Source organism: Streptomyces sp. NBC_00887 (assembly GCF_045207585.1).
On record NZ_CP108788.1, the window covers coordinates 6,228,177 to 6,458,862 of the forward strand.

General features: G+C 70.1%; 199 protein-coding genes, 3 rRNA genes and 2 pseudogenes (2 of these 204 only partly in view). 129 read left to right on the top strand and 75 right to left on the bottom strand.

Features of this window, described 5'->3' with window-relative positions:
* Positions 1-150, top strand: partial view of a hypothetical protein gene (locus OG844_RS28530; RefSeq protein WP_406394121.1) — the 3' end only. Its footprint begins 204 nt before the window's first position; only the last 150 of its 354 coding nucleotides appear in the window; its start codon lies off the left edge, out of view; it ends in the stop codon at positions 148-150.
* A 12-nt stretch (positions 151-162) separates the two neighbouring features.
* Here OG844_RS28530 and OG844_RS28535 read toward each other — a convergent pair whose 3' ends face one another.
* A complete protein-coding gene (locus OG844_RS28535) occupies positions 163-2,628 on the bottom strand; it encodes an FtsX-like permease family protein (RefSeq protein WP_406394123.1) in 2,466 nt (821 codons plus the stop codon).
* Positions 2,622-3,362 (bottom strand): ABC transporter ATP-binding protein, encoded by a 741-nt coding sequence (locus OG844_RS28540; RefSeq protein ID WP_406394124.1) that lies wholly within the window; start codon positions 3,360-3,362, stop codon positions 2,622-2,624. The genes OG844_RS28535 and OG844_RS28540 overlap by 7 nt, the downstream gene beginning before the upstream one ends.
* A gap of 132 nt (positions 3,363-3,494) precedes the next feature.
* Between OG844_RS28540 and OG844_RS28545 the strand changes: the two genes are divergently transcribed.
* Entirely contained in the window at positions 3,495-4,784 is a 1,290-nt protein-coding gene (locus tag OG844_RS28545; RefSeq protein WP_406394126.1) for a sensor histidine kinase, read from the top strand.
* 7 nt (positions 4,785-4,791) lie between these two features.
* Positions 4,792-5,442 carry a response regulator gene (locus OG844_RS28550; protein WP_406394127.1) on the top strand — a complete coding sequence of 217 codons (651 nt, stop codon included), beginning with the start codon at positions 4,792-4,794 and terminating at the stop codon, positions 5,440-5,442.
* A gap of 46 nt (positions 5,443-5,488) precedes the next feature.
* Here OG844_RS28550 and OG844_RS28555 read toward each other — a convergent pair whose 3' ends face one another.
* Both OG844_RS28555 and OG844_RS28560 read right to left on the bottom strand, forming a co-directional pair.
* Positions 5,489-6,169, bottom strand: coding sequence for a phosphotransferase (locus OG844_RS28555; protein WP_406394129.1), 681 nt, complete (start codon positions 6,167-6,169; stop codon positions 5,489-5,491).
* 30 nt (positions 6,170-6,199) lie between these two features.
* On the bottom strand, positions 6,200-7,273 hold the full coding sequence (locus OG844_RS28560; RefSeq protein WP_406394131.1) for a DUF2804 domain-containing protein: 1,074 nt from the start codon (positions 7,271-7,273) through the stop codon (positions 6,200-6,202).
* Between the two features lie 264 nt (positions 7,274-7,537).
* Between OG844_RS28560 and OG844_RS28565 the strand changes: the two genes are divergently transcribed.
* The gene (locus OG844_RS28565) at positions 7,538-8,911 is read left to right on the top strand and encodes an alpha-lytic protease prodomain-containing protein (RefSeq protein WP_406394132.1); all 1,374 of its coding nucleotides are present in this window, start codon (positions 7,538-7,540) and stop codon (positions 8,909-8,911) included.
* A gap of 76 nt (positions 8,912-8,987) precedes the next feature.
* A complete protein-coding gene (locus OG844_RS28570) occupies positions 8,988-9,827 on the top strand; it encodes a carbohydrate-binding protein (protein WP_406394133.1) in 840 nt (279 codons plus the stop codon).
* Positions 9,828-9,918: 91 nt separating this feature from the next.
* Here OG844_RS28570 and OG844_RS28575 read toward each other — a convergent pair whose 3' ends face one another.
* Positions 9,919-11,625 (bottom strand): bifunctional 3'-5' exonuclease/DNA polymerase, encoded by a 1,707-nt coding sequence (locus OG844_RS28575; RefSeq protein WP_406394134.1) that lies wholly within the window; start codon positions 11,623-11,625, stop codon positions 9,919-9,921.
* Between the two features lie 143 nt (positions 11,626-11,768).
* Here OG844_RS28575 and OG844_RS28580 point away from each other — a divergent pair, with 143 nt between their 5' ends.
* From OG844_RS28580 to OG844_RS28590, 3 genes are read left to right on the top strand one after another with little or no spacing between them, the layout of a single operon-like run.
* Positions 11,769-12,701 (top strand): NADP-dependent oxidoreductase, encoded by a 933-nt coding sequence (locus OG844_RS28580; protein ID WP_406394136.1) that lies wholly within the window; start codon positions 11,769-11,771, stop codon positions 12,699-12,701.
* 55 nt (positions 12,702-12,756) lie between these two features.
* Positions 12,757-13,938 (top strand): DUF2786 domain-containing protein, encoded by a 1,182-nt coding sequence (locus OG844_RS28585; protein WP_406394137.1) that lies wholly within the window; start codon positions 12,757-12,759, stop codon positions 13,936-13,938.
* A 56-nt stretch (positions 13,939-13,994) separates the two neighbouring features.
* On the top strand, positions 13,995-16,091 hold the full coding sequence (locus OG844_RS28590) for an FUSC family protein (protein ID WP_406394138.1): 2,097 nt from the start codon (positions 13,995-13,997) through the stop codon (positions 16,089-16,091).
* A 68-nt stretch (positions 16,092-16,159) separates the two neighbouring features.
* Here the strand turns inward: OG844_RS28590 and OG844_RS28595 are convergent, their stop codons facing one another.
* On the bottom strand, positions 16,160-16,648 hold the full coding sequence (locus OG844_RS28595; RefSeq protein ID WP_406394139.1) for a hypothetical protein: 489 nt from the start codon (positions 16,646-16,648) through the stop codon (positions 16,160-16,162).
* 256 nt (positions 16,649-16,904) lie between these two features.
* Here OG844_RS28595 and OG844_RS28600 point away from each other — a divergent pair, with 256 nt between their 5' ends.
* Positions 16,905-17,147 (top strand): DUF397 domain-containing protein, encoded by a 243-nt coding sequence (locus OG844_RS28600; RefSeq protein ID WP_056793446.1) that lies wholly within the window; start codon positions 16,905-16,907, stop codon positions 17,145-17,147.
* A gap of 23 nt (positions 17,148-17,170) precedes the next feature.
* Here OG844_RS28600 and OG844_RS28605 read toward each other — a convergent pair whose 3' ends face one another.
* The gene (locus OG844_RS28605) at positions 17,171-17,764 is read right to left on the bottom strand and encodes an ATP-binding protein (RefSeq protein ID WP_406394141.1); all 594 of its coding nucleotides are present in this window, start codon (positions 17,762-17,764) and stop codon (positions 17,171-17,173) included.
* 321 nt (positions 17,765-18,085) lie between these two features.
* On the opposite strand from OG844_RS28605, the gene OG844_RS28610 reads away from it, so the two are divergent.
* The 6 genes from OG844_RS28610 to OG844_RS28635 all read left to right on the top strand — a co-directional run bounded on the left by OG844_RS28610 (position 18,086) and on the right by OG844_RS28635 (position 23,631).
* Positions 18,086-18,967, top strand: coding sequence for a helix-turn-helix domain-containing protein (locus OG844_RS28610; RefSeq protein ID WP_406394143.1), 882 nt, complete (start codon positions 18,086-18,088; stop codon positions 18,965-18,967).
* Between the two features lie 54 nt (positions 18,968-19,021).
* The gene (locus OG844_RS28615; RefSeq protein ID WP_406394145.1) at positions 19,022-20,479 is read left to right on the top strand and encodes an aldehyde dehydrogenase family protein; all 1,458 of its coding nucleotides are present in this window, start codon (positions 19,022-19,024) and stop codon (positions 20,477-20,479) included.
* Between the two features lie 90 nt (positions 20,480-20,569).
* Positions 20,570-21,121 (top strand): DinB family protein, encoded by a 552-nt coding sequence (locus OG844_RS28620; protein WP_406394147.1) that lies wholly within the window; start codon positions 20,570-20,572, stop codon positions 21,119-21,121.
* 18 nt (positions 21,122-21,139) lie between these two features.
* Positions 21,140-21,781, top strand: coding sequence for a PadR family transcriptional regulator (locus tag OG844_RS28625; protein ID WP_406394149.1), 642 nt, complete (start codon positions 21,140-21,142; stop codon positions 21,779-21,781).
* Between the two features lie 84 nt (positions 21,782-21,865).
* A complete protein-coding gene (locus OG844_RS28630) occupies positions 21,866-22,828 on the top strand; it encodes an ATP-binding cassette domain-containing protein (RefSeq protein WP_406394151.1) in 963 nt (320 codons plus the stop codon).
* A complete protein-coding gene (locus OG844_RS28635; RefSeq protein WP_406394153.1) occupies positions 22,825-23,631 on the top strand; it encodes an ABC transporter permease in 807 nt (268 codons plus the stop codon). Before OG844_RS28630 ends, OG844_RS28635 begins: the two co-directional genes overlap by 4 nt.
* Positions 23,632-23,643: 12 nt before the next feature.
* On the opposite strand, the gene OG844_RS28640 is transcribed toward OG844_RS28635, so the two are convergent.
* The 3 genes from OG844_RS28640 to OG844_RS28650 are packed head-to-tail and all read right to left on the bottom strand — an operon-like array spanning position 23,644 to position 26,115.
* Positions 23,644-25,065 carry a glutamate decarboxylase gene (locus tag OG844_RS28640; RefSeq protein WP_406394155.1) on the bottom strand — a complete coding sequence of 474 codons (1,422 nt, stop codon included), beginning with the start codon at positions 25,063-25,065 and terminating at the stop codon, positions 23,644-23,646.
* A gap of 15 nt (positions 25,066-25,080) precedes the next feature.
* Positions 25,081-25,704: an NAD(P)H:quinone oxidoreductase gene (wrbA, locus tag OG844_RS28645; protein WP_406394157.1), complete on the bottom strand. Its 624-nt coding sequence runs from the start codon at positions 25,702-25,704 to the stop codon at positions 25,081-25,083.
* Positions 25,705-25,749: 45 nt separating this feature from the next.
* The gene (locus OG844_RS28650) at positions 25,750-26,115 is read right to left on the bottom strand and encodes a YbjQ family protein (RefSeq protein WP_406394159.1); all 366 of its coding nucleotides are present in this window, start codon (positions 26,113-26,115) and stop codon (positions 25,750-25,752) included.
* 147 nt (positions 26,116-26,262) lie between these two features.
* Here OG844_RS28650 and OG844_RS28655 point away from each other — a divergent pair.
* A pseudogene (locus OG844_RS28655) lies at positions 26,263-26,961 on the top strand (DedA family protein); the annotation flags it as partial.
* A 264-nt stretch (positions 26,962-27,225) separates the two neighbouring features.
* Here the strand turns inward: OG844_RS28655 and OG844_RS28660 are convergent.
* On the bottom strand, positions 27,226-28,941 hold the full coding sequence (locus OG844_RS28660; RefSeq protein WP_406394161.1) for a threonine/serine exporter ThrE family protein: 1,716 nt from the start codon (positions 28,939-28,941) through the stop codon (positions 27,226-27,228).
* A 200-nt stretch (positions 28,942-29,141) separates the two neighbouring features.
* A complete protein-coding gene (locus tag OG844_RS28665; protein ID WP_014155500.1) occupies positions 29,142-29,636 on the bottom strand; it encodes an inorganic diphosphatase in 495 nt (164 codons plus the stop codon).
* 86 nt (positions 29,637-29,722) lie between these two features.
* Between OG844_RS28665 and dacB the strand changes: the two genes are divergently transcribed.
* The 7 genes from dacB (at position 29,723) to OG844_RS28700 (ending at position 37,887) form a co-directional block, all read left to right on the top strand.
* Positions 29,723-31,207, top strand: coding sequence for a D-alanyl-D-alanine carboxypeptidase/D-alanyl-D-alanine-endopeptidase (gene dacB, locus OG844_RS28670; protein WP_406394162.1), 1,485 nt, complete (start codon positions 29,723-29,725; stop codon positions 31,205-31,207).
* A gap of 48 nt (positions 31,208-31,255) precedes the next feature.
* Complete coding sequence (locus OG844_RS28675; protein ID WP_406394163.1) at positions 31,256-32,395, top strand: zinc-dependent metalloprotease; 1,140 nt, start codon at positions 31,256-31,258, stop codon at positions 32,393-32,395.
* Between the two features lie 189 nt (positions 32,396-32,584).
* Positions 32,585-33,658 (top strand): tRNA lysidine(34) synthetase TilS, encoded by a 1,074-nt coding sequence (gene tilS / locus OG844_RS28680; RefSeq protein ID WP_406394165.1) that lies wholly within the window; start codon positions 32,585-32,587, stop codon positions 33,656-33,658.
* A 99-nt stretch (positions 33,659-33,757) separates the two neighbouring features.
* Positions 33,758-34,297, top strand: coding sequence for a hypoxanthine phosphoribosyltransferase (gene hpt / locus OG844_RS28685; RefSeq protein WP_329215242.1), 540 nt, complete (start codon positions 33,758-33,760; stop codon positions 34,295-34,297).
* A gap of 281 nt (positions 34,298-34,578) precedes the next feature.
* Entirely contained in the window at positions 34,579-36,639 is a 2,061-nt protein-coding gene (ftsH, locus tag OG844_RS28690) for an ATP-dependent zinc metalloprotease FtsH (RefSeq protein WP_406394167.1), read from the top strand.
* Positions 36,640-36,823: 184 nt separating this feature from the next.
* Entirely contained in the window at positions 36,824-37,429 is a 606-nt protein-coding gene (folE, locus tag OG844_RS28695) for a GTP cyclohydrolase I FolE (protein WP_406394169.1), read from the top strand.
* A 101-nt stretch (positions 37,430-37,530) separates the two neighbouring features.
* Positions 37,531-37,887: a VOC family protein gene (locus tag OG844_RS28700; RefSeq protein WP_406394170.1), complete on the top strand. Its 357-nt coding sequence runs from the start codon at positions 37,531-37,533 to the stop codon at positions 37,885-37,887.
* A 99-nt stretch (positions 37,888-37,986) separates the two neighbouring features.
* Here OG844_RS28700 and OG844_RS28705 read toward each other — a convergent pair whose 3' ends face one another.
* The 6 genes from OG844_RS28705 to OG844_RS28730 all read right to left on the bottom strand — a co-directional run bounded on the left by OG844_RS28705 (position 37,987) and on the right by OG844_RS28730 (position 42,913).
* A complete protein-coding gene (locus OG844_RS28705; RefSeq protein WP_383182874.1) occupies positions 37,987-38,469 on the bottom strand; it encodes a DUF3180 domain-containing protein in 483 nt (160 codons plus the stop codon).
* A gap of 76 nt (positions 38,470-38,545) precedes the next feature.
* Complete coding sequence (gene folK, locus OG844_RS28710) at positions 38,546-39,157, bottom strand: 2-amino-4-hydroxy-6-hydroxymethyldihydropteridine diphosphokinase (protein WP_406394171.1); 612 nt, start codon at positions 39,155-39,157, stop codon at positions 38,546-38,548.
* Positions 39,154-39,513: a dihydroneopterin aldolase gene (folB, locus tag OG844_RS28715; RefSeq protein ID WP_329209760.1), complete on the bottom strand. Its 360-nt coding sequence runs from the start codon at positions 39,511-39,513 to the stop codon at positions 39,154-39,156. The genes folK and folB overlap by 4 nt, the downstream gene beginning before the upstream one ends.
* 194 nt (positions 39,514-39,707) lie before the next feature.
* Positions 39,708-40,190, bottom strand: coding sequence for a nuclear transport factor 2 family protein (locus OG844_RS28720; RefSeq protein WP_406394172.1), 483 nt, complete (start codon positions 40,188-40,190; stop codon positions 39,708-39,710).
* Positions 40,187-40,984, bottom strand: coding sequence for a dihydropteroate synthase (gene folP / locus OG844_RS28725; RefSeq protein ID WP_406396288.1), 798 nt, complete (start codon positions 40,982-40,984; stop codon positions 40,187-40,189). Before folP ends, OG844_RS28720 begins: the two co-directional genes overlap by 4 nt.
* Positions 40,985-41,077: 93 nt before the next feature.
* Positions 41,078-42,913: a phosphatidylglycerol lysyltransferase domain-containing protein gene (locus OG844_RS28730; protein WP_406394173.1), complete on the bottom strand. Its 1,836-nt coding sequence runs from the start codon at positions 42,911-42,913 to the stop codon at positions 41,078-41,080.
* A 143-nt stretch (positions 42,914-43,056) separates the two neighbouring features.
* On the opposite strand from OG844_RS28730, the gene OG844_RS28735 reads away from it, so the two are divergent.
* Positions 43,057-44,178, top strand: coding sequence for an alpha/beta hydrolase (locus OG844_RS28735; RefSeq protein ID WP_406394175.1), 1,122 nt, complete (start codon positions 43,057-43,059; stop codon positions 44,176-44,178).
* A gap of 42 nt (positions 44,179-44,220) precedes the next feature.
* Here OG844_RS28735 and OG844_RS28740 read toward each other — a convergent pair whose 3' ends face one another.
* On the bottom strand, positions 44,221-45,402 hold the full coding sequence (locus OG844_RS28740) for an ABC transporter ATP-binding protein (RefSeq protein WP_406394177.1): 1,182 nt from the start codon (positions 45,400-45,402) through the stop codon (positions 44,221-44,223).
* A gap of 131 nt (positions 45,403-45,533) precedes the next feature.
* Between OG844_RS28740 and OG844_RS28745 the strand changes: the two genes are divergently transcribed.
* The 4 genes from OG844_RS28745 (at position 45,534) to OG844_RS28760 (ending at position 49,095) form a co-directional block, all read left to right on the top strand.
* Positions 45,534-46,256 carry an ABC transporter permease gene (locus OG844_RS28745; protein ID WP_406394178.1) on the top strand — a complete coding sequence of 241 codons (723 nt, stop codon included), beginning with the start codon at positions 45,534-45,536 and terminating at the stop codon, positions 46,254-46,256.
* 3 nt (positions 46,257-46,259) lie between these two features.
* Entirely contained in the window at positions 46,260-46,934 is a 675-nt protein-coding gene (locus tag OG844_RS28750) for an ABC transporter permease (RefSeq protein ID WP_406394179.1), read from the top strand.
* Between the two features lie 49 nt (positions 46,935-46,983).
* The gene (locus OG844_RS28755; protein WP_406394180.1) at positions 46,984-47,964 is read left to right on the top strand and encodes an ABC transporter substrate-binding protein; all 981 of its coding nucleotides are present in this window, start codon (positions 46,984-46,986) and stop codon (positions 47,962-47,964) included.
* 102 nt (positions 47,965-48,066) lie between these two features.
* On the top strand, positions 48,067-49,095 hold the full coding sequence (locus tag OG844_RS28760) for a hypothetical protein (RefSeq protein ID WP_406394182.1): 1,029 nt from the start codon (positions 48,067-48,069) through the stop codon (positions 49,093-49,095).
* Positions 49,096-49,137: 42 nt separating this feature from the next.
* Here the strand turns inward: OG844_RS28760 and OG844_RS28765 are convergent, their stop codons facing one another.
* Positions 49,138-50,280 carry an NADH-quinone oxidoreductase subunit D gene (locus tag OG844_RS28765; protein WP_406394183.1) on the bottom strand — a complete coding sequence of 381 codons (1,143 nt, stop codon included), beginning with the start codon at positions 50,278-50,280 and terminating at the stop codon, positions 49,138-49,140.
* Positions 50,281-50,328: 48 nt separating this feature from the next.
* Positions 50,329-51,342, bottom strand: coding sequence for an SAM-dependent methyltransferase (locus tag OG844_RS28770; protein WP_406394185.1), 1,014 nt, complete (start codon positions 51,340-51,342; stop codon positions 50,329-50,331).
* A gap of 96 nt (positions 51,343-51,438) precedes the next feature.
* Here OG844_RS28770 and OG844_RS28775 point away from each other — a divergent pair, with 96 nt between their 5' ends.
* Entirely contained in the window at positions 51,439-52,647 is a 1,209-nt protein-coding gene (locus tag OG844_RS28775; RefSeq protein ID WP_406394187.1) for a sensor histidine kinase, read from the top strand.
* 18 nt (positions 52,648-52,665) lie between these two features.
* Positions 52,666-53,343 carry a response regulator transcription factor gene (locus OG844_RS28780; RefSeq protein WP_329209783.1) on the top strand — a complete coding sequence of 226 codons (678 nt, stop codon included), beginning with the start codon at positions 52,666-52,668 and terminating at the stop codon, positions 53,341-53,343.
* Positions 53,344-53,351: 8 nt separating this feature from the next.
* Here OG844_RS28780 and OG844_RS28785 read toward each other — a convergent pair whose 3' ends face one another.
* Positions 53,352-54,464 (bottom strand): DUF5937 family protein, encoded by a 1,113-nt coding sequence (locus OG844_RS28785; protein WP_406396289.1) that lies wholly within the window; start codon positions 54,462-54,464, stop codon positions 53,352-53,354.
* A 104-nt stretch (positions 54,465-54,568) separates the two neighbouring features.
* On the opposite strand from OG844_RS28785, the gene OG844_RS28790 reads away from it, so the two are divergent.
* Positions 54,569-54,727, top strand: coding sequence for a hypothetical protein (locus OG844_RS28790; RefSeq protein ID WP_406394189.1), 159 nt, complete (start codon positions 54,569-54,571; stop codon positions 54,725-54,727).
* A gap of 59 nt (positions 54,728-54,786) precedes the next feature.
* Here the strand turns inward: OG844_RS28790 and OG844_RS28795 are convergent, their stop codons facing one another.
* Positions 54,787-55,932 carry a threonine aldolase family protein gene (locus OG844_RS28795; protein WP_406394191.1) on the bottom strand — a complete coding sequence of 382 codons (1,146 nt, stop codon included), beginning with the start codon at positions 55,930-55,932 and terminating at the stop codon, positions 54,787-54,789.
* A 166-nt stretch (positions 55,933-56,098) separates the two neighbouring features.
* Between OG844_RS28795 and OG844_RS28800 the strand changes: the two genes are divergently transcribed.
* From OG844_RS28800 to OG844_RS28845, 10 genes are all read left to right on the top strand, one after another.
* Positions 56,099-57,085: a Rossmann-like and DUF2520 domain-containing protein gene (locus tag OG844_RS28800; RefSeq protein WP_406394192.1), complete on the top strand. Its 987-nt coding sequence runs from the start codon at positions 56,099-56,101 to the stop codon at positions 57,083-57,085.
* Positions 57,082-58,095 carry a pantoate--beta-alanine ligase gene (panC, locus tag OG844_RS28805; RefSeq protein ID WP_406394194.1) on the top strand — a complete coding sequence of 338 codons (1,014 nt, stop codon included), beginning with the start codon at positions 57,082-57,084 and terminating at the stop codon, positions 58,093-58,095. The genes OG844_RS28800 and panC overlap by 4 nt, the downstream gene beginning before the upstream one ends.
* Positions 58,092-59,888, top strand: coding sequence for an L-aspartate oxidase (locus OG844_RS28810; protein ID WP_406394196.1), 1,797 nt, complete (start codon positions 58,092-58,094; stop codon positions 59,886-59,888). The genes panC and OG844_RS28810 overlap by 4 nt, the downstream gene beginning before the upstream one ends.
* An 88-nt stretch (positions 59,889-59,976) precedes the next feature.
* On the top strand, positions 59,977-61,026 hold the full coding sequence (gene nadC, locus OG844_RS28815) for a carboxylating nicotinate-nucleotide diphosphorylase (protein ID WP_406394197.1): 1,050 nt from the start codon (positions 59,977-59,979) through the stop codon (positions 61,024-61,026).
* A complete protein-coding gene (locus tag OG844_RS28820) occupies positions 61,026-61,823 on the top strand; it encodes a type III pantothenate kinase (RefSeq protein WP_351165821.1) in 798 nt (265 codons plus the stop codon). The genes nadC and OG844_RS28820 overlap by 1 nt, the downstream gene beginning before the upstream one ends.
* A 140-nt stretch (positions 61,824-61,963) precedes the next feature.
* Complete coding sequence (locus tag OG844_RS28825; RefSeq protein ID WP_406396290.1) at positions 61,964-62,560, top strand: hypothetical protein; 597 nt, start codon at positions 61,964-61,966, stop codon at positions 62,558-62,560.
* A 108-nt stretch (positions 62,561-62,668) separates the two neighbouring features.
* Positions 62,669-62,848, top strand: a complete 180-nt coding sequence (locus OG844_RS28830; RefSeq protein WP_351178236.1) for a hypothetical protein — start codon at positions 62,669-62,671, stop codon at positions 62,846-62,848.
* Positions 62,849-62,952: 104 nt separating this feature from the next.
* Positions 62,953-63,387 (top strand): BlaI/MecI/CopY family transcriptional regulator, encoded by a 435-nt coding sequence (locus OG844_RS28835; protein ID WP_406394198.1) that lies wholly within the window; start codon positions 62,953-62,955, stop codon positions 63,385-63,387.
* A gap of 9 nt (positions 63,388-63,396) precedes the next feature.
* Positions 63,397-63,978, top strand: a complete 582-nt coding sequence (locus OG844_RS28840; RefSeq protein ID WP_406394199.1) for an amino-acid N-acetyltransferase — start codon at positions 63,397-63,399, stop codon at positions 63,976-63,978.
* A gap of 144 nt (positions 63,979-64,122) precedes the next feature.
* Positions 64,123-64,458 (top strand): Lsr2 family protein, encoded by a 336-nt coding sequence (locus OG844_RS28845; protein WP_351178245.1) that lies wholly within the window; start codon positions 64,123-64,125, stop codon positions 64,456-64,458.
* Here the strand turns inward: OG844_RS28845 and OG844_RS28850 are convergent.
* A complete protein-coding gene (locus OG844_RS28850; protein ID WP_406394200.1) occupies positions 64,437-65,021 on the bottom strand; it encodes an SCO3374 family protein in 585 nt (194 codons plus the stop codon). The two genes, OG844_RS28845 and OG844_RS28850, sit on opposite strands and share 22 nt — an antisense overlap.
* A 429-nt stretch (positions 65,022-65,450) precedes the next feature.
* On the opposite strand from OG844_RS28850, the gene OG844_RS28855 reads away from it, so the two are divergent.
* Positions 65,451-67,979 (top strand): ATP-dependent Clp protease ATP-binding subunit, encoded by a 2,529-nt coding sequence (locus OG844_RS28855; protein ID WP_351178251.1) that lies wholly within the window; start codon positions 65,451-65,453, stop codon positions 67,977-67,979.
* A gap of 1,123 nt (positions 67,980-69,102) precedes the next feature.
* Positions 69,103-69,825, top strand: coding sequence for a M23 family metallopeptidase (locus OG844_RS28860; protein ID WP_406394201.1), 723 nt, complete (start codon positions 69,103-69,105; stop codon positions 69,823-69,825).
* Positions 69,826-69,851: 26 nt separating this feature from the next.
* Here OG844_RS28860 and OG844_RS28865 read toward each other — a convergent pair whose 3' ends face one another.
* Positions 69,852-70,436: a TetR/AcrR family transcriptional regulator gene (locus OG844_RS28865; RefSeq protein WP_329209808.1), complete on the bottom strand. Its 585-nt coding sequence runs from the start codon at positions 70,434-70,436 to the stop codon at positions 69,852-69,854.
* A gap of 138 nt (positions 70,437-70,574) precedes the next feature.
* Between OG844_RS28865 and OG844_RS28870 the strand changes: the two genes are divergently transcribed.
* The gene (locus tag OG844_RS28870) at positions 70,575-72,164 is read left to right on the top strand and encodes an MDR family MFS transporter (RefSeq protein ID WP_406394202.1); all 1,590 of its coding nucleotides are present in this window, start codon (positions 70,575-70,577) and stop codon (positions 72,162-72,164) included.
* 75 nt (positions 72,165-72,239) lie between these two features.
* Here OG844_RS28870 and cseC read toward each other — a convergent pair whose 3' ends face one another.
* From cseC to OG844_RS28895, 5 genes are all read right to left on the bottom strand, one after another.
* The gene (gene cseC, locus OG844_RS28875; protein WP_406394203.1) at positions 72,240-73,574 is read right to left on the bottom strand and encodes a two-component system sensor histidine kinase CseC; all 1,335 of its coding nucleotides are present in this window, start codon (positions 73,572-73,574) and stop codon (positions 72,240-72,242) included.
* Complete coding sequence (cseB, locus tag OG844_RS28880) at positions 73,571-74,278, bottom strand: two-component system response regulator CseB (RefSeq protein ID WP_406394204.1); 708 nt, start codon at positions 74,276-74,278, stop codon at positions 73,571-73,573. The genes cseC and cseB overlap by 4 nt, the downstream gene beginning before the upstream one ends.
* An 8-nt stretch (positions 74,279-74,286) precedes the next feature.
* Positions 74,287-74,979: a hypothetical protein gene (locus OG844_RS28885; RefSeq protein WP_406394205.1), complete on the bottom strand. Its 693-nt coding sequence runs from the start codon at positions 74,977-74,979 to the stop codon at positions 74,287-74,289.
* Positions 74,967-75,551 (bottom strand): SigE family RNA polymerase sigma factor, encoded by a 585-nt coding sequence (locus tag OG844_RS28890; protein ID WP_406394207.1) that lies wholly within the window; start codon positions 75,549-75,551, stop codon positions 74,967-74,969. Before OG844_RS28890 ends, OG844_RS28885 begins: the two co-directional genes overlap by 13 nt.
* A gap of 182 nt (positions 75,552-75,733) precedes the next feature.
* Positions 75,734-76,636 carry an A/G-specific adenine glycosylase gene (locus OG844_RS28895; RefSeq protein WP_406394208.1) on the bottom strand — a complete coding sequence of 301 codons (903 nt, stop codon included), beginning with the start codon at positions 76,634-76,636 and terminating at the stop codon, positions 75,734-75,736.
* Positions 76,637-76,917: 281 nt separating this feature from the next.
* On the opposite strand from OG844_RS28895, the gene OG844_RS28900 reads away from it, so the two are divergent.
* Positions 76,918-77,733, top strand: coding sequence for a hypothetical protein (locus OG844_RS28900; protein ID WP_406396292.1), 816 nt, complete (start codon positions 76,918-76,920; stop codon positions 77,731-77,733).
* Between the two features lie 121 nt (positions 77,734-77,854).
* Here the strand turns inward: OG844_RS28900 and disA are convergent, their stop codons facing one another.
* Together disA and radA are read right to left on the bottom strand one after the other, a co-directional pair.
* The gene (gene disA, locus OG844_RS28905; RefSeq protein ID WP_406394209.1) at positions 77,855-78,979 is read right to left on the bottom strand and encodes a DNA integrity scanning diadenylate cyclase DisA; all 1,125 of its coding nucleotides are present in this window, start codon (positions 78,977-78,979) and stop codon (positions 77,855-77,857) included.
* Between the two features lie 80 nt (positions 78,980-79,059).
* Positions 79,060-80,472 (bottom strand): DNA repair protein RadA, encoded by a 1,413-nt coding sequence (gene radA, locus OG844_RS28910; protein WP_329209821.1) that lies wholly within the window; start codon positions 80,470-80,472, stop codon positions 79,060-79,062.
* Positions 80,473-80,666: 194 nt separating this feature from the next.
* Here radA and OG844_RS28915 point away from each other — a divergent pair, with 194 nt between their 5' ends.
* Positions 80,667-82,409, top strand: a complete 1,743-nt coding sequence (locus OG844_RS28915) for a BACON domain-containing protein (RefSeq protein ID WP_406394211.1) — start codon at positions 80,667-80,669, stop codon at positions 82,407-82,409.
* Between the two features lie 128 nt (positions 82,410-82,537).
* Here OG844_RS28915 and OG844_RS28920 read toward each other — a convergent pair whose 3' ends face one another.
* Positions 82,538-83,377, bottom strand: coding sequence for a hypothetical protein (locus OG844_RS28920; RefSeq protein WP_406394212.1), 840 nt, complete (start codon positions 83,375-83,377; stop codon positions 82,538-82,540).
* A 41-nt stretch (positions 83,378-83,418) separates the two neighbouring features.
* Between OG844_RS28920 and OG844_RS28925 the strand changes: the two genes are divergently transcribed.
* The 4 genes from OG844_RS28925 (at position 83,419) to ilvD (ending at position 87,880) form a co-directional block, all read left to right on the top strand.
* Positions 83,419-84,366, top strand: coding sequence for a Ppx/GppA phosphatase family protein (locus tag OG844_RS28925; RefSeq protein ID WP_329209827.1), 948 nt, complete (start codon positions 83,419-83,421; stop codon positions 84,364-84,366).
* 82 nt (positions 84,367-84,448) lie between these two features.
* Positions 84,449-85,273, top strand: a complete 825-nt coding sequence (locus tag OG844_RS28930) for a sugar phosphate isomerase/epimerase family protein (protein ID WP_406394214.1) — start codon at positions 84,449-84,451, stop codon at positions 85,271-85,273.
* Positions 85,270-85,902 carry a TetR family transcriptional regulator gene (locus OG844_RS28935; protein WP_406394216.1) on the top strand — a complete coding sequence of 211 codons (633 nt, stop codon included), beginning with the start codon at positions 85,270-85,272 and terminating at the stop codon, positions 85,900-85,902. Before OG844_RS28930 ends, OG844_RS28935 begins: the two co-directional genes overlap by 4 nt.
* Before the next feature lie 127 nt (positions 85,903-86,029).
* Complete coding sequence (ilvD, locus tag OG844_RS28940; RefSeq protein WP_406394218.1) at positions 86,030-87,880, top strand: dihydroxy-acid dehydratase; 1,851 nt, start codon at positions 86,030-86,032, stop codon at positions 87,878-87,880.
* Positions 87,881-87,911: 31 nt separating this feature from the next.
* On the opposite strand, the gene OG844_RS28945 is transcribed toward ilvD, so the two are convergent.
* Positions 87,912-90,080, bottom strand: coding sequence for a protein kinase domain-containing protein (locus OG844_RS28945; protein WP_406394219.1), 2,169 nt, complete (start codon positions 90,078-90,080; stop codon positions 87,912-87,914).
* A 123-nt stretch (positions 90,081-90,203) separates the two neighbouring features.
* Between OG844_RS28945 and OG844_RS28950 the strand changes: the two genes are divergently transcribed.
* Genes OG844_RS28950 through OG844_RS28960 form a run of 3 tightly spaced genes read left to right on the top strand, consistent with a single transcriptional unit; the run spans position 90,204 to position 91,944 of the window.
* Positions 90,204-90,530, top strand: coding sequence for an SH3 domain-containing protein (locus OG844_RS28950; RefSeq protein ID WP_329209836.1), 327 nt, complete (start codon positions 90,204-90,206; stop codon positions 90,528-90,530).
* Positions 90,531-90,564: 34 nt separating this feature from the next.
* Positions 90,565-91,113 carry a hypothetical protein gene (locus tag OG844_RS28955; protein ID WP_406394220.1) on the top strand — a complete coding sequence of 183 codons (549 nt, stop codon included), beginning with the start codon at positions 90,565-90,567 and terminating at the stop codon, positions 91,111-91,113.
* A 51-nt stretch (positions 91,114-91,164) separates the two neighbouring features.
* Positions 91,165-91,944 (top strand): class I SAM-dependent methyltransferase, encoded by a 780-nt coding sequence (locus OG844_RS28960; protein ID WP_406394221.1) that lies wholly within the window; start codon positions 91,165-91,167, stop codon positions 91,942-91,944.
* Here the strand turns inward: OG844_RS28960 and OG844_RS28965 are convergent.
* A complete protein-coding gene (locus OG844_RS28965) occupies positions 91,937-93,418 on the bottom strand; it encodes a SulP family inorganic anion transporter (RefSeq protein WP_406394222.1) in 1,482 nt (493 codons plus the stop codon). The genes OG844_RS28960 and OG844_RS28965 overlap by 8 nt on opposite strands.
* A gap of 141 nt (positions 93,419-93,559) precedes the next feature.
* On the opposite strand from OG844_RS28965, the gene OG844_RS28970 reads away from it, so the two are divergent.
* From OG844_RS28970 to proC, 3 genes are all read left to right on the top strand, one after another.
* Positions 93,560-94,378: an ABC transporter ATP-binding protein gene (locus OG844_RS28970; RefSeq protein ID WP_406394223.1), complete on the top strand. Its 819-nt coding sequence runs from the start codon at positions 93,560-93,562 to the stop codon at positions 94,376-94,378.
* Positions 94,375-95,148, top strand: a complete 774-nt coding sequence (locus OG844_RS28975; protein ID WP_406394224.1) for an ABC transporter permease — start codon at positions 94,375-94,377, stop codon at positions 95,146-95,148. The genes OG844_RS28970 and OG844_RS28975 overlap by 4 nt, the downstream gene beginning before the upstream one ends.
* A 180-nt stretch (positions 95,149-95,328) precedes the next feature.
* The gene (proC, locus tag OG844_RS28980) at positions 95,329-96,138 is read left to right on the top strand and encodes a pyrroline-5-carboxylate reductase (protein ID WP_385612145.1); all 810 of its coding nucleotides are present in this window, start codon (positions 95,329-95,331) and stop codon (positions 96,136-96,138) included.
* Between the two features lie 11 nt (positions 96,139-96,149).
* Here proC and OG844_RS28985 read toward each other — a convergent pair whose 3' ends face one another.
* Positions 96,150-96,734 carry a cysteine hydrolase family protein gene (locus OG844_RS28985; protein WP_406394227.1) on the bottom strand — a complete coding sequence of 195 codons (585 nt, stop codon included), beginning with the start codon at positions 96,732-96,734 and terminating at the stop codon, positions 96,150-96,152.
* 103 nt (positions 96,735-96,837) lie between these two features.
* Between OG844_RS28985 and OG844_RS28990 the strand changes: the two genes are divergently transcribed.
* The 12 genes from OG844_RS28990 to OG844_RS29045 all read left to right on the top strand — a co-directional run bounded on the left by OG844_RS28990 (position 96,838) and on the right by OG844_RS29045 (position 110,490).
* A complete protein-coding gene (locus OG844_RS28990; RefSeq protein ID WP_406396294.1) occupies positions 96,838-97,821 on the top strand; it encodes a GlxA family transcriptional regulator in 984 nt (327 codons plus the stop codon).
* Between the two features lie 652 nt (positions 97,822-98,473).
* Positions 98,474-99,999 (top strand): 16S ribosomal RNA (locus tag OG844_RS28995).
* 296 nt (positions 100,000-100,295) lie between these two features.
* Positions 100,296-103,420: ribosomal RNA gene (locus tag OG844_RS29000) — 23S ribosomal RNA — on the top strand.
* A 79-nt stretch (positions 103,421-103,499) separates the two neighbouring features.
* Positions 103,500-103,616 (top strand): 5S ribosomal RNA (gene rrf / locus OG844_RS29005).
* The 16S, 23S and 5S rRNA genes sit together here, the layout of an rRNA operon.
* Positions 103,617-103,688: 72 nt before the next feature.
* Positions 103,689-104,336, top strand: coding sequence for an HAD family hydrolase (locus OG844_RS29010; protein ID WP_406394228.1), 648 nt, complete (start codon positions 103,689-103,691; stop codon positions 104,334-104,336).
* A gap of 43 nt (positions 104,337-104,379) precedes the next feature.
* A complete protein-coding gene (locus tag OG844_RS29015) occupies positions 104,380-105,579 on the top strand; it encodes an MFS transporter (protein WP_406394230.1) in 1,200 nt (399 codons plus the stop codon).
* Complete coding sequence (locus OG844_RS29020) at positions 105,548-106,720, top strand: acetoin utilization protein AcuC (protein ID WP_351181506.1); 1,173 nt, start codon at positions 105,548-105,550, stop codon at positions 106,718-106,720. The genes OG844_RS29015 and OG844_RS29020 overlap by 32 nt, the downstream gene beginning before the upstream one ends.
* A gap of 76 nt (positions 106,721-106,796) precedes the next feature.
* Complete coding sequence (locus tag OG844_RS29025) at positions 106,797-107,612, top strand: phosphatase (protein ID WP_406394231.1); 816 nt, start codon at positions 106,797-106,799, stop codon at positions 107,610-107,612.
* Positions 107,613-107,740: 128 nt separating this feature from the next.
* Positions 107,741-107,953: a helix-turn-helix domain-containing protein gene (locus tag OG844_RS29030; RefSeq protein WP_014046653.1), complete on the top strand. Its 213-nt coding sequence runs from the start codon at positions 107,741-107,743 to the stop codon at positions 107,951-107,953.
* A gap of 110 nt (positions 107,954-108,063) precedes the next feature.
* The gene (locus OG844_RS29035) at positions 108,064-108,162 is read left to right on the top strand and encodes a 30S ribosomal protein bS22 (protein WP_003948845.1); all 99 of its coding nucleotides are present in this window, start codon (positions 108,064-108,066) and stop codon (positions 108,160-108,162) included.
* A gap of 179 nt (positions 108,163-108,341) precedes the next feature.
* Positions 108,342-109,424: an NAD-dependent epimerase/dehydratase family protein gene (locus OG844_RS29040; protein WP_406394233.1), complete on the top strand. Its 1,083-nt coding sequence runs from the start codon at positions 108,342-108,344 to the stop codon at positions 109,422-109,424.
* A gap of 16 nt (positions 109,425-109,440) precedes the next feature.
* Positions 109,441-110,490, top strand: coding sequence for a lysophospholipid acyltransferase family protein (locus OG844_RS29045; protein WP_406394234.1), 1,050 nt, complete (start codon positions 109,441-109,443; stop codon positions 110,488-110,490).
* Positions 110,491-110,563: 73 nt separating this feature from the next.
* Here OG844_RS29045 and OG844_RS29050 read toward each other — a convergent pair whose 3' ends face one another.
* From OG844_RS29050 to OG844_RS29060, 3 genes are all read right to left on the bottom strand, one after another.
* Positions 110,564-111,742 (bottom strand): DUF5667 domain-containing protein, encoded by a 1,179-nt coding sequence (locus OG844_RS29050; protein ID WP_406394236.1) that lies wholly within the window; start codon positions 111,740-111,742, stop codon positions 110,564-110,566.
* A 234-nt stretch (positions 111,743-111,976) separates the two neighbouring features.
* Positions 111,977-112,753 (bottom strand): ECF subfamily RNA polymerase sigma factor, BldN family, encoded by a 777-nt coding sequence (locus OG844_RS29055; protein ID WP_329209862.1) that lies wholly within the window; start codon positions 112,751-112,753, stop codon positions 111,977-111,979.
* Between the two features lie 441 nt (positions 112,754-113,194).
* Positions 113,195-114,157: an HAD family hydrolase gene (locus OG844_RS29060; RefSeq protein ID WP_406394237.1), complete on the bottom strand. Its 963-nt coding sequence runs from the start codon at positions 114,155-114,157 to the stop codon at positions 113,195-113,197.
* A gap of 126 nt (positions 114,158-114,283) precedes the next feature.
* Here OG844_RS29060 and OG844_RS29065 point away from each other — a divergent pair, with 126 nt between their 5' ends.
* From OG844_RS29065 to OG844_RS29120, 12 genes are all read left to right on the top strand, one after another.
* A complete protein-coding gene (locus tag OG844_RS29065; protein WP_406394238.1) occupies positions 114,284-114,574 on the top strand; it encodes a glutaredoxin family protein in 291 nt (96 codons plus the stop codon).
* A gap of 257 nt (positions 114,575-114,831) precedes the next feature.
* Positions 114,832-115,605, top strand: a complete 774-nt coding sequence (locus OG844_RS29070) for a redox-sensing transcriptional repressor Rex (protein ID WP_406394239.1) — start codon at positions 114,832-114,834, stop codon at positions 115,603-115,605.
* On the top strand, positions 115,602-117,095 hold the full coding sequence (locus tag OG844_RS29075) for a glutamyl-tRNA reductase (RefSeq protein ID WP_406394240.1): 1,494 nt from the start codon (positions 115,602-115,604) through the stop codon (positions 117,093-117,095). The genes OG844_RS29070 and OG844_RS29075 overlap by 4 nt, the downstream gene beginning before the upstream one ends.
* The gene (gene hemC, locus OG844_RS29080; protein WP_406394242.1) at positions 117,092-118,078 is read left to right on the top strand and encodes a hydroxymethylbilane synthase; all 987 of its coding nucleotides are present in this window, start codon (positions 117,092-117,094) and stop codon (positions 118,076-118,078) included. Before OG844_RS29075 ends, hemC begins: the two co-directional genes overlap by 4 nt.
* On the top strand, positions 118,075-119,742 hold the full coding sequence (locus tag OG844_RS29085; protein ID WP_406394244.1) for a uroporphyrinogen-III synthase: 1,668 nt from the start codon (positions 118,075-118,077) through the stop codon (positions 119,740-119,742). Before hemC ends, OG844_RS29085 begins: the two co-directional genes overlap by 4 nt.
* A 158-nt stretch (positions 119,743-119,900) precedes the next feature.
* On the top strand, positions 119,901-120,896 hold the full coding sequence (hemB, locus tag OG844_RS29090) for a porphobilinogen synthase (RefSeq protein WP_406394245.1): 996 nt from the start codon (positions 119,901-119,903) through the stop codon (positions 120,894-120,896).
* A 347-nt stretch (positions 120,897-121,243) separates the two neighbouring features.
* Positions 121,244-121,915 (top strand): hypothetical protein, encoded by a 672-nt coding sequence (locus OG844_RS29095; protein ID WP_406394247.1) that lies wholly within the window; start codon positions 121,244-121,246, stop codon positions 121,913-121,915.
* Entirely contained in the window at positions 121,912-124,053 is a 2,142-nt protein-coding gene (locus OG844_RS29100) for an N-6 DNA methylase (protein WP_406394249.1), read from the top strand. Before OG844_RS29095 ends, OG844_RS29100 begins: the two co-directional genes overlap by 4 nt.
* 37 nt (positions 124,054-124,090) lie before the next feature.
* The gene (locus OG844_RS29105) at positions 124,091-125,698 is read left to right on the top strand and encodes a type I restriction-modification system subunit M (RefSeq protein WP_406394251.1); all 1,608 of its coding nucleotides are present in this window, start codon (positions 124,091-124,093) and stop codon (positions 125,696-125,698) included.
* On the top strand, positions 125,698-126,927 hold the full coding sequence (locus OG844_RS29110; RefSeq protein ID WP_406394253.1) for a restriction endonuclease subunit S: 1,230 nt from the start codon (positions 125,698-125,700) through the stop codon (positions 126,925-126,927). Before OG844_RS29105 ends, OG844_RS29110 begins: the two co-directional genes overlap by 1 nt.
* The gene (locus OG844_RS29115) at positions 126,924-130,169 is read left to right on the top strand and encodes a type I restriction endonuclease subunit R (protein WP_406394255.1); all 3,246 of its coding nucleotides are present in this window, start codon (positions 126,924-126,926) and stop codon (positions 130,167-130,169) included. The genes OG844_RS29110 and OG844_RS29115 overlap by 4 nt, the downstream gene beginning before the upstream one ends.
* A gap of 372 nt (positions 130,170-130,541) precedes the next feature.
* A complete protein-coding gene (locus OG844_RS29120) occupies positions 130,542-131,498 on the top strand; it encodes a MarR family transcriptional regulator (protein ID WP_406394257.1) in 957 nt (318 codons plus the stop codon).
* Positions 131,499-131,506: 8 nt separating this feature from the next.
* Here OG844_RS29120 and OG844_RS29125 read toward each other — a convergent pair whose 3' ends face one another.
* The 4 genes from OG844_RS29125 to OG844_RS29140 form a co-directional block, all read right to left on the bottom strand.
* The gene (locus tag OG844_RS29125) at positions 131,507-131,689 is read right to left on the bottom strand and encodes a DUF397 domain-containing protein (RefSeq protein ID WP_406394258.1); all 183 of its coding nucleotides are present in this window, start codon (positions 131,687-131,689) and stop codon (positions 131,507-131,509) included.
* A gap of 266 nt (positions 131,690-131,955) precedes the next feature.
* Complete coding sequence (locus tag OG844_RS29130) at positions 131,956-132,615, bottom strand: response regulator (protein WP_406394259.1); 660 nt, start codon at positions 132,613-132,615, stop codon at positions 131,956-131,958.
* On the bottom strand, positions 132,612-133,772 hold the full coding sequence (locus OG844_RS29135) for a sensor histidine kinase (RefSeq protein ID WP_406394260.1): 1,161 nt from the start codon (positions 133,770-133,772) through the stop codon (positions 132,612-132,614). The genes OG844_RS29130 and OG844_RS29135 overlap by 4 nt, the downstream gene beginning before the upstream one ends.
* A complete protein-coding gene (locus tag OG844_RS29140) occupies positions 133,769-134,605 on the bottom strand; it encodes a CPBP family intramembrane glutamic endopeptidase (protein ID WP_406394262.1) in 837 nt (278 codons plus the stop codon). Before OG844_RS29140 ends, OG844_RS29135 begins: the two co-directional genes overlap by 4 nt.
* 189 nt (positions 134,606-134,794) lie before the next feature.
* Between OG844_RS29140 and OG844_RS29145 the strand changes: the two genes are divergently transcribed.
* Positions 134,795-134,935: a hypothetical protein gene (locus tag OG844_RS29145; protein WP_406394264.1), complete on the top strand. Its 141-nt coding sequence runs from the start codon at positions 134,795-134,797 to the stop codon at positions 134,933-134,935.
* 10 nt (positions 134,936-134,945) lie between these two features.
* On the opposite strand, the gene OG844_RS29150 is transcribed toward OG844_RS29145, so the two are convergent.
* Positions 134,946-135,305 (bottom strand): hypothetical protein, encoded by a 360-nt coding sequence (locus tag OG844_RS29150; protein ID WP_406394266.1) that lies wholly within the window; start codon positions 135,303-135,305, stop codon positions 134,946-134,948.
* 123 nt (positions 135,306-135,428) lie between these two features.
* Between OG844_RS29150 and OG844_RS29155 the strand changes: the two genes are divergently transcribed.
* Positions 135,429-135,749, top strand: a complete 321-nt coding sequence (locus OG844_RS29155) for a hypothetical protein (protein ID WP_406394268.1) — start codon at positions 135,429-135,431, stop codon at positions 135,747-135,749.
* 32 nt (positions 135,750-135,781) lie between these two features.
* Positions 135,782-136,069: a hypothetical protein gene (locus tag OG844_RS29160; RefSeq protein ID WP_351171602.1), complete on the top strand. Its 288-nt coding sequence runs from the start codon at positions 135,782-135,784 to the stop codon at positions 136,067-136,069.
* Between the two features lie 36 nt (positions 136,070-136,105).
* On the opposite strand, the gene OG844_RS29165 is transcribed toward OG844_RS29160, so the two are convergent.
* Positions 136,106-136,861, bottom strand: a complete 756-nt coding sequence (locus OG844_RS29165; protein ID WP_406394270.1) for a DUF4253 domain-containing protein — start codon at positions 136,859-136,861, stop codon at positions 136,106-136,108.
* 91 nt (positions 136,862-136,952) lie between these two features.
* The gene (locus OG844_RS29170; RefSeq protein WP_406394271.1) at positions 136,953-137,687 is read right to left on the bottom strand and encodes a DUF4232 domain-containing protein; all 735 of its coding nucleotides are present in this window, start codon (positions 137,685-137,687) and stop codon (positions 136,953-136,955) included.
* A 378-nt stretch (positions 137,688-138,065) separates the two neighbouring features.
* Here OG844_RS29170 and OG844_RS29175 point away from each other — a divergent pair, with 378 nt between their 5' ends.
* Together OG844_RS29175 and OG844_RS29180 are read left to right on the top strand one after the other, a co-directional pair.
* Positions 138,066-139,370, top strand: coding sequence for a helix-turn-helix domain-containing protein (locus OG844_RS29175; RefSeq protein ID WP_406394273.1), 1,305 nt, complete (start codon positions 138,066-138,068; stop codon positions 139,368-139,370).
* A gap of 56 nt (positions 139,371-139,426) precedes the next feature.
* Entirely contained in the window at positions 139,427-140,620 is a 1,194-nt protein-coding gene (locus OG844_RS29180) for a phospholipase D-like domain-containing protein (protein ID WP_406394274.1), read from the top strand.
* A gap of 51 nt (positions 140,621-140,671) precedes the next feature.
* Here the strand turns inward: OG844_RS29180 and OG844_RS29185 are convergent, their stop codons facing one another.
* Complete coding sequence (locus tag OG844_RS29185) at positions 140,672-141,388, bottom strand: 4'-phosphopantetheinyl transferase (RefSeq protein ID WP_406394276.1); 717 nt, start codon at positions 141,386-141,388, stop codon at positions 140,672-140,674.
* Between the two features lie 113 nt (positions 141,389-141,501).
* Between OG844_RS29185 and fabG the strand changes: the two genes are divergently transcribed.
* The 18 genes from fabG (at position 141,502) to OG844_RS29275 (ending at position 176,590) form a co-directional block, all read left to right on the top strand.
* The gene (gene fabG, locus OG844_RS29190; RefSeq protein WP_329209894.1) at positions 141,502-142,248 is read left to right on the top strand and encodes a 3-oxoacyl-[acyl-carrier-protein] reductase; all 747 of its coding nucleotides are present in this window, start codon (positions 141,502-141,504) and stop codon (positions 142,246-142,248) included.
* A complete protein-coding gene (locus OG844_RS29195; protein WP_406394278.1) occupies positions 142,245-143,012 on the top strand; it encodes a thioesterase II family protein in 768 nt (255 codons plus the stop codon). The genes fabG and OG844_RS29195 overlap by 4 nt, the downstream gene beginning before the upstream one ends.
* Positions 143,013-143,049: 37 nt before the next feature.
* A complete protein-coding gene (locus tag OG844_RS29200) occupies positions 143,050-143,985 on the top strand; it encodes a TauD/TfdA family dioxygenase (RefSeq protein ID WP_406394280.1) in 936 nt (311 codons plus the stop codon).
* Between the two features lie 113 nt (positions 143,986-144,098).
* Positions 144,099-145,013, top strand: a complete 915-nt coding sequence (locus OG844_RS29205) for a TauD/TfdA family dioxygenase (RefSeq protein WP_406396295.1) — start codon at positions 144,099-144,101, stop codon at positions 145,011-145,013.
* A gap of 40 nt (positions 145,014-145,053) precedes the next feature.
* Entirely contained in the window at positions 145,054-146,016 is a 963-nt protein-coding gene (locus tag OG844_RS29210; protein ID WP_406394281.1) for a beta-ketoacyl-ACP synthase III, read from the top strand.
* A gap of 71 nt (positions 146,017-146,087) precedes the next feature.
* A complete protein-coding gene (locus OG844_RS29215) occupies positions 146,088-146,333 on the top strand; it encodes a phosphopantetheine-binding protein (RefSeq protein WP_329209902.1) in 246 nt (81 codons plus the stop codon).
* Positions 146,334-146,336: 3 nt separating this feature from the next.
* Positions 146,337-147,734, top strand: a complete 1,398-nt coding sequence (locus tag OG844_RS29220; RefSeq protein ID WP_406394283.1) for a condensation domain-containing protein — start codon at positions 146,337-146,339, stop codon at positions 147,732-147,734.
* Positions 147,731-148,744 carry a 2,3-diaminopropionate biosynthesis protein SbnA gene (gene sbnA, locus OG844_RS29225; RefSeq protein WP_406394285.1) on the top strand — a complete coding sequence of 338 codons (1,014 nt, stop codon included), beginning with the start codon at positions 147,731-147,733 and terminating at the stop codon, positions 148,742-148,744. The genes OG844_RS29220 and sbnA overlap by 4 nt, the downstream gene beginning before the upstream one ends.
* Complete coding sequence (gene sbnB / locus OG844_RS29230; RefSeq protein ID WP_406394287.1) at positions 148,738-149,739, top strand: 2,3-diaminopropionate biosynthesis protein SbnB; 1,002 nt, start codon at positions 148,738-148,740, stop codon at positions 149,737-149,739. Before sbnA ends, sbnB begins: the two co-directional genes overlap by 7 nt.
* A 65-nt stretch (positions 149,740-149,804) precedes the next feature.
* The gene (locus OG844_RS29235; RefSeq protein ID WP_406394289.1) at positions 149,805-154,673 is read left to right on the top strand and encodes an amino acid adenylation domain-containing protein; all 4,869 of its coding nucleotides are present in this window, start codon (positions 149,805-149,807) and stop codon (positions 154,671-154,673) included.
* A gap of 25 nt (positions 154,674-154,698) precedes the next feature.
* On the top strand, positions 154,699-155,616 hold the full coding sequence (locus tag OG844_RS29240) for an ornithine carbamoyltransferase (RefSeq protein WP_406394291.1): 918 nt from the start codon (positions 154,699-154,701) through the stop codon (positions 155,614-155,616).
* On the top strand, positions 155,613-156,971 hold the full coding sequence (locus tag OG844_RS29245) for an MFS transporter (RefSeq protein ID WP_406394293.1): 1,359 nt from the start codon (positions 155,613-155,615) through the stop codon (positions 156,969-156,971). Before OG844_RS29240 ends, OG844_RS29245 begins: the two co-directional genes overlap by 4 nt.
* Entirely contained in the window at positions 156,964-157,743 is a 780-nt protein-coding gene (locus OG844_RS29250) for an ABC transporter ATP-binding protein (protein ID WP_406394295.1), read from the top strand. Before OG844_RS29245 ends, OG844_RS29250 begins: the two co-directional genes overlap by 8 nt.
* Positions 157,740-160,229 (top strand): ABC transporter permease, encoded by a 2,490-nt coding sequence (locus OG844_RS29255; RefSeq protein WP_406394296.1) that lies wholly within the window; start codon positions 157,740-157,742, stop codon positions 160,227-160,229. Before OG844_RS29250 ends, OG844_RS29255 begins: the two co-directional genes overlap by 4 nt.
* Positions 160,230-160,448: 219 nt before the next feature.
* Positions 160,449-160,664, top strand: coding sequence for an MbtH family NRPS accessory protein (locus tag OG844_RS29260; protein WP_329209918.1), 216 nt, complete (start codon positions 160,449-160,451; stop codon positions 160,662-160,664).
* A gap of 86 nt (positions 160,665-160,750) precedes the next feature.
* Positions 160,751-171,682 (top strand): amino acid adenylation domain-containing protein, encoded by a 10,932-nt coding sequence (locus OG844_RS29265; protein WP_406394297.1) that lies wholly within the window; start codon positions 160,751-160,753, stop codon positions 171,680-171,682.
* Positions 171,679-174,525, top strand: a complete 2,847-nt coding sequence (locus tag OG844_RS29270) for a non-ribosomal peptide synthetase (RefSeq protein WP_406394298.1) — start codon at positions 171,679-171,681, stop codon at positions 174,523-174,525. Before OG844_RS29265 ends, OG844_RS29270 begins: the two co-directional genes overlap by 4 nt.
* A 208-nt stretch (positions 174,526-174,733) precedes the next feature.
* The gene (locus OG844_RS29275; RefSeq protein ID WP_406394299.1) at positions 174,734-176,590 is read left to right on the top strand and encodes a BTAD domain-containing putative transcriptional regulator; all 1,857 of its coding nucleotides are present in this window, start codon (positions 174,734-174,736) and stop codon (positions 176,588-176,590) included.
* Between the two features lie 48 nt (positions 176,591-176,638).
* Here the strand turns inward: OG844_RS29275 and OG844_RS29280 are convergent, their stop codons facing one another.
* The 4 genes from OG844_RS29280 to argS all read right to left on the bottom strand — a co-directional run bounded on the left by OG844_RS29280 (position 176,639) and on the right by argS (position 183,597).
* Positions 176,639-177,487: a 4'-phosphopantetheinyl transferase family protein gene (locus OG844_RS29280; RefSeq protein WP_406394301.1), complete on the bottom strand. Its 849-nt coding sequence runs from the start codon at positions 177,485-177,487 to the stop codon at positions 176,639-176,641.
* A gap of 227 nt (positions 177,488-177,714) precedes the next feature.
* Positions 177,715-177,909, bottom strand: a complete 195-nt coding sequence (locus OG844_RS29285; RefSeq protein WP_406394302.1) for a hypothetical protein — start codon at positions 177,907-177,909, stop codon at positions 177,715-177,717.
* A 168-nt stretch (positions 177,910-178,077) separates the two neighbouring features.
* Positions 178,078-181,074, bottom strand: coding sequence for a BTAD domain-containing putative transcriptional regulator (locus OG844_RS29290; RefSeq protein WP_406394304.1), 2,997 nt, complete (start codon positions 181,072-181,074; stop codon positions 178,078-178,080).
* 753 nt (positions 181,075-181,827) lie between these two features.
* On the bottom strand, positions 181,828-183,597 hold the full coding sequence (argS, locus tag OG844_RS29295; RefSeq protein ID WP_406396296.1) for an arginine--tRNA ligase: 1,770 nt from the start codon (positions 183,595-183,597) through the stop codon (positions 181,828-181,830).
* 149 nt (positions 183,598-183,746) lie between these two features.
* Here argS and lysS point away from each other — a divergent pair, with 149 nt between their 5' ends.
* Positions 183,747-185,498: a lysine--tRNA ligase gene (gene lysS, locus OG844_RS29300; protein WP_406394305.1), complete on the top strand. Its 1,752-nt coding sequence runs from the start codon at positions 183,747-183,749 to the stop codon at positions 185,496-185,498.
* Between the two features lie 66 nt (positions 185,499-185,564).
* Here lysS and OG844_RS29305 read toward each other — a convergent pair whose 3' ends face one another.
* The 3 genes from OG844_RS29305 to OG844_RS29315 all read right to left on the bottom strand — a co-directional run bounded on the left by OG844_RS29305 (position 185,565) and on the right by OG844_RS29315 (position 188,992).
* Positions 185,565-186,968, bottom strand: a complete 1,404-nt coding sequence (locus OG844_RS29305; protein WP_406394307.1) for a DUF2637 domain-containing protein — start codon at positions 186,966-186,968, stop codon at positions 185,565-185,567.
* A 211-nt stretch (positions 186,969-187,179) separates the two neighbouring features.
* On the bottom strand, positions 187,180-188,001 hold the full coding sequence (locus OG844_RS29310) for a DUF3558 domain-containing protein (protein WP_406394309.1): 822 nt from the start codon (positions 187,999-188,001) through the stop codon (positions 187,180-187,182).
* A 181-nt stretch (positions 188,002-188,182) separates the two neighbouring features.
* On the bottom strand, positions 188,183-188,992 hold the full coding sequence (locus OG844_RS29315; RefSeq protein WP_406394311.1) for a DUF3558 domain-containing protein: 810 nt from the start codon (positions 188,990-188,992) through the stop codon (positions 188,183-188,185).
* Between the two features lie 173 nt (positions 188,993-189,165).
* Between OG844_RS29315 and OG844_RS29320 the strand changes: the two genes are divergently transcribed.
* Entirely contained in the window at positions 189,166-190,359 is a 1,194-nt protein-coding gene (locus OG844_RS29320) for an RtcB family protein (protein WP_406394313.1), read from the top strand.
* A 152-nt stretch (positions 190,360-190,511) separates the two neighbouring features.
* On the opposite strand, the gene OG844_RS29325 is transcribed toward OG844_RS29320, so the two are convergent.
* The 3 genes from OG844_RS29325 to OG844_RS29335 all read right to left on the bottom strand — a co-directional run bounded on the left by OG844_RS29325 (position 190,512) and on the right by OG844_RS29335 (position 193,232).
* A complete protein-coding gene (locus OG844_RS29325) occupies positions 190,512-191,270 on the bottom strand; it encodes an SDR family NAD(P)-dependent oxidoreductase (protein ID WP_406394315.1) in 759 nt (252 codons plus the stop codon).
* Between the two features lie 62 nt (positions 191,271-191,332).
* Positions 191,333-191,668, bottom strand: coding sequence for a YnfA family protein (locus tag OG844_RS29330; protein ID WP_351168574.1), 336 nt, complete (start codon positions 191,666-191,668; stop codon positions 191,333-191,335).
* 97 nt (positions 191,669-191,765) lie between these two features.
* Positions 191,766-193,232 (bottom strand): FAD-dependent oxidoreductase, encoded by a 1,467-nt coding sequence (locus OG844_RS29335; protein ID WP_406394317.1) that lies wholly within the window; start codon positions 193,230-193,232, stop codon positions 191,766-191,768.
* 106 nt (positions 193,233-193,338) lie between these two features.
* Here OG844_RS29335 and OG844_RS29340 point away from each other — a divergent pair, with 106 nt between their 5' ends.
* Entirely contained in the window at positions 193,339-193,914 is a 576-nt protein-coding gene (locus OG844_RS29340) for a TetR family transcriptional regulator (protein ID WP_406394319.1), read from the top strand.
* A gap of 83 nt (positions 193,915-193,997) precedes the next feature.
* On the opposite strand, the gene OG844_RS29345 is transcribed toward OG844_RS29340, so the two are convergent.
* From OG844_RS29345 to OG844_RS29355, 3 genes are all read right to left on the bottom strand, one after another.
* Positions 193,998-194,747: a Mut7-C RNAse domain-containing protein gene (locus OG844_RS29345; protein ID WP_406394320.1), complete on the bottom strand. Its 750-nt coding sequence runs from the start codon at positions 194,745-194,747 to the stop codon at positions 193,998-194,000.
* Between the two features lie 249 nt (positions 194,748-194,996).
* On the bottom strand, positions 194,997-195,533 hold the full coding sequence (locus OG844_RS29350) for a GNAT family N-acetyltransferase (protein ID WP_406394321.1): 537 nt from the start codon (positions 195,531-195,533) through the stop codon (positions 194,997-194,999).
* Between the two features lie 41 nt (positions 195,534-195,574).
* Positions 195,575-196,387: a DUF6597 domain-containing transcriptional factor gene (locus tag OG844_RS29355; protein ID WP_406394322.1), complete on the bottom strand. Its 813-nt coding sequence runs from the start codon at positions 196,385-196,387 to the stop codon at positions 195,575-195,577.
* Positions 196,388-196,470: 83 nt separating this feature from the next.
* Between OG844_RS29355 and OG844_RS29360 the strand changes: the two genes are divergently transcribed.
* Positions 196,471-197,043: a TIGR03086 family metal-binding protein gene (locus OG844_RS29360; RefSeq protein ID WP_406394324.1), complete on the top strand. Its 573-nt coding sequence runs from the start codon at positions 196,471-196,473 to the stop codon at positions 197,041-197,043.
* A 28-nt stretch (positions 197,044-197,071) separates the two neighbouring features.
* Here the strand turns inward: OG844_RS29360 and OG844_RS29365 are convergent, their stop codons facing one another.
* Positions 197,072-197,335 carry a hypothetical protein gene (locus tag OG844_RS29365; protein ID WP_406394325.1) on the bottom strand — a complete coding sequence of 88 codons (264 nt, stop codon included), beginning with the start codon at positions 197,333-197,335 and terminating at the stop codon, positions 197,072-197,074.
* 95 nt (positions 197,336-197,430) lie between these two features.
* Here OG844_RS29365 and OG844_RS29370 point away from each other — a divergent pair, with 95 nt between their 5' ends.
* Both OG844_RS29370 and OG844_RS29375 read left to right on the top strand, forming a co-directional pair.
* The gene (locus OG844_RS29370) at positions 197,431-197,748 is read left to right on the top strand and encodes a hypothetical protein (protein ID WP_406394327.1); all 318 of its coding nucleotides are present in this window, start codon (positions 197,431-197,433) and stop codon (positions 197,746-197,748) included.
* Positions 197,749-198,155: 407 nt separating this feature from the next.
* Positions 198,156-199,658, top strand: a complete 1,503-nt coding sequence (locus OG844_RS29375; protein WP_406394329.1) for a SulP family inorganic anion transporter — start codon at positions 198,156-198,158, stop codon at positions 199,656-199,658.
* Positions 199,659-199,662: 4 nt separating this feature from the next.
* Here OG844_RS29375 and OG844_RS29380 read toward each other — a convergent pair whose 3' ends face one another.
* Positions 199,663-200,022, bottom strand: a complete 360-nt coding sequence (locus OG844_RS29380) for an ArsR/SmtB family transcription factor (protein ID WP_406394331.1) — start codon at positions 200,020-200,022, stop codon at positions 199,663-199,665.
* Positions 200,023-200,110: 88 nt separating this feature from the next.
* Between OG844_RS29380 and OG844_RS29385 the strand changes: the two are divergent.
* Positions 200,111-200,376: pseudogene (locus tag OG844_RS29385) on the top strand (flavoprotein); the annotation flags it as partial.
* Here OG844_RS29385 and OG844_RS29390 read toward each other — a convergent pair.
* From OG844_RS29390 to OG844_RS29405, 4 genes are all read right to left on the bottom strand, one after another.
* Positions 200,360-202,480 carry an MMPL family transporter gene (locus OG844_RS29390; RefSeq protein ID WP_406394332.1) on the bottom strand — a complete coding sequence of 707 codons (2,121 nt, stop codon included), beginning with the start codon at positions 202,478-202,480 and terminating at the stop codon, positions 200,360-200,362. The pseudogene OG844_RS29385 and the gene OG844_RS29390 overlap by 17 nt on opposite strands.
* Before the next feature lie 223 nt (positions 202,481-202,703).
* Entirely contained in the window at positions 202,704-202,961 is a 258-nt protein-coding gene (locus OG844_RS29395; RefSeq protein WP_383184824.1) for a hypothetical protein, read from the bottom strand.
* Positions 202,958-203,314 carry an ArsR/SmtB family transcription factor gene (locus OG844_RS29400; RefSeq protein WP_406394333.1) on the bottom strand — a complete coding sequence of 119 codons (357 nt, stop codon included), beginning with the start codon at positions 203,312-203,314 and terminating at the stop codon, positions 202,958-202,960. Before OG844_RS29400 ends, OG844_RS29395 begins: the two co-directional genes overlap by 4 nt.
* Positions 203,315-203,866: 552 nt before the next feature.
* Positions 203,867-204,325, bottom strand: a complete 459-nt coding sequence (locus OG844_RS29405; protein ID WP_406396297.1) for a hypothetical protein — start codon at positions 204,323-204,325, stop codon at positions 203,867-203,869.
* Between the two features lie 421 nt (positions 204,326-204,746).
* Here OG844_RS29405 and hemL point away from each other — a divergent pair, with 421 nt between their 5' ends.
* The 7 genes from hemL (at position 204,747) to ccsB (ending at position 212,404) form a co-directional block, all read left to right on the top strand.
* Positions 204,747-206,054: a glutamate-1-semialdehyde 2,1-aminomutase gene (gene hemL / locus OG844_RS29410; RefSeq protein WP_406394335.1), complete on the top strand. Its 1,308-nt coding sequence runs from the start codon at positions 204,747-204,749 to the stop codon at positions 206,052-206,054.
* On the top strand, positions 206,051-206,746 hold the full coding sequence (locus OG844_RS29415; RefSeq protein WP_406394337.1) for a histidine phosphatase family protein: 696 nt from the start codon (positions 206,051-206,053) through the stop codon (positions 206,744-206,746). Before hemL ends, OG844_RS29415 begins: the two co-directional genes overlap by 4 nt.
* Positions 206,747-206,921: 175 nt before the next feature.
* On the top strand, positions 206,922-208,178 hold the full coding sequence (locus OG844_RS29420; protein ID WP_406394339.1) for a hypothetical protein: 1,257 nt from the start codon (positions 206,922-206,924) through the stop codon (positions 208,176-208,178).
* 67 nt (positions 208,179-208,245) lie between these two features.
* A complete protein-coding gene (locus tag OG844_RS29425) occupies positions 208,246-208,851 on the top strand; it encodes a TlpA family protein disulfide reductase (RefSeq protein WP_406394340.1) in 606 nt (201 codons plus the stop codon).
* Positions 208,852-208,882: 31 nt separating this feature from the next.
* On the top strand, positions 208,883-209,620 hold the full coding sequence (locus OG844_RS29430; protein WP_406396298.1) for a cytochrome c biogenesis CcdA family protein: 738 nt from the start codon (positions 208,883-208,885) through the stop codon (positions 209,618-209,620).
* Between the two features lie 4 nt (positions 209,621-209,624).
* Positions 209,625-211,325 (top strand): cytochrome c biogenesis protein ResB, encoded by a 1,701-nt coding sequence (locus tag OG844_RS29435; protein ID WP_406394341.1) that lies wholly within the window; start codon positions 209,625-209,627, stop codon positions 211,323-211,325.
* Positions 211,322-212,404, top strand: a complete 1,083-nt coding sequence (ccsB, locus tag OG844_RS29440; protein ID WP_406394343.1) for a c-type cytochrome biogenesis protein CcsB — start codon at positions 211,322-211,324, stop codon at positions 212,402-212,404. Before OG844_RS29435 ends, ccsB begins: the two co-directional genes overlap by 4 nt.
* 53 nt (positions 212,405-212,457) lie before the next feature.
* On the opposite strand, the gene OG844_RS29445 is transcribed toward ccsB, so the two are convergent.
* From OG844_RS29445 to OG844_RS29455, 3 genes are read right to left on the bottom strand one after another with little or no spacing between them, the layout of a single operon-like run.
* Positions 212,458-212,907, bottom strand: a complete 450-nt coding sequence (locus OG844_RS29445; protein ID WP_406394345.1) for a nucleoside deaminase — start codon at positions 212,905-212,907, stop codon at positions 212,458-212,460.
* Positions 212,904-214,220 carry an aldehyde dehydrogenase family protein gene (locus OG844_RS29450; RefSeq protein WP_406394347.1) on the bottom strand — a complete coding sequence of 439 codons (1,317 nt, stop codon included), beginning with the start codon at positions 214,218-214,220 and terminating at the stop codon, positions 212,904-212,906. Before OG844_RS29450 ends, OG844_RS29445 begins: the two co-directional genes overlap by 4 nt.
* Positions 214,217-214,912, bottom strand: a complete 696-nt coding sequence (locus tag OG844_RS29455) for a type 1 glutamine amidotransferase domain-containing protein (RefSeq protein WP_406394348.1) — start codon at positions 214,910-214,912, stop codon at positions 214,217-214,219. The genes OG844_RS29450 and OG844_RS29455 overlap by 4 nt, the downstream gene beginning before the upstream one ends.
* 170 nt (positions 214,913-215,082) lie before the next feature.
* Here OG844_RS29455 and OG844_RS29460 point away from each other — a divergent pair, with 170 nt between their 5' ends.
* Positions 215,083-215,523 carry a MarR family winged helix-turn-helix transcriptional regulator gene (locus OG844_RS29460; protein ID WP_406394350.1) on the top strand — a complete coding sequence of 147 codons (441 nt, stop codon included), beginning with the start codon at positions 215,083-215,085 and terminating at the stop codon, positions 215,521-215,523.
* On the opposite strand, the gene OG844_RS29465 is transcribed toward OG844_RS29460, so the two are convergent.
* Positions 215,518-215,913 (bottom strand): PLD nuclease N-terminal domain-containing protein, encoded by a 396-nt coding sequence (locus OG844_RS29465; protein WP_406394352.1) that lies wholly within the window; start codon positions 215,911-215,913, stop codon positions 215,518-215,520. The two genes, OG844_RS29460 and OG844_RS29465, sit on opposite strands and share 6 nt — an antisense overlap.
* A gap of 89 nt (positions 215,914-216,002) precedes the next feature.
* Between OG844_RS29465 and OG844_RS29470 the strand changes: the two genes are divergently transcribed.
* Both OG844_RS29470 and mqnP read left to right on the top strand, forming a co-directional pair.
* On the top strand, positions 216,003-217,460 hold the full coding sequence (locus tag OG844_RS29470; RefSeq protein WP_351168521.1) for a menaquinone biosynthesis decarboxylase: 1,458 nt from the start codon (positions 216,003-216,005) through the stop codon (positions 217,458-217,460).
* Positions 217,457-218,362, top strand: a complete 906-nt coding sequence (gene mqnP, locus OG844_RS29475) for a menaquinone biosynthesis prenyltransferase MqnP (protein WP_406394354.1) — start codon at positions 217,457-217,459, stop codon at positions 218,360-218,362. Before OG844_RS29470 ends, mqnP begins: the two co-directional genes overlap by 4 nt.
* Here the strand turns inward: mqnP and OG844_RS29480 are convergent.
* Positions 218,352-218,966 carry a rhomboid family intramembrane serine protease gene (locus OG844_RS29480; protein ID WP_406394355.1) on the bottom strand — a complete coding sequence of 205 codons (615 nt, stop codon included), beginning with the start codon at positions 218,964-218,966 and terminating at the stop codon, positions 218,352-218,354. The genes mqnP and OG844_RS29480 overlap by 11 nt on opposite strands.
* Before the next feature lie 96 nt (positions 218,967-219,062).
* On the opposite strand from OG844_RS29480, the gene OG844_RS29485 reads away from it, so the two are divergent.
* On the top strand, positions 219,063-219,743 hold the full coding sequence (locus tag OG844_RS29485; RefSeq protein WP_406396299.1) for a UbiX family flavin prenyltransferase: 681 nt from the start codon (positions 219,063-219,065) through the stop codon (positions 219,741-219,743).
* A gap of 4 nt (positions 219,744-219,747) precedes the next feature.
* Here OG844_RS29485 and OG844_RS29490 read toward each other — a convergent pair whose 3' ends face one another.
* Positions 219,748-219,894 (bottom strand): hypothetical protein, encoded by a 147-nt coding sequence (locus OG844_RS29490; RefSeq protein ID WP_406396411.1) that lies wholly within the window; start codon positions 219,892-219,894, stop codon positions 219,748-219,750.
* A 121-nt stretch (positions 219,895-220,015) separates the two neighbouring features.
* Here OG844_RS29490 and OG844_RS29495 point away from each other — a divergent pair, with 121 nt between their 5' ends.
* The 5 genes from OG844_RS29495 to OG844_RS29515 all read left to right on the top strand — a co-directional run bounded on the left by OG844_RS29495 (position 220,016) and on the right by OG844_RS29515 (position 224,602).
* Entirely contained in the window at positions 220,016-220,471 is a 456-nt protein-coding gene (locus OG844_RS29495) for an Lrp/AsnC family transcriptional regulator (protein ID WP_329209980.1), read from the top strand.
* A gap of 52 nt (positions 220,472-220,523) precedes the next feature.
* Complete coding sequence (mqnE, locus tag OG844_RS29500) at positions 220,524-221,687, top strand: aminofutalosine synthase MqnE (RefSeq protein WP_351168512.1); 1,164 nt, start codon at positions 220,524-220,526, stop codon at positions 221,685-221,687.
* A gap of 146 nt (positions 221,688-221,833) precedes the next feature.
* Positions 221,834-222,412 carry a GNAT family N-acetyltransferase gene (locus OG844_RS29505; protein ID WP_406394356.1) on the top strand — a complete coding sequence of 193 codons (579 nt, stop codon included), beginning with the start codon at positions 221,834-221,836 and terminating at the stop codon, positions 222,410-222,412.
* Positions 222,413-222,505: 93 nt separating this feature from the next.
* The gene (locus OG844_RS29510; RefSeq protein ID WP_351168508.1) at positions 222,506-222,802 is read left to right on the top strand and encodes a DUF4229 domain-containing protein; all 297 of its coding nucleotides are present in this window, start codon (positions 222,506-222,508) and stop codon (positions 222,800-222,802) included.
* 435 nt (positions 222,803-223,237) lie between these two features.
* Positions 223,238-224,602: a dicarboxylate/amino acid:cation symporter gene (locus OG844_RS29515; RefSeq protein ID WP_406394358.1), complete on the top strand. Its 1,365-nt coding sequence runs from the start codon at positions 223,238-223,240 to the stop codon at positions 224,600-224,602.
* Positions 224,603-224,727: 125 nt separating this feature from the next.
* Here the strand turns inward: OG844_RS29515 and OG844_RS29520 are convergent, their stop codons facing one another.
* On the bottom strand, positions 224,728-225,930 hold the full coding sequence (locus OG844_RS29520) for an alpha/beta hydrolase family protein (RefSeq protein ID WP_406394360.1): 1,203 nt from the start codon (positions 225,928-225,930) through the stop codon (positions 224,728-224,730).
* Positions 225,931-226,167: 237 nt separating this feature from the next.
* Between OG844_RS29520 and OG844_RS29525 the strand changes: the two genes are divergently transcribed.
* Positions 226,168-226,782, top strand: a complete 615-nt coding sequence (locus OG844_RS29525; RefSeq protein ID WP_406396301.1) for a TetR/AcrR family transcriptional regulator — start codon at positions 226,168-226,170, stop codon at positions 226,780-226,782.
* Here the strand turns inward: OG844_RS29525 and OG844_RS29530 are convergent.
* The gene (locus tag OG844_RS29530; RefSeq protein ID WP_406394362.1) at positions 226,779-227,624 is read right to left on the bottom strand and encodes a MaoC family dehydratase; all 846 of its coding nucleotides are present in this window, start codon (positions 227,622-227,624) and stop codon (positions 226,779-226,781) included. The two genes, OG844_RS29525 and OG844_RS29530, sit on opposite strands and share 4 nt — an antisense overlap.
* Positions 227,625-227,628: 4 nt before the next feature.
* Positions 227,629-228,948: a 3-oxoacyl-ACP reductase gene (locus tag OG844_RS29535; RefSeq protein WP_406394364.1), complete on the bottom strand. Its 1,320-nt coding sequence runs from the start codon at positions 228,946-228,948 to the stop codon at positions 227,629-227,631.
* Positions 228,949-229,023: 75 nt separating this feature from the next.
* Here OG844_RS29535 and OG844_RS29540 point away from each other — a divergent pair, with 75 nt between their 5' ends.
* Positions 229,024-230,301 (top strand): acetyl-CoA C-acetyltransferase, encoded by a 1,278-nt coding sequence (locus OG844_RS29540; protein WP_406394365.1) that lies wholly within the window; start codon positions 229,024-229,026, stop codon positions 230,299-230,301.
* Positions 230,302-230,441: 140 nt separating this feature from the next.
* A protein-coding gene (locus tag OG844_RS29545) for an AMP-dependent synthetase/ligase (protein WP_406394366.1) crosses the window boundary here: on the top strand, positions 230,442-230,686 show its start. It continues 1,678 nt past the right edge of the window; 245 of the gene's 1,923 nt are visible here — the first part of the coding sequence; the start codon lies at positions 230,442-230,444; the stop codon falls past the right edge of the window.

The following is a 230,686-nucleotide window of genomic DNA, read 5'->3' on the forward strand; positions in this document are numbered from 1 at the left end:
GGTGTGTTCGCCGCGGGGGCTGCCCTACTGACCGGCCTGTACCGCTCCCCTCCGCTGCGCCGTATGACCCCGATGGGCCGGCTGGCCCTGCTCGGCGCGGTGGTGTGGCCGTTCCCGGTGATCACCCTGGTGTACGCGCTCAACAGCTGAACCGTCACCGGGTCACTCGCGGGCGCCCGCCGTCCCGACCGGCCGGGTGCGCATCGCGGCGAGCGCGGGCAGAACGGCGGAGACCGTCGCCAGTACGGCGCTCGCGGCCGCCACCGCTCCCAGGCCCGCCCAGGGCACGATCACCGAGGAGCTCACGGAGAGCAGTTCCAGTGCGCCCTTGACGCCCAGCAGGTTCAGCCCGGCCACCGCGCCGCCCAGGACAGTGCCCACCGCCACCACCATCAGCGCCTCGGCCGCGACCAGTCCGACGACCTGTGCCTTCGTGGCGCCGGTCAGGCGGAGCACCGCCAGATCGCGAATCCGGTCGGAGGTGGCCATGACCAGGGTGTTCGCCAGGGCGATGCCCGTGTACAGAAGGGCGATACCCAGGATCAGCAGCAGGCCCGCACGGGTGTTGCCGCTGGATCCCGGGTAGTGCGCGGCCATCCAGGCGTCCTTCGTGAGGACCGGGGTGCCGGTGGCCCGGCCGGTCTGCCCGAGCTGGGCGCCGACAGCAGAACGGTTCGCTCCGGCACGGAGCGTGATGTCGATCCGGTCGACGGCTGCGCCCGCCGCGTTCTTCGGGGTCACGTACACGCCGTTGCTCCCCGTGCCGACCCGCAGCACCGCCGCGATGCGCAGCGACACCTTCCTGCCGTCGCCCAGCCAGACGCTCACCCGGTCGCCGACGGTGCGGGTCGCCCATTCCTCGTTGACGACGATGGAGGCGTCATCGAGGTCGCCGACGCGGCCGGAGACGACGGGGAGGTGAGCGGTCGCGGCCAGGTCGGCCGGATCGACCGCCCGGGCGTCCGACCTGATGAGGGCGGTGCCCTCCTCCAGGACGGTGACGGACGTGGAACGGGAGGCGCTGCTCACGGTTTCGGGGATGCTCCGTACCCGCTGCGCGAAGCGCGGATCCAGCGGGCCGTCCCCGCCGGCCACGTAGTCCGCCCGGGTCTGCTCCGCCGTCTCGGTGGCCTTGGCCTCGTTGATCGTGGCCACGGTGCCCAGCAGCGAGGCGGCCAGGGCGACGGTGACGAGGACGGGTGCGGCAACCGCCGCGGTGCGGCGGATCGAGGTGGAGGCGTTCTGCCGGGCGAGCATGCCCGTGGCGCCGGGGAGCCGGGCGGGCAGCCAGGTGAGCAGGCGTGTCAGCGGGCGCAGAATCAGGGGGGCGAGCAGGGCGGAGCCCACGATGAGCCACAGCGGCTGCAGGATGTACGTCTTCCGCTTCAGTACGTCCCCCGGGTCGGTCAGCAGGGACCAGAAGAGCAGTCCCAGGCCGGTCAGCAGGACTGCCGCCCCCAGCAGCAGGCGGCTCGGCGGCATCGGCCCGCTGTCCACAGCGGATTCGCGGAGTGCCTCCACGGGCCGGATCCGCCCTGCCCGGTGCGAGGAGACGACCACTCCGGCGAGTGCCACGCCGAGGCCTGTCCAGAAGGCGGTGTGCAGCGGCCAGTTCGCGTCCCCGATGGCGAACCACGCGGGGGCGAGACCCTCGTCGACGAGCCACGCCGCCAGCCGCGGCGCGGCTGCTTCGCCCAGCAGACAGCCGGCGGCGGCGGCCAGGACACCGATCACGCAGGCTTCGGCGACGACCACGCGCCGCACCTGCCCCGGGGTGGCTCCTGCGGTGCGGAGCAGCCCGAACTCCCTCCTGCGCTGGGCCACCGTGAAGGAGAACGTCGAAGCGACGACGAAGACCGAGACGAAGCCGGTGATGCCGGCCGCTGTTCCGAGCATCGCGTTGACGGCGGTCAGCGCCTCGCTGTCCCGGTCGGGATCGGGGTCTGCCCGGCGCCGGTCGTCGCCGGTGAGGACGCTCATACCGGCAACGGACCCGGTCAGCGCACGTACGGCGTCGGCGTCGGCGTGCACCACCACGGCGTCGACGTCCGGGTGGATACGGGCGGCCTCGGCATCGCTGAAGAACACCGCGGTCTCGAAGCCCGCGTCCGCCACCGTGCCGACAACCGTCCGTACCCGGGTGTGCCCCGGCGCGGTGACCCGGACGCGGTCACCGATGCGCGGGACCGGGGCGCCGCCCGCCGTCACGACGATCTCGTCGGCCGTCCGGGGAGCACGGCCCGCGGTAAGGCGGTACGGGGTGGCGGCGGCGATGGACCACGGGTGGCCGGTCAGGCTCTTCCCGGCGAGCCGCACCGGGAAGGTCCGGTCCTCGGTCGTACGGCCCAGACCGGTGAGCGCGGCGGCGAGACCACCCGGTACGGGCCGGGGGTCGGAGAGCCGGGCGGTACGGTCCCCGACGGGCGTGGCGACCCGCAGGGTCTCCGAGGCGCGCACCACCACGGGGGCGGCCGCGAACCGTTCCGGGGAGCGCTCGGGGGCGTCGAAGGTGGCGGCCAGCGCCAGGCCCGTCATGGCGATCAGCCCGACGCCCAGGGCGAGTGCGACGAAGGAACCGACGAACGTGACCCAGCGGGCGCGCATCGAGCACAGTGCCAGGGTCAGCACGGGACCACCGCCAGGGCGGTCATGCGGGCGGCGACCTGTTCGGCCGACGGGTCGTCCAGCTCGTCCCGTACGGAGCCGTCGGCCAGGAACACCACCCGGTCCGCGTAGGAGGCGGCCACCGGATCGTGCGTCACCATGATCACGGTCTGGCCGCCGTCGGCCATGGCCCGCAGCAGCGTCAGGACCTCGCGGCCGGTCTGTGAGTCGAGCGCTCCCGTCGGCTCGTCGGCGAAGAGCACCTCGGGGCGGGTGACCAACGCCCTGGCCAGGGCGACGCGTTGTTGCTGCCCGCCGGACAGTTCGCCGGGCCGGTGCCGCGCCCGGTCGCCCAGGCCGACCCGTTCCAGGACGGCGCGCACCTCGGTCCGTGCGGCCCTGCGGCCCGCCAGCCGGAGCGGGAGCGCCACATTCTGCTCCGCGGTGAGCGCGGGCAGCAGATTGAAGGCCTGGAAGACGAAGCCGATCCGCTCGCGGCGCAGCAGTGTCAGTTTCCGCTCGCTCAGTCCGGTCAGGTCCGTGTCCCCCAGGAACACCCGGCCTGCCGTCGGACGGTCGAGTCCGGCCGTGCACTGGAGCAGTGTCGACTTCCCGGAGCCGGACGGGCCCATGATCGCGGTGAAGGAGCCACGGGGGATGGTCAGGCTGACCGCGTCGAGGGCGGTGACCGCCTCGGAAGGCTTTCCGAAGGACCGGGTGACCGAGTCGAGCCGGACGGCAGTTGGCTGGTTCTTCATGCTTCGAGTCAACCGGCGGAGCCCGGCGTACACATCGCAGCAAGGAGGAGTCTGCGGGGTGGAGCCAGCTCCACCTCCGGCCCCCTGCCAGGCGGGTGGTGGCGCCCGGCCCGCGCTGTCTACCGTGCGCTCATGAGCTCCCTCACTCTCCGGCAGGCCCTTCGGCGGCCCCGCTACCTTCTGGGCAGCCGGCCCTGGCGCGCGGCGCTCTACCTGCTGAGCAGCGTTCCGATCGGTGCCGGCCTCCTCGTGTCGGTGGTGCTGCTGACCGTGGTGGGCAGCGCGCTGACCCTCGTACTCGTCGGCATCCTGCTCCTGGTGATGCTCGCCCTCATCGGCATTCCGGTGGGCGCGGTTGAACGGCGCAGGCTGCGGCTGATCGACCCCGTTCCCCTCGGCGATCCGCACCGGGCGCCCGAGCGCACCGGTCTGGCGGCCTGGCTGCGCACCCGGCTCCGGGAGCAGGCCACCTGGCGGGAGTTCGGGTACGTGCTGCTGTTCGCCTTCGTGCTGTGGCCCCTGGAGGGCCTGGTGGCAGGTACCGTACTGGTCGTCTGCGGCGGGCTGTTGGCGACGCCCCTCGTCATGGCCACCGTCACCGGCGGGGAGGAGGTACGGGTCTTGAAGCTCTGGCTGGCCGACTCGTATCCGCAGGCGTTCGCGCTGGCGCTCCTCGGGCTGGTGCTGCTGCCGCTGTTCGCCTACCCGCTGGGGTGGGCGGCCGTGGCGCGCGCCGCGCTGACCCGGGCCCTGCTGTCCGCGGGGCCGGGCGGGCTCGACAGCCGGCTGGAGGAGCTGGGGCGCTCCCGGATGCGGCTCGTCGACGCCTTCGAGGCGGAGCGCCGCCGGATCGAACGCGATCTGCACGACGGTGCCCAGCAGCGGCTCGTCGCCCTCTCGATGACGCTCGGCCTGGCCAGGCTCGAAGCTCCCGCCGAGCCGCTGGGCAGCCTGCTGGCCAAGGCGCACGAGGAAGCAGGGGTGGCCCTCGTGGAGATCAGGGAACTCATCCGGGGCATCCACCCCCAGGTGCTCACCGACCGGGGCCTGGCCGCCGCGGTCGAGGACATCGCCGACCGCTCGGCCGTGCCGGTCGATATGGACTTCGAGATTCCGGGCAGGCTTCCGCAACCGGTGGAGACCGCCGTGTACTTCGCGGTCTGCGAGGCGCTGGCGAACGTCGCCAAGCACAGCGGGGCGAGCCGGGCACAGGTGACGGGCCGGACCGACGGCGAAAGGCTGACCGTCGAGGTCAGGGACGACGGAACCGGCGGGGCCGGGACCGCGGGGGGCAGCGGCCTTCAGGGCGTGGCCGACCGCATCTCCGTGGTGGGTGGTCAGCTGCTGATCTCCAGCCCGCCCGGCGGGCCGACGGTGTTCCGGCTGGACGTCCCCTGCTCCCCCGCCCACCTGGTCGATTGAGGGTCTGATGCTGCGTATCGTGCTGGCCGAGGACAGTGTGCTCCTGAGGGAGGGCCTCATCGGCCTGCTGGAGAGGTTCGGCCATCAGGTGGTGGCGGGTGTCGGCAGCGCCGACGAGCTCACCGAGGCCGTCGCGGCGCACACCCCGGACATCGTGGTGACGGACGTGCGGATGCCGCCGGGCTTCACCGACGAGGGGCTCCGGGCCGCGGTCTCCCTGCGGGAGAGCCGCCCGCAGCTGCCCGTCCTCGTCCTCAGCCAGTACGTCCAGCGGGCCTACGCCGAGGAGCTGCTCGACTCCTGCGACGGCCGGGGCGTGGGCTATCTGCTGAAGGAACGCGTCGGGAACGTCGAGGAGTTCGTCGACGCCCTCCAGCGGGTCGCGGACGGCGGCACCGTCGTCGACCCGGAGGTGGTGCGGCAGTTGCTCAGGCACCGCCGCGACCCGCTGTCCAGGCTCACCGCGCGGGAGCAGGAGGTGCTGGCCCTGATGGCCGAGGGCCGGTCGAACGCCTCGGTCGCCGAGGCGCTGACCGTCAGCGAGGGCACGGTCAGCAAGCACTTCGGCTCGATCCTGACGAAGCTGGACCTCTCGCTGACGGACGCGACGAACCGCCGGGTGCTGGCCGTGCTGGCCTATCTCCGGGACAGCCCTTAGAACCGCTCGTTCCGGACCCCGGCGACGACGGGCAGCCGGCGCCCCGTCAGCCCGCGAGCTCCGAGACCAGTTCGGCCGCCTCGTCCAGCACCGCCGACTCCCGCGCGGTGAGCCGAGGATCCGCCGCTCGCCGTGCGGTGGCACGGGCCAGGGCGCCTGAGGGGACACCGCCGTCGTCCGCGAGCCGGGCGAGCATCGTCGCGAGCAGGACCCGGACGCGGTCACCGGCGGCGAACGACGGGTCGAGCGACACCTGGGCCAGGATCAGCGAGGACATCGCCCGGTCCAGGGCGGGCGGCCCCTCGCAGGCCGTGCTCCAGTCGATCACCACGGCGCCCTGCGGAGTCAGCATCACGTTCTCCGGATGCAGATCCAGGTGGAGGATCCGGTCCTCGGGGTCCTGGGAGAGCCGTGGCGGGATCGCGTGCAGGTCCCGCAGGAGCCGTGCCAGCAGCTCGCCCCCCTCGGCCTCGGTGAGCGTGCCCGCCAGCAGCGCCTCGGCCATGGTCGGGCCGGTCAGCCGCTGCAGCACCAGATCCGTGGACAGCGCCGGGTCGGACGGCGGACCGATGCGCGGGACCGGGAACCCGGAGGCCGACAGGTACGACATCACCGCCAGTTCCGCGGTGGCGTCGGCGCCGTCACGGTAGCGGCGCAGGACCCAGGACTCGTCGAGTGCGTACACATCGGCGGTGTGTCCTGAGCCCAGCAGATGGCCTATGTGCATGAGGGAAACCTACCCGGGCAGCCGCGTGAGTCACCAGCGCATACGGACGTCCTCGGCCCAGCCGAGCAGCTGCGTCACGGCGATCTCGGTGCCGTCGTCGGTCCGGACCCGGCCGTCGTAGTGGCCGAAGCACTGGTCGGTGCGGTTGGCGATCAGTCCGACGTCCGTGTGGGTGGAACGGTTGTGGAACGGGGTGAAGGTCAGATCGACCTGGCGGGACGCCGCCGTACGGACGGTCCACGGGGCGAGGGGATCGGAGGCGGACCAGCGCCAGTCCAGCTCCTCGCCGATCTTGGTGAGCCGGCCGTCCACGCACAGGCCGTTCTCGGTGGAAACCGTCCCCGCCGTCCAGCGGCCGCCGAACTGGAGGCCCAGCGTGCGCCCGTCCGTACGGCCGGAGGCGGCACCCCAGTTCCAGTCGACCGCGCGCGGCCAGCGCCCCCGGCCGTGGTCCAGGACGGCCCAGGTGTCGTTGTCGGCCGCGTTCTTCGTCCGGGAGGCGCCGAACTCCAGGATCTCGGTGCCGATTCGGACCCGGCCCGTGGCGGGGAGCGCGGTGTGCTTGGAGGTGTACTGGAAGCGCTGTTCGCTCCACGGCACGACGACGGAGAGCGATTCGTGTCCCGCCGGGCGCGAGACGAGGATGTCGGCCTCCAGCGGCAGCCGGTCGCGGGTCAGGCAGCGGGCCCGCAGCCGGGTGCCGGCGTTCTCGTCGCGGATCTCGATCCGTACCTTGCCGCCGCTCGGCCGGGCGGGTCCGACGACCACGTCCTCGGAGCCCGGCGCCCCCGCGACGGTGTCCGGCAGATGGACGCCACGGCCGGCGGGGACGATCGAGGAACACTCGAACTCGCGGCCCCGGGGCCCGTACTCGAGGACGTAGACCGCGTTCAGTGCCAGGAAGTCCAGGTCGCTCACGGTCAGCGCCACCAGATGGGTGGGCGTGGTCACGCACCAGTACTCCCACCGCTTGGTCCGGCCCCAGCCGCGCAGATTGGCCCGGTGCAGCGGCTGCCTGGACCAGCCGACCGCTGCGGGATTCAGTTTGCCGTCGGGCAGGCAGAGGTCGACGGGCTCGGTGATCTCGTGCTCGTGCGTCGCCATGGGCGGAGCCTATAGCGGGCGCCGGACCGTACTCCGGTACGGCTCGGGACGCGTCCGGGTACGGCCCGGGACGTGTCCGCGTACGGCTCCGAGCACGTCCGGGTACGGCTCGGGACGCGCTCGCGGGCACCCCATAACGCGAAGGGAGGGGGCGGACGGGATCTCCTCGGGGGACGTGTGGCGCGGCTACGTTTCCGACAGTTCCCCACCCCCACAGTGCCCTGTACCCGAGGGCTCGACATCCCTTACCCCAAGGAGAGTTACGTGGAGAGAACCATGCTCCGCAGACGCGCCCTCGCCGCAGGTACCGCCGCCCTGGCGGTGGGCGCGCTCGCCCTCGCAGGGCTGACCGGTGTCGCTTCGGCGGACCCGGCCGGCGCCACCGCCCCGGCCGCGGCGCCCGGCACGCTCCCGCCCGGACTGATCAAGGCTTTGCAGCGCGACCTCGGCCTCGACGCCCAGGAGGCAGCCGCCCGGACAGGCAACGAGTACCGGGCGGCGGTCATCGCCTCGGGGCTGGAGAAGTCCCTCGGCGCCAGCTTCGCCGGAGCACGGGTGAGCGGTGACGGCGCGGCTCTCACCGTCGCCACCACCGACGCCTCCGAAGCCGCCCGGATCACCGGGGTCGGCGCCGATGCCGAAGTCGTCGGCCACAGCCTGGACCGGCTCGAAGCCGCCAAGGCCGCCCTCGACAAGGCGGCTCGTCACACCACCCCCGAGGGCGTGCCGTCCTGGTACGTCGACATGCGCACCAACCGGGTCGTCGTCAACGCGGCGGACACCTCCGCGGCGGACACCTTCCTCGCCGCCGCAGGGGTCTCCCGTTCGGTGGTGAAGGTCAACCGGTCCGGCGAGCAGCCCCGCGCCCTCGCGGACCTGCGCGGCGGCGACGCGTACTACATGAACGGCTCGGGCCGCTGTTCCATAGGCTTCCCGGTCAGGCGCGGCACGCAGAACGGTTTCGTCACCGCCGGACACTGCGGCAGGGCCGGAACAACGACCAACGGCGTCAACCAGCAGGCCCAGGGCTCCTTCCAGGCCTCCACCTTCCCCGGCCGGGACTACGCCTGGGTCGCCACCAACGCCAACTGGACCCCGCGCGCCCTGGTCAACGGATACGGCCGGGGAGACGTGACCGTCGCCGGTTCCACCGAGATGCTCGAAGGCTCCTCGGTCTGCCGCTCCGGATCGACGACCGGCTGGCACTGCGGCACGATCCAGCAGCGCAACACCAGCGTCACCTACCCCGAGGGGACCATCTCCCCGGTGACGCGGACCAGCGTGTGCGCCGAACCCGGCGACTCCGGCGGCTCGTTCATCTCCGGCAGCCAGGCCCAGGGGGTCACGTCCGGCGGCTCGGGCAACTGCTCCTCGGGCGGTACGACGTACTTCCAGCCGGTCAACGCCGCGCTCCAGGTCTACGGGCTGACCCTGATGACCAGCGGTACGCCGACGGACCCGCCCACCGACCCGACGGACCCGCCGACCGAGCCGGGCGGCACCTGGGCGGCGGGCACGACCTACGCGGCCGGTGCCACGGTCACGTACGGCGGCGTCGGCTACCGCTGTCTGCAGGGCCACCAGGCCCAGGCCGGCTGGCAGCCGCCGAACGTGCCCGCCCTCTGGCAGCGCCTCTGATCCGGCGCGCACCGCACCCGGCCTCCCGCCTTTCCCGTTCCGCTTCTCCGTTCCGAGGAACTCCGAGGACTCAGCCATGACTCCAGAAGCCCCCGACGGCACACCCGGCGACCGCCGGATCAGCCGCAAGAGCCTCCTGAAAGCGGCCGTCGCCGCGAGCGCGGCCCCACTGATCGCGGGCGGCGGTGTCGCTCTCGCCCGTGACACGGGTCCCGTGGGGAGCCCTTTGGCCCCCACTCCGGCCTGCGACGACGGGGACGATCCGACCCCGCCGCAAATGGAGGGCCCGTACTTCAAGCCCGCCTCACCGCTGCGTACCGTCCTGGTGACCCCGGGCACCGCGGGTATCCCGCTCACGGTGAGCGGATACGTCTTCGGCCGGGCCTGCAGGCCGGTCGCCGGAGTGCTGCTCGACTTCTGGCAGGCCGACGCCAACGGGGCGTACGACATGCGGGGATTCGCCTTCCGTGGGCACCAGTTCACCGGTGCGGACGGCTCCTTCACGCTCACCACCGTGGTGGCGGGCCTGTATCCGGGGCGTACCCGGCACATCCACGTGAAGGCCCAGGCACCCGGCCGACCAGTGCTGACCACCCAGCTGTACTTCCCCGGTGAGCCACGCAACGCCACGGACGCCCTCTACGATCCGGCGCTGCTGATGAACGTCCGTACCGTCGGATCCGGGAGACAGGGCACGTTCGACTTCGTACTCGATGTCGCTCAGCAGCCGGATCCGACCGATCCGCCGACGGACCCGCCGACCGGCTCCCCGGGCGGCACGTGGGCGGCCGGGACCTCCTACCGTGCCGGGGACCGCGTCACGTACGACGGTGTGGCCTATCGCTGCCTCCAGGCACACTCGGCCATGGCCGGGTGGGAACCGCCGCGGGTCCCCGCGCTGTGGGAACGCGGGTAGATACGCGGCAGAGGCCAGGACCGGGATCCCGGTCCTGGCCGTCCGGCTCCCCGCACACCGATAACAGCCAACGGCCCGGCAGGAACGGCCCCTACTTGGCGTCGGAGTACCGCTCGACGACAGCCGTCGTGAACGGGAACCGCACGGGCGTCTCACCGAACGCGATCCGTCCGGCCAGCTCTCCGGCCGCCCGGATCGCGTCCACCACCCCGGGCGCCTCGTCGGCAGGACAGTGCACGATCACCTCGTCGTGCTGGAAGAACACCAGCTCGGCGCGCATGCGACCGGCGGCAAGCGTCTGCCGCAGCGCCGACAGGAGCAGCAGCGCCCAGTCCGCGGCGCTGCCCTGGACGACGAAGTTGCGCGTGAAGCGGCCACGGGCCCGGGTGTTCGACGACGCGTACCCCGGGACGAACCCGTACTCCCCGGTGCTCTCCCCGGCCGACGGGTCCTCGCTCTCCTGCGGGATGCCCGCCTCCTCGTCCTCACCCGCCCCCGCCGCCGGCGGGCTTGTCCGGCCCAGCCACGTACGGACGAGGCGGCCCTCCTCGCCCGCCTTCGCGGCGTCGTCGACATAGGCGACGGCGAGCGGGAACCGCCGCCTCAGCGCCGCCAGGTTCTTGAGGCCGTCGCCGGAGGTCTGACCGTAGACGGCGCTCAGCAGCGCGAGCTTGGCGTGTTCGCGGTCGCCCTGGAACGCCCGGTCGGACAGGGCCTTGTAGAGGTCGCCGTCGTGGCCGGCCACCTCCATCAGCCCCGGGTCGCGGGAGATCGCGGCCAGCACCCGCGGCTCCATCTGATCGGCGTCCGCCACGACCAGGCGCCAGCCCTCGTCGGCGACGACCGCCTGCCGTATCACCTTGGGGATCTGCAGGGCCCCGCCGCCGTTGGTCGTCCAGCGCCCGCTGACGGTGCCGCCCGGCTGGTACTCGGGGCGGAAGCGGCCCTCGCGGACCCAGTCCTGGAGCCAGCTCCAGCCGTGGGCCGTCCAGATGCGGTACAGCTTCTTGTACTGGATCAGCGGCTCGACCGCCGGGTGGTCCAGCTCCTCGAGCTCCCAGCGCCGGGTCGACTTCACCTTGATCCCGGCCTGCGCGAAGGCCTTCACCACATCGGCGGGCAGATCGGGGCGCACCCGTCTGCCGAACGCGGCCGACACCTCCTCCGCCAGCTCGGCCAGCCTGCGGGGCTCGCCACCGCCCGCGTAGCGCTCGCCCAGCAGGCCGTGGAGCACCTCCCGGTGCACGTCGGCCCGCCAGGGGAGCCCGGACCGGTTCATCTCGGCGGCGACCAGCATGCCGGCCGACTCGGAGGCCGTGAGCAGCCGCATCCTGTCGGGATGCTCCGTGGCGTCGTGGCGGCGCAGCTGCTCCGCGTACACCCGGAGCAGCGCATCGAACGGCACGTCCGTGCCGGACTTCGGCTCGAAGAGGGAGGACTGGGAACCGGGTTCCGCGGAGCGGGCGGGCGGGTCCGGCGGCACCGCGGCATTCCGCAGCCGGGCCCAGGCGGCCGCGGCGGAGCGGGGTTCCCCGAGCCGCCCCTCGTGGCCGAGCAGGAGCAGCTCGGCACACTCCATGTCGTAACAGCGCTCGACGCGCACGCCCGCCGCGAGCAGCCTGGGGTAGATCTCCGCGGTCGAGCGCCAGACCCAGCGGAACACCTGGGGGCGGGAGCGGACGGACTCGACGAGGTCGGGCTCGGACACGACCGGTCCGGCGGGCAGGCCGTCGCGCGCCAGCGGCACCAGGAGTGCGGCGCCCCCCTCCGCGGTGGCCAGAGCCCAACGTTCGGTCATGGTCCGAGTCTGGCACCCGGCACTGACATCGACGCGGGTGCGGCGGGCCCGGCTCGCCGGGCGGGCGCGCGGGGCAGCCGCGAGGATCGGTGAGGGACGCGCTGCGTGTCCCGGTGCGCGGCGAAGTGCGGAGGAGACAGGTGATGGAAGCGATCGTGTACGAGGAGTTCGGCGGCCCGGAGGTACTGCGCCTCGTCCGGACCGACGACGTCCACGCAGGACCCGGGCAGATCCGGGTGACGGTCAGGGCCGCCGGGGTCAACCCGGTGGACTACAAGATCCGCAACGGCTGGATGGAGGCGGCCTTCCCCACCCCGCTGCCCGCCACACCCGGCAGTGAGTTCGCCGGAGTCGTCGACGAGACGGGTGAGGGCGTCACGGGGTTCTCGGCCGGTGACGAGGTCCTCGGCCGGAGCGCCACCGGCGCGTACGCCGCCCACGCCCTGGCCGATGCGGACGCCGTCGCGCTCAAGCCGGAGGGGCTGGGCTGGGAGGAGGCCGCGGCCCTGCCGGTGGCGACAGCGACCGCGGCCCGGGTGCTGGACGAGCTCGCGGTGACCGAGGGCGACACCCTGCTGGTGCACGGAGCGGCCGGCGCGGTGGGCTCCGCCGGGGTCCAGCTGGCCGCGTCCCGGGGCGCCACGGTCATCGGGACGGCATCGCCCGCCAATCACGACTACCTGCGGGTGCTCGGCGCGATTCCGGTGGAGTACGGGGACGGGCTCGTGGAACGGGTCCGCGCGGTGGCGCCGCAGGGAGTCGACGCGGTGTTCGACGCCGCGGGCAAGGGCGCGCTGGCGGACTCGGTCGAGCTGCGCGGCGGCAGGGCCGAACGGATCGTCACCATCGCCGACGCGGACGCTGCGCAGTACGGCGTGGCCTTCTCCGCGGGCGGCGGGCACCATCCGGACGAGGCCGAACGGCTCGCGGAGTACGCGGCGCTGGCCGCGGTCGGCGAACTGCGGATTCCGGTCGCGCAGACGTTCGCGCTCCGTGATGCGGCGAGGGCGCACGAGCTGAGCGAGGCGGGGCACGTACGCGGAAAGCTCGTGCTCCTCCCCGGGGCGCACCGATAGGCACGGCGCCCGGCCCGACCGGCCCCGGCCGCCCCGTCCCGCCTACCCTGACCTGATGGAATCGGTGATCGACCAGGCATGCGCGGCAGCCCTCTACTCGGACGGTGACGCCGGCCTCGACACCGGGGCCTCCCTCCTCGCCGCCGATCCGTCGGCCGACGACGCGCTGCACCTGCGCGGCGAGGAATTCCTGCGGCGCGCCTGGTCGCGCGGCTGGCAGCCCGCCGATGTCGTACGGATCGTCCGGCGCGAGCTGGACGAGTCCGGGGCCGGGCTCGCCGCCGCGCTGATCACCGCCGAGACGGCGCGCTACGGACAGCTCCCCCCGCGCTGGGCGGACCAGCTCGCCGGGCTGCCCGCCCCGGCGCCGCGCAACCGGCCCGACCGCTTCACGTACGCCTCCGGGCTGCTGGAGCTGTACCGCCTCCTCCTGCGGCTGCCGGTGATCGAGCCGGTGGGCCCGCCGCCCGGTACCGCTGCCGACGACCTCCACCGGCCACCCGCCCACGGCGAACCCCGGATGCTCACCCGGATCCGTGCCCTGCTCGCCAAGGCGGAGGCGACCGGCTTCCCGGAGGAGGCGGAGGCACTCACCACCAAGGCGCAGGAACTGATGGCCCGGCACAGCATCGACGAGGCCCTGCTCGCCGCCCGTACCCACGGCTCCGGTACGCCGGGAGCCTGCCGGATCGGGGTCGATGCCCCGTACGAGAGCGCGAAGGCGATCCTGCTCGACTCGGTCGCCTCCGCGAACCGCTGCCGGGCCGTGTGGAACAGCGATCTCGGCTTCACCACGGTCGTCGGCTTCGAGCCCGACCTGGAAGCCGTGGAGCTGCTCTTCACCTCCTTGCTGGTGCAGGGCACGGCCGCGATGACGAAGGCGGAGGCCGGGCAGAGGGCCGGCGGGCGCAAGCGGACCAAGACCTTCCGGCAGTCCTTCCTGATGGCGTACGCCCAGCGTCTGGGCAGCCGGCTCGCCGACGACACCGCACGCGTCACGGCGGCGGCCGACGCCGGCAGCCGAGCGGCGGGGGAGGATGGCGACGTCCCCGGCGGTGGTCTGCTGCCCGTGCTCGCGGCCCGGGACGTCGCGGTGACGGACGCCGCGGAGCGGATGTTCCCGCGGACGACCACCGCCCGGGTGCGCGGCGCGACGGATGCCGAGGGCTGGACCCACGGCACAGCCGCCGCGGACCGGGCCAGGATGGGCGGCAGAAGGCCGGAAATCGACAGTTAGCGCCGAGCGAGCGGCATAAGTCGGGCTTGTGGGGGAATGCGGTTAGGCTCGCCCTCATGAGCTGGCTCCGGGCGCTGAAGGAGACCGCTCGCTCGGGGCTGAGCATCGAGCGGCAGCGTCTCGAACCGCTGATCGCTCTTCGCGGTGCCGCGGGCCTCGCCCTCGTCGTCGGGCTGTCCCTCGCTTTTTTCGGCCCGGCGATCGCGGCCAGTTCCGCCTTCGGGGCCTTCCAGGCGGGGATCGCCACCTTCGAGCGCAGCTGGCGCCCCCGGCCCGTGCTCGCCCTGATCTCCGGCAGCAGCCTGGCCGTGTCGACGTTCGTCGGCTACGTCAGCATCACCCAGCCCGTCGTGTTCCTGGCCCTGCTGGCGCTCTGGACGTTCGCCGCGGGGATGACCTGGGCCGTGGGCCCCACGGCCGGCATTCTCGCGGGATCCAACGTCGCGATCATGCTCGTCACGATCACCCTTCCCGGCTCCGTCGCCGAAGCCGCCGCGCACGCCGCGATGATGGCGTTCGGGGGGCTGGTCCAGGCGGCCCTGATCGTGCTGTTCCCGGTACGCAGATGGGGCGCCCAGCGCGACGCGCTCGCCGACGCCCTCGCCGCCGAGGCCGACTACGCCCGCAGGCTGCGCCACGACCCGGTCGCGCCCTTCGACCCCGTACCGCTGATGACCGCCCGCAGCGCCGCCGCCATCACCCCCCGTGAGGCCCGCCGGCTCCCCGTCGAACTGCACGGCGCCCGAGGCGTCGCCGAACGGCTGCGGCCGGTCCTCGCCTCACTGGCGGACCCGGCACTGGGAGTGCCCGGCGACGGGCTGGAGCGGGTCTGGGTGCGGGAGCTGCTCGGCGCCGCCGGATCCGTACTGGACGCGGCGGCCCACGCGGTCCGGCACGGAGAACCGGTCCACCTCGCCGCCACCGACCTGGGGGTTCTCGGGACCCCCGACAACGAGGTGATCCTGGCAGGGCCTCCGCGCCGCGCCGCCGACCGGCTCGACGCACTGCTCTCGGACGTCATCGAGATCGCCGAGGGCGCCGGCACCCGCGAACCGGCCGGGCACGCCGCGGACACCCGGCGCCGCCAGAGCCTGCTGCGGCTCGTCCCGGTGGCGCTGACGGCGATGCGGAGCGAGCTGCGCAGGGAGTCGCCGATCCTGCGGCACGCCGTCAGACTCTCGGCGGTCGCCACCCTCGGCTTCCTGCTGGGCGCCGCACTGCCCTACGGGCACGGCTACTGGGCTCCGATGGCAGCGGTGATGGCGATGCGCCCGGACTTCTCGCAGACCTACTCACGGTCCGTCGCCCGGTTCGGCGGCACCGTCGTCGGCGTGGCCCTCGCCACCGGCCTCGTGCAGGCGGTCGAACCGGGCGTGACGCTCGCCGCCGTCCTCGCGGTGACGTGCGCGTGGCTGATGTACCTGCTGATGCGCAGCGGGTACGCGGTCGCCCAGGCCTGCGTCTCCGCCTATGTCGTCTTCCTGCTCGGAATGGCGGGGGAGGACTGGTCGCAGACCGTCACCGAACGGGTGGTCCTCACGCTCGCGGGAGGCATGCTCGCGATGGTCTCGTACGCCGTCTACCCGGCCTGGGAGACCCCGAGGCTGCGCAACCGGCTCGCCCGCTGGCTGATCACGGACGCGCGGTACGCGGCGACGGTCCTCGACGGGTACGCCGATCCGGAGGCCCGGACCGACACCGATGTGCGCAAGGCACTGCTCGCCACCCGTGAGGCGCGCGTCGCGTGGCAGGAGGCGCTGGCGACCGCCCGGCACGAACCCGTACGCCACCGCGGCATCTCACGCCTCTCGGCCGACGAGGCCCAGCACGCGCTCGCGCAGTTCGGCCGGGTCGCGATGCTGCTGGAGGCCCATCTGCCCCCCGGCACGGCCTTGCCTGTGCCGGGGGCGGCGGACCTGGCGGCCACGCTGCGGCGGGTCAGCGAACAGGGCGCGAAGGCGGTGCGGGAGCGCCGTGTGCCGGACTGGGAACCGGTGCGCCAGGTGCTCGCGGGCTGGGACAGGCCGGAGGGCCACCCGGAGGCGGTGCCCCCGCCCAACGCCTTCGTGCGCAGCGGAGCTGCCATGTTGCTCGACGCCCTGGAGGAGTTCGCGCGGGGCCTGGACCTCCCCAAGGGCAAGCGCAGGGTGTGAGAGCCGGCCGGGCGACGTCCGACCGGGCGACCGAAGGCCGCCCGGCGGAATCCGGGGCCGGCGGTGCGTCAGGGGGCGGGGACGTCCGGCAGGCCGGTCGGCAGCTTGCCGGGATCGGTCTTCGTCAGGGTGTCCTTGGCTCCGGCGTCCCAGGAGACGACGAGCGTCTTGCCGTCGTTGGACTCGATGGACCCCATGGTGCGGTCCTTGTTCCCGTCGGTGCACGTCAGCGCGAGCATCACCTCGCCCATGTCCTTCACATCGCCCTGGCAGACGTGCTGGTCGGCGACGAGCGCCACCTTGCCCGAGGCGACGGACAGGGCGACGGCCTTGCCGTCGGACAGACCCGCCCACGTGCCGTCCAGCGCCGCCGCTTCCGCGCCCGGGGTGCCGCTGTCCTCGCTGCCGGTGCCGGGTGTCGCGCTCTGCCCGGCATCCGATCCGGTGCCGGAATCCTTCCCCTTGCCGCTGTCGTCCCCGCTGCCGCACGCGGTCAGCGTGAGAGCGGCGACGAGGCCTGCGGCGAGGACTGCGCCGGAACGTACGAGCCTGTCCATGTGAAGATCCCCCTTGTTGATTCGCGGGCAAAAGTCCGCGCCAAGCTACCAGGGGAGAACGGAACAACTTCCGGAAGAGGGAGCCGAATAGGCGTGCCGTTCGTCTCTCTCTCAGCAGGGGCACGCCGGCCGGCCGGGAAAGCTGTAATCGCGCGCATACCCCCCGTGCACGTGCATCTGCTCATGCATTGGCATATGAACACAGCTATGATCCGAGCTAGTTGACACTTGCACCTTGCAACTCGGGGAGCGTCCTGTGCACCACGTGTACAACGGCATGGCGGCCACAGAGCTTCGCGGAGTCGTCTGGCAGAAGAGCAGACACAGCAACTCCCAGGGGTCCTGTGTGGAGTTCGCGAAACTGCCCGGCGGGAATGTGGCGATGCGCAACTCGCGCCACCCCGACGGGCCCGCCCTCGTCTATACGCCGGCCGAGATAGAGGCGCTGCTGCTGGGCGTCAAGGACGGGGAGTTCGACCATCTGGCGACGGGCGGCTGAAAGAACCAGCTGCGCCGCCCTGCCTACACGCTGTCGGAAATTGCCTCGGCCGGTACCGCGCTGCCGAGGAGTGGGCACTCCGGAGCCGCACCCTCCGCCGCGGTCCTGTCCGACAGGCGGAACAGTGCCCAGACCACCTTGCCGCGGTGCGCGCCGGCCGTCTGCTGCTCGCCGCCCAGTACGGGGGAGGGGTGCCAGCCCCAGCCGTCGCTGAACGACTCCACCAGGAAGAGACCCCGGCCCGATTCGGCCGAGTCGGCGGCCTCGCCCGCCACCGGGCTCTTGTCGCTGGGATCGCGCACCGCGCACACCAGTCGTGAGGTCCAGCGCATGAGATGCAGCCGCACGGACGTGTCCTGGCGCTCACACGCGAGGTCGGCGGGAAGGGCGTGCCGCAGCGCGTTGGTGACCAGTTCGGAGACGACCAGGGCGACATCGTCGAAGCGGTCGCCGAGATCCCACGAAGTCAGAGTCGTACGGGTGAACTTCCTCGCGCCGCCCACCGCCTCGAACCGGGCCGGCAGCGCGCAGGAGGCCGAGCCCGCGACCGCCGAGGGGTCGATGGGTGGAAGCCCCTGCCGTAACGGCTCGAGCATCGTCGATCCATTCGTCCCCATGCGAGGCACTCCCGGGATTCGCGGCTGTAGCGGCACTGCTGGTTGCAGCGGTACTGCGGGGTACAGCGGCACAACACGAACGAGCACGCAGGTGCGCGAGGACCATGGTTCCGAATGCGCACGGCAGATGCAAGGGCAGATGCACGTGCACGCGCCGGACCTGCCCGGTAGCGTGCCGGTTCTGACTCATTTCTTCCGGCATCAAGTTTCGGAGCTTTCCGGAACTCTTGCCATTTCCGTAATCGAATGAGTACGGGCTGAAGCGTTTTGGTGGCAGAATCCGGCTCCGGGGTTCGGGGGGACCCCGGAGTCCGGGAAGCGATGGGGAGGGTTGGACCAGTGCCGGCAGGCGAGTCGAGTGGATCTGTGGTGCGGCGCATCCTGCTGGGCTCACAGCTCAGGCGCCTGCGCGAGTCGCGCGGCATCACCCGTGAGGCGGCCGGCTACTCCATCCGCGCCTCCGAATCGAAGATCAGCCGCATGGAGTTGGGACGGGTGAGCTTCAAGGCCAGGGACGTCGAGGACCTGCTCACGCTGTACGGAGTCACGGACGAGGCGGAGCGGGACTCCCTCCTCGGCCTGGCCCGTGAGGCCAACGTGGCGGGCTGGTGGCACAGTTACGGAGATGTGCTGCCCGGCTGGTTCCAGACGTATATCGGTCTGGAGGGGGCGGCCTCGCTCATCCGGATCTACGAAGTCCAGTTCGTCCACGGCCTGTTGCAGACCGAGGCGTACGCCCACGCCGTCGTCACGCGCGGCATGCGCGGCGCTCCCGCGGCGGAGATCGACCGCCGGGTCGCGCTGCGGCTGGCGCGTCAGAAGGCACTCGTCTCCGAGCGGGCGCCCCGCTTCCACGCCGTGCTCGACGAGGCGGCGCTGCGCCGTCCTTACGGGGAGCGCGACGTGATGCGTGCCCAGTTGCGGCATCTGATCGACATGTCGGAACAGCCGAACATCACGCTCCAGGTGATGCCTTTCAGTTTCGGAGGCCATGCGGGCGAGAGCGGCGCATTCACCATGCTGAGCTTTCCGGAATCCGATCTGTCGGACATTGTCTACTTGGAGCAGCTGACAAGTGCGCTCTATCTGGACAAGGCCGAGGAAGTCGCCCAGTACGAAAAGGCCATGGCCCGGCTCCACGAGGAGAGCCCGGGGCCCGAAGAGAGTCGGGATCTCCTTCGCGGACTCCTTCAACTGACGTGATTCGCACGTACGATGAGCTACCGACAGGAGTCTGCGCCTGCAGTAAGGGATTGCATGTCCTTCTTCAATGAACTGGCCCACCAGTACATCGACGGCGAGTGGCTGACCGGAAGCGGCTCGTGGGACATCATTGATTTCAATCCTTACAACGGCGAAAAGCTCGGTGCCATCACGGTGGCCACCGCGGCGGAGGTCGACCGGGCCTACCGGGCTGCCGAGCGCGCCCAGACCGAGTGGGCGGCGGCCATGGCGTACGACCGCAGGGCCGTTCTCGAAAACGCCGTACGCCTGGTGGGCGAGCGCCGCAACGACATCGTCGAGGCGATCATCGACGAGCTCGGCGGCACGCGGTTCAAGGCCGAGTACGAGGTCGATGCAGCCCATGAGTTCCTGCGCGAGGCGGTCCGGCAGACGCTCCGCCCCTCGGCGAGGCTGCTGCCCTCGGTCGCCGACAGCAAGGAGAACCGGGTCTACCGGCTGCCCGTCGGTGTCATAGGCGTGATCAGTGCCTTCAATTTCCCCTTCCTGGTGACGATGAAGACGGTCGCCCCCGCTCTCGCGCTCGGCAACGCGGTGGTGGTGAAGCCCCACCAGAACGCCCCGATCGTCGGCGGAGGACTGGTCGCCAAGATCTTCGAGGACGCCGGGCTGCCGGGCGGGCTGCTCAACGTCGTGATCACCGACAGTGCGGAGATCGGCGACGCGTTCATCGAGCACCCCGTACCCAAGGTGATCTCGTTCTCCGGCTCGGACCGGGTGGGGCGCCATGTCGCGGCCACCGCCGCCGGGCTCTTCAAGAAGACCATCCTCGAACTGAGCGGCAACAGCGCCCTGGTGGTGCTGGAGGACGCGGACGTCGACCACGCGGTCCGGGCGGCCGTCTTCAGCCGCTTCCTGTACCAGGGGCAGGTCAGCATGGCCGCCAACCGCATCCTGGTCGACCGGTCGGTCGAGGCGGAGTTCACCGAGCGGTTCACCGCGGCGGTCGCCGCGCTCACGACAGGCGACCCGCACGACCCGGACACCCGGATAGGTCCGGTCATCAGTGAGTTCCAGGCCGACGCGCTCAGGACGCTGGTCGACGAGGCGATCGCGGCGGGAGCGACCGCGCTCGTACGGGGCCGTACCCGCGGCAGTCTCGTCGAGCCCACCGTGCTGTCCGGCCTGCCGGACGACTCGCCGCTGCTCGAGCAGGAGATATTCGGCCCGGTCGCACTTATCGTGCCGTTCGACGGCGAGGACGAGGCCGTACGGATCGTCAACGACAGCCCCTACGCGCTGAGCGGCGCGGTGCACACGGCGGACGCGGAGCGCGGGGTGCGGTTCGCCCGGCGCATCAGGAGCGGGATGTTCCATGTCAACGACGCCACCGTGCAGGATGATCCGCTGGTCGCGTTCGGCTGCGAGAAGATGTCCGGCATGGGGCGGCTGAACGGGGAGGCCGCGGTGGAGGCCTTCACCACCCAGAGGTGGATCTCGATCCAGCACGGGCGAACGGCTTTTCCTTTCTGACACCCGCGGGTTGGGGGCGGAGGCCGGCCTGATGGGTCCGTACGTTGAGAGGGTAGGCAATACCGTCACGTACCACCGAAGGCAGGCATCATGGTCACCCATGTTCCCTCAGAGGCCCCCGGCGACGAGCGCGGTGCGCTCCTGGCCTTCGTCGAGGCGCAGCGCGGTGCTATCCGGCGCTCCGTGCTGGGGCTCACCGAGGAGCAGGCGGCAAGTCGGCCCAGCGCCAGTGAGCTCTCCCTGTCCGGGCTGGTCAAGCACGTGGCCGAGACGGAGCTGAACTGGCTGCGGATGGCCCAGCAGCTGCCGAACGAGAGGCAGCGCGACGCGGAGACCTGGGCCGACAGTTTCCGCCTCGTCGGTGACGAGACGGTTCCCCAGGTGGTCGCGTTCTGGGCGGAGGTCGCCGCGGAGACCGAGGCCTTCATCCACGGGGTCGACAGCATGAACGACACCTTCCCGCTCCCCGAGGCGCCCTGGTACCCGAAGGACGAGCGCTGCTCCATGCGCTGGCTGCTGGTCCATCTCGTCGAGGAGACCGCACGCCATGCGGGGCACGCCGACATCATCCGCGAATCGCTGGACGGCAGGAGCGCCCTCCAGCTGGTCGCGGAGGAAGCGGGCTACCCTAGTCAAAGTTGAATACAAGGGGTGGGTGGTATGTCCGCGATCCGGCTGCTGGTCCTCGGTGCCGTACGTCAGCACGGCCGCGCGCACGGCTATCAGGTCCGCAACGACCTCGAGTACTGGGGCGCGCACGAGTGGTCCAGTGCCAAGCCGGGCTCGATCTACCACGCGCTGAAGCAGATGGCGAAGCAGGGCCTGCTCCTCGCGCACGAGACCGCCCCCTCCACGGCCGGCGGCCCGCCCCGTACCGAGTACGAGATCACCGAGCGGGGCACCGAGGAGTTCCTTTCCCTGCTGCGCGCGTCGCTCACTTCGTACGACCAGAACATGGACGTGCTCTCGGCGGGCATCGGCTTCATCGTCGACCTCGAGCGGTCCGAGGCGGTGGCCCTGCTCCGTGAGCGCATCGCCGCCATCGAAGGCTGGCGGGCCTCGGTCACGGAGTACTACACGCCGTCGGACGGCCCCGAGTCGCTCGGGCACATCGGCGAGATCATGCGTATGTGGGTCCACTCGGCGGACGCGGGTGCCGAGTGGACCCGCGGTCTGATCGAGCGGATCGAGGGCGGGGCGTACACCTTCGCGGGTGAGGGGGAACCCTTCGTCGGGGTGCTGTCCGAGGGTCAGGAGAACCCGTTCGCGACAGGGATCCCTGATCCGGGCGACGCCGTCTAGTCAAGTTTGACGAATGCTGCCGGATGGCTTACCTTCGACGAGCTAGTCAAGTTTGACTACGTGATCCGGAGGGCTGGTGGGATCGTGAGCGACGCGATCGTCGTCGAAGGACTTCACAAGCGGTACGGGGCCAAGCAGGCCCTGGACGGACTGGACCTCATCGTCCGCAGGGGCGCCGTGCACGGAGTGCTCGGCCCCAACGGGGCGGGCAAGACCACCGCCGTACGCATCCTGTCGACCCTGCTGAGGCCCGATGAGGGCCGGGCCGAGGTGGCGGGGTTCGACGTGCGGGACAAGGCCGCCGAGATCCGCCGGAGGATCGGGCTGCTCGGGCAGAACGCGGCTGTCGACGAGGAGCTGGGCGGCCGGCAGAACCTGGAGATGTTCGGCCGGCTCTACCACCTGGGCGCACGCCGCGCGGGCGTGCGGGCCGACGAGCTCCTCGAGCGGTTCGGGCTCGCGGACACCGGACGCAAGGCGGTCAAGCAGTTCAGCGGAGGAATGCGCCGCCGCCTCGACCTGGCCGCGTCGCTGATCACGGATCCGGAGGTGCTCTTCCTGGACGAGCCCACGACCGGACTCGACCCGCGCGGCCGGACCGAGGTGTGGAGTGCCGTGCGCTCACTGGCCGCGGGCGGCACGACCGTACTGCTGACGACGCAGTACCTGGAGGAGGCGGACCAGCTGGCGGACCGGATCTCGGTGATCGACAAGGGCAGGGCCATCGCGGAAGGGACGGCCGACCAGCTCAAGGCGATGGTCGGCGGCGACCGCATCGATGTGGTCGTCCACGACGCGGCCCGGCTCGGTGCCGCCGCGCGACTCCTGGGCGAGGGCGTGAGCGTGGACGCGGACCGGCGGCTGCTCAGCGCCCCGGCTCCGGACCGGATGGCGACCCTGGCCCGGACGGTACGGGCACTGGAGGGGGCGGGCATCGAGGCGGAGGACATCGCGGTGCGCCGCCCCACGCTGGACGAGGTGTTCCTGTCCCTGACCGGGACGGACGAAGCGGTGCACATGGCAACGGAAGCGGCGGTGGCGGTATGAGTACGGCAGCGGCGGGAGCGGGTGGCATCGGCTGGGCGCTGGCCGACTCCTGGACGATGACCCGGCGCGAACTGGCGCACTGGGCACGGCAGCCGGTGCAGATGGTCGTCGGCCTGGTCTTCCCGGTGATGCTGCTCCTGATGTTCAACTACCTGGTCGGTGGAGGCCAGGGCGTCAACGGGGACAACACCGAGTTCCTGGTGCCCGGCATGCTCGCGCTCACCATGGCCTTCGGCCTGGAGGGGACGATGCTCGCCGTCACCCAGGACCTCAACAAGGGGGTCGTCGACCGGTTCCGTTCCATGCCGATGGTCTCCGGCACGATCCTGGTCGGACGGAGCGTCGCGGACATGCTCCAGTCGGTGGCCGCGCTCGCCGTGATGATCGGTGTGGGATACGCGGTCGGCTGGCGCTGGCACAACGGGCCGGCCGCCGCACTGGGAGCGGTGGGGCTGCTGCTGCTCCTGCGGTTCGCGATGCTGTGGATCGGCATCCACCTGGCGATGGTCGCGGGGAAACCGGAGATGGTGCAGGCGGTGCAGATCCTGGTCTGGCCGATCGGTTTCCTCTCCAACGTCTTCGCGTCGCCGGAGTCGATGCCGGGCTGGCTGGGCGCGGCCGTCGAGTGGAACCCGATGTCGGCCACGGCGACGGCCGTGCGCGACCTGTTCGGCAACCCGGGCGGGGCCGGGGGATCCTGGGCTGCCGAACACGCCGAACTGCTCGCGGTGGCCTGGCCGGTGGCTCTGACGGCCCTGTTCTTCCCGCTGGCCGTACGGAAGTTCGCCCGGCTCAGTCGCTGACCTGCGCAGTCCTCAGTGGTGGAAACCGGTCTGCGGTCCGTGCTTGCGGCTCAACGGGCCCGACTGGCTGCGTAGTTCGGGAAGGAGTCTGCGCATGTCCTCGATGAGCAGCTCCGCGAGGTCCGAGGAGAATCCGTTGCGGCACACCACCCGCAGTACCGACAGGTCCTGGCGGTTGGCGGGGAAGGTGTACGCGGGCACCAGCCAGCCGTGCTCACGCAGCCGTCTCGACACGTCGAAGACGTCGTACGCTTCCACGTCGGACTCCGTCGTCAGGGCGAACACAGGAAGTTCGTCGCCCCGGGTGAGGAGCCGGAAGTCGCCCAGCGCCTCGAACTCCTCGGCCAGCCCGCGTGCCACATCCCGGGACGCCTGCTGAACCGCCCGGTATCCCTCCCGGCCCAGCCGCAGGAACGAGTAGTACTGCGCCACCACCTGCGCGCCGGGCCGGGAGAAGTTCAGGGCGAACGTCGGCATGTCGCCGCCCAGGTAGTTGACCCGGAAGACGAGGTCCTCGGGCAGTTCGGTCGGCGAGCGCCACAGGGCCCAGCCGACCCCTGGGTAGACCAGGCCGTATTTGTGCCCGGAGGTGTTGATCGAGGAGACCCGGGGCAGCCGGAAGTCCCACACCAGGTCCTCGTCGAGGAAGGGGGCCACCATCCCGCCCGAGGCCCCGTCCACATGGACGGGGATGTCGAGCCCGGTGCGCTCCTGGAGATCGTCCAGCGCGGCGCAGAGTTCGGCGATCGGCTCGTACGAACCGTCGAACGTCGAGCCGAGGATGCCGACCACGCCGATGGTGTTCTCGTCGCAGAGATCGGCGGCCGCCTGCGGGTCCAGATGGAAGCGCTCGCCGTCCATGGGGACCTGGCGGGGCTCGACCTCCCAGAACGTACAGAATTTGTCCCAGCAGACCTGCACATTGACGCCCATCACCAGATTGGGGCGTGCGGTCGCGGGATAGCGGTCCTTGTTCCTTGCTGCCCAGCGCCGCTTGAGCGCCATCCCGGCCAGCATGCAGGCCTCGCTGGAACCGGTGGTCGAGCAGCCGACGGCGGTCTCCGGATCCGGGGCGTGCCAGAGATTGGCGAGCATCGCCACACAGCGCCGTTCCAGTTCGGCGGTGCGGGGGTACTCGTCCTTGTCGATCATGTTCTTGTCGCGGCACTCGCCCATCAGCACATCGGCCTGGGGCTCCATCCAGGTGGTGACGAACGTGGCGAGGTTCAGCCGTGAGTTGCCGTCGAGCATCAGCTCGTCGTGGACGAGCCGGTAGGCGGTCGAAGGCGGCAGCGGACCGTCAGGCAGCTGGTGCGTGGGCGGCGCGGTGGCCATCGGTGCGGTCGGGTCCGCCTCCCCGAAGAAGGGGTTGAGGGCGAGTCTGCGCTGCTCGTCGGACGGGGCCTTGCCGTGGGAACCCTTGTGGAGAGCCATCTGCGGAAATCCCTCTCAGTTCTCGGCCGCGAGTCCGGCCTTGATGGCACGGGTGAACTTCACGACGCGTTCGGCCTGGACCCTGGCCGCGGTCAGGGTCTGCTCACCGACCGGGATGTCGCCCTGCCCCGCGACGTGCGAGGTGCCGTACGGATTGCCGTCGACGAATTTCGACGGGTCCGTGTAGCCGGGGGTGACGAGGATGCCGCCGAAGTGGTGGACCGTGTTGTAGAGCGCCAGCAGCGTGGACTCCTGGCCTCCGTGGGTCGTACTGGTGGAGGTGAAGCCGCTGTAGACCTTGTCGGCGAGCTTTCCCGCCTGCCAGAGGCCGCCCAGGGTGTCGAGGAACTGCTTGAGCTGGGCGGTGACGTTGCCGTACCGGGTGGGTGTGCCGAGGATCACCGCGTCCGCCCAGACCATGTCGTCCGGAGAGACCTCGGGGATGTCCGCCGTCGCCTTGGCGTTCGCGGCCCACGCCGGGTTGGAGTCGACGGCGGCCTGCGGGGCGAGCTCGGCGGCTCTGCGCAGCCGTACCTCGGCGCCGGCGTTCTCGGCGTCCTTCGCGATGGCCTTGGCGATCGCGGCGACGGTGCCGGTCGAGGAGTAGTAGACGACGGCGACGTTGACCGACGTGGGCATGCGGGAACCTCCGGGAAGCAGGTCGGGGGAGTGCGGGGCGGCCGGTCAGGTTTCGCTGATCACGGCCGCGGTTCCGTAGGCGCAGACCTCCGTGCCCACGTCGGCCGCCTCGCTCACGTCGAAGCGCATCATCAGCACCGCGTTGGCGCCGCGTGCCTTCGCCTGCTCGACGAGCCGTTCCATCGCCTGGTTGCGGGTCTCGACCAGGGTCTTGGTCAGCCCTTTCAGCTCGCCGCCGATCATCGACTTCAGCCCCGCGCCGATCTGGCTGCCGAGATGGCGGGAGCGGACGGTGAGTCCGAAGACCTCGCCGATGACTTGCGTCACCTGGTAGCCGGGTACGTCATTCGTAGTGACGACGAGCACGTCCGCCCGAGCCGCCTGTCCGCCGCCGTAGTCCTCAATGCCCATGGGGTGGCACCTCCATAGGACAGCTTTGCCCCGATTCGTACCGCACGCATCCCTGCTTACGCCACTGGAACCCAGAGGCGCCCCGCAGCGTTGGTAGCTTTGGAACGGCCACGCAGCCGCCATCGATCGATCCTGGAGCCCGGACCCTTGAATACGCTTGCGCTCGGCCCGAGCTGGCTGGACCCGGATTACCTGCTCAACACGTTCGGGCTTCCCGGCCTCCTGCTCATCGTCTTCGCCGAGTCCGGGCTGCTGATCGGCTTCTTCCTGCCGGGTGACTCCCTGCTGTTCACCACGGGTCTGCTGGTGACCACCGGCGACCTGAAGTACCCGCTCTGGCTGGTCTGCACCCTGGTCGCCCTGGCGGCGATCATCGGGGACCAGGTCGGCTACCTCTTCGGCCGCAAGGTGGGTCCGGCCCTCTTCAGGCGCCCGGACTCCCGTCTCTTCAAACAGGAGAACGTGGAGAAGGCCCACGAGTTCTTCGAGAAGTACGGACCGAAGTCGCTGGTGCTGGCCCGCTTCGTCCCCGTCGTCCGGACCTTCACGCCGATCATCGCCGGTGTGAGCCGGATGAACTACCGCTCGTTCATCACGTTCAACATCATCGGCGGCATCCTCTGGGGCGTCGGGGTCACGGTGCTCGGCGCCGCCCTCGGCAAGATCGACTTCGTGCACGAGCACATCGAGCTGATCCTCATCCTGATCGTGCTGATCTCGGTGGTGCCGATCGCGATCGAGTTCCTGCGCGCCCGCAGCAGGTCCAAGAAGGAGGCCGCGGCGGAGGCCCGGCGCGAGGACCGGGGCGAGGGCCGGGGCCCCTCCGGTGACGGCCCCGGCGCGGGCCCTTACGACAACGGTCCGTACGGCGGACCGGACAGCGGCCCCTACAACGGCGGCCCCGGTGCGGGTCCGTACAGCGGCCCGGGCAACGGTCCGTACAACGGTGGCCCGGGTGCTGGTCCGTACGACAACGGTCCGGGCAACGGACAGGGCAACGGGCAGGGTGGCGCTTCCGGCCAGCGCGGGCGGCACGCCAGGCGCTGAACCGTGCGTCCGGCGAGGCACACGGCGCCCTGATCCCGCTACGGGACGGGCGCCGTTCGCGTGTCAGAAGCCGCGGGTCCGCTTGGCCGCCCGGCGGGTCGGGCCCTCGACCGCTCCCGGTACCCGCATGAACAGCCGGGAGATCTCGCCCCCGAGATTCACCCCGATGGCGATGGCCAGCGCCGTCGCCACCGCGGTGGAGAGCGAGGCGAGGCCGGTGTCCAGCTCGTTCTGGGCCACACCCAGCAGACCGAAGTACGTCGCGGAGCCCGGCAGCAGCGGGCCGATCGCCGCAGTGATGAACGGCAGCGACGACGTGTACCGGTAGCGGGAGAACAACTGGCCGAACAGCCCCACCAGACCGGCCGCCACCGCCGTCGCCGCCACCGGTGAGATGCCGCCGGTACGGGCCATCGCCCCGTAGATGATCCAGGCCACGCCACCGTTGAGGGTCACGGCGAGCACGGTCGACCGCTCCTGCTGGAGCAGGATGGCGAAGGCCAGGCTGAGGGCCATCGAGGCCAGGATCTGCAGCACCGGCCGGTCGTTGGGCACGAACTGTGCTTCCGGGTTCAGCTCGGCACCGAGCTGGACACCCAGATAGAGCATCAGCAACACACCGGCGACGATGCCGATGAAGAAGTACATGACTTCGAGCAGCCGGGCACCCGCGGTGATGTAGTAGCCGGTCAGGCCGTCCTGCACTCCCGCCACCAGGGCGCGCCCCGGGAGCAGTGCGAACAGCCCACCGGTGATCACCGCGGACGGGCGGACATCGGTCGAATGGGTGAGGGTCAGCGCGATACCCATCGCGGCGGGCGGCATGGCGGCGGCCATGAACTGGTAGAACTCGGGCAGCCCGCGGCCGGCGCAGAGCCAGGCCAGCCGGTCCCCGAGCATCGCGCCGGCCGCTGCCACGATGAAGACCAGCACACCACCGCCGACCAGCACCGATGCCGAACCGGCGAGCAGGCCGGCCGAGGCTGTCAGCACCCAGCCCGAGTACGGGTGCCGGTTACGGCGGATCTCGGCGAGGCGCCGGTAGGCCTCCTCCAGCGAGACCTCGACGTGTTCCGTGGTGGTGATGTCGTCGATCAGCTGGAAGACGGCGGCCAGCCGGGTGTAGTCGGTACCCCGGCGGCGTACGGTACGGCTCGCCGTCACGGGGTCCTCGACCAGAGACGGCTGGTGCGAGATGGACAGCAGGGTGAAGGTGACCGTCGGCTCGCACCGGTCGAGACCGTACGAGCGCGTCACCGCGAACATGGCCGCCTCGACGTCCTCGGCACCCTCGCCGCCCGCGAGCAGCAGCTCCCCGATACGCAGCGTCAGGTCGAGCACTCGGGGGACCGCGGGCCCCGAATCGTCGGTCCTCTGCACGCTCTCGGGTGCCGGACGCTCGGTCACGGGCATCCGCAGCATCGTGCGCATCCGGTCCTGCCAAGGGGCTTCCTTGGTCAGCCGGACCATGGGAATGCCGTGCGCCGGAGTGAAGGCGGGCGGCTGATGCTGCGCGTTGTACCCGCTCGGCGGGACGAAGGCGGAGCTCAGGGCCTCGGCGGCCGCGCTCCCGCCCTGGCCGGAACCGGAACCCTGGCCCGTTCCCTGGGGCGCCGACGGATCGGTGTGCAGACCGGCCGGAAGGGCGAATTCCGATGTGGGGTGGTCGTCCTCCGACGGGGGCGATGGCTGCTCCACCCCGGCAGGTGGGACGAAGGCGCTGTGCGCCTCGTCGGACTGGGGCTTCTGGTCCTCCGGACCGCCCTGTTCCGCCACCACTCGACCTCGTTCCTCCTCGGCTGCGCGTGTCCCCGGCTGCGCTTCTGCCCAGTATGGGCACGGACATGGGCCGTCACGTGAAAGGGCGGCGCACCGGTGAAAGGTGCGCCGCCCATTCCTCGTACGGTCAGCTGGGCCGATCGGCCCGATGCGCCGCGATCCGTTCGGCTCCGCCCGGAAGCGGAACCGGAAGGATCACGTCAGTGCGCGCCGCCCTGCGCCTCGAGGCGCTTGTAGGAGGCCTCGATCTCGGCCTCGGCCTCGGTGCGGCCGACCCAGTCGGCGCCCTCGACGGACTTGCCGGGCTCAAGGTCCTTGTAGACCTCGAAGAAGTGCTGGATCTCCAGGCGGTCGAACTCCGACACGTGGTGGATGTCGCGCAGGTGCTCCACCCGGGGGTCGGACGCCGGGACGCACAGCAGCTTGTCGTCGCCGCCGGCCTCGTCGGTCATCCGGAACATGCCGATCGCGCGGCACTTGATGAGGCAGCCCGGGAAGGTCGGCTCCTCCAGGATGACCAGCGCGTCCAGCGGGTCGCCGTCCTCGCCGAGGGTGTTCTCGACGAAACCGTAGTCCGCCGGGTAGCTGGTCGAGGTGAAGAGTCGACGGTCCAGGCGGATCCGGCCGGTCTCGTGATCCACCTCGTACTTGTTCCGCGAACCCTTCGGGATCTCGATAACGACGTCGAACTCCACGGGTGGCTCCTCCATGATCAACACATACGACTGGTGGTTAAGTGTCCCTCACGCAGACGAGTGCTCGCGAAAGGGGCTGGTCAACGGTGGCCGAGCCGGTGGAAAGACCGTCGAACGAACCGTTGAACAGGTGGGACAAGTGGAAAGACTCGAAGTACGTGAAGCGCGGGAACGGGCCGAACGAATGGCGGTTCGTCGCAGGCTCCGCGGTGCTCGGCCTGGTGGTCGCCGCCGGTGCCGTGCTGGCCGCCGGTCCCTGGGACTCCGGTCAGCGTAAGGCCGAGCAGGACCGGGCGGTCGCCCAGGAGCGCGCAGGTGGCGCACATCACGGGCGGGCCGAGCCCACCGCGCCGGAGCCCGCACCCAGCGCCGTTGCCGTACTCGCCTCCCTGGGGGCCACGGCCGGGCTGACGGCCCCGGCGGGCGCGAGCGGTCTGAAGGCCGCCCTCACGCCCCTTCTGAACGCGCCCGCGCTCGGCACCGTGCGCACCGCGGTCGTCGTCGACACGGCCACCGGCGAGCAGCTGTACGCGCGCGGCGCGGCCACCCCCATGACCCCCGCCTCCACCGTGAAGATCGCTTCCACCGTCGCCGCGCTCTCCGCCCTCGGGCCGGGCCACCGCATCGCGACGACGGTCCGGGTGTCCGCGGACTCCCGCACGGTCACCCTCGTCGGCGGCGGCGACCCCACCCTCGACGAGGCCGCGCTGCGCGACCTTGCCGCCGACACCGCGCACGCCCTGCGTGACGGCGGCACCACGGCCGTCGAGCTGAAGTACGACACGTCCCGCTACTCGGGCCCCGCTCTGCACCCCATCGGCCCCAACGAGAACATCGCGCCCGTCAGCGCGCTCATGGTCGACGAGGGCCGGCTCGACGGCAGCGACCGCGGCCCCGCCCCCCGTACCGGCGACCCGGCCGGTGACGCCGCCCGCACCTTCGCGGACCTGCTCGACGAGGCCGGTGTCGCCACGGGGTCCGCCCCCTCCTCCGGGCGGGCCGGATCCGGGTCCAGGACCGTGGCCACACACCTCTCGGAGCCGCTCTCCGCCCTCGTCGAACGGGCGCTGACCAACAGCGACAACGACATCGCCGAGGCCCTCGTCCGCCAGACCGCTCTCAAGGCGGGCCGGCCGGCATCCTTCGCCGGAGGCAGGCGGGCCGTCACCGACCGGCTGAAGAAACTGGGCCTGCCGCTGGCCGGCGCGAATCTCGCCGACGGCAGCGGCCTGAACCGCGGTGACAAGGTGACGGCCGGCCTGCTCGCGGCCCTGGTGGCCCTCGCCGCCGACCCGGAGCACCCCGAACTCAGGCCCGCCCTCACCGGTCTGCCGGTCGCCGGCTTCACCGGAACGCTCGGCAGCCGCTACCCCGCGACCTCCCGCGGCACCGGCCTGATCCGGGCCAAGACGGGCACGCTCACGGGGGTGAACGCCCTCGCGGGAACCGCGGTCGACGCACAGGGCAGGCTGCTCGCCTTCGCCTTCCTGGCATCGGGCACCACATCCCCGCGCGAGGCGGAATCCTCTCTCGACGCCCTTGCCACCACCCTCACCAAAGGCACCCGATGAGCGGCTGACACCCCACCACCGGGGGGCCGTCTCACGTACGGTTGACGCATGACGAGCATCGGTGGTGCCGAGATGGTCGACTGGAATCTCGCGGTCGCGACCGCGACCCGGCTTGTACGGCCGGGTCCCGAGATCAGTCGCGAGGAGGCCCGCGCCGTCGTCGCGGAACTCCGCCGACATGCCAAGGCGTCGGAGGAGCACGTCCGTTCGTTCACCCGGATGATCCCGGAGGGGCACGAACCCGAGGACACCCCGGTCCTGGTCGTCGACCGGGCGGGCTGGATCAGGGCCAACGTCGCCGGCTTCCGTGAACTGCTGCGTCCCCTGCTGGGGAAGATGCAGGAAAGGCGTGGCAACGGCCCCGGCGGTGCCGTGCTCGGCGCGGTCGGCGGCAAGGTGACCGGTGTCGAACTCGGCATGCTGCTGTCCTTCCTCGCCTCCCGGGTGCTGGGCCAGTACGAGACCTTCGCGCCCGCCACCCGCGAGCTGCCCGCCGCCACCAAGGGCGGCGGCAGGCTGCTGCTCGTGGCCCCCAACATCGTCCACGTCGAACGCGAACTCGATGTCGACCCGCACGACTTCAGGCTCTGGGTGGCTCTCCACGAGGAGACCCACCGCACCCAGTTCACCGGGGTGCCCTGGCTCCGCGATCATCTGCAGGGCGAAATCCAGTCGTTCCTCGACGAGACCGACATCGATCCGATGACCGTTCTGGAGCGCCTCCGTGAGGCCGCCCAGTCCTTCTCGGGCAGCAGCCGCCCCGAGGGCGAGCAGGGGGAGGACGACGGCGGGCGCAGCCTCGTCGAGATCGTCCAGACGCCCGCCCAGCGCGAGATCCTCGGTCGCCTCACCGCGGTGATGTCCCTGCTCGAAGGCCACGCGGACTTCGTGATGGACGGGGTGGGACCCGAAGTGGTGGGTTCCGTCGCGGAGATCCGGGAGAAGTTCCAGCAGCGCAGGGCGCGCGGTGCGAGCCGTCTGGACCTGGCGCTGCGCAAGCTCCTGGGCCTCGACGCCAAGCTGCGGCAGTACCGCGACGGCGAGAAGTTCGTCCGGGCCGTGGTCGACGAGGTCGGTATGGACGGTTTCAATCGCGTCTGGACCTCGCCCAACACCCTCCCCACCAAGGCGGAGATCGCCAAGCCGGCGGACTGGGTCGCGAGAGTGCACCGTAAGGCAGATTCGTGATCATGGCCCGCCGGATGGCACCGGATTGCCCCTCCAATCACCCATCCGAGGGACCATAGGGGCATGGGAAGGCGTGCAATGCTCGATGGACAGCTTGGCTCTGTCACCATCGACGCACTCTGAGTAACGGGATCCTTCGTCCCGGCACTCCGAGGCACCCTCCCAGAACCTCACCGAAGGGCACCGGACATGGGTCCCCATCCTGCGGTCGCGGCGATACGCCTGGCGGTCCGCCGCGTACTCCACGACGTCGTCACCGACTACAACCGCCACATCGAACAGGCCGGCCGTACCGAGTTCGCGGAAGCCGGAGCCGGTCCGCGACGGGCCGCCCTTCCCGAACGGCCCGATACCCCGCTGGTGCTCGTCGCATGCTCCGGGGGCGCCGATTCGATGGCGCTCGCCTCCGCCCTCGCCTTCGAGTCGCGCAAGCTGCCCGTCAGGGCCGGGGGCATCACCGTCGACCACAACCTCCAGCCGGGCTCCGGGCTCCGCGCCACCGAGGTCGTCACCCGCCTCGCCGAGATGCAGCTCGACCCGGTCGAGGCCGTCGCCGTCCACGTCGGCCGCGACGGCGGGCCCGAAGCCGCCGCCCGTGAAGCCCGCTACGCCGCACTGGACGACGCCGCAGAGCGCCACGGCGCCGCCGCCGTCCTCCTCGGCCACACCCGCGACGACCAGGCCGAGACCGTCCTCCTCGGCCTCGCCCGTGGATCCGGCATCCGGTCGCTCTCCGGAATGGCCGCAGCGTCGGGCCCCGCGGGCCGCTACCGCCGGCCCTTCCTCCAGCTCGACCGGCAGACCGCCCGAAAGGCCTGCCTGGTCCAGTCGATCCCCGTCTGGGACGACCCCCACAACGTCGACCCCGCCTACACCCGCTCCCGGCTGCGCCACGAGGGTCTGCCCGCTCTGGAGAAGGCGCTGGGCAAAGGCGTGGTCGAAGCCCTCGCCCGTACGGCGCAGCTCTCCCGCGACGATGCCGACGCCCTCGACACCTGGGCGGCCGAGGCCGACCGCTCGGTGCGCGACGACGACGGACGCCTGGAGTGCGCCAAGCTCTCCGTCCTGCCGCCCGCGGTGCGCCGCCGGGTGCTGCGCCGAGCCGTGATCGACGCCGGATCCCCGGCCGGTTCGCTCTTCGCCCGCCACATCGAGGAGGTCGACCGGCTCATCACCGGCTGGCGCGGCCAGGGGGCCATCAACCTGCCCGGCCGCATCGAAGCGCTGCGGCAGGGTGGCAGACTGGTGATTCGGCAGAGCTGAAGCGCAAGCGGCTGAAGTGCAGGCGAGACGGCCGGTCCGGCCCGGGGAACAGCCCGGGTCCGGAAGGCAAAGAAAGAGACGCGGGTGAACGAGAAGGACATGGGCACCGACCTTCAGTCGGTGCTCCTCACCAAGGAAGAGATCGACGCGAAGCTCGTCGAGCTGGCCGCGAAGATCGACGCGGAGTACGCGGGCAAGGACCTGCTCATCGTCGGCGTGCTCAAGGGCGCGGTGATGGTGATGGCGGACCTGGCGCGCGCGCTGTCCACCCCGATCACCATGGACTGGATGGCCGTCTCCTCGTACGGAGCCGGCACGCAGTCCTCGGGCGTCGTCCGGATCCTCAAGGACCTCGACACCGACATCAAGGGCAAGCACGTCCTGATCGTCGAGGACATCATCGACTCCGGCCTGACGCTGTCCTGGCTGCTGACCAACCTCGGCTCGCGCGAACCGGCGAGCCTGGAGGTCTGCACCCTGCTCCGCAAGCCGGACGCCGCGAAGGTCGCGATCGACGTGAAGTGGGTCGGCTTCGACATCCCGAACGAGTTCGTCGTCGGCTACGGGCTGGACTACGCGGAGAAATACCGCAACCTCCCCTTCGTCGGCACGCTCGCCCCGCACGTCTACGGCGGCTGAGTCCCCGTCCGGACGCGGCGGACGGACGGGTGTGCCGCCCCGGCGTACGGAAGCGGCGTAAGGACCCGTCGCACGGACGAGGCGCGGGGACCCGGCCGAACCCGGCCGAACTCTGGGGAACCCTCGTCGCTTTCCCGCCGTTGGAGCCTTCGAAGGCCGGTTTGTCGGACGTCCCCTGCAGTCGCGGGTGACAATGCTGGGGTACCGTCCGAAGAACAGTCTTTTCTCACAGCAGCATTCACCTACGGGCAGGAGGGACGGGGCGTCTTCGCTCCGTATGGATGGACGTGAAGCGATACTTCCGTGGGCCGGTCATGTGGATCGTGCTGGCCGTCCTCGCCGTGGTCGTGTTGATGCAGGTCGTCGGCTCGTCCGGCGGCTACGAGACGGTGGACACCGGCAAGGTGATCCAGGCGATCAGCAAGGACCAGGTGGAGCAGGCCAAGCTGACCACCGGTGACGAACAGATTCTCAAGATCGAGCTGAAGGACGGCCAGAAGCTCCAGGGCGAGTCCGGCAGCAAGTTCCAGGCGAGCTATATCGGCAACCAGGGCGTCGAGCTGGCCGACACGCTGCAGCAGAAGTTCGAGAGCGGTGACATCGAGAAGGGTTACACCGTCTCGCCGTCGAAGCAGTCCCCGTTCGTCTCGATCCTTCTCTCGCTGCTGCCCTTCGTCCTGATCGTCGTCGTCTTCCTGTTTCTGATGAATCAGATGCAGGGCGGCGGTTCCAAGGTCATGCAGTTCGGCAAGTCCAAGGCCAAGCTCATCACCAAGGACACGCCGAAGACGACCTTCGCCGATGTGGCGGGGTCGGACGAGGCCGTCGAAGAACTGTACGAAATCAAGGAATTCCTCCAGGAGCCGGCGAAGTTCCAGGCCGTCGGCGCCAAGATCCCCAAGGGCGTCCTGCTGTACGGGCCGCCCGGTACGGGCAAGACGCTGCTCGCTCGCGCAGTCGCGGGCGAGGCCGGCGTGCCGTTCTACTCGATCTCGGGTTCCGACTTCGTCGAGATGTTCGTCGGTGTCGGTGCCTCCCGAGTGCGTGACCTCTTCGAGCAGGCCAAGGCGAACGCTCCGGCGATCGTCTTCGTCGACGAGATCGACGCTGTCGGCCGCCACCGCGGTGCCGGCATGGGCGGCGGGCACGACGAGCGCGAGCAGACGCTCAACCAGCTGCTCGTCGAGATGGACGGCTTCGACGTGAAGGGCGGCGTCATCCTGATCGCCGCCACGAACCGGCCGGACATCCTGGACCCGGCGCTGCTGCGCCCGGGACGGTTCGACCGGCAGATCGCCGTCGACCGGCCGGACATGCAGGGCCGCCTCGAGATCCTCAAGGTGCACCAGAAGGGCAAGCCGGTCGCGCCCGACGTCGACCTCAACGCGGTCGCCCGTCGTACGCCCGGCTTCACCGGTGCCGATCTGTCGAACGTGCTGAACGAAGCGGCGCTCCTCACGGCGCGCAGCAACAAGAAGCTGATCGACAACGAGATGCTCGACGAGGCCATCGACCGCGTCGTGGCGGGTCCGCAGAAGCGGACCCGGATCATGTCCGAGAAGGAAAAGAAGATCACCGCGTACCACGAGGGCGGCCACGCCCTGGTTGCGGCGGCTTCCCCCCAGTCGGACCCGGTCCACAAGATCACGATTCTCTCCCGCGGCCGCGCCCTCGGTTACACGATGGTGCTCCCGGAAGAGGACAAGTACTCCACGACGCGCAACGAGATGCTCGACCAGCTGGCTTACATGCTGGGCGGGCGCGCGGCCGAGGAGCTGGTCTTCCACGACCCGACCACCGGCGCTGCGAACGACATCGAGAAGGCCACTGCCACGGCCCGCGCGATGGTCACGCAGTACGGCATGACGGAGCGTCTCGGCGCGATCAAGTTCGGCGGCGACAACACCGAGCCCTTCGTGGGCCGGGAGATGGGCCACCAGCGTGACTACTCGGAAGAGGTCGCGGCGCTCGTCGACGAAGAGGTCAAGAAGCTCATTGAGACCGCGCACAACGACGCGTGGGAGATTCTCGTAGAGAATCGCGACATCCTCGACGCACTGGTTCTTGAGCTTCTCGAGAAGGAGACGCTCGGCAAGGACCAGATCGCCGAGATCTTCGCCCCGATCGTGAGGCGTCCGGCCCGCCCGGCGTGGACCGGTTCCGCCCGGCGCACCCCGTCGACGCGTCCGCCGGTCCTGTCTCCCAAGGAGCTGGCACTGACCAACGGCACGAGCACTGCCAACGGTTCGGCCACCCCGCCGGAGATCGCTCCGAAGGACATCACGTCGAAGGACCTCGGCACCTCCACGGAAGCGGTTCCGGAGGAGCGTCCCGAGAGCTAGTACCCCTGTCCGACCCGGTGTGGCCCCTGTCACGGACGCACCACCAGGCCCGGAATGGAAGCCGCGCCCCCCAGGTTCTAGCCTGTGGGGGCGCGGCTTTTCCGCATGCCTGCGACATGGCCGGGCCAACCTGCGATGTCGGGGCGACCATGCGCTTGCGACAGCACAGAGGAACGAGGCACAGATGACCGACCCGGTGACGCTGGACGGGCAGGGCTCGATCGGCGTTTTCGACGAGAAGCGGGCCGAGTCCGCCGTACGTGAGCTCCTCATCGCGGTCGGGGAGGACCCTGACCGCGAAGGGCTGCGCGAGACACCGGGCCGGGTGGCGCGCGCGTACAAGGAGATATTCGCCGGGCTCCACCAGGAGCCCGAGGACGTCCTGACGACGACGTTCGACCTCGGTCACGACGAGATGGTGCTGGTCAAGGACATCGAGGTGTTCAGCACCTGTGAGCACCACCTGGTGCCCTTCCGCGGCGTCGCCCACGTCGGGTACATCCCGGCGACCAGCGGCAAGATCACGGGGCTGTCCAAGCTGGCCCGGCTCGTCGATGTCTATGCCCGGCGTCCGCAGGTCCAGGAGCGGCTCACCACGCAGATCGCCGATTCCCTGATGGCGATCCTGGAGCCGCGCGGGGTCATCGTGGTCGTCGAGTGCGAGCACATGTGCATGTCGATGCGGGGCATCCGCAAGCCCGGCGCCAAGACGATCACGTCGGCGGTCCGCGGCCAACTGCGGGATCCGGCGACGCGTGCGGAGGCGATGAGCCTCGTCATGGCGCGCTGAGCCCGACGGGCGGGGCGGCTCCGCGATGAGTTCGCGGCCTGGGCGGAGTCGACAGGAGTGGAGGCGGCCGGAGGGCCGGATCCACAGCGAGAGGACGCCCCATGTCATTCACACATGTGCTCGCCGTAGCGCCGGTGATGGCCATCGAGCCGGCGGTCGAGTGGTACGAGCGGCTGCTGGGCCGGCCGGCCGACACCAGGCCGATGGACGGGCTGGCCGACTGGCACATCTCGGCGGACGCCTGGCTCCAGGTCTTCCAGTCGCCCGAGCATGCCGGCGGGTCGCTGGTGAACCTCGTCGTCGACGATCTGGACAAGGCGCTGTCGGACCTCGCCGACCGCGGAATCACCTCGGGAGAGGTGCGGCCGGGTTCCGGGAGTGTGCGGTTCTCGGCGGTCCACGACCCCGACGGTAACCGGATCACCCTCATCGAGAACCCGGTGACCAGGATCCCTTAGCCCGGCGCCGTCGCACCGCTGCGGCAGCACGGCTGCCGCAGCCGGGCTTCCGCGGCGCCCCGCGCCGCAGTGCGGGTCTCCGAGGCCTGTAGAAGCCCGTCAGGCGGCTGCGGTCTTCTTGCTGTCGTCCCCGTCCTCCGGGAGCTTGCAGACGCGCTCCAGGAAGACGGCGGCAGCGACCACGGCCACGCCGGCCAGGACCGCGAAGCCTGCGTAGATGGCCTGGTCGCGGCGGGGCGGTACGTCGAGGGAGCCGAGCAGGAAGACGCCCACGCCGCCGTACAGCCCGCAGACCAGGGCGGCCACGAGGGCGCTCGCCTGTCCGAAGACCACCGCGCGTGCCGCCATGAGGGGCTCGACGCCCTTCGCTCCGGGGCGGCGCTCCCGCTGCGCGCGCAGGCGCGCACGGATCGACAGAGCCGTGGCGAGCAGGACGACAGCGATCACCGCGAGCACGATGGGTGCGGCGAGGGGCACGCTCGGCAAGGTCCCCAGGGCGTCCCAGAGACGGGCAGCGCCCCAGGACAGCACGCCGGCTCCGGCGAAGAGTCCGGCCAGTAGCCCGAGCCGTAGTTGCTTCACCGAGAGTGCCGCCCTTCGCCGCCGTTGTCCGTGTCGGACACCTGTACCGGATGTCCCTGTGCGTTGAGCCTAACGACTACTCGGGCAGCCGGAGTTCCAGGTCGGCCCGGGGAAGCACACTGTCGCGTCCGACACCGGCCAGCAGATCGGCGACCGGGCCGGAGCCGGGCAGTTGGGCGTCGGGATCCACGTCGTGCCAGGGGGCGAGCACGAACGCCCGCTCGTGGGCGCGCGGGTGGGGGAGGGTGAGCAGCGGGTCGTCGGACACCACATCGGCGTACGCCACGATGTCGACGTCGATGGTGCGCGGCCCCCAGCGCTCCTCGCGGACCCGGTCGAAGGCCTCTTCGATGGCCTGGCCGCGCTCCAGCAGGGAGGACGGGGGCAGCGTGGTCTTCACGACGATCACCGCGTTGAAGTACGACGGCTGGGAGCCGGGGTCCACACCCCAGGGCTCCGTCTCGTACACGGGGGAGACCGCCTTGACCCGCAGGCCGGGGGTGTCCTCCAGGGCGTCGATGGCGCCCTGGAGCGTCTCCAGCCGGTTACCGAGGTTGGAGCCCAGCGAGATCACGGCCCGTTGGGGATTGGAGAGGGTGATGTCCGCCGCGTCCACCTGCTCGACCACGGCGGCGGGAACCGGCTGGACGGTCGGATCGCTCTGCCCCTCGGTGGAAAATGCAGTCACGTTCGGCTCCGGGTGATGGTGATGGTCACGTCGTCGAAGGGCACGGTGATCGGGGCGTCCGGCTTGTGGACGACGACCTCGACCTCCTGGACCCCGTCGTGCTTGAGGCACTGCTGCGCGATGCGTTCAGCGAGGGTCTCGATCAGGTCGACCGGCTCACCCTTGACGATGTCGACGACCTCTTCCGCGACGACGCCGTAGTGCACGGTCTTGGTCAGGTCGTCGGCGGCTGCCGCGGGACGGGTGTCGAGGCCCAGCACCAGGTCCACGATGAAGGTCTGCCCCTCTTCCCGTTCCCGGGGGAAGACGCCGTGGTGCCCACGGGCCTTGAGGCCGCGCAGCGCGACACGATCCACGCGAATCACTCCTGCTGTTGTTGGTCGTAGGGGCACCCGGCCGCGTGCGGGCGGCACGGTGCCTTCTTTCGAATCTACCTGCGAGCACGGACAGCGCCCGCCCGCGCGGGGATGCGGGCCGAACCGCACGGACGTCGGTAGCCGCGTATACCCCGAAATCCGGGGGCTCAATCAACTGAAGAAGATCCACCCGCTCAGGAGGACGACTCCTCGTCGTCCTCCTCGCCGGTTTCGGCCAGCACCGGCGATCCGTGGTGTGACCAGAGCTTCCAGCCGTCCGGCGTGCGCCGGAACACGTTGGTGGCGACGACGAGCTGGCCGACGAGCGGTCCGAGCGAGTTGCCCTCCTCGGCCGGGCCGCCGCTGAGAATGTTCTCGGTGCAGGTCACCAGAGCCGTGTCGCCGGTCATCGCGACCCCGACGTCGGTCAGGAAGAACTGGATGTACTCGGTGTTCGCCATGATCAGCGCGTAGCTGCGCAGCACCTCGCCGCGGCCGGTGAGCACCGGCCAGCCCGGGTGGACGCAGGAGATGGTGAGGTCCTCGCCCGGCAGCCAGAGGGCGGAGAGCTCGTCGAAGTCGCCTCGCTCCATCGCCTCGTAGAACGCGGTATTGGCCTGCTCGACGGACTCGATGTCGGCGGCGGCCTCTTCGTGATCCTCGCGCGGGTCGGTCACGCCGCCCCCTCGACGGCACGGGCGACGCGTACGGCGTCGGCCGTGGCGCGCACCTCGTGCACCCGGACCGCCCATGCCCCCGCACGGGCGGAGAGGGCGGAGATCGCGGCCGTGGCGGCGTCGCGCTCGCGGGCGGGCGGTGGGGCGGCGCCCTCGCCGGCCAGGACGTGCCCGAGGAAGCGTTTGCGGGAGGCGGCGACGAGCACCGGCCGGCCCAGGTCGCGCAGCTCACCGAGGTGCGCCATGAGCGCGAGGTCGTGGGAGGCGTCCTTGGCGAAGCCGAGGCCGGGGTCGATCACCAGCTTCTCCGGGGCGACGCCGCCCGCGATCACGGCGTCCATGCGCGTGCGCAGTTCCGCGATCACTTCGGCGACGACGTCCTCGTACACCGCCCTGCTGTTCATCGACTCGCTGAAACCGCGCCAGTGCATGACGACGAAGGGCACACCGGCCCCGGCGACGACCGGGACCATGTCGGGGTCGGCGAGGCCGCCGCTCACATCGTTGACGAGGGCCGCGCCGGCGGCGACGGCCTGCTCGGCGACGCGGGCCCGCATGGTGTCCACGGAGATCGTGACGCCCTCGGAGGCCAGCTCCCGCACGACGGGGATCACCCGCCGGAGCTCCTCCGACTCGTCCACCCGGCTCGCGCCGGGGCGGGTCGACTCACCGCCGACGTCGATCAGGTCGGCACCCTCGGCCACCAGGTCGAGGCCGTGCTTGATCGCGGCTGTGGTGTCGAACCAGTGGCCCCCGTCGGAGAAGGAATCGGGCGTCACGTTGACGACACCCATGACCGCGCAGCGGTCCCACTCCGGCAGTCCCTGCACTGTGCCCCGTCCTCGCAACGTACTCATACGACCAGCCTAGGCCCGGGAACGGGTCCGTCAGGCCGCGCGGACGCCGCGCTCCGCGCCCTGCGCGGGCCGGTGGCCGCAGGGGCGGGGGCGGCGGGCGCGGAACGGGCGGGGCAGCGCGAGGCTCACGAAGCCCTCGGCCTGCAGGGCGGCGAGACCGATCCGGGGCAGGTCACGGCTGGTGCGGAAGACCACGAAACGGGGCTCCCAGCGGGGCTGGAACTTCGCGTTGAACCTGTACAGCGATTCGATCTGGAACCAGCGTGACAGGAAGATCAACAGCCCGCGCCAGCAGCGCAGCACAGGCCCTGCGCCCAGCCGCTCGCCCCGTGCGAGGGCGGAGCGGAACATGGCGAAGTTCAGCGAGACGCGTGCGACGGACAGCCGGGGGGCGGCCTGCAGGGAGGCGACGATCAGGAGTTCGTTCATGCCGGGGTCGGCCGAGCGGTCGCGTCGCATCAGCTCCAGGGAGAGGCCGTCCCCGCCCCACGGCACGAAGTGGAGCACCGCCTTCAGATCGCCGTACGGCGATTCCTCCGCACCGGTTTCGGCCAGATGGGCGGTGGCGATGACGCAGTCGCCGTCCGCCCGGTCGCCGATCCGGCCCAGTGCCATGGAGAAGCCGCGCTCCGTGTCGGTGCCGCGCCAGTCGGCGGCAGCCCCGCGGATGCGGTCGAGCTCGGTGTCACCGATGTCGCGGACGCGCCGGACGCGGGTCTCGTAACCGTTGCGCTCGATGCGTTTCACCATCTGGCGTACGTTGCGCATCGCACGCCCGGCGAGGGAGAAATCCGCGACATCCACCACCGCCTCGTCGCCGAGCTCAAGAGCGCTCAGCCCGGTCTCCCGGGTCCACACCTCGCCGCCCGTCTCACTGCATCCCATCACCGCCGGGGTCCATGAATGCGCCCGGGCCTCGTCCATGAAGCGCTCGATGGCCCCCGGCCAGGCCTCCACGTCGCCGATCGGATCGCCTCCGGCGAGCATCACCCCGGACACCACGCGGTAGCAGACGGCGGCCTTGCCGCTGGGGGAGAACACGACGCCCTTGTCGCGGCGGAGCGCGAAGTGCCCCAGCGAGTCGCGGCGTCCGTGCTTGGCCAGCAGGGCGCGCAGCCGTGCCTCGTCGTCCTCGGTGAGGCGGGCGGCCGGGTGTTCGGGACGGAAGGCGAAGTAGATCGTGGTGACGGCGGTCAGCAGACCGAGAGCGCCCAGGGAGTACGCCACCGTCCAGGAGGTCGCCCCGGCGTAGTCCACGGGCCCCTCCAGACCGAAGAGGCCGTAGAGCACGTGCTGGAGCCGGTCGGCGATGGACGGGTTCCCCACGACCCGGCCGGGGTGCACGCTGACGACGACCAGGCCGAGCGCGAGCGAACCCGCACCGAGGAGGACGAAGTTGGCCAGCGCCCTCCAGCGGCTCCTCGGGTCGGGGAGGGCGGCGAACTGGCTCCGGTGCCGTACCAGCAGGAAGCACAGCGCGAGGGAGACGAGCACCCCGATCAGGGAGTGGCGGTAGACGAACTGCGCCACCGCGCCCGCGGGCAGCAGGACGACGGCGGCCCGCCAGGCGCGCCGCTTGTGCCGTTTGATGCCGTGTGCGAGCAGGAGCAGCAGGACGCCCGAGCTGAGCGAGAGCGCCGCGGCGAACGGTCCGAGGGCGCCGGGGAGCACCTCGGCGAAGGTGTGCATCCGGCTGTGCCGGAACCGCGGGAAGACCCCGGCGGCGACATCGATCAGTCCGACCGCCGCGCAGGCGCTTCCCACCAGTGCCGGTACGGACGCGGGTCGCGGTCCGCGCAGGAACCTGCGCCCGCGTGCCGTATACGGAACCGTTCCTGATTTATCCCCATCTACCGTGACAGACATCATTTCCCGTGGCTCCGCGAGAGATTCCTGAGTCCGTCGGCCGAAGCCCCTACGGACGATGTGCGCCCTCTAGGACGACGCTTCCGCGGAGTGGGTTCATCCCCTTTCCGGAAATTTCCCGCACAGAAAGCCCACCTTCACTCATGGGTCTCACCAGCAACGCCGTTCTGGTTGTGGCGGTATCACTGGCCGTCGGACTGTTCGCGGCCACGATCCGGCTCTGGCCCCGGCTCGCCGCCCGCACGGCCTCCGCGGTGGCGGGCCGGATCGGACTGCTGCTGGCGACCCAGCTGGCCCTTTTCGTCTCGGCCGGTCTCCTGGCCAACAACTCCTTCCTCTTCTACGGCTCCTGGGCCGATCTGTTCGGGCAGAAGCAGGACCTGGGAACGGTCACCGACCACGGCGCCGGCGAGCCCGCGGCCGGGAGCGTGACCCGGGTCGGCACCCAGCGGCCCGATGTGCCGGGAGGCGGCAGGCCCGCGGTGGCGGGCCGGATCGACAAGGTCGTCGTCTCCGGGCGGGCTTCGCGGATCGACAGTCCGGCGTACGTCTATCTGCCCCCGGAGTACTTCCAGCCGGCGCACGCCCGGCGGACCTTCCCCGCGGTCGTCGTGCTGACCGGCTACCCGGGCACCGCCGAGAACCTGGTCGAGGGCCTGCGCTACCCGCGGACCGCTCATGAACGGGTCAGGGCGGGCAGGGCGCAGCCGATGGTCCTGGTGATGCTGCGGCCGACGGTGGCACCGCCCCGGGACACCGAGTGCGTGGACATCGCGGGCGGCCCGCAGACCGAGACCTTCTTCGCCGAGGACCTGCCGCAGGCGGTCTCCCGGGCGTACCGGGTCGGCAGCCGCGCCCGCAACTGGGGTGTCATCGGCAACTCGACCGGGGGCTACTGCGCGCTGAAGCTCGGCCTGCACCACCCGGAGCGCTTCGCCGCGAGTGCCGGGCTGTCGGCCTACTACAGGGCGGCCGAGGACCCGACGACCGGGGACCTCTTCCACGGCGACCGGAAGGCGCGCAACCGAGCCGATCTGCTGTGGAGCCTGGATCACCGGGTGCCGGCCGCCTCGTCCTTCCTGGTCACGACGTCCCGGCAGGGCGAGGGGAACCTGCGGGGCACCCGGGAGTTCATCGACCGGGTGAAGGCCCCCGCCAGGGTGTCCTCGATCGTGCTCGACAGCGGCGGCCACAACTTCAACACCTGGCGGCGGGAGATCCCTCCGGCCCTGGAGTGGATGAGCGGCCGGCTCAGCGCGACCTGACCCCGGCGCTCCCGGCTCCGCACGGGGCCGCGGCCCCGCGGTTCACGGTGAAGCGACCGTCGCGACGGTCTCCACCGCGACCTCGGCACGCGGAAGGTCCTGGGCATCCGCGTCGATCGAGCGGCGCAGCGCCTCGTGGAGGCGGGCCGGAGTGAGAACGCCCAGGAAGCGGCCGGTGCTCTCCTTGTCGATGACCGCGATCCAGCCCGCGTCGTGCTGGAGCATGGTGGCGAATGCCTGCTTGAGCGGGGCGCCGAGCGGAAGCCAGGCCTCCATGCGGCGGGCGTGCTCGCGGACCGTCCCCGCCGCGTCGGCCGGCGCGACGGCGCCCGCGGGGATCCAGCCGTGCAGGTTGTCCGCGCCGTCCAGCACGACCGCCCAGCGGGCACCCTCGGCCCGCAGCCGTGCGGTCGCCTTCGCCAGCGGATCGTCGAGATGGACGACCGGCGGCTGATCCAGGTCGCTCTCCTCGATGGGGGTGACCGAGAGCCGTTTCAGACCGCGGTCCGCCCCGACGAAGTCCGCGACGTACGGCGTCGCGGGTGCCCCGAGCACGGTGGCCGGCGGGTCGAACTGCTCGATACGGCCCTGCCCGTACACGGCGATGCGGTCGCCGAGCCGGACGGCCTCCTCGATGTCGTGCGTGACGAACAGCACGGTCTTGCGTACCTGTGCCTGCAGTTTCAGGAATTCGTTCTGGAGCCTTTCCCGTACGACGGGGTCGACCGCGCCGAATGGTTCGTCCATCAGCAGAACCGGCGGGTCGGCTGCCAGCGCCCGGGCCACACCGACCCGTTGGCGCTGACCCCCGGACAGTTGCTCGGGATAGCGCCCGCCATGAACGGAAGGATCGAGTCCGACGAGATCGAGGAGTTCGGCGGCCCGCTCCCGCGCCTTTCCCCGGTTCCAGCCGAGGAGATGGGGGACGGTTGCCGTGTTCTCCAGGACCGTCCTGTGCGGAAAGAGCCCGACCTGCTGGATCACATAGCCGATGCGGCGGCGCAGTTGTACCGGGTCGATGGTGGATATGTCGTCCCCGTCGAGGAATATCCGGCCCTCTGTCGGTTCGATCAGACGGTTCACCATCTTCATCGTGGTCGTCTTGCCGCAGCCGGAAGGTCCGACGAGCGTGACCAGTTCACCCTCGGCGACCTCGAAGGAAAGGTCGTCGACGGCGGTGGTGCCGTCCGCGTACCGCTTGGTGACGTGCTCGAAACGGATCATGACTCCCCATTGTGACGCGGGTTCTGTGAAGGACATGTTGCTGGAATACGACAGCCTCGGCGATTGTCGGTGCTCGGGGATAGGGTCGCCAGAGATCGAGTCCACGGCGGCACACGGGAGGTGGGGGACGGATGGCCGAGCAGAACTGCCTGGTGGCGAACGACTGGATCTGCGGCGAGTATCTGCGCTCCCGTAGCCAGGAGTTGACCGACGCGACCGTCCAGCACATCTGGATCACGGTGGCATCGGTGCTGATCGGCCTCGTGGTCGCATTTCCGCTCGCGCTTCTCGCACGCCGCGGCCGGCATTTCGCCGGACCGGTGCTCGGCCTGACCACGGTGCTCTACACGGTGCCGTCGCTGGCGATGTTCTCGCTGCTGCTGCCGCTGTTCGGGCTGTCCGCAGCCCTCGTCGTCACCGGCCTGGTGCTCTATTCGCTGACCATTCTCGTACGGAACATCCTGGCCGGGCTCGAGGCCGTGCCCCAGGAGGCGAAGGAAGCGGCGCAGGGCATGGGCTACGGCCCCGGCCGGCTCCTGTGGGAAGTGGAACTCCCCCTCGCGCTGCCCGCGTTGATGGCCGGTCTGCGGATCGCCACGGTGTCGACGGTCGCGCTGACCACGGTGGGGTCCCTCGTCGGCAAGGGCGGCCTCGGCAATCTCATCGAGGACGCGCTGCCCAGCTTCTTCAAGGCCCAGGTGCTCACGGCCTCCGTGCTCTGCGTGCTGCTCGCGGTGGCTGCGGACCTGCTGCTGCTCGGCCTGCAACGCCTGCTCACCCCATGGACCCGTGTACGGACGCCCGCCACGGCGGCGACCGTGCCCGCGGGCATCGCGAAGACGGAGGCGGGCTGACCCGTGGGAGTCATCGGGGACGCCTGGACCTGGCTCGTCACCGGAGCCAACTGGTCCGGGGAGAACGGGGCGACGCACCGGCTGGGCGAGCACCTGTACGTGAGCGGTGTGGCCCTGGTGGCCGCCTGCGCCATCGCTCTGCCGATCGCGCTGTACCTGGGGCACCTGGGCAAGGGGGGTGCGCTCGCGGTCAACATCTCCAACGTGGGCCGGGCGATCCCCGTGTTCGCCGTCCTCGCCCTCTTCATGATGACGCCACTGCGCAACTCCGGCTATGTCCCCACCATCATCGCGCTGGTGCTGTTCGCCGTGCCGCCCCTGCTGACCAACGCCTATGTCGGGATGAGGGAAGTGGACCGGTCGGTGATCGAGGCCGCCCGGGGCATGGGCATGTCCGGGGTGCAGCTCTTCGCGCGGGTCGAGCTCCCGCTGGCCTACCCGATGATCATGACCGGTCTGCGGTCCGCGGCGGTCCAGGTGGTCGCCACCGCCTCGATCGCGGCCATGGTCGGCCTGGGCGGCCTGGGCCGGATCATCACCGCAGGATTCAACACCTACGACACGGCGCAGGTATTCGCGGGCGCCGTACTCGTCGCCCTGCTTGCCCTGGTGGTGGAGGGGGTACTCGTGGCGCTGGACCGGCTGCTGTCGCCCCTGCGCCGCCGCCGGACGGCATGAACGCGCGTTTTTCGGACTGTGCACACCCCTTTCGCGGATGGAGAACAACATGAGCAGGACCTCGCGCATAGCGAGTGCGGTCATCGGAGTGGTCGCGCTGGCCGGGTCGCTCGTCGCGTGCGGCGGCGACAGCCTGGAGAAGGAGAAGAGCGGCTCGGACAGTGCGGCGGGCGCGGACTCCAAGAAGGGCTCGCTCGTCGTGGGCGCCGCTTCCTTCACCGAGTCCAAGGTGCTCGCCGAGCTGTACGCACAGCTCCTGGGCGATGCCGGGTACAGCACCTCGATCACCACGGTGAAGAACCGTGAACTGTACGAACCTTCGCTGGAGAAGGGCGAGATCGACGTCGTCCCGGAATACGCGGCGACCATCGCCGAATTCCTCAATGCCAAGGTCAACGGTGCGGCGGCGGCGGAGAAGAAGCCCGTCGCATCCGGGGACGCGGCGGCGACCGTCGCAGCCCTGGAGAAGCTCGCCGGCCCGCTCGGGCTCAAGGTACTCCCGGTCGGCAAGGCGGTCGATCAGAACGCCTTCGCGGTGTCGAAGGAATTCGCCGAGAAGAACAAGCTCACGACGCTTTCCGACCTCGGCCGGTCGAAGATCAAGGTGAAGATCGCAGCGGGCGACGAGTGCGAGATCCGCCCGTTCTGCGCACCGGGACTGAAGAAGACGTACGGCATCGACGTCACCGGGATCGACCCCAAGGGAGTCGGGACCCCGCAGTCCAAGCAGGCGGTCAAGGACGGCAAGGACCAGCTTGTCCTCACGACCACCACGGACGCGGTGCTGGACGCGTACGGGCTGGTTTTCCTGGAGGACGACAAGAAGCTCCAGAACGCCGACAACGTCCTGCCGGTGCTCAACGCCAAGGACGCGGGTGCTCCGGAGATCGCCGCGGCGCTCGGGAAGCTCACCGATGTCCTCACCACGGAGGACCTCGCCGAACTGAACCGCAAGGTCGACGCGGAGCGCGCCAAGCCCGCCGATGCGGCCAAGGAGTATCTGCAGTCGAAGGGTCTGATCAAGAAGTAGACGGCCGCGGAACAGTCATTTGAGGGGCCGCAAGGTAACCGGGCGGGAACAGATTGCCGGGCGGCCTCCCAAGTGACCCGTGCGCACGGTAAATTTCGGGCCATGCCACGTGGACGTCACCGCCATTCGCCACCCCTCCACAAAATCCTGCCGCCTTCCGTGGTGGCCGGAGCGTCGGTCGTCTGCGCCGCCGGAGCCTGGCTCCTCGCGGATCCCGTGGCGCTGCGCGTCCTGGTGGCCGCGACAGCGGGCGCCGCGCTCAGCGGCGCCTATCTGATGCGCAGCTGGGACCGGGCGGCAGGGTTGCGCGTCGCGGAGCTGAACCGGGCCCGCGTCAGCGACGAGTGGAAGACCGAGGAGCGCATAGCCGAACTCGAGGCCGACCTCGAGGAATCACGGGAACTGCGCCTCCGCCTGGAGACGAAACTGCGCCGCAAGCGGGTGGAGCTGGCCGGCCTGCGGGGCGAACACGCCGCGCTGCTGCGCCGGTACGCGAACGCCGAGACGGAGCGGGCCGGTGCCCTGGAGGGCCGCAGGCAGCTTGCCATCGAAGCGGCGGCGATACCCCGCGAGCTTCCCACGGCCCGGTCGACCCCGACCCCGGCCGCCTATCTGCGCGCCGCCCAGGCCCTGCAGGAACTGACGCGCAACGCCGCGCTCCAGGAGGCCCGCCGCACGGCCGAGCTGGCCAGGCAGCGCGACCTGGCCGAGCGTGCGGCGGAGCGGGACTCGGAGGGCGAGGGCCCGAAGGGGAAGCACGCGGCGGCCGCCGGAGCGGGTGACCAGCACCGCCGCCCCTCGGCCGCCCTCCCCGCACCTCAGCTTCCGTCCGCGCCCGTGCGTGCGCCGCGCTCCGTACCCGTCGCTTCGGCCGTCGTCCCGTACGCGGGCGGGCGGCGCCACCTCGTCCCGCAGGGCAGCTTCGACTTCTTCGGTACGCAGAAGGCCAACGCCGCGATCGAGTCCGTGCAGAACGAGGACCTCGCGGACGTCGTGGGCGAGGAGGCCCTGGCCGCGCACCGTACGCGCACCGCCGAGAACCGGGCCGTCGGAAAGGTCATCGACCTGACTGCGCACGACGAGACCGAACAGCTGGACGTCGTCCGGCTGCGCAGCGCGATCTCCTCGTAGCCGTAGCCGTAGCGGGCAGGGCGGCGGGTGGCCGCCCGTCGGCTACTTGTCGATGTCGCCGACGACGAAGAAGAGCGACCCCAGGATCGCGACCATGTCGGCGACGAGGGTCCCGGGCAGCAGCTCGGTGAGTGCCTGGATGTTGTTGAACGAGGCGGAGCGGAGCTTCAGCCGGTACGGGGTCTTCTCGCCCTTGGACACCAGGTAGTAGCCGTTGATGCCGAGCGGGTTCTCGGTCCACGCGTAGGTGTGCCCCTCGGGCGCCTTCAGGACCTTGGGCAACCGCTGGTTGATGGGCCCGGGCGCCAGGTCCGCCATCCGGTCCAGGCAGGCGTCCGCCAGGTCCAGTGCGTTGTGCGTCTGCTCCAGGAGGCACTCGAAGCGCGCCAGGCAGTCGCCCTCGGTCCGTGTGACGACCTTGAGGGTGTCCTGCAGCTCCCCGTACGCGAGGTAGGGCTCGTCGCGCCGCAGATCGAAGTCGACCCCGGACGCGCGGGCGATCGGGCCGGAGACCCCGTAGGCGTGCACGGCCTCGGCGGACAGCACGCCCACTCCTCTGGTGCGGCCCCGGAAGATCTCGTTGCCGAGCACCAGCCGGTCGTACACGTCCATCCGGGAGCGGACCGAGGCGACGGCGTCCCTGGCCCGGCCCAGCCAGCCCGCGGGAAGGTCCTCCTTGAGGCCGCCGACCCGGTTGAACATGTAGTGCATCCGGCCGCCGGAGACCTCCTCCATCACGGCCTGGAGCTCCTCGCGCTCCCGGAACGCGTAGAAGACCGGGGTGATCCCGCCGAGTTCGAGGGGGTAGGAGCCCAGGAACATCAGGTGGTTCAGTACCCGGTTCAGTTCGGCCAGCAGCGTCCTCGTCCAGACGGCGCGCTCCGGGACCTCCATGCCCAGCATGCGCTCGACGGCCATCACGACACCGAGCTCGTTGGAGAAGGCCGACAGCCAGTCGTGGCGGTTGGCGAGCATGATGATCTGCCGGTAGTCGCGGGCCTCGAAGAGCTTCTCCGCGCCGCGGTGCATGTAGCCGATGACGGGTTCGGCGTGCTGGATCCGTTCACCGTCCAGGACGAGCCTCAGCCGGAGCACACCGTGCGTGGAGGGGTGCTGCGGACCGATGTTGAGCACCATGTCGGTGCTCTCTGCCGCGCCGCCGATGCCGACCGTCGTCTCCGTCATGCGGGACAGTATCCCCCTTCCCCTTCCGGGGGCCCGGCCCCAGGTCCCTCAGACCGGCCGGGGTACGGGGCGAAGCCCCGGCGCCGTCCGCTGCCGCAGCCACCCGAAGTCGCCGAGCCCGCCCCGCGCGGTGAGTTCAGCGGCCTCGCCGGCCGCCGCGAGTGCCCGTACATAGCCGGCCGGATCCGTCGACGCCCGTGCGAGCGGCGGACGTTCGCCGCTGATGTCCAGCTCCTTCAGCGCCGTCCGCTGATCCAGCAGTTCGGCCACCGCGCCGTCGGCTGCCGCCGCCGCCTCCGCGCACGCGTCCAGCGCCACGTGCGAGGTCAGGTCGCAGCTCCCGTCGGGCACGGGCCGCACCTCGCGGCCGGACCGGAAGCCGGTCAGTGTTCCGAACGGCGGCCTCGCCCCCCGTACATGCGCGTAGTCCACCGCCACCGCGACCCCCTCGGCCATCGAGGCGACCGCCCGGGTCCAGGCCTCGTCGCGCGGCCGGCCGATCTCCGCACGGGCACCCGGCACGGTCAGCGGCCACCAGCGGGCCAGCCACTCCGCGTCCGCCCCGGTCACCGGATCGCCCAGCCGCTCCGTGCCGTCGGCCCGGACGAGGACGTAGCGGGCCCTTCCGCCGGCGTCGGCCTCGGCGATGTCCGCCGGGACGTTGTCCAGCCATTCGTTGGCGAACAGCAGCCCCTTCGTGCCCTGCGGCAGCTCGGCGCTCCACTCGATGCCCGGGTCCAGGCCCGCCGGCCGTGGGGCGAGCTCCACGGCATGGGCCCGTACGACGAGTCCCGGGCCTGCGGCCCCTGACCGCAGTGCCCTCAGCACACCGGTCAGCAGCTCACCCCGGCCCGCTCCCACATCCACCAGGTCCACAGAATCCGTTCCCAGCTCGCGCGCCGTGCCGACGAGCAGCCGGGCGACGGCGGAGGCGAACAGCGGGGATGCGTGCACCGACGTGCGGAAATGGCCCGCCGGCCCCTCGGGGCGCCGGTAGAAGCCCCCGTCCCCGTACAAAGCGGTCTCCGCCGCTTCCCGCCATCCGCACCAGTCATCCGTCACGTAGGCAAGTCTCCACCTTGGGGAGTACGGTCCCAGGACCTGGATCGGCCCTTCGGCTGACCCGTGTACCGATCACCTGTACCTACGCTGGGTTACGTGCAGCGCCTCTACGATTTCATCCGCAGACACCCGACGGGCGTCGACACCTTCTGGGCTGTCTTCCTCCTCGGGCTCTCCGGCATGTCCATCGTGGCCGAGCAGACCGGTGACGGCAGCGAGCGCGTCGCGGGCGTACCGATCGCGGTCGGACTGTGCACCGTGGTCGCGCTGCGCCGCCGCGCACCGGAGAAGATGCTGCTGCTCACGATCGTGATGGGCATCGCACAGCTGCTGCTCGACGTGCGTCCGGGAGTCGCGGACTTCGCCATGCTGGTGATCATCTACACCGTGTCCACCGTGGGGGAGCGCTGGGCCTCCCGGCTCGCCCTGGCGTGCAGTCTCGGCGCCGCGGGGCTCTCGCAGCTGCGCTGGCCGGAGGATTCCCCGTCGGGCAACTGGGTGCAGTCGGCCTTCGTCGTCGTCGTCCTGACCGTGCCGTTCGTCCTCGCCTGGGTGCTCGGCGACTCGATGCGTACCCGGCGGGCCTACTTCAGTCAGCTGGAGGAGCGCGCCGCCCGGCTGGAGCGCGAGCGCGAGGCGCAGTCGAAGGTCGCCGTGGCCGCGGAACGGGCCCGCATCGCCCGGGAGCTGCACGATGTCGTCGCACACAACGTCTCGGTGATGGTGGTTCAGGCCGACGGCGCCGCCTATGTCATGGACGCCGCTCCCGACCAGGCCCGGCAGGCACTGGAGACCATTTCCAGCACCGGCCGTCAGGCCCTCGCCGAGATGCGGCGGCTGCTCGGGGTCCTGCGTACCGGCGACACCCGGGAGAGCGGCGAGTACGTGCCCCAGCCAGACGTCGAGCAGATCGAGGACCTGGTCGAACAGGTGAGGCGGACGGGCCTCACGGTGGACTTCAAGATCGAGGGCACTCCGCGTCCGCTGCCGACCGGCGTCGAGCTGACCGCGTACCGGATCGTCCAGGAGGCCCTCACCAACACCCGCAAGCACGGCGGCCCGGACGCCGGGGCCAGCGTGCGGCTGGTCTACTTCGACGACGGCCTCGGGCTGCTGGTCGAGGACGACGGCCGGGGTGCCGCGCACGAGCTGTACGAGGACGGCGGGGCCGACGGCGCCGGACACGGAATGATCGGTATGCGGGAGCGGGTCGGCATGGTCGGCGGCACGCTGGACGCGGGACCGCGCCCGGGCGGCGGCTTCCGGATCAGCGCACTGCTCCCGCTCAAGCCCGCCAACCAGTGACACAAGGACAGGACCCTCATGACGATCCGCGTAATGCTCGTCGACGACCAGATGCTGCTGCGCACGGGCTTCCGGATGGTGCTCGCCGCCCAGCCGGACATGGAGGTCGTCGCCGAGGCGGGTGACGGGGCGGAGGCGATCGAGGTCCTGCGGTCCACCACCGTCGACGTGGTGCTGATGGACGTGCGCATGCCGCGGCTGGACGGGGTCGAGGCGACCCGGCGCATCTGCGCGCAGACCGATCCGCCCAAGGTCCTCATCCTGACCACGTTCGACCTGGACGAGTACGCGTTCTCCGGCCTGAAGGCGGGAGCGAGCGGCTTCATGCTCAAGGACGTGCCGCCCGGCGAACTGCTCGCGGCGATCCGGTCCGTGCACAGCGGTGACGCCGTGGTCGCCCCGTCCACCACCCGCAGGCTCCTCGACCAGTTCTCCCCGATGCTGCCCAGCAGCGGCAAGGAGCCGCAGCACAAGCACATCGAGAAGCTGACCGAGCGCGAGCGGGAAGTGATGATGCTGGTCGCCCAGGGGCTGTCGAACGGCGAGATCGCGGCCCGTCTGGTGCTGTCCGAGGCGACGGTGAAGACCCACGTGGGCCGCATCCTCACCAAGCTGAGCCTGCGCGACCGCGTCCAGGTGGTCGTCCTCGCGTACGAGACGGGCCTGGTCAGGGCAGGCGGCGGGTCGGGCGCCTGAGCGGCGCGCTACCGCAGCACGCCTTCCAGGAAGTCGCTGCCGAGCCGTGCCACCACGGTCAGGTCCAGCGCGTGCAGTACGTACCGGCCGCGCCTGCGCGTGGTGATCAGACCGGCCTTCTTGAGCACCGCCAGGTGCCGGGAGACCTCGGGCGCCGTGATGCCGTGCGCGTCGGCGAGTTCGCCGGTGGTGTACGGGGAACGGGCGAGGTTGCGGCACAGGCGCATCCGCATCGGATGGGCCAGGGCCCCCATCCGCAGCTGGAGCAGCTCCACGGAGGCGGGGGAGGGCAGCTCGGGGCGGTGCACCGGGTAGTGGATCACCGGCCGCCAGCCCGGGGCGTGGAGCACCATCAGATGGGGCCAGCCGAAGCTGGTCGGGATGAGGGTGAGCCCCGTCCCGACGGCCGGGTCGGCGGCGTTCGTCCGGCCGACGGTCAGCTTGTCGACGATCAGCCTGCTCGCGTCCTCGTCGAGCGACAGGGCGGGCGAGACCGCGCGGAACACCTCGTCGAGGCCCTTGTGCCGCAGCAGCTCGGTCTTGTGCCGTGCGTCGGCGGCCAGCTGGACCTGGACCCGCTGCCAGGTGTCCGCGAAGAAGGCCTGGTCGCAGTCCTCGAAGAGGCGGCGCACCCAGGTGCGTACGGAGCCGGGTGCGGCGAGCAGCTGCTGGGTGAACTCCAACTGCTGGGGCCCCCTGGCCGATGCCATGTCCAGCGCGCGGGCCCGCATCGTGGCGCTGGAGAGCGGGGACGGCGCGCCCGTCCCGTACAGGCTCGCGCACGTGAACTCCAGGGCCGCGGAGACGAACCGCTCGTCATCCATCCTGTCGAGGATGTCCAGGTCCTCGGCCAGGCTCGAACCGGTCCGGCCGTCGCCGCCACGGACACCGGCGAACGGGAGGAAGACGTCGGAGAAGGTGTTGCGCCAGAGGAATTCGGCCTCGTGCAGCCGGTCGGCGAGGTCGGGCTCGAGAGCCGCGGAGGTCGCCGTCGCCCAGCCGTGGTGGCCCGGATGGTGCCCGGGCTCGGAGAGCGCGTGCAGGGCGAGCCCCAGCTCGGCGAGGGGTGAGGTCTCGAAATGGATGTGTTCGGAGGGCAGGCCCGCGATGTCTATGTGCACGCTCACCCGTCCATAGTGCGGGGTACGCGGACGGAGCGGGGCGCCGGTTGACTGGGGCCGTCAATCGGCACGCGGAGTGCCGGGAACGGGTTCACGCTGGATGCATGGACATCGTTCAGCAGCACATGCTCGACAGCTATCGTGCGGCGCAGCACGGTGAGGCCCCGCCCCCGCCGCCCGGGCGCCATGACCGGGAGGTCCTGCGGGAACTGCGCAGACGCTTCCACGCCTGGACCGCGGGACAGAACAGGCGAGGCGCCTGAGGAGTGCCCCGTCGGCGATCGAGGAGAGCCCGGCCGCGGCGGACCGGGCCGTCCACGCCCTACCCCAGCCGCCGCACGAACTCCGCCACCGCCTCCCGCACGTCCCCCGCCGTCCACTCCAGCCCCGGCGCGGCCACCGTGACCTCGGTGTACGAGACCCCGGGCGGCCCCGCGGGGCCCGCCAGCCACCGGCGGAACAACGTCACTCCCGTCTCCTCGGCCTGCCGCACCGAGGCCTCGTCCAGCTCCTGTGTCCCGTACGGCAGCCACACCTGGAACTGGTGGGTGTGCGGCGGTTCCGGATGCACCCGGAACCAGGGCGCCGCACTGTCCGCGAAACCCCCGGCCAGAGCCCCTGCGACGACCTTCGCGTGCGCCACGTACTCGGGCAGCCTCGGCAGCTCCCGCTCCAGACCCAGCAGCGCGGAGAGCGCCGCCGGGTACTGCTGGAAGACCTGGCCGCCGTACCGGTGGCGCCAGGTCCGGGCCTCGTCGACCAGCGATTCGGGGCCGGCGAGCACCGCCCCGGACAATCCGTCCAGGGACTTGTAGAACGACACGTACACGCTGTCGGCGAGCGCCGCGATCTCCGGCAGACCGCGCCCGAAGTGGGGTCCGCACTCCCACAGCCGGGCTCCGTCCAGATGCACGACCGCGTCCCGCTCCCGCGCGGCGGCCACGAGTGCCTCCAGCTCCTCCCAGGAGGGCAGGACGAAACCGGCGTCGCGCAGCGGGAGCTCCAGCATGAGAGTGCCGAAAGGCTCGGGGAAGTCCCGGATCTCGTCCGCCGTGGGCAGCCGGGGTGCGGACGTGGGATGCACCGTGCGCAGCCCGCTCACGGAGGTGAGGGCGCCCCCCTCGTGCATCTCGGGGTGGGAGAGCGGATGGAGCGCCACGACCGGATTCCCCGTACGCCCCGCCCAGCAGCGCAGGGCGACCTGCTGGGCCATCGTCCCGGTCGGCAAGAACACCGCGGACTCCATGCCCAGCAGATCCGCGGTACGGCGCTCCACCTCGGCGACGACCCCGTCGCCGTACACATCCGTCCACTCGTCCAGGTCGTGGACCGACCCCGCGTCGGCGGCCAGCGCGGCCAGCCGCTCGCCCAGGGTGTGGTCGGCGGACGCCCGGGCGAGCACCCTTCCGGACCGCTTCCACGCGGTCAGCCTGCGGTGCCGCTGCTTCTGCTCATCGGTGACTGCCATGGGACGATCATCACCCGGACCGCTGACACAGCCCACCCCGTTTTCGGTTGCGGCCCAGAGTTACCCACAGGCTGTGGACAGCCGGGGGGTGTGGCGAAACGCTGGCGTAGCATGCAGAGAAATCGTCCGGTACCCCCCGCGGACTGGAACGGAAGGCCATCGCCGCGTGAACGCATCTGTTTCCAAGGAATCCCTCGACGCGAGGGACCGCCCCGCCCGTCTCACCGTCGGCGTCGTCGGTGCGGGACGGGTCGGCCCCGCCCTCGCCGCCTCGCTGCAGCTCGCCGGGCACCGCCCCGTCGCGGTCTCGGGCGTCTCCGACGCATCCGTGCGCCGGGCCGCCGCCCTGCTCCCCGACGTACCCCTCGTCACGCCGGCCGAGGTCCTCGCGCGCGCCGAGCTCGTGCTGCTGACGGTCCCCGACGACGCGCTGCCCCGCCTGGTCGAAGGCCTCGCGGAGACCGGTGCCGTGCGGCCCGGCCAGCTGATCGTCCACACGTCCGGGAGGTACGGGACGAAGGTGCTCGACCCCGCACTGCGCGCGGGGGCGCTCCCGCTCGCGCTGCATCCGGCCATGACCTTCACCGGCAGCTCCGTCGACGTCCAGCGGCTGGCCGGCTGCTCCTTCGGGGTCACCGCCCCCGAGGAGCTCAGGCTCGCCGCCGAGGCGCTCGTCATCGAGATGGGCGGTGAGCCCGAATGGATCGCGGAGGAGTCCCGTCCGCTCTATCACGCGGCGCTCGCCCTCGGGGCGAACCACCTGGTCACCCTGGTCGCCCAGTCCATGGAGCTGCTGCAGAAGGCCGGAGTGTCCGCACCCGACCGGATGCTCGGCCCGCTGCTCGGCGCCGCCCTCGACAACGCCCTGCGCTCCGGCGACGCCGCGCTGACCGGGCCCGTGGCCCGGGGCGACGCGGGCACGGTGGCTGCGCACATCGCCGAACTGCGCAGGCACGCCCCGCAGGCGGTGGCCGGATATCTCGCGATGGCCCGCACCACGGCGGACCGGGCGCTGGCCCACGGTCTGCTCAAGCCGGAGTTCGCGGAGGACCTCCTCGATGTCCTGTCGGACAGCGCGAACACCACCCCTGGCGTGAGCGGAACAAACGGCACGGACGGCACGGACGAGACCGGGCCGGGGGAGGGACGATGAGCACCGCACCCGCCACGCTTCTGCGCACCGCCGCGGAACTGGACGCCCTGCACCGGCCGGCCGGTGCCCAGCGCGCCGTCGTCATGACGATGGGCGCGCTCCACGACGGCCACGCCACCCTGATCCGTACGGCGCGGGCCGCCGCGGGACCCGGTGGGCAGGTCGTCGTCACCGTGTTCGTCAACCCGCTCCAGTTCGGTGAGGCCGCCGATCTCGACCGCTACCCCCGCACCCTGGACGCCGACCTCGCCATTGCCGCGGCGGCCGGTGCGGACGCCGTCTTCGCGCCCTCCGTCGACGAGGTGTACCCGGGCGGTGACCCCCAGGTCCGGATCACCGCCGGCCCCATGGGCGCGCGTCTCGAAGGCGCCTCGCGCCCCGGGCACTTCGACGGCATGCTCACCGTCGTCGCCAAGCTCCTCCACCTCACCCGGCCCGACGCGGCGTTCTACGGGCAGAAGGACGCCCAGCAGCTGGCGCTCATCCGCCGCATGGTGCGCGACCTCAACTTCGGAGTCGACATCGTCGCCGTGCCCACGGTCCGCGATCCCGACGGCCTCGCGCTCTCCAGCCGCAACCGCTTCCTCTCCGCCGACGAACGCCGCACCGCATCGGCCCTCCCCAGGGCCCTGTTCGCGGCCCGCGACCGGCTGGCCGCCCAGCAGGCGTTGCACGCCCGCGCACAGACCGTCCCCGAGCGGGAGGGCCGGGCCGCGGCGCTCACGAAGCTCGGAGAGGCCCGTGCGGCCGCCGACACCCAGGCCGTGGCGCTGGCCAGGCCGACGGTCGGACCGGCCGCGGTACGGGCAGCGGCCCAGGCCGTCCTCGCCGAGGCGGCCGAGGACGCGGTGCCGCTCGAGCTGGACTACCTGGCGCTCGTGGACCCGGCCGACTTCACCGAGATCCCCGACGACCGCGACAGCGGCGAGGCGATCCTCGCCGTCGCGGCACGGGTGGGTGCCACCCGTCTGATCGACAACATCCCGCTGACCCTCGGAGCCCTGACGTGACCGGAATACGGCTGACCGCCCCCGCCCCCGGCTGGGCCATCGACGCGGACGTCGTCGTGGTCGGCTCCGGCGTGGCCGGTCTCACCACCGCCCTGCGCTGTGCCGCGGCCGGTCTCGCCACCGTCGTCGTCACCAAGGCCCGCCTCGACGACGGCTCCACCCGCTGGGCGCAGGGTGGCATCGCCGCGGCTCTCGGCGAGGGCGACACCCCCGAGCAGCACCTCGACGACACCCTGGTCGCCGGCGCGGGCCTGTGCGACGAGACGGCGGTGCGGACCCTGGTGACCGAGGGCCCCGACGCCGTACGCCGGCTGATCGAAACCGGCGCGCACTTCGACACCACCGACACCGGTGCCATCGCCCTGACCCGCGAGGGCGGCCACCACCGGCGCCGCATCGCGCACGCGGGCGGAGACGCCACGGGCGCCGAGATCTCCCGCGCCCTGGTCGAAGCGGTCCGCTCGGCAGCCCTGCACACCGTCGAGAACGCCCTGGTCCTCGACCTCCTCACCGATGCCGAAGGCCGTACCGCAGGCGTCACCCTGCACGTCATGGGCGAGGGTCAGCACGACGGAGTCGGCGCGGTCCGCGCTCCTGCGGTGGTCCTCGCGACCGGCGGCATGGGCCAGGTCTTCTCGGCCACCACCAATCCGCCGGTCTCCACCGGCGACGGGGTGGCCCTCGCTCTGCGCGCGGGCGCGGAGGTCTCCGACCTCGAGTTCGTCCAGTTCCACCCGACCGTCCTGTTTCTCGGCTCCGACTCCGAGGGCCAGCAGCCGCTGGTGTCGGAAGCGGTACGGGGCGAGGGCGCCCATCTCGTCGACGCCTCCGGCACGCGCTTCATGCTGGGGCAGCACGAGCTGGCCGAGCTGGCCCCGCGCGACATCGTCGCCAAGGCCATCACCCGCCAGATGCACCTCCTGGGCACCGAGCACATGTATCTCGACGCGCGTCACTTCGGCGCCGAGATGTGGGAGCAGCGCTTCCCGACGATTCTGGCCGCCTGCCGGGCCCACGGCATCGACCCGGTGACGGAGCCGATCCCGGTGGCCCCGGCCGCGCACTACGCGTCGGGCGGCGTCCGCACCGACCTCCGGGGCCGTACGACGGTTCCCGGCCTGTACGCCTGCGGAGAGGTCGCCTGCACGGGAGTGCACGGCGCGAACCGGCTCGCGTCCAACTCCCTCCTGGAGGGCCTGGTCTTCGCCGAACGCATCGCGGCGGACATCGTGACGGCCCGGCCCCGGGACCCGGCCGAGGACCCGGCCCAGGCCGTGTCCGGTGAACAGGGCGGTGGCAGGGACCGGGATCAGGACCTGGCGCAGCCGGCCGGGACCGGGGCAGCCGTCCCCGGCGCCCACCGGCCCGCGTCGGAGCCCGCCCCGCTGCTCACCGCCGAGTCCCGGACGGAGATCCAGCGGATCATGACGAGGGGCGCCGGAGTCATCCGCTCCGCCGACAGCCTCGCCCGCGCGGCCGAGGAGCTGGATTCCCTCCAGCGGACCGCAGCCACCGCGGCGGATACCGCAGCGACCGGCGCCAAGGACGCCGTACCCGGCGTCGAGGCGTGGGAGGCCACCAACCTGCTCCTGGTCTCGCGGGTTCTGGTCGCCGCCGCCCGGGAGCGCGAGGAGACCCGCGGCTGCCACTGGCGCGAGGACCGGCCCGACCGGGACGACGCGGACTGGCGCCGTCACCTCGTCGTCCGGATCGCCCCGGACCGGCGGCTCGTCGTCCGTCGTACGGACAGCGCCGCATTCCCGCCCGTACGCCCCGAGGATTCAGCAGACTGAGCGGCGACAGCACGACGCCGCCCGGATTGCGCAGATACACCGAGCAGTACCCCGAACCACCCGCCGACGCCCCCGAGGAGCCGTAACCGTGAGCACGCCCGAAGAGAACCCGCGCCCGACACCCGTGGACGTACCGCTGATCCACATCGGCGCGCCCGCCGCGTCCGGGGGCGGCTGCGGCGACGGCTGCGGCTGCGACGACGGCTACGACCCGGACGGTCTGGAGTGCGGGCTCGACCCCGCTCTGGCCCAGTTGCTCGCCGACGCGGGCCTGGACCCCGTCCAGGTGGAGGACATCGCGCATGTCGCGATCGAGGAGGACCTCGACGGCGGGGTGGACGTCACGACCGTGGCGACCGTCTCCGAGGAGGCCGTGGCCACCGGTGACTTCACCGCCCGCGAGGCAGGTGTCGTCGCAGGTCTGCGCGTTGCCGAGGCCGTCCTGTCCATCGTCTGCACGGACGAGTTCGAGGTCGAGCGCCACGTCGAGGACGGCGACCGCGTCGTGCCCGGACAGAAGCTGCTCACCGTCACCACCCGCACCCGTGACCTGCTCACCGGCGAGCGCAGCGCGCTCAACCTGCTGTGCAGGCTCTCCGGGATCGCGACCGCGACCCGGGCCTGGGCCGATGTGCTCGAAGGCACGAAGACCAAGGTCCGCGACACCCGCAAGACGACTCCCGGACTCCGCGCCCTGGAGAAGTACGCGGTCCGCTGCGGCGGCGGGGTCAACCACCGCATGTCGCTCGTGGACGCGGCCCTCGTCAAGGACAACCACGTCATCGCGGCCGGCGGTGTCGCCGAGGCGTTCAAGCGGGTCAGGGAGGCGTTCCCCGAGCTCGCCATCGAGGTCGAGGTCGACACGCTGGAGCAGGTCACCGAGGTGCTCGACGCGGGTGCCGACCTGATCCTGCTGGACAACTTCACCCCGTCGGCGACCGCGGAGGCGGTCGCCCTCGTCGGCGGCCGTGCGGTGCTGGAGTCCTCGGGCCGGCTCGCCCTCGGCTCCGCCCGCGCCTACGCGGAGGCGGGCGTCGACTACCTTGCCGTCGGCGCGCTCACGCACTCCTCGCCGATCCTCGACATCGGCCTGGACTTCCGTGACACCGAGGTACCCACCGACGGGGCCGGCGCCTGATGCTGCTCACCATCGACGTCGGCAACTCCCACACGGTCCTCGGCCTCTTCGACGGCGAGGAGATCGTCGAGCACTGGCGGATCTCCACCGACGCCCGCCGCACCGCCGACGAGCTCGCCGTGCTGCTCCAGGGGCTGATGGGCATGCACCCGCTGCTCGGCGTGGAGCTGGGCGACGGGATCGAGGGCATCGCGATCTGCTCGACGGTGCCCGCCGTTCTGCACGAACTGCGCGAGGTCACCCGCCGCTACTACGGCGATGTCCCCGCGGTCCTCGTGGAGCCGGGGGTCAAGACGGGTGTGCCCGTACTGACGGACAACCCGAAGGAGGTCGGCGCCGACCGCATCGTCAACGCCGTCGCCGCCGTCGAGCTCTACGGCGGTCCGGCGATCGTCGTCGACCTCGGTACGGCCACCACCTTCGACGCGGTGTCCGCCCGCGGTGAGTACACGGGCGGTGTGATCGCACCCGGTATCGAGATCTCGGTGGAGGCGCTCGGGGTCAAGGGCGCCCAGCTCCGCAAGATCGAGCTGGCCAGGCCGCGCAGCGTGATCGGGAAGAACACCGTCGAAGCGATGCAGTCCGGCATCGTGTACGGCTTCGCGGGCCAGATCGACGGCGTCGTCGAGCGCATGAAGAAGGAGCTGGCGGCCGACCCCGACGACGTCACCGTCATCGCGACCGGCGGCCTTGCTCCGATGGTGTTGGGGGAGTCCTCGGTCATCGACGAGCACGAACCCTGGCTCACGCTCATCGGCCTTCGTCTCGTGTACGAGCGCAACATCGCCCGGATGTAGGGCGCGCCCGCGGTCACCTGCGGGAACGACCCGGCGGCGCCTCGGAGGACGGCGCGCCGCCGGGCGGCCAGTTAAGCGGATTTTGTCCATTTAGCACGTATTGTCGCGTCATGCCCACGCCCTACGGATCACGCGGCGGCATGGCGTTCAGTGCGGACGAGCTGCGGGTGCTCCGACGTGCTCTCGCCCATGCCCTCCACCCCACGTCCCTGCCGGAAGACGACGTCCAGGACTGCCTGCGGCTCGCCGGCGCGGTGGACGAGGCGGTGAGCGAGGCAGGCAGACTGCGCGCGTTCCTCCTCGCCGATCTCGCCCGGTACCGCGACGCGCTCCCCGGCTCCCTCGGTGGCTACCTGGAGCTCCTGCAGGACGCCCTCGCTGCCGGCTACGACCCCCGTCCCGACGATCTGGCGGCCCTGCGCGCACTTCGTGCCGGACCGGTCGCGGCGGCGCTCCTGGAGCGCTGTCAGGTGCTCGCGGAACGCTCGGTGCGGGCCCGCCTCGCCGGACGCGCCGCGCCCATGACGACGCCCGCGCCGCGCAGTCGGCTGCTCGCCCTGCCCGGCGGCCTCGCGGCGGCCAAGGAGCCCGAGCGCCCCAAGACCCCGGCCCGGCCCGCGACGCCGGCCCGCCCCGCGGCGCCCGGTGAGCGCCCCATGCCCAAGCCGTCCGAGGTCTTCCCGCCCCGGCGCCGCCCGGCGCCCGCACCCCCGGCCGAGGAACGCGCCGTGTCCTAGGCCTTCCGTCAGGACTGCGCCGGCCCCCGCGGGCCGGCGCAATCCGAACGAAAGGCCCTGGGGGTGCCCGGGAGAGACCGGAATGCCGGGCTCGCTACCCTGGACGGCATGGACTACGTATCCGCGCTCGTGCCCCCCGTGGTGATGGCCGCCTTCTTCATCGGTCTTGTCGTGACGATCGTCAAGAGCCAGGGCGGTCCGAACAAGGCCAAGGAGGACGCGGCCGTGGATGCCGCGGCCGCCCGCGCCGAATCGCTGCAGCAGGCCCCGCGGGCCGACGGCGTCTGATCCGGACCAGGCCGAGAAGGGCGTACGGCTCCCGAGGAGCTGTGCGCCCTTTTGCCGTCTCGATAAAATGGCCTATTCCAGACATCTAGCACTAAGGTGACGCTGTGCCTCGCCAATTGGGAGAGCTGGAAGACGCCGTGATGACACGGGTCTGGCAATGGAACCGTCCGGTCACCGTGCGGGAAGTTCTCGAGGACCTTCAGCAGGAGAGGTCCATCGCATACACGACCGTGATGACGGTAATGGACAATCTCCATCAGAAGGGCTGGGTGCGCCGAGAAGTCGATGGCCGGGCATATCGATATACGGCGGTCTCCACCCGGGCCGCGTACTCGGCCGCACTGATGAACGAAGCGTGGTCCCTCAGTGACAACCCGGCCGCCGCTCTGGTCGCCTTCTTCGGCATGATGTCCGCCGAGCAGCGCGAGGCTCTCCAGGATGCGGTGCGCATGGTCTCGCCGGTCTTCCCCGACCCCTCCGCAACCCCGCCCGATGACGCGGTCCCGGCCGATGAAGCACCACCGGAGATCGGGCGATAGCGTCGGGGCATGTCCTCAGAGCTGCCGCAAACCGAGCCGCAAACCGAGCCGCATACAGTTTTTCCTACCGACCCGTCGGTAGGGAAACTCGCCATCACCGTCCGTCGTGCCAGGACCAGCGATGTGGCATCCGTCCGCGGCCTGCTCGACGGCTACGTCGCCGAAGGCATCCTGCTCGACAAAGCGACGGTCACGCTTTACGAGGACATCCAGGAGTTCTGGGTCGCCGAACGTGATGAGGACGCCCGCGTCATCGGCTGCGGTGCACTCCACGTGATGTGGGAAGACCTCGCCGAAGTGCGTACTCTCGCCGTCGACCACGGCATCAGGGGCGCCGGAGTAGGTCACCAAGTTCTGGACAAGCTCTTGCAGACCGCACGCTGGCTCGGCGTGCGCCGGGTTTTCTGTCTCACCTTCGAAGTCGACTTCTTCGCGAAGCACGGCTTCACCGAGATCGGTGAGACGCCGGTCGACGGAGATGTCTACAGCGAGCTGCTGCGTTCCTATGACGAGGGTGTCGCCGAGTTCCTCGGTCTCGAACGAGTGAAGCCGAACACCTTGGGCAACAGTCGGATGCTTCTGCACCTGTGACCGGGACTAGACGTCGGAACCCTATGTCCGAATCGCGCACGTTTCCCGTGTTCTTGTGCTACTGAACGTCTCCCAGGGGTTTGTGTTTTCCGGGGAAAAGCGGTTTCCTTTCCGCGTACTGCATTTTCGATGAAAGGAAATCCGGTGGCACAGAAGGTTCAGGTCCTTCTTGTTGATGACCTCGACGGTGGCGAGGCGGACGAGACCGTCACGTTCGCTCTTGATGGCAAGACGTACGAGATCGACCTCACGACGAGCAACGCGGACAAGCTCCGTGGTCTTCTCGAGCCCTACGCCCGGAGTGGCCGTCGCACGGGTGGTCGCGCAGCGACCGGCCGCGGCAAGGGCCGCGCCGTTACGGGTGGCAACAAGGACACTGCGGAGATCCGTAAGTGGGCCCGCGAGAACGGCCACAATGTGAATGACCGCGGCCGCGTTCCCGCCGAGATCCGCGAGGCTTACGAGAAGGCCAACGGCTGACCTGTCGGCCGATGGGTCAACAGGTGCGTCCGGGCACGCGTGAGCCGGACCCGGTGGCATTCCGTCGCTGCCGCGTCCACCAGTCGTACGAGATCGGGAGCATCCCCACCCCTGCTCCCGAGGCCGGCCAGAGCGGGGAGCCGCGGCTCCACCTCCTGGCGCGGTTCGGGGGGCCGCAGCCAGAACGCGGCCCCCGGCGAGCCCCCCGCCCCACTGGGCGGCGCAGGGGCGTCGATGTGTCCGCCCGTTCCGATGGCGGCCAGGTCGAGAGCGATACCGCTCCACTCCAGCCAGTCGAGCAGCCCCGGCAACTCGTCGGCGGTCCCGGCGGCCACCAGCAGCCGCATCCGCTGCCCGGCCAGCGCCACGGGGCCGGTGCGCCCCACCCGGCGCAGTGCCGCGTGACCCGCCGCGGCAGGCAGCTCCAGCACGTCGAAACGCAGCCCGGTCAGCAACCGCACGGGTGCTGTTCCCTCCGTGGCCCAGTCGAGCTCCGTCGCGTACCACCGTGCGCAGGCGTCGGCTTCGGGCGACGAGCGGGGGGGCGGGACGATGGGAGCCATGACCGATGAACCGCCGAACCGGGCCCCAGGTTACGCACAGTTCATGATCGACTGCTCTTCGTGTCCGCGATGGGGGCGTACGGGAGCATTCGGCAGCGTGAAGTTGTTCGCCCGTAGCGGAGGGAACGGGGGTGCGCCGCATGGACTGTCAGTGAGTGCGGGTAAGACATCCCTAGTGAGAAGGGGCGACACGCAGGCAAAAACGTCTCACGTTCGCCATCGGCGTACTGGCGAAAGGGCTATCTGCCTGGCCTGCGGGAACATCGTCTCGCACCATCGGGTTGGAGCAGTTGTCGGCGTTCGGGGCAGGAGGCCATCGACGGGTGTCGGCAGTTGAAATGAGCGGTCCCCGCTTGCGGGACTAAGCTGCGGAAGGACAGGGAGGGGACCTACCCCTTACTGCCTGACCGCTCTGAGGAGCGATTAACGATGTTCGAGAGGTTCACCGACCGCGCGCGGCGGGTTGTCGTCCTGGCTCAGGAAGAAGCCCGGATGCTCAACCACAACTACATCGGCACCGAGCACATCCTCCTGGGCCTGATCCACGAGGGTGAGGGTGTCGCCGCTAAGGCCCTGGAGAGCCTCGGGATTTCGCTCGAGGCGGTCCGCCAGCAGGTGGAGGAGATCATCGGTCAGGGCCAGCAGGCCCCGTCCGGGCACATCCCCTTCACTCCCCGGGCGAAGAAGGTCCTGGAGCTCTCGCTCCGCGAGGCCCTCCAGCTCGGCCACAACTACATCGGCACCGAGCACATCCTGCTCGGCCTGATCCGTGAGGGCGAGGGCGTCGCAGCCCAGGTCCTCGTGAAGCTGGGCGCCGACCTGAACCGGGTTCGGCAGCAGGTCATCCAGCTGCTCTCCGGGTACTCGGGAGGCAAGGAGGCGGCCACTGCAGGCGGCCCCGCGGAGGGCACGCCCTCCACGTCCCTGGTGCTCGACCAGTTCGGCCGGAACCTCACCCAGGCCGCTCGTGAGTCCAAGCTCGACCCGGTCATCGGGCGCGAGAAGGAGATCGAGCGGGTCATGCAGGTGCTGTCCCGCCGGACCAAGAACAACCCGGTCCTCATCGGCGAGCCCGGCGTCGGCAAGACGGCGGTCGTCGAGGGCCTGGCGCAGGCCATCGTCAAGGGCGAGGTGCCCGAGACCCTCAAGGACAAGCACCTCTACACCCTCGACCTCGGTGCGCTGGTCGCAGGCTCCCGCTACCGCGGTGACTTCGAGGAGCGCCTGAAGAAGGTCCTCAAGGAGATCCGCACCCGCGGCGACATCATCCTGTTCATCGACGAGCTCCACACCCTGGTGGGTGCGGGCGCCGCCGAGGGCGCGATCGACGCGGCGAGCATCCTCAAGCCCATGCTGGCGCGAGGCGAGCTCCAGACCATCGGTGCGACCACGCTCGACGAGTACCGCAAGCACCTGGAGAAGGACGCCGCTCTTGAGCGCCGCTTCCAGCCCATCCAGGTCGCGGAGCCGTCGCTGCCGCACACCATCGAGATCCTCAAGGGTCTGCGCGACCGTTACGAGGCTCACCACAGGGTGTCCATCACGGACGAGGCGCTGGTGCAGGCCGCCACCCTGGCCGACCGCTACATCTCGGACCGCTTCCTGCCGGACAAGGCGATCGACCTGATCGACGAGGCCGGTTCCCGGATGCGCATCCGCCGGATGACCGCGCCGCCGGACCTCCGCGAGTTCGACGAGAAGATCGCGGGAGTGCGCCGCGACAAGGAGTCGGCGATCGACTCCCAGGACTTCGAGAAGGCAGCGTCCCTCCGGGACAAGGAGAAGCAGCTGCTGGCGGCGAAGGCCAAGCGGGAGAAGGAGTGGAAGGCCGGCGACATGGATGTCGTCGCCGAGGTCGACGGCGAGCTCATCGCCGAAGTCCTGGCCACCGCCACCGGTATCCCGGTCTTCAAGCTGACGGAGGAGGAGTCCTCGCGTCTGCTGCGCATGGAGGACGAGCTCCACAAGCGCGTCATCGGCCAGAAGGACGCCATCAAGGCCCTCTCGCAGGCGATCCGCCGTACGCGAGCAGGTCTGAAGGACCCGAAGCGCCCCGGTGGCTCGTTCATCTTCGCCGGCCCGTCCGGTGTCGGTAAGACCGAGCTCTCCAAGACGCTCGCCGAATTCCTCTTCGGTGACGAGGACGCGCTGATCTCCCTCGACATGTCGGAGTTCAGCGAGAAGCACACGGTTTCCCGCCTCTTCGGTTCGCCCCCCGGTTACGTGGGTTACGAGGAGGGCGGCCAGCTCACCGAGAAGGTGCGCCGCAAGCCGTTCTCCGTCGTTCTCTTCGACGAGGTCGAGAAGGCCCACCCCGATATCTTCAATTCCCTGCTCCAGATTCTGGAAGACGGTCGTCTGACCGACTCCCAGGGCCGGGTCGTGGACTTCAAGAACACGGTCATCATCATGACGACCAACCTCGGGACCCGGGACATCTCCAAGGGCTTCAACCTGGGCTTCGCCGCCCAGGGCGACGTGAAGACGAACTACGAGCGGATGAAGGTCAAGGTCAACGAAGAGCTCAAGCAGCACTTCCGGCCCGAGTTCCTCAACCGTGTCGACGACACGGTCGTCTTCCACCAGCTGACCGAGGAGGACATCATCCAGATCGTCGATCTCATGATCGACAAGGTGGATGAGCGCCTCAAGGACCGCGACATGGGTCTCGAGCTCAGCCCGAACGCCAAGTCGCTGCTGGCGAAGAAGGGCTACGACCCCGTGATGGGCGCCCGGCCGCTGCGCCGGACGATCCAGCGCGAGATCGAGGACATCCTCTCCGAGAAGATCCTCTTCGGAGAGCTGCGCCCCGGTCACATCGTCGTCGTGGACACCGAGGGTGAGGGGGACGAGAAGAAGTTCTCGTTCCGTGGTGAGGAGAAGTCGGCACTGCCCGACGTCCCGCCGATCGAGCAGGCGGCCGGTGGCGCCGGCCCGAACCTGACGAAGGAAGCGTAAGGGCGCGTAGCGCCTGAGCACGTAGAAGGGGCTGCCCCCGACCGGTCAACGGTCGGGGGCAGCCCTTTTCTGTGTGCCGCTGCGCGGTTCGGCGTGTGGCCACAGGGCCGGGACGGCGGGGTTCGGCGGGCCGTGCGCGCGTCGGGCCGGCCCATGCGGGCGTGAGGCGGGCCCTTGGGTACGTGGGGGTGCGCCGGGCCAGGTGTGGCTCCACCCCCGGGCGCATGTACTCCCGCCGGGGGCCAGGACAGGGTCCGGCCCAAGGGCGGTGGGCGATGGGCGGCCCCCCCGCTCTTGGGCCGGGCGGCCGGGCACCGCGGGTGTCGGGTGAACGTTCCCGGCGCGGTGGTTGGCCGGACACCGAGGGTCCTGGGCGGCCGGGCCGTGGGCGAGGGGCACCGTTCCCACGTGCCGGGCCGGCTCCCGAGGTGCTGACTGGGCTCATCCCCGGGAGGCCTGCGGGTGGCTCCCGGGTACGGGGTGGCTCTTCCTCGTATGGAGGGCGGCCGTTCCCCGGGGCAGGGCAGCAGGAGGGGGTCGGTGGCCCTTCCCTGCGTGGCGGGGGCCGGGCTGCGGGTGGCTCCTCCCCGCGTGGCGGGGCCGGGCCTCGGATGTTGAGCGCCGTTCCCCGCGCAGCGGCCGCCCCGTCCCAGGGTTCCTGGCCCTGAAACGCGGCCGGGACCCCTCAGAAAGCCCTCGCGGTACCCCGCCGCGAAGGTCCCGAAACGGAAGGCCGAAGGTCCCACCGGCGGTGACAAGGGGCACAGCCGATTTGGGCCTACTAGGAGCGGTAGGAGCAAAGTCCTTGATCGCTCAAGGGACCTTCGTCCCTCGAGCGCCCGGGACCTTCGGCGGCGGAGGCGAATCTGCCCGTAGCACCGCCCAATGTCCGCAAAGAGGCCTTTGGGACTGGGCTTAAACCTGATCTCAGATCATGATTTCAGCATATTTAGGTCGGTTTGCTCGGGCACGCTCGGGCGGGTCGCGAGGCGATTTCCGCAGGGCCTGTCTACGGCTTTTCTTCGTAGATGGGGGGTTTGAGTGTTGTGGGCGATCCGGGTTACCAAGGTGAGGCAAGCCCGGTCCGAGTGCCGGGTCCCAGCACCCCGGAGGTTCTCCCCGTATGTCGAAGCGCGTTACGTTCCAGCACTCCCGCCGCCCGTCCATGTCCCGCGTCAGTGGCGCCGTCGTGGCCGCAGGCCTGGGTGCGTCGATGGTGTTCGGTGCGGGCGCGGCGTTCGCGTCCGGTACGACGGGCACTGCGGGCACCGCGGCTCTCGCCGGTGCGGCCACGGCCCAGTCCGTCGCCCAGCAGGCGACCGCCCAGGGCAAGGTCGCCGAGGCAGCCAAGAAGGCTTCGGCCGAGAAGAAGGCCGACAAGAAGGCCGCGGCCAAGAAGCAGGCCGCGGCTGCGAAGAAGAAGGCTGCGTCGTGGGAGGCCCCGGTCAACCACTACGTGCTGAGCGCGACCTACGGCACCGGCGGCGACCGCTGGGCCAGCAAGCACTCCGGCCAGGACTTCGCGGTGCCGATCGGCACCAAGGTCGAGGCCGCGCACTCCGGCCGGGTCGTCAAGGCCGGCCCGAACGGCGGCGGCGACGGTCCCGCGTACGGCAACGCCATCGTGATCAAGCACTCCAACGGCAAGTACTCGCAGTACGCGCACCTCTCCAAGATCGAGGTGAACGTCGGCGACCGCGTGAAGACCGGCGAGAAGATCGCCCTTTCCGGTAACACCGGGAACTCCAGCGGCCCGCACCTGCACTTCGAGATCCGGACGACCCCGAACTACGGTTCGGCGATCAACCCGGTCTCCTACCTGAAGGGCGAGCACGTCCACATCTGATGGAGTGCCCGCGATGCCGGTAGCGGCTAAGCGGCAGGGCCCGGGTCATGGGCCTTGGTCACCAGTTCGATGGCGACCTCGAGAGCAGCCTTGCGCTTCTCCTCGGGGTCGCCTTCGGCGTCTCTGAGGGCGAGCATCCCCGCGTGCATCGCGAAGAGTGCGGTGAAGCAGCGCACCTGGTCGGTGAGCGGGGCGTCGGGTTCCTTGATCAGGTCCACCAGGGCGATGACCCGGTGCTTGATCGTGTGGCCGATGCTCAGATCGCGCACGGTCGCCTGGTTCTCCTGCATGAAGCGGAAGAGCGGGGCGGCGCGGTTGAGCGCCTCGCTGTAGCGGACCAGGATCTCCTTCTTCGTCTCCAGGGTGCGCGGCTGTTCCTTGCCCCAGGCGAGAAGCTCCTCGACGGGCTGGTTCAGGTCCTCGAAGATGCTGTTGAGGATGTCTTCCTTGGTCTTGAAGTGGTAGTACAGCGCCGCCTTGGTGACGTCCAGCTGCTCGGCGATCTCACGGAGAGAGGTCTTCTCGTATCCCTGTTCGGCGAACAGGTCGAGGGCCACGTCCTGGATGCGCTGCCGGGTGTTGCCCCGGCGCGGCTGCGGCCTGCTGCCCATGCGACTCTCCCAAGAACTTACTTGACGCCCGGCTAGTTAGGGGTCTACTTTTCCTCAGTGTAGCCAACTAGCCGGGCGGCAAGTAAGTGCCGGCCCCGGTGGCGGACCGGACAGCAGGGGATCAGGGGAGTACGGGACATGGCGGATCTGAAGAAAGCGGCGTCGGGCGGGAAAGCGGAACCACAGCCACGCAGCGTCCGGGTGGTCGTTCTCGCCCTGATGATCGCGATGCTGCTGGCCATGCTCGACAACCTGATCGTCGGCACCGCGATGCCGACGATCGTCGGCGACCTGGGCGGCATGGAACATCTGGCCTGGGTGGTCACGGCCTACACGCTGGCCACGGCGGCCTCCACGCCCATCTGGGGCAAGCTCGGCGACATGTACGGACGCAAGGGCATCTTCCTGACGTCCATCGTGATCTTCCTGATCGGCTCGGTGCTGAGCGGAATGGCCCAGGACATGGGCCAGCTCATCGGGTTCCGGGCGATCCAGGGCCTCGGCGCCGGCGGTCTGATGGTCGGTGTCATGGCGATCATCGGCGATCTGGTGCCGCCCCGGGAGCGAGGCAAGTACCAGGGCATGATGGCGGGCGTGATGGCGATCGCCATGATCGGCGGGCCGCTCGTCGGCGGCACCATCACCGACCACCTCGGCTGGCGCTGGAGCTTCTACATCAACCTGCCGCTGGGCGCGGTCGCGCTGGCCATGGTCACCACGGTGCTGCACCTGCCAAAGAAGGAGCGCACGAAGGCGAAGGTCGACTACCTGGGCGCCGCGCTGCTCACCGTCGGCATCACCGCGATCGTGCTGGTCACCACCTGGGGCGGTTCGGAGTACGCCTGGGGCTCGGCCGTGATCATGGAGCTCATCGCCCTCGGCGTGGCCTCCCTCGTCGGCTTCGTCTTCGTCGAGACGAAGGCGGCGGAGCCGATCATCCCGTTGCACATCTTCCGCAACCGCAACTTCACGCTCATGTCGATCGTCGGATTCGTCGCCGGCTTCGTGATGTTCGGTGCGGTGCTCTTCCTGCCGCTGTTCCAGCAGTCGGTGCAGGGGGCCTCCGCGACCAACTCCGGACTGCTGCTCCTGCCGATGCTGATCGCGATGATGATCGTCTCGCTGATCGCCGGCCGCGTCACCACCAGCACCGGCAAGTACAAGGTGTTCCCGATCGTGGGCAGCATCCTGATGGTCGCGGGCCTGTTCCTCCTCTCCACCATGGACACCGGCACCACGCGCTTCACCTCCGGTGTCTACATGGCGGTCCTCGGTGCCGGCATGGGCTTCCTGATGCAGATCACCATGCTCGTCGCGCAGAACAGCGTCGAGCTCAAGGACATGGGCGTCGCCTCCTCCGCGACCACCCTCTTCCGCACGCTCGGCAGCTCCTTCGGAGTCGCGATCATGGGTGCCCTGTTCACCGGGCGGGTCCAGGACGAGATGGCGGCGCGCGGCGGCGGGGGAGCCACCGAGAAGTCCGCCCAGCTGGACGCGGCGAGCCTGGCGAAGCTGCCGGTCCAGATGCGTGAGGCGTACGAGTTCGCGGTGTCCTCGGGAACGCACATCGCCTTCCTGCTCGGCGGCTCGATCGCGGTGCTGGCCCTGCTGGCGGCGCTGTTCGTCAAGGAGGTCCCGCTGCGGGGTACCGAGAAGCCGGAGGCTGCTCCCGTCGACGACGCGGCACCGCCGCAGACGTCGGCGGCCAAGGAGTCGCAGACCGTCTGAGCAGCTGTACGGCGTGTGGGCCCCGGAGGCGTGACGCCTCCGGGGCCCACACGCGTCCGGGACGGCGGCCCCCCGTCAGTCCTGTGTCTGCTGCCCGGACTGCTGCAGGACCGGGAAGCTCCCCGTGTTCGTCGGCGCGTGTTCGGGCAGCCACAGCACGGCGACGGCCCCGCCCGCACCTTGCGCCGCCCCGGCGGGCGCCGCGTTGCGGAAGGTCAGCCGGGCGCCGAGGACCCGCGCCTGTCCGGCGGCGATCGTCAGGCCCAGCCCGTGCCCGCGGCCGGCCCGGTCACTGCTGCCGGTACGGAACCGGCTCGGCCCGTCCCGCAGCAGCGCCTCCGGGAAACCGGGCCCGTGATCGCGGACCCGCAGGACCCTGCCCTCGACGGTGACCTCGACCGGGCCCGCCCCGTGCTTGGCGGCGTTCCCCAGCAGATTGCCCAGGATGCGTTCCAGCCGCCGCGGATCCGTGGACACCCAGGACTCGTGCACCACCTGGACCGTGATCCCCGGATCCAGCAGGGCGACCCGGCGGCTCACGAACTCGCCGAGCGGCAGTTCCTGCAGCTCGGCCCGTTCAGAGGCGCTGTCCAGCCGGGCAACCTCCAGCACGTCCTCGACCAGGGTCCGCATCGCCTGGGCCCGGTCCCGTACGAGCTCGGTCGGGCGACCCGGCGGCAGCAGTTCGGCTGCCGTGAGCAGTCCCGTCACCGGGGTGCGCAGCTCATGGGCGATGTCCGCCGTGACCCGGCGTTCCGCTTCGATCCGTTCGTTCAGGGCGTCCGTGAGGGCGTCGACCGCGCGGGCCAGTTCATCGGTCTCGTCCCGTACGACGCCGCCGACCGCCTCCCGTACCCGTACATCCGTGTTGCCCTGGGCCACCTTGCCCGCCGCTGCCGCGGCCTTGCGCAGTCTGCGTGAGAGCTGGCCGCCGATGAGCACCCCCAGGGCGCACCCGCCGAAGACGACCGAGACGGAGCCGATGACGAGGGCGCGGTCGAGGTCGCCCATGATCGTGGCGTTGCGATCGGCGAAGCGGGTGTGCAGCGAGAGGACGTCACCGTTGGCCAGCGGTACGGCGGCCCAGACGTCCGGTACTCCTCCCGCGTACTCGTCGACGTGGGTGGCGCGCCGGTTGTTCCGGACCTGGTCCCGCAGGCTGGAGGGCATCGCGGGGTCGTTGAGTTTGGCGCCGAACTTGGGCGACGGCTTCTGTGTGTTCGACGCCTCGTACAGCCGCTGGGCGAACAGCAGCCGTTCCAGCTGTACCTCGCGGGCGTTCTCCAGCATCGAGACGCGCGCGGCGTTGTGGACGACGAGACTCAGGGCCACCGCGATGAGCGCGCCGACAGCGGCGATCGCGATGCTGATCTTCCAGCGGACACCGGTCCGCAGAGCGAGCCGCTTCATGCGCGGAACTTGTAGCCGAAGCCGCGGACCGTCTCGATCCTGTCCTGCCCGATCTTGGTGCGCAGCCGCTGCACATGGACGTCCACGACCCGTGTGTCGCCGCCCCAGCCGTAGTCCCAGACCCGCTCCAGGAGCTTGTCCCGGGACAGCACGGTGCCGGGCGCGGAGGAGAACTCCAGCAGCAGCCGCATCTCGGTCGGCGTCAGGCCCACCTGCGCGCCGCCTCGGCGTACTTCCATGCCTTCGGTGTCGATCTCCAGATCACCGAAGACCAGCGCCCCGCCCGTGCCGTGCGACGGCTCGGCAGCCGTTGCGCCGCCCAGTCCGCCCGAGGCGTGGCCGAACCGGCGCAGTACGGCGCGGATCCGGGCGACCAGCACCGCCCCGTCGAAGGGTTTGGTGACGTAGTCGTCGGCCCCGGCCTCCAGGCCGAGGACCACATCGATCGAGTCGGCCCGCGCGGACAGCATGATCACGGGCACGGTCGACTCGTCGCGGATGCGGCGGCACAGGCTCACCCCGTCCAGCCCCGGCACCATCACATCGAGCAGCGCGATGTCCGGCCGGTCCGCCCGGAAGGCCTCCAGGCCCAGCAGACCGTCGGGCATCGCGGTGACCGTGAATCCGACCCGCTCCAGTGCGAGCTGGGTGGCCTCGCGGATGACGTCGTCGTCCTCGACGAACAGGACATGGGTCTCGGCCATGCGGGCTCTCAGTTCTGCGTCGTCGGCGGGGCGGGAAGTTCTCCGTCCCCGTTGCCGACGGCCCGGTTGAAGTCGTTGTGCACCCGGTCGGTCTCGGTGAACCGGCCGGCCGACCAGCGGTAGGTGATCACGTCCTCGCCCGACGGGTAGGCGACCGCGTCCTTCGAGCCGTACACCTGGGTCGTCACCACCAGGTCACCGCGGTCGATGGTGCCGTAGACCGCGGGTATCTCGGCGGAGAAGACGTTCTCGTACGTACCGTCCGGGCGCTGCCGGTAGACGTAGGTGCCGACCCCCACCGAATCGCCGCAGGTCATCACGTTGACCACGACGTCGGGTGCGGGACCGTCGGTGAGCGAGCCGTACGAGGTGTCCACCGGGTACTCGTCACCGGTGCAGGGCCTCAGATCGCTGCTGATCCGCCGGCTCACCTCGGGGTCGCGCTTGACCAGCCGCACGGCGTCGACCGGTGCGGCGGCCTTCGCCGTGCCGGTGGGCAGCACGTTCGAGGGCGTCACCTGAGCCACCGGTTGGGTGCCCGCGGGCCCTTCGTCCCGCGTGCCCGTGCCGCCGGTGGAACAGCCGGCGCAGAACAGCCCGAAGGCGGCGAGCCCGGCCATGGCCGTACCTCCCGCCGCCAGACCGGCCCGGAGCCCATGGCCCCGGCCGGCCGCCGTACCGCTGCCTGTCAGGCCGCGCACCGCTCCCGCCCCCGCTCGTCATGACGCCTGTCCGGCTGCGCCGGTATCCGCACCGGTGTTCCCTCGGCCTCGCGGCTCCGGGCGGCCCGGTCCTCCAGCTCCTGGCGCAGTCTGGCCAGGGCGCGGTGCAGCGTGCTCTTCACCGTACCGGCCGACATGCCGAGCGCCGCGGCCGTCTCCTCGGTGCTCATCTGCTCCCAGTGTCGCAGTACGACGACGCTGCGCTGCTTGGGAGCCAGGACACCCAGGACGTCGATGAGCAGAGCACGGTCGGCACGCTGCTCGGAACCGTCTTCGACGCTCGCGTCGGGGAGCTGCTCGGTGGGCACCTCGTCGAGCTTCCGGGCCCGCCACCACTCCGTACGCGTATTGATCATGACGCGGCGCAGATAGGCGTCGGCGAGCGACTTGTCGGCGATCCCGTCCCACCGGCCGAGGGTGCGGACCAGGGCGGTCTGCAGCAGGTCCTGCGCATCCACCGGGTCCGGAACCAGCCGGCGGGCACTGCGCAGCAGTGCGTCCTGCCTGGTGCGCACGTACTCCTCGAATTCGAGCACCTCGCCCTGCGCCATAACAACCGCCTCCGTCCCCGTGAATCCCCGTGGTACCGCTGGTCAGCAGGTCATCCCGTTCGCTGACGTCGCAGACGCTACGGAGGCGTTGTCACGAGGGTGTGCGGAGGAGCCGTACGCGGACGCACGGCTGTCCATCGGTTGTGTAACAGCCGCTGGACAGCCCGGTCCGCCGGTGGGGGTCAGGTCAGGGGCAGCCGGTACTGGCCGCCCGGCAGGGGTTCGACGAGTCCGTCGGCGACGAGTCCGTCGAGGGCCCGCGCGCGCTGCACCGGTTCCTCCCACACCGCGTCCAGCGCGGACTGCGGCACAGGCGTCACCGCCTCACGCAGAACGGCGAGCAGCCGGCCCCGTACCTGCCGGTCCGTACCGGCGTAGGTCTGCCCGCGGCGTGGCGGTCCCTGGTGCGCGGGCTTGCCGGCCAGCCGCCAGGCGCACTGTCCGGCGATCGGGCAGCGCGTGCAGTCCTCGTTCTTCGCGGTGCACACGAGTGCGCCGAGTTCCATCGTGGCCGCGGCCCAGCGGGCCGCGCGCTCGTCCTCCTCGGGGAGCAGTGCGCGGGCGAGCTTGCGCTCGGCCGCCGTGGTCGCGTTCGGCGGGTACTGGATGCCGGAGGCAACGCGGGCGAACACCCGGCGGACGTTCGTGTCGAGCACGGCATGACGCTGCCCGTACGCGAACGAGGCCACGGCCGCAGCCGTGTACTCGCCGATCCCGGGCAGCGCGAGCAGCTGGTTGTGCTCGCTGGGTACGTCGCCGCCATGGCGTTCCGTTATCGCCTGCGCGGCCCCGTGCAGGCGCAGGGCACGTCGCGGGTAGCCGAGCCGGCCCCAGGCGCGGACCGCTTCACCCGGCGCGTCGGCGGCCAGGTCGGCGGGGCGCGGCCAGCGGGCCATCCATTGCTCGTACACCGGGAGGACCCGGTTCACGGGAGTCTGCTGCAGCATGAACTCGCTCACCATCACACCCCAGGCGCCCGCTTCGGGGCGGCGCCAGGGCAGATCGCGGGCGTGCTGCTCGAACCACCCGATGACGGGGGTGTGGAGGGAGGCGGGGGGCGTGTGTGTCGAAGTCGTGGCAGTCATCGCACCTACGATCCTGGCACGGAAGGCAGGACATGGGGCACGGCCACGGGGGTGTCGGCCCGGCCGAGGGCTCAGGGAGTGATAACGCCACCCGTTCTGACCCTTCTCGTCCTTCCGGAGCCTTCGTGGACGTCCCTGGATGCTTCCGCGCGGCACAAAGTGGCCGGAAGTGGCCGGGAAACGGCCCCTGCGTGATGATGATCCGGAAAACTTGAGGATCAGAGCGGCGGGTGGGGCCGGAGTCGGCCTGGATCTCTCGTACAGTTTGCGCCGTGGGATCTATGCGCAATCCGGTCGGGCCGCTTCCCTCCAGCATCTACTGGCGGCGGAGGGCAGTTGCGGCGATGGTGATCGCGCTGCTCGCGGCACTGGTCGCATGGGCCGTCACCTCGGGTGGCGGCGGCGGGACGAAGGACGACGCGAAGCCCGGCGACTCGGATCCGGCCCCTTCCATCACCCCGGGACCCTCCGGATCAGGACCGGCAATCAGCCAACAGCCGGGCGGACGCGACGAGTCGGACTCCGGTGGGAGCGGGGACGGTGCCGCCGACGCGGGCTCCGACGGAAGCAACGGTGACGGCGGCACGGGTGGCGACGCCGGATCGGGCGCGGGCGGGTCCGACGGCTCGGCGGCGGCCGGCACGGGAACGGACGGCGGCGGGACCACGGGCGAACAGGTGCCGGCCGGCTCCTCGCTACCCAACTGTGCACCCTCCGTGCTGCAGTTGAGTCTCCGTACGGAGAACAGCTACGGCCCCGACGACAAGCCCAGGTTCCGGCTGACCGCCAAGAACACCTCCAGCAGCGACTGCAAGGCCGACTTCGGGCCGAAGAGCGCGGTGCTCACCGTCACCGAGGCCGGCGGCAACGACGAACAGGTGTGGTCCTCCAAGGACTGCCCGTCGGGCGGCGCGGTGTTCCTGAAGGTCCCGGCAGGGGCGACCGTCGTTCACACCGTGGAATGGGACCGGAAGAAGAGCGCGCCCCTGTGCGCGACTCCGCCCCCCGGCAAGGCCGCCCCCGGTACGTATCTGCTCGAGGCGAAGGCGCCGGGCGAGCCGCTGCAGCGCGCCTCGTTCGTCCTCGCCAAGGACTGACGCCAGGACCGGTGCCCGTCCGGCAGGGAACGGATCGGGCCACCCCGGCCGCCCGGTCCGGGTGACCGCTCCGCGCGCCTGGGGTCCGACTGCCTCGGGCTCCCGTACGTTCGGGTCCGAACTAGACGTACCGCTCCAGGATCGAGGACTCCGCCAGTCGCGAGAGCCCTTCCCGTACGCTCCGGGCCCGCGCCTCGCCGACCCCGTCCACCGCCTGGAGGTCGTCGACGCTCGCGGCGAGCAGCTTCTGCAGGCCGCCGAAGTGCTCCACCAGCCGCTCGATGATCGCCCCCGGCAGCCGCGGCACCTTCGCCAGCAGCCTGAAGCCCCGCGGCGAGACCGCGGAGTCCAGCGTCTCGGGCGAACCGCTGTAGCCCAGCGCCCGCGCCACCACCGGAAGTTCGAGCAGCTCCGTGTGCGAGAGCGCGTCCAGCTCGGTCAGCGCCTCCGCGACCGTACGGGACCGCTTCGCGGTCGGTTCGGGCACGTAGTCCCGTACGACCAGCTCCCGCTCGGGTTCCACGCCCGCGATCAACTCGTCCAGCTGGAGCGACAGGAGCCTGCCGTCGGTGCCCAGCTCCACCACGTACTCGGCGATCTCGGTGGCGATCCTGCGCACCATTTCCAGCCGCTGCGCGACCGCCGTCACGTCCCGGACGGTCACCAGGTCCTCGATCTCCAGCGCGGAGAGCGTCCCGGCGACCTCGTCGAGCCGGAGCTTGTACCGCTCCAGCGTGGCGAGCGCCTGGTTGGCACGGGACAGGATCGCGGAGGACTCCTCCAGGACCCTTCGCTCCCCGTCCACGTACAGCGCGATGAGGTGCATCGACTGGGAGACCGAGACGACCGGGTACACGCACGCTTTGGAGACCCGGTCCGCCGTGCGGTGGCGGGTGCCGGTCTCCTCGGTGGGGATGGAGGCGTCCGGGACCAGCTGTACTCCGGCCCGAAGGATCTTGGTCATGTCCTTGTCGAGGATCAGGGCGCCGTCCAGCTTGGCCAGCTCGCGCAGCCGCGTCGCGGTGAACTCGACATCCAGCACGAACCCACCGGTACACATGGATTCGACGGTTTTGTCCATGCCGAGGACGATCAGCCCGCCGGTGTTGCCACGGAGAATGCGCTCCAGGCCGTCCCGCAGGGCCATACCGGGCGCCACTGCGCTCAACGAGGCGCGCATCAGCGCCTCGTTGCCGGTGCCTTGGCCGGACTTTCCGGGCGATGCTGCCCGGTCGTTGGCTGCCACTGCACTCCTCCGGTCACGGGTTTGCGGTGCCCTTGCGTCCCTCATGCCGTTCGTACGGGCGGGCGAGACCAGGGCAAAGTCTACCGGCGTGCGCCGTCCTCCTGTGGTCCGTCCGAGCGAGACCTGCGCGGAAGGACTCTCAGAGCATCACCCATGTCGGCGACTTCCGTGACCTTCATACCGGCGGGGACCTGCCCCGGGTCCCTCGGGACCAGGGCGTGCTTGAACCCGAGACGGTACGCCTCGGCGAGCCTGCGCTGGACCCCCGTAACCCTTCTGACCTCCCCGGCGAGGCCCACTTCGCCGATCGCGACGAGGTTCTTCGGGAGGGGGGTGTCGCTCGCAGCGCTGGCCAGGGCCAGCGCGATCGCGAGGTCCGCGGCGGGCTCGGTGAGCTTCACGCCGCCGACCGTCGCGCTGTAGATGTCACGCTTGCCGAGTGCGCTGATTCTGCCGCGCTGCTCGAGAACCGCCAGCATCATCGAGACGCGGGAGGTCTCCAGGCCCGAGGTCGTGCGCCGGGGCGAGGGGATCTGCGAATCGACGGTCAGCGCCTGGACCTCCGCGACGAGAGGGCGCTTGCCCTCCAGGGTGACGGTCAGGCAGGTGCCGGGAACCGGCTCGTCGCGCCGGGTGAGGAAGAGGCCGGAAGGATCGGCGAGTCCGGTGATGCCCTCGTCGTGCAGCTCGAAGCAGCCGACCTCGTCCGTGGCCCCGTACCTGTTCTTGACGCCCCGTACCAGACGGAGGCGGGCGTGCCGGTCGCCCTCGAAGGACAGCACGACATCGACGAGGTGCTCCAGGAGCCGCGGCCCCGCGATCGCGCCGTCCTTGGTGACATGGCCGACCAGGAGCGTCGACATGCCGCGCTCCTTCGAGGCCCGGATGAGGGCGCCCGCGACCTCTCGGACCTGCGCCATGCCGCCGGGTGCGCCCTCGATCTCCGGCGAGGCGACGGTCTGTACGGAGTCGAGGACGAGGAGGGACGGCTTGACCGCGTCCAGATGGCCGAGAACAGCCGACAGGTCGGTCTCCGCAGCCAGGTACAGGTGGTCGTTGATCGCCCTGATCCGGTCGGCCCGCATCCGCACCTGGCTCGCGGACTCCTCCGCCGTGACGTACAGCGTGCGGTGTTCGTCGCTCGCGGCCTTCGCCGCCACGTCCAGCAGCAGCGTCGACTTCCCGACGCCCGGTTCGCCCGCGAGCAGCACGACGGCCCCCGGCACGAGCCCGCCTCCGAGCACCCGGTCCAGCTCACTCACCCCGGTCGAGCGCGCCGTGGCCTGGCGGCTGTCGACCTGCCCGATGGGCACGGCGGCGGTGGAGACGCGGCCCGCGGCCGTGGTGCGCACGGCAGGGGCGCCGCCGAACTCCTCGACCGTCCCCCAGGCCTGGCATTCGGGGCAGCGGCCGAGCCACTTGGCGGTCGTCCAGCCGCATTCGGTGCAGCGGTAGGACGGCCGGTCCTTCGCGGATTTCGTACGGGCAGCCATGGCGTCACCGTATAGGGGTGGTCCGACAGTGCCGACCAGCCGACCGGAGTCACGGGTGACGAACATGTGCGCGATGCGGTATTTCCATCGGAATACGGGATTACCGTCCCCTTTGGGGGGATACATTCACCCGTAAGGATTAAATGTGCGGAAGGGGCGCCAAGGGCGCACCTTCGTCTGCCTACGGTCGCCAGGTGACGAGCAGCAGGCTGGAGACACCCGTACACACCACCGGCGCACCCCGGGCGCACCGCCGCGGGCCCCGCCCGGCGGCGCAGCGAACGGCCGCACGTTACGAGCCGTATCTCGACGGCCTGTTCACCTACTGCCTCTCCGTGCTGTGCGACCACGAGGCGGCCACCGAGGCGCTCGGCGGCGTCCTCGCGATCGCGGAGCGTCAGGAGGGCCGGTGTCCCGCGACCGAGGAGGAACGTAAATCCTGGCTGTACGCCCTGGCCAGGTGGATGTGCCTGCGCACGCTCACGGAGCAGAAGCGGGGCCGCCAGGCCCACCGCCGGAGGGCCACCCAGCCGCCCCCGTCACCCGCCTCCGGCACCACCCCGGAGGAAGCGGTCGCCCCGGGTCACGCGGAGTCCCCCGCCACCGAAGCACGCCGGCGTGAACTCGCCCAGCTCGCCTGGCCGGAGGCCGCGGGCACCACCCCCGAACAGCGCGAGGCGCTGGAGCTCGCCGTTCGTCACCGGCTCACCCCGCGGGCGGTGGCCGCCGTCCTCGGCCTGGAACCCGCGACCGCCCGGGAGCTCCTGGCCGCCGCGGCCTGCGAGGTGGAGCGCACCCGCGCCGCACTCGCGGTCGTCGAGACGGGGAACTGCCCCACCGTCGCCCGGCTCACCGGCACCCACCGGGTCCTGCTCTCCGCGGCCCTGCGCCGCGAGCTCGTCCGGCACGTCGACGACTGTCCCCGGTGCCGCGGCGCCGCCGAACGGGCGGGGGCCGCAGGACCGTGGCCCGGCGCGACCGTCGTCCCGGCCACCGCGCTGACGGTCCTGGAGGCGCCGCGCCCCTCGGTGCGCGTCGCCCTGGTCCACGCGAGGCGGTCCCGGTCGGGCACCCCGCGCTTCGGCCGGACGGGCTTCCCCCTCGACCCGAAGGACCATGCCGCGCGCCGGGACCGGCTGCGTGCCCGGGTCGTGACGACGACGGTCGTGGCGACGGTCGTCGCCGCCCCGGTCATCGCCCTGTGGGCCGCCTACCGGGGCGCACCGCTGACCGGCGAGGGCCGCGACGGTTCCTCGGTGACCGCGACGGAGGTGGACGGGGGAGCCGGGCTCGAAGGCGATCCGTACGACCACTACGAGAACGCGGGCAACGCCCGTCCCGACGCCGACGGCCGTTTCACCGACGCGGGCCGGAGGCCGGACGTCTCGGCCGAGGTGATCAGTGCCGGCGGCGGCAGGCACGGACCCGGGGCGCTCAGGGTCGCGGCCCGTTCGTCCGGCGGCCGTACGACGATCACCCTGACCGCGACCGGCACCGAAGCCGTCGCCTGGTCGGCCCGGGCGGACGTGCCGTGGCTGTACCTCAGCCGCTCCTCCGGCACGATCGCTCCGGGCCGGAGCGTCACCGTCCACGCCCTCGTGAACCACGCGGCGGAACCGGCGGGAGCGTGGAGCGCGCGCATCGTGCTCGCCCCGTCGGGTGCCGTGGTCGCGATCAACGGGTACGGTGCCACGGTGCCGCCACCGGGAAGCCCGGACCCGGATCCGCCCTCCGGCTCCCCCGAGCCGTCGCCGTCCTCGCCGTCGCCCGACCCGACCCCGGACCCCACGGATCCGACGCCCGGCCCTTCGGATCCGACCCCGGACCCCACGGACTCCCCGGATCCGACGCCGCCCGCCACCGACCCTCCGTCGCCCACACCCGGCCCGTCCGGTGCGACCACGGACCCGGGGGGCAGTCCCGAGCCGACGGACTGACGGACAGCACACGGCCCGGTGGGCGGCGGAACGTTTGTCCTCCGCGCATCGGGCCGCGATCACCGCAGGCCGGAGCCGCGCGGCCGGATCACGCGCCTCCGGGGCGGATCGGCCGGATCAGACCCCGATCAGACCGGATCAGCCGGATGCGGTGCCATCGGCAGCAGCGACGACAGCCGCTCCTCGCACAGCTCGACCAGCCGCTCGTACGCCTGCTCGCCCATCAGCTCGACGAGCTCCGGACGGTAGGTCACGTAGACCGGATCCCCGGCCCCGTGCGCCGACGTCGCCGAGGTGCACCACCAGTGCAGATCGTGGCCGCCCGGCCCCCAGCCCCGACGGTCGTACTCCCCGATCGAGACCTGGAGCACGCGCGTGTCGTCGGGCCGGTCGATCCAGTCGTAGGTACGCCGGACCGGCAGCTGCCAGCACACGTCGGGCTTCGTCTCCAGCGGCTCCTTGCCCTCCCGCAGCGCCAGGATGTGCAGCGAGCAGCCCGCGCCGCCCGCGAACCCGGGACGGTTCTGGAAGATGCAGGAGCCCTCCCAGCGCCGCGTCTGGCGTTCGCCGTCCTCGTCGACGCCGACCCAGCCCGACTCCGTGCCGACGTCGTGGAACTGCCACAGGTCGGGAGTGAGCCGGTCGACGTGACCGGCCACCCGCTTCTCGTCGTCCTCGTCCGAGAAGTGCGCGCCCAGCGTGCAGCACCCGTCGTCCGCACGGCCCGCCTGGATGCCCTGGCAGCCGCTGCCGAAGATGCAGGTCCACCTGGACGTCAGCCAGGTCAGATCGCAACGGAAGACCTGCTCGTCGTCGGCGGGGTCGGGAAACTCGACCCAGGCCCGCGCGAAGTCGAGCCCCTTCTCATCGGGCCCGCCGGGCCCCTTTGCTTCCGGCTGCTGCATCTCCCGCTTCATCTTCTGCTTCTTCGTGACTTTGTCCGGCTTCGCCTTTTTCGTCTTTGGCACGGGCCAAGAGTAAGACCGACCGGAGCAGTAGCGTTCCGGGTATGAGACTCGGAGTCCTCGACGTGGGGTCGAACACGGTTCATCTGCTGGTGGTCGACGCGCACCCCGGCGCCCGCCCGCTGCCCGCACACTCGCACAAGGCGGAGCTGCGGCTGGCCGAACTCCTCGACATGGACGGGGCGATCGGCCCCGAGGGCGTCGACCGGCTCGTGTCGACGGTCACCGACGCGCTGCGGGCCGCCGAGGACAAGGGCTGCGAGGACGTACTCGCGTTCGCCACGTCCGCCGTGCGCGAGGCGAGCAACGCGGACCAGGTACTGGCCCGGGTGCGGGAGGAGACGGGCATCGCCCTCGCCGTACTCAGCGGTGAGGAGGAGGCCCGGCTGACCTTCCTGGCCGCCCGCCGCTGGTTCGGCTGGTCGGCGGGGAAGCTGCTGGTGCTGGACATCGGCGGCGGTTCGCTGGAGGTCGGGTACGGGATGGACGAGGAGCCCGACGCCGCCGTCTCGCTGCCCCTCGGCGCCGGGCGCCTCACCGCGAGCTGGCTGCCCGGGGATCCGCCGGCCGCGACGGACGTACGGATGCTGCGCCGCCACGTCCGGGCAGGCATCGCCCGTACGGTCGGCGAGTTCACCCGGCTGGGCCCGCCGGATCACGTCGTCGGGACCTCCAAGACCTTCAAGCAGCTCGCCAGGATAGCGGGCGCGGCGCGCTCCGCCGAGGGCCTGTACGTACAGCGCGTCCTCACACGCAAGGCGCTGGAGGAGTGGGTGCCGAAGCTGGCGGCGATGACCGTCGAGCAGCGGGGGCACCTGCCCGGGGTGGCCGAGGGGAGAGCGGCACAGCTGCTGGCAGGGGCGCTGGTCGCCGAAGGGGCCATGGACCTGTTCGGGGTCGAGGAGCTGGAGATCTGCCCCTGGGCGCTGCGCGAAGGAGTCATCCTGCGCCGCCTGGACCACCTTCCGACCGGCCAGGTGGCACTCGACTGATCCCCGGCCCGGCGGTCATGGCCCTTCTCACTTTCAGCCGGGGTCCCTCTTGGACGCGCACCGCTGCCCGTACCCTGTCTCCGTGGCAGAACCAGTGGTGCGCATCCCGGATGCGAAGGTCGCCCTGTCGACGGCTTCGGTCTATCCGGAGTCGACGGCGACGGCCTTCGAGATCGCCGCGCGCCTGGGCTACGACGGTGTCGAGGTCATGGTCTGGACCGATCCGGTCAGTCAGGACATCGAGGCGCTGAAGCGGCTGTCGGACTACCACCAGGTCCCGATCCTCGCCGTGCACGCGCCCTGTCTGCTGATCACGCAGCGGGTCTGGTCCACCGACCCGTGGGTCAAGCTCCAGCGGGCCAGAGCGGCGGCGGAGAAGCTCGGTGCGTCGACGGTGGTGGTGCACCCGCCGTTCCGTTGGCAGCGCAACTACGCACGCGACTTCGTCAGCGGAATCTGGCGCATGGCGGACGAGACCGATGTGCGGTTCGCGGTGGAGAACATGTACCCGTGGCGCTACCGGGACCGCGAGATGCTCGCGTACGCCCCCGACTGGGACGTCACCCAGGACGACTACCGGCACTTCACCGTGGACCTCTCTCACACCGCGACCGCACGGACCGACAGCATGGCGATGGTGGACCGGATGGGCGACCGCCTCGCCCACGTCCACCTCGCCGACGGCAAGGGTTCCGCCAAGGACGAGCACCTGGTGCCCGGCCGGGGCGACCAGCCCTGCGCGGAACTGCTGGAGCGCCTCGCCCGTACCGCTTTCGACGGTCACGTCGTCATCGAGGTCAACACGCGCCGCGCCATGTCAGCGGCCGAACGCGAGGCCGACCTCGCGGAGGCGCTCGCCTTCACCCGGCTCCACCTGGCGTCCTCCGCGCAGGCACCCCGCTCATGACTCCGGGCGCGGACGGACCGGCTCCCCGCCGCCGGGGCCGCCCCTCCCGTACGGCGAAGACCGCCGGCCCCGACGCCAGGACGCGGATCCTCGAGGCGGCGCGTGCCGAATTCGCCGAGCGCGGCTACGACAAGGCCTCGATGCGCGGCATCGCCAAGGCGGCGGGCGTCGACGCGGCCCTCGTCCACCACTACTTCGGTACGAAGGACGAGGTCTTCGCGGCGGCCATCGAGGTCTCCTTCGAGCCCGCGCTCGTCATCCCCGAGATCCTCGGCGGCCCCATGGACGGCGTCGGCGAGCGGCTGGCCCGGTACTTCATCGGAGTCTGGGAGAACCCGGTGTCCCGCGCGCCGATGCTGGCGATCCTGCGCTCCGCGCTCACGCACGAGGCGGCCGCGAAGGTCCTGCGCGGCTTCGTGCTGCGACGGCTGCTGGAGCGGATCGCGGGGGACCTGGACGTACCCGACCCGACCTTCCGTGCCGAACTGGCCGCCTCGCACATGATCGGGATCGCGATCCTGCGCTATGTGATCCAGGCGGAGCCACTGGCGTCGGCGGACCCGGAGAAGATCATCGCCATGGTCGCCCCGACGCTCCAGCGCTACCTCACGGGGCAGGACATCCCGTAGGGCGGGGCGGGTGCCGCACCTGCCCGGACACTGGGCACCGCGTCCCGGAATCCGGACTCGCTGTCCAGATCCTGGAGCGGGGCGTACGCTCGGAGACATTCCTTATCTGTCGAAGGAGCGATCGGCGATGCCCCATCTGAGGTCCCGCACTGTCACCCACGGCCGCAACATGGCGGGCGCCCGCGCCCTTATGCGGGCGTCCGGCGTAGCCAGTGAGGACATCGGCAAGCCGATCATCGCGGTCGCCAACTCCTTCACCGAGTTCGTCCCCGGTCACACCCACCTCGCCCCCGTCGGCCGGATCGTCTCCGAGGCGATCCAGGCCGCAGGCGCGGTGCCCCGCGAGTTCAACACGATCGCGGTGGACGACGGCATCGCGATGGGCCACGGCGGCATGCTCTACAGCCTGCCCTCCCGCGACCTCATCGCGGACAGCGTCGAGTACATGGTCGAGGCCCACTGCGCCGACGCGCTGATCTGCATCTCCAACTGCGACAAGATCACCCCCGGCATGCTGATGGCGGCCCTCCGCCTCAACATCCCCACGATCTTCGTCTCCGGCGGCCCGATGGAGGCCGGCAAGGCCACCCTCGTCGACGGCACCGTCCGCAGCCTCGACCTGGTCGACGCGATCTCCGACGCGGTGAACGACAAGATCTCGGACGAGGACATCCTCCGCATCGAGGAGAACGCCTGTCCGACCTGTGGCAGTTGTTCCGGCATGTTCACCGCCAACTCGATGAACTGCCTCGCCGAGGCGATCGGCCTGGCCCTGCCCGGCAACGGCTCGGTCCTCGCCACGCACACCGCCCGCAAGGCGCTGTACGTGGACGCCGGCCGCACGATCGTCGAGATCACCAAGCGCCACTACGAGCAGGACGACGAGACGGTCCTCCCGCGGAACATCGCCTCGCGAGCGGCCTTCGAGAACGCCATGGCCCTGGACATCGCCATGGGCGGCTCCACCAACACGATCCTGCACCTGCTGGCCGCCGCCCAGGAGGCCGAGCTCGACTTCGGCCTCCCGGAGATGGACGCGATCTCGCGCCGCGTGCCCTGCCTCGCGAAGGTCGCGCCGAACGTCGCGCCCGGCGGCACGTACTACATGGAGGACATCCACCGGGCCGGCGGCATCCCCGCCATCCTCGGAGAGCTCTACCGCGGCGGCCTCCTCAACGAGGACGTCCACTCCGTCCACTCCGACTCCCTCGCGGACTGGCTGAAGTCCTGGGACGTGCGGGGCGGCTCCCCGTCCCCCGACGCGATCGAGCTGTGGCACGCGGCCCCCGGCTGCGTCCGCTCCGCGACCGCCTTCTCGCAGTCCGAGCGGTGGGACACCCTCGACCTCGACGCCGAGGGCGGCTGCATCCGATCCGTGGAGCACGCGTACTCGAAGGACGGCGGCCTCGCGGTCCTCAGGGGCAACCTCGCGGTCGACGGATGTGTCGTCAAGACAGCCGGTGTGGACGAATCGATCTGGACCTTCGAGGGCCCGGCCGTGGTCTGCGAGTCCCAGGACGACGCGGTGGACAAGATCCTCCGCAAGGAGATCACGCACGGCGACGTCGTCGTCATCCGCTACGAGGGCCCGCGCGGCGGACCCGGCATGCAGGAGATGCTCTACCCGACGTCGTTCCTGAAGGGGCGCGGCCTCGGCAAGACCTGCGCCCTCGTCACCGACGGCCGCTTCTCCGGCGGTACGTCGGGCCTGTCCATCGGGCACGCCTCGCCGGAGGCGGCGTCCGGCGGCACGATCGCGCTCGTCGAGGACGGCGACCGGATCAGGATCGACATCCCGAACCGTTCGATCGAGCTCCTCGTCCCCGACGCCGAGCTGGCCACCCGCCGAGCGGCCCTGAACGGCGTGTACGCGCCGAAGAACCGCGACCGCAAGGTCTCGGCGGCGCTGCGGGCCTACGCGGCCATGGCGACGAGCGCGGACCGCGGTGCCGTCCGCGACGTCTCCAAGCTCGGCTGACACCACCGCACGGCCGACCCCGCCCCCGGTATCACCAGAGGGCGGGGTCGTTCGCGTCCACGGCGAAAACGGAACCGTCCGGGGAGGTTCCGTACACGGCCGTGCCGAGGACCACCGGAGCGGGCAGCGACGAGGCGTGGCTGAGTTTCCCCGCCCTCAGCCGTGGACGGGTCTGTCCGAGCAGCGTGCCGTGTTCCGTGTCGACGGCGAGCAGCCGCCCGTCGGCCGCGGAGAAGTACAGCCGGTCGCCCTCTCCGAGGACGGGTGAGGACGTGAGCCCGACGGCCGTCTCCAGGCGCCACCGTTCCGCCTTCCCGCTGCCCGGCCGGATCCCGACGGCCAGCAGTGTGCCGCCGCGTTCCAGCAGATACGCGGTGTCGCCGTCGAGCACGACCTCCGGTTCGTTCACCCGGAAGGGCAGCGTCGTCCGTGTGGCACTCCGCCGCACCGGGTCGTAGCGCACCAGCCCGGTGGTCTGGGCGCTCTCGTTCATGGACGTGAGGACGAGCACCCCGTCGGATGCCCCGGCCGGGGTGAGTGTCCCGTCCAGCCGGCGCTGCCAGGCGGTGCGCCCGGTCTCCGCCTCGAGCGCCGTGACGAGCGTGGTGGTCCCGTGCGCCGAGTTCTCGAAGACGTACGCGAGGCCCGTCCCGCTCTCGTACAGCGCGTAGCCCGGCTGCCGGTGGCCGGCGACGGTGTGCCGCCAGCGCGACGCGCCGGTCGTGGCGTCGAGGCCCTGCGCGGTGCCGTCCCGCCCGACCATCAGGAGCGTGTCACCGGCGGGGAAGGGGACGTCGAGGTACGCGGAGAGGTCCGCGTCCCAGAGAGCTGTGCCACGGCCGGGGTCATGGGCCCGCAGGGTTCCGCCCGGCACGGCGGTGTACGCCGGTCCGGCGGCCGCCGCTCCCAGTTCGGGGGCCTCCGGCGAGGCGTCCCGGTGAGACCAGATCAACCGGCCGTCCGACGGGTCCAGCCGCGCCGTGCCGAAGCCCGCGGCCACGCAGTACAGGGCGGCGTCCGCGCCCGTCCCCGAGGGGGAGCACGAGGGCGTCGAGCCCTGCGAGGAAGGCAGCGGTGTCTGCCACGGTACGAAAGCCGGCGCGCTCTTCTTCTTCCCCTCGGCCTCGTGCGTGGCCTGGGTCCCGGAACCGTCCCATGCGCCGGACGCCCACACGCAGCCGGCGACCAGAGCGAGCACTCCCCCGGCCACCGCGAGCCGCCGCCCCGTCCGCCGCCCGCGCCTCGCCACGGCAGGCGGCTCCGCCGCCCGTATGTGGGTCGCCGTCTCCTGTGCGGGTTCCCGCGCGCCGGACCCCGCCACGGACCTGACGGAGGGCGGACGCCGCTGTGCCGGTACGAACGCCGTGGCCTCGTACGACGGGGGGTGCAGCGCCGCCATGATCTCGTCCGGGGTGGGACGCTCCGCGGGATCCTTCGCCAGGCACCGCCCGACGAGCGGAGCCAGATCGGCGGGCACCCCGGCCAGATCGGCCTCGTCGTGCACCACCTGATAGGCCACGATGTACGGGCTGTCCGAGTCGAAGGGCCCCCGGCCGGTCGCCGCGTGGACCAGCACCGCGCCCAGCGCGAACACATCCGCGGCGGGGCCGACCTCGCGCGGCCTCTGGAACTGCTCGGGCGCCATGTACGGGGGCGAGCCGATCAGCTTTCCCGTCTCGGTGCGCAGATCACTGTCGTAGGGCCGGGAGATCCCGAAGTCGATGACCTTGGGGCCGGAGTCGGGGAGCATCACGTTGCTCGGCTTGAGATCGCGGTGAATGACCCCGGCCCGGTGGATGTCACGCAGCGCCTCGGCCAGCCCCGCCGTGAGCCTGCGCAGCGCGGCCGGGCTCATCGGCCCGTTCCGCTTCACCTGCGCGGAGAGCGTCGGGCCGGGCACGTAGAGAGTGGCCATCCAGGGCAGTTCGGCTGCCGGGTCGGCGTCCACGACCGGCGCGGTGAACGCGCCGCTGACCCGGCGGGCAGCCGCGACCTCCTGCCGGAAACGTGCCCGGAACTCGGGGTCCGCCGCATGCTGGCGGTGCACCACCTTGACCGCGAGCTGCAGCCCGGAGGCGGAGCGCGCCAGGTGCACCACACCCATGCCGCCCGCACCGAGACATGCCTCGAGCCGGTACCGCCCGGCGTACTCAGGTTGTTCCGCTTCCGGATGCGATCCGGTACCTCGCAGCGGCGGCACCGCCCACCCCCGTGTGTTCGTCCGCAAGCGCGACGCACGGAGCCTAGTCGATGGTGAGTGCGAGAGGGGTGGGGCTTGTTAGCCTGCGCGTCGTACGCATCGTTTTCAACGGGGGAGGCCCTCATGGGCGTTGGAGAGAACACCGGCATCACCGACAGTGCGGCGGCGGACGACCAGGGGGTGACGACGCTCGCCGCGAGCGTCGTCAGATATCCCATCGCTCCGGGCTACCGCGTCAACGTCCGCAAGGGTCCCGGCACGCAGTACGGGATCGTCAGGACGCTGCCGTACGGGATGAGCGTCCCGGTCTACTGCCAGAAGCCGGGGGAGTGGATCAGCGGCCCGTACGGCACGACGAACCTCTGGGACAACATCGCCAGCGGCGAGTTCGTGTCCGACGCGTACGTGCACACGGGCAGTGACGGCTACATCGCCCCGCGCTGCGACTGACACGCACAGCGCTCGCCCGGGGATAATCGATTCCGTGAGCGAGAACAGCGAAGCATCCGGCACGCCCTCAGGCAGCACGACGTCCGGCGGCAGCACGCCGGGACCGCAGCCCGAGCCCCTTCGTTTCTTCGGTACGACCTGGGTCGACCACGACGGTGGCTACGGGCTGCGGCGGGCCGGCGCGGCCGTCGGCTCGCTCGCGGCAGCCGTCGCCTCGTGCTTCGTCCTGCGCTTCGCCTACGAGGGCCTGGAGATCGCCGAGGTCGGCAGCCTCGTGGGCATGCTCGTGGTCCTGATGTTCGCGGTGTGCAGCGCCATCGCCTTCCGCAGGACCTGGGACGGGTTCAGCCGCCGTCCCGCCGACCCGTCCCGTGAGGACAGCCTGCGCGGCCTCAAGTCCATCGGCTTCATCGGCTCGCTCCTCGCGTACTTCTTCCGCTCGCTCCTGGAGGCGCCGGGCGAGAAGCTCCGGCGCACGGAGTACGAGACGGCGCTCGCCCAGTACGTGAAGCGCCGCTCGACCCGCACGGGCAACCCGGCGGCCCGCAGGAGCGCCAAGGGCAAGCGCACCGGGCGGAAGTAGCGCCCGCGGAAACCGCTCCCGCGTACGCCGGGGCAGAGGCACGATGAACCCATGTCCTCCGCCCGAGCCCTCTCGTTCGACCGTGCCGCCGCCCAGTATGCGGCGGCCCGCCCCGACTACCCGCCCGCGCTCTTCGACGCCGTCGAGGAGCTGGCGGGGCGTCCTCTGCGGGGCGCCCGCACCGTCGACGTCGGCGCCGGAACGGGCATCGCCACCCGGCTGCTCCATGCCCGGGGCGCCAGGGTCACGGCCGTGGAGCCGGGCCCCGGAATGGCTGCCGAACTGCACCGGACGCTTCCGTCCGTACCGATCGTGCGGGGCGACGGCAACCGTCTCCCTCTGGCCACCGCGTCGGCCGACCTGATCACCTACGCACAGTCGTGGCACTGGACGGACCAGGAACGCTCGATGCCCGAGGCGTTCCGCGTCCTGCGTCCCGGAGGCGCACTGGCGCTGTGGTGGAACGTCTCCGACCACGCCGTCCCGTGGATCGCGGGCCAGGACACCCGTCTGCGTCGCCACCTCGGCGCCGACGACAGCGCGCACGGCTCGTCGCCGGCGTCCCCGGTCCCCGGCAGCCGCTTCCGGGAGCTGCCCAGGCCGGCCGGCAGCACCTTCGCGCAGCGCCTGCTCCCCTGGTCCCGGAAGGTGCCGGTCGACACCCACCTCGCCAACCTCGCCAGCCATTCCGCGTTCCTCGTGCTCGGCACGGCGGGCGAGGAGGCAACCCGCCGTTTCCTCGCCGCGGAGCGGGGCCACCTCGCAGGGCTCTTCCCGGACGGCACGGTCGAGGAGCGCTATGTCGCCGACCTCATCGTGGCGATCAGCTGACCGTGCCGGTCTCCTGGTCCCGCCGTGCATCGTGGGCCTCGGCCCATCCCTCCAGAGCGGCCGCACACGCGTGGTCGGTGTGCCGGAGCCCGGCCAGATCCAGCTCCACAACCCGGTCGCGCGGCAGGGCGTCCAGGGCGTCCAGCAGTTTCGGAAGCCGCAGGAACGTGGCAGTGCCCGCCACCCGGACCCGCAGCACACCACCGACGCCCTCCTCCATCTCCACATGTACATGGCTGATGTCCCAGGCGGTCTTGGCGACGGCCAGCACCAGTCCGACCACGACCCCCTCGAACAGGCTTGTCGCCACGATCGTCCCGGCCGTCACCCCCAGCACCACCGCCTCACCACGGTGCTCACGCCACAGCGGCACCAGTGTCCGTACGGGAATGAGCTTGTAGCCGGCGTGGACGAGTACGCCCGCCAGGGCCGCCACCGGAATGATCCCCAGCGCGATGGGCAGGGCCGCGGCGAAGAGCAGCAGCCACACACCGTGCAGGATCCGGGATGCCTTCGTCCGCGCGCCGGCCTGCACATTGGCGGCGCTGCGCACGATCACGGCGGTCATCGGCAGGGCGCCCAGCACTCCGCACACCGCGTTGCCCGCGCCCTGCGCGATCAGCTCCTTGTCGTAGTCCGTCCGCTTCCCGTTGTGCAGCCGGTCCACCGCCGCCGCGCTGAACAGTGACTCCGCCGAGGCGATCAGGGCGAACGCGAGGACGGTGCCGAGGACCCCGGCTTCGAGAAGCCGCGCCCACTCGGCGATCCCCGGCGGCTGTACGGCGTCGAGCAGGCCGTTCACCTCCAGCCGGTGCACCGGCAGACCGAACACCGCGGTGGCCCCGGCCGCGAGTCCCACCGCCACCAGCGGCGCGGGCACCACACGCGCCGCCCGCCGCCACTTCGGCCAGAGCGTCAGTACGACGACGGTCCCCACCCCCAGCGCGACGGCCGGACCGGACACCCCCTCGCCGAGCAGGAGGCCGGGCAGCCCGGCGATCTTCTGCCCCATGGAGCCCGGAGCCGTCGCGTCGGCGAGCACGTACACCTGACCGGAGATCAGGACCAGTCCGATCCCGGCGAGCATCCCGTGCACCACGGCGACGGACACGGCACGGAACCACCGTCCGAGCCGCATGACGCCCAGGGCCACCTGCAGTGCGCCTGCGGTGAGGACCAGCACCCCGAGGGCGCCGATCCCGTAGAGCGCGACCGCCTCGTACACCAGCACGGTCAGCCCGGCCGCGGGACCGCTGACCTGCAGGCTGCTGCCCGGGAGCAGCCCCGCGACGATTCCTCCGACGATCCCGGTGATCAGTCCGAGCTCGGCCGGCACGCCCGAGGCGACGGCCACGCCGACGCACAGGGGCAGGGCAACGAGAAAGACGACGAGTGAAGCGGTGAAGTCGGCGCGAGAGACCGGGATGCCACGCAAGAGAAGGTGCCTCCGTCGGCAGTGTGCGGTGAGAAGCATGGGCGCAGTACGGGATGGAACAGAGCGGAACGGGGTGGAACGGGAGGGGACCACTCATACCGATCACGCCCCGGGCCGACTGCGCCCGACGCCACGCCGATCCCTTGACGCGGGACCTCCGACGGGACGAAAATTCATCACATGATGAATTCTCCGTACGGTGCGGGAGCCGGGCGCGCGCCCACAGCCGCACCCGCCGCAGCAGCCGCCGTCGAAGCCCGCGCCCTCACCGTCGAACGAGGCGACCGCACCGTCCTCCGAAGCCTCGACTTCGCCGTCGAGCCCGGCCGGATCACCGGACTCCTCGGCCCCTCGGGCTGCGGGAAATCCACACTCATGCGCTCCGTCGTCGGCACCCAGGCCAAGGTCGCCGGCACCCTCGACGTCCTCGGCCGCCCCGCGGGGCACCCCGCACTGCGCCCCCGCATCGGCTACGTCACCCAGGCCCCGTCCGTCTACACCGACCTCACCGTCCGGCAGAACCTGGACTACTTCGCGGCCGTCCTCCGGCCGGGACGCAGCCACCGGGACGCCCGCGGGGAAGCCGTCACCCGCGCGATCCAGGACGTCGACCTCACCACCCACGCCGACGCCCTGGCCGGGAACCTCTCCGGTGGCCAGCTCAGCCGCGTCTCCCTCGCGGTCGCCCTGCTCGGCACACCCGAACTCCTGGTCCTCGACGAACCGACCGTGGGTCTCGACCCCGTACTCCGCCGGGACCTCTGGAACCTCTTCCACACCCTCGCCGCCGACCGGGGCACCACGATCCTCGTCTCCTCCCACGTCATGGACGAGGCCGAGCGCTGCCACCGGCTGCTGCTCATGCGCGCGGGCGAGATCCTCGCCTCCGACACCCCCGAAGGCCTGCGCACCCGCACCGGCTGCGCCACCGTCGAGGAGGCCTTCCTCCACCTCGTGGACGAGGCCGCCACCGCCACCCGCCAGGAGACGACCCGATGAGCACCACAGCCCCAGCGCCCACCCCTCAGCTACTGAGCCCCGCCCGCACCCTGGCCACCGCCGCCCGCGTCCTGCGCCAGCTCCGGCACGATCCCCGCACCATCGCGCTGCTGCTGATCGTCCCGGTCCTGATGATCACGCTGCTGCGCTACGTCTTCGACGGCAGCCCGCAGACCTTCGACGCCATCGGCGCCTCGCTGCTCGGCATCTTCCCGCTCATCACGATGTTCCTGGTGACCTCGATCGCCACGCTGCGCGAACGCACATCGGGCACCCTCGAACGTCTCCTCGCGATGCCCCTGGGCAAGGGAGACCTGATCGCCGGCTACGCACTCGCCTTCGGCGCGGTCGCCGTCGTCCAGTCCCTGCTGGCCACGGCACTCTCCGTGTGGGTGCTCGGCCTGGACGTCGTCGGATCGCCCTGGCTGCTGCTCCTGGTCGCCCTGCTCGACGCGCTGCTCGGCACGGCGCTCGGCCTGTTCGTCTCGGCCTTCGCCGCCTCCGAGTTCCAGGCGGTCCAGTTCATGCCGGCCGTGATCTTCCCCCAGCTGCTCCTGTGCGGACTGTTCACCCCGCGCGACCAGATGCACCCCGTCCTGGAAGCCGTCTCGAACGTCATGCCGATGTCGTACGCCGTCGACGGGATGAACGAGGTCCTCACCCACACCGACATCACCGCCGACTTCTTCCGCGACATCGTGATCGTCGCGGGCTGCGCCCTGCTCGTCCTCTGCCTGGGCGCGGCCACCCTCCGGCGCCGCACCACCTGAGTCCCCGAGCTCTCGGCTTCGCTCGAGCAGGGGAGACCCCATCGCGTCGACTCCTTCCTCCGCCTTGCAGCTGCACGCACCGGACCCCGCTGATCCGGCCTGATCCAGACGAGAGGCCCTGAGCGCCCGGTGCGAGGATGGCGGCAACGACGAGAACCGCCACCCGGAGGGTGAAACCGCATGACCCAGACAGTCGCAGTCCTCGGTACAGGAAAGATCGGCGAGGCTCTGCTCAGCGGCATGATCCGGGCGGGCTGGCGCGCCGCCGATCTCCTGGTGACCACACGGCGCTCCGAGCGTGCCGAAGAGCTCCGCACCCGCTACGGCGTCGAGTCCGTCACCAACGCCGAAGCAGCCAAGAGCGCGGACATCCTCATCCTCGCGGTCAAGCCGCAGGACATGGGCAAGCTCCTCGACGAACTCGCCCCGCACGTCACCGCCGACCGTCTCGTCATCACCGCCGCAGCCGGAATCCCGACGGCGTTCATCGAGGAGCGCCTCACCGAGGGCACCCCGGTCGTACGTGTCATGCCGAACACCCCCGTCGTCGTGGACGAGGGCATGTCCGTGATCTCCGCCGGCAGCCACGCCGCCCCCGGACACCTCGCCCACGCCGAGGCGATCTTCGGCGGCGTCGGCAAGACCCTCCGCGTCCCCGAGTCCCAGCAGGACGCCGCCACCGCGCTCTCCGGCTCCGGACCCGCGTACTTCTACTTCCTCGTCGAGGCCATGACCGACGCAGGCATCCTGCTCGGCCTGCCCCGTGCCCAGGCCCACGACCTGATCGTCCAGGCCGCCATCGGCGCCGCGATCATGCTCCGGGACAGCGGTGAACACCCGGTCAAGCTCCGCGAGGCCGTCACGAGCCCGGCCGGCACCACCATCAGCGCCATCAGGGAACTGGAGAACCACGGCGTACGAGCCGCCCTCATCGCCGCACTCGAAGCAGCCCGCGACCGCAGCCGCGAGCTCGCCTCCGGCAACGGCTGAGACCGGCCGCGCTACTTCACCGCAGCGACCAGCTCCGCACTGCGCACCACGCTCGCGAACCCACCGCCGTGCAACGTCACGGCGGTGGCCCGCGCCAGCTCGTCCGCGCCCAGGGCCCATCCCCACGGCCCCACCGCGTCGAAGGTGTACGTCGCATCGAAGGCGAAGAACACCTCGTACCCGAGATTGCCGCCCATGCGCGCTGTCGTCTCCGCACACATGTTGGTCTGAATCCCGGCCACCACGATCTGCCGCACCCCGGCCTCCCGCAGCCAGGCATCCAGATCGGGCGTCCCGTAGAAGGCGGAGTTCACCGATTTCGTCAGCAACAACTCCGACCCGTGCCCCTTTCCGCGACGCTCCTCCACGTACTCCTTGAACGCATTGCCCGAATAGCCCACCCGCAGGGGCGAGCCCGGCTCGGTCGAGTCATGCCGCACGAACACGACGGGCCGGCCACTCGCCTGCCAGGCATCGATCAGCCCCGCGATGTTCGTGTCGGCATCCGGATTGTTCCGCGGTCCCCAGTACGCCTCCTCCTCGAAGCCCTGCTGCACATCCACCACGACCAGCGCTGCGTTCCCTGAGATCTCCATGCCCCCACTCTCCGTCCACGGGCGACCCTCTCCCAGAGCTCGGAAAGCCATCGATCGATGCTTTACTGCCAAGGTGACCGCGTCGCCGAACCGCCCCGCCCGCATCGCCCTGGTCTCGTTCCCGGGAGTCCGGGCGTTCGACGTCTCCGTCATCACCGAGGTCTGGGGTGTGGACCGCACCGACCGCGGTGTCCCCGCCTTCGACCTGCGCCGCACCGCCGCCGCCCCTGAGCCCATTCCGCTCCGCGGCGGTCTGTCCCTCACCCCGGACCGGACGCTGACCTGGCTGTCCCGCTGCGACCTGATCGTGGTGCCCGGCCTCGACGACCACCTCACCCCGGCCCCGACCGCGGTGCTCGAAGCGCTGCGCGGAGCCCATGCGCGGGGCACACCCATCGCCGCGCTCTGCGGCGGCGCCTTCGCGCTTGCGCAGGCGGGGCTGCTCGACGGCCGCCAGGCCGTCACCCACTGGGACCTCACCGACCTCCTCCATGCCCATCACCCCCAGGTCACCGTGGTGCCGGATGCCCTCTTCCTCCGCGACGGGAACATCTGGACCTCGGCGGGCACGGCGGCCGGCATCGACCTCTGCCTCCATCTGGTCCGCATCACCCATGGCGCCGAAGCCGCGGCGGCGATCGCCCGTTCGATGGTCACGGCCCCCTTCCGGACCGGAACCCAGGCCCAGTTCATCGAGCACCCCACCCCGGAGTCCGACCGGGACGCCGACACGCTCGCCTCGGTCCGGGCCCATGCGCTGGCCCATCTGGCGGAACCGCACACCGTGGCCACCCTCGCGACCCGAGCCGGCATGTCCGCACGCACCTTCGCCCGTCACTTCCAGGCCACCACCGGGACCACCCCATTGCGCTGGCTGATCACGCAGCGCATCGCCGCAGCCCAGAAGCTCCTCGAACGCACGGACCTCCCTCTCCCGGAGGTGGCCCGCCGCACGGGGTTCGGCAGCGAGGTCACCATGCGCCAGCGCTTCGCGGCGCACCTCTCCACCAGCCCGCGCGACTACCGGAAGGCCTTTCGCGACGCAGGGGCCGAGCCGGAGGTTGACACCACCCGTACGGATCCGTAGTGTGCTCCGAGTTGTCCGACGTGAGCGCCGACCCCGGTCGGTCCCCGGACAGCCATTCCGTAGTGACCACAAGAAACGGGCGACCTTTGTCGCATGTTTTCTGTGTGCATGTTCGGAATGAGGAATCCACGTTCGAAGGAACGATGACCCGATTAGCGTCGGGGCCCCGGATTCCGCTAAAGTCTCACTCGTCGGAACGGCCCAACAGCCGCGAAGACAAGCCCCGCTGACTGGGAATCAGGCCCGAAAGGATCTGATAGAGTCGGACTCGCCGGAAAGGGAAACGCGAAAGCGAAGAACTGGAAAGCGCAGTAACAATTCTCCTGCTTCGCAGGGGGCCCGCTTCGGCCGGGAATCGGACACGAAAGAGTCTGATAGAGTCGGAAACGCAAGAACGAAGGGAAGCGCCCGGAGGGCCCCGGTGAAACGGGACCGAAGGAAGCGTCCGTTCCTTGAGAACTCAACAGCGTGCCAAAAGTCAACGCCAAATTTGTTGATACCCCGGCCCACTTCGGTGGGTTGGTGGTTCCTTTGAAGTCCTACTGGCCCATGTGGCGGGTAGGCAACATCAGCGAGGACGCTGTGGATGACCAGCCCTATTCCGGTTGGTTGTCCCGCTCTTTTATGGTGCTCTCCCGATTACGGGAAAACATTCATGGAGAGTTTGATCCTGGCTCAGGACGAACGCTGGCGGCGTGCTTAACACATGCAAGTCGAACGATGAAGCCCTTCGGGGTGGATTAGTGGCGAACGGGTGAGTAACACGTGGGCAATCTGCCCTTCACTCTGGGACAAGCCCTGGAAACGGGGTCTAATACCGGATAACACTCTGTCCTGCATGGGACGGGGTTAAAAGCTCCGGCGGTGAAGGATGAGCCCGCGGCCTATCAGCTTGTTGGTGGGGTAATGGCCTACCAAGGCGACGACGGGTAGCCGGCCTGAGAGGGCGACCGGCCACACTGGGACTGAGACACGGCCCAGACTCCTACGGGAGGCAGCAGTGGGGAATATTGCACAATGGGCGAAAGCCTGATGCAGCGACGCCGCGTGAGGGATGACGGCCTTCGGGTTGTAAACCTCTTTCAGCAGGGAAGAAGCGCAAGTGACGGTACCTGCAGAAGAAGCACCGGCTAACTACGTGCCAGCAGCCGCGGTAATACGTAGGGTGCGAGCGTTGTCCGGAATTATTGGGCGTAAAGAGCTCGTAGGCGGCTTGTCACGTCGGATGTGAAAGCTCGGGGCTTAACCCCGAGTCTGCATTCGATACGGGCTAGCTAGAGTGTGGTAGGGGAGATCGGAATTCCTGGTGTAGCGGTGAAATGCGCAGATATCAGGAGGAACACCGGTGGCGAAGGCGGATCTCTGGGCCATTACTGACGCTGAGGAGCGAAAGCGTGGGGAGCGAACAGGATTAGATACCCTGGTAGTCCACGCCGTAAACGTTGGGAACTAGGTGTTGGCGACATTCCACGTCGTCGGTGCCGCAGCTAACGCATTAAGTTCCCCGCCTGGGGAGTACGGCCGCAAGGCTAAAACTCAAAGGAATTGACGGGGGCCCGCACAAGCAGCGGAGCATGTGGCTTAATTCGACGCAACGCGAAGAACCTTACCAAGGCTTGACATATACCGGAAAGCATCAGAGATGGTGCCCCCCTTGTGGTCGGTATACAGGTGGTGCATGGCTGTCGTCAGCTCGTGTCGTGAGATGTTGGGTTAAGTCCCGCAACGAGCGCAACCCTTGTTCTGTGTTGCCAGCATGCCCTTCGGGGTGATGGGGACTCACAGGAGACTGCCGGGGTCAACTCGGAGGAAGGTGGGGACGACGTCAAGTCATCATGCCCCTTATGTCTTGGGCTGCACACGTGCTACAATGGCCGGTACAATGAGCTGCGATGCCGCGAGGCGGAGCGAATCTCAAAAAGCCGGTCTCAGTTCGGATTGGGGTCTGCAACTCGACCCCATGAAGTCGGAGTTGCTAGTAATCGCAGATCAGCATTGCTGCGGTGAATACGTTCCCGGGCCTTGTACACACCGCCCGTCACGTCACGAAAGTCGGTAACACCCGAAGCCGGTGGCCCAACCCCTTGTGGGAGGGAGCTGTCGAAGGTGGGACTGGCGATTGGGACGAAGTCGTAACAAGGTAGCCGTACCGGAAGGTGCGGCTGGATCACCTCCTTTCTAAGGAGCATCTAGGTTCTCTTCGGGGAATCCAGAGACCATTTCGTCGGCAAATGTTCGACGGTGGTTGCTCATGGGTGGAACGTTGACTATTCGGCACGACAGGTTGTTTTTGCGAGTACTGCTTCGGCGTGGAAAGTGAGAGGGATCGGTCGGGTCGGGCACGCTGTTGGGTATCTGAAGGTATGGCCGTAAGGCTGCCTTCGGTTGCCGGCCCCAGTGCACTCGTTCTTCGGAACGGGGTGATGGGTGGCTGGTCGTTGTTTGAGAACTGCACAGTGGACGCGAGCATCTGTGGCCAAGTTTTTAAGGGCGCACGGTGGATGCCTTGGCACCAGGAACCGATGAAGGACGTGGGAGGCCACGATAGTCCCCGGGGAGCTGTCAACCAAGCTTTGATCCGGGGGTTTCCGAATGGGGAAACCCGGCAGTCGTCATGGGCTGTCACCCACTGCTGAACACATAGGCAGTGTGGAGGGAACGCGGGGAAGTGAAACATCTCAGTACCCGCAGGAAGAGAAAACAACCGTGATTCCGGGAGTAGTGGCGAGCGAAACTGGATGAGGCCAAACCGTATGCGTGTGATACCCGGCAGGGGTTGCGCATGCGGGGTTGTGGGATCTCTTTTTCATGGTCTGCCGACTGTGAGACGAGTCAGAAACCGTTGGTGTAGGCGAAGGACATGCGAAAGGTCCGGCGTAGAGGGTAAGACCCCCGTAGCTGAAACATCAACGGCTCGTTTAAGAGACACCCAAGTAGCACGGGGCCCGAGAAATCCCGTGTGAATCTGGCGGGACCACCCGCTAAGCCTAAATATTCCCTGGTGACCGATAGCGGATAGTACCGTGAGGGAATGGTGAAAAGTACCGCGGGAGCGGAGTGAAATAGTACCTGAAACCGTGTGCCTACAAGCCGTGGGAGCGTCGCTGTATGTGCTTGCACATGCAGTCGTGACTGCGTGCCTTTTGAAGAATGAGCCTGCGAGTTTGCGGTGTGTTGCGAGGTTAACCCGTGTGGGGAAGCCGTAGCGAAAGCGAGTCCGAATAGGGCGATTTAGTAGCGCGCTCAAGACCCGAAGCGGAGTGATCTAGCCATGGGCAGGTTGAAGCGGAGGTAAGACTTCGTGGAGGACCGAACCCACCAGGGTTGAAAACCTGGGGGATGACCTGTGGTTAGGGGTGAAAGGCCAATCAAACTCCGTGATAGCTGGTTCTCCCCGAAATGCATTTAGGTGCAGCGTCGTGTGTTTCTTGCCGGAGGTAGAGCACTGGATAGGCGATGGGCCCTACCGGGTTACTGACCTTAGCCAAACTCCGAATGCCGGTAAGTGAGAGCACGGCAGTGAGACTGTGGGGGATAAGCTCCATGGTCGAGAGGGAAACAGCCCAGAGCATCGACTAAGGCCCCTAAGCGTACGCTAAGTGGGAAAGGATGTGGAGTCGCAGAGACAACCAGGAGGTTGGCTTAGAAGCAGCCACCCTTGAAAGAGTGCGTAATAGCTCACTGGTCAAGTGATTCCGCGCCGACAATGTAGCGGGGCTCAAGCGTACCGCCGAAGTCGTGTCATTCCAGCACATACCCCCAACGGGGGCTGGGATGGGTAGGGGAGCGTCGTGTGCCGGGTGAAGCAGCCGCGGAAGCGAGTTGTGGACGGTTCACGAGTGAGAATGCAGGCATGAGTAGCGATACACACGTGAGAAACGTGTGCGCCGATTGACTAAGGGTTCCTGGGTCAAGCTGATCTGCCCAGGGTAAGTCGGGACCTAAGGCGAGGCCGACAGGCGTAGTCGATGGACAACCGGTTGATATTCCGGTACCCGCTTTGAAACGCCCAATACTGAATCAGGCGATGCTAAGTCCGTGAAGCCGGCCCGATCTCTTCGGAGTTGAGGGTAGTGGTGGAGCCGATGAACCAGACTTGTATTAGGTAAGCGATGGGGTGACGCAGGAAGGTAGTCCAGCCCGGGCGGTGGTAGTCCCGGGGTAAGGGTGTAGGCCGTGTGGCAGGTAAATCCGTCACACATTAAGGCTGAGACCTGATGCCGAGCCGATTGTGGTGAAGTGGATGATCCTATGCTGTCGAGAAAAGCCTCTAGCGAGTTTCATGGCGGCCCGTACCCTAAACCGACTCAGGTAGTCAGGTAGAGAATACCGAGGCGTTCGGGTGAACTATGGTTAAGGAACTCGGCAAAATGCCCCCGTAACTTCGGGAGAAGGGGGGCCATCACTGGTGAGGGAACTTGCTTCCTGAGCTGGGGGTGGCCGCAGAGACCAGCGAGAAGCGACTGTTTACTAAAAACACAGGTCCGTGCGAAGCCGTAAGGCGATGTATACGGACTGACGCCTGCCCGGTGCTGGAACGTTAAGGGGACCGGTTAGTGCACTTTCGGGTGTGCGAAGCTGAGAACTTAAGCGCCAGTAAACGGCGGTGGTAACTATAACCATCCTAAGGTAGCGAAATTCCTTGTCGGGTAAGTTCCGACCTGCACGAATGGCGTAACGACTTCTCGACTGTCTCAACCATAGGCCCGGTGAAATTGCACTACGAGTAAAGATGCTCGTTTCGCGCAGCAGGACGGAAAGACCCCGGGACCTTTACTATAGTTTGATATTGGTGTTCGGTTCGGCTTGTGTAGGATAGGTGGGAGACTTTGAAGCGGCCACGCCAGTGGTTGTGGAGTCGTCGTTGAAATACCACTCTGGTCGTGCTGGATGTCTAACCTAGGTCCGTGATCCGGATCAGGGACAGTGTCTGATGGGTAGTTTAACTGGGGCGGTTGCCTCCTAAAGAGTAACGGAGGCGCCCAAAGGTTCCCTCAGCCTGGTTGGCAATCAGGTGTTGAGTGTAAGTGCACAAGGGAGCTTGACTGTGAGACCGACGGGTCGAGCAGGGACGAAAGTCGGGACTAGTGATCCGGCAGTGGCTTGTGGAAGCGCTGTCGCTCAACGGATAAAAGGTACCCCGGGGATAACAGGCTGATCTTCCCCAAGAGTCCATATCGACGGGATGGTTTGGCACCTCGATGTCGGCTCGTCGCATCCTGGGGCTGGAGTCGGTCCCAAGGGTTGGGCTGTTCGCCCATTAAAGCGGTACGCGAGCTGGGTTTAGAACGTCGTGAGACAGTTCGGTCCCTATCCGCTGTGCGCGTAGGAATATTGAGAAGGGCTGTCCCTAGTACGAGAGGACCGGGACGGACGAACCTCTGGTGTGCCAGTTGTCCTGCCAAGGGCATGGCTGGTTGGCTACGTTCGGAAAGGATAACCGCTGAAAGCATCTAAGCGGGAAGCCTGCTTCGAGATGAGTATTCCCACCACCTTGAGTGGTTAAGGCTCCCAGTAGACGACTGGGTTGATAGGCCAGATGTGGAAGCCCGGTAACGGGTGGAGCTGACTGGTACTAATAGGCCGAGGGCTTGTCCTCAGTTGCTCGCGTCCACTGTGTTAGTTCTGAAATAACGAACGGCCGTGTTTTCATCCGGTGTTGGTTAATTTCATAGTGTTTCGGTGGTCATTGCGTTAGGGAAACGCCCGGTTACATTCCGAACCCGGAAGCTAAGCCTTTCAGCGCCGATGGTACTGCAGGGGGGACCCTGTGGGAGAGTAGGACGCCGCCGAACAATTATTCCGGGAAAGCCCCGTGCCCTTGTGGCACGGGGCTTTTCTGCGTTCAGAGCGTCTAGGGTCGGACCATGCGCTACGAACTGGTCATCTTCGACAACGATGGTGTGCTCGTCGACAGTGAGCCGATCTCCAACACCGTCCTAGCCGGCTACCTCACCGAGCTCGGTCACCCCACCTCGTACGAGGAGTCTGTCCGCGACTACATGGGTGCCGCAGTCCACCGGGTGCACGATCTGGTGGAGGAGCGGACGGGTCAGAAACTGCCCGCGGACTTCGACGAGGAGCTGCACCGCCGGACGCTCGCCGCGTTCCAGGAAGAGCAGATCCTCGCGGTGGACGGGGTCGAGGAGCTGCTGGGCGAACTCGTCGCCGACGGGGTGGCGTACTGCGTCGCCTCGTCCGGGAGCCACCGGAAGATCGCGGCCGGGCACCGGAAGCCCGGGCTCGACCAGTGGTTCGAGGAGGAGTGGATCTTCAGCTCCGAGGACGTCGGGCGGGGTAAGCCGGCACCGGACCTGTTCCTCCACGCCGCCGAACGGATGGGCGTCGCCCCCGAGCGGTGTGTCGTGATCGAGGACAGTCCGCTCGGCGTCGAGGCGGCCCGTGCCGCGGGGATGGACGTGTACGGATTCACCTCGATGATGCCGGCGGACCGGCTCGTCGGGGTCACCGGGCACTTCTCCGACATGTCGCAGCTGCCCAAACTGCTTGCCTGATCGATCTACCCAGGGGTAGATCGATGGCTCTACGCTCGCGGCCATGACGGATGCGCGGTTGCGGCACGGCAGGGCTTCTCTGGCATTGAGCTTCCTGGTGCAAGGGGTGACCTTTGCTCTGCTCGTGACGCGCATCCCCGCGATTCAGGACCGGTACGGGATATCCGACGGGCTGCTGCCCGCCTTCCTGGCCGCTGTGCCGATCCTCGCGGGGGTCGCCAGCGTGGCCACCGAGAAGGTGGTCGCGCGGGTGCGGCCGGGGATCGTGCTCAGGTGGGCGCAGCCCGTCGTGCTGCTGGCGCTGCTGGGTGTGGGTGCGGGCACCGAGTTGTGGCAGGTGGCCCTGGCGCTCGGTGCGTTCGGGCTCGCCGTCGGTGCGCTGGACGCGTCCATGAACATGATGGGTGTGAGCCTTCAGCGGGCGTACGGGCGCAGCATCATGCTCGGGTTCCATGCCGCCTACAGTCTGGGCGGCATAGCCGGGGCGTCCATGGCCTGGGCAGGCGCGCACTGGGATATGTCGTTGCTCCTGTCCTACCTGCCGGCCGTGGTCGTCCTGCTGCCCGCTGCGCTGCTGGGGAGCCGGTGGTACGCGGAGGGGAAGACGGCGCAGGAAGTGGCGGCGGGTCCGGGGAAGGGCGGTTCCGTCCCGTTCAAGCTGCTGATGCCGCTCTGTCTGGTGATGGCCTTCGCGTACATCGGGGACTCCACGGTCTCCAACTGGAGTGCGAAGTACCTGCAGGACGTGCTGGGCAGTTCGGAGCAGCTGGCGACCGTTCCGTACAACGTCTACATGGTGACCACGCTGCTGGGTCGCGCGGTGGGGGACCTGGGGGTGAGGCGGTTCGGGGCGGTGGCCGTCGTGCGGTTCGGGAGTGTGCTGGCGGCGGGGGGCTTCGGGGTGGTTGCCGTGGCGCCCGGGGCGTGGTGGGGGATGCTCGGGTTCACGATGCTGGGGCTGGGGCTCTGTGTGATCGTGCCGCAGACCTTCGCTGCCGCGGGACGGATGTTCCCGGGGGCGAGCGATGTGGCTGTCGCCCGGCTGAACGTCTTCAACTACGTGGGGTTCCTGGTCGGATCGCCGTTGGTGGGGGGCCTCGGCGACGCGTGGAGCTATCGGGGCGCGATGCTCGTACCGATGGTGCTGGTTCTTGCGACGCTCGTGTATGCCCGGTCGTTCGGCTCGGAGCCCGCCCGATACGGTGGCGGGCATGAGCGGGCGCGCGCGGCTGATGTGGGATGACGCAGTATCGGGATACGACTTCGGTGACAGTCATCCCATGGATCCGGTCAGGCTCGACCTGACGATGGGGCTGGTGCGGGCTTTCGGGCTCGATTCAGCGGTGGACGTGAGATCGGCCAAGGCCGCCGGTGCGTCCACCCTGCGGCTGGTGCACCGCGAGGACTATGTGGCGGCGGTACGGGCCGCCTCCGCGGATCCTGCGGCGGCCGACCAGTCGTACGGACTGGGGACGGTGGACGATCCAGCTTTCGCGGGGATGCACGAGGCGTCCGCGCTCATCGCCGGGCTTTCGGTGGGGGCCGCGGAGGCGGTGTGGCGCGGGGAGAGTGCGCACGCCGTGAACTTCACCGGTGGGCTGCACCATGCGATGCCGGGAGGTGCCGCAGGCTTCTGCATCTACAACGATCCCGCGCTGGCCATTGCCCGGTTGCTGGAGCTGGGGGCCGAACGGGTGGCGTACGTCGATGTGGACGTCCACCACGGGGACGGAGTGCAGGCCGCGTTCTGGGAGGACCCGAGGGTGCTGACCGTGTCGCTGCACGAGCATCCGCGGACGTTGTTCCCGCAGACCGGGTGGCCGGAGGAGACCGGTGGCGGGGCGGGTGAGGGCGGTGCGGTGAACGTGGCGCTGCCCGCCGGTACGGGGGACGCGGGGTGGCTGCGGGCGTTCCATTCGGTGGTGCCCGAGCTGCTGGCGGACTTCCGGCCGCAGGTGCTGGTGACCCAGCACGGGGCCGACACGCACTTCGAGGATCCATTGGCCCATCTGGCGGTGTCGCTGGATGCGCAGCGTGCGGTCATGGCGTCGTGTCACGAGCTCGCCCACGAGTACACGGACGGCGGGCGCTGGGTGGCGCTCGGCGGCGGCGGGTACGCGGTGGTCGATGTGGTTCCGCGGTCCTGGACGCATCTTGTGGGGATCGCGGCCCATGCGCCGGTGGACCCGGAGTCGGTGATTCCGTCGTCGTGGCGGGACGAGGTCTACGCCCGGACGCGGCAGTTGGGTCCGGCCCGGATGACGGACGGCCGTACCCCGTCGTGGCAGTCGTGGGACGCCGGGTACGACCCGGCGGACCGGCTGGACCAGGCGGTGCTGGCGACCAGGCGGGCGGCGTTTCCGCTGCGAGGGCTGCTGGCCTGAGTACGGGTTACGCCAACGGTGGGGCGCAATCGGGGTTTTGGTGCTGCGGTGTGCCCGGTGCGGGAGCATCGGGAGGGTGTTGAGCACCGGGGCGCTGCGCGCCCATCTGCTGGCGGCCAGGCTGGCCGGGCCTGTGGCCACTTCGCGGCAGAACAGTCTGCAGAGCTACCGGCTCTTCGCGGCGAGGGATCCGCGCGTGATGCTGGGCCTCGATCCGGACCGGGTCTGGGGCGAGCGCGACCTGTTGCGGCTCATGGCGGAGAAGTGCGGCGTGTCGGACGATCCTGATCATGTCTCCGGCCTTGATGTGATCGACCCGGAGCGGACTCTGGCAGGTTTGGACGCGTTCGCGGAGCGGCTCGGGGCGGCTGCGGAAAGGCGGGCTCCGGTGCTGTTCGGGACCGGTCATCCGCACCGGCTGCTCGGGTTCTACGCAGGGCTGGCAGACGCCTTGTCGGCGGCAGGGTGCGCTGTGCTCACCCCCGCGCAGGGCCGATGTATCGACATAACGACCCGGTTCGGCGTACGTACGTACAACCTCGACTACGTACGGGGAGTCGCGCTGGTGCGCGAACCGGGCGTGCGGTCCCCCGGTGGTGCGACCGGCGCACACACCCATTCGCCGCTGCCGGTTCGGGCCGTGCTGGAGGGGATCGTGGAGACCTGCGGGGCTCTGCCCGAGCTGGTGGTCGGGGACCATGGATGGGTCTGCGGGGCAGGTCAGCTGGGCATCGAGGCCATCGGTCTCGCCGATACGGATGATCCCGCGCTCTTCGTGGGCGAGGCCGAGGGGCGGGTGTCCGTCGCCGTTCCGCTTGATGACGCCGTGCGGTCGGACTACTACCGCCCGCTTACTCGCTATGTACTCAATCGGGCGTGTCTGTCACAGTAGGCGGCCTGTCGTCTCACCTCTTCCCCACTCGCATCACCCGCCCCTAATCTGGGGAGTGAGCGCACAACGACGAAGAGTCACCGGAGGGGAAGCCGGTGCGCGTCTCGTGCGGAAGGTACAGGTGGGTCATGGCTGCTGGCAGCGAGAGGCCTCTCAACGAGGTCAAGTTTCTGACCGTGGCGGAAGTCGCCTCGGTCATGCGAGTGTCGAAGATGACCGTGTACCGCTTGGTGCACAGCGGTCATCTGCCGGCGATCCGGGTGGGCAGGTCCTTCCGGGTCCCGGAGCAAGCGGTTCACGAGTATCTCCGCGAGTCCTTTGTGGGGGTGGAGTCAGCCTGACGTTGCCCTCGGATTACGCCCCTCACCCAGTGGCGGGTAGGCTAGGCCGACGTAGGTCGTGTGGGCCCAGACGCCCCGCACCAGTGAAGAAGAAGTGAGCGAGGGTAGTCGTGGGCTCTGTTATCAAGAAGCGGCGTAAGCGGATGGCCAAGAAGAAGCACCGCAAGCTGCTCAAGCGCACGCGCGTTCAGCGTCGCAACAAGAAGTAGGCGAACGCAGTTCGTGCATCCGAAGCCCTTCCGCCGTTCCGGCGGAAGGGCTTCGGTGTTTTTCCGGCCATGACTTCGGCAAAGCCCGCCATGGGGTCATCACAGGGCAACATCCACCGGCTACGGTGACGGCCAGGGGAAGACCCCGCTCGACGAACGAACGACGGAAGGCGCTGATCTTGGGGAAGATCGTGCTCGTCACAGGAGTGGCCCGGCAGCTGGGGGGCCGCTTCGTACGGCGTATCCAGCGCGATCCCGGTGTGGACCGGGTGATCGCCGTCGACGCGGTCGCGCCGGAGCACCAATTGGGTGACGCCGAATTCGTCACGGCGGACATCAGGCAGCCCGCGATCGCCAGGGTCCTCGCCGAGCACTCGGTCGACACGGTCGTTCATCTGGATGTCTCGGGGAAGGCGCTCGGCGCCGGCGGCCGGACGACGGTCAAGGAGACCAACGTCATCGGCACCATGCAGCTGCTGGGTGCCTGCCAGAAGTCACCGACCGTCCAGCGGCTCGTGATCAAGTCCAGTACGAGCGTGTACGGCTCCGCGCCCCGCGACCCCGCGGTCTTCACCGAGACGACCCCGCCCAAGTCGTTGCCCAGCGGGGGCTTCGCCAAGGACGCGGTGGAGGTCGAGGGGTACGTACGCGGCTTCGCCCGCCGCAGGCCGGACGTCGCCGTCTGCGTGCTGCGGTTCGCGAACATCCTGGGCCCCGCGCCGGACTCGCCGCTTGCCGACTACCTGGCCCTGCCCGTCCTGCCGACCGTCTTCGGGTACGACCCGCGGCTGCAGTTCGTCCATGAGGACGACGTCATGACGGTCCTGGAGATCGCGGCCCGCGAACCGCGGCGCGGGACCCTGAACAGCGGCACCTTCAACATCGCGGGTGACGGCGTGCTGCTGCTCTCGCAGTGCTCGCGGCGGCTGGGCCGGCCGACCGTTCCGGTGCTGCTGCCCGCCGTCACGTGGGTCGGCTCGGCGCTCCGCACGATCGGTATGACCGACTTCTCGCCGGAACAGATCCGGCTGCTCACCCACGGCAGGGTGGTCTCGACCGTGCAGATGCGCGAGACGCTGGGTTTCCGCCCCAGGTTCACGACCGCGGAGACCTTCGCCGAGTTCGCGCGCAGCCGTGGACCGGGGCTGCTGCCGCCCGAGTTGATGAGCAGGGCCGTCGGGCGGCTGGCGGACCTGCCTTTCGCCGGGGGGCCGGTCGGGGGCGGGACCGATGCGACACATTCGACTCACGGCGCCAGGTAGAGGAGCGCGACCGACGATGGCGGACGCCAAGGTCATTCCGTTCGACGACGACCGTTCGCGCTCAGGCGCTGCGCGGCGCAGGAGCGTGCTGCCGGGGAGCGGGCGGGGCCAGGCCCCGGCCGGCCCCGGTGCGGCGCCTGTGAGCGCCCTGCGGGGATCACAGGCGCCCGCGGTGGACGCGCAGGAGGCCGCGCCTCCGGAAGAGGCGCACGAGGTCTCCGGGCGCGCCGGCTGGGACCGGCGGATCGCGGGTGGGCTCGCGTTCCTGCGACGGCGCGTCACGGGCGACTACGACGTCGACGAGTTCGGCTACGACAAGGAGCTGACCGACCAGGTCCTCATGTCGATGCTGCGGCCCCTCGCGGACACGTACTTCCGGGTCGAGGTGAAGGGCATCGAGAACATTCCGTCGGACGGCGGAGCGCTCATCGTCGCGAACCACTCGGGAACGCTTCCGCTGGACGGGCTGATGCTCCAGGTCGCGGTGCACGACAACCACCCGGCCGAGCGGCACCTGCGGCTGCTCGCCGCCGATCTGGTCTTCATGCTGCCCGTGGTCAACGAGCTGGCCAGGAAGGCCGGGCACACGCTGGCGTGTGCGGAGGACGCGGAACGGCTCCTGCAGCGCGGCGAGGTCGTCGGGGTGATGCCGGAGGGCTTCAAGGGCATCGGCAAGCCGTTCGGCGAGCGGTACAAGCTGCAGCGCTTCGGGCGGGGCGGCTTCGTGTCGACGGCGCTGCGGGCCGGGGTGCCGATCGTGCCGTGCTCGATCGTCGGCGCGGAGGAGATCTATCCGATGATCGGCAACTCGAAGACGCTGGCGCGGGTCCTGGGCGTTCCGTACTTCCCGATCACGCCGACGTTTCCGTGGCTGGGACCGCTGGGTGCGGTGCCGCTGCCGACGAAGTGGACGATCCAGTTCGGGGAGCCGATTCCGACGGACGGGTATCCGCCGGAGGCGGCGGAGGACCCGATGCTGATGTTCAACCTGACGGACCAGGTGCGGGAGCAGATCCAGCACACGCTGTACAAGCTGCTCGTGCAGCGCAGGTCGGTCTTCTTCTGATGCAGCGCATGTGAAGGGGGGGCCGTCCGGATCCGGACGGCCCCCCCTTCACACGCGCTCTCCTGTGCCTCGTCTACGGCCTGAGGTCCTCGCCGTCGATGCCCAGGCCCGGGAGCAGACCGGGGAGAAGGGGCGGCAGGGTCACATCCGGCGCTTCGGACGCGCCGTCCTCCCCACCCGGGGACGACGGGGTGCCGTCGTCCGTCGGGAGGTCGTCGAGCAAGCCGTCCGTACCGCCGTTGATCAGGCCGTCGGCCGGAGTGCTGCCGGATCCGGAGGGCTTGGGCGTGGTGCTGCCGTCCGGGGCGGTGGACGAGGGTGCCGGGCGGTCCGTGCCGGAGGGGCCGGTGCCGTCCGGGGATTCGGGCTGCGTCCCTTCCTCGCTCGTGCCCGGGGTACGGGGAAGCAGGGCCTGGAGCGGCGCGACCTCCTGGTCCATGGCGTCGAAGACGGAGCTGACCTTGTCGCCGATGTCGGCCAGTTGGACGGGCAGCCGGCCACGGAGACTGCTCCAGCTCTCGCGGTGCGAGCGGGAGAAGGAGTCCAGTGTCTGGATCGGCCCGATGGAGCCGTCCCGCTGGTAGGCGGAGTGGAGCAGCCGGTGTCCCTCGGTGGCGTCGTGCGTCATGCCGTTGAGCGTGCGTCTGACCTCCCCCAGTGATTCGTGGTCCATCTCGCCCGAGCGGGCCCGCTCCATGAGGCGGCGGGCTTCGCTGAGGCGGGTCGATGCCTGGTCGAGGTAGACCTCGCCCCGGTCGGCATCGCCGTTGGCCATGGTGAGATTGATGTCCTCCATGCCGCGCTTCAGCCCGTAGAGGGAATCACCCGGCAGGGCGTCGGAACTGGCAGCGGCCACTCCGCCGAAAGCTCCTGCGGCCACACCGACGGTGAGTCCCCCCGCGGTGAGTCCCTTCGCCCAGCGGGAGCGGGGGCGCAATTTCCGGAGCGGGGAGGCCCGGTGGGTTCCCCTGCCCCGTTGTTCGGGCACGGTAGGGCCCGTGGACGCCCCGCCCTCGGCGAACATGGTCTCCATGGCAGCGACGAGCTGGGCTCGCTGCACCACTTTGACCTCTGGATCCAATTGCGGCTTCGGTAGCTCACCGAGGCCGTTCGCCAGGGCCAACAGCGTTCCGTGGTCGGCCGGTTCGGCCGGTTCCTCGGGCTGTACGGCCGCCGCACCCTGGGGCGACTGCTCCTCCAGGGCCTGGGCGAAGGCGTTCGCCCGCCGGTGTGCCGAAACGTTTGCGATCACTGGCGGCACCTCCTCTCGTCATGACGGTCGACTCCCCTGAGCGTCCGGAAGGTTGCGCACCAGACGCGTTTCCACACGATCGAGCGAGTGGACTACGGGTCGCGGTGCGACGACAGGGGGCCTGCATCCGGCACAACGAGTGGCGCGGCGTTTGGGTTACGGACGAAGGATGATCGGACCAGTGTGTCACGTACCCGTCACCAATGGTGATCTCGTCCGTCATCCGAGGTGATCTCAACGGGCGTCGTCGGGCAGGAGTCGGGCGAGTGTTCGGACGGCGCGGTACTGCAGGGTTTTGATCGCGCCCTCGTTCTTGCCCATGACGCGGGCCGTCTCGGCGACCGAGAGCCCTTGCAGGAACCGGAGGGTGACGCACTCCTGCTGTTGTGGATTGAGTCGTCGCACGGCTTGCAGCAGTGCGGCGTTGGAGAGGGACTCCAGGACGGAGTCCTCGGGACTGCGCGCGACCTCGTTCGCGTCGAGCATTTCGCCGGTGGTCACTTCCAGTCGGAAGCGACTGGATTTGAAGTGGTCGGCGACAAGGTTCCGGGCGATCGTGACCAGCCAGGCACCGAAGTCGCGGCCCTGCCAGGTAAAGGTGGAGATGCGGCGGAGGGCGCGCAGGAACGTCTCGCTGGTGAGGTCCTCCGCTGTCGCCTTCCCTCCCACGCGGTAGTAGATGTACCGGTACACGGTGTCGCTGTACTGGTCGTACAGGCGGCCGAAGGCCTCGGCCTCACCGGCCTGTGCGCGCTCGACAAGATCCATCATGCGCGCGCTGTCGCTGTCGGCTGTGGGCCGGCGAACGGCTGACGTGGTCGTGGCGCCGCGGTTGCTGCGTCTTCCGACCGCCGCGCTGCGTTCGGCCAACGCGTAGCAAGGGCCGGCAGGTGCAGGGGTGGCAAATGCGGGGACGGCGTACGCGGTGGGGACGAAGCCGCGCAAGTGGTCGAGGACCGTTGCGCGCAGCGTAGCCAGGCCCGAGGTGTCAACCCCGACGTGTGGGTACACGGGACTCCCAGAGGCAGAGCTTCCATCACGTGCAGTTCGAAAACCGTCACTCGTGGTAGCGGGTGGCGGGCTCCTTGTGCGTCTGAGGAGAATAACGCTTCGTACAGGCCGGGCTACACCCAGTTGCTCAAATCACCGATTCCGTCGCTTCTGTAACCTCTAAGTGACGGAGTAAGTCGCACATCGTGACCGCTTATTGATCGAAATACTTCGTGATCTGCCTGCGGGGGCGACGGGTTGTGGTCGCTCGACGTCAATCCGACTGGCCGGAGGGGTGAGCGGGTGCGGGCGGCCGCCCCCTCCCGATTGGCCGTACGTCCCCGGGCGTGGCCCGCGGCCTGCGGCCCGCGGCCTCGGGCCGTAGGCGGGCGGCGGGTCAGGAGTGGTGGCGGGTCGGGGGCAGCTGGGGGCGGGCGGTGGAGACGGGACCGCGGCGGAGGGTCAGCGGCGGCGGCGGTGGAGTGCGACCGCGGCCGCGGTGCCTCCGGCCAGGGCGCCCACACCGGCGGCGGCCGGGATGCCGACCTTGGCGGCCTTGCGGCCGGTGCGGTAGTCGCGCAGACGCCAGTCCAGGGCGCGGGCGTGCTTGCGGAGCTTGGTGTCCGGGTTGATCGCGTACGGGTGGCCGACCAGCGACAGCATCGGGATGTCGTTGTGGGAGTCGCTGTACGCCGCGCAGCGGTCGAGGTCCAGGCCCTCGGCCGCCGCCAGCGCGCGTACCGCTTCGGCCTTGGCCGGGCCGTGCAGGGGTTCGCCGACCAGGCGGCCGGTGTAGACGCCGTCCACCGACTCGGCGACGGTGCCCAGTGCGCCGGTCAGGCCGAGGCGGCGGGCGATGATCGTGGCGGTCTCCACCGGGGCGGCCGTGACCAGCCAGACCTTCTGCCCCGCGTCGAGGTGGGCCTGGGCTAGGGCGCGCGTGCCGGGCCAGATGCGGTCGGCCATGTACTCGTCGTAGATCTCCTCGCCGATGGACATCAGCTCGGAGACGCGGTGGCCCTTGACGATGGACAGGGCACTGTCGCGGGCGTCCTGCATGTGTTCGGGGTCCTCGACGCCGGCCAGCCTGAACCAGGCCTGCTGCCAGGCGAACCGGGTCAGTTCGCGGCGCTGGAAGAACTTCCGCTTGTAGAGGCCGCGGCCGAAGTGGAAGATCGCGGCGCCCTGCATCACGGTGTTGTCGAGGTCGAAGAAGGCTGCGGCCCGGTCGTCCCCGGCCACCGGGAACACGGGCTCCCCGGCCCTTTCGGCCGCGGTCAGCAGATCCGCGGCGTCTGCGGGAAGAAGGGACTCGTCGGCGGGAAGCGCCGACTTCCGCGCTGCCTCGGCTGCTGCCTCGCCTGCCAGCACGCTCCGTGCTGTCGCGGGGCGCCTGCGGGGGGTGAGCCATCCAAGAGCGGCCATGCCGTGAGCATAGCGATTCTGTTCGGTCCTTCCCGACCTGGCGGGATGCGACCGTGTGAACTCTCCGGGACCGCCGCGTTAAACGGGTGACCCCGGGAGCGGTGCGGAGCGGCGCAGAATGGAGGCATGAGTGCCTTGCTGCGGCGTACGAAGAAGAAGCCTGCCGACCGGGTGGTGACCCTCGTGGGCAAGCCCGGCTGTCACCTCTGTGACGATGCGCGACTGGTGGTGCGCGCCGTCTGTGAGGAGACCGGCGCGTCCTGGGTGGAGAAGGACATCACCGAGGACGAGGACCTCTACAAGGAGTACTGGGAGCAGATTCCGGTGGTCCTGATCGATGACGAACAGCACACGTTCTGGCGGGTGGACCCGGCGAGGTTGCGCACGGCACTGGGTACCCAGTCGAAACCCGGTTAACATCATGGGCGTTTTGAGTGGTCTCGGGGGCGTGGACATGAGGAGTGTGTACCACTTTGCCCCCTTCGAGCCCGCAACGGGGTGATGCGGTCCCGGGTTCTGGGATCGCGCGAGGAATATGCGTGACCCCGGTCACTTTGACCAGACAAAACGGACACTATCTTTGTGCACGCGTTCACAAAGACATAGCCTGCATTCGACGGGGCGGTCTTGGGACATACGGCCGCCTGCAGCCCCGCTCATCCCGCAGGAGCACCGTGGCAACTGGCCGAACTCACCGACCGGCGACCCGTAGCCGAGGAATTCCCGAGGCCACCGTCGCCCGGCTTCCGCTGTACCTCCGCGCACTGACGGCGCTCTCCGAGCGCTCGGTGCCCACGGTCTCCTCCGAGGAGCTCGCGGCGGCGGCGGGGGTCAACTCCGCGAAGCTGCGCAAGGACTTCAGCTACCTGGGGTCCTACGGCACGCGTGGAGTCGGGTACGACGTCGAGTATCTCGTCTACCAGATCTCCCGTGAACTCGGGCTCACCCAGGACTGGCCGGTCGCCATCGTCGGTATCGGTAACCTCGGCGCCGCGCTCGCCAACTACGGCGGCTTCGCCTCCCGTGGTTTCCGGGTCGCCGCGCTGATCGACGCCGACCCCGCCATGGCGGGTACGCCCGTCGCCGGCATCGCCGTCCAGCACACCGACGACCTGGACCGGATCATCAGCGACAACGGTGTGTCGATCGGTGTCATCACCACTCCGCCCGGCGCGGCCCAGCAGGTCTGCGACCGGCTCGTCGCCGCGGGTGTGACCTCCATCCTGAACTTCGCGCCGACCGTGCTCTCCGTGCCCGAAGGCGTCGATGTGCGCAAGGTCGACCTCTCGATCGAGTTGCAGATCCTCGCCTTCCACGAGCAGCGCAAGGCCGGTGAGGGAGCCGCCGCCGAAGGCGACGAGGCCGCGGACGACGCGCCGCCGATGCGCGCCACTCCCGTGAGCCGGAAGGGACCCGACGGGGACATGCCCGCCGTGATGCCGGCATGAGCCTCCTTGTCGTAGGACTGAGCCACCGCAGCGCCCCCGTCTCCGTGCTGGAGCGGGCGTCGCTGTCGCCCGAGGCGCAGACGAAGCTGCTCCAGGACACCCTCGCCGCGGAACCCGCGACCGAGGGAGCGGTGCTGGCCACCTGTAACCGCATCGAGCTGTACGCGGACGTGGACAAGTTCCACGCGGGGGTCGCCGAGCTGTCCACGCTGCTCGCGCAGCACAGCGGTGTCGGCCTGGACGAGCTCACTCCCTATCTCTATGTGCACTACGAGGACCGTGCCGTCCACCACCTCTTCTCGGTGGCGTGCGGGCTGGACTCGATGGTCGTCGGCGAGGGCCAGATCCTCGGCCAGATCAAGGACGCGCTCGCACTGGGCCAGGAGCTCCACACCGCGGGACGGCTGCTGAACGACCTGTTCCAGCAGGCGCTGCGGGTCGGCAAGCGCGCCCACAGCGAGACCGGGATCGACCGGGCCGGGCAGTCGCTCGTGACGTTCGGTCTCGAGCAGCTCGCGGACGGTACCGAGGTCACCGAATGGGCCGCGGGCAAGCGCGCCCTGGTGATCGGCGCGGGCTCCATGTCCTCCCTGGCCGCCGCCACCCTGGTCCGTACGGGCGTCGCCGAGATCGTCGTCGCCAACCGGACCCGGGGCCGTGCCGACCGGCTCGTCGAGATCCTCGCCCAGAGCGGCGGGGCCACGGCACGGGCCGTGGAAATGACCGCAGTGCCGGACGAACTGACACGTGCCGATGTGGTCGTCTCCTGTACCGGCGCGACCGGGCTCGTCCTGACCGCCGAGGCCGTCGCCGGGGCGCTCGGCGTCGACTTCGACACCGCCGCCGAGCCGTCCGCGGCCCGCGCCGCAGAGGCCCCCGCAGAGCTGGACCAGCACGCCGCGTGGGTGGAGAACGGTTCCGCCACCGCCGCCGCACAGGACCGGGCCGTGCGCCGGGTACCCGTGCAGGCCCCGGCCTCCGGCCCCGCGAGGCTCGCCCTGCTCGACCTCGCCATGCCGAGGGACATCGACGGGGCGGCCCACCGCATCGACGGTGTGCGCCTCGTCGACATCGAGTCGCTCGCCGAGGCGTCCGCGGACGCCCCGATGGCCGCCGATGTGGACCAGGTGCGCACCATCGTCGCCGACGAGGTGGCGGCCTTCGGTGCCGCCCAGCGTGCCGCCCACATCACCCCGACCGTCGTCGCCCTGCGCACCATGGCCGCCGATGTGGTGGCCGGCGAGATCGCGCGGCTCGACGGACGCCTCCCCGACCTGGACGAGAAGCAGCGCGCCGAGATCACGCAGACCGTGCGCCGCGTCGTCGACAAGCTCCTGCACGCGCCCACCGTGCGGGTCAAGCAGCTCGCCAGCGAGCCCGGTGGCGCCGGGTACGCCGATGCGCTGCGCGAACTCTTCGACCTCGACCCGCAGACGGTGGCCGCCGTCTCCCGGGCAGACCTGAACGACCCGAATAGAGGGCGGTCATGACCGACAACTCACCCCTGGGTGGGGAGACCACGAAGCCGCTCCGGCTCGGCACCCGGCGCAGCAAGCTAGCCATGGCGCAGTCCGGCATGGTCGCTGATGCGGTCCGTGAGGTGACCGGGCGCGCCGTCGAGCTCGTCGAGATCACCACGTACGGCGACACGTCCCGCGAGCACCTGGCGCAGATCGGCGGGACCGGCGTGTTCGTCGTCGCGCTGCGCGAGGCGCTGCTGCGCGGCGAGGTGGACTTCGCCGTCCACTCGCTCAAGGACCTGCCGACCGCACAGCCGGAGGGCCTCGTCCTGGCCGCCGTACCGGAGCGCGAGGATCCGCGCGACGTACTGGTGGCCCGGGACGGGCTGACCTTCGCGCAACTGCCGTCCGGTGCCCGTATCGGCACCGGCTCGCCGCGCCGCATGGCGCAGCTCAACGCGTACGCCCGGTCGCACGGCCTCGACATCGAGACCGTGGCGATACGGGGCAACGTCGATACGCGTATCGGTTTGGTACGGAGCGGGGAGCTGGACGCGGTGGTACTCGCCGCCGCAGGGCTCAGCCGCCTCGGCCGGACCGGTGAGGTGACCGACTTCCTGCCGGTCGACACCGTCCTGCCTGCTCCCGGTCAGGGAGCACTGGCGATCGAATGCGCTGCAACCAGCGCGGACCTCGCCGCAGCGCTCGCCGAGCTCGACGACCCGTACACCCGGGTCGCCGTGACCGCCGAGCGCGCCCTGCTCGCCGCCCTGGAGGCCGGCTGTTCCGCACCTGTGGGTGCGCTGGCCGACCTCCTGGTCGACGGGCAGACTGTCAACGAACTGCGCCTGCGCGGTGTCGTCGGTTCCACCGACGGCGCTTCCATGGTGCAGCTGTCCATCACCGGTCCCGTCCCCACGTCGCACGACGACGCGGCGGCCCTCGGTCGCGAGCTCGCGACCGAGATGCTTGCCAAGGGTGCGGCCGGTCTTATGGGGGAGCGAGCACTTTGAGCCCCAACGGCCCCGCCGCATCCGATTTTCCGGTCCTGTCCGCAGGGCACGTCACCTTCCTCGGCGCCGGTCCCGGCGACCCGGGACTGCTGACCCTGCGCGCCGTCGAGGCGCTCGCGAGCGCGGACGTCCTTGTGGCCGAACCCGACGTTCTCGACGTCGTTCGCTGCCATGCGCGGGCAGGGGTAAGCACCCCTGAGCTGACGGTTGTTGACATGGCGTCAACAGCCGTCGGGGTACCCGTTCTCAGGGACGCCGCCAATCTTGTCATGGAGGCCGCGAAGGGTGGCAGGCGGGTTGTCCGTGCCGTCGCCGGCGACCCCGGCCTGGACGGCAACACGGGCGTGGAGATGCTCGCCTGCGCCGCAGCGGGCGTGCCTTTCGAGGTCGTTCCCGGTGTGGCGAACGCCGTCGGCGTGTCCGCGTACGCCGGTGTGCCGCTGCGTGACGCGCAGGGCGCCGACGTGCGTTTCGTCGACGCCCGTACCGCCTCGGACCGCTGCTGGTCCGAGGTCGGCGCGAGCGACGCGACGGCCGTCGTGTCCACGTCGCTCGACTCGGTGGCCGCGGCCGCGGGGGAGCTGGTCTCGGCGGGCCGCAAGCCCGACACCCCGCTGACGGTGACGATCGCGGGAACGACGACGCGCCAGCGCACCTGGACGGCGACGCTCGGGACGATCGCCCAGGTCCTCAAGCAGGCCAAGGTCCTCCCCTCGCCGGACGGGCACCAGCCCGTCATAGCCGTGGTCGGGGAGCGAAGCTCTGCCGCCCAGCGCGACCAGCTCGCGTGGTTCGAGTCCAAGCCGCTGTTCGGCTGGAAGGTGCTCGTACCGCGTACGAAGGAGCAGGCGGCGTCGCTCTCCGACCAGCTGCGTTCGTACGGTGCCGTCCCGCACGAGGTCCCGACGATCGCCGTCGAGCCGCCGCGTACGCCCCAGCAGATGGAGCGCGCGGTCAAGGGCCTGGTCACGGGCCGGTACGAGTGGATCGCCTTCACCTCGGTGAACGCGGTGAAGGCCGTACGGGAGAAGTTCGAGGAGTACGGGCTCGACGCCCGTGCCTTCGCGGGGATCAAGGTCGCGGCCGTCGGTGAGCAGACTGCCGCCGCGCTGGTCGACTTCGGTGTGAAGCCGGATCTGGTGCCTTCCGGCGAGCAGTCCGCCGCCGGTCTGCTGGAGGACTGGCCGCCCTACGATCCGGTCTTCGACCCGATCGACCGGGTGTTCCTGCCGCGTGCAGACATCGCCACGGAGACGCTGGTGGCCGGGCTGATCGAGCTCGGCTGGGAGGTCGACGACGTCACCGCGTACCGCACGGTCCGCGCCTCGCCGCCGCCGGCCGACACCCGTGAGGCGATCAAGGGCGGCGGCTTCGACGCGGTGCTCTTCACCTCGTCCTCGACGGTCCGCAACCTGGTCGGCATCGCGGGCAAGCCGCACAACGTGACGGTGATCGCGTGCATCGGTCCCGCCACGGCGAAGACCGCCGAGGAGCACGGCCTGCGGGTCGACGTCCTGTCTCCGGAGCCGTCGGTCCACAAGCTGGCCCAGGCGCTGGCGGACTTCGGTGCGCAGCGCCGGGACGCGGCCAAGGAGGCAGGCGACCCGGTGACGCGTCCGAGCGAGCGGCGCCCGGGCGCGAGACGCCGTCGGACGACCACCTGAGTGTCGGTACCGGATGTGCGGGCCCGGCTGCTTCCTCGTGAAGCGGCCGGGCCCGCTGTCCGTGGGGCGGCAGTGTTCTCCGCCCGCTGCTTGCCGGGCCCGGTTTACCGGCTCGGCTGTCGGTAAACCGGTGATGTGTGCGGGTCTAGTCTCGGAGGATGACCGATTACGGAAACTTCCCCGGCTCGCGGCCCCGGCGGCTGCGGACGACGCCCGTCATGCGGCGCATGGTCGCCGAGACCAGGCTGGACCCCGCGAATCTGATCCTTCCCGCGTTCGTGCGTGAGGGCATCGACTCCCCGGTCGCCATCTCGGCCATGCCCGGCGTGCAGCAGCACACCCTGGACACCCTGCGGAAGGCCGCGGTCGACGCGGTCGCGGCCGGGGTCTCCGGGATCATGCTCTTCGGTGTCCCGCTGGACGAGAAGAAGGACGCCCGCGGCACCGCGGGCACCGACCCGGACGGCATCCTCCAGGTCGCTCTGCGGGCGGTACGGGAAGAGGTGGGCGACGACCTCGTGGTCATGTCCGACCTCTGTCTGGACGAGTACACCGACCACGGCCACTGCGGGGTGCTGACCGAGGACGGCCGCGTCGACAACGACGCCACGCTGGAGCGATACGCCGAGATGGCCCAGGTCCAGGCGGACGCGGGCGCCCATGTGGTGGGTCCCAGCGGCATGATGGACGGCCAGGTCGGGGTGATCCGCGACGCGCTGGACCAGACCGGGTACGAGGACGTGTCGATCCTCGCCTACACCGCGAAGTACTCCTCCGCGTTCTACGGGCCGTTCCGTGAGGCGGTGGGCTCCTCGCTCAAGGGCGACCGCAAGACGTACCAGCAGGACCCGGCGAACATCCGTGAGTCGATGCGCGAGCTGGCGCTCGACCTGGAGGAGGGCGCCGACATGGTCATGGTCAAGCCCGCCGGACCGTACCTGGACATCCTCGCGAAGGTCGCCGACGCGGTGGACGTGCCGGTGGCGGCGTACCAGATCAGCGGTGAGTACGCGATGATCGAGGCCGCCGCGGAGAAGGGCTGGATCGACCGGGACGCGGCGATCCTGGAGAGCCTGACGGGGATCCGGCGTGCGGGTGCGCAGATGATCCTGACGTACTGGGCGACGGAGGTCGCGCAGCGGCTGGGGCGCTGAAATCGGAGGGCTGGAGCGGGTCACGGCAGACCGTGGCCCGCTTTTCACTGCCATGAAGAACTCTGACGCGGTTGTGAGAACCCGGCTTCTCACTATCTGCGCACCGATAGAGCTTCACATTCCGACGGGGAGGCGCTAGGTTTAACTCATCGCGGTGAGGGGGCGTCAGCTCGACTCTCACCGCAGGAACAGTGACGCCCCGCACTGCCCAATTGCGGTGGGCAGTACAGGGCGTAACACCAGGCTCTGCCCTGGGCTGTGTGCTATGCGGCGAAGCAAGCGGTGACAGGACTCCAAGGCGTACCCCGGAACCGTAACACGTTGACCGGGCGGAAGGAAGTGCAGCGATGACGAAGAGCAGTGAGGAGCAGTTAGTCGAGGCCATCTCTCCGGAGCGGTTCCAGCCGTTCCTGGAGGAGTGCCACGGCGACGTGGTGGTGGCACTGCGGCTTTATGCCTGGGACGCGGAGGCAGCCCGGGCGCTGCACAGCCCTCTGCGTGACCTGGAGGTGAGCCTGCGCAACAGGATCCACCGACAGCTCACCGGTAAGTTCGGCCGGAGCGACTGGTGGAACCTGAAGCGGGCGGAGCCCAACCGCTGGGCCATGGACGACATCCGTGACGCCGAGTCCCGGCTGGTGCGACGCGGAAGCGGCAACGCTCCATGTGATGTCGTCGCCACGCTGTCGTTCGGTTTCTGGGTGGGACTGCTCAGCACGGGTGGTCACGGAAATTACGACATGAAGTACTGGTACCCGGCGCTGCGGCACTGCTTCAAGGGGGTGCGGCGCCAGGATCTGCACGACCAGCTGGAGGTCATGCGGACTCTGCGTAACCGGATCGCGCACCACGAGCGCGTCTCGCACCGCCACCTGGAGGAGGACTTCCGTACGGCCGTCGAGCTGACGGCCCTCGTCGCGCCCGAGCTGGCGGCGCGCCACCAGAAGTACAGCCAGGTCCCGGCGGTCCTGGCCCGCAAGTCCCGGGTCCTCTCGGGTGAGGAGGAGATTGTGCTGTGACGGAGCAGCGGCGGTACGAGCCGGTGACCCTCGGCGAGATCAAGGAGCTCGCCGAGGTCGGCCGGCCCACGGTCAGCAACTGGCGACGCAGACACGCATCCTTTCCTGACGCGATCGGTGGCACCGAGAGCAAGCCTCTGTTCGATGCCGAGGAGATCGGGAAGTGGCTCGACGAGAGGCCTGTGCCCAATAGCGAGCCGCATCCGGACGGCACGCTGCCGACCTACGGGGATCGCTTCCGTGACGGGCTTCGGCTGCGGAGGCTGGTGACTCTCGCACACGGGACACTTGGGGCCGACGAGCTGATCGTCCAGGCGCTGGCTGTCGCGGCGATGGAGGGGGAGGGCGGGGGCACCGTCGAAGAGAGCCTGCCTGTCAGCCTTCTGTCCGACTTCGACCGCGCGGATTCCGAACTGGTGCGTACCGTGCGCGATCTCGTCGCAGAACTGGGGAGCGCCGGTGCGGCGGCTGAGGCAGTGCTCCAGTTGGCCCGTCGGCTTGAGTCCGATCTCGCGATGGACGCGACGCCTCGGGCGGTTGTCGAACTGATCGATGCGCTCGCTGGGCCCGTTCTGTCAGTAGTGACGGAGCAGACGGTTGTGCTCAACCTGTGTGCCGGGACCGGAGACGTACTGCTGGAACTCGATGCCGATGACGGCGGGAACCGTGTTGCCGCGGTGGAGCCCGACCCGGTGAGGCGGAAGGTACTGGAGTACCGGCTACTGGCGCACTGGGCCGCGGGAGAGATCTTGGTCTGCGCCGAGCCGTGGGAGCTGGACGAGGTCCGCCCGCGAGCCGAGTGGTCGCTCGTTCCGGTTGCCCCGGACCCGACGGCATCGAGTTTTCCCGATGCGGACTTCGTGGTCGCTGACCCGCCGTACGCCTCCGGAGAGCGCGAACGCGATGAGGAGGGTCCGCTGCGATGGGCGTGGGAGACGATGCGGCGTCTGGGGCCGGAAGGCCAGGGACTTGTGGTCGTTCCGTCCTGGACGCTCTCCCGGCCGCGTGGCGGAGTCATGACCGCCAACGCGCGGATGCGCGAGGACTTGTTCAAGGCCGGTGCCGTTGAGGCGATCGTCCAACTGCCCCGTCGCATCCATACCTTCCGCACCGGCGCCGAGCACGCCCTGCTGGTGCTGCGAGGAGAAGCCCGGAGTTCGCGGGAACCCGCGCAGGTGCTGCTGATCGATGCCGACCGCCTGGCTCGCAGGGTCGGTGATGCCTGGCCGGAGAACGTTGTGGGACTGCTGCGGAGCAGGGAGACTCCGGTGTCCCAGGAGGCCCAGAGTGTGCCGACGGCCGCCCGCCCCGGCAGCGCCTCCCTGCTGGACGGGCGTTCCGTACTGCCCGCGCATCGGCTCGCGTCGCCGGAGAAGGGCCTTGATCATTTCGCGGCGACAGTGGAGGCACGGCAGGACGCGTACGCCGCGCTGCCGCACCTGAAGCAGTGGATCGGCGATCTCGGGGTCGGGAAGAGGGAGCACCGTGCCGAGCACTTCAAGATTGGCGGGCAGCTGAGGGCAGGGCAGCTCAAGATCCTGTCCGGGCACCGCATCAGGGAAAGCGACATCGGTGAAGCGGGTGTCCCGGTCATCGGCCGGGAAGAGATGCTGGGCGCTCTGCCGATCGGGAAGCGGCGCATCATGCTGGAGGATCTCGCCGCCTACCCGCAGAGCCTGATGACCGAGCAGGGCGACGTTTTTCTGCTCACCGAGCACGGTGTCCGCACACAGGTGGACGACGCGGGCGGCTGCGTCCTGCTGGCGCCGGTGCAAGGGCTGAGGATCGCCGCTTACAGGAAATACCTGATGGACCTGGCGGAGGGTGAGACGGTCCGTCCGGAGAGGCTGTGGATGCGCCCGCATGCGCTGGCCCGCCTGCTGGCCGCACCTCGCAATCAACAGCGCGGCAGCGGATCGCTCGTACGACGGGTGAGCGTGAAGGACATGGACCTGCCGCAGTTGCCGGTGGAGGAGATCGCCGACCTCGAGGCCGTACTGGCTGAGACGGAACGCCACCGTGCCGACGTGCGGCGGCAGTTGTCGGCGTTGGACTCGTTGGCCGAGCGGCTGGCGGCGGGTGTCGCGGATGGCGATCTGCGACTGCGTAAGCGGTCCGAGCCTGGTTCCCCGGTCTGACGCACCCTTTTTGAACCACGAGAGAAACGAGTGCCCCGTGCCACCCCGTAAGAAGACCGAACCCGCTGACATGAAGCAGATCCTGTGGCAGGCCGCGGACAAGCTGCGCGGCAGCTTGGACGCCGCCGCCTACAAGCACTTCGTGCTGGGCCTCGTCTTCCTCAAGTACGTCTCGGCCGCGATGAGCGAGAAGCGGACTCAGCTGGAGGCCGAGATGCGGGAGGAGGGCGGCTGGAGGGAGGAGGACATCCTCGTCACGCTGGAGGAGCGGCTCGAGTACACCGGTGCCGGCATCTTCTACGTGCCCCAGACCGCCCGATGGGAAGCCGTCCTCGAACGGGCCGGCACGACCGTGGAGGGGCAGACCGTCGGTGAGGCGATCGACGCGGCGATGCTGGCGATCGAGGCGCAGAACCCGGCGCTGAAGAAGACCCTGCCGAAGATCTACGCCAGCGGACGGGTCGATGAGGAACGCCTCGTCGGACTGATCAGGCTGCTGGACCGGCTCGCTTTCCAGGAACAGCTGGGTGTCGACGGCCGCCGTAAGGGCGCGCGCGACATCATGGGGGAGGTGTACGAGTACTTCCTGGCCGAGTTCGCGCTCAAGGAGGGCCGCAAGGGCGGGGAGTACTTCACCCCGGAGAGCGTGGTCCAGCTGCTGGTGGAGGTACTGGAGCCGCAGCAGGGCGAGCGGGTCTACGACCCGGCGTGCGGGTCGGGCGGCATGTTCGTGCAGGCGGAGAAGTTCATCGAGTCGCACGGCGGCAACCCGCTGAACGTGTCCGTGTTCGGCCAGGAACTCAATCAGACGACCTGGCAGTTGGCCCATATGAATCTGGCCATCCATGGTGTCGAGGCCAACCTCGGTGACGAGCCCGCCGACACCTTCCGCAACGACCAGCACCCGGCCCTCAAGGCGGACGTGGTGATGGCCAACCCGCCGTTCAACATCTCCGACTGGGGCGGGGAGATGCTGGGCATGGACAAGCGGTGGGTGTACGGGGCTCCGCCCGTCGGCAACGCGAACTACGCGTGGCTCCAGCACATGATCAGCAAACTCGCGCCGAGCGGCCGGGCGGGCGTGGTCCTGGCCAACGGCTCGATGAGCAGCAAGCAGTCCGGCGAGGGCGACATCCGCCGGGGCATGGTCGAGGACGACCTGGTGATGTGCATGATCGCGCTGCCTGGGCAGTTGTTCCGGTCGACGCAGATCCCGGCGTGCCTGTGGTTCCTCGCGGAGGGGAAGGGGCGGCACTCGGGGTGGGTGCGGGGGCGCAAGGGCGAGGTCCTGTTCGTCGACGCACGTGAGTTCGGCTTGATGAAGAACCGCACGCTGCGGGAGTTGACTCCGGAGGAGATCGTCGGCCGTATCGGTGACACGGTGCGGGCGTGGCGGGGGGCGGAGGGGGCGGGGTCCTACGAGGACGTGCCCGGGTTCTGCGCGAGCGTGGGCGTCGACACCATCTCGGAGCACGACTTTGTGCTGACACCGGGGCGGTACGTGGGGACGGCGGAGGCGGAGGTCGACCCGGACGCGGAGCCGGTGGAGGCGAAGATCGCGCGGCTGACGACTCTGCTGCGGGAGCAGTTCGCGGAGTCGGAACGGTTGGCGAAGGTTGTCCATGAGCAGTTGGGGAGGGTGTGATGACCCGGGTCGAGCGCCTCGGTGACCACGTCGACGTGGTCACCGGCTTCCCTTTCAAGAGCCACGACTACGTGGAGAGCGGGATTCGCCTGCTCCGGGGTGACAACGTCGGGCAGGGCAGGATCCGGTGGTCCGGTGCGAAGTATTGGCCCGAGGACCGAGCCAAGGAGAGCGCCCGCTTCTATCTGTCGGCCGGTGATGTCGTGCTGGCGATGGACCGCCCGTGGATCGAAGCCGGACTGAAGTATGCGGCGGTGTCGGAATCGGATCTCCCGTCCTTGCTGGTGCAGCGGGTGGCGCGGCTGCGGGCGAAGGAGGAACTGGCCCAGTCGTTCTTGCGCTACCTGGTCGGAAGCCGGCCGTTCGTGGACTACGTCCTCGGCGTCCAGACCGGCACGGGCATCCCGCATATCAGCGTCGGTCAGATCCGCGACTTCCGCTTCCAGTGGGTGCCCCTCAGCGACCAGCAGGCCATCGCCGAGGTGCTCGGCGCGCTGGACGACAAGATCGCGCTCAACGAGCAGATCTGCGTGACCGGCTTGGATCTGGGCGACTCCTGCCACCAACGGGTGATCGACCGAGGCGGCCCCGCACCGTACGCGACCCTCGGTCAGCTCATGGCCGAGGGGGCGCTGCAGTTCGGCGACGGATACCGGACCAAGAAGGCTGAGCACGGCACGCCGGGGCTTCCCATTCTGCGGGTTGCGGAAGTAGGGATGGGGATGATCACCCCCACGTTCGGCGATTACGTCCGGGAAGAGTTCCGTTCAGCGATGGGGAAGAAGACCTCCCGCCCAGGAGACGTTGTCCTCACGACCAAGGGGACCGTTGGCCGGGTGGCCATGATTTCCCCCCACGACGCCGAGTTTGTCTACAGCCCCCAGGTCTGTTTCTTCCGGCCAGTGGGCGATGCTCCGATTTCAGCCCCCTACCTGTTTCACTGGCTGCGGGGCCATGAGTTCTGGCGCCAGGCTGCCGGAATGAAGGGCCAGACCGACATGGCGGACTACCTCAGTCTCAGCGACATCCGGTCGCTGAAGATCTCGCTGCCCACGGAGTTGGATCTCGCTGCGTTCGACCGGCAATGCGCACCGCTGCATGCCCGCGCCGAGGCGGCGAGGCTCGAGAACCGTACCCTCACCGACCTCCGTGACACCCTCCTTCCCCAACTCATCGCCGGCAGGATCCGCATCAAGGACGTCACCCGCGTCGTGGAGGAGGCCGTATGACCGACGCCGGATCGCAGGCTCACCCCACCGGCGAGCCCCCCACCGACCGGCTCACCGAGCAGGAGCTGGAGCTGCACGCTCTCGGAGTGCTTGGTGAGATGGGGTGGCAGCACGTGCCCGGGGCCGAGTTGGGGCCCGCGTACGGGGTGCGGAAGGGGTGGGGGGACCTCGTCCTGTACCCGAACCTCCGCAAGGCGATCCGGCGTCGCTACCCCCAGCTGCCCGAGAGCGTTGCCGACGACGTCATACCCCTGCTCCTCACCCAGCTCACCCAGCACGACCTGCGCGAGAACCACCGGTTCTACGAGCGGTTGACCGGTGGCGTCTCCGTCCCGTACGACGACCCCGCCACCGGCGACACGCGCCACGCGGTCATTCGGCCCGTCGACTTCGGCGATCCCCACGCAAACGATCTGATCGCCGCCAGCCAGGTACGGGTCAAGAGCGTCAAGGACCGGACGTTCATATTCGACATCGTCCTGTACGTGAACGGGCTGCCGCTCGCCGTCATCGAGCTGAAGAAGGCCGACAGCAACGACAGCGCCCACACCGCCTACGACCAGCTCCAGGGCTACCGGCGGGAGCTGAAGCAGACCGGTACGTTCGCCACGTTTCTCGTCATGCTCGCCTCCGACGGGATCACCGCCCGCATGGGCACCCCATTCACGCCCTGGCAGCACATGGCCCCCTGGCACGCGGACGACCACGACCGCATGCTGCGCAAGCACCAGCGCGAGGACGGGCGGGCTCTGGAACGCATGCTGTACGGGGCGTTCGAGCCGGCACGTCTCCTGGACCTGGTCGGGCACTTCCTCTCGTACTCCGCAGAGAAGTCGGGCGACGTCAACACGGTCAAGCTCGCCAAAGCGCACCAGTACATCGCCGTGAACGCGGCTGTCCGGGCAACCGAGTCGGCCCTCGCTACCGACGGGAGGGCGGGGGTTGTCTGGCACACGCAGGGGGCGGGGAAGAGCGAGGAGATGCTCTTCTACGTGGGGAAGGCGGCCTCGACGCCCGAGCTGTCCAGTCCGACCTTTGTCATGCTGACGGACCGGATCGACCTCGACGACCAGCTGTACCGGACGTTCGTTGCCAGTGACACCCTGCGCAGGAGGATCAAGGAGGAGCCGCAGACGGCCGACGACGCGGGGCGGCTGCGTGAGCTGCTGGACAGTCCGAAGAGTAACGGCGGGGTTGTCTTCGCGACCCTGCAGAAGTTCCGGCTGACCGAGGCCGAGCGCAAGGCCGGCGTCCGGCACCCGCAGATCTCGCCGCGCCGTGATGTGATCGTCGTCGTCGACGAGGCGCACCGTAGCCACTACGACTTCATCGACGGCTACGCCCGCAATCTACGTGACGCCCTCCCGAACGCCACCTTCATCGCGTTCACCGGTACCCCGATCAACAACAGCACGGGCAGCACACAGGGTGTCTTCGGCGGGAACATCCACACCTACGACCTCACCCAGGCCGTGGACGACGGGGCGACCGTTCCCGTCTTCTACGAGCCCCATCTCGTCAAGGTCGACCTCATCAAGGAAGCAGACCTCGACGATCTGGACGCCCGCGCGGAGGGCTTGATCGAAGGACTGAGCGAGGACGAGAAGCGTGCCGCCCGGCAGCAGTTCGGGCGGTACGAGCAGTTGATCGGTTCTCCCGCCCGGATCCAGGAGCTGGCCGGTCACCTGCTGGAGCACTGGGACGCCCGCAGCAAGCAGATGGAGAAACTGACGGACTGGAAGGGCAAGGGCATGGTCGTCTGCGCCTCCCGAGCCATCGCCGCGCGGCTGTTCGAGGAGGTGATCCGCCGTAAGCCGGACTGGGCGGGGGAGCGCGACCCGAAGTCGGATCTGCTGACCGACACCACCGGGCGTATCCGAGTCGCCTTCACGGGGAACGCGGCTTCCGGCGATGAAGAGGTCGCTGACTACGTCCGTACGCCCGCCCAGCTGAAGAAGATCCAGGAGCGGGTGACCAACCCCGATGACGAACTGGAGCTGGTGATCGTCCAGTCTCTTTGGCTGACCGGCTTCGACGCACCGCCTCTGCACACCCTCTACCTGGACAAGCGCATGCGCGGGGCCGCGCTCATGCAGGCCATCGCCCGCGTCAACCGCACCTGGCCCGGGAAGCCCTCCGGGCTGGTCGTCGACTTCCAGGGGGTCATACGGGAGATCAAGGAAGCCCTCGCCGAGTACTCCGAGCAGGACCAGGCGGACCCCATGCTGGGTGCGGACCTCGCGGGTGCGGTCCAGATCGTCCGGGAGAGTCACCAGCAGATCGTGGACATCCTGCACGGGTGCCGGTGGAAGAGAACCCTCGCCGTGGGTGGGCCCCGCTCATATCGCGAGGCCCTTGTCGAGGTCCTGGAGTTCCTGATCACGCCGGAGCCGGGGCTGGAGCCTGAACAGGCGACTCGCAGGCAGCGGTTCATGTATCACTCAGGTCTGCTCCGGCAGGCTTTCTCGCTCTGCCCGACCGATCAGCGTGTGCAGGATCTGCTGCCCGACATCCGGTTCTTCGAGACCGTGAGGAAGTCGCGGGAGAAGTACACGGAGGAAGAGCGACAGGAGCAGGACGAAACCACAGCGGCGGACATGGAGGTGCCCATCGCCCAGCTCCACGCCTCGGTTATCGCGGCCGACGGCGTCGTGGACATCTACGACGCTGCCGGCCTGACCAAACCGGATCTGTCCCATCTGGATGAGTCCCTTCTGCGGAAGCTCCAGGCGTCCAAGCATCCGAACCTGGCTATCGAGGCGCTGCGCCGGGCGTTGCTCAAGGAGATCCGGGATGCCCATCCCCGTAACCTGACCCGGCAGGAGAGCTTCACGAGCCGCGTACGGGCCGCGATGAACCGGTACACGAACGGGCTCCTGACAGCGGCCGAGTTCATGAAGTTCCTCATCAAGCTGGCGCAGGAGGTGTCCGCCGACCGGGGCCGGGCCAAGACGCTCGGGCTGACGGAGGACGAGCTGGCCTTCTACGACGCGCTGGCTGCCGACCCCTCGGCGGTCGAGCAGATGGAGGACTCGATTCTCGCGCGGATCGCGCACGAGCTGTACGAGCAGATCCGCAAGGACGTCACGGTCGACTGGAAGCTGAAGGAGCAGGCCAGGGACCGGATCATGGCCCGGGTGCTTCGGCTCCTGCGCAAGTACGGGTATCCGCCGGACAAGCAGCCTGCGGCGATCGAGCGGGTGCTGAAGCAGGCGGAGGACCTGGCAGAGGCAATGGCATGAACCGGCGCTCGAAGCTCAAGCTTCGGGACTCGGGCTTCGGGACTCGGGTTCCGAAGCCGAGCTTTGGGAGGGGCGGGATCACTCATTCGGGGGTGCCGGGAAGGCGGCGGGCCCGAAGCTCGAGCCTCGGGATTCGGGCGTCGGGATGCGGGTTCCGGGATTCGAGCGCCTTCTTTCAACCGGTAGGTAGAGGAAGGGTTCGGGTACACCTCCCCGACCTCCCTGACCCGTCACGGCCAGCAAGTATGACTAATTGTGGCCGACTTGCGGCGGAGAGTCGCGACTGCTTACGGTGCCGGAAACGAACGACCCCGACGCGGTGCTGACAACACCATGCCGGGGTCTCACCCCAAGATCGAATCGAGCGATCCCGTGGCTACCGAGCACCTTAGCTCTGCCCTGCGCGCCCCCGCATTCTCGCGCCCGTACCCGATGGCCAATCCCGGATACGGCAAGCGATCCGCCCCGGACCAACAGCCTCGCGGCGCCGCCGACTTCATGATGCTGCCACCCCGGGAGCGCAGCATCGCCGGGTTCATCGACCAGCTGCCCGACGGCGCGGCCATGGACGTCAAGGGCCTGGCCAAGCAGTTGCCGCTCTACGGGCAGCAGGCGGTCGGCTCGGCCCTGAAAGCCCTGTCCGTCGCCGGGTATCTGCGCCGTGTGCGCTGCCTGGTGACCGGCGAGGGCGGGCAAGTGCGGTGGGTCTTCCGCACGTTCTGGTCCCGCACCGCCCGCGACAACGAGTGGTGGGGGAATCTCGTGGGCACCGAGCGTAGGCAGCCGACGGTTGTCGAGCCCGTGGTCGTTCAGCCGGTGGCCCCCGTCGTACCGCAGCAGCGGACGCAGGAGCCGGCTCCGCCCGTGCTGGAGGGTGACTCGCCCGCGTACGCCGCCCTGGCGCGACTCGGCCGCGTCGATGCCCGTCTGGCGCTCTCCGCCGCCGACTGCGCGGTCCTGGAGCCGCTGGCCGCCGAGTGGTTCACGCGTGGCGTGGACGCCGACTACCTCGTGCAGGCGCTTGTCGCCGGGCTTCCCGCCGGGGTCGACTCGCCGGTCGGCTTCGTACGCCGCCGTCTCACGGACAAGATCCCGCCCCAGGTGTCCGCCGCCCCGGTGCTGCCCGCGCCCGGAACGCCCGTCCGGCGAGTGATGATGGAATGCACCAAGTGCGGTGTGCCCGGCCGCGCCGAGGCGCTGCCCGATGGCCTCTGCCGTGCCTGTCGGCAGCCTGGTCAGGGGGCGCCGGAGGCCACCGCCGAACTGCTCGCCGAACGGGATGTGCGTACCTACGTCGCCGAGCTTCGCGATCTGCTCAAAGCCCCCTGATCGCCCGGTCAGCGCCGGGCGGCGAACGCGGCGAAGGCCGACCAGGTAGTGGGGGCGACGGTGAAGGTGGGGCCCTCGGGGGTCTTGGAGTCGCGGACGTGGATGGCGGAGGGGTGCGCGGAGACCTCGATGCAGGCGCCGCCGTCGCTGCCGCTGTAACTGGACTTGAACCACGTCAGTGGGTTGCTCATCCGTCTCCTGGCATCCGATCCAGCAGGCCCGTGGTGTCCTCAGCGTTCAGGGCTTGCGTCCGCAGCATCGCATATCCCTGAGACAGGATGATGCTGACCTCGTCAGGGTCGGAAATGAGCTGACTGCCTCCAGAAGCACGAATAGGCCGTCAAGCGCGGCGTGCGACTGTCGCCCGACGGGCGTGATCTGAATAGTGATCCCCGGCAGGGCCGAGCATTGCAGTAGATGCCGGACTGCGTTCGGCCGAGCGTGACATCCTGATGATTCAGGACACCAGGCCGTGACGGTAGGCGTAGACGACCGCCTGGACGCGGTCGCGGAGGCCGAGCTTGGTGAGGATGCGGGAGACGAAGGTCTTGACCGTCTCACGGCTGATCACGAGGGTCGCTGCGATCTCGTTGTTGGAGAGGCCGTCCGCGATGAGGCGCAGGACCTCCTGTTCACGGGGGGTCAGGGGGCTGTCGGGTTCCGTGGAATCGGAGGGCCGGATGCGGGCCGCGTACCTGCCGACGAGCCGTCGCGTCACCTCGGGGTCCAGCAGGGCGGCGCCGGAGGCCACGGTCCGGATGCCGTGCAGCAGCTGGGAGGGCGGTGCGTCCTTGAGGAGGAAGCCGCTCGCGCCCGCGCGCAACGCCGTGTAGACGTACTCGTCGAGGTTGAACGTCGTCACCACCAGCACCTTGGCGGGCTGTCGGACTCCGGCGCCGGCCAGCAGGCGGGTGGCTTCGATGCCGTCGAGGACCGGCATACGGATGTCCATCACCACGACGTCGGGGAGCAGCCGGCCGGCGAGGTCGACGGCGGTCTGCCCGTCCCCGCATTCGCCGACGACCTCGAGATCCGGCTGGGCGTCGACGATCGTCGAGAGTCCGGTGCGCACCAGTACCTGGTCGTCGCAGATCAGGACCCGGATCGGTGTGGTCATGACGGGCTCCCGGCAGGTATACGGGCCCGGACGACGAAGCCGCCGTCCGGGTGCGGGCCTGCGTGGAAGTCGCCGCCCAGGACGTCGACCCGTTCGCGGAGACCGGCCAGGCCCCGCCCGCTTCCGCCGGGGAGCGCGCCCTGCGCCTTCGGGCCGGGGCCGTCCGTGCCGACCTCCACGGTGATCTCCCTCTCGTTGTGGTGCACACGGACCGAAGTGCAGCTGCCCTGGGCGTACTTGAGGGCGTTGGTCAGGGTCTCCTGCACCACCCGGTAGGCCACGAGGTCGGCGCTGCCGGCCGACCGGGCCGGGGTGCCCTCCTCCGTGAACTCCACGGGCTGCCCGGCCTGCCGCGTCTGTTCGACGAGGGTGAGGAGCCGCCCGGCGTGCGGTGTCCTGGGCTCGGTGCCGTGGCCGGGGTCGAGCAGGTCGAGCAGGTGCCGCAGATCGGTGATGGCCGCACGGCCGGTTTCCGTGACGGCCGTCAGGCTCTGGTCGAGACGGTCGGGCGCGGCGGTCAAGTAGCGTGCCGCCTCGGCCTGTACGACCATCGCCGTCACGTGGTGGGTCACCACGTCGTGGAGTTCGCGGGCGATGCGGGCGCGTTCGGCGGTGCGGGTGTCCTCGGCGACGCGGCGGCGGTGCTCGACCTCGGCGAACCGGGTGGAGCGGTACCACGTCCCGACGGCCCACGTGAGGGCCAGGAGCAGGTAGAACGTCACGAACTCGCTCGGCGGTTCACCCGGGCCGAGCTGGTGGAGCGCGACCGCCAGCGACACGTACGCCGCGGTGAAGAGGATCGCGGTGGCGCGCCGGTGGTGTTCCAGGCGGGATCCCACGCTCACCAGTGCGATGGCCAGCGCGGCACCCGCGAGCGAGTGGTAGCCGCGGAGCTGGTCGACGGCGAAACCGAGCGACACCAGGGTGAGGGAGAGGGCCGGCCACCGCCGACGCCCGGCGAGCGGGAGGCACTGCAGGGCGATGGCCGCCACGGCCAGGGCGTCGTAAGGGCGGTTCGGCAGGCCGCCGACCTCCGTTCCGTTGCTGCGGAGCACCGGGAGGAAGGACGCGGTGAGGAGCAGCAGCGCGAGCGGGAGGTACCAGCCGGTGGTGCCCGAGCGGCGCCACAGTTCCCGGAGCCGCCGAGGACCGTTCATCGGGGAAGTGTAGTGGGGGCGGCGGCCTTGTCGGCGCGCCTGCGGCGGGGCACCAGGTTGCCGCGCCGGTGGGCGAGCCACAGGAACGCGGCCGTCATCAGGACGCCGGCCAGCACCGCGTACACACTTCCTTCGGGGCCGAAGTCGCCTCCGGTGATCAGCTTCGGTCCCGAGGTCACGGTGTCCAGCAGTCCCTGTGGGGTGTTGTTGCCGGAGACCTCGGTGCTGAAGATGCCGGCCGCCGCGAAGTTCCAGCCGAGGTGGAGGCCGATCGGCAGCCACAGGGTGCGGGTGGCGGCGTAGGCGGCGCCGAGCATGCCGCCGGCCTCGATGGCGATGGCGATGGCGCCCCACAGGTCGGCGTGGGGGTTCAGCAGGTGCATGAGGCCGAACAGCGTTCCGGTCAGCGTCAGTGCGATCCACGTGCCGGCGTACTCCTCGACGATTCGGAACAGGACGCCGCGGAAGAGCAGTTCCTCCGTCACGGCCGCGACCGCCATGAGGCCGAACAGCCCGACTGCGCCGTGCACGGAGGCCAGGCCGTCGATCTCGTAGTGTCCGAGGAGGGCGATGTTCGCTATGACGGCCCCGAACATGGCGACGCCCATCAGCGCGCCCCGGCCGATCGCGGGCCCGGCGCCGGTTCGGGCCACCTCGGTGGAGGGGCGGTGTTCGGTCCGCCGCACCACCCAGCCGTAGGCGAGTACCGCGAGTACGGACACCAGGAGTCCCACGGCGAGGCTGAGCCACGGGTCGTCCTGTACGGCTGCGACGGCCTGGTTGCCGACGAAGGAGACCGCCACGACTGCCGCCAGTTGCCATACAAATCTCATGAACGCTCCTTTGTGGGAGCCGCGGCCGGGGTGCCGCGGCGCTTCGAACGCTACGGATCGGGCGGCTTCGAATCGTCACCTCATGGTGGACACCTGCGCGTAGCTCGCATGGGGGACAAGTCCCCTGGGTGTGGGTGCGGTCTGGGCGCGGGCGGGGTGTTCCTGGGCCGTTCGCCGGGTGGGCGGTCCGTGGCGATCAAGGTGGCGCACGGCTCGCCGGTGCATCAGCCGGAGTTCCGCTCCCGGCTCCGCAGCGAGGTGCAGGCCCTGCGCGCGGTCGTTCTACGGGCAGCCGTCGCCGGGCTGCGCGATCTGCTCAAAGCTCCCTGACCGCATCACGTCAGGGCCAGTCGACGAGGGCCACGAACGCGATGAAGGCGCAGAGCGCGACGGCAGGGGCGGTCACCGCGAGCAACACGCGGTTCGCAGCGTGCCGTTGGTGCCACGGCACGACCCAGCTCGCCACCAGAACGGCCAGGGCGAGTACGAGGCCCGTGCACAGCACCGCCCATCCGGAGTCGAAGCTGCGGGAGAATCGGTCTTCCTGCGCGCCCTCGCACGCGTCGCAGGCCATGGGGGAGAGCCCGCCGAAGAACAGGGCGAGAGCGGCTCCCGGCAGTGTGACGACCGTGGAGACCAGAGGGGCTGTCCAGGCTTTCGAGGCGCGGGTGACGAGCAGATCGGGCGTGTCATCGGGCATGCACCCGATTCAACGCGGCACCCGGCCCCGGCACATGAGTGCTCCTACGCAAGGCCGACCCCGAGGGGGACGCGATGCCGGGCCCTCTCGACGGGAGGGCGGTCAGACCCCATGATGTCTGTCATGGCCACGACACGACTGGGTCCTGCCCTGTCCCTGACCGCTGCCCTTGCCCTTGCCGTGATCTTCACCGGATCCGCGCACGCGGATCCGACGGTGCCGGAACACGCCGTCATCGTCTGCGACAGCGCCAGCTTCTATGCGAACTACGACAGTTCCTCCGGACCGGCCGGGCTCAAACGGACCCTGCTGCGTGGTGACAAGGTCGGACACACCCGCGGCGCACACCCCGTCTACAACGGATGGGCGGCCACCTTCGACTTCGGCCCCAACGACTGGGGCTTCGTCAGGCAGGAATGCCTGGGCGGCTTCGGATCCTGGTGACCCCACACCCCACACCCGTGAAGGACCCCCCCATGACCCGCACCAGCAGGCGCACCACCCTCGTCCTGGCCCTGACCGCCGCCATGGCCGTCCTGACCGTCAACCCCGCCACCGCCGCCAACGGCACCGTGGGGCAACGCGAAACCGTCTGCGCCCAGGACCTCTTCGTCCGGGTCACCGCCCCCCACGGGGCCTGGATGGGCACGCTGTACCGCGGGCAGACCTTCCTGGTGGAGGAAGCCGGCGGGGACTGGGTCTACGGCTTCGCCTACGGCGACATCAACCGACGGGGCTGGGTCCAGAACGGCTGGTTCTGCTGACCCCGCCCCCATGGGCCCCTGACATGTGGAACAGGCTCAGTCCCACCAGAACGACCATGTCTCCTGACCCAGGAGGTACTTCTCGGCGTAGGCGTCCAGACCGTTCGGAGGGGCCGCGTCGATGGTGTCCGGGCAGAACGCGAAGTGCTCGGCGGCCAGCGCCCCGGCCTCCGCCGCGGTCGTGGGAGGCCGTCCCACGGACACGGTCAGGGTGTCGAAGCCGAGCGCCACGACCCGGATGTCGAAGCGGTCCTCCCAGGAGCGCAGCACCGTGCACAGCCGGGCCACGTCGTTCTCGTAGTTGAGCGGGCCCGACCAGCCGATCGCCGCGGGTATGTCCGCGCTGCGCCGGGCGGGCACGAGCGCCAACCGCGCGCCCTCGGCGAGCTGGTCGGCCATGTCCCCTGCCAGTTCGTCCGGGGTCTCGGACGCGCTCGCGGACGGGGTGGGCGCGAGGCCGGGCCACTCGGCCCCGTCCTCCAGCTCGTCGGAGGCGTACTCCTCCCAGAACTCGCCGAGGACGTCCTCGGCGTCGTGGTCCCCCGGGTACGAGGTCCCGGCCGGGTTGAGGTCCCAGTACTCGGGCCACTGGGCGCGGCGCCCGCCGTCCACCAGCACCGGGAGCAGGCCGAGCGGCCTTCCGGTCGCCCTCAGCCGGGCCCAGTCGCCCGGCTGCGCCGGCTCGTCGGCGTACCAGAGCAGGGGCTCGTGCCAGGGGTCGTCGATCGTGGTGTCCACGAGTGTGCCCGGTGGAAGGTCCAGCAGGGGCAGGGGATTCGGGAGCGTCGCCATGCAGGTGACTCTAGGATCCGCCACTGACAACGCCCCGTTCGGCTCCGGGTGGCACCCGGCGGGGGTGCCCCCCCGTGCGTCACCGGCGCGGTCAGTACATGAGGGCGTCGTCCAGGCCCGTCTGCCAGTACGTGACGGCCAGCGTGCTGTCGACGAAGACGGCCTCGGTGAGCGGGACGTCCGAGGACGGGCCGCTGGAGCCGGAACCTTCGCGGCCCTGGAAGCTGACCGTCACTTCCTTGGTGGAGTAGCCGCCCTTGCCGCTTCCGTCGGCGGAGGCGGTCAGGATGCCGGCGTAGGCGGACTCTCCGGGGCTGAGGGTGACGACGGCCTGCGGCTTGCTCTCCTCGAAGGTCTGCGGGACGGCCTGCGCCTCGCCGAACCTCAGGAACGGGTAGGAGTAGGCGTTGCAGGCCTTCGAGCCGGTGTTCGTCACGGTGAGCAGCATGTGGTTGACGGGCCGGGTCACGGCCGTGAGCGTCACCTTGGAGTTGCCGCCGTCGCAGGCGAGGGTGACAGGTCCGCCGGCGTCGCCCGTGGCCTTCGGCTGCTTCGCGGCGGGCTCGGCGTCGGTCGAACCGGAACTCGAACCGGAGTCCGTACCCGAGCCGTTGGTCCCCTTGTCCTTGTCCTTGCCGTTGTCCTTGTCCGCGGGCGCCTTCGTGCTGTCCGAGGGGTGCTCGGACGGGGAGGCGGTCGCCGGGGCGGAGGTGTCCGCTGCTGCCTGGCCGTCCTCCTGGCAGGCGGTCAGCGAGAGCGCGGCCAGCAGTGCGGCGGTGCCGAGGGCGGAAGTGCGGGCGATACGACGGAAGTTACGGTTGCGCATGAGGTGGTTCTCCCCGTTCAGAAGGTCTGTCGTGTCCGGGGCGCCGCTCGGGCGCGCCGGGTGGTGCCGGCTGTGCTGGAGAATGACGAGTGGTCAGAGGTCCCACAGGAGTGTGATGACGGTCGCCGTGGCGGCGATCAGCACTCCTGCGGCGACCGCTTCGGTCAGGCTCGGTTCGAAGCGGGTACGCACTGCGTCTCCCGGTGTGGACGAAGGTCGGTCCGGCGGTGTGTCCACATCTTGTGCGGGGCCTGATTCCGGTGGCAACGGCTGCCGGGCGGTTCGGGACGGTGGAACGGTTGAATGCCCTCTGACCTGGGGGAACGAGGCCTCCCTGGAACGCGGTTCCGGGATGGATCAGTGGGAGGAACGGTCGGCGTGGGTACGGAGATCCAAGACTTCGCGGCAGAGCTCAGTGGCCTCAAGGAGCGTTCCGGGCTGAGTTACGGAGCACTCGCCCGGAAGCTGCACATGAGCACGTCGACGGTCCACCGGTACTGCAACGGCGACGCCGTTCCACAGGACTACGCGCCGGTCGAACGCTTCGCCCGGGTGTGCCGGGCGTCGGCGGACGAGCTGGTCGGTCTGCACCGGACGTGGATCCTGGCCGATGAGGCGAAGCGGCGGGGGGCGCGGAAGGCGGGGGTGGGTGGCACGGTGGAGCCCGGGCCCGTTCCGCAGGAGGGCACGGAAGCGGAATCAGGACCGGAGGCCGAGGACGTGACGCCGTCGGAGGCGTCCGGCACCACCGCCGTACCCGCCCCCGGCCGGCGGCCGTCCCGGCGGTTGCGCGTCCTGCTCGCGGCGACCGCCGTCGTCGCCCTCACCGTTCCCGCCGCCCTGGCGTTCCGTGGCCTCACGGACGACGGCGACGGCGAACGGACCGACGCGGCCACCGGATCGGCCCCGGTCGTGCCGAGCGCGAGCAGCAGCGGCGGCGCGGACAGCGCGTCCGCGACGCCGAGCGGGCCGGCTTCACCGTCGGCCGGAGGCAGTGCCACCGCCACTGCCCCCGCCTCCCCCGGTTCACCGGCGCGGCAGGGCGGTGGGGCGGATGACCGCGGTGCCCCCGTCAGCGCCGCCATCAGCTCGTACAACTGGGAGTCGCCCTGCGGGCAGTACTACCTGCTCGACCGTGAGCCCGGCACCGTACCGAAGCCGCCCCCGCCCCAGGACACCCGCAACTGGGCGAGGGCGCTCGGTGGTGTGGACGGGGGCGACATGATGCTCGAACTCACCCTCCAGGGGGCATCGCGGGAAGCGGTGGTGCTCAAGGGTCTGCATGTGCGGGTCGTGGGGCGCGAACGGGCGCTCGCCTGGGCCGCGTACTCGATGGGGGAGGGCTGTGGGAGCGGTATCACTCCGCAGAGCTTCGACATCGACCTGGACGAGAGCCTGCCACGCTCGCGTCCGGTCGCTGGGCAGGACGGCGGCGTCGTCGTGCCGGCGAAGGACTTCCCGTACCGGGTGAGCTCCACGGACGTGGAGGTGTTCCACCTCGACGCGCATGTGGAGGGGCACGATGTGACCTGGTACCTGGAGCTGGAGTGGAGCAGCGGCGGCCGGAGCGGGTCCCTGCGCATCGACGACAACGGCAAGCCGTTCCGGACGAGCAGCATCACGGGGCGGCCGGAGTACCGTTACCGGGCGGATACGGCCCAGTGGGTGGAACCCGACTACTGATCGGGCGCGGAGTACAGTCGGCGGGTCCCCGTCCCCTCGATTCGGTCAGGTGTTCCATGTCCACCGATACAGACGACAGACCTGACACCGGGTACCCCGAGCGCATCCTGCGGTTGCGGCGACGGCTGGAGCGGCTGATCGGCATCGCCGCCACCGAGGGCAACGCCCTCGTCCCCCTCCACAACGGCGACGAGATATTCGCCGCGATGCTGGGCGCGATACGTGATGCTGAGCACACCGTGGACATGATGACGTTCGTGTACTGGCGCGGTGACATCGCCCGTGACTTCGCGGAGGCGTTGTCGGAGCGGGCCCGCGCCGGAGTGCGGGTGCGGCTGCTCCTGGACGGCTTCGGCAGCCGGCTGATCGAGAAGGACCAGCTGGCGATGATGGACGAGGCCGGGGTGGAGGTCGCGTGGTTCCGCAAGCCGCTGTACCTGTCGCCGCTCAAGCAGAACCACCGCTGCCACCGCAAGGTCCTCGTGACGGACGAGGAGACGGCGTTCACCGGTGGCGTCGGCATCGCGGAGGAGTGGTGCGGCGACGCCCGTAACGAGCGCGAGTGGCGCGACACCCATGTGCAGGTGCGCGGCCCCGCGGTGGACGGTCTGGCCGCCGCGTTCGCCCAGAACTGGGCGGAGTGCCACGACGAGCTGTTCACCGAGCGCGACCGCTTCGTCGACCTCCGGCCGGAGGGCGACGCGATCGTGCAGGTGGTGCGGGGTTCGGCGAGCTTCGGCTGGCAGGACATGCAGACCCTGCTCCGGGTCGTCCTGGAGTCCGCCGAGGAGCGGGTGCGGCTCACCACGGCGTACTTCGCACCCGACACGTACTTCGTCGAACTGCTCTGCGCAGCGGCGGCGCGGGGCGTCACCGTGGAGATCCTGCTGCCCGGGCCGCACACGGACAAGCGGGTCTGCCAGCTGGCGGGGCAGCACCACTACGAGAATCTCGTCGCCTGTGGCGTGAAGATCTACCAGTACCAGCCGACGATGATGCACACCAAGGCGGTGACCGTGGACCGGGTCGCCTCGCTGATCGGCTCGACCAACTTCAACCGTCGTTCGCTGGACCACGACGAGGAAGTGATGCTCGCCGTGCTGGACCCGGCGTTCACCGCGACGCTGGACCAGCACTTCGAGGACGACCGCGCCGACAGCGTGCTGATCGACGGCGCCCGGTGGAGGCGCCGCTCGCCGGTGCAGCGGATCCGGGAGGCTGCGGTCCTGCCGATCCGCCGCTGGCTGTGACCCGAGGCGCCGTGCAGGTGCCTGGGCGGGGGCGCCTCGGTGCCGGGGTCGTCACGCCGGGCCGGTCCCGCCGCGCGGGGGCACGGTGACGACGGTGAGCGCGAGGCCCTCGCGTACCTGCCAGCGGCCGTCGAAGCCGGTGAGCGGGGGGCCGGCCGTCGTGGTGCCCGGGACGAGCAGGGCGGCGGCGAAGGTGCCGTCCGGGCGCAGGGTGATGTGCGCGTCCTGGAAGCCGAGCCAGCGGCCGGTGAGCGGGGACCAGGCCTTGTAGACGGACTCCTTGGCGCTGAACAGCAGCCTGTCCCAGGGGACGTCGGGCCGGTGGGCGGTGAGTTCGCGCAGCGCGGCGCGTTCGGCGGGGAGGGTGACGAGGTTCAGCGAGCCCTCGTCGTTCAGTGGTTCGGCCGGTTCGGCGTCGATGCCGAGGGAGGCCACCGTCGTGTTCTCGGCGACGGCCGCCGCCCGGTATCCGTCGCAGTGCGTGAGGCTGCCGACCATGCCGTCGGGCCAGCGGGGCGCGCCCCCGGTGCCGGGGAGGATCGGTGCGGGGGGTCGGCCATAACTGGCCAGAGCGGTGCGGGCGCAGTGGCGGACCGTGGTGAATTCGTGCCTCCGCTTGGCCACGGCCCTGGCGACGAGGGCCTCCTCCTCGGGGAAGAGGAAGGGTTCGGCGCTGTCGTGGAAGGTGTCGACGGCGGTGACCAGCGGGGGAAGCAGCGGGGCAAGTAGGCCCGCGAGAGCGGGGCCACCGGTCGGAAGCAGGGTCATGAACGGTCACGGTACCGGTGCCCGGCACGCTCCCTCGAGCGGCGCTGGATGCCGTATAGGCCAGATATAGCCGGTGAACGCACGCTCGACTCATTCGAACGGATGGGGGCAGCATGCCGGACCAAGAGGCACAGGTGGCACTGGTGACCGGGGGGTCGCGCGGGATCGGGCGGGCGGTGGCCACCCGGCTCGCACGGGACGGCTTCGACGTGGCCATCTGCTACCGCTCCGACGACGCGGCGGCGGAGCAGGTCGAGAAGGAGATCCTGGCGGCGGGCCGGCGGGCGCTGATCCGCCGCGTCGACGTCGCCGACCGGGTCGGTGTCCGGTCGTTCGTCGCGGACGTCGAGGCGGGGCTGGGACCGGTGTCCGCGGTCGTCACCTCCGCGGGGATCACCCGCGACAGGCCGCTGGCGCTGATGTCGGACGACGAGTGGGACTCGGTGCTGCGCACCAACCTCGACGGAACGTACAACTTGCTGCGCTCGGTGGTCCGTTCGATGATCCGGCGCCGTGCGGGCACGGTCGTGACCCTCTCGTCCGTGGCCGGGGTCGTCGGCAACGCAGGACAGACGAACTACTCGGCCTCGAAGGCCGGGATCATCGGGCTCACGCAGGCGCTGGCCAAGGAGTTCGGCCGCTACGGAGTGCGTGCCAACGCCGTCGCACCGGGCTTCATCGACACGGAGATGGTCGCCGGTGTGCCGGAGGCCGTCGCGAAGGACGCCCTGACCCGCATCCCGATGGGGTGCTTCGGCACTCCCGAGCAAGTGGCCTCGCTGGTCTCCTTCCTGGCTTCCCCGCAGGCCGAGTACATCACCGGTCAGGTGGTCCGGATCGACGGGGGCATGGCGCTGTGACCGCCGCCTCGGAGACCTGGTTCCGCAGGTACGCGCGGACGGGCGAACCGCGGCTGCGGCTGGTCTGTTTCCCGCACGCCGGCGGCAACGCCCAGCTGTTCCACGGCTGGCCCTCGCGGCTCCCCGCCGATATCGAGGTCCTCGCCGTCCGGTACCCGGGCAGGCAGGAGCGGATGGGCGAGCCGTGCGTCGAGTCGATGGACGAGCTGGCCGGCCGGATCTCCGAGGCGCTCATCCCGTACGGCGACCTGCCGATGGCCTTCTTCGGCCACAGCATGGGCGCCGCGGTGGCCTACGAGGTGGCGGTGCGGCAGGAGGCCGGTGCGGGCGAGGGTCCGGTCCGGGTCCTGCTCTCGGGGCGCAACGCCCCGCACCGGACGTCTCCCACGACCCTTCACAGGGCCGCTGACGACGTCCTGGTCGCCGGGGTGTCCCGGCTGGGCACCCTGGGCGGCGACCCGTACGCGGTCCCGGAACTGCGTGAGCTGCTGCTGCCCGTACTGCGCTCCGACTACAGGCTCATCGAGACCTACCACCCGCACAGCCCGGTGGCGCTGCGCGCTCCGATCGTCGCGTACCAGGGCGACAGGGATCCGGGCACCTCCTACGAACAGTTGCTGGCCTGGGGGGAGTTGACGACCGGGTCCTTCGCGGTGCGGTCGTTCCCCGGGGACCACTTCTACCTCGCCCCCCGGGAGGCGGAGCTGACCGCGGACATCGCGGGGCGGCTGGCTCGGATCCCGACCGGCATGCAGGCCGGATAGCCGAAGGCTTCATCACAACAGCGAGAGGAGCGGCGCCGTGACGAGTCCGACGTCCTGGGCACCACTGGAGATCGAAGCGAAGGGTGAGGGCGGGACCGGCGAACTGCTGAGCCGCCTGGAGGAACTGGAACTCGGCCTGGCCGGGACCCTGGTCAAGGAGAAGGCACTCGTCTTCCGCGGCTTCGGGATCACCCCGGAGACGCTGGACACGGCCCTGGACCGGCTGCTGCCGAACCGGCTGGCGTACGTGCACGGCAACTCGCCGCGCACCAAGGTCGGCGGCAACGTCTACACCTCGACGGAGTACCCGCAGGAATTCACCATCTCGATGCACAACGAGATGAGTTACGCCCACGCCTGGCCGTCCCGCCTGGCCTTCTTCTGCCAGGTCCAGCCGGGCTCCGGCGGGGCCACCCCGGTACTGGACGCCGAGCGCTGGCTCGCCGTCCTGGACCCGGAGGTGCGTGAGGCGTTCGCCGGCGGCGTGCGCTACGTGCAGAACCTGCACGACGGCTACGGCCTCGGAAAGAGCTGGCAGGACACCTTCGAGACCGACGAACGGGCCGACGTGGAGGCGTTCCTGAAGAACGCGGGGGCCGAGTGGGACTGGCGGCGCGACGGGAGTCTGCGCGTGGAGTCCCACCGTCCGTCCACGACCAGGCACCCCGTCACCGGCGCCGAGGTGTGGTTCAACCAGGCCGACCAGTGGCACCCGGCCGGTCTCGGCGACGACACCGCGGCCGAGCTCGCGCAGATCCTGTCCGAGGACGAGCTGCCGCAGTCGGTGCGGTTCGCCGACGGCAGCCCGATTCCCCCCGAGTACGTCGCCCAGGTCCGCGACCGCGGGCTGGAGGCAGCCGTGGACGTCGACTGGCGCACGGGCGATCTGCTGCTCATCGACAACGTCCTGCTGGCCCACGGCCGGCGGCCGTTCACCGGGGACCGCCGCGTCCTCGTGGCGATGTCCGACTGACGCCCCGGCCCCCAGGGCTGCCCCGACTTCTTCGACCACGGAGCGAGCTGACCATGACCATCACCTCGGAAGAGACACCCGCCGGCTGGGTGGGGAGCGGGACCGTGCCCGGGATGCGACGTCCCGCGGCCCCCGGCACCGGCATCCACGGCTACATCACCGAGAACCGGGCGGAGCTGCGCGAGCTGCTCACCCGGCGCGGCGCACTGCTGCTGCGCGGATTCGAGGTCGGCGGTGTCGACGGCTTCGACGGCACCGTCCGGGCGTTCTCCGGCACGCCGCCGCTGGCGTACGCCGAGCGCTCCTCGCCCCGCAGCACCATCAAGGGGCAGGTCTACACCTCGACCGACTATCCGCAGAACGAGGAGATCTTCCTCCACAACGAGAACTCCTACCAGGCGGTCTGGCCGCGGACGCTGTACTTCTTCTGCGTCGAGCCGCCCGTCACGCAGGGCGCCACCCCGCTCGCCGACATCCGCCAGGTGCTCAGGTCGGTCGACCCGCAGGTGCGCGCGGAGTTCGAGGCACGCGGCTGGCAGGTCGTGCGCAACTTCCACGCCGGGTTCGGAGTGCCCTGGCAGGAGGCCTTCAACACCTCGGACAAGGACGCCGTCGTGGCGTACTGCAAGGAACGCAGGATCGAGGCGGAGTGGCGGCCCGACGGCGGTCTGCGCACCACCGCGGTACGGCAGGCGGTGCACCGCCATCCGGTCACCGGCGAGGAAGTGTGGTTCAACCACGCGACGTTCTTCCACGTCAGCACCCTGGCCCCGGAGGTCGGCGCCGGTCTGCGCGCGATCTTCGCCGACGAGGACCTGCCCACGAACACCTTCTACGGGGACGGTGGGGTCATCCCCGACGAGGTGACGGACCACCTGCGCGCCGCCTACCGCTCGGCGGCGGTCCGCTTCGACTGGCAGCGCGACGACGTCCTGGTCGTCGACAACATGCTCGCCGCGCACGCGCGTGAGCCGTTCACCGGACCGCGGCGCATCGCCGTGGCCATGGCAGAGCCGTCCGACGCCTGAAGCCCGACGGCTGACGGACCTATGGGGAGTTGAGGGAGACATGTTCGAGTTCAAGACGTACGGATCACGGATCTCCGGACTGGCCGTGTACCGGCCGGCCAGGCTGGTGTCCAACGAGGAACTGGCACCGCTGACGACGGTCTCGCCGCAGTGGATGGAGAGCCGGACCGGCATCAAGACCCGCCACCACGCCTCCGACGAGGAGGACCTGGTCACGATGTCGGCGGCCGCGGGCGAGAAGGCCGTCGTCTCGGCCGACATCGACCCGGGCGAGGTGGACCTGACGATCGTGGCGAGCGCCACCCGCCGTCGCCGTATGCCCGGCATCGCCCCCGAGGTGGCCAGTCGTATCGGACTGCCCAACTCGGGTGCGTACGACCTCAACGCGGTCTGTGCCGGCTTCACGTACTCGCTGGCCATGGCGTCCAACGCCGTGCGTCTGGGCGAGGCACGCAACGTCCTGGTCGTCGGCGCCGAACGGACCAGCGAGTGGATCGACCCCGCCGACCCCGACACGTTCGTCATCTTCGGTGACGGTGCCGGAGCCGCGGTGGTGTCCCGCTCGGACCAGCCCGGCATCGGCCCGGCGGTCTGGGGCAGCGACGGCGCACGGCACGACGTGCTCGGCATCACCGAGAAGGCGGACGGCCGGGAGTACGTCACCATGAACGGCCCGCTCGTCTACAAGTGGTCCACGGCCACCATGCCGGACGTCGCCCACCGGGCGTGTGCCGCCGCCGGGATCACGATGCAGGACATCGACTGGTTCGTGCCGCACCAGGCCAACAACCGGATCATCAAGACGCTCGCCGCGAACCTCGACCTCCCGCCGGAGCGCGTCGTCAACGACGTCGTCGACACCGGGAACACCTCGGCGGCCTCCGTGCCCCTGGCGCTGAGCAGGCTCAAGGACAGCGGCCGCAGCACCCCCGGCGAGAACGTCCTGCTGCTCGGCTTCGGTGCCGGCCTGACGTACGCCGGCCAGGTCGTCCGGATGCCGTGACCGGCCCCGGCGAACCCCCAGAACCCCCGCACGCACATTCACGCGCACACACCTACGGAGAGACGAAGGCCATGACCAGAGACGAACTGATTGTCGAGATCATCAACCTCACGCTGCGTACGGCGCCGGACCTGGAGGGCGAGGTCACCGCCGATTCCAGCTTCGACGAGCTCGGCATGGACTCCCTCACCCGCATCGACCTCCTGGCCGCCGTGGAGAAGGCCTTCAACCAAACAGTGCCCGACGAGCGGGTCGGCGACCTGCTGCGCGTCAGTGACGTCGCGGACTTCCTGACGGCAAACAAGGCAGGAGTCTGACCCATGGGCCACACGGACCCCATAGGCGGGGCGATGCCTCTGTCGGTGGGCCAGGAGGGGCTATGGCTGCTCCACAAACTGGCTCCCGACAGCGCGACCTACAACCTCGCGGGTGGTGTCCGGATGGAGCCCGCGCCGGACCCGGAGGTCCTGGCGCGGGCGGCCCGGGCGCTCACCGAACGGCACCCGATGCTGCGTTCGGTGTACGTCGAGGCCGACGGCAGTCCCCGCCGGCTGGTGAAGAACCCCGGCGACATCGGCGAACTCGTCGTGCGTGACGTACCGGACGCGGACGACGACGAGCTGCAGCGGCTCGTCGCGGCGGAGGCGGGCACCTCCTTCCGGCTCTCGGAGGAGGGACCGTTCCGGGTGGTGCTGTGGCGCCGCCGCACCGACGCAGTACTGCTGGCGCTCACCCACCACATCGCGACCGACGCCATCTCCCAGTGGATGCTGTGGCGCGACCTGCTCGCCGCGTACGAGGCGTTCGCCGAGGGCAAGGAGCCAGGCTGGGATCCCGTCGCCGTCGACTACGACCACTTCGTCGAGAGCGAGCGGGCCCTGCTCGAATCCTCGCGCGGTCAGCGGCAGGCGGAGTTCTGGCAGGAGCAGGTCGAAGGTTCCGCACCCGCGGAACTGCTGACCGACAAGCCCCGGCCGGCCGTCGCGTCGTTCACCGGTGCCAGCCTCGTGCGCCGACTGCCCGACGAGCTCGCGGAGCGGCTCAAGTGCGCCGCCGCCGAGCAGGAGATCTCGCAGTTCGCCCTGGCGCTCGGCTCCCTGCAGGCCCTTCTGAACCGCTGGACCGGACAGACCGACTTCCTCATCGCCTGCCCGGCCTCGGTGCGCCGCTCGGCCGCCAAGGACGTCGTCGGCTACTACGTCAACCCGGTCCTCATCAGGGCCGTGTTCGACAGGAACACCCCGCTGGGCGAGGTGACGGCCGCGGCCAACGAGCGCCTCAGGCAGGCGACCGCGAGGGCCACGTACCCGTTCCCGCTGGTCGCCCAGGCCGCGGAGGCTTCCGGGCCGCTGTTCCGGATCTCCATGACCATGGTCACCACGGACCGCTTCGGCTCCGAGCTGGCCGGTGCGGTCGCCGGTGTACCCCTCGACGTGGCCGGTCTGACCACCACGTACCTGGAGATCCCGCACCTCGAGGGCCAGTGCGACATCACCTTCGAAGTCACCCGTGACGTGCAGGGGCTCACCATCGCCCTGCGCTACGACACCGCGCTCTTCGAGCGGGACACCATGGACCGGCTGTTCGACCAGCTCATCCGCTTCATGACCGCTGCCGGGGACACACCCGGGCGCCCGGTCTCCCGGATCCCGCTGACGGACGCCGCCCAGAAGCGTTCTCTGCTCGCCCTGGGCAGCAACACCGGCGCCGGATCATGAAGCAACCGGTGCTCCGCGGCATTCTCGACGGTGTCGGCAACACGCACCTCGTCGAACTCGGCGGGCTGCTGCCCCGCTTCGGGTCCCGCGTCTTCGCCAAGCTCGAGGCGTTCAACCCCGGCGGCAGCGTCAAGGACAGGTCGGCGCTGTCGATGCTGCTCGGCAGGATCCGCAGCGGGGAACTGGTACCGGGCAGGTCCACGGTCGTGGAGTCGAGCTCCGGGAACCTGGCGATCGGCATCGCACAGATCTGCCGGTACTTCGGGATCGACTTCATCTGCGTCGTGGACCCCAAGACCACCCAGCAGAACCTGGCGATCCTGCGCGCCTACCGGGTCACGGTCGAGATGGTGACCGAGGTCGACCCGGACACCCGCGCCTATCTGCCCGTGCGCCTGGCGCGGGTACGCGAGCTCGTGGCCGCGACACCCGGCGCGTACTGGCCCAACCAGTACGCCAACCCGCTCAACCCCCGGGCCCACGTGCAGACCATGCGGGAGATCGCCGAAGCACTGGACGACCGGGTGGACTACCTGTTCTGTTCGACCGGTACCGGCGGCACCATGACCGGCTGCGCCCAGTACATCCGGGAACGCGGACTCCCCACCACACTGGTGGGGGTCGACGCGATGGGCAGCGTGCTGTTCGGCGGCCCTTCGGGCCCGCGGCTGCTTCCCGGACACGGGGCCGCGATCAAGCCCTCGCTGTTCGATCCGACACTGGCCGACGAGGTCGTGCTCGTCAACGACCTCGACTGCGTCGTCGCCTGCCGGACCCTGACGCACCGTGAGGCGATCCTCGCGGGCGGCTCGTCGGGAGCGGTGACCGCCGCACTCGGGAAGATGGCCGACCGCATTCCGGCCGGCAGCAACTGCGTGATGATCTTCCCCGATCGCGGCGACCGCTATCTCGACACCATCTACTCCGACGACTGGGTGCGCGCCCACTTCGGAGAGGTCTCACACCTGTGGAACGAACCCGAACACACATTGGCGGTGGGCGCATGCTGATCATCAAGCACGGGGAAGTGGCCGGGCTGCTGGCCGGACGGGAGAAGGAGGTCATCGACCTCGTCGCCGAGGCGTACAAGCGCCACGACGAGGGGCGCACGGTCCTGCCGCACTCCGTCTTCCTGCGGTTCCCCGACCGTCCGAGGGACCGGATCATCGGCCTCCCCGGCTACCTCGGGGGCGACACCGAAGTCGCCGGAATGAAGTGGATCTCCTCCTTCCCCGGCAACGTCGCCGCCGGGCTGCAGCGGGCCAGCGCCGCCGTCCTGCTGAACTCACTGGAGACCGGACATCCCGAGGCGCTCATCGAGGGCTCCCTGATCTCGGCCATGCGCACCGCGGCCTCGGCCGCACTCGGCGCACGGATGCTCCTCGGGGGCCGCAGGCCGTCCGGGATCACGCTCATCGGCACCGGTGTCATCAACCGCGAGGTGCTGCGCTTCCTGGCCGCCGAGCTGCCCGGGCTCGACTCCCTGGCCGTCCACGACACGGACATGGAGCGGGCCAAGCGCTTCACCGCGGATCACGCCAGGCTGCTGCCCGGCGCGAAGATCCGCCACTGCGCGACGCTCGACGAGGCGCTGGGCGCCCACGACCTGGTGTCCTTCGCGACGACATCCGCCTCGCCGTACACCGGCCTGGACGCCTGCCCGCCCGGCACCGTCGTGCTCCACATCTCGCTGCGCGACCTCACCGTGCCCGCCGTACTCGGCGCGCACAACATCGTCGACGACCCCGACCACGTATGCCGTGAGCAGACCTCACCGCACCTCGCGGAGCAGCACACCGGCGGGCGCGACTTCGTCGACGCCTCCATCGGCGCACTGCTGCGCGGCACCGCCCGGCTGGAACCGGAAGTCGGGAAGCCGCTCGTGTACTCCCCGTTCGGCCTCGGCGTCCTGGACCTGGCGCTGGCCGGCTTCGTCCGGGACGAGGCACGAAAGGGCGGCATCGGCACCCGTATCGACGGGTTCGTTCCTGCGCCGACGCCCTAGGAAGGCTCCCGAAACCGGGTCACCGCCACCGAACGCTGCAACTGATCAACACCTCTGGAGAAGAGATGTCTGTCCCGCTGCACGAACTGATCGCCCAGCAGACCGTCCGTACCCCCCACGCCATCGCGGTCGACGACGCACAAGGGTCGATGACGTACGCGCAGCTGGACCGCCGCGCGAACGGGATCGCGCGGTTGCTGCGCGGACGCGGTGTCCTCCCCGAGTCGAGGGTGGCCGTCTGCCTGCCGCGCGGGCGTGAGCTCGTCGCGGCGCTCCTGGGCGTCTGGAAGGCCGGCGCGGCCTACGTGCCGCTGGACGCCGGCCACCCGGCCGAGCGCATCGCCTGGATGGTCGCGGACAGCGGCGCGCGGACGGTCCTGACCGTCGACGAGTCGGCCGGGGCTCTGGACGGTGTCGTACCCGACGGTGTCGTGCTCCTGGACGCGGCCGGCGGCGAGGCCGACGCCGAACCGGTGGAAACGGGCCCGCAGCACGCCGCGTACATCACGTACACCTCGGGCTCGACGGGCCGCCCGAAGGGCGTGCTCGTCGAGCACGGCGGGATCGCCAACCGGGTGGCCTGGTCGGTCGCCCGCCAGGAACTCACCCCGGACGACCGGGTGTTGCAGAAGACCGTCCTCACGTTCGACGCCGCGGCCCTGGAGTTCTTCGCACCGCTGGTCGCGGGCGGCACCGTCGTGATGGCCCCCGAAGGCGCCGAATCGGACCCCGCACTCCTCGTACGGACGGTGGCCGACCGGAACATCACCGTCCTGCAGGGCGTGCCCTCCGTGCTGCGGCTGCTCGCCGAGGAGCCCGCCTGGTCCGAGTGCACCGGGCTGCGGCTCGTCCTGTCCGCGGGTGAGGCGCTCGACGCCGAACTGTGCCGCAGGCTCGGCGAACCCACCGGCGCCAAGGTGTGGAACACCTACGGCCCCACGGAGTGCTCCATCGACGTCACGGGCCAGGAGTTCGACCCGGAGCTGCACACCGAGGCCGTGCCGATCGGCCGGCCGGTCGACAACATGCGCGTGTACGTGCTCGACGAGGAGCTCGACCCGGTCCCGATCGGCGTCGTCGGCGAGCTGTACGCCGGGGGCATCGGTGTGGCACGCGGCTACGTCGGCAACCCGGCGCAGACCGCGGAGAGGTTCGTACCGGACCCGCACGGCCCGGCGGGCAGCCGCATGTACCGCACCGGCGACCTCGCGCGCTGGCGCTCCGACGGCGCACTCGCCTACCTCGGCCGCGTGGACCACCAGGTCAAGGTGAACGGCGTCCGCATCGAGCCCGCCGAGGTGGAGGCCGCACTCAACGCGCACCCCGACATCCGGGGCGCCGTGGTCGGCGCGTACACCGTCGGCGGCGGGAAGCGGCTCGTCGCCCATCTGGTGACCGCCCGCCGCATACCCCGGGACGAACTGCGCAGCTTCCTGCGCAAGCGGCTCCCCGAGCCGATGGTCCCCGCCCTCTTCGTGCCCGTGGACGCCTTCCCGCTGACCGGCAACGGCAAGATCGACCGCAAGGCCCTGCCCGACCCCGAGCAGCCCGGCACACGGACCACGGGCGAGGGCCCGCAGTACACCGCACCCCGCACCGTTGCCGAACGTCTCGTGGCCGAGGTGTGGGAGCAGCTGCTCCAGGTGGAACGGGTCGGTGTGCACGACGACTTCTTCGCCCTCGGCGGCTCCTCCCTCGTCCTGACCCGGCTGGCCGACGCCCTGGGCAGGGCCTCCGGGGACAGCATCCAGCTGCGCGGGCTCTTCGCGGCCTCCACGGTCGAGGCCCAGGCCAAGCTCCTGGAGGAGGCGCGGCCCGCCGTACCCGAGGTGGTGCCGGTGGGACGCGACACACCGCTGCCGCTCTCCTTCGGACAGCACCGGCTGTGGTTCCTGGACCGCATGCACCCGGGCAGCGCCGAATGGGTCGCGCCACTGTTCCTCCGGCTGCCCGCCGGGACGGCCGCCGACACGGTCCAGTCCGCACTGGACACGCTGGAGACCCGCCACGAGTCCCTGCGCACCCGGTACGTCCTCGAGGGCGAGGAGCCCCGCCAGGTGGTGGCCCGGGCGCAGCCGGTCGAGCTGCGCGTGGTGGATGCGAGCGAGGCGGAGATCGAAGGGCTGTTCGGGGAGCAGTTCGCCCGGGGCTTCGACCTGAGCGACGGGCCGCTGTGGCGGGCTCTGCTCGTACGGGTTCCCGTCGGTGGCCCCGTGCTGCTGGTCACGACCCACCACATCGCCAGCGACGGCTGGTCGACGGTGCTGATGGACCGGGAGATCCGCGAGCTGTGCGCCGCCGCCTCCGAGGGCCGGACACCGGAACTCGCCGAGCTCCCGGTGCAGTACGCGGACTACGCGGCCTGGCAGGCCGCCCGGTCCGACGACACGGTCCTGGACCGCGAACTCGACTACTGGAAGAACGCGCTGCGCGGCATGCCCGAGCTGCAGCTGCACACGGACCGGCTGCGCCCGGCCCGGCGCGACGGGCGGGGCGAGGGCGTGCGCTTCTCGGTGCCGGCCGGTCTCGCCGACGCCCTCAGCGGCATCGGGCGGAAGCACGGCGCGACCCAGTACGCGACCCTGCTGGCCGTCTTCGCCGCGCTGCTCTCACGGCACAGCGGACAGGACGACTTCGGCATCGGGAGCCCGGTGACCGGGCGGCTCAGGCGCGAGACCCAGGGCACGGTCGGCTTCTTCCTCAACTCGCTCGTCATGCGCTGCGACCTGACCGGCGACCCGACCTTCGGTGAGCTGCTGGGACGCACGAAGGACACGGCCATGGCCGGCTTCGCGCACCAGGAGCTGCCGTTCGAACGGCTGGTGGACGAGCTGCAGCCGGTCCGCGACCTGTCCCGGACCCCGCTCTACCAGGTCGCCTTCGACCTCCAGGACGACGGCGCCACCTCGGTGGCCGCCGACGGGGTGTTGATGGACGCCTTCCAGGGCGCCTGGCGGGTGGCGAAGACCGACCTGACGATGTTCGTGTGGCGCCAGGCCGACGGCTCGCTGAACGGTGCGCTGGAGTACGCGACCTCGCTGTTCGACCGGCCCACCGTGGAGCGCATGGCCGACCACTTCGTGCGACTGGTCGAGGGTGTGGTGGCGGCGCCCGAGGCGGCACTGTCCGCCATCGACATCACCTCGGTGCACGAGCACCGGCTCCTGCGGGTCTGGAACGACTCGGCGGTGGTGGTGCCTGAGGTGTCGGTGCCTGAGCTGGTGGCGCGTCGAGCTTCTGCGGCGCCGGATGTGGTGGCTGTGGAGGCGGGTGGGTGGTCGTTGTCGTTCGCCGAGTTGGATGTGCGGGCGAATCGGTTGGCGCATCGTCTTCGTGCGGTGGGTGTGGGTGCGGAGTCGACGGTTGCGGTGTTGCTGGATCGTTCGGTGGATCTGGTGGTGTCGTTGCTGGCGGTGTGGCGTGCGGGTGGTGGGTTCGTTCCGATGGATCCGGTGCTGCCGGCGGGTCGTATTGCGGGGATGGTCGAGGACGCCCGGGTGGATGTGGCGTTGACGTCGGCCCGGTATGCGGATCGTTTCCCGGGTGTGGAGACGGTGCTGGCCGAGGGTGATGTGTCGTCTTTCCCGGCGTCGGTTCCTTCGGGTGTGCTGGATCTGGATTCGGTGGCGTACACGGTGTTCACGTCGGGTTCGACGGGGCGGCCGAAGGGTGTGCAGGTTTCGCATCGCAGTCTGGTGAATCATGTGGACTGGGCGGTGCGTGAGTTGGTGGCGTCGGGTTCGGGTGGTGCGCCGGTGTTCTCGTCGGTGGCGTTCGACTTGGTGGTGCCGAATGTGTGGGCGCCGCTTGCTGCGGGTCAGCGGGCGTGGTTGTGGGACGGTGAGCTGACCGAGTTGGGCGCGAGCCTGGCGGAGGCGGGTCCGTTCTCTTTCATGAAGCTGACCCCCGGGCACCTTGAGGTGTTGTCGGGTCAGTTGTCGGATGCGCAGATCCAGGGTTTGACGTCTCGTGTGGTGGTTGCGGGTGAGGCGTTGCCGGGTGGTCTGGTGGAGCGCTGGCGGGTGCTGCTGGGTGAGGGCCGGGTGCTGAATGAGTACGGTCCGACCGAAGCGACGGTGGGGACGTGTGTGTTCCCGTTGGTCGAGGCGTTCGAGGGTGTGGTGCCGATCGGGCGTCCGCTGCCGAACATGACCATGCGGGTGTTGGATGCGGGTCTGCAGCCGGTCCCGGTGGGTGCGGTGGGTGAGCTGTTCGTCGGTGGTACGGGTGTGGCACGCGGTTACGCATACCGTCCAGGTGCCACCGCGGAGCGGTTCGTGCCTGATCCGTTCGGGTCGGCGGGTGCGCGGCTTTACCGCTCGGGTGACTTGGTGCGGTGGCGCAGTGATGGTGCGGTCGAGTTCCTGGGTCGTATCGATGACCAGGTCAAGGTGCGCGGGTATCGCATCGAGCTGGGTGAGATCCGTGCCGCGTTGGTCGCTCATCCGCAGGTCACCGACGCCACCGTGGTGGTGTCGGAGGACCAGCGGATCATCGCCTACGTCGTCGGCAGCACGGACGCGCTGGCCGAGGGGCTCAGGGCTTCACTGCCGGAGTACATGGTCCCGTCCGTCTTCGTCGGGCTCGACGCGCTTCCGCTGACGGCCAACGGCAAGATCGACCGACGCGCCCTCCCCGACCCCGAGGCCACGGCCGCGGACGCGTTCATCGCTCCTGGTACGCCCACCGAGGAACGCATCGCCGCCATCTGGCGCGATCTGCTGGGCAAGGAAGCGAGCACCCAGGACAGCTTCTTCGACCTGGGCGGCCACTCGATCCTTGCCGTCCGGCTGGTCTCGCGCCTGCAGAACGAGTTCGACCTCGACCTGCCGATGCGCGTCGCCTTCGAGAGCCCGACGATCGCGCAGCTGGCCGTGGAGATCGAGGACCGGATCCGGGCCGAGATCGACGCCGTACTCACCGAGTCCCACTGATTCCGTCGAGACGAAGGACGTGCCCATGCGACACCTCATCTCCATCAGCGACCTGACCGACGACGACCTGCGGGGCCTGGTCGAGCGGGGGGCGGAATTCGCCGCCGGGGCCCGGGCGAAGTCCCTGGAGGACGCGATCGTCGGCGTCTACTTCCGGCGGACGTCCACCCGTACCCGTACCGCGTTCACCAGTGGTGCCCTGCGGCTCGGGGCGAAGGCGGTGACCTTCGGCCCCGACGACCTGCAGCTGAACACGGGGGAGACGACCGAGGACACCGGCCGGGTGCTCTCCGGCATGCTGGACCTGCTGGTGGCCCGCACCGCGGACGCCACCGAGGAGCTGCGGGCCTGGGCGGCCGGCGGGCGGATGTCCGTCATCAACGCGATGAGCGCGGAGGAGCACCCCACCCAGGGGCTCACCGATCTCACCACGCTGCAGCACCACTTCGGCCGCGTCGAGGGACTGAGGGTCCTGTACGTCGGCGAGGGCAACAACAGTGCCGCGGCCCTGGCTCTCGCCCTGACCCGGTTCCCCGGGACGGAGCTCGAACTGCGGACTCCGCCCGGCTACGGGCTGGCGCCGGAGATTCTCGCCACCGCCACCGAACAGGCGGCGCGCAGCGGGTCGAAGGTGTCCGAGCAGCACGACATGGGCGCCCTGCCCGCGGGTGTCGACGCCGTCTACACCACGCGCTGGCAGACCACCGGAACCAGCAAGCCGACCGCCGACTGGCGGGAGGTCTTCGCACCGTTCCAGGTCACCCGCGAGCTGTGGGAGGAGAGTCCGGACGCCGTCCTCCTGCACGACCTTCCCGCCCACCGCGGCCAGGAGGTCACCGCCGAGGTGCTGGACGGGCCGGCGAGCATCGCCTTCACCCAGGCCACGCACAAGCTGCACAGCGCGATGGCTGTCCTGGAATGGTGCTGGGCCGATCGGCCATGAGTGACGAGGGGGGGTATCGGGTACGGCGAAGAAGCAAGCACGCGCTGCCGACGCTGCGTAGTTACCGCGACTTCCGGCTGCTGTGGACCGGCTCCGCCATGTCCGTCATGGCGGAGCGCTGCTCGGGCATGGCGTTCACGCTGCTCGTGCTGTGGGACACCGGATCGGAGAGCGCGGCCGGACTCGTGGGCTTCGCGGGCCTGTTGCCGGCGCTGCTGGTCCAGCTGCCGGCCGGTGTCCTGGTGGACCGGTTGAACCGCCGGCGGGTGATGATGACGTGCGTCATCGTGCGCATGGTCGCGGTCGCCACGGTGGCTGTGTCGCTGCTGGGGGACACCGTCTGGGTCTGGCACATCGCGACGGTGGCGTTCATCCAGAGCAGCATGACGGTCTTCTACCAGCTGTCCGAGCGGGCCATGGTCCGCGGTGTGGTGCCGCCCAGTCAGCTGGGGGCGGCGATGGCGACGAACGAGGCACGTTCACGGGGCGTCAACTTCATCGGACATCCGGTGAGCGGTGCCATGTTCGGTCTCTCGGCGTGGATGCCGTTCATGTCGAGCGTCGGGCTGTACCTGCTCTCGCTGATCACGCTCGTGCGGCTGCGGGGGGAGAAGGAGCCGCCTCCCAGGCCGGGCAACAAGCGCCGCAACATGCGGGCCGACATCGCGGTCGGGCTGCGGTGGGTATGGGATCGCGCCTTTTTCCGTACGGCGCTGTTGATCATCGCGGGAAGCAATCTGGTCTTCCAGGGGCTCATCCTCACCGTGGCCGTCGTGGTCAGGGAGGATGGAGGCGCCGCGGGCACCATCGGGCTCATCATGGCGTCCGGCGGTATGGGAGGGCTGTTCGGGGCCCTGGTCGGCGGCTGGCTGAACAAGCGGCTGGCGATGCGTCAGATCATGATCATCGCGCATGTGACCTGGGCGCTGGTCATGCCCGCAGCGGTATTTTTCAGACAACCCGTGGCACTCGGTGTGCTCTTCTTCATAACGTCTCATATAGGAGCCGCTGTTACTGTCTCCGGCATGTCCTACCAGGTGCGCATCACCCCCAACAACATGCAGGGGCGGGTCGGCAGTGTCGTCATGCTCCTTGTGTCGGGGGCGAGTTCACTCGGTGCGCTCGGTACCGGGTATCTGCTGGAGGCAGTCGGCACCCGGCACACGCTCATGGTCGTGTCGGGAGTGATGGTGGTGCTCGCCCTGGTCGCCACCGTGGTCTTCACCAGACCGGGTGCGGCGCTCGAGGACCGGCAGGACAGCGCACCGCCCCCACAGCCCGAGCCGGTTGCCATCGCGGACGGGTCGACGGCCGATCCCCTCACCACCCTGGAATTGCGGAGAATCGATGGATGACGCAGTGCGGCTCGAGTCGCTGACCAAGACCTACGGATCCGGGGACAGCGCGGTGACGGCGCTGCGCGAGATCGGTCTGTCCTTTCCCCGCGGGAGCTTCACCGCCATCATGGGCCCGTCGGGCTCCGGCAAGTCGACCCTCCTGCAGTGTGCCGCGGGACTCGACAAGCCCACATCGGGGCGGGTGTTCATCGACGGCAAGGACATCGTCGGGCTGAACGAGACCCAGCTCACCGAACTCCGTCGCGAGACGACGGGGTTCATCTTCCAGGCCTTCAACCTGCTGCCCTCGCTCACCGCCGAGCAGAACGTGGCGCTGCCGATGCGGCTGGCCGGGCGCAAGCCCAAGCGCCGGACCGTGCAGCAGGCGCTCGCCCAGGTGGGGCTGGAGAAGAAGGCGGGCAGCCGGCCGAGCCAGCTGTCCGGCGGTCAGCAGCAGCGTGTCGCCATCGCCCGTGCGCTGGTGGCCCGGCCGGCCGTACTCTTCGCCGACGAGCCCACCGGCGCACTCGACCTCACCACGGGACGCGAACTGCTCGACACTCTCCGGCAGTTGGCCGGTGCGCCGGTGCCGGAGCCCGGCGTCGTGCCTGCTCCCGGTCACGGCGAGCGGGTGACGACGACGATCGTGATGGTCACGCACGACCCGAACGTGGCCGCGTACGCGGACAGAGTGCTGTTCCTCGCCGACGGCAGCCTGGTCGGCGAGCTGCGCTCGCCCACCGCCGAGGCGGTCGCCGCGCGGATGACGGACCTGGCGGTGTCGCGGTGATCAGGGTTGCCTTCCAGACCCTGCGGGCACGGTGGGTGTCGTTCCTCGGCACCGTCGTGGCGCTGGTGCTCGGGGTCGCGCAGGTCGCGGCCATGGGCGTACTCATCATGACCATGCTCGACCTGCCGGACCGGCCGGTGGAACGGTTCGCCGAGGCGCCCGCCGTGGTGCAGGCGTCCGACCCGGACTGGGACCCGGCCCACCACGACCTCGGGATCCGGTCGCTCGCGGCCGCCCAGGGAATCTCGGCCGAGCTGAGCGAGAAGGTCGCCGCCACCGGCGAGACCGTGGTCGACCGTGCCTTCTACGCCCAGCTCGAGGGCGGCCCCGCCGACCAGGTGGGCCACCCCTGGCCGGTGGCACGGTTCGGGGGCTACGACCTGGCCGACGGCAAGGAGCCGTCCGGCGCCAAGGACGTCGTGGTCCCGTCCGACCAGGCCCGTACCGGCGACAAGGTGACGGTCCTGACCGCCTCCGGCGTCGAGCAGTACACGGTCAGCGGCACGGTCTCCCCGGTCGGCTGGGAGGACGCCGTCTTCTTCACCGAGGCGGAGGCCGCCCGGCTCTCCCCGCGCATCGAGTCCCTGGTGGCGCTCGGCCCGGTCGCCGACGTGCGGGCCGCAGTCGGTGACGGCGCCGCGGTGCTCACCGGCCAGGACCGGCACAAGGCCGACGCCAGCGAGGCAGCCGACCGCGAGACGCTCGACAACACCATCACGCTGGTTCCGGTGATGGCCAGCGTGGCCGGCACCACCGCGATCTTCGTGGTGGCCTCCACCTTCGCCTTCGCGGTGGTCCAGCGTCGCCGGGAGGTCGCACTGCTGCGTACCGTCGGCGCCACCCCCAAGCAGGTGCGCAAGATGGTCCGCAACGAGGCGCTGCTCGTCGGCATCGTCGCCTCCGCGGTGGGCACGGTCCTCGGTCTGTTCGGCGCGCAGCTCCTCGCCGACATGCTCATCGCGATGGACATCTCGCCCGAGTGGTTCACGGTGGAGCCCTCGCTGCACTGGACCGTTCTGGCGCCGCTCGCCGCCGCCTTCCTGGTCGGCCTCCTGGTGGCGGTCGGGGGTGCGGCAGCCGCGGCACGCCGGGCCGGCAGCATCCGTCCCATCGAGGCGCTGCGCGAAGCCTCGGTCGATGACACGGGGGTGACGCCCGGCAGGGCGCTGCTCGGTGTCATCGCCCTGGTGGGCGGTGTCGGGTGGACGGCGTGGATCGCCGTCGCGTCCCCGACGAGCGTGCTCTCGCCCACGGTCTACGTCGTGTCGCTGATGGTGCCGGTACTGGCCGCGGCGGTGCTCGCGCCGCTGGTCGTCGGACCGCTCACCAAGCTGCTGATGCTGCCCTTCCGGGGTGCTTCGGGGCCCACCGCGATGCTGGTGCGCGAAAGTGCGCTGACCTCGCGGCGGCGTACCGCTGCCACCGCGGCCCCCGTCCTGCTCACCGTCGGGCTGGCCTTCTCGCTGCTGGCGGCCACCGACTCGCTGGGTGCCGCACGTGACAACGGGCTGCAGAACCGGGTCAGTTCGCAGTACGCACTCGCACCCGACGGAACCCCGGGCATCAGCCCGCAGGTGATCGAGCGCGTCGCGGCGATCGATGGCGTGCACATCGCGGCGCCGATCCTCACCACCGTCTACACCAAGGACGAGGACCGGTACGAGGAGAACGACGGACTCGTCGTCGATCCCGTCGCGCTGAAGAAGACGATGGACCTGAAGGTCATCGACGGGTCCCTGGACGACCTCGACGACAACAGCACGGCCGTGGCCGACCTGTGGGGCATGGACGTCGGCTCCCGGCTCGCCGTGGAGATGCCCGACGGCGAGCGCGTCGAACTGCGGGTCGCGGCGACGTACAAGGCGCTGCGGGGCGAGGACGTGGCGTACCTGCCGCAGCGGTTCGCCCCGTCGGCCGTCTACGCACGGGACGGTCTCGCGCGCAGGGCCTACATCACGCTGGACAACGGTGCCGATCACGCCGCGATCACCGCACAGATCCGCAAGGCGGTGGCCGGCGGCGGAGCGGAGTTCATGACGAGGGACCAACTGGTCGCTTCCGAGAGCGCGTACGCACGTCATCTCACGGAGGTGCGGCAGCGTTCGACCGCGGTGATCATCATGATCTTCTGCTTCATCGCGATCCTCAACACGCTCCTCATGGCGACGGCCGACCGGCGCCGTGACCTGGCGGTGCTGCGGATGGCAGGGGCCACGCCGAAACAGGTCGTCCGGTTCTTCGTCGCCGAGTCCCTGCTGGTCTCCGCCATCGGGGTGGCACTGGCACTCGCGGCCACCGCGGTCAACCTGGCCGGCCTGTGGGGTGCGCTGCTCCAGCTGTTCGGTACGACACCGATCGTCGTGCCGTACGTGATCGTCATCGCCGTCGCCCTCGTGTCCACGCTCCTCGCCGTGATCGGCACGGTGCTGCCCGTCGGCGCGGCACTGCGGGCGCGGACCGTCCAGTTCCTCGGCTCGCGCGAGTAGCCCGGCCACGCCTTCCAGGGGTGCCCGGCAGCCTTCCGGCAGCGGGGCGCCCCCCACCCGTAGCACCCCGAGACCCACGCGGTCCGGTCCCGCCTCCCCCGACGGGACCGGGCCGCGTGCTGCGTTGTGGCCGCGTGTGTACGGATGCGTTCAGTAGAGGGCCGGTATAGGCGGGCGTCCGAAGCTGAGTGCGAATCCGACCACCGAAGGGAAACCGACATGGCTGACGAGCAGACCGACAACCGCGTCTACCGGGTCGTCCTGAACGACGAGGAGCAGTACTCGATCTGGGACGCGGACCGGGAGCTGCCGGCCGGCTGGCACACCGAGGGCACCGAGGGTGCCCGGCAGGTCTGCCTCGACCGCATCGAAGAGGTCTGGACGGACATGCGGCCCGCGAGCCTGCGCCGCCGCATGGAGAAGTCCGGCGCCTGAGCAGGAACCGTCGGCAGGACCGGCGGCAGCACCACGCAGGACACCCAGTGAGACGTACGGAACGAAGGTCGGGAGGGGCGCTCAGCATGAGTACTGGCGAAGTTCGCACGGGCGGACAGGCCGAGGAGAGGCGCGAGGAACTGGTGCGCGCCCGACTCGCCGGAGGCCGCAGCGGCCGGCGTGCCGCAGTGGTGCCGGTCGAGCGGGGCGGACCGCTGGCGCTCTCCCACGGTCAGCAGCAGATGTGGTTCCTGAGCAGGCTCGACCCGGACAGCTGGGAGTACAGCGTCCCGGTCGCCCTGCGGCTGCACGGGCCGCTCGACACCTCGGTGCTGCGCCGCAGCTTCGAGGAACTGGTGGCGCGGCACGAGATCCTGCGCACCCGGTACCGCCTCGAAGGCGCCGAGCCGGTCCAGCTGATCGACCCTCCCGCCCCGTTCGGCCTTCCGGTCGACGACCTCACGGGCACGGCGGACATCGCCGAGCGGGAACAGCGCGCCCTCGCACTGGCCGAGGCGGAGCCCGGCCGCCCCTTCGACCTGGAGAACGGCTCGCCGCTGCGGGCCCGGCTCATCCGGATCGCCGACGACCACCACCTGCTGGTCGTGGTCTTCCACCACGTCGCCTGCGACGAGTGGTCCGTCGGCCTGTTCATGTCCGAACTCTCCGACGTGTACGGCGCGTTCAGTGAGGGCAAGCCGTCCCCCTTGGCGCCGATGGCCGTCCAGTACGCCGACTACGCGGCCTGGCAGCACACCCGCCTCGCCGGTGACGGCCTGACCAAGCAGCTCGACTACTGGCGCGGTCAGCTGGCCGGCAGCACCCCGCTCGAGGTGCCCACCGACCGGCGCCGCCCGGCCTCCCGCAGCTACGACGGCGACGCGGTGCCCATCGAGATCCCGGCCCCGCTGGCGGAGAAGCTCCGCACGCTCGGCTCCGCGCACGGCGCCACCCCGTTCCAGACCCTGCTGGCCGGCTACCAGGCGCTGCTCTCCCGGTACACCGGCCGCGACGACATCGCGGTCGGCACCGTCGTGTCGGGCCGGAGCCGCCCCGAACTCGAACAGCTCATCGGCTACGGCATCAACACCCTCGTCCTGCGCGGACAGTGGCAGGGCGACCCGACGTTCCGGGAGCTGCTCGTCGGCGCCCGCGAGACCGTGCTGGACGCCTTCGACAACCAGGAGTTCCCGTTCGCGCGTCTCGCGGACGAACTGGTGCCGGTGCGGGACATGTCCCGCACCCCTCTGTGCCAGGTGGCCTTCACCATGCACCGGGAACGCACCCGCGACTTCCGGCTGCCCGGCGTCGGGGCGGAGTCCCTGCACGCGACCTCGCGCGTCTCGCGCTTCGACCTCACCCTCCAGCTGAGCGAATCCGCGGACGGCAGTGTCCGGGGCACGCTGGAGTACAGCACCGCCCTCTACGACCGGGCCACCGCCGAGCGCATGGCCCGGCACTTCGTGCGACTGGTCGAATCGGCCGCCGCCGACCCGGACCTGCGGCTCTCCCGCCTCGACATGCTGGACGCATCCGATCTGGCCGTCCTGCTGCCCGAGCCGGAGCACTTCGAAGCGCCCGACCGCTGTGTCCACGAGCTCGTCGAGGACCGGGCCGCGGCAACCCCCGACGCGATCGCCCTCGTCTTCGGCAACCAGCAGCTGAGCTACGCCGAACTCAACGCACGGGCCAACCGGCTCGCCCACCACCTGCGGGCCCACGGCGCACGCCCCGGCGGACTCGTCGGCGTCAGCCTGGACCGCGACCTCGACCTGGTGCCGACCCTCCTCGCCGTGCTCAAGACGGGCGCCGGCTATCTGCCCCTGGACCCCGAGCACCCGGCCGAGCGCATCGGCTACACGCTCAAGGACGCGGGTGCCCGGATCGTCGTCACCTCCGGTGCGCACGCCGCGCACCTGACCGACGTCGTCGACGGACTGCTCGTGGTGCTGGACGGGGAGGCGGAGACTGCCGCCCTGGCCGCGGCCCCGGACAGCAACCCCGAGTCCGGAGCGGTACCCGAGGACCTGATCTACACCATCTACACGTCCGGCTCCACCGGCCGCCCCAAGGGCGTCGGCCTCAGCCACACGAACGTGCTGCGCCTGTTCACCGTGACCGAGGAGCACTTCGGTTTCGACGAGAACGACGTATGGACGCTCTTCCACTCCTACGCCTTCGACATGTCGGTCTGGGAGATCTGGGGCGCCCTCGCCTACGGCGGCCGTCTCGTGGTCGTTCCGCCGGACGTGGCGCGCGCCCCCGAGGACTTCCTGCGCCTCCTCACCGAGCAACGGGTCACCGTCCTCAACCAGACCCCGTCCGCCTTCCGCAGCCTGGTCTCCCTCGCCGCCGACGGACACCGACTGCTCGACGAACTCTCGCTGCGCGTCGTGTCGTTCGGAGGCGAGCGGCTGGACATCCCGGGCCTCAAACCCTGGGTCGCCCGCCGCAGCCTGGAGCAGACCGCGCTGGCCAACCTGTACGGCATCACCGAGACCTGCGTCCACACCACGTACCACCTGCTCACCGAGTCCGACCTGGAGTCCGACACCGGGAACGCGATCGGGGTGCCGCTGCGCGACCTGCAGGTGCACCTCTTCGGCCCGCACGGCGAGCAGGTGCCCGTCGGAGTGCCCGGTGAGATCCACGTCGGCGGCCCCGGCGTCGCCCGCATGTACCTCAACAGGCCGGCCCTGACCGCCGAACGCTTCGTACCCGACCCGTGCGGAAAGCCCGGTTCCCGGCTCTACCGCAGCGGTGACCTGGCGAGCAGGCGGCCCGACGGCAGCCTCGACTACCTGGGCCGCATCGACCACCAGGTGAAGATCCGCGGTCACCGCATCGAACTGGGTGAGATCAAGGCCGCGTTGACCACCCACCCGCGTGTACGGGACGCCGTCGTCGTCGCCCGGGAGGACACCCCCGGCGACCGCAGGCTCGTGGCGTACGTCGTACCCACCAGCGATGCCGTGGCCGCGCCCAGCGAGCTGCGGACCCTGCTGGCCGGGTCACTCCCCGACTACATGATTCCGACGGCCTTCCTCGTCGTCGGGAAGATCCCGCTGACCGTCAACGGCAAGCTGGACCAGGCCGCACTGCCCGCCCCCGACCGCAGCGCACTCGGGGTCGAGGCCGCCCACGTCGCGCCGCGCACCGCGGCCGAGGAGGAGATGGTCTCGGTCTGGCGCGACGTTCTCGGGGTCGAGCAGGTCGGCGTCGAGGACAACTTCTTCGACCTGGGCGGCGACTCGCTGCGCGCCGTCGCACTCGTCGGCGCACTGCGCGACGGCGAGTACGACGTGACGGTCCGCGACGTGTTCGAGCACCGGACCCCCGCCGAACTCGTCGCGTTCATCACCGGACGCCCCGCCCCCGCCAAGGCCGAACCGGCCGTCGAGCCCTTCGCCCTGCTCGTGCAGGAGGACCTCGACCGGCTGCCGGCCGGCCTCGTCGACGCCTACCCGCTGGCGCAGGTGCAGCTCGGCATGGTCGTCGAGATGCTCGCCGACGACGGCCGAAACCACTACCACAACTCGACCTGCTTCCGGATCCTCGACGACCGGCTCTTCGACCGCGAGCTGCTCCAGCAGGCCGTGGACACCGTGCTGGCCCGGCACGAGATCCTGCGCTCCTCGTTCGCGATCGAGGGCTACTCCGTACCGCTGCAGCTCGTCCACGCCCCGTCCGATGTCACCTCGCCGGTCGACGCACGTGACCTGCGGGGGCTCGACGGCGCCGCCGTCGAGGCATCGCTGCGCGCCTTCATGGCCGAGGAGCGCACCCAGCTCTTCGACCTCACCCGGGCCCCGCTCATCCGCTTCACCGGACACGCCTGCGACGACGGCTCCTGGTGGCTGACCCTGACCGAGTGCCACGCGGTTCTGGAGGGATGGAGCCACCACTCCCTGCTGATGGAACTGGCCACGACCTACCGCGCGCTGCGCGACGGGACGCCGGTCGAGGAACCCGCACCCGCCGCCGTGCGGTACGCGGACTTCGTCGCCGCCGAGCTGGTCTCCCTGGCCGGGGACGACGACCGGGACTACTGGCGGACGGTCCTGGAGAACAACGCCTCCTTCGAACTGCCCGCCGGCTGGGGCGACGACCCGGAGGAGACACCGCGCGGACTGCACCGCGCCTGGGTGCCTTACCACGACCTGGACGCCGGACTGCGGACACTGGCCAGCAAGGCGAAGGTACCGATCAAGAGCGTCCTGCACGCGGCGCACCTCAAGGTGATGAGCCAGCTCACGCCGGAGGAGTCCTTCTTCACCGCCCTCGTCACCAACGCCAGGCCGGAGGCCGTGGGCGCCGAGCGGGTGTACGGGGTCTACCTCAACCCGCTGCCCTTCGCCTTCACCCGTGGCGCCGAGACCTGGCGAGATCTGGTGCGCCAGGTCTTCGGCCAGGAGATCGAGGTGTGGCCGCACCGCCGGTACCCGCTGGGCGTGATGCAGCGCGAGCTCAGCACGAGCGACCGGCTCGTCAACGTCCGCTTCAGCTACCAGAACTTCCGGCAGGTCGACCAGGACCTCGTCGACTACCCGGCCACGCTCGACGACAGCCCCACCGAGTTCCCGCTGGGTGTCTCCACCCGTGCCGGGTTCATGGTGATCACCGCGAACCGGCATCTCATCGGCAGGGAGAGCACGGACCGCCTCGCGGCGATGTACCGGTCGGTGCTGGAGTCGATGGCCGCCGATGTGGAGGGTGACGCCCGTCAGGTGTTCCTGCCCGGTGGTGAGCGCGATCTGGTGCTGACCGGGTGGAACGACTCGGCGGTGGTGGTGCCTGAGGTGTCGGTGCCTGAGCTGGTGGCGCGTCGAGCTTCTGCGGCGCCGGATGTGGTGGCTGTGGAGGCGGGTGGGTGGTCGTTGTCGTTCGCCGAGTTGGATGTGCGGGCGAATCGGTTGGCGCATCGTCTTCGTGCGGCTGGTGTGGGTGCGGAGTCGACGGTTGCGGTGCTGCTGGATCGTTCGGTGGATCTGGTGGTGTCGTTGCTGGCGGTGTGGCGTGCGGGTGGTGGGTTCGTCCCCATGGACCCGGTGCTGCCGGCCGGCCGCATCGCGGGCATGGTGGCCGACGCGCGGGTGACGGTCGCTGTGACGTCGGATGCGTACGCGGACCGGTTCGACGTGGCCGTGGTGCGGGTCGACGACGAGGACGGTGTGTCGTCGTTCCCGGAGTCTGCTCCGGATGTGGTTGTTGATCTGGATTCGGTGGCGTACACGGTGTTCACGTCGGGTTCGACGGGGCGGCCGAAGGGTGTGCAGGTTTCGCATCGCAGTCTGGTGAATCATGTGGACTGGGCGGTGCGTGAGTTGGTGGCGTCGGGTTCGGGTGGTGCGCCGGTGTTCTCGTCGGTGGCGTTCGACTTGGTGGTGCCGAATGTGTGGGCGCCGCTTGCTGCGGGTCAGCGGGCGTGGTTGTGGGACGGTGAGCTGACCGAGTTGGGCGCGAGCCTGGCGGAGGCGGGTCCGTTCTCTTTCATGAAGCTGACACCCGGCCACCTTGAGGTGCTGTCCGGTCAGTTGTCGGACGAACAGATCACTGACCTGACGTCTCGTGTGGTGGTTGCGGGTGAGGCGTTGCCGGGTGGTCTGGTGGAGCGCTGGCGGGTGCTGCTGGGCGAGGGCCGGGTGCTGAACGAGTACGGTCCGACCGAGGCCACCGTCGGTACCTGTGTCTTCCCGTTGGTCGAGGCGTTCGAGGGTGTGGTGCCGATCGGGCGTCCGCTGCCGAACATGATCATGCGGGTGTTGGATGCGGGTCTGCAGCCGGTTCCGGTGGGTGCGGTGGGTGAGTTGTTCGTCGGTGGTACGGGTGTGGCGCGGGGTTATGCGTTTCGTCCGGGTGCGACGGCTGAGCGGTTCGTGCCTGATCCGTTCGGGCCGGCGGGTGCGCGGCTTTACCGGACCGGTGATCTGGTGCGGTGGCGCAGTGATGGTGCGGTCGAGTTCCTGGGGCGTATCGATGACCAGGTGAAGGTGCGGGGGTATCGCATCGAGCTCGGTGAGATCCGTGCCGCGTTGGTCGCTCATCCGCAGGTCACCGACGCGACGGTGGTGGTGTCGGACGACCAGCGGCTCATCGCCTACGTCGTCGGCAGCGCCGATGACCTGTCGGCCTGGCTGGCCGGATCGCTGCCGGAGTACATGGTCCCGTCCGTCTTCGTCGGCCTCGACGCGCTTCCGCTGACGGCCAACGGCAAGATCGACCGACGTGCGCTCCCCGATCCCGAAGGGTCGGCTGAGGACACCTACGTGGCACCCCGTAACCCAACCGAGGAACGCATCGCCGCAGTGTGGAGCGGTGTTCTGGGGCTGGAGAGGGTCGGGGTCGAGGACAACTTCTTCGATCTGGGCGGTCACTCGATCAAGGCCATCGCCCTGGTCGGTGCCCTGCGAGCCGAGGGCTTCGAAGCCGGGGTACGGGACGTCTTCCAGCACCGTACGGTCGCCGGACTCGCCACCGCGCTCACGGGAACGGAGCCTGTCACCGAGTCCGCCGTCGTCGCACCGTTCGCGCTGATCGGGGACGAGGACAGGGCGAAGCTGCCCGAGGGCCTCGTGGACGCCTTCCCGCTGGCACAGGTGCAGCTCGGCATGCTGGTCGAGATGCTCGCCGACGAGGGCCTGAACAAGTACCACAACACGACCGCGTTCCGGATCAAGGACGGTCGCCCGTTCGACGTCGAGGCCCTGCGCCGCGCCGGGCAGGCCGTGGTGGAACGCCACGAGATGCTCCGCGCGTCCTTCGACCTCGAAGGCTTCGCCGTTCCGCTCCAGCTCATCCACGCGAGCACCGTCATCCCGGTGACCGTGCAGGATCTGCGAGGACTCGACGCCGAGCAGCAGGCAGCAGCGCGCCGGGCGCACATCACCGCCGAGCGGGCCGAGACGTTCGACCTGTCCCGCGCCCCGCTGCTCCGCATCTCCGCACTCGTCGAGTCCGACGAGGCCTGGTGGCTGTCGGTCAGTGTCTGTCACCCGATCACGGAGGGCTGGAGCCACCGCACCCTGCTCAGCGACATCGTCGAGGGCTACCTGCGGGTGCGCGGCGGCGAGACCCTGCCCGAGGTACCGGTCCCCGATGTGCGGTACGCGGACTTCGTGGCCGCCGAGCTGGCGTCGCTGGCCTCGGACGAGGACAGGAACTACTGGCGGGACGTACTCGGCTCGCACGCCAAGTTCGAGCTGCCCTCCGGCTGGGGCGACCCCGAGCCGGGGCACCGGGCGAACACCGTGCACGTGCCGCTCAGCGACCTCACCCCGGCGCTCCGAGCTGCCGCGAGCGGCACCGGAACGTCACTCAAGGCTGTGCTGCACGCGGCGCACCTGAAGGTGATGAGCCAGCTGACCGCCGAGGACTCCTTCTGCACCGGCCTGGTCTCCAGCGGCCGGCCCGAGGTCGTGGGCGCCGAGCGGGTCTACGGCATGTACCTCAACACCGTGCCGTTCGCCTACGAACGCGGCGCACGGACCTGGCGGGAGCTGATCCGCCAGGTCTTCGACCAGGAAGGCACGCTCTGGCCGCACCGGCGCTTCCCGATGCCGGTGATGCAGCGCGAACTGAGTGACGGCACGCGACTCCTCGACGTGCGCTTCAGCTATCTCGACCTGGCGGACGCCCAGGCGGAGACGGACGTCGTCGACACCGACTCCGGGGACGGCGAGGGTGCCACGGAGTTCGGTCTCGCCGTCGCCGCCCGAGGCAGTGGTCTGCTTCTCACGGTCAACCCCCAGGTGCTCGGCGCCGCCGGCGCACAGCGGATCGCGGCGATGTACCGGTCGGTGCTGGAGTCGATGGCCGGCGATGTGGAGGGTGACGCCCGTCAGGTGTTCCTGCCCGGTGGTGAGTGCGATCTGGTGCTGACCGGGTGGAACGACTCGGCGGTGGTGGTCCCGGAGATCTCGGTGCCCGAGCTCATAAGCCACTGGGTTGCCGCGGCGCCGGATGTGGTGGCTGTGGAGGCGGGTGGGTGGTCGTTGTCGTTCGCCGAGTTGGATGTGCGGGCGAATCGGTTGGCGCATCGTCTTCGTGCGGTGGGTGTCGGTGCGGAGTCGACGGTTGCGGTGTTGCTGGATCGTTCGGTGGATCTGGTGGTGTCGTTGCTGGCGGTGTGGCGTGCGGGTGGTGGGTTCGTTCCGATGGATCCGGTGTTGCCGGCGGGTCGTATTGCGGGGATGGTCGAGGACGCCCGGGTGACGGTTGCGTTGACCTCTGGTGCGTATGCGGATCGTTTCCCGGGTGTGGAGTCGGTGCTGGTGGGCGATGACGTGTCGTCGTTCCCGGAGTCTGCTCCGGATGTGGTTGTTGATCTGGATTCGGTGGCGTACACGGTGTTCACGTCGGGTTCGACGGGGCGGCCGAAGGGTGTGCAGGTTTCGCATCGCAGTCTGGTGAATCATGTGGACTGGGCGGTGCGTGAGTTGGTGGCGTCGGGTTCGGGTGGTGCGCCGGTGTTCTCGTCGGTGGCGTTCGACTTGGTGGTGCCGAATGTGTGGGCGCCGCTTGCTGCGGGTCAGCGGGCGTGGTTGTGGGACGGTGAGCTGACCGAGTTGGGCGCGAGCCTGGCGGCAGCCGGCCCGTTCTCTTTCATGAAGCTGACCCCCGGCCACCTTGAGGTGCTGTCCGGTCAGTTGTCGGACGAACAGATCACTGACCTGACGTCTCGTGTGGTGGTTGCGGGTGAGGCGTTGCCGGGTGGTCTGGTGGAGCGCTGGCGGGTGCTGCTGGGCGAGGGCCGGGTGCTGAACGAGTACGGTCCGACCGAGGCCACCGTCGGTACCTGTGTCTTCCCGTTGGTCGAGGCGTTCGAGGGTGTGGTGCCGATCGGGCGTCCGCTGCCGAACATGATCATGCGGGTGTTGGATGCGGGTCTGCAGCCGGTTCCGGTGGGTGCGGTGGGTGAGTTGTTCGTCGGTGGTACGGGTGTGGCGCGGGGTTATGCGTTTCGTCCGGGTGCGACGGCTGAGCGGTTCGTGCCTGATCCGTTCGGGCCGGCGGGTGCGCGGCTTTACCGGACCGGTGATCTGGTGCGGTGGCGCAGTGATGGTGCGGTCGAGTTCCTGGGGCGTATCGATGACCAGGTGAAGGTGCGGGGGTATCGCATCGAGCTCGGTGAGATCCGTGCCGCGTTGGTCGCTCATCCGCAGGTCACCGACGCGACGGTGGTGGTGTCGGAGGACCAGCGCCTCATCGCCTACGTCGTCGGCGCCACGGACGCGCTGGCCGAGGGGCTCAGGGCTTCACTGCCGGAGTACATGGTCCCGTCCGTCTTCGTCGGCCTCGACGCGCTTCCGCTGACCGCCAACGGCAAGATCGACCGACGCGCCCTCTCCGATCCCGAAGGGTCGGCTGACGACACCTACCTCGCCCCCCGTAACCCAACCGAGGAACGCATCGCCGCTGTCTGGAGCGGTGTTCTGGGGCTGGAGAGGGTCGGGGTCGAGGACAACTTCTTCGATCTGGGCGGTCACTCGATCAAGGCCATCGCCCTGGTCGGTGCCCTGCGCGCCGAGGGCTTCGAAGCCGGTGTCCGGGACGTCTTCCAGCACCGTACGGTCGCCGGACTCGCCACCGCGCTCGCCGGAACGGAGCCCGGCCAGGAGGAGGTGGCGGTCGCACCGTTCGCCCAGGTGTCGGACGAGATCCGCGCGACGCTCCCGGCCGGCCTGGTCGACGCGTACCCGATCTCCAAGGTGCAGCTCGGCATGCTGGTCGAGATGCTCGCCGACGACGGGCTGAACAAGTACCACAACACGTCCACGTTCCGGATCAAGGACGGCCGGCCGTTCGACGCCGACGCCCTGCGCCGCGCCGGGCAGACGATCGTGGAACGCCACGAGATGCTGCGTACGTCGTTCTCCCTCGAGGAGTTCGACACCCCCCTCCAGCTGGTCCGTGCGAACGCCGTCATTCCGGTGACCGTGCAGGATCTGCGGGGTCTGGACACCGAGCAGTTCGCCGAGGCCCGCCGGGCACACATCGCGGCAGAACGTGCCGAGCTGTTCGAGCTCGGGCGGCCTCCGCTGCTCCGTATCGCCGCGCTCGTCGAGTCGGACAAGGCCTGGCACCTGGGCTTCACGCACTGCCACGCCATCACCGAGGGGTGGAGCCAGCAGTCGCTGCTGATGGAGGTGCTCGACGTCTACCACGCGTACGCGGCGGGTGAGGAGCCGGAGCAGCCGGAGCCGACGGCCGTGCGTTACGCCGACTTCATCGCCGCGGAACAGGAGTCCCTGAAGTCGGACGAGGACCGGAACTACTGGCAGGGGATCGTCGACCGGCACTCCATGTGCGTACTTCCCGCGGACTGGGGCGACGGCAACGGGGCCCCGCGGGAGGACTTCAAGCTGTCGGTGGAGTTCCGTGACATCGAGCCCGCCCTGCGCGCCCTGGCCACGTCCAGCGGCACGTCGTTCAAGGCGGTCCTGCTGGCCACGCACCTGAAGGTGCTCAGCACGGTGACCAACGAGCCGGCCTTCCACACGGGAGTGCTGTACAGCGCACGCCCGGAGGTTCCCGGGGCGGAGCGGGTCTACGGCATGTACCTCAACACGCTGCCGTTCGCCCACGACCGCACGGCAAGGACCTGGAGCGAACTGGTCCGGCAGGTCTTCGACCGCGAGGCCGAGGTGTACAACCACCGGCGCCATCCGCTTCCCGCGGTGCAGCGCCTGGCCGGTGGACGAAGGCTGTTCGACATCATGTACCGCTACCAGGACTTCCATCAGGTGGACACCGGGACGGTCGACGTACAGGGCGGGGCGGGTGACAGCTCCAACGAGTTCACCCTGTCGATCGCCAACGTGCCCGGGCGGCTGGTCCTGCGGGCTGTCAGCACCGGTCTGAACCGGGCGAACGCGGAGAGGCTCGCCGGCATGTACCGGGCGGTGCTGGAGGCCATGGCGGCCGACCCCGACGGAGACGTGGACGCGGCGCTCCTGTCCACGGCGGAGCTGACCCAGGTGCTCGAGGACTGGAACGACACCGAGGTGGAGTGGGGATGAGCAGATACGTGCACGAGGTGATCGAGGCGACCGTCTCGGCCACCCCCGATGCCGTCGCCGTGCAGGTGGGCGCCGAGACCCTCACGTACCGCGAGCTCGACGTCCGGGCCAACCGGATCGCGCACCAGCTGCGCGAGGCCGGGGTGGGGCCGGAGTCCGTGGTCGGTGTCCTGCTGAACCGCGGGCCGGACACCCTGCCCTGCCTGCTGGGGGTCTGGAAGGCGGGGGGCTCCCACCTGCCGCTGGACGCCGGGCTGCCGGCGGACCGGCTGACCTACATGCTCGGCGCCGCGGGAGCCCGGCTGATCGTGACGCAGGGAGGCCTGTACGAGCGCCTCGGCGGAGGGTACGACGGTGAGGTCGTCGACCTCGACCGTGACCGCGCCCTGATCGCGGCCCGGCCGGACACCCGTCCGGACACGTCGGCGGACCGGGACCCGAAGGACCCGTCCCGCAGGCACCGGCTCGCGTACACGCTGTTCACCTCCGGCTCCACCGGACGCCCCAAGGGTGTGCAGATCGCGCACTTCTCCCTGCTGAACGTCCTGTTCTCGATGCGGGAGCGGTACGGGGCGGGCCCGGAGCACGTCTGGCTGGCCCCCACGTCGCTGTCCTTCGACATCTCGACGACCGAGCTCTACCTGCCGCTGATCACGGGCGGCAGGGTGGTCCTCGCCGATGACGACGAGGTGCACGACGCGGCCGCTCAGCTGCGGCTGATCGAATCCGCCGGGGTCACGCACGCCCAAGCGACCCCGGCGGGGTGGAAGCTCCTCATCGCCGCCGGGCTCGGCCGTGTCCCGCTGACCGCCATCACCGGCGGTGAGGACTGCCCGCCCGCGCTGGCCCGTGATCTGGGCGGCCGGGTGGACCGGCTGGTCAACCAGTACGGTCCGACCGAGGCGACCGTCTGGTCCACGGCCTGGGAGGTCGCGCCGGACGCCGGCAGTGTGCCGATCGGGCGCCCGATCCACAACTACCGGGCGTACGTGCTGGATGCCGTGCAGCAGCCGGTGCCGGTGGGTGTGGTCGGGGAGCTGTACATCGCGGGCGCCGGTGTGGCCCGCGGGTACGTCGGCCGGCCGGGGCTGACGGCAGGGCGGTTCCTTCCGGAGCCGTTCGGCGGTCGGCCGGGTTCGCGCATGTACCGGACGGGCGACCTGGCGCGGTTCAGGGCGGACGGGGAGCTGGAGTGCCTCGGCCGCATCGACAACCAGGTGAAGATCCGGGGCTACCGCATCGAACTGGGTGAGATCGAGGAAGTGCTCCTGGCCCACCCCGAGGTCGAGGACGCGACGGTGATCGCACGCGAGGACGGCAACGGCGAGAAGCTGCTCGTCGCCTACGCGGTCACCGACGGGGCTGCCGAACAGGCGCAGTTGCGCGCGCATCTTGCCGCGTCGCTGCCCTCGTACATGGTGCCCGCCGCGTTCGTCCTGCTCGACGCGATGCCGTTGAACGCGGCCGGCAAGGTCGACCGCAAGGCCCTGCCCGCACCCGGCCGTGCGGCGCTGGTCGCCGACCGGGAGTACGTGGCGCCGCGCACCAGGACCGAGCGGCTGCTGGTGGAGACCTGCGCCGAGGTGCTCCAGGTGCCCGACGTGGGGGTACGGGACCGGCTGCTGGACCTGGGAGCCGACTCGATGCGCATCGTCCATGTGATGGCCGCCGCCCGGAAGGCCGGGCTCGACCTCACCCTGCGCATGCTGCTGGACAGCGAGACGATCGAAGATCTCGCGCTGACGATCGACGGCGCGAAGGCGGATGGGACCGATGAGACCGGTGAGACCGATGGGGGAGCGAGCAGGCCGATGACGGTTGCTACCGCAGGAGGACCGCAGGCCGCGTCCGACGTGGCCGGGGCGATGGAGGCGCAGGGAGTGCCGGGCGCCGCGGTCGCGCTCCTCAAGGACGGCCAGCTGGTCGGGGTGCAGGCCTACGGGATCAGGGCGACCGGGACCGGTGCTCCGGTGACGCTGAGGACCCGGTTCCAGGCCGGTTCGATCAGCAAGCACGTGACGGCGTTCGCCGCGCTGCGTCTCGTCGACCGGGGGGTGCTCGACCTGGACGCGGACATCGACGGCTATCTGGCAGGCCGCCGCGCACCCAGGGCGGCAGGCGGCAGCCCGCTGACGCTGCGCCACCTGCTGTCGAACACGGCCGGCCTGTCGCAGACCGCCGGCACCTGGTGGCGGCCGGGTGAGGCCATGCCGAAGCTGACCGCCGTACTGGACGAGGTGGAGGCCGAGCACGAGCCCGGGGCGCTGTTCCGCAAGGCGGGCAGCCAGTGGGCCATGATCGAGCAGCTGCTGACGGATGTGACCGCACAGGAGTTCCAGGAGCTGGCGGCGGAGCTGGTGTTCGGCCCGCTGGGCATGCGGGACAGTTCGTTCCTGGCTCCCGAGGACCCGCACGCCGTCGGCAGGGACATCGCCGACGGTCACGACCAGCACGGCAGCGCGCTCCTGGACGGCTACCGGGTACGTCCGGTGCTCGCGGGCAGCGGGCTGTGGTCCTCGCCCTCCGACCTGGCCCAGCTGGCGGTGGAGATCCGGCAGGCCCATCTGGGCTTCTCGGACCTGCTGTCCGCGAAGTCCGCCGGGGTCATGCTCACGGAGGCGTTCCCCGGGAGCTTCTACGGTCTGGGCACCGTGGTCGACGGCTCGATGGCCGACCCGGAGTTCGGGCACGGCGGGCAGACGGCCGGGTTCCGCGCGCTGACCTCGCTGCGACTACGGTCCGGCAACGGCTGTGTGGTGATGACGAACTCCGACAACGGCAAGCACGTGCACAAGGTCGTCGCGGCGCTCCTCGGCCGTGAGGTCGAGGTCAGCGCGGGCTGAACCGCAGGTCGGAAAACTGGAGGTGACGGGTCGCCGGTTCTGCCGCGCGGCCCGTTCCGGCCCCTGGGACCCGGTGTGGGGCAAGGCTCCCACCCCCTCGTCACCAGGCCAAGGCCACGGCGTTACCGAACGAATAACCCGCGAATAAAGCCCCCGCATAGCTTCTGCAGCGAGCACACGTTCGTATTAGCCAGACGGGGGGTGCCGAATGGACTTCCGAGTCCTCGGCCCGGTTGAAGCTCACAAGGACGGCACACGCGTTGCGCTGTCCGGTTCCAAGGTGCACACGGTGCTCGCGACTCTGCTGCTCGCCAGAGGCCGCGTGGTGTCCGACACCCGACTCAATACGCTCCTGTGGGGATGGGAGCCGCCGGCGACGTCCGGCGCACAGATCTATACGTACATGTCCAGGCTGCGCAAACTCCTCGGCGACGAGGTCAGGATCGAGCGCCGCCAGCCCGGCTACCTGCTCGCCGCGCCGCACTGCAGGGTCGACCTCCTGGAGTTCGAGCGGCTGGAGAAGCTGGGGCGCGCCGCGCTGCGCCGCAAGCGGTTCGGCGAGGCCGGGGCGCTGCTCACGGAGGCGCTGGGGCACTGGCGGGGAAGCGCGCTCTCCAACGTCACCGAACACCTCGCCGACGCCGAGCTTCCCCAGCTCGAGGAGGCGCGGATGCACGCGCTCGAAAGCCGGATCGAGGCGGACCTCGCGCTCGGCAGGCACGAGCAGCTGACCGGCGAACTCACCGGACTCGTCGCGCAGTTCCCGCTCCGGGAGAAGCTCCGTGCGCAGCTGATGACGGCCTACTACCGCGGTGGACGCCAGAGCGACGCGCTGCAGAGCTACTACGAGGGCCGCAGCCTGCTCGCCGACCAGTTGGGCATCGACCCCGGCGAGGCCCTCGGATCGACGTACGCGGCCGTGCTCGCCGGCAACCGGGGACCCGGGCCCGGAAGCAGGATCCAGCAGCCCGAGCACTCCGACTACGAGGACGACGACGCCCCGGCGATGCTTCCCCCGGACACCGAGGAGTTCATCGGGCGCCAGGCCGAACTCGCCGCTCTGCGCACCCAGCTGGCGGACTCAGCGGCCGGGCGGGGACCGCGCCACCTGCTGGTCACCGGCATGGCGGGCGTGGGCAAGACCGCGCTGGCCGTGCACGCTGCCCACACGAGCGCAGTGCACTATCCCGGCGGGTTCCTCTTCGCCGAGCTCGCCCGGCCCGACGGCCGGGCGAGACCGCCCGCCGAGGTCCTCACGACGCTCCTGCGGGGGCTGGGTGAACACGTCGGCGCAGGCGGCACGGGCAGCGGCGCGGACGGGCGCATGGAACTGGACGAGCTGGTGCGCCTCTACCGGGCGCGCACGGCGGGCAGGCGCCTCCTGGTCGTCCTCGACGGTGCGGTCAGCAGCCGCGGGCTCGACCCGCTGCTGTCCGGGTCACCGGATGCCGTCGTCCTGATCACGAGCCGCGCCCGGCTCACCCAGGTGACCGGCGCGAGAACGACCGCGCTCGCCCCGTTCGGCGACGGCGCCGCATTCGACCTGCTGGCCGCGTCCGCAGGCCGCGCACGGCTGCTTGCCGAACCCGACGCGACGGACGATGTGCTCGCCTACTGTGCGGGACTGCCGCTCGCGCTCCGCATCACCGGCTGCAGGCTCGCGGCGCGCCCCTACTGGCCCGTCGCACGGCTCGCCGACCGGCTGGCGGATCCGGAGACCCGGCTCCGCGAGCTGTCCTTCGGCGGGATCGACGTGGTCGGTGCGCTGATGCCGGCACTGCGGCAGCTGCCCGAACCGGACCAGGCACGGGCCACGCTGATCCAGCTGGCAGACATCGGCGTGGATTCGTTCCCGGCGCAGCGGGCGGCCACGTGTCTGGGGACCCGGGAGTCTGCTGCGGAGCAGCGCCTGGAACAGCTGGTGGACGGTGCGCTGCTCGACATCTGCGGTGTCGACCGCCAGGGCAGGCCGCTCTACCGCTTCCACGAACTGGTGCTGCTCCTCGCCGGATTGCTGAAGGAGACGGCGCACCGCGGACAGCCCGAAGCCACCGCAGCCCGCTGAGCGTGCGGTGTCGCTGTCCGTGCGGTGTCCGTCACGGTGCGTGCGGTGTCACGGCGCGCCGGGAAGGGGGCGCGTCCCGCCGTCGGGCAGGTGCGTCCGTACCGGGCCGCAGGCCGGCTCGGTCTCGGCAGGCTGGGCGACAGCCGCGGCCGCGCGTCCGAAGAGCGCGAGATCCCGTACGACCCAGGCGGTCCGACCGTCGGGGTGCTGTTCGTCGGGGGTGCCGGGGCAGTGCATCAACACGGTGTCCGTCGTGGCCGGGTAGGACTCGATCTGGTCCGGCCGGATTCCGTCCGGTACGTGCCCCAACGCCTTGAGGACGGCCTCCTTCCGGGTCCAACATCGGTAGAAGACCTCGTCCCGGACGGCGCCCCGCGGTAGCCCCAGCAGATGGAGCGCCTCGTCGGCGGTGAGCCACGACTCGGTCAGTACGTCCTGGCGCACGGGCCGCAGGCGCTCCGCGGCCACGCCGATCGTGGCTCCGGTCCCCACCGCGAGGACGGTGTGACCGCCGGTACGTGCCAGGCTGATGGCCAGGGGCACTTCGGGGCTGCTCAGACGCGTGGGCCCGTGCCCGGGGTCCCCACAGGCGGGACACAGCGGCTTCTCGATGTCGACGTCCTCGGGTACGACGTCGAGGAGCTCGCCGATGGCCCGGCGGGCCGTCGCCCTCGTGTGGACGTACGCCGCGGCATCCCGCTCCGAGTGGAGGCACAGGGCCTGCCGGAACTCCTCGGTGTTGAGCAGAGCGAGATCGGCGGGGTCGGTGCGCAACGGCTGGCGCCACCACCAGACATGCGTGTCCCCACCGGCGCGGAGCGCGCGGAACACGGCCGCGGAGCTGTCCTCAGCCCCGCGGCCGCCGCTGTTCTCGAACATGTTGTAAGGGGGCGCCATGGGCACTCTCTGTCATTTCGACTGCTGACTGCGTGGCGCGGACCGTACCGTCCCCGTATATCGCGGATATATTTTTTTGCCGTCCGGCCGCCCGGGCCGCCGGAGAACGGGCGTGGGAAGGGCGGCGGGAGTGGTCTCCGGGAGCGGACACACGGAGCGGGCGCCGGTGCTCCGGCGCCCGCTGTTCACCTGCGCGGGCCGGGCGTACCGCTCCGGCCCGCGGATGCTCAGTGCCAGCTCTCGTCATTCGTGCCGTCGGCAGCCTGGGCGGGGATACCGGCGGCCGACACGCCGAGCCCGTTGCCGGCGGACTGCGCGGCAGCCGCGGATCCGGCGCCCACGAATGCGCACAGCCCCACGAGAACGGTGGTGACCGTGACGGTGGCGATGGTGTTACGGACGTTCTGCATTTCTTCCCCCATGTCGTCAACCTGCTATGCGATGAACGGTATGGCACAAGGGTTTCGGCTCATTATCGCTCCGTTTTCGGTTTTCCGGGCGGCAGATATCGCGGAAAGGGATTCCGGCATTCCGGCGGCCGGATTCAGTGTGCAGGCGAGTGGTGGATCCAGTAGCGGATTGTGGAACCGTCAGGGGATTTCCGACGTCTCGTCCCGGGGTAGCGTTCCGGCAAGTGCCAGATGCGCCCGCTCCCTCCACGTCTCGACACCGATCCGGGTGAAGTCGTCCCTGGCGTCGGCGAAATACTGCCGGGCGGCGGAGTGCTCACCGCATTTCCAGCACGCCTCACCGAGGGCCAGTTTGATTTTTCCCTCAACCAGAGCGCTGTCGACCAGTCCGACGATTTCCAGGGCATGCAGCAGGGTTCCCCTGGCCTGCGCCCAGCTCCGCGCGCCCAGCCTGGCCTCGCCCAGCCCCAGGAGTCCATGGGCCAGACCGAACATGTCGGCCTTGGCCCGGACGATCCTGATCATCCGCAGGAACGCTTCCTCGGCCAGGCCGTACTCGTTCTGCGCGAGGTACACCCGGGCCAGCCGGTGGGTCCCGAGCGCCAGGCTGCGGGCCCCGCCCTCACCGATCGCCGTGGAGACCCCCAGGGACTCGAGGCTCAGCCGCTGCGCCGAATCCGTACGGCCGCGGTCCAGCTCGATCTGCGCCATGTTGTTCAGGACATGGGCCTCCGAGGAGAGGTCGCCGACCGCCCGAAACGTCGCCAGGGCCTGCGCACTGCGGTCCATGGCGGTCTCCAGATCCCCGCGCATCTCGTCGATCATGGCCATGTTGCGCAGTACGAGGGCGTGTCCGTGCTCCTCGCCCGCCCGGTCATGGAGCGCGAGAGCCTCGGTGAAGGACGCGTACGCCTCACCGAAGTTGCGCTGCCGCATCTCCAGGGCGCCGAGACTGTGCAGCATCGCGGCCTGGCCACGGGCGTTGCCGGCCGCTCTCGTCGCGGCGAGCGCCCGCTCGCTGCACTCGCGCCAGTCGTCGAGGTAGTTGCGGGTCTCGAAGAGCACCACGATGGACATCGTGAGATCCCAGGCGAGCTCGTCCATACCAAGCGCGGCGGCCTGGTCGACCACCGCGACCAGGGAGAGCCGCTCGGTCTCCAGCCAGTCGAGCGGAGCGGTGAGCAGCCCGGCACCGAGCTCGTCGGGCAGCGGATGGCGGGGCACCGAACTGTGGATGATGCTGAAGTCGCCCCCGTAGGCGCGCCGGTGAGCCTGTTCGGCGAGCGAGAGGTAGGCCCGGAAGGCGCGTTGCCGTGCGGCCTGCCGTTCCTCGGGGGTCTCTTCCGCCTCGGCGCGTTCCCGGGCGAACAGCCGCAGCAGGTTCTGGAACCGGTAGCGGGGATGCCCGGTCGCGTCCAGGCCGACCACGTCCAGGAACTGGGCGTCGACCAGTTGCTCGATGAGCCGCTCCCCGGTCAGCAGGTCGGTGTCCAGGAGCGCGGCGGCGACCCAGGAGCCGAAATCGGGCACATCGAGCAGTCCCAGGCTCCGGTACAGCAGCGCCGTCGGCGCGGAGAGACCGCGGTACGTCAGGGTGAAACTGGCGCGCACCTGCGACTCTCCCGAGCTGAGCTCGTCCAGCCGCAGCCGTTCGTCACTCAGCCGGCGCACCAGGCGCGACACCGTCCAGTGCGGTTTGGAGGCCAGCCGCGCCCCGGCGATCCGCAGGGCGAGCGGCAACAGGTCGCACAGCTCCACGAGCCGGGCGGCGGACGGCGGGTCGGCGGCGATGCGGTCCTCGCCGACGATCTTTCCGAGGAGCTCGACCGCCTCGTACGGTGACAGCCGGCCGAGCCGCACCCAGGCTTGCGGCGGCCAGGCGACCATCTCGGACAGCTGCTCCCGGCTGGTGACCAGGACGCAGCAGCCTCCGCTGCTCGGCAGCAGCGGACGCACCTGGGCGAAGGTCCGCACGTTGTCCAGCACCACCAGGACCCGGCGGTCGGCGAGCAGGCTGCGGTACAGGGCGGCGCGCTCCTCGGGTTCGGCCGGGATCTGCCCGATGGGCACCGAGAGCGAGCGCAGGAACCGCCCGAGGATCTCACCCGCCGTGGTGGGCTCCAGATGCTCGTCGTAGCCGCGGAGGTCGGCGAAGAGCTGGCCGTCGGGGAAGCGGTCGGAGACGCTGTGCGCCCAGCGGACCGCCAGGCACGTCTTGCCGACCCCGCCGACACCGGTGATCAGTCCCGTGGCCGGGCCGTGTGCCACCGCGCCGAGTTCGAGGAGTTCGTCGAGCTGGGCCAGCTCCTCCTTGCGGCCGGCCAGCCCCGATACGTCGGGAGGCAGTTCCAGCGGGTCGCCGACGTGCTTCGACAGCAACAGCGGTTCGCCACCCGCGCCCTCGGGGCCGCGTGCGGTCAGCGAGGGTTCGTCCTGCAGGATCGCGTTGTGCAGCTCGGACAGGGCCGGGCCCGGTTCCAGGCCGAGTTCGTCGATGAGCCAGCGGCGCCCGTCCCGGAAGGTCTCCAGGGCCTCGGCCCGCCGGCCCGAGTGGTACTGGGCGGTGATCAGCTGATGCCGCGCCCGCTCGCGCAGCGGATGCTCGCGGACCATCGCCGCCAGATCGGGAAGGATCTTCTGGTGGTCGCCGAGCTGCAGGTGCACGGCCGTGGCGTTCTCGTAGGTGTCGAGCCGCAGTTCCTCGAGCCGCTGCGCCTCGTCCTCCACCAGCCGGCCCGTCACCCCCGCAAGTGGTCGGCCGCGCCACAGTTTCAGCGCGTCCGCATAGCAACGGGCGGCCTCGGCGAACTTGTTGTTCCTGACCGCGAGCTCGGCCGCCGAGACCAGTGCGGAGAACTCCTCCGAATCGAGCTGGTGCATGCCGACCTGGAGGAGATAGCCGGGATGGGCGGTGACGATGACCTCGCCGGGGAAACCGGCGGCCTTGAACGTCTTGCGCAGCGCGGCGATACAGATGGAGACCTGGGTACGGGCGGTGGCCGGCGGGTGGTTGCCCCACACGGCCTCGATCAGGGTGTCGACCGGCACGATCCTGCCCGGGCTGAGCAGCAGCACGACAAGAATGGTCCGGTGCCGTGGCCCTCCCACCGGTACCTGCGCGGCCCCGGAGGTCACTTCCAGGGGCCCCAACACCTTGAAGGTCAGCCGCTTCTCCACGTATCCCCCTTGCCTCCCGAACGGTGGAAGCAATTGATCCTCTTGCCCGGCAGGGCCGCCCGGCCTGCCGCTCACTACCCCCGCACCCGTTGTTCCGCCGGTGCGCGATCCCGGGAGTCTCGCCGGGATCAGCGCAACGGACAGGAATACGGGTGCCTCACACCGTGTTCTGCTGTATTTCCTGAGTCAGTCCTGTGGTCCCACGATACGGCGACCTGACGATCTACCGCCCAGTACGGCGGGCGCTACTCCGGAGTAAGTATGAAATCTTCGGCCGGAATGCCATGGTGCTCGAGCAACTGCGCCCTTAAAAGCCGAGCGGGTTTCCGGCAAGTGGATTCGCGGCGTATGGTGCGCGGATGGCGACAAATGGCGCCGGCGCGGCCGTCCCGTGGCCTCCCCGTGTTCCCGTCCTGGAGTGTTGCGCGGCCCCGCGGTGAATCCGTGGTGCGTCCGTCGGTAACACTATTTCGGGCGGCGCGGCGGCCGTTCTTATGTGAGCCCTGTTCATGTTTCCCCCGTACTCAATTCGCCAGTCACGGCTGTTGCGAATCAATCACGCAATGCCGGGGGAAGAGGGGGTTCGCTTCGAATGTGGTGCAGGTCACGCATCGGGTGGACGGCGCCCGCAATGCACACCGAAGTGCGGGCACCGTGCCCGAGGAGCGTGCTCCGGGGCAGGTGAGGGGAGCTGACGGGACATGACAGGGGGCTGCCCGGGGCGTGAGCCCCGGGCAGCCCCGGCAGTTACGGTCAGAGGCGCTCGGGCGTCCGGATGCCCAGCAGCCGCATTCCCTGGTGCAGGGTCCGGGCCGTCAGGTCGACGAGGAACAGCCGGTTCTCGACGACCTCCGCCGGGTTCTCGTCGCTCAGCACATGGCACTGGTCGTAGAACGTGGTGAGGTGCGAGGCGAGCTGGTACAGGTACGCGGCCAGTTTGTGCGGCTCGCACTCCGACGCCACCTCGGCCAGGACCTCGCCGAACTGGTCCAGGTGCAGGCCCAGCGCCCGCTCGGCCGGAGCCAGTTCCAGCTCCGGGTGCGCGACGGGCTTCGCGTCCCCCGCCTTGCGCAGGATCGAGCGGCTACGGGCGTACGCGTACTGGAGGTACACCGACGTGTCGCCGTTCAGCGACACCATCTGGTCCAGGTCGAACTTGTAGTCCCGCACCGCCGACGTCGACAGGTCCGCGTACTTCACGGCGCCGACACCCACGTACCGGCCGTTCTCGACGATCTCGTCCTCGGACAGGCCCACCTTCACGGCCTTCTCGCGCACCACGGCGGTGGCCCGCTCGACGGCCTCGTCCAGCAGGTCCTCCAGCCGCACCGTCGTGCCCTCACGGGTCTTGAACGGCTTGCCGTCCTTGCCCAGGACCGTGCCGAACGCCAACTGGTGCGCATGGACGTCCTCGTTCAGCCAGCCCGCCCGGCGGGCCGTCTCGAAGACCATCTTGAAGTGCAGGGACTGACGGGCGTCCACCACGTAGACCAGGGTGTCCGCCTTGAGGTTCTGCACCCGGTCGCGGATCGCGGAGAGATCGGTCGCCGCATAGCCGTAACCGCCGTTCGTCTTCTTGACGATCAGCGGGACGGGATTGCCGTCCGGGCCCTTCACATCGTCGAAGAACACGCACAGCGCACCCTCGGAGCGGACGGCGACACCCGTCTCCTCCAGGATCCGGCAGGTCTCCTCGAGCATGTCGTTGTAGCCGGACTCACCGACGATGTCGGGGTCGCGGATCTCCATGTCGAGCTTGTTGAAGACGGAGTAGAAGTAGATCTTCGACTCGTCGACGAACCGCTGCCAGTGCGCCAGCGTCTCCGGGTCGCCGGCCTGGAGGGCCACCACCCGGTCACGGGAGCGGGCCTTGAACTCCTCGTCGGAGTCGAAGAGGACCCGCGACGCCTTGTAGACGCGGTTCAGTGACGACATGGCCGCCTCGCCGTCCGCCTGGCCGCCCTCGTGCCTCAGCTCGTCCGGGTGCTCGAAGAGGTACTGGATGAGCATGCCGAACTGGGTGCCCCAGTCGCCGATGTGGTGGCGCCGGACGACGTTCTCGCCGGTGAATTCGAGGATCTGGACCATCGCGTCACCGATGACCGCCGACCGCAGGTGGCCGACGTGCATCTCCTTGGCCACGTTCGGCTGGGCGTAGTCGATCACGGTTGTGCCGGGGGCGGCCTTCAGCGGGACACCGAGACGGTCTCCGTCGGCGGCGCGCGCGGCGAGCGTCCGGATGATCGCCCCGTCGGTGAGCGTGACGTTCAGGAAGCCGGGGCCGGACACCTCGATGTCCTTGATCAGATCGCCCGTCGGGAGGGCCGCCGTGACCTGGGAGGCCAGCTCGCGCGGGTTGCCCTTGAGCTTCTTGGCGAGGGCCAGGATCCCGTTGGCCTGGAAGTCGGCCCGGTCGCTTCGGCGCAGCAGCGGGTCCGCGGTGCCGGCCTCCGGCAGAGCTGCCGTCAGGGCGTCCGTCAGCTGCTGCTGGAGCGTGGAAGCGAGGGAATTGACCGAAGCCATGAGCCGGCTGCCGTTTCCGTAGAGGAACAAGAGATCACCCAAGTATCCCACGGGGCGTAAAGCCGTTTTCGCGCTGTGGGCGGTAGCTGGGAGAATGGGGGCTGCCCCTGCGAGGGGTCGCCCCTACGAGTCCTACACGAGAGAAGGACGTGCCGACCGTGGCTTCGAGTCAGAGCAGCACCGAGACCGACTGGGTCTCCCGCTTCGCGGACGATGTCATCGCCGAATCGGAGCGACGTGCGCCTGGCAAACCGGTCGTCGTCGCGTCCGGCCTCTCCCCGTCCGGCCCGATCCACCTGGGCAACCTCCGCGAGGTCATGACCCCGCACCTCGTCGCCGACGAGATCCGCCGCCGCGGCCACACCGTGCGGCATCTGATCTCCTGGGACGACTACGACCGCTACCGCAAGGTCCCGAACGGGGTCGCGGGCGTCGACGCGTCCTGGGCCGAGCACATCGGCAAGCCGCTGACCTCGGTGCCCGCCCCCGCCGGGTCCGCGTACCCGAACTGGGCCGAGCACTTCAAGGCCGCCATGACCCAGGCGCTGGACGAGCTCGGCGTCGAGTACGACGGCATCAGCCAGACCGAGCAGTACCAGGCCGGCACGTACCGCGAGCAGATCCTGCACGCGATGAAGCACCGTGGCGACATCGACGCCGTCCTGGACCGCTACCGGACCAAGAAGGACGGTGCCACGGGCGGCAAGAAGCCGCAGCAGAAGAAGGTCGACGAGGCCGAGCTGGAGGCCGCCGAGGGCTCCGGCGCGGCGGACGAGGACGACGGCAGCGGCAATACCGCCGGCTACTTCCCGTACAAGCCCTACTGCGGCAACTGCGAGAAGGACCTCACCGTCGTCACCTCCTACGACGACGACTCGACCGAGCTGAACTACACCTGCTCGGCCTGCGGCTTCGCCGAAACGGTCCGGCTGAACGAGTTCAACCGCGGCAAGCTGGTCTGGAAGGTCGACTGGCCGATGCGCTGGGCCTACGAGGGCGTGATCTTCGAGCCCAGCGGCGTGGACCACTCCTCGCCCGGCTCCTCCTTCGTCGTCGGCGGCCAGATCGTGCGCGAGATCTTCGACGGCGTCCAGCCGATCGGCCCGATGTACGCGTTCGTCGGCATCTCCGGCATGGCGAAGATGTCCTCCAGCAAGGGCGGCGTGCCGACCCCGGCCGACGCGCTGAAGATCATGGAGGCGCCGCTCCTGCGCTGGCTGTACGCCCGCCGCAGGCCCAACCAGTCCTTCAAGATCGCCTTCGACCAGGAGATCCAGCGGCTCTACGACGAGTGGGACTCGCTGGCCCGCAAGGTGGCCGACGGCACGGTGCTGCCGGCCGACGCCGCCGCCTACGCGCGGGCCGTCGGTACGGCCGCCGGGGACCTGCCCGGCACCCCCCGCCCGCTGCCGTACCGCACCCTCGCCTCGGTCGCCGACATCACCGCCGGTGCGCAGGACCAGACGCTGCGCATCCTCAGCGAGCTCGACCCCGAGAACCCGCTGACCTCGCTCGACGAGGCGCGGCCCCGGCTCGACCGCGCCGAGAACTGGATCACCACCCAGGTGCCGGCCGAGGCCCGCACCATCGTCCGGGACGAGCCGGACAAGGAGCTTCTGGGCTCCCTGGACGAGCAGGGCCGCGAGTCGCTGCGGCTGCTGCTCGAAGGGCTCGACTCGCACTGGTCGCTGGACGGGCTGACGACGCTCGTCTACGGAGTCCCGAAGGTGCTGGAGGGCCTGGCGCCGGACGCCAAGCCGACGCCCGAACTGAAGGTGGCCCAGCGCTCCTTCTTCGCGCTGCTGTACCGGCTGCTCGTCGGCCGGGACACCGGGCCGCGGCTGCCCACGCTGCTCCTCGCGGTCGGGGCGGACCGGGTGCGGACGCTGCTCGGCGCGTAGCACCGCGGATGTGAGGACGGGCGGGCCGCTCAGCGGCCCGCCCGTTCCGTCTTCCGCCGCCGCTGTCTACGCGATGTGGTCCGCGGCCATCTCGTTGTCGAAGCGCTGCTTGAAGCCGGGCAGCAGCCGGCGGAGCAGGGCCGCGCTGCGCGGATGACGGACGTTGTGGCCGTCCGAGAGGTGGATGTCGAGCACCTCGGCGCTCGGGTAGTCCTGGTGCTGATGCGTGTACGCGGTGAACACGTCGTACGCGATCTCACTGAACTCGATCTCTGCCTCGGCCCATTCGGCCGGGTCGGCCTCCGGAGCCTCACCGAGGGGCTCCTGCGGTGCGCGCCGGGCCACCGGGGCCTCGGGACGAACTGTCTGCTGCTCCTGGTGGGGGGCGGGCTGCTCCTCACCGGGCTGCGGTTCCGCGCTGCGCGGGTGCGGGAACGCGCCGATGGTCCCCACGTTGCCCAGTGGGCGGGTCCGGCCACCGGGACCCGAGGGGATCATGACCGGGGAGGGCTCCAGGCCCTCGACGTACGTGGGGTTGTACGTGCCCTCGTACGGCTCCTGCGGCGCCGCGAACCAAGGACTGTCGTGCGAGCCGGGGCCCTCCGCAGGCCACTCGCCCTGCTCATCGGGCTGCTGCTCCGGGTGTTGCTGAGGGTGCTGCTGCTGGGGCGCGGCGGGCTGCTGCTCCGGCTCCTGCGGAGCGTAGGCGAGCTGGGGCTGATGCCCCGCCTCGACGGCTGCCGGGGCGGCTGCCGGGGCGGGGGCCGGAGGCAGCAGGGCCGGCTCGATGCCCGCGGCGGCGAGGCCGGCCGGGGCGGTCTCGGCGAGCGGGACACCGTACTTCGCCAGACGCAGCGGCATCATCGACTCGATGGGTGCCTTGCGGCGCCAGTTGCGGCCGAACCGGGCCTGCAGACGGGCCTGGTAGATCAGCCGGTCCTGTTCGAGCTTGATGACCTGCTCGTAACTGCGCAGCTCCCACAGCTTCATCCGGCGCCACAGCTTGAACGTGGGTACGGGGGAGAGCAGCCAGCGGGTGAGGCGCACGCCCTCCATGTGCTTGTCGGCCGTGATGTCCGCGATCCGGCCCACGGCGTGCCGGGCGGCCTCGACGGAGACGACGAACAGGATCGGGATCACCGCGTGCATCCCGGTGCCCAGCGGGTCGGGCCACGCGGCGGCACCGTTGAACGCGATGGTCGCCGCCGTCAGCAGCCACGCGGTCTGGCGCAGCAGCGGGAACGGGATGCGCATCCAGGTCAGCAGCAGGTCCAGCGCCAGCAGGACGCAGATGCCCGCGTCGATGCCGATCGGGAAGACGATCGAGAACCGGCCGAAGCCCTTCTCCTCCGCGAGCTCGCGCACCGCGGCGTAGGAGCCTGCGAACCCGATCGCGGCAATGAGTACAGCACCGGCGACGACAACCCCGATGAGTACGCGGTGCGTGCGTGTCAGCTGCATTGCGGCCACCCGCGTTCCCCTCCCGACTTCGATGGACCGGCCCTGCTTCGGTATCCGGCGCGGGCACAGCCTGGCACATGCGTGCGAGTGATGTTGCGCGGGGAGGGTGCGAAGCCCGGTCCTCGGGGGAGGACCGGGCGGGGCAAGGACGCCTCTGGGCAGGTGTGTTCGTGTCCCTGCCGGGCTTGGGTCACGAGGTGGTGTCGGCCGACCCGGAGGACTACCGGGAGGCCTTGGCGGACGTCTTGGCCGAGGCCTTGGCGGACGGCTTGGCGGACGGCTTGGCGGAGCCCTTGGCGGACGGCTCGGCCGAGGGCTTCGCCGTCGCGGCGGCGTCGCCCTTTTCGGCGGCGACCGCGGCGACAGCCTCCTTGGCCGCCGCCTGGGCGTCCTTGAGGATGTCGGCGGCGGAGGGTGCCTTGGCGCCCGCATAGCCCGCACCGTTGTAGGTGAGGGTGACGACGACGTTGCCCGTACGGGCCACGATCGTCGCGTACTTGAAGTCCTCACTCGTCTTGGTGAGGTCATAGGTGACGGCGGTCGCCTGCTCGCCGATGCCGGCGGCGGGCGCGGCAGCGACCTTCTGGGCGCCCTCGGTCGCCTGCGCCTTGGCGATCTGCTTCGTGTAGTCGTCCGTCGCCCGCTTGGCACCGCTGCCGAGGGCGTCGTCCGACTCGAAGCGGGTGAAGCCGACGTCGAGCCAGCGGTACTGCGAACCCTTGACGCCGTTGTCGTCCAGGCCGTTCCAGGAGCAGCTGCCGCGGGTCGCGGTGTCGCTGGAACGGCCCGGCGTGCCGCCCTTGTTCTTCGTCTTCGGAACCAGGCTCTCGATCGTCTTCCTGCCGATCGACGCGCAGGCGTCGGGCAGCGCGGCGAACTTCGCAGGCTCGACGCCCGGCTGCGACTTCTTCGCACCCGGGGAGGTGGAGGAGCCCGAGCCCTTCGTGTCGTCGGAGTCCGACGAGCAGCCGGCGACGACGAGCATCACCGGAACAGCGGCGCAGACGAGTATGCGGGACAGTCGCGGGGCGGATCGGTGCATGGTTCCTTCACTCGGACGGCACGGCGGTCTCGGTCGTGCGGATGGTCGGGCGGGCGGGTACGTCGGCCTGGCCGGCCGTCGTACCGAAGGGCCACGGTACGACGGACGGCGGCCGGATGCCGCCTCGGTCGTATGTCCCGGGGGAGCACCGTACGGCCCCGGCGGGGCCACCGGACCCGGGCTAATCGCTGAGCGTCTCGGCAAGCTTCCGGGCCAGGGCCTGCGCCTTCTCCTGGAGTTCCTTGCTGTCGGGAACCTCGGTGACGAGGGCGGACTGCTCGGTGTACTCGATGGTCACTATGACGTTCGATGTGCGGAATACCACGCTCACGGTGCGGTGCTGTGCGGTGGAACCTGCCCTGGTGAGCACATCGTCCAGGAACGCGGCGTCGCCGAGGCCGTCGAGCAGCCGTGGCCGCAGGTCCTCGTCGGAGCCGGTGGAGGGGGCGGACGGGGTCGTGGGTGTGCCGGAGGCCGACCCGCCGGGGGTGCCGGAGGGGGAGGCGCTGGGCTTCCCGCTGGGCGACCCCGTGGGCGTCCCGGACACGGAACTGCTCGGCCCGCCCGACAGTCCGGCGGCTCCCTCCTTCTTCGTGTACACGTCCTGGGCCCGGTCGTCGTCGCTCACCGCGGGGTCGTACGACACGACGCGCTCGAAGTCGATGGACAGATTCCGGGACGCGTCAGGGGCGTCGGACTTCCAGCGGCAGCCGACCTTGCGGTCGGTGTCGAAGGTGACGGAGGCCGTGCCCTCGTACACCTTGTCCTGCTGCTCCCCGGGCAGCTCGGCGGCGCCCGGCAGCAGGTCCTTGAGGGTGGAACGCGGCACCGCGCGGCAGGATTCGGGCAGCGTCCGGTACTTGCCCGGGGGCGCGGCCGAGACCGTCGGGCTGCCGGGCTTGCTGTCGGCGGCGGGGTCGTCGGCGCCGGAGCCGGCGCTGCAGCCGGCGACGAGCGCTGCGAGAAGCGCGACGCCGGGTACGTACGCCATGTGTCGCACGGTCCCAGGCTCCCTTCGGTACGGAAAACAGGTTGCCGCTCGATGGCGGCCGGTGGACACAATGTGTATCGCACGCGCCGCTGTGAATGCCGGTCGGCCGACCTGTTTGCCGACCTCGGCACCGGTTTTGCGCTTTGAATCTTTTTCGGGGGAATTGAGGGGTTATGTCGTATGTAGAGGTGCCGGGTGCGAAGGTTCCCATCCGTATGTGGGCCGACCCGGCTTCGGTCGAGGACGTCGCGATGCAGCAGCTGCGGAACGTGGCCACGCTGCCGTGGATCAAGGGTCTGGCCGTCATGCCGGACGTCCACTTCGGCAAGGGCGCGACCGTCGGCTCGGTGATCGCGATGCACGGCGCGGTCTGCCCGGCCGCGGTGGGCGTGGACATCGGCTGCGGAATGTCCGCGGTGAAGACCTCGCTCACGGCCAACGACCTGCCGGGGGACCTGTCGCGGCTGCGGTCGAAGATCGAGCAGGCGATCCCGGTCGGCCGTGGGATGCACGACAGCATCGTGGACCCGGGAAAGCTGCACGGATTCCCGACGGCGGGCTGGGACGACTTCTGGTCGCGCTTCGACGGGATCGCCGACGCGGTCAAATTCAGGCAGGACCGCGCCACAAAGCAGATGGGAACACTCGGTAGCGGGAACCACTTCATCGAGTTCTGTCTCGACGAGGAGGGATCGGTATGGCTGATGCTGCACTCCGGATCCCGGAACATCGGCAAGGAGCTTGCCGACTTCCACATCGGGCAGGCGCAGAAGCTTCCGCACAACCAGGGCATCATCGACCGTGACCTGGCAGTTTTCATCGCGGACACCCCGCAGATGGCGGCGTACCGCAACGATCTGTTCTGGGCGCAGGAGTACGCGAAGTTCAACCGAGCGATCATGATGGGGCTCTTCCAGGACGTGGTCCGGAAGGAATTCAAGAAGGCGAAGGTCAGCTTCGAACCGGTCATTTCCTGTCACCACAACTACGTGGCGGAGGAGCGGTACGAGGGTATGGACCTGCTGGTTACGCGGAAGGGCGCGATCCGTGCCGGTTCCGGTGACTTCGGGATCATCCCGGGGTCCATGGGTACGGGTTCGTACATCGTGAAGGGGCTGGGGAACGAGAAGTCGTTCAACTCCGCCTCGCACGGCGCCGGGCGGCGGATGAGCAGGAACGCCGCGAAGCGCCGCTTCTCGACGAAGGACCTGGAGGACCAGACGCGGGGCGTGGAGTGCCGGAAGGACTCCGGCGTCGTGGACGAGATCCCGGCCGCGTACAAGCCGATCGAGCAGGTCATCGAGCAGCAGCGCGACCTCGTCGAGGTCGTCGCGAAACTGAAGCAGGTCGTGTGCGTGAAGGGCTGAGTCCGGATCCCTGACCGCAGACGGAGCCCCCGTGCCGCCCAGCGGCGGTCCGGGGGCTCAGCTGTGCGGGCGTGCTGTTCGTCCCGGCGCCTGTCCCGGCACCCGCCGGCGCGGCTCGCCCCGGCGCACGCCGCCGCTGCCGCTCGCTGTCCTCAGAGCGTGCGGTGGACCTTGGAGTTGGAGGCCTGGGCGCGGGGGCGTACCACCAGGAGGTCGATGTTGACGTGGCTGGGGCGGGTGATGGCCCAGGTGATCGTGTCGGCCACGTCGTCGGCGGTGAGCGGGGCGTCGACGCCCGCGTAGACCTTGGCCGCCTTCTCCGTGTCACCGCGGAAGCGGGTGGTGGCGAACTCCTCGGTCTTGACCATGCCGGGCGCGACCTCGATGACGCGGACCGGGGTGCCGACGATCTCCAGGCGAAGGGTCTCGGCCAGGACGTGCTCGCCGTGCTTGGCCGCGACGTAACCGCCGCCGCCCTCGTACGAGGAGAGCGCGGCCGTGGAGGAGAGGATCACGACCGTGCCGTCGCCGCTCGCGGTGAGGGCGGGGAGCAGGGCCTGGGTGACGTTCAGGGTGCCGATGACATTCGTCTCGTACATCTGGCGCCAGTCGGCGGGGTCGCCGGTCGCGACGGGGTCGGCGCCGAGGGCGCCGCCCGCGTTGTTGACGAGGACGGCGAGGGAGCGGAACGCGGTGGCGAACTCGTCGACCGCGGTGCGGTCGGTGACGTCCAGGGCGTAGGCCGTTGCCTGGTGGCCCGCCTCGGTCAGCTCGGCGGCGAGCGCCTCTATGCGGTCCTTGCGGCGGGCGGTGAGCACGACGCGGTATCCGGCGGCGGCCAGCTGCCGGGCGGTCGCGGCGCCGATGCCGCTGCTCGCGCCGGTGATGACGGCGATGGGGGTGGCGGCCATGGCGAACTCCTCGGACAGTTGATCGGTACGGCCAAGAATAGGCAGTCGGCCGGAGCGCGGATTCAGGGGTTGCGGGGTGCGTACATGATCAACGCCATGCCGGCCAGGCAGACCAGCGCGCCGATCACGTCCCAGCGGTCGGGTCGGTAGCCGTCGGCGACCATGCCCCAGGCGATCGAACCGGCGACGAACACCCCGCCGTACGCGGCGAGGATGCGCCCGAACTCCCCGTCCGGCTGGAGCGTCGCCACGAAACCGTAGGCGCCGAGGGCGATGACGCCCGCGCCGATCCAGATCCAGCCGCGGTGCTCGCGCACCCCCTGCCAGACGAGCCAGGCGCCACCGATCTCGAAGAGCGCGGCGACGGCGAAGAGCGCGACGGAACGGGCGATCAGCATGGGAGCAGCGTTTCACGGCGGCCGGACGGTGCTGTGCGGGACCGGTCCGCCGTGGGCCGCGACGAGGTGCCGCACGCCGCCCTCCGTCCTCCGGCGGTCATCGGGCTATCGCGTGGCGCAGCGCCTCGGGGTCGGGGTGTTCGCCGGCCCAGGCGATGTATCCGTCTGGGCGGACGAGCAGTGTCATGGTGCGGTCTCCGGTCCAGTGCGCGTGGACGAGCGGGGCCGGGGTCGCCGGCGCAGGGGCGTCCGGGGGTGTGATCAGGGTGAAGGCGCCGTCGCTCAGGAGGTCGTGGAGCCGGCCTTCGGCAAGCTTCAGGTCGGGGGCGCGGGTGCCCGTGAGGCGGTGACTGCCCCGAGGCGCGGGATAGGAGATTCCGATGCCGGTGATCATCCCGATCGCCTTGTCCGAGGCCGGTCGCACGGTGGACAGCAGGCGGGTGACGCCGGTGCGCACGGCCCGCTGGAGCGGGGTCCTGGCCATGGCGAGGCGGATGATCGAACCGCTGGCGCGGAGGACCTTCGTGCCGACCGGGTGCCGTTCGGCGTGGTAGCTGTCGAGGAGCGCATCGGGGTCGGCGGAGTGCCCGTGCAGGACGGCGGCGAGCTTCCAGGAGAGGTTCGCGGCGTCCTGGAGCCCGGTGTTCATGCCCTGTCCGCCGGCCGGGGAGTGGACGTGGGCGGCGTCGCCGGCCAGAAAGACCCGGCCGGTGCGGTAGGCGGGCACCTGGCGTTCGTCGCTGTGGAAGCGCGAGATCCAGCGGGCGTCGTGCATCCCGTAGTCGGTGCCGAACGCGAGGCGGGCGGTCTCGCGCAGTTCGTCGAGCTCCACGGGCTCGTTGTCGGAGGCCTGCCGGGTGCGGTTCCAGCCCATGACCCGGTACCAGCCGTCGCCGAAGGGGGCGATGAAGGCGAAGGCGTCCCCCACCCCGTTGACGGTGAGGAGGCTCGGGGGTTCCTCCGCGAGGCGGACGTCGGCCAGGACGATGGACCTGATCACGGATTCGCCGGGGAAGGGCAGCCCGAGGGCGTGCCGGACGGCGCTGCGGACTCCGTCGGTGCCGACGAGGTATTTCGCTTCGAGGGTGGAGCGGGTCCCGTCGGTGTCCCGTATCGCGGCGGTGACCGTGTCCTGGTCGGCGGACTGGCTCAGGCCCAGTAGCTCCGTCCCGTACCGGAAGGTCACGCCCGCTTCGCGTGCGCGGCGCTCCAACAGGCGTTCCACCTCGTACTGCGGGGTGATGAGGAGGTAGGGGTAACGGGTCCGCAGCCGTGACAGGTCGAGCGAGAGCCTGCCGAAGAGCCGCATCCGGGTGAGGAGGGTGCCGGTCGCGATCAGTTCGTCGGCGAGCCCCCGGGTGCCGAGCAGTTCGAGGGTGCGTGCGTGGACGGCGAAGGCGCGGGTCATGTTGCCCGTCTCCTGCGGGCGGCGCTCGACGAGGGTGACCGACAGACCTTGGGCGGCGAGGTCGCCCGCCAGGAGCATGCCGGTGGGTCCTGCCCCCACGACGACTACGTCGAGGGTGGCGGAGGTGCTGGATTCGGTGCTGGACGTGCCGGTCATGACGGCCTCCCGTGCCAAGTGCCAACGGTTGTGGGTCAACGCTTGTTGGCAAACATAGAACGCGTGGATGTGGCGTGTCAACGCTTGTTGGCCTACGATTGTTGGCATGACAGCGCAAGCCCCCTCCTCCCCTCGCCGCTCGGACGCCACCAAGGCGGCGATCCTCGAAGCGGCACGCGAGCGATTCGCCGCCGACGGGTACGAGCGCGCCACCATCCGAGCCATAGCCCGCGACGCGCGCATCGACCCGTCGATGGTGATGCGGTACTACGGCTCCAAGGAGGGGCTGTTCGCCGCGGCGTCGGAGATCGATCTGCGGATTCCCGGTCTGGGCGCCCTGCCCGCAAAGCACATCGGCGCGGTCCTCGTCGAGCACTTCCTGGACCGCTGGGAGCAGGACGACGTGCTCACGGGCCTGCTCAGGGTGGGTGTCACCAATGAAGCGGGAGCCGAGCGGATGCGGGCCGTATTCGCCGAACAGCTCGGGCCGGTAGCGGCCGGCGTCTGCCCCGACCCGGCCGATGCGCCGCGCCGTGCGGCGCTCGTCGCCTCGCAGATCCTGGGGATGGCGCTCGCGCGGTACGTCCTGCGCATCGGGCCCGCCGTCTCGATGTCCCGGCAGGAGATCATCTCCTGGCTCGCACCGACGGTCCAGCGCTATCTGACGGCCGAGCAGCCCTAGGGGCGGGGGCGGGCGTACCCGGGGCGGTGGCCTCGGGCGGGTGTGCGCGGGCGGAGGCAGCCCGTGGTGTCCGGGCCCGGCGGCTACGCGGTCGGCGCCTCGTTGCGGAGCTCGCCGAACTCACGCACGGCGTCTGCCACGACGGCCTCCAGGCGGGCGTGGTGGGCGCCCCGCCAGTACACCCGACCGCAGTCCGTGCACTGCGCGAACACGTCGTAGGTCTCCTGAGTGCCGTGTTCCAGACGGGCACTCACGGAGTCCTTGTCGGCCGCCGCGAGCAGCCCGTTGCAGGCGGTGCAGCGGGTCCACGGCGCGAGCACCGGGGCGAAACGACCCAGGACGTCGCGGAGCTGCTCCTCCGGGCGGTCGCTGTAGATGTACGCACCCGCCCAGATCTCCCGCCGCCTGAGCAGCCCCCGGTCGCGGGAGAGCAGCACCCGCTGCTCCTTCGCCGACAGGGCAGCCAGCGCCGGGTCGCCGATGTCCTTGCTCTCGTACGCCGCGTCCACACCCAGGAGCCGCAACCGGCGTGCGAGCGTGCCCAGATGGACGTCCAGCAGGAAGCGGAGCGGGGCGCCGGGGACCTGCTGCGGGCGTTGAACGGCCCGCACCTCGACCAGCTCGCCCGGACCGGGGATGTGCGAGACGGGCACGGGGCGGCCGTCGACGACGAGCTGCCCGGCCTCGGTGAGCGGGATACCGAGGGATTCCACGACGTGTCCCAGGGTCGAGGAGCCGTCGGTGATGACGCCGGTGCGCCCCTGCCGGCGCTCGTGGGCGACGAAGAGCCGCAGTTCCGGGGCTACTTCAAGGGCGATCTCGGGTCCGTTCACCTGGCCAGGATGCCATTGCGCGGGGCGCGGCAGCGAGAGGTTTCCGGGGCGCGGATCCGGGTCGGGGACAGGTGCGGGTCGAGGGCGCCGCCGCGGGTCGGGGTGGCCGCGGTCCGGGGAAGCGGCGCCACGGCCGGGGTCGGGGCCGCCGCGGTCAGTGGTCCGGGTCAGGGGGCACGGCGCAGATTTGGGTGGCCGCGGTCAGTGGTCCGGGTCAGGGGGCCACGGCGCGGATAGGGGTGGCCGCGTTCAGTGGTCCGGGTGCAGGTCCAGCCGCCAGTCGTTGGCCACCATCGGGCGGCCCGGCGGGTACTCCAGGTCGCACGTGCCGAGGAGCACGAAGCCCGCCTTGCGGCACACCGCGTTCGACGCCGCGTTGGCGACGGACGGGAAGGCGTGCAGGAAGCGGTGCTTGTGCTCGGCACGTGCCTGTCCGGCAACGGCGTTCGTGGCAGTGGTGGCGATGCCGAGCCCCTGGAAGCCGTGGAGGACCGCCCATCCCGTCTCGTACACCTGCTCGCCCTGCCAGGTCGTCTCCCAGAAGCCGATCGTCCCCACTCCCTCGCCCGTACCGGCCAGGGAGATCCGGAACATGCGGCCCTTGCCTGTCCGGTCGGCGCTGAGCGCGGCATACCGCTCGTGGCGGGCTTCGAGCTGCTCCTGGGTCTCGGGGCCGCCGAGGTGGTCCATCAGTTCGGGGGCGTTGGCCAGGCGGAGCAGCTCGAGGTCGTCGTCCGACCAGGGCTCGATCCGCACGGGCGCGGGGACCGGTGCAGTGCGTTCCATGGAGGCGACTGTAGTGCGCGGCCATGACACCGGGCCGGACGTCAGTGAGGTGCGAAAGCCGTCGGTGGCACACCCACCGTCGCGGTGAAGTCCCTGACCAGGTGCGCCTGGTCGCTGTAGCCGAGATCGGCGGCGAGCGCGGCCCAGTCGGTTTCCGGTTCCGTCTCGGCGCGCTGCAGTGCTTCGTGGATGCGGTACCGCAGGATGACCCACTTGGGCCCGACACCCACGTACGTGGAGAAGAGCCGCTGCAGAGAGCGTGCCGACAGGCCCTCGGCCCGGGCCAGCGCGTCGACGCGGAGCAGCGAGCGGTCCGTGCGCACGAGTTCGACGAGTGCCATCGCGCGCTCGGCCTGCGGGTCCGGCGGGGGCACGAGCGGCAGCAGGTACGCGTCGAGTGCCGCGACCCGGACGTCCTCCTCGGAGGGATCGAGAACGGCGCCGACCGCCGGTGCCGCGAGCACCTCCTCCGCCGGGAGCCGCTGCCCGGTCCACGCCGAGACGGGTCGGTCCGGTGCGAACGGCCGGAATCCGCCGGGCCGGAACTTCACGCCGCAGACGCGTCCCCGGCCCTCCAGCCGTTGGCTGAACAGTCCCTGGACGATGCCGACGACTTCGGCGAAACCGGCCCGTTCCGTCCTCTTGCCGTACTCGTGTCGCTGGAGGACGAGATGGACCGACGGGTGGGGGACCACATGCGAGGTGTACGGCTCGGTGAGGTCCCAGTCGATCAGCCAGTAGTGCTCCAGCCAGGGGCGCAGCGGTGGGGCGGGTTCGCGCAGGCGGAACTGCACGCGGGTGAACAGGTCGGGGGCGTCGACGATGCCCCGTGTGTCGCGTGCGGGACCGGCCATGGTCCGGATCCTATGGCGGGCCCCGGCGCGACTGTCGCGTTTCTTCAAGACGGGCGTGCCCGGGCGGGGGGATCGTCGGGAGCATGAAGAAGATCAGTGAACTCCTGGACGTCTCCGCCGCACAGGCCCGTCCCGTCGTGCGGGGGATCGGTGACGAGGACCTGGCGGACCCCACGCCGTGCAGCGAGTACGACGTGCGGGCCCTGCTGAACCATCTGTTCCTGGTGGTCGCCAATTTCCGCGCCCTGGCAGCCCGGGAGCCCGTCGACTTCAGCCGGACGCCGGATGTCGTCACGGGCGACTGGCGCGGCAGGTTCGGGGACGAGACGGCGCGGCTGGTGAAGGCCTGGGACGAGCCTGGCGCCGAGGACGGTGTGGCCGGAAGCATGGGGCTCCCGGCCAGGACGGTGGGGCTCATGGTGCTGGGGGACCTGACCGTGCACGCCTGGGACCTGTCGCGCGCGACGGGTCAGGACTACGTGCCCGACCCGGCCGTGGTGCGGGAGCTGGGACCGGGTCTGGCCGGGATGGCGCCGCAGGCCCGGGAGATGAAGGTGTTCGGCGAGCCGTTCCCCGTACCGCCCGAGGCCGGAGCCTTCGAGCAGGTACTGGCTGTGACGGGCCGGGATCCGGGCTGGTACCCGCCCCGGCCGTGACACCGCCGGCCCCCTCCGCGGGCGCCGCTCATGGTCGGCCGCTTGCGACCATTCCGGCCGGGGGCCGCATGCCGGGCGGGCTGACGTAGAGGTGGCCGAGGGAGGCGTACGCGCGGTCGACGATGTCCTCCGCCCGCGTCAGCAGCTCCAGTTCGGCGAGACGGACCGCGTCACGGGTGTACGGGGACGGCGGAGCCGGACGCCTGCGCCGCCACCAGCAGGCGCAGGCTGCGTGGATGCCGCCGGCGAAGGTCAGGACCGGGATGGACAGGGCCAGCAGAATGTCGCCCATGCCGGGCCTCCTCCGACGTCGATGCCTCTTGCATCGGCACAGCCGGAGGGGTGGCTGGAGATCATCCTTCGGACAATGAATGGCTGAATGAGGGCGTGACCTGTGCGGGGTGGGCCAGGCGACCCGCCCCGTCATCCGCAGTTGCTTCCGCCCGCTGTGCCGGCCGGGGCGATCTCCTCGATCAGGTTCTCGACCGCACCTTCGGCGTCACCTCCGGGCAGGCACTGTCGGGTGTGGTCGGCCCGCTGATCGAGGTCCCGGTACTGATCGCGCTCGTGTACGCGTCCCTGGCCCGCCGCGAAGGTTCGTGCCCACCCGGCTCGCCCATCCCCGCGGGAAGAGCCGACACGGCGCGCCACGCCCCGGCCGGGCGCATGCCCGTTCCGCGGGGCGGAGCGCTCGGGCTGTGGTGAGGTCCTCGTCAGGGGCGGGGGCGGATCACACCCAGGAAGCGCCCCCCGAACGGGGCGTGACAGCGGGAACCCGGCGCCTCCAGCGGGCTCGGAATGCGCCCGGGACGCACCGGCGGGTCCATGACCCACTCGGGCACACCGGCCGGGAACGGTAGAGTTGCTGAGCTCCCAGGCGCGGGACGGGGCCGACGATGCCCCCGGCGATCCGGTGCCCGGGGAGTTGCGGACCGCGGCCGGCGAAGCCTCTCGCCGCGAAACTCCGCCCTGACAGCAGCCCTCGGTGCTGCTGCCCCCGAGACTTCCGTCCGCCGCAGCGGACGATCCGCGGAATGCCGTCCCGGCTCCGCGGTCCACGCATGTCCCACGGTGCTGCCGGGCGTGCCCGAGTACGACAGGTGTCGCTCCCCTTGCCCTCTTCCGTGCTTTCCGTGGCCGGCCTGCTGCGCGGTCACCGCCCGTCCTGGCTGTCCCCGAAGGTCTTCCGGACGGAGGCCCTGGCCGGCCTCGTCGTGGGCCTGGCGCTGATTCCCGAGGCGATCTCCTTCTCGATCATCGCGGGTGTCGACCCCGCGGTCGGTCTGTTCGCCTCGTTCACCATGGCTGTCGTCATCTCCTTCGTCGGCGGCAGGCCCGCGATGATCTCCGCCGCGACGGGAGCGGTAGCGCTGGTCATCGCCCCCCTCAACCGCGAGCACGGATTCGGCTACCTGGTCGCGGGCGTCATCCTGGGCGGCGTCTTCCAGGTCGTCCTCGGGGCGCTCGGAGTCGCCAGGCTGCTGCGTTTCGTGCCCCGGAGTGTGATGGTCGGCTTCGTCAACGCGCTGGCCATCCTGGTCTTCATGGGGCAGATCTCCGAGATCACCGATGTCCCCTGGCCGGTGTATCCGCTGGTCATCGCCGGGCTGGCGATGATGGTGTTCTTCCCGAGGATCACCAAGGCGGTCCCGGCCCCGCTGGTCTCCATCATCATCCTGACCGTGATCACCGTCGCGGCCGGCATCGCGGTCCCGACGGTCGGCGACAACGGTGAGCTGCCCTCGTCGCTGCCCGTTCCCGGCCTGCCGGACGTGCCCCTCACCCTGGACACGCTGATCACGATCGCGCCGTACGCGCTGGCCATGGCGCTCGTCGGCCTGATGGAGTCGCTGATGACGGCGAAGCTGGTCGACGAGATCACCGACACCCGTTCCAGCAAGACCCGCGAGTCCATCGGCCAGGGCATCGCCAACATCGTGACCGGGTTCTTCGGCGGCATGGGCGGGTGCGCCATGATCGGCCAGACCATGATCAACGTACGGGTCTCGGGCGCCCGTACCCGACTGTCCACGTTCCTCGCCGGTACGTTCCTGATGGTCCTGTGCATCGTCTTCGGGCCGGTCGTCTCCGACATCCCGATGGCCGCCCTCGTCGCGGTGATGGTCATGGTGTGCTTCGCGACGTTCGACTGGCACTCCATCGCGCCCAGGACCCTCAAGCGGATGCCCGCCGGTGAGATCACGGTCATGGTCATCACGGTGGTCTGCGTGGTCGCCACCGAGAACCTCGCGGTCGGCGTCGTCGTCGGTTCGGTCACCGCGATGGTCATCTTCGCCAAACGGGTCGCCCACCTCGCCGACGTCACGGCGGTCACCGACGCGGACGGCAGCAGGGTCGTCTACTCCGTCACCGGCGCGCTCTTCTTCGCGTCGTCCAACGACCTGGTCGGGCGGTTCGACTACGTGGACGACCCGGACAGGGTCGTCATCGACCTGACCGCCGCGCACATCTGGGACGCCTCTTCGGTCGCGACCCTGGACGCCATCACCACCAAGTACGAACAGCGCGGGAAGAGCGTGGAGATCACCGGGCTCAACGAACCGAGCGCCCGGATCCACGACTCACTCAGCGGTGAGCTGACCGGCAGCCACTGACGTCTCAGGCCGCTGTGGTGCGCAGCAGCTGCCCCATCGCGGCCAGCACGGAGGGCTCGACCCGGTAGTAGACCCAGGTGCCGCGCCGCTCGGAGGAGAGCAGGCCGGCCTCCTTGAGCTTCTTCAGGTGGTGGGAGACGGTCGGCTGGGAGACGCCGACGTCGGAGATGTCGCAGACGCAGGCCTCGCCCCCCTCGTGGGAGGCGACCAGCGAGAACAGCCGCAGTCGGACCGGGTCGCCGAGCGCCTTGAACATCGCGGCCGTGCGTACGGCTTCCTCGGAGGTGAGGGCGCGCTCGGTCATGGGCGGGCAGCAGGGCGCGGTCTCCGGCTCCAGCATCGGCAACACCTGCGTATTCGACATACGTCTATGTTGACACACATCTAATCAGGCGCCTCGAAGGATCTTCTGATTCGGCACATGTCTGTATTGACGTGTGTCGAATCAATGGGGAGGTCGGCGGCACGGCCGCGCCCCGACCTTCCTGGCCACGACCGGCTACGGGCAGGTCCCCTCCATCGCCGCCGCCCTCGCCGGCGACGTGGACGCAGCCGAACGCGTCGAGCCGACCCTGCCCGGGACCGGGGTCTGCGGCGGCGCGGGACTCTTCGACGACGCAGCCGCCACAGGGCCGAGGACGACGGGGCGGGCTGCTGCGCCGCCCCGTCCACCCTGCAGATCGGTACCGGTGCCCCGGCGGTCACGACCAGCTGCTGATCCGCTCCGCAGGGGCCTCCGCAACGGCCGGCTGCCCGGCGGAGCGGCGCTCCGTGCTCCGGAAGAGCCGGCCCGGCCACCAGAACCAGCGCCCCAGGTCCAGAGCGAGGGCCGGTACCAGGACGGTCCGTACGAGGAAGGTGTCGAGCAGCACGCCGATGCCGACGATGACGCCCATCTGGGCCATCGTCACCAGAGGCAGTCCGGCGAACACCGCGAAGGTCGCCGCGAGCACCACTCCGGCGGAGGTGATGACTCCTCCGGTACTGGTCAAGCCCTCCAGCACGCCGCGTGCGTGGCCGAGCCCGAGGGCTTCCTCCCTGACCCGGTGCATCAGGAAGATGTTGTAGTCGATGCCCAGGGCGACGAGGAAGACGAAGCCCATGAGCGGAACGGACCAGTCGACTCCCGCGAAGCCGAGGACGTGCTCGAACAGGAGGTTCGAGGCGCCGAGTGCCGCGAAGTACGAGAGCACGACGGTGGCCAGCAGGAGCAGCGGGGCGACCAGGGCGCGGAGCAGCAGGATCAGGACGAGGAGCACGACCAGGAGGACCACCGGGATGACGGTCCTCAGGTCCCGGTCGGCGGCCCGCTGGGTGTCCAGTGTCTGGGCGGTGGTGCCGCCGACCAGCGCGTCCGCGCCGCCGACCGCGTGGACGGCCTCGCGGAGTCTGTCGATGCTGTCCTCGGCGGCCCGGCTGTCCGGGGCGTCCTCCAGCACCACGGAGAGGGCGCTCAGTTCGCCGTCGGCCGTACTGTTCGTTTCCTCGACGCGGGCCACGCCGTCGACGTCCGACGCGGCTGCCTTCACCTCGGCCGCCTTTCCGGCGGCCGTGATGACCTTCGCGGGATCGGAGGCACCCGAAGGGTAGTGGGCGGAGATCCTCTCCTGGGCGAGCACCGACTCGGGCTTGTCCTGGAACATCTCGGACTGGGTGAGGCCCATGTTGATGCCGATGGCACTGAGCGCGAGCACTCCGGTGACGGCGACCGACATCATCCAGGACCAGCGGGGACGCCGGGCGACGGCCGATCCGATACGGGACCAGATCGTCGTGGCCCTGTGGGCGGGAGTTCCGGACCGGGGGACGAAGGGCCAGAACACCCAGCGGCCCGCGATCACCAGCAGGGCCGGGAGGATCGTGATCATCGCAAGGAAGGCGCAGATCACCCCGACGGCTCCGACCAGGCCCATGGAGCGTGAGGAGTTGATGTCGGCCAGCGCGAGGCAGGCGAGGCCGACGGCGACCGTGCCGGCCGATGCGAGGATCGCGGGGCCGGAGCGGCGCAGGGCGATCTTCATCGCTTCGTGCCGGTCCTCGTGCCGGTGGAGTTCCTCGCGGTACCGGGCGATGAGGAGCAGTGCGTAGTCCGTGCCGACCCCGAAGACGAGCACCATCAGGATGCCCGCGCTCTGCGGATCGACGGGCAGGTTCGCGTGCGTGGCCAGCAGGTAGGTGCAGGCCTGGGTGAACACGGCGGCGAAGCCGACGGAGAGCAGGGGGAACAGCCACAGGACCGGGCTGCGGTAGGTGATCAGCAGCAGCACGGCGACGACGAGGCCGGTGGCGATCATCAGGGTGGAGTCGAGGGAGGCGAAGACCGCGACCTGGTCGACGAGGGAGCCCGCGGGACCGCCGACCTCGATGTCGACGCCGGGAGGGGCGTTCGAACCTGCGATGTCGCGCAGTTCCTTGACCGCGTCGGTCACCTCGCCCTTGGTGTCGAGGGGGACGACGGTCATGAGCGCCTCGCCGTCCTCGGACGCGAGGGGCTGCGAGACCTGCTCGCCCTCGGCGGCGAAACGGTCGAAGGCCGTACGGTCGGCTGCGGCCTTGGAGGCGACAGCGGCCGAGTCCTGGCCGGTGTAGACGACGACGGCCGGCATGACGGCGTCGTCACGGAACCTCTCCAGCTCCGTGTTGACCTGCGCGGATTCGGCGCCACGCGGCAGGAAGGCGTTGGGGCCGGTCTCCTCGACGTCGCCGACCTTGCCGGCCAGCGGTCCCAGCGCGACGGCGAGGATCAGCCACGCGGCGAGCACGAGCCATTTCGTGGTGCGACTGCCGGGGGCACTCGCGGCCCGCTTGAGCAGCGTTCTCATGAGTAGTCTCCTGGTGTGGAAGGCGGCCGGTCGGTGACCGGCCCGGGACGCACGGACCCGCACCGCGGCGTGCAGGTTTGCCGACCTGCCGCGGTGTCCGGGTGGGATGTGCCTGGAATGTGTTCTGCATGGGTACGGCCGGGAGTTACCGCTCCCGGCCGTACCGCTCTTCGTCCGCCTGTGCGAACCCGGCGCCCGGCTTCCCGAGTGCCCGGTCGGCGCGCTATTCGATCTCGCGCATCATCTTTTCCATCGAAGTGATCGAGGCGCGGGCCTGCGTCAGTTCGTCGAGGGTGCGGCGGTGCAGCTCGACGTTGTCCTCGAGGAGCTCCGCGTACTTCGCCGCCAGGCGCTTGTACTGCTCCTCGCGCGACGCCAGCATGCGTGCCCGCCAGGTCGCGGCCACCTGCCAGACGACCACGATCATGAGGAGGAAGACACCACCGGCGCCGACCACTCCCGCCCAGTCCGCTCCGTTCATCGCGCAGTCTCCTTCACGGTCTCTTTGCCTTCTTCGGTGATCGTCCGGGCAGCTCGTGCCACGGCCTGGGGGGTCAGTCCGTAGCAGAACGGGGTGACCTCGAAGTACTTCATGGCCTTGCCGTCCTGCGACACCTCCAGCTCGCCGGTGACGAGCCCTGCCGCCTCCAGCCGCTGCAGGTGCATGTGCAGGAGCGGACGGCCCATGCCCAGTTCGCGGGCGAGCCGGCTCACGTAGTTGCGGCCGCCGTCCACGAGCGCCGCGACGATCCGCATGCGATGCGGATTTCCGAGCGCCGCGAAGACCTTCAGCAGCTCGTCCCCGCTCGGCTGCGGGGCCGGGGCTCCGGTCATCGCTGCCCCCTTCCTGCGTACCTGTCACTCAAAGCTGACACCCCTCGTGGGGGCCTGTCAAAGAAACCTGACACATCTCAGGGAGATCTAAGGGTGCCTCGGGGTGAGGTCGGGGGTGAACTGTGCGGAGCCGGCGGTGATGACGCGCGAAGAGGGCGGCAGCGCGAGGAAGGCGGCAGCGCGAAGAGGGCGGCAGCGCGAGGAAGGCGGCAGCGCAAAGAGGGCGGCAGCGCGAGGAAGGCGGCAGCGCAAAGAGGGCGGCAGCGCGAAGAGGGCGGCAGCGCGAGGAAGGCGGCAGCGCGAAGAGGGCGGCAGCGCGAGGAAGGCGGCAGCGCGAGGAAGGCCGGCGCGCGAAGAAAGAGGCCCGCCCGAAGGATTCCGCAGCCGGTCGCAGCAGCCCGCCCCATCTGACGGCCACAGGTCTGGTACCTGGCTGCCGAGCTCCTCGGCACTCCCGGCTCGGGACGCGCGCCTGCGGCACGGATCGGGCAGCCCGGCCGAGAGCTCTCAGGCCCTCACGGAGAGCCGCCCGTCAGCTGATGAAAGCCCAGGTCAGGGCCAGACCAGGCAGTACGCCTGGTGTCCCGCGTCGTGCAGCCGGTGGGAGAAGTCCTGCCACTCGTGGAGCAACTGGTACACGTTGAACGCGTCGCGCGGGCCGCCGCGGTCCGGGACCGTGGACCAGATGAAGGCTGCCGCGCCGACCGACTCCTCGCCGACGCCCCGCAGCGGGTCGACGACCGTCATCGGAAGCTTGACCACCGCGTAGTCGGGGTGGAGCACGACCAGTTCCAGCGGGGGGACCTTGTTCAGGGGTATGCCCTGTATGCCGGTGAGGACCATGGCCGCCACCGTCTCGGGCTTGATCTTGCTGAACATGCCGCCCATACCCAGCTCGTCGCCGCCCAGCTCCTCCGGGCGCATCGAAATGGGCACGCGTGCGGCAGTGGCGCCGTCAGGGGCGCCGAAGTACTTGTAGGTCACCCCCACCAGTCCACTGCTCCTGCTCAGGGGACTCCCGGCGCTACCCGCCTGGGTGTCCCGTACGCGTTCGCCCTCGCGCCGGTGCCGCCCTCGTCGGGCAGGCTCGGGCCCCAGGTCGTCGGTCCCTTCGCCCACTCCGCCACCGCGATGCATATCTCATCCACCCGACTACTTCTTAGGAGACACAGCCCCCGCCGCGCAACCCGATCATCGTGTCAGTGACCTCCCCCACGAGCGTGCGGTGAAACACCTGTCCGCAAGACCGTCGGTGCCTCTGACACCATGGCATGTGTGAGCTTTCCCTATGACGCCCCAGTTTCGCAGACGCGAGGAGACTGAAGCCCTTTCGTTGTACGAGCCTCATACGGGGAGAGCGCGCTCCCTGCTCACCGGTGGCCGAGAAATCCGGCCAGACCCCCCGAACCTCGAATCGCAGATCAGGACCAAAGTGGCGTATTCATACGAAGCCCCAGTTTCGCAGACGCTTTTCGACCGCGCGTCCCTCGTGACGCCCGGCGGCGTGAATTCCCCCGTGCGCGCCTTCCGGGCCGTGGGCGGTACGCCCCGGTTCATGGTGTCCGGTACGGGTCCGTACCTCACCGACGCCGATGGCCGCGAGTATGTCGACCTCGTGTGTTCGTGGGGGCCGATGATCCTCGGCCACTCCCACCCCGAGGTCATCGCGGCCGTCCAGGACGCGGTCGCCCGGGGTACCTCGTTCGGTACGCCGGGTGAGGGCGAGGTCGCGCTCGCCGAGGAGATCGTGGCCCGGATCGAGCCCGTGGAGCAGGTGCGGCTGGTGTCCTCGGGCACCGAGGCGACCATGTCCGCGATCCGGCTCGCCCGTGGATTCACGGGGCGCGCGAAGATCGTGAAGTTCGCCGGGTGCTACCACGGGCACGTCGACGCGCTGCTGGCCGCAGCCGGTTCCGGTGTCGCCACCTTCGGCCTTCCCGACACCCCCGGTGTCACGGGCGCCCAGGCGGGCGACACGATCGTGCTGCCGTACAACGACCTGGAGGCGGTACGCGCCGCGTTCGCCGCGCAGCCGGGCGAGATCGCGTGTGTGATCACCGAGGCGTCGCCGGGCAACATGGGCGTCGTACCGCCGCTGGACGGCTTCAACGCCGGGCTGAAGGAGATCTGCGCGGCCGACGGCGCGCTGTACATCTCCGACGAGGTGATGACCGGCTTCCGTACGTCCAGGACCGGTTGGTACGGCATCGACGGCGTCCGTCCCGACCTGATGACCTTCGGCAAGGTCATGGGCGGCGGCTTCCCGGCCGCGGCCTTCGGCGGCCGTGCCGATGTGATGGCGCACCTGGCCCCCGTCGGCCCCGTCTACCAGGCGGGCACCCTCTCCGGGAACCCGATCGCCACCGCTGCCGGCCTCGCCCAGCTGCGGCTGCTCGACGACGCCGCGTACGTGAAGGTCGACGCGGTCTCCGCGGAGCTCCGGGCGCTGGTGGGCGAGGCGCTCACCAAGGAGGGTGTCGCGCACACCGTGTCGGCGGCGAGCAACATGTTCTCCGTCTTCTTCACCGACGAGCCGGTACGCAACTACGAGGACGCGAAGAAGCAGGAAGCTTTCCGCTTCACGGCCTTCTTCCACTCGATGCTGGAGCAGGGCGTCTATCTGCCGCCTTCCGCGTTCGAGTCCTGGTTCGTCTCCACCGCCCACGACGCGCGGGCGGTCGAGCGGATCGCCGCAGCCCTGCCCGCCGCCGCACGTGCCGCATCGGAGGCCACCGCATGAGCGAGACCAGCGCGCGCAGCAAGGACATCACCGTCGTCCACCTGATGCGCCACGGTGAGGTGCACAACCCGGAGGGCGTGCTGTACGGGCGGCGCCCCGGCTACGGCCTCTCCGAACTCGGCCGCCGGATGGCCGACCGGGTCGCCGAGCACCTGGACAGGCGCGACATCACCCATGTCGTCGCCTCGCCGCTGGAGCGCGCCCAGGAGACGGCCACCCCGATCGCCAAGTCGCACGGCGTGGACCTGGGCACCGACGAGCGGCTCATCGAGGCGGCCAACGTCTTCGAGGGCAAGACGTTCGGGGTCGGCGACGGCGCGCTGCGCAAGCCCGACAACTGGAAGCACCTCACCAATCCGTTCAAGCCGTCCTGGGGCGAGCCGTACGTCGAGCAGGTCGTACGGATGATGAGCGCCCTGGACGCGGCGCGCGACGCCGCCCGCGGGCACGAGGCGGTGTGCGTCAGCCACCAGCTGCCGATCTGGATCGTGCGGAGCTTCGTGGAGCGGCGCAGGCTGTGGCACGACCCGCGCAAGCGGCAGTGCACGCTGGCCTCGCTCACCACCTTCACGTACCAGGGCGACAAGATCGTGTCCGTGGGGTACACCGAGCCGGCCCGGGACCTGGTGCCCCCGCATCTGCTCGCGGGGGCGAAGCCGGTGAAGGGGAAGTCCAAGGCGTTCGGGGCATAGGCCCCGCACGACCCGGGCGTCACTCCTTCGCTGCCGCGTCTTGTGCAGTACCTGTAAGGGTCTGATCACGTAACAACTTTTGTGATTATCGGCGGAACCGTCGTGTTGCTTTCCTCATCTAAGCCTTCGCCAGTTTGTATGGGCTTGAGGTAAAACGATCGCAGATGGGGACGCCATGCGTGAGATCAACCGAAGGGGTCTGCTCGGGGCGGGGCTCGGCGCCGCAGCCGCTCTCTCCATGAACGGCTGCGGCACCCTGGGATCATCGGACAGCGGACGTTCCGGCCCCGAGAAGATCCCCAAAGGCGACAAGGGAACGCACGGGAACGGCGGAGGCTCGCCCAAGACGAATGTCAGGCTCATCGGTGACGGTTCCACCGCCGATACCGGAAAACAGCCGAATCAGCCCGCCGCTCCCGTCCCGCTCGAACCCGGCCAGAAACCGCCGCAGTTCGTGATCTTTTCCTGGGACGGAGCCGGCGAGGTCGGCAACGGTCTCTTCCCCCGCTTTCTCGAAATCGCCGAAGAACACAACGCCGGGATGACCTTCTTCCTCTCCGGGCTGTATGTCCTGCCCGAGTCGAAGAAGTCCCTGTACCGCCCGCCCAACAACCCCAGGGGCGCCTCCGACATCGGTTACCTCACCGACGATCACGTCAAGCAGACCCTGAAGTACGTCCGCCAGGCCTGGCTCGACGGGCACGAGATCGGCACGCACTTCAACGGGCATTTCTGCGGCGGTTCGGGATCCGTCGGCAACTGGTCGACCGAGCAATGGCGGAGCGAAATCGACCAGGCGATCTCCTTCGTCACCCAATGGCGGACGAACACCGGCTGGACAGACGTCGATCCACTGCCGTTCGACTACCGGAAGGAACTCGTCGGCGCCCGCACCCCCTGTCTGCTCGGCCAGGACAATCTCCTGCCGACCGCGAAGCAGCTGGGCTGGCGCTACGACGCGAGCTCGCCCGGCGGCCGGCAGATGTGGCCGGAGAAACGCCAGGGCATCTGGGATCTTCCGCTGCAGGGCGTGCCGTTCCCCGGCCACAGCTTCGAAGTTCTCTCCATGGACTACAACATCCTCGCCAACCAGTCGATGAATTCGACCAACGGCATGCCCGCGCGTTATCCGGGCTGGCGCACCCAGGCCACCGGCGCCTACCTCGCCGGTTTCGATCGCGCCTACGAGACGAACCGCGCGCCTTTCTACATCGGCAACCACTTCGAGGAGTGGAACGGCGGTATCTATATGGACGCCGTCGAGGAAGTGATCAAAAAGATCGCGGCCAAGCCGGATGTGCGCCTCGTCTCCTTCCGGCAGTTCGTCGACTGGCTCGACGTGCAGGACCCGGCGGTGCTCGCGAAGCTTCGTACCCTCGAGGTCGGCCAGTCTCCGGACGGCGGCTGGAACACCTTCTTCAAACAGGCCTGACAAGGGGCTTCACGGGCATCGAGGGGGGTGCGGAAGATCCCTGGAACTGCCATGCGAAACTTTTCACATGAGCTCTGGCCGCGCATCCCGACGCCGCTTCACCCTGCTCGCCGCCACAGCAGTGGCCGGTGCACTGACCCTGTCCGCATGCAGCGGTGACGGCACCGAGGCCGGTGGTGGCGGCAACACGAACTTCGTCACCGGTAGCGGCGGCATTTCCACCGTGGCCAAGGGTGAACGCACGAACGCACCGAAGCTCGACGGCACGACCCTGGACGGCAAGGCCCTCGACATCTCCGACTACAAGGGCAAGGTCGTCGTCCTGAACGTCTGGGGATCGTGGTGCGCCCCCTGCCGCGCCGAGGCCAGGCACTTCGCGAAGGTCGCCCGGGACACACAGGACCAGGGCGTCCAGTTCGTCGGGATCAACACCCGGGACCCGCAGAAGGCCGCCGCGATCAACTTCGAGCAGGACTACGGCGTCACCTACCCGAGCCTCTTCGACCCGACCGGAAAGCTTCTCCTCCGCTTCCCCAAGGGCACCCTGAACCCGAAGGCGATCCCGTCGACCGTGGTCGTGGACCGCGACGGGAAGATCGCCGCCCGCACGCTCGCCGCCGTCGACGCCGAGAAGCTGCGCGAGATGATCGACCCGTTGATCGCGGAGAAGTGATCCGGTGTTCCAGCTCGCCGCGACCACCGGAATGAACGAGACGGTCTTCAGCGGGGCCCTCCTGGTCGCCCTGCCCATCGCCCTTCTCGGCGGACTCGTCTCGTTCTTCTCGCCGTGCGTCCTGCCGCTCGTGCCCGGCTACCTCAGTTACGTCACCGGGGTCAGCGGCACCGATCTGGCGGAAGCCCGGCGCGGCCGGATCGTCGCGGGTGCCTCGCTCTTCGTCCTCGGTTTCACCGCGGTCTTCGTCTCCGGCGGCGCGCTCTTCGGTTACTTCGGCGACCGGCTCCAGGCGCACAGCGAGGTGCTCTCCAAGGTCCTCGGCGTGCTGATGATCCTCATGGGGATCTTCTTCATGGGGCTGATGCCGTGGATGACGCAGCGGGAGTTCCGCATCCACAGGAGGCCGGTGACCGGGCTGGCGGGCGCCCCCGTGCTCGGCGCCCTCTTCGGCATCGGCTGGACCCCGTGCCTCGGCCCGACGCTCACCTCGGTCAGCATGCTCGCGATCGACCAGGGGACCGCGGGGCGCGGGGCGGTACTCACCGTGGCGTACTGTCTCGGACTCGGTATCCCCTTCGTGCTGGCGGCGGTCGCCTTCCGCAAGGCACTCGGCGCGTTCGGCTGGGTCAAGCGCCACTACGTATGGGTCATGCGCATCGGCGGCGGCATGATGATCGCGACCGGCGTGCTCCTCCTGACGGGCGCCTGGGACGCGCTCATGCAGGAGATGCAGGTCTGGTCCAACGGCTTCACTGTGGGGATCTGAGTTCATGAGCAACACGAACACCAAGGAAGAACGCGACCTCGGCGAGGCCGGAGCACAGCTCTCCACCGCCCCGCGCGAGGAGTCCGCCTCCTCCGTACCCGCAATGGGCGTCATCGGCTGGGTCCGCTGGTTCTGGCGGCAGCTCACCTCGATGCGGGTCGCCCTGATCCTCCTGTTCCTGCTGTCGCTCGGGGCCATCCCCGGCTCGCTGATCCCGCAGAACAGCGTGGACGAACTGAAGGTGCAGACCTTCAAGGAAGCCCACACCACGGTCACCCCGATCTACGAGACGCTGCAGTTCTTCGACGTCTACAGCTCGGTGTGGTTCTCCGCGATCTACATCCTGCTGTTCGTCTCCCTCGTCGGCTGCATCGTCCCGCGCACCGGCCAGTTCGTCGGCCAGCTGCGCGGCCGCCCGCCCGGCGCCCCGAAGAAGCTGACCCGGCTGCCCGCGTACACCACGTGGCGCACCGACGCCGAACCCGAGCAGGTCCGTGAGGCCGCCCTCGCCATCCTGCGCAAGCGCCGCTTCCGCTCGCACACGGTGGGTGACGCCGTCGCCGCGGAGAAGGGATATCTGCGCGAGGCCGGGAACCTGATCTTCCACATCGCGCTGATCGTCATGCTGGTCTCCTTCGCCGGAGGACAGCTCTTCAAGTCCGAGGGCGGCAAGCTCGTCGTCGAGAACGACGGCTTCTCCAACACCCTCACCCAGTACGACAACTTCAAGTCGGGCTCGCTCTTCGACACCGACGACCTCACCCCGTTCAGCTTCACGCTGGACGACTTCGTCGGTACGTACGAGCGCAGCGGCCCCCAGCGCGGCACCCCCCGGACCTACGAGGCCCGGGTGACCTACTCCGAGGGCACGGACGGTGCGCCGAAGAAGAAGGTCATCGAGGTCAACAAGCCGCTCGTCGTGGACGGCACCAAGGTCTACCTGAACGCGCACGGCTACGCCCCGGTGATCTCCGTCAAGGACGGCAAGGGCAAGGAGGTCTACAGGACCGCCGTGCCCCTGCTGCCCATCGACAACAACGTCACGTCGACCGGTGCGATCAAGGTGATGGACGGCTACCGCGGCGCCGACGGCAAGAAGACCCAGCTGGGCTTCCAGGCCTTCTTCGTCCCGACCTTCGCGGGTGCCGGACAGGGCACGATGTTCTCGCAGTTCCCCGGCGCCGACTATCCGGTCCTCGCGCTCAACGGCTACTACGGCAGCCTCGGCGTCGACTCGGGACTGCCGCAGAACGTGTACCAGCTCGACACGTCCCAGATGAAGGAATTCAAGGACAGCAACGGGGACAAGCTCAAGCAGCGGCTGCGCCCCGGCGAGACCATGAAGCTTCCCGGCGGAGCGGGCACGGTCACCTTCGAGAGCGTCGAGGAATGGGCCAGTTTCCAGATCTCGCGCCAGCCCGCCAGCGGCTGGGCGCTCACCGGCGCCATCGCCGCCATCGCCGGTCTCGCCGGGTCGCTCTTCATCCAGCGGCGCCGGGTGTGGGTGAAGGCCGTACGGGGAACGGACGGCGTCACCGTCGTCGAGATGGCCGGCCTGGGCCGCAGCGAGTCCGCGAGGCTTCCCGAGGAGCTGGCCGGTCTCGCGGACGCGCTCAACACCGAGGCGCCCACGGCGCCCGATCCCGATCCCGATCCCGAGCCCGAACAACCTTCCGAAGAACCTGCCGAAGGGGCTGAGAAGTGAGTCTCGCCGCCGCAACCAACGAGAACCTGGCGAACATCAGCAACACGCTGATCTATTCGTCGATGGCCGTCTACACCCTGGCCTTCTTCGCCCACATCGCGGAGTGGGTGTTCGGCAGCCGCAGCAAGGTCGGCCGTACGGCCGCCGCGCTGACCGGGTCCGCCACCGCGGACTCCGCGGTGAAGGCGCAGACCGCGCAGAACGCCGGCGGCACGGCCGTGCTGGACCGCCCCAGGATCGTCACCCGCTCCGCCGCGGGCACCCGGGATGTCCCGGACGGACCCGGAGCCGCGGGCGGCACGTTCAAGGGTGACCTGTGGGGGCGGATCGCGGTCTCCCTGACCGTGGTGGCCTTCGCCGTACAGGCCGGCGGCGTCGTCGCCCGGGCCGCGTCGGTGCAGCGCGCCCCCTGGGGCAACATGTACGAGTTCTCGATCACCTTCTCCACCGTGGCGGTCGGCGCCTACCTCCTCCTGCTGGCCCTGCGGAAGAACGTCCGCTGGATCGGCCTGCTGCTGGTCACCACGGTCCTGCTGGACCTCGGCATCGCCACCACGACGCTGTACACCGACAGCGACCAGCTCGTGCCCGCGCTGCACTCCTACTGGCTGTGGATCCACGTCTCCACGGCCATCATCTGCGGCGCCGTCTTCTACCTCGGTGCCGTCGGCACGCTGCTCTACCTGTTCCGCGACAGCTACGAGAACAAGCTCGCGGGCGGCGGCACGCCCGGAAGGTTCGCGAGCTCCGTGCTGGAGCGGCTGCCCTCGGCGAAGTCCCTGGACACGTTCTCGTACCGCATCAACGCGGCCGTCTTCCCGCTGTGGACGTTCACGATCATCGCGGGCGCGATCTGGGCGGGCGACGCCTGGGGCCGCTACTGGGGCTGGGACCCCAAGGAGGTCTGGTCCTTCATCACCTGGGTCGCGTACGCCTGCTACCTGCACGCCCGCGCGACGGCCGGCTGGAAGGGCCGCAAGGCCGCCTACCTGGCGCTGATCGCCTTCGGTTGCTGGCTCTTCAACTACTACGGCGTCAACATCTTCGTCACCGGCAAGCACTCCTACGCCGGAGTCTGAGAACACCACGAAGGGCGCGGTCCGCATCTGCGGACCGCGCCCTTCGTGCTTCCTCATCCCTCGCCGATGTCCTCGTTCCACAGCTCCGGACGGTCACGGACGAACGCACGCATCAGCGCGACGCACTCCGGGTCGTCGAGCAGCACGATCTCCACCCCGTGGCCGGCCAGCCAGTCGTGGCCGCCGTGGAAGGTCCGCGCCTCGCCGATCACCACCCGGGAGATCCCGAACTGCCGGACCAGACCGCTGCAGTACCAGCACGGCGAGAGCGTGGTCACCATCGTCGTGCCCCGGTACGAGCGCTGCCGGCCGGCCGCCCGGAACGCCGCCGTCTCCGCGTGCAGGGACGGATCGCCGTCCTGGACCCGGCGGTTGCGGCCCCGGCCGAGCAGGGTTCCGTCCGCCCCGTACAGCGCCGCGCCGACGGGGACGCCGCCCTCCGCGAGTCCCTCCCCGGCCTCGGCGAGTGCGACCGCCAGCCAGTCGGCGTACGGCGGGCTCACCGGGCCGGCGGGGAGTCGAGGACCGCCTTGCGGTGGCTGAACGTCTCCAGGGAGTACCGGCCGTGGTAGTTGCCCATGCCGCTCTCGCCGACCCCGCCGAACGGCAGGTCGGACACGGTCAGATGGGCCAGCGGCAGGCCCAGGCCCACCGCACCCGAGGAGGTCTCGGCCAGCAGCCGCTCCCGTACGGCGGGGGAGTGCGTGAAGGCGTACAGCGCCAGCGGCTTGTCCCGGTCGTTGATGAAACCGATGGCCTCGTCGAGCCCGTCGACCGTCACGATCGGCAGTACGGGGCCGAAGATCTCCTCGCCCATGACGGGGGCGTCCGGCGCCACATCGGCCAGCACGGTCGGCGCGATGTACTTGTCGGCACGGTCGTGGGTGCCGCCCGTGACCGTACGGCCGGAGTCCAGCAGCCCCACCAGCCGGTCGAAGTGGCGCTCGTTCACGATCCGCCCGTACTCGGGGTGGGAGGAGGCGTCCTTTCCGTACAGCCCCTCGATCGCCGTCGCGAGCGCGTCCGCCAGGGCGGGCGCGGTCTCCGGGTCGGTCAGGACGTAGTCCGGGGCGACACAGGTCTGGCCGGCGTTGAGGAACTTGCCCGCGGCCAGCCGTGCGGCCACCGTCGGCAGATCCGTGTCGCGGTCGACGAAGACGGGAGACTTGCCGCCCAGTTCGAGGGTGACCGGGGTGAGGTGGCGGGCTGCGGCGGTCATGACGATCCGGCCGACCGCGCCGTGGCCGGTGTAGAAGATGTGGTCGAAGCGCTCGGCCAGCAGCGCGGTGGTCTCCGGGACCGCGCCCTCGACCACGGCGACCGCGTCGGTGTCCAGATACCGCGGCAGCAGCCGGGCCACGGCGGCGGAGGTCGCGGGCGCCAGCTCGCTGGGCTTGGCGACGACGGCGTTGCCCGCGGCCAGAGCACCGGCCAGTGGAGCGAGCAGCAGCTGCACCGGGTAGTTCCAGGGCGCGATGACGAGGACCACGCCCAGCGGGTCCTGCACGGTGTGGGCGGTGGCTCCGCCGAGGGCCGCCGGCACGGGGGCGGGCTCGGGCCGCAGCCAGCCCTCCAGACGCACCAGGGTGTGGTCGATCTCGCGGACCGTGAAGTCGATCTCGGTCCGGTAGGCCTCCTTGCGGCTCTTGCCGAGGTCGGCACGGAGGGCCTCGGCCAGCTCGTCACCCGACTCGGTGAGCAGGGCGCGGAGCCGTGTCAGCTGGGAGGTGCGCCAGTCGAGGCCCTTGGTCCGTCCGGTACGGAAGGTGCCGCGGAGGCGGGCGACCACCTCGGCGGGCGTCTCCGCGCCGCTCACAGGGCCGCCATGATCTCGCGGGCCAGCTGTTCCGAGGAGGCCGGGTTCTGTCCGGTGTGCAGGTTGCGGTCGTGCACGGTGTGGGGTCCCCAGGGGTCCCCGGCGGAGTAGTCGGCGCCGAGTTCCACGAGCCGGTTCTCCAGCAGCCAGGGCGCCTTGGTGGCCAGGCCGGCCTGGGTCTCCTCCGTGTTGCTGAATCCGGTCAGGCGGTAGCCGGCGAAGGGCCAGCTGCCGTCCTCGCGGCGAGCGGCCAGCAATGCGGCGGGGGCGTGGCACAGGACACCCAGGTGCGCGCCGGAGTCCAGGGCGGCGGTGAGGAGGCGGCCGGACACCTCGCTGACGGCCAGGTCCTCCATGGGGCCGTGGCCGCCGGGGTAGAAGACCACGTCGTACGAGGTGGGGACGACGTCCTCGAGGCGGGCGGGGATGCGGAGCGTCTCGTCGATCGCGGCGAGGTACGAGGCGACGGCGTCGGCCTGCTCCTGGCCCCCGTTGGCCTCGGCGGCCAGGCTCGCCGTGTCGACGGTGGGGGCCACGCCGCCCGGGGTGGCGACGGTGATGTCGAATCCGGCCTGGGTGAAGACGCGGTGCGGGGCGGCGAGTTCCTCTGCCCAGAAGCCGGTGGGATGGGTGGTGCCGTCGTTGAGGGTCCAGTGGTCGGCACCGGTGAGGACGAACAGTACGGAGGGCATGGGGGGTGCTCCCTACGAGACGCGAGACGCGAGACACGAGTAAAGCTTGATATGCTCAAGCAATACCGTTCATGTAACGGTGAAAAGTTGAGCATGTCAAATGAATGCGTCGCGTGGCGGACACGGTTCCGGGCCTCGGGCCACGCGTACAGATCGAAGGATGACCGACCATGACGACGGAACCGGCACCCCGCGCCGTCCCTACTCCGGACGAACTGCTGGAACCCCTCGCGGTCGTCGTCCGCGGCCACCACGACGACCTCACCGCCGTCGCCGCCCGCCACGGGCTCAGCACCTCGCAGGCGCGCGCGCTGATCGCCCTGAACGCACCCATGCCGATGAGCGCCCTGGCCCGTCACCTGGTCTGCGACGCTTCCAACGCCACCGGCCTCATCGGCCGCATGGAGACCCGCGGGCTGGTCACCCGCACCCCGGCCCCCGACGACCGCCGCTCCAAGGTCGCCGCCCGTACACCGGACGGCACCGAGCTGGCCCACCGCATCCGCGCCGAGATGCGCGTCGTGCGCGGCGCCCTGGAGGCGCTCACCCCTCAGGAGCGCTCGGCGCTGCTGCCTCTCCTCGACCGGCTGGGGCGGCTGCTGTCCTCATGAGGAGGCGTCGCCGGACCCCGCCCCGTCCTCGCGGCGCTTGATCTCGTCCTCGCGGCGGCGCAGATCCGCTTCCCAGTCCTTCAGGAGCGACTCGTCCCGCGCGTTCTCGTCCTTGATCGACTTCAGGAAGTCCGGGTTGTCGTCCGGTGCCACCCATGAGGTGCGGTGGTTGCGGTGCCACTCCGAGGGCGTACGGCCTCCGGTGGGCGGCACCCGCAGCTTGCCCGCGGCGAACCAGACGATCGGACCCACGATCCAGAACAGCAGGATGATGAAGACCCAGGCCAGCTTCGGCAGGTGCTTGGCCTCGTCCTCCGGCGTGTTCAGGCAGTCTATGAACGCGTAGATCGTCAGTGCGAGCGGCAGAAGATAGATCAAGGCCCTGAGCATGGTGGAAGGGTCCCCCGAGAAAAGGTGAGGGGCGCTCTGTCCCGCCCCGGTGACGGGCCCAGGGTAGCGGGTGGCCGATACTTGTCCCCATGGCTTACGACGATCTTCGCTCCCTGCTCCGGGCTCTGGAGCGCGAGGGCGATCTCAAGCGCATCAAGGCCGAGGTCGACCCGTATCTGGAGGTCGGCGAGATCGTCGACCGGGTGAACAAGGCGGGCGGGCCCGCGCTGCTCTTCGAGAACGTCAAGGGGGCGTCCATGCCCCTGGCCATGAATGTCTTCGGGACCGACCGGCGGCTGCTCAAGGCGCTCGGGCTGAAGTCCTACGCAGACATCAGCGACAAGATCGGTGGCCTGCTCAAGCCGGAGCTGCCGAACGGCTTCGTCGGGATCCGCGAGGCGTTCGGGAAGCTCGGCTCGATGGTCCATGTGCCGCCGAAGAAGGTGAAGTCCGGGAGCGCGCCCGTCCAGGAAGTCGTCCTGACCGGTGACGACGTGGACCTGGAACAGCTGCCGGCGCTCTTCACCTGGCCCGAGGACGGCGGCTCGTTCTTCAACCTGGGCCTCACGCACACCAAGCACCCCGAGACCGGCATCCGCAACCTCGGGCTCTACCGGCTGCAGCGTCACGACAAGCGCACCATCGGCATGCACTGGCAGATCCACAAGGACAGCCGCAACCACTACCAGGTCGCCGCCAAGCGCGGTGAACGGCTGCCCGTCGCCATCGCGTTCGGGGCGCCGCCCGCGGTGACGTACGCCTCCACGGCGCCGCTGCCGGGGGACATCGACGAGTACCTCTTCGCCGGCTTCGTCCAGGGCAAGCGGATCGAGATGGTCGACTGCAAGACCGTGCCGCTCCAGGTACCGGCGCAGGCCGAGGTCGTCATCGAGGGGTGGCTGGAGCCGGGCGAGATGCTGCCCGAGGGGCCGTTCGGCGACCACACCGGTTTCTACACACCGCAGGAGCCCTTCCCCGCGCTGACGATCGACTGCGTGACGATGCGGAAGCGTCCGCTGCTGCAGTCGATCGTGGTGGGCCGGCCGCCGACGGAGGACGGGCCGCTGGGGCGGGCCACCGAGAGGTTCTTCCTCCCGCTGCTCAAGATCATCATCCCGGACATCGTGGACTACCACCTGCCCGAGGCGGGCGGCTTCCACAACTGCGCGATCATCTCGATCGACAAGAAGTACCCGAAGCACGCCCAGAAGGTGATGAGTGCGGTCTGGGGCGCGCACATGATGTCGCTGACCAAGCTGATCGTGGTGGTGGACGCCGACTGCGACGTCCACGACCTGCACGAGGTCGCCTGGCGGGCGCTCGGCAACACCGACTACGCCCGCGACCTGCTCCTCACCGAAGGGCCGGTCGATCATCTCGACCATGCCTCCTACCAGCAGTTCTGGGGTGGCAAGGCGGGCATCGACGCGACGCGGAAGCTGCCCGAGGAGGGCTACACAAGGGATGGGGGCTGGCCGGAGATGGTCGAGTCCGACCCCGACACGGCGGCGAAGGTCGACCGCCGCTGGAAGGAGTACGGCCTGTGAGCGCCTCCGCCGCTGCGGTGCCGCAGCCCCGCAGCACGCCCCGCGCGTTCCTGCGGCTGGTGATGATCGAGCACTCGGTGTTCGCCCTGCCGTTCGCGTACATCGCCGCGCTGACCGCGATGTTCCAGCTGGACAAGGACATCCACTGGGGCGCCCTGCTGCTCGTGACCGTCGCCATGGTCGGGCTGCGGACGTTCGCCATGGCTGCCAACCGGATCATCGACCGGGAGATAGACGCACGTAACCCGCGCACCGCGGGCCGTGAACTGGTCACCGGTGCGGTGTCGGTGAAGTCGGCGTGGACCGGGGCGATCGTCGCCGTCGTCGTCTTCCTCGGCGCGGCAGCCCTGCTGAACCCGCTCTGCCTTGCGCTGGCGCCCGTCGCCGTCGTCCCGATGGTCGTCTATCCGTACGGCAAGCGGTTCACGAACTTCCCGCACGCGATCCTCGGCATCGCCCAGGCCATCGGGCCGATCGGCGCCTGGCTCGCGGTGACCGGCAGCTGGTCGTGGGACGCGGTGATCCTCGGCCTGGCCGTCGGGATCTGGATCGGCGGCTTCGACCTGATCTTCGCCTGCCAGGACGTGCAGGCCGACCGGGCCCACGGGGTGCTCTCCTTCCCGGCGCGCTTCGGAATCCCGGCCGCACTGTGGGGGGCGCGTGTCTGCCACGTCGTGACGACCGGCCTGCTGGTCTGGTTCGGCCTGGCGACGGGCGCCGAGGTCTTCTACTGGATCGGCATGGCGATCGTCGCCGCGGCCTTCGTGTACGAGCACCGGGTGGTGCGGCCGCACGATCTGTCCCGGCTGAACCGGGCGTTCTTCTCGGTCAACGGGTTCATCGGGATGGCGCTGTTCGCCTGTGCGCTGCTCGACCTGCTGGTGCGTGGTCTCACACCGTGACGGCACCGGCCGAACGGCGGGGGCGGCGGAAGGCGAAGGCCGCCGCCACCCCGCCCATGAGGCCGAAGAGGTGGCCCTGCCAGCTGATGCCGGAGTCGGTCGGCAGCACGCCCCAGAGCAGCGAGCCGTAGACCGCGGCGATGATCAGGCCGACCACGATGTCGAGCGGCCGGCGGTCCACGAAGCCGCGGACCAGCAGATAGCCGAAGAGGCCGAAGACGACACCGGACGCGCCGAGCGTGACCGTGTTCGGGGGCGCGGTGAGCCAGACGCCGAGGCCGCCCGTCACGATCACCACCAGGACCACGGCGGCGAACCTGCGTATCCCGGCGAGTGCCGCGATGAAGCCGAGCACCAGCAGCGGGACGCTGTTGGAGGCCACATGCTCCCAGCCGCTGTGCAGGAACGCGGACGGCACGATGTCGGCGAGCTCCGCGGGCTCACGCGGGCTGATGCCGTACGTGTCGAGGGAGTGGCCGGTCGCCGTGTCGACGCCTTCCAGCACCCACAGCAGCGCGATCCAGCCCAGCATCACGGCGCCCGCCGTGACGGCCCGTGCGGTGGCGCCCGTGCGCGTACCGGTCATGGTCACCCCCTGGTCCATGGCTGTCCCTTCACCTGACGGAACGTACGGAGTACCTGGCGCGGTTCCTGACCGGGGGTGCCGGATAGGCTCGGTCGTGTGGATTCCGGGACTTCAGTGAGTCAGCAGCAGCGCAGGCCTTGGATTGTCGGGGTGTCCGGCGCATCAGGGACGCCGTTCGCCGCCTCGGTCCTGCGGGGGCTGCTGGCCGCGGGGGAGAGCGTCGACCTGGTGGTGAGCCGCGCCTCGCGCCTCACCCTCCTGGACGAGACGGGGATCGCCTTCCGCGACGCGCACTGGCGGGAGGACCTGGGCGACTGGCTGGCTCGGGGGGCCGACGGGAAGCCGCACACCTTCGGGGTGAGCGGGGCGGATGTCGGTCGCGTACGGCACTGGGCGGCCGGCGATCTGGCGGCCGGGCCGTCCTCGGGGTCCTACCCGGCGAAGGGGATGCTCATCGTGCCGGCGTCGACGGCCTGCGTGGCCGGGGTGGCACTCGGACTGTCGAAGGACCTGCTGCAGCGGGCCGCGAGCGTCACGCTCAAGGAGCGGCGGAGGCTGGTCGTCGCGGTACGCGAGACCCCGTTGAGCGGGCAGACGCTGAAGCAGATGGTCGCGCTCGACGAGGCGGGCGCAGTGGTGCTGCCCGCCTCTCCGGCGTTCTACGCGGGTGCGACACACATCCAGGATCTGGTGGACTTCGTCGCGGGGCGGGTGCTGGACGCGGCAGGTGTGCCGCACCAGCTGTACCGCCGGTGGGAAGGAGAGCTCGGTGGGGGCTCCCGTGAAAGGCCCTAGCCGGTCAGCGCTTCTTGGGCTTGCGCGGGGCGCGGGTCTTGTCGACGCGGTGCGCGGCGGCGGGCTGGTGGGCACGCGAGCGGTTGGCCAGGTCCTGCAGCTCGCGCATCCGGGCGTAGGCCATCTCGATCGTGTACACGGTGAAGTTCACTCCTGAAGATTCGAAAGCATTTCTTGGATGTTCTGAAAGATTTGCAGGACCTGGGCCCTGCATGCCTTAGATTCTACACTTAAACTCGCGGTACTGCTGAACAATGGAAGGTTTCAGTCATATGGACGCGGTGGACAGGCAGCTCATCCAGGCCCTCAGAGAGAACGGCAGGGCCTCGTATGCCGAGCTGGGGCGGCTCGTGGGGCTCTCCGGGCCCAGCGTCACCGACCGGATCAACCGGCTGGAAACCGCCGGTGTCATCACCGGCTACCGCGCGACGGTCGCCTCCGCGTCGCTGGGACTCGGGGTCACCGCGCTCATCGGCATCTCGCTCTCCGACGCCGCCGACCACGAGGACGTGGCGCACCGGCTGAAGGACCTCGCCGAGATCGAGGACTGCTGGTTCATCGCGGGCGACGACTCGTACATGCTCAAGGTCCGGGTCGGTGACGTGGACGGCCTCGAGAAGACGATCCGCCGGCTCAGTGGCACGAAGGGGGTCTCCCGGACCCGTACCACGATCGTGCTCTCCACCAAGTGGGAGAACCGGGTCGGGGAACTGCCCGACGAGGCATAGGCGTACGGTTGGCTGCCGGAGTCTGTTACGTAGAGATATGGGAGGGGCACTGGTGGACGCGGGACTCAAGCGCGAGCTGGAGGAGAAGGTCCGGGCCGGTGAGCGGCTGACCCGCGAGGACGGGATCGCGCTCTACGAGTCCGACGACCTGGCCTGGCTCGGCGGGCTGGCCCACGAGGTCCGTACGAGGAAGAACGGCGACGTCGTCCACTTCAACGTCAACCGCCACCTCAACATGACCAACGTGTGCACCGCGTCCTGCGCGTACTGCTCGTTCCAGCGCAAGCCGGGCGAGAAGGACGCGTACACGATGCGCATCGAGGAGGCCGTCCGCCTCGCCAAGGCGATGGAGAACGAGAACCTCACCGAGCTGCACATCGTCAACGGGCTGCACCCCACCCTGCCGTGGCGCTACTACCCCCGTTCGCTCAGCGCGCTCAAGGAAGCCCTGCCGAACGTGGGGCTCAAGGCGTTCACGGCGACGGAGATCCACCACTTCGAGACGATCTCGGGGCTCTCGGCGTCCGAGATCCTCGACGAGCTCATCGAGGCCGGCCTGGAGTCGCTGACCGGCGGTGGCGCGGAGATCTTCGACTGGGAGGTCCGCCAGCACATCGTCGACCACAACACCCACTGGGAGGACTGGTCGCGCATTCACCGTCTCGCGCACGAGAAGGGGCTCAAGACCCCGGCGACGATGCTGTACGGGCACATCGAGGAGCCCCGTCACCGCGTCGACCACGTGCTGCGGCTGCGGGAGATGCAGGACGAGACCGGCGGCTTCCAGGTCTTCATCCCGCTGCGCTACCAGCACGACTTCGTGGACATGAAGGACGGCAAGGTCCGCAACACGCTCCAGGCGCGGACGTCGATGGCGACCGGCGCGGAGGCGCTGAAGACCTTCGCGGTCTCGCGGCTGCTGTTCGACAACGTTCCCCACGTCAAGGTGTTCTGGGTGATGCACGGGGTGCAGACCGCGCAGCTCGCGCTCCAGCACGGCGCGGACGACATGGACGGCTCGGTCGTCGAGTACAAGATCACGCACGACGCGGACGACTACGGCACGCCGAGCAAGCTCGGTCGTGAGGACCTCCTGGACCTGATCCGGGACGCCGGCTTCCGGCCGGTGGAGCGCAACACCCGGTACGAGATCCTGCGCGAGTACCCGGGTCCGGACGCGGGCCGCCGCGAGTCGCCGCAGCCGATGCGCGTCTGAGACGGTCCGCTCTCCGACCCTCTTCCCGTTGCGCGAAAGCCCCGGCCAGCCGTCCCCGGCCGGGGCTTCCGCATAGCTGCCGCATGGGTCTTCTCGCGTGGTGGACACCGGTTGAGGGGCAGGAATGTAATGGCTAATCTGCAGCTATGACACTTACATTTGAGGTGGATCCCCCATTCGACCGGGCGCTGCGGGACGGCATCACCGCACTCTGGGTCGACGTCACCAACGCGGGCGGAGCCGTCGGCTTCGTGCCACCCGTCACCGCCGAGGAGGTCCGGCCCGAGCTGGTCAGGCACCTCGCGGGGATGGCCGAGGGCGGCACCCACCTGGTCGTCGGGCGGGACGAGGACGGCGCCGTGGCCGCCACCGCCTTCCTCACGCGCAACTCCCACCGGCTGATGCGGCACTGGATCGGGCTCTACACGGTGATGGTCCACCCCCGCCACCAGGGCAGGGGCTTCGGACGCGAACTGATGGCCGCCTCGGCCGACGCCGCCCGCGCCATCGACGGCATCGACGCCATCCGGCTCACCTGCCGCGGCGGCACCGGGGCCGACCGCTTCTACGCCTCCTGCGGATACCAGGAGGTGGGCCGCGTCCCGAACGCGATCAGGGTGTCCGAGAACGACTACCGCGACGACATCATCATGCTGCTCCCGCTCCTCCGGCAGGACAGCCCCTCCGTGGGACGGCTCGCGGAAACGGGGAGCCCTGCGAACTGATCGAATTCGGGGCATGCTTCACTGGTCGGGCAGAACCGTGGAACCGCAGACCGCGCGACCGCACGAACGTCGGACGTAGAGAGAAGGCCAGCCGTGTCCGCTGCCAAGCCGAGCGCAACGATCCGCTACACCGCGATGCGCCTGCTGATTTTCGTGGGCTGCTTCTTCGTCTCCGGCGTGGCCGTCCACTTCGGCGTGCTGCCCGCAGGCCTCGGCGGATCCAACCTGGTCTGGGTCATCCTGCTCGGCCTGCTCCTCTCCGCACCCCTCAGCTTCGTCCTCCTGCGCAAGCAGCGCGACGAGATGTCCGCCCAGCTCATCTCCACGGTCGACCGGACCAAGGCCAAACTCGAGGCGAACCGTACGCGCGAGGACGGCGTCACCCAGTAGGCGCCGCGTAAGGTTCCTCACACCCCGCGGCCCCGTACGCACGAAGCCCCCCGGACCGGAGCACTCGCTCCAGTGCCGGGGTTTCGGCGTTCTCGGGCCGTACACGACGCATTCGAGCCCGCCGGCCGAGCGCCGGCGGTGGCCGTGCCGCGTTCCTTCGTCAAAGCAGACCTTTGAGGTTCTCAAAGTACAAGTGTTAACGTGTTCGACATGACCGCAGCAGTGCGCCCCTTTCACACCATGAGCCCTCCGCTCGTGGCGCGCCTGCATGTCGATCTCTGCCGCTGTATGTCCGCGGTCTGTTGCCGCAACGTCTGAACCGGCATCATGCAGCGGCGCCGCCCCTGACGCGGGCGCCGCACCCCCGTCCCCGTTCGACCGCACGTAGGTACGTCCGTCCCCGTACGTCCCGACGCGCACATCTGGAGTGTGTCCGTGTCCGCGAATTCCGCGTCCCCCGCGACCGACGCCGGTAAGCCCACCGGCTCCGGTTTCCGCATACCCAAGGTCCCGTTCTGGGTCCAGATCGTCGCCGGTCTGGTCCTGGGTGTCCTGCTCGGCTGGCTCGCCCGCAGCCAGGACATCAGCTGGCTCTACACCACGCTCGACCAGGTCGGCAGCATCTTCGTCCAGCTGCTGAAGCTGGCCGTCGCGCCCCTCGTCTTCTTCGCGATCCTGGTGTCGATCACCAACCTGCGCAAGGTCAACAACGCCGCGAGGCTGGCGACCCGCACGCTGCTCTGGTTCATGATCACCTCGCTCGTCGCGGTCGCCATCGGCCTCGCGATCGGGCTGGTCACCAACCCGGGCTCCGGCACCGGCCTCACCCCGAAGGACGGCGCCAAGCCGGAGCACGCCGGCTCCTGGATCGACTTCCTGACCGGCATCATCCCGACGGACGTCATCACGCCGTTCACCGAGCTGAACGTGCTGCAGATCGTCTTCATGGCCGCCGTCGCCGGTATCGCCGCGCTCCAGCTCGGCGACAAGGCAAAGCCCATCCTCTCCCTCAGCGAGTCGATCCTGGAGCTCCTCCAGAAGGCCCTGTGGTGGGTCATCCGCCTCGCCCCGATCGGCACCGTCGGCCTCATCGGCTACGCGATCGCCGACTACGGCTGGGACCTGATCGGCAAGTACGCCACGTTCACCGCCGACGTCTACATCGGCTGCGCCCTGGTGATGTTCGGCGTCTACCCGCTGCTCCTCGCCACGGTCGCCAAGGTCAGCCCGCTGCAGTTCTTCAAGGGCGCCTGGCCCGCGATCCAGCTGGCCTTCGTCTCCCGCTCCTCCGTCGGCACGATGCCGGTCACGCAGAGGGTCACCGAGCGCCTCGGTGTCCCGAAGGAGTACGCCAGCTTCGCCGTCCCGTTCGGCGCCACGACGAAGATGGACGGCTGCGCCGCGATCTACCCGGCGCTGGCGGCGATCTTCATCGCGCAGATCTTCGACGTCCAGCTGGGCATCGGTGACTACGTCCTGATCGCGTTCGTCTCGGTGATCGGCTCGGCCGCCACCGCCGGCCTCACCGGCGCCACGGTCATGCTGACGCTGACCCTGTCGACGCTGGGCCTCCCGCTGGAGGGCGTGGGCCTGCTGCTCGCCATCGACCCGATCCTGGACATGATCCGCACCGCCACGAACGTGGCAGGACAGGCGCTGGTCCCGGTGATCGTCTCGGCCCGCGAGAACATCCTCGACCACGACAAGTACAACTCGGCGTCGGCCTCCCCGGTCGACGAGATCGAGGCCGAGGCCGAGGTCGAGACCGCGAAGCCGTCGGGCGTGCCCGTCCCCGCGTGACGCCACCAGGCCCGTAACGAACGTGCCCTGCACCCCGGTCGGGGTGCAGGGCACGTTCGGTCGGCTCCGGTTGGAGACGCCCCCGGCCTTACGAGGCCGGGGGCGCTCCTGTGTCCGCCGGGCGGTCAGCGGTGCTGGAGGACGACCTCGGGGTTGTCCGGCGTCGGGCCGTCGAGGAGTGGCTGTTCCCGGCCCCGTAGGTGCAGGTCGAGGAAGGCCGCCACGTAGTCCCGGGTGATCCGTGTCGAGCGGTCGCCGGAGAGCGTGGCCGCGGGGTCGACCGGCAGGCCGAGCTGTTCGCCGAGTTCCGGGATGTCCGTGAACGTGAAGTGGCCGGAGTCCTTGACGGTCAGCCACCGCTTCCAGCCGTCCAGGTGCTGCCAGCCCTCGTCCCAGGAGTCGTCCCCGCCTCCGGGGCGGTGGCCCGCGTCGGTGCCGAGCATCAGGAACGGGCGGTCGCCGATGCCCGAGCGGGGAATGGGCTCGAAGAAGGTGCCGTCCATGTTGATCCCCGCGTCGACGCGGGAGTCGGCGAGCATCGTGGAGGCCGCCGCGCTCCCGCCGATGGAGTGGCCCGCGGCGGTGACCCGGCGTCGGTCGATCATCCGGGACTTCTCCCAGGCGGGGCGGGGACCGGTCAGCCGGTCGAGTACGAAGGTGAGGTCGTCGGCCCGTCCGGTGGAGACGGTCTTCAGCACGTCCCGCTCGGCCGCCTCGTCCGGCGCCGCCTCGACGGCGTCACACGCCGCGCACGTGAGCATCCGGCCGCCGGGGAAAGCCGTTCCGGTGGACTCGTAGGCGTGATCGACGCTCGCCACGACGTAGCCGCGGCTCGCGAGGTCCTCCGCGAGGGAGGTCAGCGTGGCGCGGGGGGTACCGAAGCCGGGGGAGACCAGAACCAGCGGGAACCGGCCCCGGGCGGCCCGGGCGTCGGTACGGGCGTGGGTGGAGGTGGAGCTGACGACCGCGGCCGGGACGATGCCGTCCAGTCCCCGTTGCGCCAGCAACAGCCGGGCCTCTTCGGTGCCCATGTAGGGGGCGGGGCCGCTTCCGCCGCCGGACCGGGCGGGATAGTGGACCGACACCATCAGTTCGCGGTTCCCGGCGTCGGGCACCCAGGGGTCGGTGCGGTCGTGGTCGGTGAGGTGGAGAACGTCGGCGCCGACGGCGTACGGGCCGGTCGGGCGGGGCAGTTCGAGCCTGGCGGCGGATGTGGCAGAGGTGGGCGCGGGGCCGGATAAGGCGTGGGTGGTGACGGCGGGTGCGGCCAGCATCACCAGGGCGGTGAGGGCGACGACGGTTGTTCGTCCGGGCAGTCTGAGCGTCATGGCAGGGACGCTAGGCGGTGGAAGCGGGCGACAGCATCGGCCCCAGGTGTGATCCCGTGGGGGACCAGAGGCGTACGGGGCCGCCCCCGGCGGGGCCGGTGGGCGACTACCGGTCATCGTGGCCGGGTCGCGCTCCTTCCGTACGACGGGGGCGGGACCCGCGCCGTACTCTTACCGAGGAGTAGCGCAGTGGGGGCGGGAGGGAAGGCTGACGTGAGTGCAGTGAAGAGCAAACGGATGCCGCGCGCGGTCCGTGAGAAGCAGATGATGGATGCCGCGGTGCAGACCTTCGGGCAGCGCGGGTACCGGGCCGCTTCGATGGACGAGATCGCGGAGCTGGCCGGTGTGTCCAAGCCGTTGGTCTATCTGTATCTGAATTCCAAGGAAGAACTCTTCACCGCGTGTATCCGCCGCGAGGCAAAGGCGCTGGTCGAAGCGGTGCAGGCGGCGGTGGAGCCGGGGCTGCCGGCGGATCGCCAGCTGTGGGCGGGGCTGCGGGCGTTCTTCACGCACACCGCGGACAACCCGGACGGCTGGGCGGTCCTGCACCAGCAGGCGCGGTCGCAGGGGGAGCCGTTCGTCAGCGAGGTCGCGGTGCTGCGGGAGGAGATCGTTGCGTTCGTGACGGGTCTGATCGGGGCGGCGGCGCGCGAGGCGCACCATGATCCCGCGCTCCCCGACCGCGATGTGGCCGGGCTCGCGATGGCGCTCGTGGGGGCGGCGGAGGCGCTCGCGGGGTGGGCGAACGAGACTCCGGGTGTCTCGGCCAAGGAGGCGGCGGGCACCCTGATGAACTTCTCCTGGGCGGGCCTGGAGAACCTCATGCACGGCCGCGGGTGGCAGGCCCGCTAACTGCCGTCCAGGGTCACGCTGCCGGTGAGGTGGACGCGGCGTGCACCGCGTACCTCGAAGGCGGCGCCGGCAGCCGCGTACGTGACGGTGGCCGGCAGTGGCAGGGGGGCTCTGAAGTCGGCCCGTACGGAGCGGATCCGGCCCGGTTCGCCGGCGCCCATGCCGGTTTCGACCTCGGCGAGGCACCGGGCGACGGTCCACATGCCGTGCGCGATGTGACGGGGGAAGCCGAACAGCCGTGCCGTCAGCGGGTGCAGGTGAATGGGGTTCCGGTCACCCGACGCGGCACCGTACCTTCGGCCGAGGTCGCCGGGCAGCTGCCACTCGGCCACGGCGGGAAGGTCCTCGGGGACGGCCGCCGTCCGGGCGGCCGGTGCGGTGGTGGGGCCGGTGGCGTGCCGGGACAGGTATCCGCTGCGCGATTCCCACACCAGCTCGCCCGCCAGTCGCGCCTCCGTCACCATCGTGACTTCGGTGCCGCGACGATGGTCCGTCAGACCGGCCGCGTACGCGGTGAGTTCGAGCCGGTCCTCCGGGTGCAGGACGCGGTGCCGGGTGATGTCGATCCAGGTGTGGACGAGCCCCAGGACCGGCAGGGGGAAGGCCCGGCCTGTCATGACGCGCATGGCCAGGGGGAAGCCGAGGACGTGCGGGTAGGTGAGGGGCAGTACTCCTGGCTCGGTGAACCCGCAGACCCTGCTGTACGAGGCGAGGGGCCCGGGTGCGCTGCGGGCCGGGGGAAGCGAAGCCCGGCCGGCGGGGAGCGCGGCGTCGGACCGTCCCGCCCGCTTGAACGGGGAGGTGACGGCCCCGCGCAGGAGGGACATGCTCAGGCTGGACACGGTCTCAGGCCCCCAGCAGGCTCTGGCCGCATACCCGCACGATCTGGCCGTTGACGGCGCTCGACGCGGGCTGGGCGAACCAGGCGGTCGTCTCGGCGACATCGACCGGAAGTCCGCCCTGGGAAAGGGAGTTCATCCGGCGGCCGGCCTCCCGGATGAAGAGCGGCACGGCGGCGGTCATCTTCGTCTCGATGAAGCCGGGGGCGACCGCGTTGACGGTGACACCGTGGTCGGCGGCGGCGTGCGGGGCCAGGGAGCGGACGAGGCCGATGATGCCCGCCTTGCTGGCCGCGTAGTTGGTCTGGCCGTTGTTCCCGGCGATCCCGGCGATGGACGCGGTGGCGACGATCCTGCCGCCGCGGTTGACGGCGCCCGCCTCGAGGAGGGCGTCGGTGGTGCGCAGGACGCTGTCCAGGTTGACCTCGATCACCGACGCCCAGCGTTCGGCCGGCATGTTGGCGAGCCTGCGGTCCCGGGTGATGCCCGCGTTGTGGACGAGGACGTCGAGGCCCTCGGGTGCGGCTGCGGCGATCAGGTCGGCGGCGTCGGGTGCGGTGATGTCCAGCGGCAGGGCGGTGGCGCCGAGCCGTGCGGCGGTACGGCTCAGTTCCTCCTCGGCCTGCGGGATGTCCAGGCAGATCACCGTGGCGCCGTCCCTGGCCAGGACGGAGGCGACCGACGCTCCGATGCCGCGCGCCGCGCCGGTCACCAGCGCGGTGCGCCCGGACAGCGGCGCAGCCCAGTCGGCGACCGGGTCCGGGGCGGCGTCGGTGAGTTCGATGACCTGGCCGCTGATGTAGGCGGACCGGGGGGAGAGCAGGAAGCGGAGCGTGGATTCCGCCGACGCGGCGGCACCCGGCGGGATCCGTAGCAGCTGTGCGGTGGCGCCCTTGCCGATCTCCTTGCCGAGCGAGCGCACGAACCCTTCGAGTGCCTGCTGGGCGGCTGCCTGGTGGTGGTCGTCGGGGGACGGCGGGGTGCCGATGACGACGACACGGCCTCCCGCGGCGAGCGAGCGCACGACGGGATGGAGTGCGGCGTGCACCTTTCCGAGTCCGCCGGCCGTGGTGATCCCGGTCGCGTCCAGGACGATGCCCGCCGGGTGGCCGGTCTGCTCGGTGGCCTCCGGACCGATCTTCGCGAGCGTCGCGCGCAGCTTGTCCGAGATCGCCGATTCACCCGCTGTGAGGTGCAGCAACGGCCCGTCGAGCGTGGGGTTCTCCAGCGTCCAGCGCCGCAGCGGCCGGGGCTGCGGCAGGCCGAGCCTGCGGGTCAGGAAGCGGCCGGGTGCTGTGCTGGTGAGGTGCAGATAGTGGTCGGCCATTGTCCAGACTCCTGCTCGGTCGTAGATTTACTCCAGAGTAAGGTTACTCTGGAGTCAGGAGTTGGTCGAGATGAGTTGGTCGAGTTGATTCCCCTGGCACTTCCGCAGCCGCGCAGGGTCGCGGTCATCGGCGGCAGTCGCATTCCGTTCGCACGCTCCGACGGCCCGTACGCGCAGGCCTCCAACCAGGAGATGCTCACCGCGGCACTGGACGGACTGGTCGAGCGGTTCGGCCTGCGGGGTCAGCAGGTCGGCGAGTTCGTCGCGGGGGCCGTCCTCAAGCACAGCCGGGACTTCAACCTGGCCCGCGAGACCCTCCTGGGCTCCGCCCTCGACCCGCGGACCCCGGCGTACGACATCCAACAGGCGTGCGGAACGGGCCTGCAGGCCGTCATCGCCGCCGCCAACAAGATCATGCTCGGTGTCGTCGACTCGGCGATCGCGGGCGGCGCCGACACCACGAGCGATGCGCCCCTCGGCGTCAACGACCAGCTGCGCAGGCTGCTCCTCGAGGCCCGTCGCGCCAAGTCGACGGGTGCCCGGATCAAGGCCCTGGCGGGCGCACGACCCCGGCACCTCGTCCCGGACATCCCGCGCAACGAGGAACCCCGCACCGGCCTCTCGATGGGCGAACATGCCGCGGTCACCGCCCGGAAGTGGGGCGTCACCCGTGCCGACCAGGACCTGCTGGCAGCGACCAGCCACCAGCGGCTCGCCGCCGCGTACGAGCGGGGCTTCCTGGACGACCTCGTCGTCCCGTACCGCGGTCTGGACCGTGACCAGAACCTGCGCCCCGGATCCACGGTCGAGAAACTCGCCACGCTGAAACCGGTGTTCGGAGCCGGTCACCCCGACGCGACGATGACCGCGGGCAATTCGACCCCGCTCACCGACGGTGCGGCCACCGTGCTGCTGGCGAGCGACGAGTGGGCGCAGGCGCACGGCCTGGAGCCGCTCGCGTACCTGTCGCTGTACGAGACCGCGGCCGTCGACTACGTGAGCGGCGAGGACGGACTGCTGATGGCGCCCGCGTACGCCGTACCGCGCATGCTGGAGCGCGCCGGGCTCACCTTCGACGACTTCGACCTCTTCGAGATCCACGAGGCCTTCGCCTCCCAGGTCCTTGCCACGCTCGCTTCCTGGGAGAAGCAAGGGCTGGCGGCGATCGACCGCGACAAGCTCAACGTGGCGGGATCGTCCCTGGCCACGGGGCATCCGTTCGCCGCGACCGGCGCGAGGATCGTCGCGACCCTGGCCGGACTGCTCGCGGAACGGGACGCTCCGGGCCGGGGCCTGATCTCGGTCTGCGCCGCGGGCGGCCAGGGGGTCACCGCCGTTCTGGAACGCCCCTGACCCCGCCGGACGGGACCGGGCGCCGGCCAGCCCGCCGCGCCCCGCACCTGCCACCGCACGACCCCGCGCACCCAACAGCCCGCACCGGCACCGGACCCACGGACGAGCCCGGTGCCGACCCCCACGCCGAGGAGCCGCTCGTGTCCACGTCAGCCGCTGCCGCCGCACCCGCGGCCCCCACCGAGCCCGTCCTGGTCGAGCCCACGAAGGTCAGAGCCGCCGACGGCACGGTACGGGAGGTCTCCGTACCCCTGTTCGCGCCGACCGTACGGCGCGGATCGCTCGCGGACATTCCCTTCGACAACGCCCGCGAGGCACCGTCCGAGGCTGTGATCAGCCGAAAGCAGTCCGACAGCACCTGGCAGGACGTGACGGCCGCGGAGTT

Excerpts from the sequence above, each read along its gene's own strand:
- OG844_RS28540 (WP_406394124.1), bottom strand. The coding sequence starts at position 3,362 with ATGAAGAACCAGCCAACTGCCGTCCGGCTCGACTCGGTCACCCGGTCC.
- OG844_RS28545 (WP_406394126.1), top strand. The coding sequence starts at position 3,495 with ATGAGCTCCCTCACTCTCCGGCAGGCCCTTCGGCGGCCCCGCTACCTT.
- OG844_RS28550 (WP_406394127.1), top strand. The coding sequence starts at position 4,792 with ATGCTGCGTATCGTGCTGGCCGAGGACAGTGTGCTCCTGAGGGAGGGC.
- OG844_RS28555 (WP_406394129.1), bottom strand. The coding sequence starts at position 6,169 with ATGCACATAGGCCATCTGCTGGGCTCAGGACACACCGCCGATGTGTAC.
- OG844_RS28560 (WP_406394131.1), bottom strand. The coding sequence starts at position 7,273 with ATGGCGACGCACGAGCACGAGATCACCGAGCCCGTCGACCTCTGCCTG.
- OG844_RS28570 (WP_406394133.1), top strand. The coding sequence starts at position 8,988 with ATGACTCCAGAAGCCCCCGACGGCACACCCGGCGACCGCCGGATCAGC.
- OG844_RS28575 (WP_406394134.1), bottom strand. The coding sequence starts at position 11,625 with ATGACCGAACGTTGGGCTCTGGCCACCGCGGAGGGGGGCGCCGCACTC.
- OG844_RS28580 (WP_406394136.1), top strand. The coding sequence starts at position 11,769 with ATGGAAGCGATCGTGTACGAGGAGTTCGGCGGCCCGGAGGTACTGCGC.
- OG844_RS28585 (WP_406394137.1), top strand. The coding sequence starts at position 12,757 with ATGGAATCGGTGATCGACCAGGCATGCGCGGCAGCCCTCTACTCGGAC.
- OG844_RS28590 (WP_406394138.1), top strand. The coding sequence starts at position 13,995 with ATGAGCTGGCTCCGGGCGCTGAAGGAGACCGCTCGCTCGGGGCTGAGC.
- OG844_RS28595 (WP_406394139.1), bottom strand. The coding sequence starts at position 16,648 with ATGGACAGGCTCGTACGTTCCGGCGCAGTCCTCGCCGCAGGCCTCGTC.
- OG844_RS28605 (WP_406394141.1), bottom strand. The coding sequence starts at position 17,764 with ATGGGGACGAATGGATCGACGATGCTCGAGCCGTTACGGCAGGGGCTT.
- OG844_RS28610 (WP_406394143.1), top strand. The coding sequence starts at position 18,086 with ATGGGGAGGGTTGGACCAGTGCCGGCAGGCGAGTCGAGTGGATCTGTG.
- OG844_RS28615 (WP_406394145.1), top strand. The coding sequence starts at position 19,022 with ATGTCCTTCTTCAATGAACTGGCCCACCAGTACATCGACGGCGAGTGG.
- OG844_RS28620 (WP_406394147.1), top strand. The coding sequence starts at position 20,570 with ATGGTCACCCATGTTCCCTCAGAGGCCCCCGGCGACGAGCGCGGTGCG.
- OG844_RS28625 (WP_406394149.1), top strand. The coding sequence starts at position 21,140 with ATGTCCGCGATCCGGCTGCTGGTCCTCGGTGCCGTACGTCAGCACGGC.
- OG844_RS28635 (WP_406394153.1), top strand. The coding sequence starts at position 22,825 with ATGAGTACGGCAGCGGCGGGAGCGGGTGGCATCGGCTGGGCGCTGGCC.
- OG844_RS28640 (WP_406394155.1), bottom strand. The coding sequence starts at position 25,065 with ATGGCTCTCCACAAGGGTTCCCACGGCAAGGCCCCGTCCGACGAGCAG.
- wrbA (WP_406394157.1), bottom strand. The coding sequence starts at position 25,704 with ATGCCCACGTCGGTCAACGTCGCCGTCGTCTACTACTCCTCGACCGGC.
- OG844_RS28650 (WP_406394159.1), bottom strand. The coding sequence starts at position 26,115 with ATGGGCATTGAGGACTACGGCGGCGGACAGGCGGCTCGGGCGGACGTG.
- OG844_RS28675 (WP_406394163.1), top strand. The coding sequence starts at position 31,256 with ATGACGAGCATCGGTGGTGCCGAGATGGTCGACTGGAATCTCGCGGTC.
- tilS (WP_406394165.1), top strand. The coding sequence starts at position 32,585 with ATGGGTCCCCATCCTGCGGTCGCGGCGATACGCCTGGCGGTCCGCCGC.
- hpt (WP_329215242.1), top strand. The coding sequence starts at position 33,758 with ATGGGCACCGACCTTCAGTCGGTGCTCCTCACCAAGGAAGAGATCGAC.
- ftsH (WP_406394167.1), top strand. The coding sequence starts at position 34,579 with ATGGACGTGAAGCGATACTTCCGTGGGCCGGTCATGTGGATCGTGCTG.
- folE (WP_406394169.1), top strand. The coding sequence starts at position 36,824 with ATGACCGACCCGGTGACGCTGGACGGGCAGGGCTCGATCGGCGTTTTC.
- OG844_RS28700 (WP_406394170.1), top strand. The coding sequence starts at position 37,531 with ATGTCATTCACACATGTGCTCGCCGTAGCGCCGGTGATGGCCATCGAG.
- folP (WP_406396288.1), bottom strand. The coding sequence starts at position 40,984 with ATGGGTGTCGTCAACGTGACGCCCGATTCCTTCTCCGACGGGGGCCAC.
- OG844_RS28730 (WP_406394173.1), bottom strand. The coding sequence starts at position 42,913 with ATGTCTGTCACGGTAGATGGGGATAAATCAGGAACGGTTCCGTATACG.
- OG844_RS28735 (WP_406394175.1), top strand. The coding sequence starts at position 43,057 with ATGGGTCTCACCAGCAACGCCGTTCTGGTTGTGGCGGTATCACTGGCC.
- OG844_RS28740 (WP_406394177.1), bottom strand. The coding sequence starts at position 45,402 with ATGATCCGTTTCGAGCACGTCACCAAGCGGTACGCGGACGGCACCACC.
- OG844_RS28745 (WP_406394178.1), top strand. The coding sequence starts at position 45,534 with ATGGCCGAGCAGAACTGCCTGGTGGCGAACGACTGGATCTGCGGCGAG.
- OG844_RS28755 (WP_406394180.1), top strand. The coding sequence starts at position 46,984 with ATGAGCAGGACCTCGCGCATAGCGAGTGCGGTCATCGGAGTGGTCGCG.
- OG844_RS28760 (WP_406394182.1), top strand. The coding sequence starts at position 48,067 with ATGCCACGTGGACGTCACCGCCATTCGCCACCCCTCCACAAAATCCTG.
- OG844_RS28765 (WP_406394183.1), bottom strand. The coding sequence starts at position 50,280 with ATGACGGAGACGACGGTCGGCATCGGCGGCGCGGCAGAGAGCACCGAC.
- OG844_RS28780 (WP_329209783.1), top strand. The coding sequence starts at position 52,666 with ATGACGATCCGCGTAATGCTCGTCGACGACCAGATGCTGCTGCGCACG.
- OG844_RS28790 (WP_406394189.1), top strand. The coding sequence starts at position 54,569 with ATGGACATCGTTCAGCAGCACATGCTCGACAGCTATCGTGCGGCGCAG.
- OG844_RS28795 (WP_406394191.1), bottom strand. The coding sequence starts at position 55,932 with ATGGCAGTCACCGATGAGCAGAAGCAGCGGCACCGCAGGCTGACCGCG.
- panC (WP_406394194.1), top strand. The coding sequence starts at position 57,082 with ATGAGCACCGCACCCGCCACGCTTCTGCGCACCGCCGCGGAACTGGAC.
- OG844_RS28820 (WP_351165821.1), top strand. The coding sequence starts at position 61,026 with ATGCTGCTCACCATCGACGTCGGCAACTCCCACACGGTCCTCGGCCTC.
- OG844_RS28825 (WP_406396290.1), top strand. The coding sequence starts at position 61,964 with ATGGCGTTCAGTGCGGACGAGCTGCGGGTGCTCCGACGTGCTCTCGCC.
- OG844_RS28830 (WP_351178236.1), top strand. The coding sequence starts at position 62,669 with ATGGACTACGTATCCGCGCTCGTGCCCCCCGTGGTGATGGCCGCCTTC.
- OG844_RS28840 (WP_406394199.1), top strand. The coding sequence starts at position 63,397 with ATGTCCTCAGAGCTGCCGCAAACCGAGCCGCAAACCGAGCCGCATACA.
- OG844_RS28850 (WP_406394200.1), bottom strand. The coding sequence starts at position 65,021 with ATGGCTCCCATCGTCCCGCCCCCCCGCTCGTCGCCCGAAGCCGACGCC.
- OG844_RS28855 (WP_351178251.1), top strand. The coding sequence starts at position 65,451 with ATGTTCGAGAGGTTCACCGACCGCGCGCGGCGGGTTGTCGTCCTGGCT.
- OG844_RS28860 (WP_406394201.1), top strand. The coding sequence starts at position 69,103 with ATGTCGAAGCGCGTTACGTTCCAGCACTCCCGCCGCCCGTCCATGTCC.
- OG844_RS28865 (WP_329209808.1), bottom strand. The coding sequence starts at position 70,436 with ATGGGCAGCAGGCCGCAGCCGCGCCGGGGCAACACCCGGCAGCGCATC.
- OG844_RS28870 (WP_406394202.1), top strand. The coding sequence starts at position 70,575 with ATGGCGGATCTGAAGAAAGCGGCGTCGGGCGGGAAAGCGGAACCACAG.
- cseC (WP_406394203.1), bottom strand. The coding sequence starts at position 73,574 with ATGAAGCGGCTCGCTCTGCGGACCGGTGTCCGCTGGAAGATCAGCATC.
- cseB (WP_406394204.1), bottom strand. The coding sequence starts at position 74,278 with ATGGCCGAGACCCATGTCCTGTTCGTCGAGGACGACGACGTCATCCGC.
- OG844_RS28890 (WP_406394207.1), bottom strand. The coding sequence starts at position 75,551 with ATGGCGCAGGGCGAGGTGCTCGAATTCGAGGAGTACGTGCGCACCAGG.
- OG844_RS28895 (WP_406394208.1), bottom strand. The coding sequence starts at position 76,636 with ATGACTGCCACGACTTCGACACACACGCCCCCCGCCTCCCTCCACACC.
- OG844_RS28900 (WP_406396292.1), top strand. The coding sequence starts at position 76,918 with ATGCGCAATCCGGTCGGGCCGCTTCCCTCCAGCATCTACTGGCGGCGG.
- radA (WP_329209821.1), bottom strand. The coding sequence starts at position 80,472 with ATGGCTGCCCGTACGAAATCCGCGAAGGACCGGCCGTCCTACCGCTGC.
- OG844_RS28925 (WP_329209827.1), top strand. The coding sequence starts at position 83,419 with ATGAGACTCGGAGTCCTCGACGTGGGGTCGAACACGGTTCATCTGCTG.
- OG844_RS28935 (WP_406394216.1), top strand. The coding sequence starts at position 85,270 with ATGACTCCGGGCGCGGACGGACCGGCTCCCCGCCGCCGGGGCCGCCCC.
- ilvD (WP_406394218.1), top strand. The coding sequence starts at position 86,030 with ATGCCCCATCTGAGGTCCCGCACTGTCACCCACGGCCGCAACATGGCG.
- OG844_RS28950 (WP_329209836.1), top strand. The coding sequence starts at position 90,204 with ATGGGCGTTGGAGAGAACACCGGCATCACCGACAGTGCGGCGGCGGAC.
- OG844_RS28960 (WP_406394221.1), top strand. The coding sequence starts at position 91,165 with ATGTCCTCCGCCCGAGCCCTCTCGTTCGACCGTGCCGCCGCCCAGTAT.
- OG844_RS28965 (WP_406394222.1), bottom strand. The coding sequence starts at position 93,418 with ATGCTTCTCACCGCACACTGCCGACGGAGGCACCTTCTCTTGCGTGGC.
- OG844_RS28970 (WP_406394223.1), top strand. The coding sequence starts at position 93,560 with ATGATGAATTCTCCGTACGGTGCGGGAGCCGGGCGCGCGCCCACAGCC.
- OG844_RS28975 (WP_406394224.1), top strand. The coding sequence starts at position 94,375 with ATGAGCACCACAGCCCCAGCGCCCACCCCTCAGCTACTGAGCCCCGCC.
- proC (WP_385612145.1), top strand. The coding sequence starts at position 95,329 with ATGACCCAGACAGTCGCAGTCCTCGGTACAGGAAAGATCGGCGAGGCT.
- OG844_RS28985 (WP_406394227.1), bottom strand. The coding sequence starts at position 96,734 with ATGGAGATCTCAGGGAACGCAGCGCTGGTCGTGGTGGATGTGCAGCAG.
- OG844_RS29010 (WP_406394228.1), top strand. The coding sequence starts at position 103,689 with ATGCGCTACGAACTGGTCATCTTCGACAACGATGGTGTGCTCGTCGAC.
- OG844_RS29015 (WP_406394230.1), top strand. The coding sequence starts at position 104,380 with ATGACGGATGCGCGGTTGCGGCACGGCAGGGCTTCTCTGGCATTGAGC.
- OG844_RS29020 (WP_351181506.1), top strand. The coding sequence starts at position 105,548 with ATGAGCGGGCGCGCGCGGCTGATGTGGGATGACGCAGTATCGGGATAC.
- OG844_RS29030 (WP_014046653.1), top strand. The coding sequence starts at position 107,741 with ATGGCTGCTGGCAGCGAGAGGCCTCTCAACGAGGTCAAGTTTCTGACC.
- OG844_RS29045 (WP_406394234.1), top strand. The coding sequence starts at position 109,441 with ATGGCGGACGCCAAGGTCATTCCGTTCGACGACGACCGTTCGCGCTCA.
- OG844_RS29060 (WP_406394237.1), bottom strand. The coding sequence starts at position 114,157 with ATGGCCGCTCTTGGATGGCTCACCCCCCGCAGGCGCCCCGCGACAGCA.
- OG844_RS29065 (WP_406394238.1), top strand. The coding sequence starts at position 114,284 with ATGAGTGCCTTGCTGCGGCGTACGAAGAAGAAGCCTGCCGACCGGGTG.
- OG844_RS29075 (WP_406394240.1), top strand. The coding sequence starts at position 115,602 with ATGAGCCTCCTTGTCGTAGGACTGAGCCACCGCAGCGCCCCCGTCTCC.
- hemC (WP_406394242.1), top strand. The coding sequence starts at position 117,092 with ATGACCGACAACTCACCCCTGGGTGGGGAGACCACGAAGCCGCTCCGG.
- hemB (WP_406394245.1), top strand. The coding sequence starts at position 119,901 with ATGACCGATTACGGAAACTTCCCCGGCTCGCGGCCCCGGCGGCTGCGG.
- OG844_RS29095 (WP_406394247.1), top strand. The coding sequence starts at position 121,244 with ATGACGAAGAGCAGTGAGGAGCAGTTAGTCGAGGCCATCTCTCCGGAG.
- OG844_RS29110 (WP_406394253.1), top strand. The coding sequence starts at position 125,698 with ATGACCCGGGTCGAGCGCCTCGGTGACCACGTCGACGTGGTCACCGGC.
- OG844_RS29115 (WP_406394255.1), top strand. The coding sequence starts at position 126,924 with ATGACCGACGCCGGATCGCAGGCTCACCCCACCGGCGAGCCCCCCACC.
- OG844_RS29125 (WP_406394258.1), bottom strand. The coding sequence starts at position 131,689 with ATGAGCAACCCACTGACGTGGTTCAAGTCCAGTTACAGCGGCAGCGAC.
- OG844_RS29130 (WP_406394259.1), bottom strand. The coding sequence starts at position 132,615 with ATGACCACACCGATCCGGGTCCTGATCTGCGACGACCAGGTACTGGTG.
- OG844_RS29135 (WP_406394260.1), bottom strand. The coding sequence starts at position 133,772 with ATGAACGGTCCTCGGCGGCTCCGGGAACTGTGGCGCCGCTCGGGCACC.
- OG844_RS29140 (WP_406394262.1), bottom strand. The coding sequence starts at position 134,605 with ATGAGATTTGTATGGCAACTGGCGGCAGTCGTGGCGGTCTCCTTCGTC.
- OG844_RS29150 (WP_406394266.1), bottom strand. The coding sequence starts at position 135,305 with ATGCCCGATGACACGCCCGATCTGCTCGTCACCCGCGCCTCGAAAGCC.
- OG844_RS29155 (WP_406394268.1), top strand. The coding sequence starts at position 135,429 with ATGGCCACGACACGACTGGGTCCTGCCCTGTCCCTGACCGCTGCCCTT.
- OG844_RS29160 (WP_351171602.1), top strand. The coding sequence starts at position 135,782 with ATGACCCGCACCAGCAGGCGCACCACCCTCGTCCTGGCCCTGACCGCC.
- OG844_RS29165 (WP_406394270.1), bottom strand. The coding sequence starts at position 136,861 with ATGGCGACGCTCCCGAATCCCCTGCCCCTGCTGGACCTTCCACCGGGC.
- OG844_RS29170 (WP_406394271.1), bottom strand. The coding sequence starts at position 137,687 with ATGCGCAACCGTAACTTCCGTCGTATCGCCCGCACTTCCGCCCTCGGC.
- OG844_RS29180 (WP_406394274.1), top strand. The coding sequence starts at position 139,427 with ATGTCCACCGATACAGACGACAGACCTGACACCGGGTACCCCGAGCGC.
- OG844_RS29185 (WP_406394276.1), bottom strand. The coding sequence starts at position 141,388 with ATGACCCTGCTTCCGACCGGTGGCCCCGCTCTCGCGGGCCTACTTGCC.
- fabG (WP_329209894.1), top strand. The coding sequence starts at position 141,502 with ATGCCGGACCAAGAGGCACAGGTGGCACTGGTGACCGGGGGGTCGCGC.
- OG844_RS29205 (WP_406396295.1), top strand. The coding sequence starts at position 144,099 with ATGCGACGTCCCGCGGCCCCCGGCACCGGCATCCACGGCTACATCACC.
- OG844_RS29210 (WP_406394281.1), top strand. The coding sequence starts at position 145,054 with ATGTTCGAGTTCAAGACGTACGGATCACGGATCTCCGGACTGGCCGTG.
- OG844_RS29215 (WP_329209902.1), top strand. The coding sequence starts at position 146,088 with ATGACCAGAGACGAACTGATTGTCGAGATCATCAACCTCACGCTGCGT.
- OG844_RS29220 (WP_406394283.1), top strand. The coding sequence starts at position 146,337 with ATGGGCCACACGGACCCCATAGGCGGGGCGATGCCTCTGTCGGTGGGC.
- sbnA (WP_406394285.1), top strand. The coding sequence starts at position 147,731 with ATGAAGCAACCGGTGCTCCGCGGCATTCTCGACGGTGTCGGCAACACG.
- sbnB (WP_406394287.1), top strand. The coding sequence starts at position 148,738 with ATGCTGATCATCAAGCACGGGGAAGTGGCCGGGCTGCTGGCCGGACGG.
- OG844_RS29235 (WP_406394289.1), top strand. The coding sequence starts at position 149,805 with ATGTCTGTCCCGCTGCACGAACTGATCGCCCAGCAGACCGTCCGTACC.
- OG844_RS29240 (WP_406394291.1), top strand. The coding sequence starts at position 154,699 with ATGCGACACCTCATCTCCATCAGCGACCTGACCGACGACGACCTGCGG.
- OG844_RS29245 (WP_406394293.1), top strand. The coding sequence starts at position 155,613 with ATGAGTGACGAGGGGGGGTATCGGGTACGGCGAAGAAGCAAGCACGCG.
- OG844_RS29250 (WP_406394295.1), top strand. The coding sequence starts at position 156,964 with ATGGATGACGCAGTGCGGCTCGAGTCGCTGACCAAGACCTACGGATCC.
- OG844_RS29260 (WP_329209918.1), top strand. The coding sequence starts at position 160,449 with ATGGCTGACGAGCAGACCGACAACCGCGTCTACCGGGTCGTCCTGAAC.
- OG844_RS29265 (WP_406394297.1), top strand. The coding sequence starts at position 160,751 with ATGAGTACTGGCGAAGTTCGCACGGGCGGACAGGCCGAGGAGAGGCGC.
- OG844_RS29270 (WP_406394298.1), top strand. The coding sequence starts at position 171,679 with ATGAGCAGATACGTGCACGAGGTGATCGAGGCGACCGTCTCGGCCACC.
- OG844_RS29275 (WP_406394299.1), top strand. The coding sequence starts at position 174,734 with ATGGACTTCCGAGTCCTCGGCCCGGTTGAAGCTCACAAGGACGGCACA.
- OG844_RS29280 (WP_406394301.1), bottom strand. The coding sequence starts at position 177,487 with ATGGCGCCCCCTTACAACATGTTCGAGAACAGCGGCGGCCGCGGGGCT.
- OG844_RS29285 (WP_406394302.1), bottom strand. The coding sequence starts at position 177,909 with ATGGGGGAAGAAATGCAGAACGTCCGTAACACCATCGCCACCGTCACG.
- argS (WP_406396296.1), bottom strand. The coding sequence starts at position 183,597 with ATGGCTTCGGTCAATTCCCTCGCTTCCACGCTCCAGCAGCAGCTGACG.
- OG844_RS29310 (WP_406394309.1), bottom strand. The coding sequence starts at position 188,001 with ATGCACCGATCCGCCCCGCGACTGTCCCGCATACTCGTCTGCGCCGCT.
- OG844_RS29315 (WP_406394311.1), bottom strand. The coding sequence starts at position 188,992 with ATGGCGTACGTACCCGGCGTCGCGCTTCTCGCAGCGCTCGTCGCCGGC.
- OG844_RS29320 (WP_406394313.1), top strand. The coding sequence starts at position 189,166 with ATGTCGTATGTAGAGGTGCCGGGTGCGAAGGTTCCCATCCGTATGTGG.
- OG844_RS29325 (WP_406394315.1), bottom strand. The coding sequence starts at position 191,270 with ATGGCCGCCACCCCCATCGCCGTCATCACCGGCGCGAGCAGCGGCATC.
- OG844_RS29330 (WP_351168574.1), bottom strand. The coding sequence starts at position 191,668 with ATGCTGATCGCCCGTTCCGTCGCGCTCTTCGCCGTCGCCGCGCTCTTC.
- OG844_RS29335 (WP_406394317.1), bottom strand. The coding sequence starts at position 193,232 with ATGACCGGCACGTCCAGCACCGAATCCAGCACCTCCGCCACCCTCGAC.
- OG844_RS29340 (WP_406394319.1), top strand. The coding sequence starts at position 193,339 with ATGACAGCGCAAGCCCCCTCCTCCCCTCGCCGCTCGGACGCCACCAAG.
- OG844_RS29350 (WP_406394321.1), bottom strand. The coding sequence starts at position 195,533 with ATGGAACGCACTGCACCGGTCCCCGCGCCCGTGCGGATCGAGCCCTGG.
- OG844_RS29355 (WP_406394322.1), bottom strand. The coding sequence starts at position 196,387 with ATGGCCGGTCCCGCACGCGACACACGGGGCATCGTCGACGCCCCCGAC.
- OG844_RS29360 (WP_406394324.1), top strand. The coding sequence starts at position 196,471 with ATGAAGAAGATCAGTGAACTCCTGGACGTCTCCGCCGCACAGGCCCGT.
- OG844_RS29365 (WP_406394325.1), bottom strand. The coding sequence starts at position 197,335 with ATGGGCGACATTCTGCTGGCCCTGTCCATCCCGGTCCTGACCTTCGCC.
- OG844_RS29380 (WP_406394331.1), bottom strand. The coding sequence starts at position 200,022 with ATGTCGAATACGCAGGTGTTGCCGATGCTGGAGCCGGAGACCGCGCCC.
- OG844_RS29390 (WP_406394332.1), bottom strand. The coding sequence starts at position 202,480 with ATGAGAACGCTGCTCAAGCGGGCCGCGAGTGCCCCCGGCAGTCGCACC.
- OG844_RS29395 (WP_383184824.1), bottom strand. The coding sequence starts at position 202,961 with ATGAACGGAGCGGACTGGGCGGGAGTGGTCGGCGCCGGTGGTGTCTTC.
- OG844_RS29400 (WP_406394333.1), bottom strand. The coding sequence starts at position 203,314 with ATGACCGGAGCCCCGGCCCCGCAGCCGAGCGGGGACGAGCTGCTGAAG.
- OG844_RS29415 (WP_406394337.1), top strand. The coding sequence starts at position 206,051 with ATGAGCGAGACCAGCGCGCGCAGCAAGGACATCACCGTCGTCCACCTG.
- OG844_RS29420 (WP_406394339.1), top strand. The coding sequence starts at position 206,922 with ATGCGTGAGATCAACCGAAGGGGTCTGCTCGGGGCGGGGCTCGGCGCC.
- OG844_RS29425 (WP_406394340.1), top strand. The coding sequence starts at position 208,246 with ATGAGCTCTGGCCGCGCATCCCGACGCCGCTTCACCCTGCTCGCCGCC.
- OG844_RS29430 (WP_406396298.1), top strand. The coding sequence starts at position 208,883 with ATGAACGAGACGGTCTTCAGCGGGGCCCTCCTGGTCGCCCTGCCCATC.
- OG844_RS29435 (WP_406394341.1), top strand. The coding sequence starts at position 209,625 with ATGAGCAACACGAACACCAAGGAAGAACGCGACCTCGGCGAGGCCGGA.
- OG844_RS29455 (WP_406394348.1), bottom strand. The coding sequence starts at position 214,912 with ATGCCCTCCGTACTGTTCGTCCTCACCGGTGCCGACCACTGGACCCTC.
- OG844_RS29460 (WP_406394350.1), top strand. The coding sequence starts at position 215,083 with ATGACGACGGAACCGGCACCCCGCGCCGTCCCTACTCCGGACGAACTG.
- OG844_RS29465 (WP_406394352.1), bottom strand. The coding sequence starts at position 215,913 with ATGCTCAGGGCCTTGATCTATCTTCTGCCGCTCGCACTGACGATCTAC.
- OG844_RS29470 (WP_351168521.1), top strand. The coding sequence starts at position 216,003 with ATGGCTTACGACGATCTTCGCTCCCTGCTCCGGGCTCTGGAGCGCGAG.
- OG844_RS29480 (WP_406394355.1), bottom strand. The coding sequence starts at position 218,966 with ATGGACCAGGGGGTGACCATGACCGGTACGCGCACGGGCGCCACCGCA.
- OG844_RS29495 (WP_329209980.1), top strand. The coding sequence starts at position 220,016 with ATGGACGCGGTGGACAGGCAGCTCATCCAGGCCCTCAGAGAGAACGGC.
- OG844_RS29505 (WP_406394356.1), top strand. The coding sequence starts at position 221,834 with ATGACACTTACATTTGAGGTGGATCCCCCATTCGACCGGGCGCTGCGG.
- OG844_RS29520 (WP_406394360.1), bottom strand. The coding sequence starts at position 225,930 with ATGACGCTCAGACTGCCCGGACGAACAACCGTCGTCGCCCTCACCGCC.
- OG844_RS29525 (WP_406396301.1), top strand. The coding sequence starts at position 226,168 with ATGCCGCGCGCGGTCCGTGAGAAGCAGATGATGGATGCCGCGGTGCAG.
- OG844_RS29535 (WP_406394364.1), bottom strand. The coding sequence starts at position 228,948 with ATGGCCGACCACTATCTGCACCTCACCAGCACAGCACCCGGCCGCTTC.